The 230,686-nt window shown below is 27.9% G+C and carries 184 protein-coding genes, 11 tRNA genes, 2 other RNA genes, 3 pseudogenes and 2 riboswitches (2 of these 202 only partly in view); of the genes and pseudogenes, 127 read left to right on the top strand and 73 right to left on the bottom strand.

Translation table 4 applies throughout. The features are described from left to right. The 5 genes in view from U5U50_RS02890 to U5U50_RS02870 are tightly spaced (at most 1 nt apart) and all read right to left on the bottom strand, a layout consistent with a single transcriptional unit that may run on beyond the window. On the bottom strand, nucleotides 1-1,339 hold the 5' end (the start) of the coding sequence (locus tag U5U50_RS02890; protein ID WP_324672622.1) for an AAA family ATPase. The gene continues 1,592 nt to the left of window position 1, outside the view; 1,339 of the gene's 2,931 nt are visible here — the first part of the coding sequence; it begins with the start codon at nucleotides 1,337-1,339; its stop codon lies off the left edge, out of view. Beyond that, nucleotides 1,339-2,019, bottom strand: a complete 681-nt coding sequence (gene rnc / locus U5U50_RS02885) for a ribonuclease III (RefSeq protein WP_323177751.1) — start codon at nucleotides 2,017-2,019, stop codon at nucleotides 1,339-1,341. The genes U5U50_RS02890 and rnc overlap by 1 nt, the downstream gene beginning before the upstream one ends. A gap of 1 nt (nucleotide 2,020) precedes the next feature. Then, nucleotides 2,021-3,040: a phosphate acyltransferase PlsX gene (gene plsX, locus U5U50_RS02880; protein ID WP_324672618.1), complete on the bottom strand. Its 1,020-nt coding sequence runs from the start codon at nucleotides 3,038-3,040 to the stop codon at nucleotides 2,021-2,023. Next, nucleotides 3,040-4,704, bottom strand: a complete 1,665-nt coding sequence (locus U5U50_RS02875) for a DAK2 domain-containing protein (protein WP_324672616.1) — start codon at nucleotides 4,702-4,704, stop codon at nucleotides 3,040-3,042. Before U5U50_RS02875 ends, plsX begins: the two co-directional genes overlap by 1 nt. Next, nucleotides 4,697-5,023, bottom strand: coding sequence for a hypothetical protein (locus U5U50_RS02870; protein ID WP_324672614.1), 327 nt, complete (start codon nucleotides 5,021-5,023; stop codon nucleotides 4,697-4,699). The genes U5U50_RS02875 and U5U50_RS02870 overlap by 8 nt, the downstream gene beginning before the upstream one ends. A 94-nt stretch (nucleotides 5,024-5,117) precedes the next feature. Between U5U50_RS02870 and U5U50_RS02865 the strand changes: the two genes are divergently transcribed. From U5U50_RS02865 to U5U50_RS02845, 5 genes are all read left to right on the top strand, one after another. Then, nucleotides 5,118-5,789, top strand: coding sequence for a recombination protein O N-terminal domain-containing protein (locus U5U50_RS02865; protein WP_324672613.1), 672 nt, complete (start codon nucleotides 5,118-5,120; stop codon nucleotides 5,787-5,789). Nucleotides 5,790-5,817: 28 nt separating this feature from the next. After that, complete coding sequence (locus tag U5U50_RS02860) at nucleotides 5,818-6,960, top strand: DnaJ C-terminal domain-containing protein (protein WP_324672611.1); 1,143 nt, start codon at nucleotides 5,818-5,820, stop codon at nucleotides 6,958-6,960. Between the two features lie 87 nt (nucleotides 6,961-7,047). After that, nucleotides 7,048-7,431: a YigZ family protein gene (locus tag U5U50_RS02855; protein ID WP_324672609.1), complete on the top strand. Its 384-nt coding sequence runs from the start codon at nucleotides 7,048-7,050 to the stop codon at nucleotides 7,429-7,431. Between the two features lie 4 nt (nucleotides 7,432-7,435). Next, a complete protein-coding gene (locus U5U50_RS02850; RefSeq protein WP_324672607.1) occupies nucleotides 7,436-8,803 on the top strand; it encodes a leucyl aminopeptidase family protein in 1,368 nt (455 codons plus the stop codon). A 78-nt stretch (nucleotides 8,804-8,881) separates the two neighbouring features. Further along, nucleotides 8,882-10,261 (top strand): M17 family metallopeptidase, encoded by a 1,380-nt coding sequence (locus tag U5U50_RS02845; protein ID WP_324672606.1) that lies wholly within the window; start codon nucleotides 8,882-8,884, stop codon nucleotides 10,259-10,261. A gap of 99 nt (nucleotides 10,262-10,360) precedes the next feature. On the opposite strand, the gene U5U50_RS02840 is transcribed toward U5U50_RS02845, so the two are convergent. The 3 genes and pseudogenes from U5U50_RS02840 to U5U50_RS03245 form a co-directional block, all read right to left on the bottom strand. Continuing rightward, a complete protein-coding gene (locus U5U50_RS02840; protein ID WP_324672604.1) occupies nucleotides 10,361-10,975 on the bottom strand; it encodes a hypothetical protein in 615 nt (204 codons plus the stop codon). 82 nt (nucleotides 10,976-11,057) lie between these two features. Next, nucleotides 11,058-11,591, bottom strand: coding sequence for a hypothetical protein (locus U5U50_RS02835; protein ID WP_324672601.1), 534 nt, complete (start codon nucleotides 11,589-11,591; stop codon nucleotides 11,058-11,060). Continuing rightward, nucleotides 11,591-11,761: pseudogene (locus U5U50_RS03245) on the bottom strand (cysteine peptidase); the annotation flags it as partial. The gene U5U50_RS02835 and the pseudogene U5U50_RS03245, both read right to left, overlap by 1 nt. Nucleotides 11,762-12,062: 301 nt before the next feature. Between U5U50_RS03245 and U5U50_RS02830 the strand changes: the two are divergent. Both U5U50_RS02830 and U5U50_RS02825 read left to right on the top strand, forming a co-directional pair. Continuing rightward, complete coding sequence (locus tag U5U50_RS02830) at nucleotides 12,063-13,352, top strand: MFS transporter (RefSeq protein ID WP_324672600.1); 1,290 nt, start codon at nucleotides 12,063-12,065, stop codon at nucleotides 13,350-13,352. A gap of 129 nt (nucleotides 13,353-13,481) precedes the next feature. Beyond that, nucleotides 13,482-14,387: a hypothetical protein gene (locus tag U5U50_RS02825; protein WP_324672597.1), complete on the top strand. Its 906-nt coding sequence runs from the start codon at nucleotides 13,482-13,484 to the stop codon at nucleotides 14,385-14,387. 102 nt (nucleotides 14,388-14,489) lie between these two features. On the opposite strand, the gene U5U50_RS02820 is transcribed toward U5U50_RS02825, so the two are convergent. The 5 genes and pseudogenes from U5U50_RS02820 to U5U50_RS02795 form a co-directional block, all read right to left on the bottom strand. Continuing rightward, nucleotides 14,490-15,626 (bottom strand): site-specific DNA-methyltransferase, encoded by a 1,137-nt coding sequence (locus U5U50_RS02820; RefSeq protein ID WP_324672595.1) that lies wholly within the window; start codon nucleotides 15,624-15,626, stop codon nucleotides 14,490-14,492. Between the two features lie 465 nt (nucleotides 15,627-16,091). Next, nucleotides 16,092-16,814, bottom strand: a pseudogene (locus U5U50_RS02815) (DDE-type integrase/transposase/recombinase); the annotation flags it as partial. A gap of 901 nt (nucleotides 16,815-17,715) precedes the next feature. Then, nucleotides 17,716-18,906, bottom strand: a complete 1,191-nt coding sequence (locus U5U50_RS02810; RefSeq protein WP_416383409.1) for an AAA family ATPase — start codon at nucleotides 18,904-18,906, stop codon at nucleotides 17,716-17,718. A gap of 428 nt (nucleotides 18,907-19,334) precedes the next feature. Next, complete coding sequence (locus U5U50_RS02800; protein ID WP_324672589.1) at nucleotides 19,335-20,405, bottom strand: phosphatidate cytidylyltransferase; 1,071 nt, start codon at nucleotides 20,403-20,405, stop codon at nucleotides 19,335-19,337. A gap of 11 nt (nucleotides 20,406-20,416) precedes the next feature. After that, nucleotides 20,417-21,187, bottom strand: a complete 771-nt coding sequence (locus tag U5U50_RS02795; protein WP_324672587.1) for a hypothetical protein — start codon at nucleotides 21,185-21,187, stop codon at nucleotides 20,417-20,419. 65 nt (nucleotides 21,188-21,252) lie between these two features. Between U5U50_RS02795 and U5U50_RS02790 the strand changes: the two genes are divergently transcribed. From U5U50_RS02790 to U5U50_RS02655, 28 genes and pseudogenes are all read left to right on the top strand, one after another. Then, nucleotides 21,253-21,999, top strand: coding sequence for a phosphotransferase (locus U5U50_RS02790; protein ID WP_324672585.1), 747 nt, complete (start codon nucleotides 21,253-21,255; stop codon nucleotides 21,997-21,999). A 363-nt stretch (nucleotides 22,000-22,362) separates the two neighbouring features. Then, nucleotides 22,363-26,778 (top strand): PolC-type DNA polymerase III, encoded by a 4,416-nt coding sequence (locus U5U50_RS02785; protein WP_324672583.1) that lies wholly within the window; start codon nucleotides 22,363-22,365, stop codon nucleotides 26,776-26,778. Between the two features lie 105 nt (nucleotides 26,779-26,883). Further along, the gene (locus U5U50_RS02780; protein ID WP_324672581.1) at nucleotides 26,884-28,179 is read left to right on the top strand and encodes a BMP family ABC transporter substrate-binding protein; all 1,296 of its coding nucleotides are present in this window, start codon (nucleotides 26,884-26,886) and stop codon (nucleotides 28,177-28,179) included. 198 nt (nucleotides 28,180-28,377) lie between these two features. Beyond that, nucleotides 28,378-30,630 (top strand): ATP-binding cassette domain-containing protein, encoded by a 2,253-nt coding sequence (locus U5U50_RS02775; protein WP_324672579.1) that lies wholly within the window; start codon nucleotides 28,378-28,380, stop codon nucleotides 30,628-30,630. After that, the gene (locus U5U50_RS02770; protein WP_324672577.1) at nucleotides 30,630-32,777 is read left to right on the top strand and encodes an ABC transporter permease; all 2,148 of its coding nucleotides are present in this window, start codon (nucleotides 30,630-30,632) and stop codon (nucleotides 32,775-32,777) included. The genes U5U50_RS02775 and U5U50_RS02770 overlap by 1 nt, the downstream gene beginning before the upstream one ends. A 1-nt stretch (nucleotide 32,778) precedes the next feature. After that, nucleotides 32,779-33,726, top strand: a complete 948-nt coding sequence (locus tag U5U50_RS02765) for an ABC transporter permease (protein WP_324672575.1) — start codon at nucleotides 32,779-32,781, stop codon at nucleotides 33,724-33,726. A 666-nt stretch (nucleotides 33,727-34,392) separates the two neighbouring features. Beyond that, complete coding sequence (locus U5U50_RS02760; RefSeq protein ID WP_324672573.1) at nucleotides 34,393-34,869, top strand: hypothetical protein; 477 nt, start codon at nucleotides 34,393-34,395, stop codon at nucleotides 34,867-34,869. Next, complete coding sequence (locus U5U50_RS02755; RefSeq protein WP_324672571.1) at nucleotides 34,838-35,632, top strand: potassium channel family protein; 795 nt, start codon at nucleotides 34,838-34,840, stop codon at nucleotides 35,630-35,632. The genes U5U50_RS02760 and U5U50_RS02755 overlap by 32 nt, the downstream gene beginning before the upstream one ends. Then, entirely contained in the window at nucleotides 35,625-36,452 is an 828-nt protein-coding gene (locus U5U50_RS02750) for a deoxyribonuclease IV (protein WP_324672569.1), read from the top strand. Before U5U50_RS02755 ends, U5U50_RS02750 begins: the two co-directional genes overlap by 8 nt. Before the next feature lie 126 nt (nucleotides 36,453-36,578). Then, entirely contained in the window at nucleotides 36,579-36,731 is a 153-nt protein-coding gene (gene rpmG, locus U5U50_RS02745) for a 50S ribosomal protein L33 (RefSeq protein ID WP_257088959.1), read from the top strand. A gap of 108 nt (nucleotides 36,732-36,839) precedes the next feature. Then, nucleotides 36,840-37,886, top strand: coding sequence for a M24 family metallopeptidase (locus tag U5U50_RS02740; protein WP_324672565.1), 1,047 nt, complete (start codon nucleotides 36,840-36,842; stop codon nucleotides 37,884-37,886). After that, on the top strand, nucleotides 37,858-38,817 hold the full coding sequence (gene pip / locus U5U50_RS02735) for a prolyl aminopeptidase (protein ID WP_324672563.1): 960 nt from the start codon (nucleotides 37,858-37,860) through the stop codon (nucleotides 38,815-38,817). The genes U5U50_RS02740 and pip overlap by 29 nt, the downstream gene beginning before the upstream one ends. Before the next feature lie 159 nt (nucleotides 38,818-38,976). Continuing rightward, nucleotides 38,977-39,051 (top strand) — tRNA-Asn (locus U5U50_RS02730). Between the two features lie 5 nt (nucleotides 39,052-39,056). Next, nucleotides 39,057-39,132: transfer RNA gene (locus U5U50_RS02725), tRNA-Glu, on the top strand. 5 nt (nucleotides 39,133-39,137) lie between these two features. After that, a tRNA-Val gene (locus tag U5U50_RS02720) sits at nucleotides 39,138-39,213 on the top strand. Nucleotides 39,214-39,215: 2 nt separating this feature from the next. Next, a tRNA-Thr gene (locus U5U50_RS02715) sits at nucleotides 39,216-39,291 on the top strand. Between the two features lie 40 nt (nucleotides 39,292-39,331). After that, nucleotides 39,332-39,416, top strand: a tRNA-Leu gene (locus tag U5U50_RS02710). Between the two features lie 117 nt (nucleotides 39,417-39,533). Continuing rightward, nucleotides 39,534-40,598: a Dam family site-specific DNA-(adenine-N6)-methyltransferase gene (locus tag U5U50_RS02705; RefSeq protein WP_324672561.1), complete on the top strand. Its 1,065-nt coding sequence runs from the start codon at nucleotides 39,534-39,536 to the stop codon at nucleotides 40,596-40,598. 51 nt (nucleotides 40,599-40,649) lie between these two features. After that, entirely contained in the window at nucleotides 40,650-41,504 is an 855-nt protein-coding gene (locus U5U50_RS02700) for a type II restriction endonuclease (protein ID WP_324672558.1), read from the top strand. A 20-nt stretch (nucleotides 41,505-41,524) separates the two neighbouring features. Further along, nucleotides 41,525-42,847: an aldehyde dehydrogenase family protein gene (locus tag U5U50_RS02695; protein ID WP_324672556.1), complete on the top strand. Its 1,323-nt coding sequence runs from the start codon at nucleotides 41,525-41,527 to the stop codon at nucleotides 42,845-42,847. A gap of 81 nt (nucleotides 42,848-42,928) precedes the next feature. Then, nucleotides 42,929-43,933: an ECF transporter S component gene (locus U5U50_RS02690; protein WP_324672554.1), complete on the top strand. Its 1,005-nt coding sequence runs from the start codon at nucleotides 42,929-42,931 to the stop codon at nucleotides 43,931-43,933. Continuing rightward, nucleotides 43,933-46,407 (top strand): MAG1360 family OppF-related protein, encoded by a 2,475-nt coding sequence (locus U5U50_RS02685; RefSeq protein ID WP_324672552.1) that lies wholly within the window; start codon nucleotides 43,933-43,935, stop codon nucleotides 46,405-46,407. The genes U5U50_RS02690 and U5U50_RS02685 overlap by 1 nt, the downstream gene beginning before the upstream one ends. A 62-nt stretch (nucleotides 46,408-46,469) precedes the next feature. Then, nucleotides 46,470-46,575, top strand: a riboswitch (TPP riboswitch). 34 nt (nucleotides 46,576-46,609) lie between these two features. After that, nucleotides 46,610-47,794: an ABC transporter thiamine pyrophosphate-binding lipoprotein p37/Cypl gene (gene cypl, locus U5U50_RS02680; RefSeq protein ID WP_324672550.1), complete on the top strand. Its 1,185-nt coding sequence runs from the start codon at nucleotides 46,610-46,612 to the stop codon at nucleotides 47,792-47,794. Nucleotides 47,795-47,796: 2 nt separating this feature from the next. Further along, nucleotides 47,797-48,555 (top strand): ATP-binding cassette domain-containing protein, encoded by a 759-nt coding sequence (locus U5U50_RS02675; RefSeq protein ID WP_324672548.1) that lies wholly within the window; start codon nucleotides 47,797-47,799, stop codon nucleotides 48,553-48,555. Between the two features lie 58 nt (nucleotides 48,556-48,613). Beyond that, nucleotides 48,614-50,221: a hypothetical protein gene (locus U5U50_RS02670; RefSeq protein ID WP_324672546.1), complete on the top strand. Its 1,608-nt coding sequence runs from the start codon at nucleotides 48,614-48,616 to the stop codon at nucleotides 50,219-50,221. A gap of 224 nt (nucleotides 50,222-50,445) precedes the next feature. Next, nucleotides 50,446-54,108: a DNA-directed RNA polymerase subunit beta gene (locus tag U5U50_RS02665; RefSeq protein WP_324672544.1), complete on the top strand. Its 3,663-nt coding sequence runs from the start codon at nucleotides 50,446-50,448 to the stop codon at nucleotides 54,106-54,108. Further along, a pseudogene (locus tag U5U50_RS02660) lies at nucleotides 54,101-58,055 on the top strand (DNA-directed RNA polymerase subunit beta'); the annotation flags it as partial. The gene U5U50_RS02665 and the pseudogene U5U50_RS02660, both read left to right, overlap by 8 nt. Nucleotides 58,056-58,717: 662 nt before the next feature. Continuing rightward, on the top strand, nucleotides 58,718-59,215 hold the full coding sequence (locus U5U50_RS02655) for a dUTP diphosphatase (protein ID WP_324672539.1): 498 nt from the start codon (nucleotides 58,718-58,720) through the stop codon (nucleotides 59,213-59,215). Nucleotides 59,216-59,239: 24 nt separating this feature from the next. On the opposite strand, the gene U5U50_RS02650 is transcribed toward U5U50_RS02655, so the two are convergent. The 4 genes from U5U50_RS02650 to U5U50_RS02635 are packed head-to-tail and all read right to left on the bottom strand — an operon-like array spanning nucleotide 59,240 to nucleotide 66,444. Next, on the bottom strand, nucleotides 59,240-60,730 hold the full coding sequence (locus tag U5U50_RS02650; RefSeq protein WP_324672537.1) for an APC family permease: 1,491 nt from the start codon (nucleotides 60,728-60,730) through the stop codon (nucleotides 59,240-59,242). Between the two features lie 6 nt (nucleotides 60,731-60,736). Next, nucleotides 60,737-63,385 (bottom strand): endopeptidase La, encoded by a 2,649-nt coding sequence (gene lon, locus U5U50_RS02645; protein ID WP_324672535.1) that lies wholly within the window; start codon nucleotides 63,383-63,385, stop codon nucleotides 60,737-60,739. A 7-nt stretch (nucleotides 63,386-63,392) separates the two neighbouring features. Further along, nucleotides 63,393-65,720, bottom strand: coding sequence for a leucine--tRNA ligase (locus U5U50_RS02640; RefSeq protein ID WP_324672533.1), 2,328 nt, complete (start codon nucleotides 65,718-65,720; stop codon nucleotides 63,393-63,395). A 10-nt stretch (nucleotides 65,721-65,730) separates the two neighbouring features. Beyond that, nucleotides 65,731-66,444: an MPN527 family putative ECF transporter permease subunit gene (locus U5U50_RS02635; RefSeq protein WP_324672531.1), complete on the bottom strand. Its 714-nt coding sequence runs from the start codon at nucleotides 66,442-66,444 to the stop codon at nucleotides 65,731-65,733. 290 nt (nucleotides 66,445-66,734) lie between these two features. On the opposite strand from U5U50_RS02635, the gene nadE reads away from it, so the two are divergent. The 7 genes from nadE (at nucleotide 66,735) to U5U50_RS02600 (ending at nucleotide 74,796) form a co-directional block, all read left to right on the top strand. After that, nucleotides 66,735-67,523: an NAD(+) synthase gene (gene nadE, locus U5U50_RS02630; protein WP_324672529.1), complete on the top strand. Its 789-nt coding sequence runs from the start codon at nucleotides 66,735-66,737 to the stop codon at nucleotides 67,521-67,523. Between the two features lie 12 nt (nucleotides 67,524-67,535). Next, a complete protein-coding gene (locus U5U50_RS02625; protein ID WP_324672527.1) occupies nucleotides 67,536-68,264 on the top strand; it encodes a YebC/PmpR family DNA-binding transcriptional regulator in 729 nt (242 codons plus the stop codon). Beyond that, nucleotides 68,264-69,406, top strand: coding sequence for a ZIP family metal transporter (locus U5U50_RS02620; protein ID WP_324672524.1), 1,143 nt, complete (start codon nucleotides 68,264-68,266; stop codon nucleotides 69,404-69,406). Before U5U50_RS02625 ends, U5U50_RS02620 begins: the two co-directional genes overlap by 1 nt. 141 nt (nucleotides 69,407-69,547) lie before the next feature. Next, nucleotides 69,548-71,587 carry a DHH family phosphoesterase gene (locus tag U5U50_RS02615; RefSeq protein WP_324672522.1) on the top strand — a complete coding sequence of 680 codons (2,040 nt, stop codon included), beginning with the start codon at nucleotides 69,548-69,550 and terminating at the stop codon, nucleotides 71,585-71,587. Further along, complete coding sequence (gene rplI / locus U5U50_RS02610; RefSeq protein ID WP_324672520.1) at nucleotides 71,568-72,029, top strand: 50S ribosomal protein L9; 462 nt, start codon at nucleotides 71,568-71,570, stop codon at nucleotides 72,027-72,029. The genes U5U50_RS02615 and rplI overlap by 20 nt, the downstream gene beginning before the upstream one ends. Then, nucleotides 72,016-73,503, top strand: coding sequence for a DnaB-like helicase C-terminal domain-containing protein (locus tag U5U50_RS02605; RefSeq protein WP_324672518.1), 1,488 nt, complete (start codon nucleotides 72,016-72,018; stop codon nucleotides 73,501-73,503). Before rplI ends, U5U50_RS02605 begins: the two co-directional genes overlap by 14 nt. 51 nt (nucleotides 73,504-73,554) lie before the next feature. Continuing rightward, nucleotides 73,555-74,796 (top strand): CNNM domain-containing protein, encoded by a 1,242-nt coding sequence (locus U5U50_RS02600; RefSeq protein WP_324672516.1) that lies wholly within the window; start codon nucleotides 73,555-73,557, stop codon nucleotides 74,794-74,796. Between the two features lie 26 nt (nucleotides 74,797-74,822). Here the strand turns inward: U5U50_RS02600 and U5U50_RS02595 are convergent, their stop codons facing one another. Further along, nucleotides 74,823-76,073 (bottom strand): IS3 family transposase, encoded by a 1,251-nt coding sequence (locus U5U50_RS02595; RefSeq protein WP_324672514.1) that lies wholly within the window; start codon nucleotides 76,071-76,073, stop codon nucleotides 74,823-74,825. Between the two features lie 281 nt (nucleotides 76,074-76,354). Next, nucleotides 76,355-76,522: riboswitch (Lysine riboswitch) on the top strand. A 97-nt stretch (nucleotides 76,523-76,619) separates the two neighbouring features. Here U5U50_RS02595 and pepF point away from each other — a divergent pair. From pepF to U5U50_RS02525, 14 genes are all read left to right on the top strand, one after another. Beyond that, nucleotides 76,620-78,470 (top strand): oligoendopeptidase F, encoded by a 1,851-nt coding sequence (gene pepF, locus U5U50_RS02590; protein ID WP_324672512.1) that lies wholly within the window; start codon nucleotides 76,620-76,622, stop codon nucleotides 78,468-78,470. A gap of 10 nt (nucleotides 78,471-78,480) precedes the next feature. Then, nucleotides 78,481-80,763, top strand: coding sequence for an OppA family ABC transporter substrate-binding lipoprotein (locus U5U50_RS02585; RefSeq protein WP_324672511.1), 2,283 nt, complete (start codon nucleotides 78,481-78,483; stop codon nucleotides 80,761-80,763). 29 nt (nucleotides 80,764-80,792) lie between these two features. Beyond that, nucleotides 80,793-82,349 (top strand): OppA family ABC transporter substrate-binding lipoprotein, encoded by a 1,557-nt coding sequence (locus U5U50_RS02580; RefSeq protein WP_324672509.1) that lies wholly within the window; start codon nucleotides 80,793-80,795, stop codon nucleotides 82,347-82,349. A 14-nt stretch (nucleotides 82,350-82,363) separates the two neighbouring features. After that, complete coding sequence (locus U5U50_RS02575) at nucleotides 82,364-83,524, top strand: ABC transporter permease (RefSeq protein ID WP_324672507.1); 1,161 nt, start codon at nucleotides 82,364-82,366, stop codon at nucleotides 83,522-83,524. 12 nt (nucleotides 83,525-83,536) lie between these two features. Then, complete coding sequence (locus U5U50_RS02570; protein WP_324672505.1) at nucleotides 83,537-84,886, top strand: ABC transporter permease; 1,350 nt, start codon at nucleotides 83,537-83,539, stop codon at nucleotides 84,884-84,886. A gap of 11 nt (nucleotides 84,887-84,897) precedes the next feature. Continuing rightward, on the top strand, nucleotides 84,898-85,950 hold the full coding sequence (locus tag U5U50_RS02565; protein ID WP_324672502.1) for an ABC transporter ATP-binding protein: 1,053 nt from the start codon (nucleotides 84,898-84,900) through the stop codon (nucleotides 85,948-85,950). Beyond that, nucleotides 85,943-86,731: an ATP-binding cassette domain-containing protein gene (locus U5U50_RS02560; RefSeq protein ID WP_324672499.1), complete on the top strand. Its 789-nt coding sequence runs from the start codon at nucleotides 85,943-85,945 to the stop codon at nucleotides 86,729-86,731. Before U5U50_RS02565 ends, U5U50_RS02560 begins: the two co-directional genes overlap by 8 nt. A gap of 122 nt (nucleotides 86,732-86,853) precedes the next feature. Then, on the top strand, nucleotides 86,854-87,402 hold the full coding sequence (locus tag U5U50_RS02555; RefSeq protein ID WP_324672497.1) for a hypothetical protein: 549 nt from the start codon (nucleotides 86,854-86,856) through the stop codon (nucleotides 87,400-87,402). 14 nt (nucleotides 87,403-87,416) lie between these two features. Next, nucleotides 87,417-88,319, top strand: a complete 903-nt coding sequence (locus U5U50_RS02550; RefSeq protein WP_324672495.1) for an ATP-binding cassette domain-containing protein — start codon at nucleotides 87,417-87,419, stop codon at nucleotides 88,317-88,319. Continuing rightward, a complete protein-coding gene (locus U5U50_RS02545; RefSeq protein WP_324672491.1) occupies nucleotides 88,319-88,798 on the top strand; it encodes a DUF3899 domain-containing protein in 480 nt (159 codons plus the stop codon). The genes U5U50_RS02550 and U5U50_RS02545 overlap by 1 nt, the downstream gene beginning before the upstream one ends. A 241-nt stretch (nucleotides 88,799-89,039) precedes the next feature. Continuing rightward, nucleotides 89,040-91,148: a lectin like domain-containing protein gene (locus tag U5U50_RS02540; RefSeq protein WP_324672488.1), complete on the top strand. Its 2,109-nt coding sequence runs from the start codon at nucleotides 89,040-89,042 to the stop codon at nucleotides 91,146-91,148. A gap of 869 nt (nucleotides 91,149-92,017) precedes the next feature. Continuing rightward, nucleotides 92,018-92,101, top strand: a tRNA-Leu gene (locus U5U50_RS02535). Nucleotides 92,102-92,221: 120 nt separating this feature from the next. Further along, the gene (gene holA, locus U5U50_RS02530; protein ID WP_324672485.1) at nucleotides 92,222-93,175 is read left to right on the top strand and encodes a DNA polymerase III subunit delta; all 954 of its coding nucleotides are present in this window, start codon (nucleotides 92,222-92,224) and stop codon (nucleotides 93,173-93,175) included. Further along, the gene (locus tag U5U50_RS02525; RefSeq protein WP_324672483.1) at nucleotides 93,126-94,355 is read left to right on the top strand and encodes a hypothetical protein; all 1,230 of its coding nucleotides are present in this window, start codon (nucleotides 93,126-93,128) and stop codon (nucleotides 94,353-94,355) included. The genes holA and U5U50_RS02525 overlap by 50 nt, the downstream gene beginning before the upstream one ends. Before the next feature lies 1 nt (nucleotide 94,356). On the opposite strand, the gene U5U50_RS02520 is transcribed toward U5U50_RS02525, so the two are convergent. Continuing rightward, a complete protein-coding gene (locus U5U50_RS02520; protein ID WP_324672481.1) occupies nucleotides 94,357-95,292 on the bottom strand; it encodes a nucleotidyltransferase in 936 nt (311 codons plus the stop codon). Between the two features lie 120 nt (nucleotides 95,293-95,412). Here U5U50_RS02520 and U5U50_RS02515 point away from each other — a divergent pair, with 120 nt between their 5' ends. The 11 genes from U5U50_RS02515 (at nucleotide 95,413) to rplA (ending at nucleotide 105,191) form a co-directional block, all read left to right on the top strand. After that, nucleotides 95,413-95,616, top strand: coding sequence for a hypothetical protein (locus U5U50_RS02515; RefSeq protein WP_324672477.1), 204 nt, complete (start codon nucleotides 95,413-95,415; stop codon nucleotides 95,614-95,616). Between the two features lie 49 nt (nucleotides 95,617-95,665). Then, entirely contained in the window at nucleotides 95,666-95,890 is a 225-nt protein-coding gene (locus U5U50_RS02510; protein ID WP_324672474.1) for a hypothetical protein, read from the top strand. A 139-nt stretch (nucleotides 95,891-96,029) separates the two neighbouring features. Beyond that, nucleotides 96,030-96,230 carry a 50S ribosomal protein L32 gene (gene rpmF, locus U5U50_RS02505; protein WP_257088893.1) on the top strand — a complete coding sequence of 67 codons (201 nt, stop codon included), beginning with the start codon at nucleotides 96,030-96,032 and terminating at the stop codon, nucleotides 96,228-96,230. 90 nt (nucleotides 96,231-96,320) lie between these two features. Then, nucleotides 96,321-96,923, top strand: coding sequence for a Holliday junction branch migration protein RuvA (gene ruvA, locus U5U50_RS02500; RefSeq protein ID WP_324672471.1), 603 nt, complete (start codon nucleotides 96,321-96,323; stop codon nucleotides 96,921-96,923). After that, nucleotides 96,895-97,851, top strand: a complete 957-nt coding sequence (gene ruvB, locus U5U50_RS02495) for a Holliday junction branch migration DNA helicase RuvB (protein WP_324672469.1) — start codon at nucleotides 96,895-96,897, stop codon at nucleotides 97,849-97,851. The genes ruvA and ruvB overlap by 29 nt, the downstream gene beginning before the upstream one ends. A 65-nt stretch (nucleotides 97,852-97,916) precedes the next feature. Then, a complete protein-coding gene (gene secDF, locus U5U50_RS02490) occupies nucleotides 97,917-100,514 on the top strand; it encodes a protein translocase subunit SecDF (RefSeq protein WP_324672467.1) in 2,598 nt (865 codons plus the stop codon). A gap of 120 nt (nucleotides 100,515-100,634) precedes the next feature. Beyond that, nucleotides 100,635-101,900 (top strand): GTPase ObgE, encoded by a 1,266-nt coding sequence (gene obgE / locus U5U50_RS02485; RefSeq protein ID WP_324672465.1) that lies wholly within the window; start codon nucleotides 100,635-100,637, stop codon nucleotides 101,898-101,900. A gap of 68 nt (nucleotides 101,901-101,968) precedes the next feature. Continuing rightward, complete coding sequence (gene tpiA, locus U5U50_RS02480; protein ID WP_324672462.1) at nucleotides 101,969-102,706, top strand: triose-phosphate isomerase; 738 nt, start codon at nucleotides 101,969-101,971, stop codon at nucleotides 102,704-102,706. A gap of 2 nt (nucleotides 102,707-102,708) precedes the next feature. Continuing rightward, entirely contained in the window at nucleotides 102,709-103,734 is a 1,026-nt protein-coding gene (locus tag U5U50_RS02475) for a hypothetical protein (RefSeq protein WP_324672461.1), read from the top strand. Nucleotides 103,735-103,899: 165 nt separating this feature from the next. Next, on the top strand, nucleotides 103,900-104,493 hold the full coding sequence (rplK, locus tag U5U50_RS02470; protein ID WP_324672459.1) for a 50S ribosomal protein L11: 594 nt from the start codon (nucleotides 103,900-103,902) through the stop codon (nucleotides 104,491-104,493). Nucleotides 104,494-104,495: 2 nt separating this feature from the next. Further along, complete coding sequence (gene rplA, locus U5U50_RS02465; RefSeq protein WP_257088879.1) at nucleotides 104,496-105,191, top strand: 50S ribosomal protein L1; 696 nt, start codon at nucleotides 104,496-104,498, stop codon at nucleotides 105,189-105,191. A gap of 110 nt (nucleotides 105,192-105,301) precedes the next feature. Here rplA and U5U50_RS02460 read toward each other — a convergent pair whose 3' ends face one another. The 5 genes from U5U50_RS02460 to U5U50_RS02440 form a co-directional block, all read right to left on the bottom strand. After that, nucleotides 105,302-105,904, bottom strand: coding sequence for a DDE-type integrase/transposase/recombinase (locus tag U5U50_RS02460; RefSeq protein ID WP_324672456.1), 603 nt, complete (start codon nucleotides 105,902-105,904; stop codon nucleotides 105,302-105,304). A 200-nt stretch (nucleotides 105,905-106,104) separates the two neighbouring features. Next, the gene (locus U5U50_RS02455; protein ID WP_324672453.1) at nucleotides 106,105-106,524 is read right to left on the bottom strand and encodes a hypothetical protein; all 420 of its coding nucleotides are present in this window, start codon (nucleotides 106,522-106,524) and stop codon (nucleotides 106,105-106,107) included. Nucleotides 106,525-106,624: 100 nt separating this feature from the next. Next, nucleotides 106,625-107,038, bottom strand: a complete 414-nt coding sequence (locus U5U50_RS02450; RefSeq protein WP_324672451.1) for a hypothetical protein — start codon at nucleotides 107,036-107,038, stop codon at nucleotides 106,625-106,627. Continuing rightward, nucleotides 107,019-107,525 (bottom strand): hypothetical protein, encoded by a 507-nt coding sequence (locus tag U5U50_RS02445; protein ID WP_324672449.1) that lies wholly within the window; start codon nucleotides 107,523-107,525, stop codon nucleotides 107,019-107,021. Before U5U50_RS02445 ends, U5U50_RS02450 begins: the two co-directional genes overlap by 20 nt. An 89-nt stretch (nucleotides 107,526-107,614) precedes the next feature. Beyond that, nucleotides 107,615-108,007, bottom strand: a complete 393-nt coding sequence (locus tag U5U50_RS02440) for a hypothetical protein (RefSeq protein WP_324672447.1) — start codon at nucleotides 108,005-108,007, stop codon at nucleotides 107,615-107,617. 66 nt (nucleotides 108,008-108,073) lie between these two features. Between U5U50_RS02440 and U5U50_RS02435 the strand changes: the two genes are divergently transcribed. Then, nucleotides 108,074-108,943 carry a Cof-type HAD-IIB family hydrolase gene (locus tag U5U50_RS02435; protein WP_324672445.1) on the top strand — a complete coding sequence of 290 codons (870 nt, stop codon included), beginning with the start codon at nucleotides 108,074-108,076 and terminating at the stop codon, nucleotides 108,941-108,943. Between the two features lie 87 nt (nucleotides 108,944-109,030). Here U5U50_RS02435 and rpsT read toward each other — a convergent pair whose 3' ends face one another. Next, a complete protein-coding gene (gene rpsT / locus U5U50_RS02430; RefSeq protein ID WP_257088867.1) occupies nucleotides 109,031-109,291 on the bottom strand; it encodes a 30S ribosomal protein S20 in 261 nt (86 codons plus the stop codon). 55 nt (nucleotides 109,292-109,346) lie between these two features. Beyond that, a complete protein-coding gene (locus tag U5U50_RS02425) occupies nucleotides 109,347-111,131 on the bottom strand; it encodes a hypothetical protein (RefSeq protein WP_324672443.1) in 1,785 nt (594 codons plus the stop codon). A 136-nt stretch (nucleotides 111,132-111,267) separates the two neighbouring features. On the opposite strand from U5U50_RS02425, the gene U5U50_RS02420 reads away from it, so the two are divergent. Beyond that, nucleotides 111,268-112,785, top strand: coding sequence for a phospholipase D-like domain-containing protein (locus tag U5U50_RS02420; RefSeq protein ID WP_324672441.1), 1,518 nt, complete (start codon nucleotides 111,268-111,270; stop codon nucleotides 112,783-112,785). A 106-nt stretch (nucleotides 112,786-112,891) separates the two neighbouring features. Then, nucleotides 112,892-113,155 (top strand): HPr family phosphocarrier protein, encoded by a 264-nt coding sequence (locus U5U50_RS02415; RefSeq protein ID WP_257088861.1) that lies wholly within the window; start codon nucleotides 112,892-112,894, stop codon nucleotides 113,153-113,155. Between the two features lie 89 nt (nucleotides 113,156-113,244). Here U5U50_RS02415 and U5U50_RS02410 read toward each other — a convergent pair. After that, a tRNA-Leu gene (locus tag U5U50_RS02410) sits at nucleotides 113,245-113,329 on the bottom strand. A gap of 104 nt (nucleotides 113,330-113,433) precedes the next feature. On the opposite strand from U5U50_RS02410, the gene U5U50_RS02405 reads away from it, so the two are divergent. The 13 genes from U5U50_RS02405 (at nucleotide 113,434) to U5U50_RS02345 (ending at nucleotide 130,804) form a co-directional block, all read left to right on the top strand. After that, the gene (locus tag U5U50_RS02405) at nucleotides 113,434-114,513 is read left to right on the top strand and encodes a M42 family peptidase (RefSeq protein WP_324672438.1); all 1,080 of its coding nucleotides are present in this window, start codon (nucleotides 113,434-113,436) and stop codon (nucleotides 114,511-114,513) included. 47 nt (nucleotides 114,514-114,560) lie between these two features. Next, complete coding sequence (locus U5U50_RS02400; protein WP_324672436.1) at nucleotides 114,561-114,806, top strand: YneF family protein; 246 nt, start codon at nucleotides 114,561-114,563, stop codon at nucleotides 114,804-114,806. An 81-nt stretch (nucleotides 114,807-114,887) separates the two neighbouring features. After that, a complete protein-coding gene (locus U5U50_RS02395; protein WP_324672434.1) occupies nucleotides 114,888-116,585 on the top strand; it encodes a potassium transporter TrkG in 1,698 nt (565 codons plus the stop codon). Between the two features lie 14 nt (nucleotides 116,586-116,599). Further along, nucleotides 116,600-117,277, top strand: a complete 678-nt coding sequence (locus U5U50_RS02390) for a TrkA family potassium uptake protein (protein ID WP_324672432.1) — start codon at nucleotides 116,600-116,602, stop codon at nucleotides 117,275-117,277. A 310-nt stretch (nucleotides 117,278-117,587) separates the two neighbouring features. Then, nucleotides 117,588-119,996: a P68 family surface lipoprotein gene (locus tag U5U50_RS02385; RefSeq protein ID WP_324672429.1), complete on the top strand. Its 2,409-nt coding sequence runs from the start codon at nucleotides 117,588-117,590 to the stop codon at nucleotides 119,994-119,996. A gap of 87 nt (nucleotides 119,997-120,083) precedes the next feature. Then, complete coding sequence (locus U5U50_RS02380; RefSeq protein ID WP_324672427.1) at nucleotides 120,084-121,499, top strand: hypothetical protein; 1,416 nt, start codon at nucleotides 120,084-120,086, stop codon at nucleotides 121,497-121,499. A gap of 70 nt (nucleotides 121,500-121,569) precedes the next feature. Further along, on the top strand, nucleotides 121,570-123,648 hold the full coding sequence (locus U5U50_RS02375; RefSeq protein ID WP_324672425.1) for an ATP-binding cassette domain-containing protein: 2,079 nt from the start codon (nucleotides 121,570-121,572) through the stop codon (nucleotides 123,646-123,648). Continuing rightward, complete coding sequence (locus tag U5U50_RS02370; RefSeq protein WP_324672423.1) at nucleotides 123,632-124,699, top strand: sugar ABC transporter permease; 1,068 nt, start codon at nucleotides 123,632-123,634, stop codon at nucleotides 124,697-124,699. The genes U5U50_RS02375 and U5U50_RS02370 overlap by 17 nt, the downstream gene beginning before the upstream one ends. Continuing rightward, on the top strand, nucleotides 124,659-125,645 hold the full coding sequence (locus U5U50_RS02365) for a carbohydrate ABC transporter permease (protein WP_324672422.1): 987 nt from the start codon (nucleotides 124,659-124,661) through the stop codon (nucleotides 125,643-125,645). The genes U5U50_RS02370 and U5U50_RS02365 overlap by 41 nt, the downstream gene beginning before the upstream one ends. A 3-nt stretch (nucleotides 125,646-125,648) precedes the next feature. Then, the gene (locus U5U50_RS02360; protein ID WP_324672420.1) at nucleotides 125,649-125,921 is read left to right on the top strand and encodes a hypothetical protein; all 273 of its coding nucleotides are present in this window, start codon (nucleotides 125,649-125,651) and stop codon (nucleotides 125,919-125,921) included. Between the two features lie 6 nt (nucleotides 125,922-125,927). Then, nucleotides 125,928-127,970: a hypothetical protein gene (locus U5U50_RS02355; RefSeq protein WP_324672418.1), complete on the top strand. Its 2,043-nt coding sequence runs from the start codon at nucleotides 125,928-125,930 to the stop codon at nucleotides 127,968-127,970. Between the two features lie 175 nt (nucleotides 127,971-128,145). Further along, nucleotides 128,146-129,954 carry a hypothetical protein gene (locus tag U5U50_RS02350; protein ID WP_324672417.1) on the top strand — a complete coding sequence of 603 codons (1,809 nt, stop codon included), beginning with the start codon at nucleotides 128,146-128,148 and terminating at the stop codon, nucleotides 129,952-129,954. A gap of 106 nt (nucleotides 129,955-130,060) precedes the next feature. After that, nucleotides 130,061-130,804, top strand: a complete 744-nt coding sequence (locus U5U50_RS02345) for a hypothetical protein (protein ID WP_324672415.1) — start codon at nucleotides 130,061-130,063, stop codon at nucleotides 130,802-130,804. Nucleotides 130,805-130,846: 42 nt separating this feature from the next. Here U5U50_RS02345 and U5U50_RS02340 read toward each other — a convergent pair whose 3' ends face one another. From U5U50_RS02340 to gap, 5 genes are all read right to left on the bottom strand, one after another. Further along, a complete protein-coding gene (locus U5U50_RS02340; RefSeq protein WP_324672413.1) occupies nucleotides 130,847-131,617 on the bottom strand; it encodes a hypothetical protein in 771 nt (256 codons plus the stop codon). A 74-nt stretch (nucleotides 131,618-131,691) separates the two neighbouring features. After that, nucleotides 131,692-133,047: an asparagine--tRNA ligase gene (asnS, locus tag U5U50_RS02335; RefSeq protein WP_324672411.1), complete on the bottom strand. Its 1,356-nt coding sequence runs from the start codon at nucleotides 133,045-133,047 to the stop codon at nucleotides 131,692-131,694. 13 nt (nucleotides 133,048-133,060) lie between these two features. After that, entirely contained in the window at nucleotides 133,061-133,522 is a 462-nt protein-coding gene (locus U5U50_RS02330) for a YhcH/YjgK/YiaL family protein (RefSeq protein ID WP_323177374.1), read from the bottom strand. 154 nt (nucleotides 133,523-133,676) lie between these two features. Beyond that, nucleotides 133,677-134,447, bottom strand: a complete 771-nt coding sequence (locus tag U5U50_RS02325; RefSeq protein WP_324672409.1) for a hypothetical protein — start codon at nucleotides 134,445-134,447, stop codon at nucleotides 133,677-133,679. A gap of 95 nt (nucleotides 134,448-134,542) precedes the next feature. Beyond that, nucleotides 134,543-135,544, bottom strand: coding sequence for a type I glyceraldehyde-3-phosphate dehydrogenase (gene gap / locus U5U50_RS02320; RefSeq protein WP_324673353.1), 1,002 nt, complete (start codon nucleotides 135,542-135,544; stop codon nucleotides 134,543-134,545). Nucleotides 135,545-135,743: 199 nt separating this feature from the next. On the opposite strand from gap, the gene U5U50_RS02315 reads away from it, so the two are divergent. The 4 genes from U5U50_RS02315 (at nucleotide 135,744) to dnaK (ending at nucleotide 140,506) form a co-directional block, all read left to right on the top strand. Further along, the gene (locus tag U5U50_RS02315) at nucleotides 135,744-136,520 is read left to right on the top strand and encodes a methyltransferase domain-containing protein (RefSeq protein ID WP_324672407.1); all 777 of its coding nucleotides are present in this window, start codon (nucleotides 135,744-135,746) and stop codon (nucleotides 136,518-136,520) included. 107 nt (nucleotides 136,521-136,627) lie between these two features. Further along, nucleotides 136,628-137,671, top strand: coding sequence for a heat-inducible transcriptional repressor HrcA (locus tag U5U50_RS02310; protein WP_324672405.1), 1,044 nt, complete (start codon nucleotides 136,628-136,630; stop codon nucleotides 137,669-137,671). A gap of 35 nt (nucleotides 137,672-137,706) precedes the next feature. Then, complete coding sequence (grpE, locus tag U5U50_RS02305) at nucleotides 137,707-138,603, top strand: nucleotide exchange factor GrpE (RefSeq protein WP_324672402.1); 897 nt, start codon at nucleotides 137,707-137,709, stop codon at nucleotides 138,601-138,603. A gap of 100 nt (nucleotides 138,604-138,703) precedes the next feature. Next, nucleotides 138,704-140,506, top strand: a complete 1,803-nt coding sequence (dnaK, locus tag U5U50_RS02300; protein ID WP_324672401.1) for a molecular chaperone DnaK — start codon at nucleotides 138,704-138,706, stop codon at nucleotides 140,504-140,506. A gap of 144 nt (nucleotides 140,507-140,650) precedes the next feature. Here dnaK and U5U50_RS02295 read toward each other — a convergent pair whose 3' ends face one another. The 3 genes from U5U50_RS02295 to U5U50_RS02285 all read right to left on the bottom strand — a co-directional run bounded on the left by U5U50_RS02295 (nucleotide 140,651) and on the right by U5U50_RS02285 (nucleotide 142,891). Then, complete coding sequence (locus U5U50_RS02295) at nucleotides 140,651-140,878, bottom strand: hypothetical protein (RefSeq protein ID WP_324672399.1); 228 nt, start codon at nucleotides 140,876-140,878, stop codon at nucleotides 140,651-140,653. 147 nt (nucleotides 140,879-141,025) lie between these two features. Next, entirely contained in the window at nucleotides 141,026-142,192 is a 1,167-nt protein-coding gene (locus U5U50_RS02290) for a DDE-type integrase/transposase/recombinase (RefSeq protein ID WP_324672396.1), read from the bottom strand. A 198-nt stretch (nucleotides 142,193-142,390) separates the two neighbouring features. Continuing rightward, a complete protein-coding gene (locus tag U5U50_RS02285; RefSeq protein ID WP_324672394.1) occupies nucleotides 142,391-142,891 on the bottom strand; it encodes a hypothetical protein in 501 nt (166 codons plus the stop codon). A gap of 145 nt (nucleotides 142,892-143,036) precedes the next feature. Between U5U50_RS02285 and U5U50_RS02280 the strand changes: the two genes are divergently transcribed. The 15 genes from U5U50_RS02280 to U5U50_RS02210 all read left to right on the top strand — a co-directional run bounded on the left by U5U50_RS02280 (nucleotide 143,037) and on the right by U5U50_RS02210 (nucleotide 156,593). Further along, a tRNA-Cys gene (locus U5U50_RS02280) sits at nucleotides 143,037-143,111 on the top strand. Between the two features lie 5 nt (nucleotides 143,112-143,116). Continuing rightward, nucleotides 143,117-143,193: transfer RNA gene (locus U5U50_RS02275), tRNA-Arg, on the top strand. Between the two features lie 95 nt (nucleotides 143,194-143,288). After that, a tRNA-Gly gene (locus tag U5U50_RS02270) sits at nucleotides 143,289-143,362 on the top strand. 123 nt (nucleotides 143,363-143,485) lie between these two features. After that, the gene (locus U5U50_RS02265) at nucleotides 143,486-144,904 is read left to right on the top strand and encodes a hypothetical protein (protein WP_324672393.1); all 1,419 of its coding nucleotides are present in this window, start codon (nucleotides 143,486-143,488) and stop codon (nucleotides 144,902-144,904) included. Nucleotides 144,905-145,009: 105 nt separating this feature from the next. After that, nucleotides 145,010-145,453, top strand: a complete 444-nt coding sequence (locus U5U50_RS02260; protein ID WP_324672391.1) for a transcription antitermination protein NusB — start codon at nucleotides 145,010-145,012, stop codon at nucleotides 145,451-145,453. After that, on the top strand, nucleotides 145,453-145,971 hold the full coding sequence (locus U5U50_RS02255; RefSeq protein ID WP_324672389.1) for a hypothetical protein: 519 nt from the start codon (nucleotides 145,453-145,455) through the stop codon (nucleotides 145,969-145,971). The genes U5U50_RS02260 and U5U50_RS02255 overlap by 1 nt, the downstream gene beginning before the upstream one ends. After that, nucleotides 145,971-147,125, top strand: coding sequence for an aminotransferase class V-fold PLP-dependent enzyme (locus U5U50_RS02250; RefSeq protein ID WP_324672386.1), 1,155 nt, complete (start codon nucleotides 145,971-145,973; stop codon nucleotides 147,123-147,125). The genes U5U50_RS02255 and U5U50_RS02250 overlap by 1 nt, the downstream gene beginning before the upstream one ends. Beyond that, nucleotides 147,115-147,537: a Fe-S cluster assembly sulfur transfer protein SufU gene (sufU, locus tag U5U50_RS02245; protein WP_324672384.1), complete on the top strand. Its 423-nt coding sequence runs from the start codon at nucleotides 147,115-147,117 to the stop codon at nucleotides 147,535-147,537. Before U5U50_RS02250 ends, sufU begins: the two co-directional genes overlap by 11 nt. Continuing rightward, a complete protein-coding gene (locus U5U50_RS02240; RefSeq protein ID WP_324672382.1) occupies nucleotides 147,521-148,735 on the top strand; it encodes a DNA polymerase IV in 1,215 nt (404 codons plus the stop codon). Before sufU ends, U5U50_RS02240 begins: the two co-directional genes overlap by 17 nt. A 5-nt stretch (nucleotides 148,736-148,740) precedes the next feature. Beyond that, nucleotides 148,741-149,865, top strand: coding sequence for a nicotinate-nucleotide adenylyltransferase (locus U5U50_RS02235; RefSeq protein WP_324672380.1), 1,125 nt, complete (start codon nucleotides 148,741-148,743; stop codon nucleotides 149,863-149,865). Beyond that, on the top strand, nucleotides 149,865-150,584 hold the full coding sequence (locus U5U50_RS02230) for a pseudouridine synthase (RefSeq protein WP_323680160.1): 720 nt from the start codon (nucleotides 149,865-149,867) through the stop codon (nucleotides 150,582-150,584). Before U5U50_RS02235 ends, U5U50_RS02230 begins: the two co-directional genes overlap by 1 nt. Before the next feature lie 373 nt (nucleotides 150,585-150,957). Beyond that, the gene (gene gyrA, locus U5U50_RS02225; protein WP_416383408.1) at nucleotides 150,958-153,345 is read left to right on the top strand and encodes a DNA gyrase subunit A; all 2,388 of its coding nucleotides are present in this window, start codon (nucleotides 150,958-150,960) and stop codon (nucleotides 153,343-153,345) included. A gap of 142 nt (nucleotides 153,346-153,487) precedes the next feature. Continuing rightward, entirely contained in the window at nucleotides 153,488-153,913 is a 426-nt protein-coding gene (locus tag U5U50_RS02220) for an MscL family protein (RefSeq protein WP_324672375.1), read from the top strand. Nucleotides 153,914-154,257: 344 nt separating this feature from the next. Continuing rightward, entirely contained in the window at nucleotides 154,258-154,542 is a 285-nt protein-coding gene (locus U5U50_RS02215; RefSeq protein WP_324672372.1) for a hypothetical protein, read from the top strand. Between the two features lie 143 nt (nucleotides 154,543-154,685). After that, a complete protein-coding gene (locus U5U50_RS02210; protein WP_324672370.1) occupies nucleotides 154,686-156,593 on the top strand; it encodes a transglutaminase domain-containing protein in 1,908 nt (635 codons plus the stop codon). Between the two features lie 70 nt (nucleotides 156,594-156,663). Here the strand turns inward: U5U50_RS02210 and whiA are convergent, their stop codons facing one another. Continuing rightward, complete coding sequence (gene whiA, locus U5U50_RS02205; RefSeq protein WP_324672368.1) at nucleotides 156,664-157,536, bottom strand: DNA-binding protein WhiA; 873 nt, start codon at nucleotides 157,534-157,536, stop codon at nucleotides 156,664-156,666. A 403-nt stretch (nucleotides 157,537-157,939) separates the two neighbouring features. On the opposite strand from whiA, the gene infC reads away from it, so the two are divergent. From infC to rplT, 3 genes are all read left to right on the top strand, one after another. Then, nucleotides 157,940-158,557, top strand: coding sequence for a translation initiation factor IF-3 (gene infC, locus U5U50_RS02200; protein ID WP_324673351.1), 618 nt, complete (start codon nucleotides 157,940-157,942; stop codon nucleotides 158,555-158,557). A 1-nt stretch (nucleotide 158,558) separates the two neighbouring features. Then, nucleotides 158,559-158,747: a 50S ribosomal protein L35 gene (gene rpmI / locus U5U50_RS02195; protein ID WP_257088789.1), complete on the top strand. Its 189-nt coding sequence runs from the start codon at nucleotides 158,559-158,561 to the stop codon at nucleotides 158,745-158,747. Between the two features lie 62 nt (nucleotides 158,748-158,809). After that, the gene (gene rplT / locus U5U50_RS02190; RefSeq protein WP_324672366.1) at nucleotides 158,810-159,160 is read left to right on the top strand and encodes a 50S ribosomal protein L20; all 351 of its coding nucleotides are present in this window, start codon (nucleotides 158,810-158,812) and stop codon (nucleotides 159,158-159,160) included. Nucleotides 159,161-159,277: 117 nt separating this feature from the next. On the opposite strand, the gene U5U50_RS02185 is transcribed toward rplT, so the two are convergent. Then, nucleotides 159,278-159,931 (bottom strand): hypothetical protein, encoded by a 654-nt coding sequence (locus U5U50_RS02185; RefSeq protein WP_324672364.1) that lies wholly within the window; start codon nucleotides 159,929-159,931, stop codon nucleotides 159,278-159,280. 459 nt (nucleotides 159,932-160,390) lie between these two features. On the opposite strand from U5U50_RS02185, the gene rplJ reads away from it, so the two are divergent. Next, nucleotides 160,391-160,888, top strand: a complete 498-nt coding sequence (rplJ, locus tag U5U50_RS02180) for a 50S ribosomal protein L10 (RefSeq protein WP_323177393.1) — start codon at nucleotides 160,391-160,393, stop codon at nucleotides 160,886-160,888. 31 nt (nucleotides 160,889-160,919) lie between these two features. Then, nucleotides 160,920-161,291 carry a 50S ribosomal protein L7/L12 gene (gene rplL / locus U5U50_RS02175; RefSeq protein ID WP_324672360.1) on the top strand — a complete coding sequence of 124 codons (372 nt, stop codon included), beginning with the start codon at nucleotides 160,920-160,922 and terminating at the stop codon, nucleotides 161,289-161,291. A gap of 129 nt (nucleotides 161,292-161,420) precedes the next feature. On the opposite strand, the gene ffs is transcribed toward rplL, so the two are convergent. From ffs to U5U50_RS02160, 3 genes are all read right to left on the bottom strand, one after another. Then, nucleotides 161,421-161,515: signal recognition particle sRNA small type (gene ffs / locus U5U50_RS02170), an RNA gene on the bottom strand. 15 nt (nucleotides 161,516-161,530) lie between these two features. Further along, entirely contained in the window at nucleotides 161,531-162,241 is a 711-nt protein-coding gene (locus tag U5U50_RS02165) for a pseudouridine synthase (protein ID WP_324672358.1), read from the bottom strand. Between the two features lies 1 nt (nucleotide 162,242). Next, nucleotides 162,243-163,520: a hypothetical protein gene (locus U5U50_RS02160; RefSeq protein ID WP_324672355.1), complete on the bottom strand. Its 1,278-nt coding sequence runs from the start codon at nucleotides 163,518-163,520 to the stop codon at nucleotides 162,243-162,245. A 218-nt stretch (nucleotides 163,521-163,738) separates the two neighbouring features. Between U5U50_RS02160 and U5U50_RS02155 the strand changes: the two genes are divergently transcribed. Both U5U50_RS02155 and U5U50_RS02150 read left to right on the top strand, forming a co-directional pair. Beyond that, nucleotides 163,739-165,610 carry a ribonuclease J gene (locus U5U50_RS02155; protein ID WP_324672353.1) on the top strand — a complete coding sequence of 624 codons (1,872 nt, stop codon included), beginning with the start codon at nucleotides 163,739-163,741 and terminating at the stop codon, nucleotides 165,608-165,610. A 129-nt stretch (nucleotides 165,611-165,739) separates the two neighbouring features. Then, nucleotides 165,740-166,645, top strand: coding sequence for an SPFH domain-containing protein (locus U5U50_RS02150; RefSeq protein ID WP_324672351.1), 906 nt, complete (start codon nucleotides 165,740-165,742; stop codon nucleotides 166,643-166,645). 58 nt (nucleotides 166,646-166,703) lie between these two features. Here the strand turns inward: U5U50_RS02150 and U5U50_RS02145 are convergent, their stop codons facing one another. Next, entirely contained in the window at nucleotides 166,704-167,339 is a 636-nt protein-coding gene (locus U5U50_RS02145; protein WP_324673349.1) for a chromate transporter, read from the bottom strand. A 17-nt stretch (nucleotides 167,340-167,356) separates the two neighbouring features. Next, nucleotides 167,357-168,004 carry a chromate transporter gene (locus U5U50_RS02140; RefSeq protein ID WP_324672349.1) on the bottom strand — a complete coding sequence of 216 codons (648 nt, stop codon included), beginning with the start codon at nucleotides 168,002-168,004 and terminating at the stop codon, nucleotides 167,357-167,359. Nucleotides 168,005-168,159: 155 nt separating this feature from the next. On the opposite strand from U5U50_RS02140, the gene rnpB reads away from it, so the two are divergent. Beyond that, nucleotides 168,160-168,439, top strand: an RNA gene (gene rnpB, locus U5U50_RS02135) — RNase P RNA component class B. 61 nt (nucleotides 168,440-168,500) lie between these two features. Here the strand turns inward: rnpB and U5U50_RS02130 are convergent. From U5U50_RS02130 to dnaE, 9 genes are all read right to left on the bottom strand, one after another. After that, entirely contained in the window at nucleotides 168,501-169,091 is a 591-nt protein-coding gene (locus tag U5U50_RS02130; protein WP_324672347.1) for an FMN-dependent NADH-azoreductase, read from the bottom strand. 165 nt (nucleotides 169,092-169,256) lie between these two features. Beyond that, a complete protein-coding gene (gene era / locus U5U50_RS02125; protein WP_324672345.1) occupies nucleotides 169,257-170,138 on the bottom strand; it encodes a GTPase Era in 882 nt (293 codons plus the stop codon). Nucleotides 170,139-170,140: 2 nt separating this feature from the next. After that, nucleotides 170,141-171,013, bottom strand: coding sequence for a cytidine deaminase (gene cdd, locus U5U50_RS02120; RefSeq protein WP_324672343.1), 873 nt, complete (start codon nucleotides 171,011-171,013; stop codon nucleotides 170,141-170,143). Nucleotides 171,014-171,086: 73 nt separating this feature from the next. Beyond that, nucleotides 171,087-171,935, bottom strand: coding sequence for a methionyl-tRNA formyltransferase (gene fmt, locus U5U50_RS02115; protein ID WP_324672341.1), 849 nt, complete (start codon nucleotides 171,933-171,935; stop codon nucleotides 171,087-171,089). A 7-nt stretch (nucleotides 171,936-171,942) separates the two neighbouring features. Then, nucleotides 171,943-172,851: a hypothetical protein gene (locus U5U50_RS02110; RefSeq protein ID WP_324672339.1), complete on the bottom strand. Its 909-nt coding sequence runs from the start codon at nucleotides 172,849-172,851 to the stop codon at nucleotides 171,943-171,945. Nucleotides 172,852-172,867: 16 nt separating this feature from the next. Further along, on the bottom strand, nucleotides 172,868-173,830 hold the full coding sequence (locus tag U5U50_RS02105) for a hypothetical protein (protein ID WP_324672337.1): 963 nt from the start codon (nucleotides 173,828-173,830) through the stop codon (nucleotides 172,868-172,870). Between the two features lie 58 nt (nucleotides 173,831-173,888). Then, nucleotides 173,889-174,452, bottom strand: a complete 564-nt coding sequence (locus U5U50_RS02100) for a dephospho-CoA kinase (RefSeq protein WP_324672335.1) — start codon at nucleotides 174,450-174,452, stop codon at nucleotides 173,889-173,891. Next, nucleotides 174,433-175,344, bottom strand: a complete 912-nt coding sequence (locus U5U50_RS02095; protein WP_324672333.1) for a 5'-3' exonuclease — start codon at nucleotides 175,342-175,344, stop codon at nucleotides 174,433-174,435. The genes U5U50_RS02100 and U5U50_RS02095 overlap by 20 nt, the downstream gene beginning before the upstream one ends. Further along, nucleotides 175,337-178,252 (bottom strand): DNA polymerase III subunit alpha, encoded by a 2,916-nt coding sequence (gene dnaE / locus U5U50_RS02090; protein ID WP_324672331.1) that lies wholly within the window; start codon nucleotides 178,250-178,252, stop codon nucleotides 175,337-175,339. Before dnaE ends, U5U50_RS02095 begins: the two co-directional genes overlap by 8 nt. Nucleotides 178,253-178,754: 502 nt before the next feature. Between dnaE and U5U50_RS02085 the strand changes: the two genes are divergently transcribed. Beyond that, nucleotides 178,755-180,875, top strand: coding sequence for a hypothetical protein (locus U5U50_RS02085; protein WP_324672329.1), 2,121 nt, complete (start codon nucleotides 178,755-178,757; stop codon nucleotides 180,873-180,875). A 56-nt stretch (nucleotides 180,876-180,931) separates the two neighbouring features. On the opposite strand, the gene U5U50_RS02080 is transcribed toward U5U50_RS02085, so the two are convergent. The 7 genes from U5U50_RS02080 to U5U50_RS02050 all read right to left on the bottom strand — a co-directional run bounded on the left by U5U50_RS02080 (nucleotide 180,932) and on the right by U5U50_RS02050 (nucleotide 191,608). After that, a complete protein-coding gene (locus U5U50_RS02080) occupies nucleotides 180,932-183,505 on the bottom strand; it encodes a UU173 family protein (RefSeq protein ID WP_324672327.1) in 2,574 nt (857 codons plus the stop codon). 115 nt (nucleotides 183,506-183,620) lie between these two features. Continuing rightward, a complete protein-coding gene (locus U5U50_RS02075; RefSeq protein WP_324672325.1) occupies nucleotides 183,621-186,863 on the bottom strand; it encodes a type I restriction endonuclease subunit R in 3,243 nt (1,080 codons plus the stop codon). Between the two features lie 75 nt (nucleotides 186,864-186,938). Then, entirely contained in the window at nucleotides 186,939-187,388 is a 450-nt protein-coding gene (locus U5U50_RS02070; protein ID WP_324673347.1) for a restriction endonuclease subunit S, read from the bottom strand. Nucleotides 187,389-187,519: 131 nt separating this feature from the next. After that, on the bottom strand, nucleotides 187,520-188,074 hold the full coding sequence (locus U5U50_RS02065; RefSeq protein ID WP_324673345.1) for a restriction endonuclease subunit S: 555 nt from the start codon (nucleotides 188,072-188,074) through the stop codon (nucleotides 187,520-187,522). 65 nt (nucleotides 188,075-188,139) lie between these two features. Next, the gene (locus U5U50_RS02060) at nucleotides 188,140-188,715 is read right to left on the bottom strand and encodes a restriction endonuclease subunit S (RefSeq protein ID WP_324673343.1); all 576 of its coding nucleotides are present in this window, start codon (nucleotides 188,713-188,715) and stop codon (nucleotides 188,140-188,142) included. Nucleotides 188,716-188,770: 55 nt separating this feature from the next. After that, the gene (locus U5U50_RS02055) at nucleotides 188,771-190,012 is read right to left on the bottom strand and encodes a restriction endonuclease subunit S (RefSeq protein WP_324672323.1); all 1,242 of its coding nucleotides are present in this window, start codon (nucleotides 190,010-190,012) and stop codon (nucleotides 188,771-188,773) included. 18 nt (nucleotides 190,013-190,030) lie between these two features. Beyond that, a complete protein-coding gene (locus U5U50_RS02050) occupies nucleotides 190,031-191,608 on the bottom strand; it encodes a type I restriction-modification system subunit M (RefSeq protein ID WP_324672321.1) in 1,578 nt (525 codons plus the stop codon). A 667-nt stretch (nucleotides 191,609-192,275) separates the two neighbouring features. Between U5U50_RS02050 and U5U50_RS02045 the strand changes: the two genes are divergently transcribed. The 9 genes from U5U50_RS02045 to atpC all read left to right on the top strand — a co-directional run bounded on the left by U5U50_RS02045 (nucleotide 192,276) and on the right by atpC (nucleotide 199,349). Beyond that, on the top strand, nucleotides 192,276-192,731 hold the full coding sequence (locus U5U50_RS02045) for a hypothetical protein (protein WP_324672319.1): 456 nt from the start codon (nucleotides 192,276-192,278) through the stop codon (nucleotides 192,729-192,731). Nucleotides 192,732-192,751: 20 nt separating this feature from the next. Further along, nucleotides 192,752-193,531 carry a F0F1 ATP synthase subunit A gene (locus tag U5U50_RS02040; protein ID WP_324672317.1) on the top strand — a complete coding sequence of 260 codons (780 nt, stop codon included), beginning with the start codon at nucleotides 192,752-192,754 and terminating at the stop codon, nucleotides 193,529-193,531. 19 nt (nucleotides 193,532-193,550) lie between these two features. Continuing rightward, a complete protein-coding gene (gene atpE, locus U5U50_RS02035; RefSeq protein ID WP_324672316.1) occupies nucleotides 193,551-193,853 on the top strand; it encodes an ATP synthase F0 subunit C in 303 nt (100 codons plus the stop codon). Between the two features lie 5 nt (nucleotides 193,854-193,858). Beyond that, on the top strand, nucleotides 193,859-194,404 hold the full coding sequence (gene atpF / locus U5U50_RS02030) for a F0F1 ATP synthase subunit B (RefSeq protein ID WP_257088735.1): 546 nt from the start codon (nucleotides 193,859-193,861) through the stop codon (nucleotides 194,402-194,404). 62 nt (nucleotides 194,405-194,466) lie between these two features. After that, a complete protein-coding gene (gene atpH / locus U5U50_RS02025; protein WP_324672311.1) occupies nucleotides 194,467-195,027 on the top strand; it encodes an ATP synthase F1 subunit delta in 561 nt (186 codons plus the stop codon). Nucleotides 195,028-195,030: 3 nt separating this feature from the next. Further along, entirely contained in the window at nucleotides 195,031-196,611 is a 1,581-nt protein-coding gene (atpA, locus tag U5U50_RS02020; protein WP_324672309.1) for a F0F1 ATP synthase subunit alpha, read from the top strand. 5 nt (nucleotides 196,612-196,616) lie between these two features. Continuing rightward, a complete protein-coding gene (gene atpG / locus U5U50_RS02015) occupies nucleotides 196,617-197,474 on the top strand; it encodes an ATP synthase F1 subunit gamma (RefSeq protein ID WP_324672307.1) in 858 nt (285 codons plus the stop codon). Nucleotides 197,475-197,493: 19 nt separating this feature from the next. Beyond that, nucleotides 197,494-198,930 (top strand): F0F1 ATP synthase subunit beta, encoded by a 1,437-nt coding sequence (atpD, locus tag U5U50_RS02010; protein WP_324672305.1) that lies wholly within the window; start codon nucleotides 197,494-197,496, stop codon nucleotides 198,928-198,930. After that, nucleotides 198,930-199,349, top strand: coding sequence for an ATP synthase F1 subunit epsilon (gene atpC / locus U5U50_RS02005; RefSeq protein ID WP_324672303.1), 420 nt, complete (start codon nucleotides 198,930-198,932; stop codon nucleotides 199,347-199,349). Before atpD ends, atpC begins: the two co-directional genes overlap by 1 nt. Before the next feature lie 449 nt (nucleotides 199,350-199,798). Here atpC and U5U50_RS02000 read toward each other — a convergent pair. After that, a tRNA-His gene (locus tag U5U50_RS02000) sits at nucleotides 199,799-199,874 on the bottom strand. Between the two features lie 143 nt (nucleotides 199,875-200,017). On the opposite strand from U5U50_RS02000, the gene U5U50_RS01995 reads away from it, so the two are divergent. Beyond that, entirely contained in the window at nucleotides 200,018-200,815 is a 798-nt protein-coding gene (locus U5U50_RS01995; RefSeq protein WP_324672300.1) for a PTS glucose transporter subunit IIA, read from the top strand. A gap of 241 nt (nucleotides 200,816-201,056) precedes the next feature. Further along, nucleotides 201,057-202,361: a hypothetical protein gene (locus U5U50_RS01990; RefSeq protein WP_324672298.1), complete on the top strand. Its 1,305-nt coding sequence runs from the start codon at nucleotides 201,057-201,059 to the stop codon at nucleotides 202,359-202,361. A 150-nt stretch (nucleotides 202,362-202,511) separates the two neighbouring features. Here the strand turns inward: U5U50_RS01990 and U5U50_RS01985 are convergent, their stop codons facing one another. The 3 genes from U5U50_RS01985 to trpS are packed head-to-tail and all read right to left on the bottom strand — an operon-like array spanning nucleotide 202,512 to nucleotide 205,843. After that, the gene (locus tag U5U50_RS01985) at nucleotides 202,512-203,069 is read right to left on the bottom strand and encodes a hypothetical protein (protein ID WP_324672296.1); all 558 of its coding nucleotides are present in this window, start codon (nucleotides 203,067-203,069) and stop codon (nucleotides 202,512-202,514) included. Next, nucleotides 203,062-204,807: a threonine--tRNA ligase gene (gene thrS / locus U5U50_RS01980; protein WP_324672294.1), complete on the bottom strand. Its 1,746-nt coding sequence runs from the start codon at nucleotides 204,805-204,807 to the stop codon at nucleotides 203,062-203,064. Before thrS ends, U5U50_RS01985 begins: the two co-directional genes overlap by 8 nt. A gap of 13 nt (nucleotides 204,808-204,820) precedes the next feature. Then, on the bottom strand, nucleotides 204,821-205,843 hold the full coding sequence (gene trpS, locus U5U50_RS01975) for a tryptophan--tRNA ligase (protein WP_324672292.1): 1,023 nt from the start codon (nucleotides 205,841-205,843) through the stop codon (nucleotides 204,821-204,823). A 375-nt stretch (nucleotides 205,844-206,218) separates the two neighbouring features. Here trpS and rpsD point away from each other — a divergent pair, with 375 nt between their 5' ends. The 3 genes from rpsD to U5U50_RS01960 all read left to right on the top strand — a co-directional run bounded on the left by rpsD (nucleotide 206,219) and on the right by U5U50_RS01960 (nucleotide 208,230). Further along, complete coding sequence (rpsD, locus tag U5U50_RS01970) at nucleotides 206,219-206,818, top strand: 30S ribosomal protein S4 (protein ID WP_324672290.1); 600 nt, start codon at nucleotides 206,219-206,221, stop codon at nucleotides 206,816-206,818. Between the two features lie 27 nt (nucleotides 206,819-206,845). Then, nucleotides 206,846-207,058 carry a 50S ribosomal protein L31 gene (gene rpmE / locus U5U50_RS01965; protein WP_324672288.1) on the top strand — a complete coding sequence of 71 codons (213 nt, stop codon included), beginning with the start codon at nucleotides 206,846-206,848 and terminating at the stop codon, nucleotides 207,056-207,058. Between the two features lie 179 nt (nucleotides 207,059-207,237). After that, nucleotides 207,238-208,230, top strand: coding sequence for a YwaF family protein (locus tag U5U50_RS01960; protein ID WP_324672286.1), 993 nt, complete (start codon nucleotides 207,238-207,240; stop codon nucleotides 208,228-208,230). Between the two features lie 81 nt (nucleotides 208,231-208,311). Here U5U50_RS01960 and U5U50_RS01955 read toward each other — a convergent pair whose 3' ends face one another. The 11 genes from U5U50_RS01955 to U5U50_RS01905 all read right to left on the bottom strand — a co-directional run bounded on the left by U5U50_RS01955 (nucleotide 208,312) and on the right by U5U50_RS01905 (nucleotide 219,884). Beyond that, nucleotides 208,312-210,363 (bottom strand): hypothetical protein, encoded by a 2,052-nt coding sequence (locus tag U5U50_RS01955; protein ID WP_324672285.1) that lies wholly within the window; start codon nucleotides 210,361-210,363, stop codon nucleotides 208,312-208,314. 2 nt (nucleotides 210,364-210,365) lie between these two features. After that, complete coding sequence (locus U5U50_RS01950) at nucleotides 210,366-211,145, bottom strand: ABC transporter permease (protein ID WP_324672283.1); 780 nt, start codon at nucleotides 211,143-211,145, stop codon at nucleotides 210,366-210,368. Further along, a complete protein-coding gene (locus tag U5U50_RS01945; protein ID WP_324672280.1) occupies nucleotides 211,138-211,977 on the bottom strand; it encodes an ABC transporter permease in 840 nt (279 codons plus the stop codon). The genes U5U50_RS01950 and U5U50_RS01945 overlap by 8 nt, the downstream gene beginning before the upstream one ends. Next, on the bottom strand, nucleotides 211,961-213,346 hold the full coding sequence (locus U5U50_RS01940; RefSeq protein ID WP_324672278.1) for an ABC transporter ATP-binding protein: 1,386 nt from the start codon (nucleotides 213,344-213,346) through the stop codon (nucleotides 211,961-211,963). The genes U5U50_RS01945 and U5U50_RS01940 overlap by 17 nt, the downstream gene beginning before the upstream one ends. Before the next feature lie 30 nt (nucleotides 213,347-213,376). Next, on the bottom strand, nucleotides 213,377-213,529 hold the full coding sequence (locus U5U50_RS01935) for a hypothetical protein (protein WP_324672276.1): 153 nt from the start codon (nucleotides 213,527-213,529) through the stop codon (nucleotides 213,377-213,379). Nucleotides 213,530-213,709: 180 nt separating this feature from the next. Next, nucleotides 213,710-214,579 carry a hypothetical protein gene (locus tag U5U50_RS01930; protein ID WP_324672274.1) on the bottom strand — a complete coding sequence of 290 codons (870 nt, stop codon included), beginning with the start codon at nucleotides 214,577-214,579 and terminating at the stop codon, nucleotides 213,710-213,712. A gap of 8 nt (nucleotides 214,580-214,587) precedes the next feature. Beyond that, nucleotides 214,588-215,460, bottom strand: coding sequence for an aromatic motif membrane protein (locus U5U50_RS01925; RefSeq protein ID WP_324672272.1), 873 nt, complete (start codon nucleotides 215,458-215,460; stop codon nucleotides 214,588-214,590). After that, nucleotides 215,450-216,445: an aromatic motif membrane protein gene (locus U5U50_RS01920; protein ID WP_324672270.1), complete on the bottom strand. Its 996-nt coding sequence runs from the start codon at nucleotides 216,443-216,445 to the stop codon at nucleotides 215,450-215,452. The genes U5U50_RS01925 and U5U50_RS01920 overlap by 11 nt, the downstream gene beginning before the upstream one ends. Then, complete coding sequence (locus tag U5U50_RS01915; protein ID WP_324672268.1) at nucleotides 216,438-217,391, bottom strand: aromatic motif membrane protein; 954 nt, start codon at nucleotides 217,389-217,391, stop codon at nucleotides 216,438-216,440. Before U5U50_RS01915 ends, U5U50_RS01920 begins: the two co-directional genes overlap by 8 nt. Beyond that, nucleotides 217,369-218,082, bottom strand: coding sequence for an ABC transporter ATP-binding protein (locus U5U50_RS01910; RefSeq protein ID WP_324672266.1), 714 nt, complete (start codon nucleotides 218,080-218,082; stop codon nucleotides 217,369-217,371). The genes U5U50_RS01915 and U5U50_RS01910 overlap by 23 nt, the downstream gene beginning before the upstream one ends. After that, a complete protein-coding gene (locus tag U5U50_RS01905) occupies nucleotides 218,082-219,884 on the bottom strand; it encodes an ABC transporter permease (protein ID WP_324672264.1) in 1,803 nt (600 codons plus the stop codon). The genes U5U50_RS01910 and U5U50_RS01905 overlap by 1 nt, the downstream gene beginning before the upstream one ends. A 131-nt stretch (nucleotides 219,885-220,015) precedes the next feature. On the opposite strand from U5U50_RS01905, the gene U5U50_RS01900 reads away from it, so the two are divergent. Both U5U50_RS01900 and U5U50_RS01895 read left to right on the top strand, forming a co-directional pair. Further along, nucleotides 220,016-221,785, top strand: a complete 1,770-nt coding sequence (locus U5U50_RS01900) for a GIY-YIG nuclease family protein (RefSeq protein ID WP_324672262.1) — start codon at nucleotides 220,016-220,018, stop codon at nucleotides 221,783-221,785. A 252-nt stretch (nucleotides 221,786-222,037) separates the two neighbouring features. Continuing rightward, a protein-coding gene (locus U5U50_RS01895) for a hypothetical protein (protein ID WP_324672260.1) crosses the window boundary here: on the top strand, nucleotides 222,038-230,686 show its 5' portion. 4,281 nt of this gene lie beyond the right edge of the window; only the first 8,649 of its 12,930 coding nucleotides appear in the window; its start codon is at nucleotides 222,038-222,040; its stop codon lies beyond the right edge, outside the window.

The following is a 230,686-nucleotide window of genomic DNA, read 5'->3' as shown; positions in this document are numbered from 1 at the left end:
CAGCGTGAGTTAAAACAGTTTCAATAGCTGTGATATATTCTGGTTTAACTTTAATTAAATCTCTAACAAGTCCTTTAACACCTTTGAAAGACATTTTGTTTTCCATAATTGTTTTTGGACCTTTGAAAAGGTTTAATTTAGATTCTTTAGTTCTGTATAAAGATTGTAAAGTCGTTTTTGCAGAAATTAAGTTGTCTCTGTGGTTTTGATTAGCAATTCTTAAATTGTTTACTAAGTTTGTATCTTCTTCAATTTGTTTTCTAGTTTCTTCAAATTGAGCTTTAAGTTCACTATAAGTATGTGTGTTGTAAAGTAATTCAGCTTCAAGTCTTTTAATTGCACTTGCATATGATTTGATAGCTTCATCATTATCAACTGTTACTTGTCCACTTGTGATTAAGTTAATTTTTGCAAATTGTTGATCAATTGTTGAGTTTAATGAGTTTAATCTTGAAGCCATACCATTGTATGTTCCTTCAAGTTCATCAACTTGTTGTCTTGCTTTTTCTTTTTCGACTTTAGCGTTTTTAATTTCGATTTGTAAACTAGCAATTTCTTCTTTGTATTTTTGCATTGTTTCGTCTACACCACGAAGTTCTTCGTCTAATTCTTCGTAAATTCTTTTATTTTCTTTTATTCCTTTAGCTAAGAATGGAATTTCAACTTTTTTAAGAGCTTCTGCTTTATCTCTGTAGATTAAAGCTTTTTCAGCTTGTTTTCTCAATGGTCCAAGTTGTTTTTCAAGTTCTGAAATTCTAGGATTAAGTTGATTCATTGAATCTTCAGCACTTTTAAGCATTCTTTCTGATTCAGTTTTCTTGAATTTGAATTTAGAAACTCCAGCAGCTTCTTCAAAAATTCCACGTCTATCTTCATCAGATGCTTCAGCGATGTCTGAAACGGTTCCTTGAGAAATAATAGCTAATGAGCTTTTTCCAATACCTGTTTCCATTGCGATACTTTTAATATCTTTGTATCTGCAAGGTTGTCCATTCATATAGTAGTTATTTACACCTTTACCACGTTGTAATTCACGTGTGATTGTTACAACTTCATCAGGGATTGAGTTATTTGAATTTTTGTTATCAAAAGTTAATGTGACTCTTGCAAACTCCATTGGTTTAGCTGTTTTAGAACCAGCAAAGATAATGTCTTGCATTGAGTCTCCACGAAGTTCTTTAGAACTTTGTTCTCCTAAAACTCATTTAATAGCATCGTTGATGTTACTTTTACCAGAACCGTTTGGCCCGATAATACCAGCAACACCTCCATCAAAACGTAAGATTACAGGCTCAGCAAATGATTTAAAACCATGTGCTTCGATTTTTACTAATTTCATTATTGCACCTCAATTTTATCTTTAAGCTTTTGTAGCGCATCAATAGCAGCATTAGTTTCAGCTTCTTTTTTGCTTAAACCAACACCTTCACCATAAATAACACCATCGTGTTTAGCTTTTGCTAAAAAGCGTTTATCACTGAGTTGATCAGTTTGATATGTGATACTTTCCTTCGTCATGCTTTGAAAGTATTCTTGTAGTTGTCCTTTAGGATCTTTATTTTCGTCATTGTGTACCGAGTCAATGATAGGAGATATATGTTTGATTATGAATTGTGAAGCTTTTTCAAATCCTTGATCTAAAAATATAGCTGCTATCATTGCTTCGAATACGTCTGCTTGAACTTTTGGTGAATTAATCACTGATTCACGCATTTTTCCAGGTCCAGTTCTTAAGATTTTTAAAAGACCTAATTCGTTAGATATTTTAGCAAGTGCTTCCGTTCTAACTGCAGTTGATCTTAATCTGGTTGCGTGACCTTGTGATAATTCAGGATACTTTCTGAATATGTAGTTTGAGCTAACAAATTGTAGAAGTGAGTCTCCTAAAAATTCAAGTCTTTCATAGTTGTCATCTTTATCTCTATTAAAAGATGAATGTGTAATTGCTAATAGATAATAGTCTGTTCTAATTGGTTGAATATTATTTATTTCAAAAAAGCTTTTAAGTGAATTAACCATATTATTCTTCGCTTTCTAAATTATCAACTTGAATTGAATCTGATAATATTTGCAATTTTTCTAATAAGTTATTTTCAAGAGCTTCTTGAATTGATAATAATGCACTGTAGTAAGCCTTTGCATCAGATGAACCGTGAGCTTTAATTGCTAGTCCATTAACACCAAGTACTCAAGCAGAACCTACCGAACGGTAGTCAAGTGATTTACCAACATTTTTAAATGCACCTTTTAAAAATAAATAACCAATTTTGTATTTTAATTTGGTTAATATTTGCCCTTTAAGTGCATTTGAAAATACACCAATTGCTCCTTCATAGCTTTTAAGCATTGTGTTACCTGCATAACCATCTACAACAGCTACATCAATGTTTCCATTAAATAATTCTCTTGATTCAACAAATCCAACATAGTTAATATCATTTAATGTTTTCAAATATTCGTGAGCTTGTTTAGTTGATGTAAGACCTTTGTAATCTTCAGTTCCAATGTTAATAAGTGAAACTCTAGGTTCTGCTACTTTAAACATTGTTTTATAGAATAATGAAGCAAGCATAGCTCATTCAACTAAATATTGTGCTTTTGTTTCTAAGTTAGCACCTACATCTAAAAATAGCAATTTGCTACCTGAAATAGATGTAGCAACTGGCATAAATGCTGGCCTGGAAATGTTTTGCAATCTCTTTAATTTAAGTGTTAATGTCGAGATATAAACTCCACTATCTCCACTTGATAAAACTGCATTAGCTTCATTGTTTATAACTTTACTAATTGCAAGATTCATTGATGTATCTTCGTTCATTGATTTTCTAATGTTCTTAGGTTCACTAGGAACATTTTTGTTTTTAATAAGTAAGATATTTTCAGGAAGTTTTGTTTTATCAATATTTGAAATTTCACCAATTAATTGAATTTGTGTATCAGGGAATTGAATAGCGAATTTGCTAGCAGCTTCAACTGCTGCACTTGGACCATTATCATTTCCGTTTATGTCAAAAGTAATTTTGAATTTATAGTCTTTCATTATTCAACTCCAATGATGAATTGATATGTAGGTTGATTACCTTCAATAATTTCAACTTCAATATCATAGTTTGATTCAATGAAGTTAAGAATTTCTTCAGCTTCATCAAGTGAGCTTTCATCGCCGTAGTAAATTGTGACTAATTCTTTGTCTTCTGTAATTGCTTTTTTAACTATTTTTTTAGCAGCATCTAAAAGTTTTGATGAACTTGCAGTGATTTTTCCATTGATGATAGATAAATAATCGCCATCTTTAATTTGAACACCATTTAATTTTGTGTTTCTAATTGCTTTTGTAATTTCACCAGTAGTTACATTAGCAATTGCATCATTCATCATTTCAACGTTCTCTTCAACTGAAGATTCGTGGTTAAAATTAAGCATAGCTGTTATTCCTTGGATTTGTGTTTTTGTAGGAATAATAATAACGTTTTTGTCTTGGATAACTTGCGCTACTTGTTGTGCAACAAGTATGATGTTTGAATTGTTTGTAAGAATAAATACTGAATCTGCATTTACATTATTGACTGCATTTATCAAGTCTTGAGCAGATGGGTTTTGTGTTTGTCCACTTTCAACAACAAAGTCACAACCTAAATCTTTCATTCTTGCGACTATACCTGAACCTAAGTTGCATGAGATAATTCCACAAGGCGTTCTATTTTCTTCACTATCTTGTAATTGTGATTCTTTAAGTTTTTCGGCATTAGCTTTTGAATAGTTAGCTTGAAGCGTCATATTTTCTGATTTGATTTTGATAAATTCACCATATTGTTGAGCAAAGTTTAACATATCACCAGGTTTAACTGTGTGTCCATGAACTTTAAGGATATTGTCGTCAGAAACAACAACAAGTGAGTTAGCTAATTTTTCAAGTTTTGCAACAAAGTCTTCTTTCTTGAATTTAGCTTGTTCAGTTAAATCGACAAGAACTTCTGTACAATAACCAAATTCTCCTTCATAAACTTCACTATCACCAATAAAGTTTGTAACTTCATCTGAATTATCTTTAAGTTCAACTGGTCTATCGTGAAGAGCTTCATTCATTCCTCAGAAAATTGTGTAAAGACCTTCACCACCACTATCGGTAACTCCAACTTCTCTTAAGTTTTTAAGTTTATTAGGCGTTTCATCACAACTTTTCCGTGCAAATGCAACAACTTCTTCAAAGAATACTGAATAGTGAATGTCTTTACCCTTAAATTCTTTTTTAAGATTTTCGGTTGTTTCTCTAATAACTGTAAGAATTGTTCCCTCAACAGGTTTAAAAACTGATTTGTAAGCAATTTCAGTTGCTTTTTCAAAAGCTTGGATTAAATCTTGAGTATTTAATTCAACTTTACCATCTGTACCTAAAGCAAATCCTTTGAAAATTTGTGAAAGGATAACACCAGAGTTTCCTCTAGCTTCATAAATCATATCTGTTGAAACTTTTTTAGTAATAGCATATACTGGTTCATTTTGAGCTTTTTCTAAATTAGGTATAGCAGCTGCTATTGTTGAAGACATATTTGTGCCAGTATCTCCATCAGGAACAGGAAACACATTTAATGCATCGATTTTGTTTTTTGCATTAACCAATGCTTTAGCTCCTGATAAAAATGCTTTAGCTAACTCGGAACCATTCAGGATATTTTTTTTATCTACTTTCTTACTTTTATTCATTGGTTACTCCCTTGACAATGATAATTAGTTTATTGAATTTAAATTTTTTAGCTTTTAATTTCATTTCCATAATTTTGTAAATTTGTGAAATGATGAATTTAATTGGTGTTCCATCAAAAACAGTAATTGCTGCTTTAATTTCAACACGTGAATTTTCAGTTAATGAAACCTCAATGTTTTCAAAATATTCTTCAGGATTTAATCTGACAATTGTATCAAGTTCACAATTGATATCTAAAGTTGGTTCGTGTAAGAATTTTACGCCTGGAACTTTAGAAATTGAATCGATGAACATTTGTTTAATTTGCAATGTATCCATCCAAAACCTCCGTGTTTGATAAAGTATATATATTTTACCCTAATTTATTTTTATAAATATATAATATTTATACACTCTAATAAGCGGTGAAATTATGGCTGAAACAATCAAAAACGCAATAGTTTTAAACTTACATGAAATATCAGACAATGAGCATATTGTCAGTTTTTTTACTGCTTTTGGGAGATTAGATTTAGTTGCTAGAGGTCTAAATAATGTACATTCAAAAAATAGAAGTAACTTAATAGTTGGTTCAATTGTTGAAATTGAATATTTTGCTTCAAGAACACAAAATAAGTATGGAAAATTAAAAAAATCAAGCACAATAAAATTACTTGATGTTACTAATTTAAATAATATTAAGCTATTTAATAATTTGAACTTTTTATTCCAAAATATAAGAACTAGAAATCATTTATTTGCTGAATACAATAGGCATTTTGATAGTTTTAATAATGTGCCTTGAACTAAAGTTTCAACATACTTTTATGCACACTCATTACTATACTTTGGTATTGATTTATCATTTAATTCTTGCAAAAGATGTGGAAGAATTAGGGACTTTATTTCTTTTGATTTTAATTTAGGTTTTATTTGTCAAAATCACGATATTACCCAAAGACTTGATGTTTCAGTTTTACAAGCTATATGATATTCATTTCACAACTTTTACGCCTATGTCAATGATGTAAACAGTGAAATTAACAAGATTATTTTTATTGAATATAAAAAGCAAATAATTAATCATTTAAATATTAGCAAATAACTAAGTTTTATGCTAAAATAATAAAACTATGAGTAAAAGAGATTATTATGAAATTTTAGGTGTTTCAAAAACAGCTACTGAACAAGAAATTAAAACAGCTTACAGAAGTTTAGCTAAAAAATATCATCCAGATAAATTGAAAGATGGAACTTCTGATGAAAAAATGAAAGAATTAAATGAAGCTTATTCAATTCTTTCAGACCCTGAAAAAAGAAAAGTTTATGATCAATATGGACACGATGCCGCTAATGGAAGAGCAGGAGCAAACCCAGGAGGTGGAAACTATTATGCTGGTGGGTTCGATGGCGCACAAGGCTTTTCTGGAGATTTCCAAGATATTTTCGAGAACATTTTCGGTGGATTTGGAGGAAGAAGACAAAGAAGTTCTCGAGGTTCATACCAACAAAGAGGGGATGATTATAGAACTAATATAAACATTTCATTTATGGATGCTCTTAAAGGAAAAACAATTAAAGAGAAATTAGATAAATGAGAAATGTGTATGTTCTGTACAGGGACTGGAGCAGAAAATCCAAATGATCTACAAACATGTAGTTCATGTAATGGAGTAGGACACAAAAGAAGAGTTGTTAATAGTTTCTTTGGTCAACAAGTTCAACAGGTTGTTTGCGAAACATGTCATGGGAAAGGTAAGGTTGTTGTTTCAAAATGTAAAAAGTGTCGTGGCGAAGGTTACTCAGCTATCGAAAAAACTGTTTCTATTAAAATAGAGGAAGGAACAGTTTCAGGAACAAGATTAAAAGTTGCTGGATATGGTGGTTTAGGTAAAAATGGTGGAACACCAGGAGACTTATACATTACAGTTAATGTGCTACCTCATAAATATTATGAAAGAGATGGAATGGATATCGAAATGGACTTTCCAGTTTCATTCATTGATATTATGTTAGAAAACACAATTGACGTCCCAACTCCTTGAGGAAATGTAAAAATTAAAATGAAGAAAACCTATACAAACTCAAAAGTGATTAAGGTTCCTAAAAAAGGAGTTCACTTCAGAGGTATGGAAGGTGATTTAAGATTACATTTAGAAGTTATCATTCCTGATTTAGATAGAAAAAATAAAAAAGAAGTTTTAGCTGCATTACAAAATGTAACTGATTTATCAAATCAAGATTTTGTTCAAGCGGTTGAAAAAGCTAACAAATAATTTTTTTACCTAACTCTAGTAGTTAGGTTTTAATTTGGCAATTAATTTTAGTTAGTTTATTAAATTAAATTATAATTAATTTAATTTATGTATAAGAATGAGTTAATTATTAAAAAATCAGAATTTATTGGTTATTTATATCCAGTTTCTTCAAAAGAAGAAGTTAACCAAATTCTAAAAGATCTTAAAGAACAATATAAAGATGCAAGACATATTTGTTATGCATATTTATTAAATTCAAATGGTGCTGAAACAGGTGGATTTTCAGATGATAAAGAGCCTAGTGGAACAGCTGGTAAGCCTATGTTTGAATTAATTAGACTAACAAAAGCGCAAAATATTTTAGTTGCAGTTGTTAGATATTTTGGTGGAACAAAATTAGGAGCTGGACCACTTAAAAAAGCTTACAGGCAATCAGCTTCAACAGTAATTAACTTATATTTAAAAGATAATCAAGGTAAGGAGAAATAAAAAAATGATTAAAGTAATTAAAGAACTTAAAAAAGATGTTTTAGTTTTAAAAGCAGCTTATGAAAATAAAGATTTTCCTTCTTATGTAGCTACTAAAAATGGAAAAATTACAGATAACTTAAGTGAAAATGTTTCATACATTTACATTGATAAAAAACATCAATCATTTGATGAATTAGCAGCTTTATTTGAGAATTTAGCAACTTCAGTTAATAGGGATTATCAAGTTGATGTTGAATCATTTGTTTTAAATAATGATGTTTTAAAAACATTCAGAATTATTTACTCAAAATTATTATTTGGACAAGTGAAATTATTCAAAAAATCAATTGAAGAAGATAAAGAAAAATTCAAAAACATCTATGTGTATGTGAGAAACGAAAATGTTTCAGCAAAATTAGTTAAGAAAATTGAAGTAGTTGCAAAAGCAATTAATGATGTTAGAAATCTTCAAATTAAACCAGAAAACTTCTTAAACTCAGAAATGTTAGCTAGTGAAATTACAAATGATTTTTCAGGTATTGAAGGTCTTGAATTAACAGTTTTGACTAAAAAAGAAATTGAACAGTTAAATATGAATCTTTTATTGTCTGTTAATAAAGGAAGTGTTCACGAACCAAGAGTTGTAATTGTATCTTATAAAGGTAACAAAAAATCAAAAGAACATATTTCTATAGTTGGAAAAGGCATAACATTTGACACAGGTGGAGTTAATACAAAAGGATATCATATGGAAGGTATGAAATATGATATGTCTGGTTCAGTAATTGCAGCTTATGCAATTAAAGCTTTAGCTCAATTAAAAGCTAATGTTAATGTTTCTGCTGTTATGTGTATTACAGATAATAGAATTAACAATGATGCTTCATTACCAGAAAATGTTTACCAATCTATGTCAGGTAAATGAGTTGAAGTAGTTGACACAGATGCTGAAGGAAGATTAGTTTTAGCTGATGGAATTTTCTATGCAGCTGATAAATTAAAACCAACAACAATCATTGATGTTGCAACATTAACAGGTTCAATGTTAACTGCATTAGGAAATACTTTCACAGGAATCTGATCAACAAATGATTCAAAATGAGATGACTTTTTAGCATCTTCTAAAGAAGCAAACGAAAAAGTTTGAAGAATGCCTTTACACGAAGATTATAACAAAGGTAACAAGGGTTCAAAAGTTGCTGACTTAGCTAACTGAAGTTCAAAAGTTAGACCAGATTCATCACAAGCAGCAATGTTCTTGAAAGAATTCACTAAAGATATTGATTTCATTCACTGTGATGTTGCAGGCACTGCAGATGTTCAAGGCGAACCACAAGGTGCATTGATTGCAACATTAGTTGAATATGCGTTATTAAATGAAAATAAGTAATATAATTTACTTACTTATTTAGAAACTTTAATATTTATAAAATATTAAATAACTTACTTATTTGTATGAAAGGAAATTATGATTAAAACAGTTGATAAAGTTAGAAATAACTTAATGCTTTTAAAAGCAGTTTACAAAAACGATGAAAACTTACCATCAACATTAATTCAAAAAAATAATGTTGTAACAGAATATTTTGATAAAAATGAAGCTCTTGTATTTATGGGAGAAAAAGATAAATTATCTTTTGATTCAGTAGCTAAATTTGCAAAAGGATTCTTTACAAATCAAGGTAGAGATGTCCAAGTTGATTTAGATTCATTTGTAACAGAAAAAGTTACATTAGCACAAGTTGTTAAAGCTTTTGTTGAAACTTATAACTATGTAAATGCTGATTTATATTCAGCTAAAACAGCTAAAAAAGATGAGAAATTTGCAATTTCATTATTATCAGTTAAAGATGAAAACGAATATGCAGATGCATTAAAACAAGCAGTTGTATTATCAGAAGCTGTTAACTTCGCAAGAAACTTACAAGTGACACCACCAAACATTTGTAACTCAGAATGATTAGCAGAAGTTGTTAGAAAAGATTTAGAACAATACTCAAATTTAAAAGTTACAGTTCTTAATAAAAAACAAATTGAAGAGCAAAAAATGGGACTTTTGCTTTCAGTTAACCGTGGAAGTATGTTTGAACCAAGAGTTGTTGTCATTGAGTACAACGGGAACCCTGAATCAAACGAAAAAACAGTTTATGTAGGTAAAGGAATTACATTTGACTCAGGTGGATACAACATTAAAACAGGTAGAAACATGTTAGGTATGAAATTTGACATGTCAGGTTCTGTGTTTGTTGCTTCAGCTCTTAAAGCAATTGCACAATTGAAACCAAAAACAAATGTTGCTGCAATTATGTGTATTACAGACAACAGAGTTAATGGAGATGCTTCATTACCTGATTCAGTTTGAACATCAATGAATGGTAAAACAGTTGAAATCAACAACACAGATGCTGAAGGAAGATTAGTTATGGCAGATGGTTTAACATACGCTGTAAGAAACTTAAAAGCTACAAGATTAGTTGATGTTGCCACATTAACAGGTGCTATTTTGGTAGCATTAGGACAAACATACACAGGTGCATGAGCTACTACAGATGCTGCTTGAGAAGAATTATTAAAAGCTGCTAAAGAACAAAATGAATTAGTATGAAGAATGCCTCTTGACGAAGCTTTTGCTAAAGAAATTAGAAACTCACTAGTTGCCGACCTTAAGAACACTGACTTAAGCGGTATTGGTGGAGGTTCATCATCAGCTGCTATGTTCTTAAAAGAATTTACAGAAGATGTTGAATACATTCACTTAGACGTTGCAGGAACAGCTGATATTGCTTCAAGACCTACAGGTGTAATGGTAAAAACATTAACACAATTAGCTCTTGATTCATCTAAATAATAAAACCTCAAAAAAGTTATATAAAAATACAAATATCACTTGCTAACTAGGATATTTGTATTTTTTGTACTGATTTTTAAGATTGAAGAATATATTATTTTACTTAATTCAATAAGTAAAAGATTTATTAGCGCTCTTATTTTGTTTCGTTACTAAAAATAATTTTTTACCATCTTGAAAAACTAAGATGCAAATGAAGAATAAAGTTATTAGTGATAATATTGTGCAAGTAGCTCAAGAAATAATAGGTGTGGAAATACGACGAAGTAAAAGATATCCAAAGGAATTGAATATAAATTGAAAAACTATACCTGTTATAAAAATAGGAACAACAATTATATATGTACATATAAATGCAATAAGTTTCATTTTATATGCAAATGAATATTGAATCTTTATATTTTCACACAAGAAAGGGAAGAAACTTGTAAATCAATTATTTTTGTTAACTTTTCTTAAGTAAATAACATTATGTATTATTATAAATATACAGATAAAATATGTGATTAAATAGTCTTGGAGAAACATCAGATAAGCTCCATCTCCAATGGATTCAGGGATATAAGGAGGTACATCTATCGCGAGACCTGGTACATCTGATCATCTTATTGAATATATGTCTACAGCATAAATAGGTAAAGCAACCACAAGAGAAAATAATAAAATTAAATATACACTTAAAGTTGAAAATTTTAATCAGTTTTTTCTTAACATGATTTTATTAAACCTTCTTTCTTTAGAGTTTCATTATTTATTAACATAACTCATACTTATTTAGTAGTTGCTTCTTTGTTTGTTAAATATATTTTTTTCCATCTTGAAAGACTAAAATGCAAATGAAGAAGAAAATTATTATTGATAATATTATGTAAGCAACTAAAGCAATGAGAGGCATAGAAATATATGCGTTGAGTCTAAAGGAATTGAATATAAATTGAAAAACTATACCAGTTATAAGAATAGGAACAACAATTATATATGTGCATATAAATGGAATAAATTTCATTTTATATGCAAATGAATATTCAATCTTTATATTTTCACACAAGAAAGGGAAGAAACTTGTAAATCAATTATTTTTGTTAACTTTTCTTAAGTAAATAACATTATGTATTATTATAAATATACAGATAAAATATGTAAAGAGATAGTCGCCTGCGAAAAACAGATAAGCTCCATCAGAATAAGTTTTATGTATTCCTTCTGGTAAATGTGGCAAACTAGTTTTATATAAATCTATAGCATAAATAGGTAAAGCAACCACAAGAGAAAATAAGAAAATTAAATATGCACTTAGTGTTGAAAACTTTAATCAGGTTTTTCTTAACATTATTGTAAACCTTCTTTCTTTAAGATTAAATTATTAATTTCTTCACCAGTATATAATTTATTTTTATATTTAAACAGTCTTGGTTGTTTTCTAGCATTTTTTGGTTTTAAACTTCCTATAGTGTAATAGTAAGAACCTCAAGCACCATTATAGTATGAGTATAAAATTGATACTGAAACAGTTGGTAGTGCTATAACTCATTTAGTGAAGATACTTAAAATTAATTTTGTATTTTTGATAATATATGTCCTTACTTTTATTATATTCTTTTTAAATAAAATAAAATAAATTATGAAAAAATATTCAACTTATTTTTGATGCTTACTATAGAAATGCAACTAAAATGGTTTTAGTTTTTATTTACCTTTTTTGAACTTAAATTTCTTTGAATATCAGATATAAGATTCCTTTTTTCATCTCTGAAACATAAATGAATGTATAATTAAATACCATACATTAATGAGGGGTATTATGTCACTATTTAGAAGCTTAAAAGCTAACTTATGAAAATATATAAGTAGTATTTCATTATCGTCAATCGGGTCAGAAGCATTTAAATTAGCTTCTAGTTTATATATTTACAAAATAACTGGTGATTTCTGATTAGTTACATTGTTGTACTTGCTAGTACAATTACCATCATTGATCATTTATGCAATCTCGTCAAAACTTGTTAAGTTACTACCTGATAGAGTTGCTCTTCTTATTTGTGATATCGCTAGTTCAATATTGTTGATAATACCTTTAGGAACTTATTTTGCATTCATCAGTAGTTCATCTACACATACGTTTTCAATTATTTTAATTGTGACAAGTACACTTTTAGGAACTGTCCATTCTTACAGATTTATACACCTTAAGAATATTCTTTACTTTTTAGCAAAAGATAAAAATGAGTTAAATAAATTCAACATCGGTAACTCATTTGCTTTATCAATTGGATTAGTTTTATCGCCGATATTGTCACTTTTACTTTATAAGTATTTACCTTTTTATTCTTTAGTTATTTTTAATATGCTAACTTACATATTATCTGGTTTACTTTATTGAAGTTTAAAAACTGAATCAGAAATGACTGTTTTTGTGAATAAAACAAAAACAAATAATGAATCACATAAGATTTTAAGTTCTAAATTTAAGTTATTTTCATGAATATTCATATTATCTTCATCCTTAGTAATTGGAATATTCTTATTTCCTAAACAATCAGGAGTTATTCAATTTTTCAAATGAGTTGGTGATTATAAATATGAGGATTGAAGTTTCTATTTCACAATTGTTTTAGCTCTATTGAGTCTAGCTGGTGTAATTGTTGTTTTCTTATTAAATAAATACAAAGTAAAAACTGATCTTAGATGAATAATTTTTTGGATGTTTTCATTGAGCATCATTTGAATTTCATTATCATTCATTTCAAATAAACAATTTATTTTAATTAGTTACTTTTCAATTAATGCGCTACAACAATTAGTATTTAGTATATTCTTACCAGGATTTTATAGCAAGTCATATCAATTATTCGAAAAAGATAAGTTCCATTTACAAAATGGGTTATCAATAGTGTTTAGAATTATTATGTCTTCATTATTAATAATTGCACTTACAGCAATTGACAATTTAGCTGGATACTTATGAACTTACATTACATATTCAATAATAGTTATAGTTTGTGGAGTGATTGCTATAGTTTCATATACCAGAATTAATAAGTTGTATAAGCTCCCTACCATTAAGAAACTTGATAATTTATGAGTTTTATAATTAGACAGCTAAGCTGTCTTTTTTTATTGTAATTATTACTTGTTTAAGTTCTTGCTTCCATCATGAATAATCAATAGATTTAGTAGTATCATTATAATATAGTAAATTATTTATTGATATGAGGTTTAAATGAGCAAGAGATTTGAAATTTCTAATTTAATTAGAACATATTCTAAAATATGATCTTATCAATTATATTTAGAATGAAAATATAGGGAGAAAAATGTATCTAATGCTTTCAAAGGCGTTGGTGCATTTGGTGAATTAATTTCATCTTTTTATAAAGATGGTTATATAGGAACAGGTTCTGGTGGATCGGGTTTTGACTTAATTAATAATAAATTAAATAAAGAAGTTGAAGTTAAAACATCTGTCACATTTCAATCAAACAAATGTAGCGACTGTGAATATAAATTTTCAAAACTTTTTAATGATTGTACAAATTGTGGTTCACAGAATTTTAAAATAGTTGACGATAGTAGATTTGGAATTAATGCTAAAACATTATTAAATGCATATGAAGAAAGAATTATTGATTCACTACTTTGCTATCACATTTTTGAATTACCTGATTCAATTGATATTGAAAATGGTGATATCGAATTCATTATAAATTGCTATTCAATACCTTTTGAATATCAAGATTCGCTTAAAGAAAGGAAGAGACTTGCTTATTTTCAAAATCAACTATTCCTTTCTAGCAAAAGCAATAATTGCAATTTATTACCATTATCATATGATTTTTGATTATTAAGTCCAAATTTTTTTGACTCGTGAAAAGTTAAAATTAATTTTCAAAACCCAGGACTAGAACCTATAGTAGAAAATATATGAAATGAAGAATTGAGCAAAATTTTACTAAACATCGACATTTGTAAAAACAGAGAAGAGAGACAATTATTTGAGAAGGTTAGTTATGGAGAAGAAACTATACCTTTAGATGTTTTTGTTGAAAATTTTGATTATAGAGAAAAGAATTTCGATAGGGATAGAGGGCAAATTAAAAGTTTATTGGCAAATAAAAAAAGAAGATAAAAAATATATAAATGTGGATAGAAAATTAACTATCCACTTTTTATTTAATTCATAACCATTAGATAACAAAAAACGTCTCACATATTTCGAGACGCCTTAAAATTAAATATATATATAATTGTGCGCTTTTTCATCTTCGACAATTTTTTTAGTAGTTTTTTCCTTATATCATTGAATAGATTTTTTATAAAACTCTTCATCCAATTCAATACCAATGAATTTTCTACCTTTAGATATAGCGGCTATACCTGTGGAACCTGAACCAGAAGTGAAATCTAGCACTCAATCATTTTTATCAGTAAAAACATCTATAAGATATTTTAATAAATCTAATGGTTTTTGAGTTGGGTGTATATTATTTTTGTCTTTATTGTATTCCAATACATTTTTAATGATTTTAGAGTTTTTTTGCTTATTGAAAACTGTTCTGTTTTCATCGTCTCACATTCTCTTCATTTCGTCGTATTCAATGAAATTAGAAAACTTATCAATGTTATATGTTTCAATTAATTTATTGTAATTAGTTTCAGTAGGTAAATAGAAAGTTCTATTTTCATATCTAAAACAATGATCAAGACCCTGACCTAGTTTGTTCATTATTTCTTTTTTAGTATCAGGTATAAATTCTAATAATGATTTAAAGTATTTTCTTAAGTCGATACTATTATTTTCATCTAACGATTTTCTAATTAATAATATTTCTTCGTAATAGTTTAGAGGTGTAGTTTTTGAATTAAAACCATTAGCATGATTGTTTTTAACTCAAATCATTTTATTTGATAATGAATACTTTTCATAATCATTCATAGAACTAATTAATTTTCAAGTCAATGGTTCTTGAGTGAATAGCAATAAGTTAGAGTTTGGTTTAGAAATTTTAAAGCAGCAATCGAACATTTTATCCTTGTTTATTACAACATCTCAATTTGGGACATTTTGTTTCTTCCTTCAACCTTCAATACTTAATCCTTGCACTGTGCCATATGGAATATCAGTAATTATGTGGTCTATTAGGATATTATTTTCAATCAATGCATTCATCGTTTCAATACATTCACCATTAATTAAACAAAAATCTTCATCATAGAAATAATCCTTGATTATTTTTTTCTTTTTTAATAGTTCTAAAACATTCTTAGAAATCTTTTTCTTAATAGAAGTAAAATTAGTTTTATCAAATTTGTCTCTTTTTTTCACATTTCTAACTTTTGTTGCTTTAATTTCAAAATTGTTTTTCATAAACCACCACATTTCTTAATCATCAAATATTTAATTGTTAATTTTAATTTTATGAAAAATATAAATTTAAACTAGCAATTAATACTATTTTAATTATTAAAATTATAACAAGTTATGTAATGCTTTGATATAACTAAAATGACTATATAATAGGTTAAATGCGATAAATTGAATACAATTTTAAGATTATTTAGAATAGTCAAATCCTGAATTTTGAATATTTATGAAATCAAAAATTATTTGACACAAATATCTTTCTTATATAGTAAATTATACCTAGTCATACTTGATATTAATTTAGTTTGTATTGATTATTCTTCACTTAATTATTTTGCGAAATTCAATTTACTTTAATGAATAAAAAAATTATGTTGTTGGTTATTAGTAAACTAGGACAAGTTTTATAGACAATTTATAAAAAACTCAAAGCATCTTAAACTGGGACACTAAAAATGGACAGAAGGTTTAATTAGACATAATAACACCTCAATGTTGTTGAGGTGTTTTTCAATTTAACACAGATTGAAATCTTTCATTGTTATATCATTCAATGTAATCTTTGATAATATTTTCGAGTTTCTTAAAACAAATTGTTTTGTAATTTACAAAGTTTAAACACTCAGATTTGATATTTGAAAAGAAATATTCAACTTCCCTATTATCTAATGAATTTCCGACCCTACCCATAGATACATTTTCATTATTTTTTGCAACTACATCAAGATATTTAGATGATGAATATTGAAATCCGTGATCAGAATGAAGAATTCAAGGTTTTTTAAACTTGATATCCTTGATGTGTGAAATAACTAAATCTGTATCATTTCTTCTTGATAAGTTTCAATTCAAAATTTTCTTTGTTTTATGATGTATTGCAACTGAAAGATAAACGTGATTTTCATCTATATCATTTGGTGCTTTTATGTATGAAACATCTGTTGCAATAATATTATTTGTAGTTCCATTGTAATCTCTATTTACAAGATCTTTAATCTTAACATTTGTATTTTTGATTTCTCTGACTTTACGTTTTTGTCTAACTACACAAATTAGATTTAATTTTTTCATCATTCTTCCTAACGTTCTGTAATTTATGTCTATTTTATATACTTTTAGTATATAAATGCTCAATCTTCGACGACCAAAAGGACCTTTATTTTCGTAAAAGGCTTTTTTGATAATTGAATGTAATTCTTCATTTTCAGACTTTTTAGAGACTTCTTTATCTAATTGTAAAATTTTCTTATAAAAAGTAGATTTTGGTATTCCTAAAAAATATATAAATTGTTTATTTGTAATAGAAGATGATTTCTTGGTTTTGCTTCAATCAATTTCCATTTTATTATCTCTGAAAATTTCAATCATAATTTTTATGAATTCATTCTTTTGCTCATCAGTCATTTCTTCAATCATTGAATCATCTGTTTCAATAGGTTTCTTTTTAGGTCTTCCAGAACCCTTCCCTTTTTTAGGGGCTGTTCCTGTTTTTGAAAAAATTACAGTTTCGTCTTTTTGATATTCTCTAAATTTATTTCAAATTCCACGTCTAACATTTTCTTTAAAGTAATCTTTATTATATTTTTCTGAAATATAAGAGGCAAATTTGTATTCATATTCATTTGTGTATTCTTAATTTTCTAGTCATTTGAATAGATTTATTCATTCATAATGTTTCAATTGTTTAGCCATTTGTAAAATCCTTTCTTTTATTGTAAACAAAAAGTAGACAGTTTTTTTATTTTCTGTCTACTTTTCTTGTCCTAGTTTATTTTTAGGTCTCCCAGATCCTTTGCCTTTTTTAGGAGATTTACCTGTTTGTGATATTAGATTTGTCATTCCTAAATTATATCTTTTATATTTCTCTAAAAAATACCTCTTCGAATATGTAGATTTTTGTCAAAAAAGCTAACACCTCTTATCGCTCGATATTTAATTTCAAAATCGTTTTTTGACATTAAACTCTTCTTATAATCATCATAGTCTGAAAAGTTCTAGTCATTGCTCTTGTTTTAGTTGTTTCATAATAACTCCTTAATATAAAAAACACAAAATACGGTTTTGTCCATATTTTGTGTCCCAGTTTAACTTGTTATTCAGTCATGAATTTTATTATTTGTTCTTCAATTGCTTTAACTCGATTTTCTATATCCTTTTTTGTAGTATTTTGTTTTATTCAATCAAGAGTAAATGCAAAATTTCTATTTTTATCAATTTTCTCTTTTTTAAAGTCATCTAAATGTATTGCTCCAGAATTTGTGACTATGTATTTACCCTTATCATTTTCCTCTATATCAAATAGTGCTTTTTCTAAGTCAGGTTTGTTTATAACGGATGATACATATTCTTTTTCTTCATCTTTAATCTGAAAAATTTTACCTCCATCTAAGTCATAAAATAGACAAATTCTGTAATGTCTAATTATTGATAAATCTCTAACTATATTTAGCATTTTGCCAATTTGATTCTTCCCATTGCAATCAATTATAGTATATGGATTCTCTAAATTATTCTTGCTTATAATGTCATTGATTATGCTATTGTCGATTAAACCTTCAATAAAGAAACATCTTGATGAAAATAGGAAATCAGCTAACCAGGCTGTTATTCTGAAATTGTTTTCAACTAAAGTTTCGGCAATTTTATCTTTATCCAGAGTCGCAATTGTAGATTCTTGTTTATGATCATCATATTTCGTAAAAAGAAGATATTCGATGTCGCAAGTTGATTTACTCATTAATTTCTTTCTATGTTCAGCAAATATTTTTTCTAAAAACAATGGGGAATGTGTTGTTACTATAACATCAAGCTTTTCTGAAATTTCTATAATCATATTTGCTATTTTGTGAACTAATTCTGGGTGCAAAAATTTTTCGACTTCATCTATTATTAACGTGAATTCGTTAGTAGGTATTATGTGATCATCGAATATCATTTCATATAGCAATTTAATTAATGAATAATTCAAGCTACCTGAACTACCCGTTCTTTTGTTATTATTAAATTCTAAAACCGTAAATTTGTATTCAAATTCTTGTTTCAAATCTCCCGTGTTAAAACAATCTTTAAAAGATGGTTCAAAAAATGGTTCATCAATAGCTTTTATTTTATTTTGAAATCTATCTGCATTATTTTTGAATGAATTAATTTTTTCATATTCTTCATCATTGCTTATTCTTACTTTAAATGGTTTTGCAAATTGTGTGTTTAGAAAATCAAAAACTTTTTTATGTGGAGAAAATACTGCATTTTTTCCTGTATCACCTGTATTTCCCTTAAGAATTCCATCAAGGTCGATTTCAGCTTCAATGAATAAATTATTAGGATTTGTTTTTGGATATTCTCTTTCTAAATATTTTGTTTTACCAGTTTTGTTTTTCCAAAAATAATTTTTAAACTCATAAGACTCCTTGTTTTTTATTATATATTTGAATTATATGTCCTTCAAGAATAGTTCATAGTTTTTTTAATGATTTTTTGATTTTATAGGATAAATTTGATTCACTAGTGTTCAAGTTTGAGAAGTGACTAAATTTTCAAAACAATATGTAGATATCCGAATAAATTTTGCTAAGATTCAAGAAATTTAGAGAAGAAAAATACAAATGATATTTTTGTGTATTAAGTGATAAAGAACTTAATTATAAAAAAGAATGAGCCAGAGAAACTCATTCATTTAAAATGTTTAACCTATATCTGTAGGCTAATTTATTATATTATTGCAAACATTGATAGTGTAATAAATAAAATAAATACAAAAGAAATTGAATCTAATCTATCTAAAATACCACCATGCTCTCTTAATAAGTTTGAGAAATCTTTAATTTCATTTCTTCTTTTTATGAGTGAAAATGCTAAGTCTCCACAAATTGCAAACATAGGAGCAAGAAAGATAAATAACACTAAATACACAAACATCATATTTAAGCTGTTAGCAGCATTATTTCATGGTGTCATCATTATGTGCATTAATGTTTGATTTTTGTCTGATGCTATTCCATAAGCTATTCCCATATATGCTAATGTAATTGTGATTGCAACAATAATTCCGACAATAGCACCTTCAATTGTTTTTTTAGGACTAATAGCTGGAGCGAGTTTTTGTTTGAAAAACTTGTGTCCTAAAAATCTTCCACCGAAGTATCCTCCAATGTCGCAAGACATTGCGATGAATACAATTAATAAAATAACTTCAATTGCGTAAGTTTGTGCAAGCAGCACCATAAATGATTTTAAGAAGTATGTTAAGAATGAAAATATGAAAAAGAATGATAAAGCTTTAATTGCTAAATATTTAAGATTAATGTTTTTAACAGTTAAAAATCTAATTAATACAAAAATTAATGTAATTGTTAAAGGTCATATTGCATCAAAGAAACTAAATGCACCATAAGTAGCATCTGTAAAGACTGAACCAATTTGTAATATATTTTTATTAATCAAAATACTTTCCGAGTTTGCTATACGAGTTGTTAAGAACTTAAGGAAGTTTGGATAAGCAAGCAGTAGCCCAACTGCTAAAGCAGGTAAAACTCATTTAAATATTTTATGGTTTTGTAGATATGCTTTTGATAGTTCATAATAAATTCAAAAAGCAAATGCTACAAAAATCAAAATAGACAATGTTCTTAAAAACCAAAATACTCCTTCATTAAAGTTTTTATATAAATTAAAATCAAAAGAATATTTTGATACTGTTAAAAATATAACTAGAACAAGTCCGATAATTAGAGCAGGAATAACTCTATTTATTCAAAAAGATTTTTGTTCTTCTTTTTTCATTATTTCCTTTCTTAATCTTCAAGTTCTTGAAGAAATTGAAGATACATATGCAAGTACCCTTCAGTTACAATGAATTTTTCAATATTAAATAAACTTTTATCAAAATATCTAGATCAACCACCGGAAATTATTGAGTTTTCTGGTTTATCAAATGAAGATACATAACCTGATAATAAAGCACTGAAACCATTTAACGTAGCTGTTTTTGTAGTTGTTCCTTCTTTAATTTTAGGTACTTTTAATTCATTTTCAATTATTGAAGGAGCTACAAATGGTATATCGGAAAAGTTCACTATTCTAGCTATTGAAACACTTTTAAGAATTAAGTTTTCCATTTTCAAATTAACTCAATATGTTCCTAATAAGTTAATTGAATCTTTTTTATATTTAATTGAGTTTATAAGTAATGCTGATAAGATATCAAAACCAATAGAACCTTTGTGTTTTATATTTTTATCAATTAAGTGAGACATCTTTTTAATAATTATTTTTTTCTCATCGTTTAAGTAAACTAAATCATTAGACATAAAATTCAACTTGCTTGTCATGGCGAAGATAATGGTTTTACATAAATCCTTATCTGTATTAGTTGCAGCTACAAGGATTCTCGTGTCTTCAAGATCTTTAAGTATCTTAGCAAGCTCTTCGTTAAAAACCGAGTAGTTAATAATTTTTACCTTACTTTGTTTAATTTCATTTGTTCTTAAGTCAACTTCGTAATTAACTATTTTGATGAATGTATTACCCAAATCCATAACAATATATTTTGATAATTTTTTCATAGTTATTAATTTCCTTTTATAATTCTTAATTATATACTTTTAAAAAATAAAATATGGAGGTACATATGAAAAAACCGATAAATATTGGACATACAAACAAAACATATATGACCGAAAATTCAATCTATCAAGAAAAGGTTTTAAATAAATTCAATCATAAGTTAGATTATACATTACTTGAGAAATTTGATTTTGTACCTCGTTTAATTAATGAAACAGAAAATTCTGTTGAATGAGAGTATATTCAGACAAAACCATTGATGTTTACAGAAGATGTTTTAACTCAAATTGCTAATAATTTTAAAACATTACATGATTCAAAGTTACAGTTTCCTAAAACAAATGTAGCTTCAAGAGTAAAAGAGTATAGAAAAATTATCAATGAAAAAGGAATAAAAATTGATGTTCTTAATGATTACTATAAGAGAATTAATTTAATATTAAAAAACTCTGAATCAAATAGACCATTACACAATGATTTATACTTAAATAATATTCTCCTAGACTTAAACGACAAAGTTTACTTTATCGATTGAGAGTATGCTTCAATGGGTGACAAGCATTTTGATTTAGCTTACTTTATTTGTGGTTCATACTTAAATAAAGAGCAAGAAGAGTTTTTCTTAAATGTTTATGATACATATTGAGAAGAATATTTAATTCAACAAAAAATATTAGTTTATTACTTAACAATTCTTTGAGTGAATGCTCAAGAAACAAAACCATTTGATGACGCAGATTTAATTGTGAAATTAAAAGAGACCGTTAAAGAATATGAATATAAGAAATCAATTAATACCTTTAGGAGATAGGAGTATAAGTTTCATTGAATAGAATATATTTTTATAATATGAATTGCAAACACTCATTAAATTACTAATTTTTAAGCTAAGATAAGAAAAAGTGGACAGTGGTCAAAACTGTCTACTTTTTCTTATCTTATTTTGTAATTTGATGCTTTATTTTGTAATAATTTAATTCATCGATTGTATTAAAGCTATAATTTGAAATATAAATAACTATTATGCAATTGAAATACCATTCTTATGTTGTGTTTCATCAGTTTTATAGGTCATTTTTTTCTTTTAATATTTAATTTTTAAAAGATAGTTAATAAAAAATACTATATATTAATTATAATAATATTTTTATAACTTATACAAGGCGGTGAAGTAATGAAAGGATACAAAAATCAAAAATTTAATTTACTAGCTAACAAATTAAATTTACCTTTTATCGCATCATTTTTGGATGCGAAAATAGATAGCAATAATATTAAGGTTGTTAAAAATTCAAATACAAATGAAGAAAGATTAGAGGTTACTTTAACTCTTTTAACAATTCCGTCAATTGAAGATTTAAGAACTTTAACAATTGCAGCTATAAAAGAAAGAGTTAATTTCAAATTTAAGTACGATAATAATGAATATTTATCAAATCCATTAGTTCTTAATTATTTAGAATATGTAGTTAAGAAAACTCTTCCAGATAATAGTGGAATTGCAAGAGTATTAAGATTTCAAAATGTTAATTATGATGAACAAACAGGAAAATATTTAGCACATATCTTTGATTATCAAAATACTCCTGAATTTCAAGAAGAACTTAAGGTAGTTAATAAGTATATGAAAGAACTTTTTGGTTTTGATGAATTTGAATTAAATGTCAAAGTCAATATATTTGATTTAAAAGAACAAATTAACAATAACATCCTTCGAAATTATGACAAAATCAAAAATCAATTTAGTGATCACGAGACAACTTCGACTTCATCTAAAAAAGGTTCAATCAGCTATGATAAAGGAAGTTGAGGAAAAAGACGTTCACCATCTAGTTATACAAAATACACAATTCAGGAAGTTCATGAACTTCCTTATGAAGATGAAACTACAAATGTTTCTGTAACTGGTTATGTTTATAAGACTGACGTTAGAAACACTAACAAAGGGTTAAAAATTCATAACATTTCAATTACTGATTATAATGATGCTATTAGTACAGTTTTCTTCGAGAGAGAAAATGCTAAAGATGTTTATGTTCCAAAAATTGGAGATACAGTTGAAGCTATGGGTAGAGTTTCTAATCCATATGGTTCAACTTACAATGGTGCAGACAAGTACAATAAACAAATCGCAGTTAACTCTTTTAGTAAAGTTGATCCACTTATAGAAGAGCAAGAAGATTTAGCTTATGAAAAAAGAGTTGAGCTTAGTACAAGAACAAAAATGTCAACTATGGATGGGCTTTTAAATGCTGAAGATATTGTTTCCATAGTTAAACAATATGGACATTCAGCAGTTGCTATAGTTGATTCAAATGGTGTGCAAAGTTATCCAACTTTCGAAAAAGCTGCTAAAAAAGCTGGTATTAAACCAATTTATGGAGTTAGTTTTGATGTTATTTCAAAAAATCATAATTTCTTATTAAATTATTCGCCCGATAAAAATGCAGTTTTAGAGCAAACTGAATTTGTTGTGCTTGATATTGAAACAACACACTTATCAGCACAAATAGGAGAATTAATTGAATTTGGTGCTCAAATTGTTAAAGAGCATAATGCTTTTAATCATAAAGACTTACAGTTTTTTATTAAGGCACGAAAACCTCTTAGCGCTAAAACAATGAGCTTAACTAACATTACACAAAAAATGTTAGATGAAGAAGGAATCGAGTTAAACGAAGCTCTTGACAAAATTTATGATTTATTAAATAATAAAGTTTGTGTAGCACATAACGCTAACTTTGACTTTAACTTTATTATCCAAAAGTTCATTGAGCAAGGGAAAAAAGTTCCAAACACATTCTTTGTCGATACACTTAACGTTTCAAGATTGTTATTCCCTGATAAACGTTCACATACGTTAGGGAACTACTGTTCATACTTACAAGTTAGTTATGATTCAGCAGTGGCTCACCGTGCTGACTACGATGCTGGTGTACTTGCTAGTGCTTGAATTAAGTCAATTCAAATGTTAAAAGAGAAAGGTATTTTAACATTTGATGATTTATACAATACTTATGAACCAAATATTTACTCACATGTTAGATCAAATCAAATTTCTGTTCTTGCTAAAAACCAACAAGGAATTAAAGAAATTTCTAAATTAATCACACTTTCATTAACCGAAAGATTCTTTAAGTCTCCTAAATTATTTATGGATGACATTAAGAAGAATGAAAACATTTTAATAGGGTCAGGTGGACTTAAAAGTAGATTTATAGACAATATTTTCTATTCATCAGATATTGAAATTCAAAAGTCAGCAGAATTTGCTGATTACATTGAAATACCACATCCTAATGCACTAAAACATTACTTAGAACCACAGGAAAAATTTACTCAAGAAGAAATTTATGATAGTATAAAAAGAATGATTAATTGAGCAAATAAGCTTAACAAAATTCCTGTTGCAATCGGGGATGTTAGATATAAAACTAAATTAGATAAGGAAGTCTTCAGATGCCTTGTTTATTCAAAAGGTATTGGTAACTCTTCACACTTTTTATTTGACCATAGAAAAGTTGAATTTGAAGGAAGAAACTTCTTATTACCTGATTTAGAGTTTTATACAACTGATCAAATGTTTGAGTCGTTTAAATTCCTAAATGATGAGCAATTAATTAATGAATTAGTTATAGTAAATACAAACAAGATTGCTAATTTAATTGATTCAGAAATTAAAATTGTTCACGACAAACTTTATACACCTAAATTTGATGATTCAGCAGTTAAATTAAAAGAATTAGTTTATAAAACAGCACATGAAAGGTATGGAGAAGTACTTCCTCAAATAATTGAAGAAAGACTTCAAAAGGAAATCACACCTATTCTTAAATATGGATTTGATGTTATTTACTGAATTTCGCATATCTTGGTTAAAAAATCATTGGAAAGCGGCTATCTTGTAGGTAGTCGTGGAAGTGTTGGTTCGTCTTTAGTTGCTACATTTGCAGGTATCACAGAAGTTAATCCATTACCAGCACACTACATTTGTCCAAATTGCAAAAACTTCGTTTTAAATGAAGATTCTAATATAACTTCAGGATTCGACTTAGATGATAAAAATTGTGATAAATGTGGAACACTTATGAATAAAGATGGACACACCATTCCATTCGAAACATTCTTGGGATTTGATGCCGATAAGGTTCCGGACATAGATTTAAACTTTGCTGGTGACTTCCAACCAATTATTCATAATGAAGTTAAGAAACTTTTTGGTAACAGTCATACTCTAAGAGCTGGAACTATTTCTACAATTCAAAGTAAAACTGCTTTTGGTTATGTTAAAAAAGCTAACGAAGAATATAACTTAGGTTATTCAAATGCTTTTGTTGATTATTTATCTTCAAAACTTGAAGACATTAAGCGTACAACGGGACAACACCCTGGAGGTATCTTAATTATTCCTAAAGAATTCGACGTTGAAGATTTTACACCTGTTAACTATCCTGCTGATGATACTTCAATCGATTGAAAAACAACTCACTTCGATTATAGAGCTATCCACGATAATGTCCTTAAGTTAGACTTACTTGGGCACATTGACCCAATGGCAATTAGAATGCTTGAAAAATTAACTGGTTTAGATGTTAAGAAAGACATACCTAAAAAAGATAAAAGAGTTATGTCGCTTTTCTCAACTACTAAAGAATTAAATATCACACCTGAAGAAATTGGTGGTGAACCAACAGGTGCTTTAGGTATTCCTGAGTTTGGTACATCATTTGTTAGAAAGATGTTGATTGAAGCACAACCTGAATCATTTGCTGACTTAATTTCAATTTCAGGTCTTTCTCATGGAACTGATGTTTGAACAGGAAATGCTCAATCGCTTATTAAAGATATGGGATTATCATTAAAAGATGTTATTTCCTGTCGTGATGATATGATGGAATATTTAATGAAGAAAAATATTGAGTCTAAATTAGCTTTCAAGGTTATGGAACAAGTGCGTAAAGGTAAAGGTGTAACGGAAGAACAAGTTTCAATATTAAAGAAAAACAATGTACCATCTTGATACATTGATTCAATGCAAAAAATTAAATATATGTTCCCTAAAGCTCACGCTACTGCTTATGTTCTTATGGCTTGACGAATTGCTTGATTTAAACTTTATAAACCTTTAGAATACTATGCAACATTTTTCACGACCAGAGCAACTGAATTTGATTTACATGTGATGATGAACGACTTTAAGATTGAAAAAATTAATAAAAAAATTAAGGAAATAACCTTAATGAATGATAGAAAAGTTAAAGATGATCAGTTATTACAAACCTTAGAACTCGCAAGAGAAATGTATGCACGTGGATTAAGCATTTCAAACATCAGCTTAACTAAATCATTAGCAACTGAATGAGTAATAGATTATGAACATAATGCTCTTATACCTCCATTTACAGTTGTAGCTGGACTTGGAGAAGCTGTAGCAACTGAAATTGTTGATGCTAGAAATGAAAGTGAATTTGTTTCAAAAGAAGACTTCAGAAAACGTGGAAAAGTAAATCAAACTCTTTACAAAATATTGAATGAAGAATTCAAGGTTCTTGATGAATTAAATGAAACAAATCAGCTAACACTTTTTTAAAAATTAAAAAATAACTTTGATAAATAAAAGTTTTATAATATTTAATGAGGATATTTTATAGTATCCTCATTTTCTTTAAATAATTATTTAAACAAAAGGATAAAAATGAAAAAAATTAAATCATTATTATTAGCTGTCGCAGGGATTACAACAGCTATAGCACCAGTTGCCGCAATCTCTTGTGGACAAAAAGATTGATCATTCATTACAGAGGTTGAATTAAATAACAAAGTTACAAAACAAGTTGTAGAAGATCCTACAAAACCAGCTTTAAGAGCTATCGTTGTTACTGATGCTGGACATGTAACTGACAAATCATTTAACCAATCTTCATACGAAGGTTTATTAAAATATGAATATCAGGTTAGAGAATTTACTGGTGCACCTTCAGTTGGAAGTAAATTAGAACCAGAAACTGGAAAATATGAAAGTGCATATAGTTCATTATTAGGTAAATATGATATTTGAATTTTATCAGGTTTCACACACAAAGAAAAAATTGAAGCATTCATTAAAGCGCACAAAGCTGAAATGATTGATAAGAAAGTTAAAGTTATCGGAGTTGACTTTACAATTAATCCTGATAATTTAGATGGATTCGCTGACTTCTATGGTTTAGAATTCAAAGTCGCTGAATCAGCATACATCGTAGGTAAAGCTATTGCAGAATTTATGTCTACTGATGACTCATTTGCAAACAAAAGAAATACAACTTCATTTGGTGGTGGAGAATTTGATGGTGTTATTGACTTTATTAAAGGTTACTACAGAGGAATTGTTAAATATAATTCAACAGTTTCAGAAAAAGATAAAAAAGTTAGAGCAACACAAACAGCGATCGACCTTGCTACAGGTTTCGAACCAAATGATGCTATGAAGAACGTAATCGAAAAATCATTAAACACAAAACCAACAGTTATTTTACCAGTTGCTGGTCCAGCTACAACTTTAACGTTAGGTCAAATTAAGAACAGTTCTAAATGAGAAGGAATTGATGTAATTGGTGTTGATACAGACCAATCAAAAATTTCTAAAAACTTTGCAGAAAAATTCTATACATCAATCACAAAGAATATTTCACAAGCTGTTTATGATACAATCATTTACATTACATATGGAATTGATACAAAAGGATTATTTACAGCTAAAGAACCGACTAAATCATTTAATATTAAAGGTGATTTCAAACAAGGATGAGTTGGTTATGCAAAAAGTACATTAAAAGATGAAGTTAAAAGAACTAAATTAAATGAATTATTAGCTAAATCTGAAGCCGAATTTAAAACATTATCAAATGATGATATTAACTTTATTTCTTCAAACAAATTAAATTCAAAAGATTCTAATGATATGGCTCTTAAAGCTTTAGTTGAAGCACTTGCAGCTGAAATGAACAAATAGTTTAAGAAGCTATATTTATCATCATATACACACTATTTTAGTGTGTATTTTCTTATTTTATTCAAGAGAAAGAAACATTTTTAAAAACGGGAATATTTTAAAAAAAAGAACAATAAAAAATATATAATTAAAATGTAAATAATAGACCTTAAATTCTATTATTTAATTTTTTAATATATTAAAAACACAAGGAAAGATATGAAACAAAACTTTTATGCAATAGAGTTTGATAATATTTCTAAATCTTTTGGTTCTATTAAGGCTAACCAGAATATTAGCTTTAAAGTAGAAAAAGGTTCAGTTCACGCTTTAATTGGTGAAAATGGTGCTGGAAAAAGTACTTTAATGTCTATATTGTTCGGGTTGTATGAACCTGATGAAGGAATTATCAAAGTAAATGAAAAAGAAGTTTTAATCAAAGGTCCTAATGATGCTAATAGATTAGGTATTGGTATGGTACACCAACACTTTAAACTTGTTGATGTATATACAAACCTTGAAAACATTGTTTTAGGAGCTGAGGATAGAAATAAATTTACTAGAATCATTGATTTTAAGCCGGCTATTGAAAAAATCAAAACAATTCAAGAAATGTTCGATTTACATTTTGACCTTAATAGACTAACTGGTAAGGAAACAGTTGCAACTCAACAAAAAGTTGAGATTATGAAAATGTTATATCGTGATTCAGATATCTTAATTTTCGATGAACCAACTGCTGTTTTAACAGATCAAGAAATTCAAGGTCTATTGAATACGTTTAAATTGTTTAGAGAACAAGGGAAAACAATTTTATTTATTTCTCATAAACTTACCGAAATTAAAGAAGTTGCTGATAATGCGACAGTTTTAAGACACGGTAAGGTTGTAGGAAACTTCAAAGTAGCAGATGTTTCTATTGAGGAAATGGCTAACCGTATGGTTGGCGGTGATGTTGAAATTATTAGAAATGAATACTCAGACACATCACAAAATGAAGTCATTTTCAAATTAGATAACATTTCTACAGACGGTGAAAAACCATTAAAAAATGTTAATTTAGAAGTAAGAAGTGGTGAAATTGTTGCTATTGCCGGAGTTGAAGGTAATGGGCAAACTGACTTAGAAAAAGTTGTTAGTGGAATGATTAAACCAACGACAGGTCAAATTCTCTATAAAAAGACACAACTTGTTAAAGAAAGAATGCAATCAATCCAAAAATCAAAAACAAGAAAAAATATAATCATGTTATTAATTTCGTTATTTGTATTCTTATACTCAGGATTAGGTTTATTAGCTGCAGCTAATTATGCAGAAAACTCTAATGCTGCAATCATGAATATTGGTGGGGGGATGCTAATTGCATTTAGCATAATCCTTCTTATATTGATTTTATTTTCAATATATGGACCACAATTTAAAGAAAAAACTATTTTTGCAAGGTCTAGTTTACAAAAAGAAATGACTAAGAAACAATATGTTGTTTTGAAGTTTACATTCATCGCAGTATTCTTATTTGCTTTGATTGCCTTGCTATCTGTTTTTGGAATTTTATCAATTACAAAAACAGCTTCAATAATTGTATTAATTTCTGGACTTATTGGAATTTGCTTATTAGTATTAACAATATGCTTATTATCAGTTAACAAATTATTGAATTTCAAAAATACATATAAAAAACTTTTAAACCGTAACAAATCGTTTGTTACATTATCAAGTTTTTCTTTAACATTTGCGACTATTTCAATAATCTTATCAAGTGTTGTTGCATTTTCATCAGCAACTGTAGTTATTATGGGATTAACTATCTTATTCACTGTTTTATCATTTATCTTTACATTAAGTGCATTAGCTGCATATTTCTACTTATCAGATATAAATGAAAAAACAGAGAAAAATGATGACTTCTTAGTTATTAACGAATTATCAGTTTATGATATTTCTAAATTAGGTCTTTCATTTATTCCAAGTGATAGACATAAACATGGACTAGTTCTTGATTATAATATTAAAAACAACACTGTTTTACGTAGACTTTGAGATAAAAAATACAATAAATTTGGTATTTTTAACTCTAAGTCAGTGCAAGAAGATACAGAAGATATTATCAAGAAATTTGACGTTCGTGGAGCAAGAAATGGATATTCAATGTCCAGATCTCTTTCAGGAGGTAACCAACAAAAATTCATTGTAGGTCGTGAAATGAACTCACCACATGATTTCATTTTAATCTTACAACCGACACGTGGACTTGACGTTGGAGCCATTAAAAATATCCATGAAAGAATACTTAAAGAAAAAGCTGAAGGTAAAGCAATCTTATTAATTTCATATGAATTAGATGAAGTTTTAGCTTTAGCTGATAAAATCGCCGTAATTAATACAGGTGAAATTTTAGCTGTTAGAGAAGCTAAAGACCTTACAAGAACAGAAATAGGAGTTTATATGGCTCATAAAAAAGGAGGTGAATAATGTTTACATTAACTGCAAATAAAGTTATGAAAAACTTTATGTTTGAAGACAAAAAATCAGCAAGAAGAAAACTTTATTCATCTTTATGAGCTGTTGTAATTGGTTTACTATTTGCATCAGTTATTTATTGAATTAAGGGTATTGTATCTGGTGTTGATACAAGTATCTTTAGTTTTATTCAAAATGTTTTCAATTTTGCATTTAGAAAAACTTTGTTTAACAATACTTTATTACTTATTGTTTTCTTCTCATTAACTGGTTTTTCAGTTTCTATAGCATTTAAATCGGGACTTTTCAACATCGGAGTCGCTGGTCAAATGATGCTACCTGGAATTTTATTCTTTGCTATTCTAGCTGGGACAAGAGTTATACCAGAAGATATTTCACTAGGTTTCTTATTTGGAATGTTATTTATGAGCATTCTTATAGGGGCTATCATTGGAGCAGTGCCAGGGATTTTAAAAGCATACTTCAATGTACATGAAGTTATTTCAACAATTTTTCTTAACTGAATTATCACTTTTATTGGTATTTGATTATTTACTGATTCAAATGAAATATTCATGCCAATTACAAATACAGATGTAAGAACTTGAATCGGATTAGAACACGGTGTTTCAGGTAGCCTTATATTAACTAAATTAAACAATCATCATGGTATTAACATTGAAAAATTATTTATTTACATTGGACTTGCATTAACTGCGATATTAGCATTAGTAATTTGATTTGTATATTCAAAGACAACACTTGGATACAAAATCAAAATGGTTGGGTTAAATAAAACAAATTCAAAATATGTAGGAACTAATGAAAAATTAGTTACAACTGCTGTTATGGCAATTGCTGGAGGATTAGCAGGTCTTGCCGGTTTCTTCTATATTGTTATTTGACAAAAGCAATTAATCATTAAACCACAAGCTCCATTGGCTGTTGGTTTCGAATCAATTGCTATCGCGCTTATTGCTCTTAATAATCCATTTGGTGTTATTGGCGCTTCATTCTTATATGCAATATTACAAAATTCACAATTAACATTTGCTTTTGATACAAGTAATGGACCAACTGTATCAAAAGATTTCTTCCCAGTTATTACGGGTATTATTATCTTTATGGCAGCATTATCAGTTATGTTCTATAGACTTAGACCAATGCATTATATTTGAAAACAAATTGTATTAATGTGCCATAAAGAATATTGACAAAATTTTGCAATATATCATAAATTCACGACAAGATCACATATTAAAAAATCTTGAAGAAAAGCAAAAGCATTATATATTGAAAAATTAATTTCTGAAAACTCAGAAATTTCAAATAAAGAAATTGATGAGAAATGTAATGCATACTTCAAGGATTGAGTCATTGAATATAATAAAATGGCCACAGAAACTAGAGAAAGAATAAACTCTCTTATTTCTGAATTACATGAATATAAACAACAACAAAATAAAAAATTACAAGATTTATCAAAAAAATTACAATTTAAAGAATTTTATTCTGAACAATTAAATAAATTTGTTGAATATTGATTAATTAATGAACATGTTAAAGAATTAGATAATAATTCTCCTGCGTATTTAAGAGCCTTAATGTTGGTTAAAGAAAAAGCTCATGCTGACTGAAGGTTACATGTTAAGGAAAATTATTCATCAATATTTAATTCTGAAAAATTTAAAATTTTAGAGGAAGTTTCAAATGAAACTAAAAAAGTGGAATTTGAAATATTAGAATTAAAATCAAAAATTTCTAACACATCAATTAAAGATGAAATAAAAGTACTTCGTAAGTACTCAAAAGCAAAACGTGCAATATTTGCTAAATATCACCAAAATTATGAAAATAAAGTAGCTCAATTAATTGTTACTTTAAAAGGTCATTCAGCAGAAGAAAGAATGGCAATTTATGATGAAATTTCAAAAGAGAAATTTGCATTACAAAAAATTAGAACTGATTTAGGACTTGATGAATACTTAAGTGCTGTTCAAAAATCAAAAACACTTAGACGTTCAAGAAAAACTGTATATGGTCAAATTAAGACAAAAATTTACAATGATTTTATGCTTAAACATTTTGTTAATCCTTGAAATAACAGAGTAAAAATAATTCAAGATCAAAAAACAATAAATACTGAAGGGGATAATTAATATGGAAACAGTCATCGGTTATACAGTTTTCTTCTTCTGTTTACTTTTATTAGGTTCAATATCAGGTATTTTCTCTGAAAGAGCAGGAATTGTTAACATTGCTATTAATGGTTTCATGATTTTCGGTGCTATAATGTATGCTCTTTTCAGCGCAATTATTACAGATTTAATATTTGATCAAACAGAAACATCAATGTTTTGACAAATTCCAATAACATTATTATCTGTTGGTGCGTCAGCATTATTCTCATTATTATTTGGTCTTGCAACAATTAAGTTAAAATCAAATCAAACAATTTCAGGTTTCGCTATCGGATTGTTATCAACAGGTATAGCTGCGTTATTAGTGTTATTCTTGCTTGAAATTCAAAATAGTGGACAATCTATAACATTTTGAGATAGAAGAGAATTAGCATTATCTTCATCTGTAGGTTCATATCAAAATATTGTGTCATTTAAGACATTTATTACAATCGTAGTAGTTTTCGCTTCATGATTTGCTTTAAGAAAAACTAAATGAGGTTTAAGATTCAGAGCTATAGGTGAAAATCCACAAGCAGCTGATGTTGCTGGAATTAATGTTAATAGAGTTAAATGACAAGCAGTTATTTTAGCAGGTATGACTGCCGGTTTAGCAGGTTCATTCTATGCACAATGTAATATTGAGCCATTCTCAATATCAAAAGATGTTCAAGGTTTAGGTTTCTTAGCATTAGCAATTATGATTACATCTAGATGAAGAATTTCAATTTCTATCTTAGTTTCACTTATATTCTCATTTATGTTATCATTTTCATTCTATGGAACATCTTTATTAAAACTTGATAAATACTCTGGTTTATTTAAAGCATTACCATATGCAATCACACTTATCATAATGATTTTCATTTCAAAAACATCTTCACAACCAGCTGCTGCTGGTATCCCATATGATAAATCACAAAGATAATGTGATATAAAAAACAAATTTATAAAAATAGTGAACAATTTAATTTCTTGTTCACTATTTTTTTTTAATAATTTAATACTCGGTTAAATATCATCTATCGTCTCAATCTTTCTTGACATATTCATCGTCTAAATTTACTTCATGAAAGCATTGCTCTTTCCTGAAATTACACCTGTCTTACCTAAAACAATATTAAAGTAATTTTTTTCTCATTTAGGTTCTTCGGCCTAATAAGGTTTATAATCAAAATTGGACTGTTTCGGTTTGTTAGGGTTGCTAGGTATGTATAATTTTAAATTGTCTGAATTACTGCTATTTTTGGGGAATAATCACGGATTAACAAATCTTAATTTTACAATGCTTATTTTAACTCGTGATTAAGTTGTTTTCTCAAGAATCCTTTCATCATTTACTAAATGAAAAATACTCATCTTTCTAAAGTATTTCATATATAAATGACTTGTGTATGAGTTCACAGACTTTCTGAAGTTATCTAACTCTGAAATATTATTTCCGATTTATATAATATACCCTGCTTATATACCTTATCAAGATTGTGTATTACTTTTTAATAAAAAAATATTTTGTTTTATTCACATTCATGAAAATTAAGAAAAAGTTACTTGTATGTTTAAATTTGTAAAAAACTATATAAAATATTAAATTATGTTTAAGATAAGAAATTTAAGTAAAAATACGTGAAAAGAACTAGCTCATATTATTTGATCTAACTCAAATTATGATGAGAATTTATCTCCATATTCTAAGAGAATTAAACTTTTTTCATACATTTATGCAGCTATAATAACATTTGCTTGTTTAGTTTCTTTCTTTTCGCTGATTACAGTGAAAGAGGGTCCAAACAAAGCTCATTTTGATCGTTTTTTAGTTATTGTCCAAGTCATCACATTCTTTATATTTATAGTAGATTACTTTCTACATTTTATTACTTACAAGCATTTATATATAGATGGAAAGACTAAAGTCTGAAAAATTGTACTTAAATATATTTTTTCATTCAATGGAATTTGTATTTTATTCTGTATTTTAGCTTCATTCTATGCAATCAGTTTTATTATTCCTGCATCAGGGAAAATTGCATATAACAAAAGTGAAGAAGCAAAAAATTTTCCATTTATTTAAATCATTTAATGTATTTAAGATTATCCGTTTCTTCTTTGTTTTGACATTATTTGCACCATTCCAAATTATTATTAATGTATTTAAAAAACAAAGACGGATATTAACTTACATTTTTATATTAATTCTTATTTTAATTTTCTTATTTGCTTTATTAATTTGAAACAATGAAAAAAATGACTTAAAACAATCTCAAATACAATATATCATTGATCACAAATGAGATCAAACATTTAATTTAGAGTATTTCAAACAAATTAATAATCAACAATACATTCAAAAAATACAAGACGCAACAACATCTCATGATAAAGCTGTGGTTATCTTTGATTATTTATCATCAGTAAGTTATGCAGATTTACCAAATGACAATATTATTGCTTATATGGATAAATTTTTAGATCTTAAATCAGGTTATGTAACTACATTTGGTTCAGCTTTATATTATGTAACAATTACATTAACAACAATTGGTTATGGAGATCTGACGCCTCATGCATCTATAACAAGAGCAATTATTTCATTCTTATCATTAATGTCTGTTGCAATTATTGCTATTCCATCAGGTCTTATTGCTGGAGCATTTTTAGTAGAAATGCAAAAACATATTTCAACTGCAGGTAACAAAAAATCAAGATTTGGATTTGGAAAAAGATCTGATGATGCTTATAATCAAACAAATCAATCTGAATCTAATGAACCAGGAACAACTTCAGTAGAAAACTTACAAAATACACAAGAAACTAGAAAGGAACAAAATGATTAAATTAGGATCACACATAGGATTTAAAGCTCCAAATTATTTATATGCATCAGGTCAGGAAGCTATCAGTTATGGTGCTAATACTTTTATGATTTATTTAGGAGCGCCCCAAAACACAAACAGAGTCGATGTATCTAAATACAATTTAGAAAAATATGAAGAAGAGTTTTCTTCAATTATCCCTAAAGAAGATATTATTGTTCACGCGCCATATATTGTTAATCCGGCCAATCCAGAAAAATCAACTTTTGCTAAAGATTTCTTAATTCAAGAAGTTCAAAGAATGGAAAAAGCAGGATTCAAATATTTAGTTCTGCATCCTGGTGCAGCAGTTGGGCACCCAACTGAGGAAGCACTAGATACATTAATTGACACTTTAAATGAAATAATTAAAAATACAAATAATGTTGTTATTTGTATTGAAACAATGTCTGGAAAAGGTACTGAAATTGGTGTTGATTTTGAACAAATTGCTTATGTTCTTAAATGAGTTAACTCAGATAGGGTTCAAGTTTGTTTAGATACTTGTCATATGTGAGATGCAGGTTATGATCTTCAAGAATATGAAGAATTTAAAAAAGAATTGCTCAAATGAGATTTACTTAATAGAGTTAAGGTTATCCATTTAAATGATTCGAAACACGAAATTGCTTCGCATAAAGATAGGCATGCAAATATTGGTAAGGGAACAATCGGATATGAAACATTAAAACAATTTGTTCATGATCCTGATTTTGATAATATCCCAATTATTCTTGAAACACCAGTTCCAGAAACTGGACCAATTTATAAAGAAGAAATTGCTTGATTATTAGAAAAGTAATAATTTAAAGTTAATAAATAACACTTAATTATTAGGCTTAAATACTTTTTGTATTTTTTAGTTATAGTTTATAATATATAAAAATATTTATAAATATTAATTTTCATTCAATGTAAAGGAGAAAAAATGGCTAGAGAAGGTTTCACATTAGTGTGTGTTGAATGTAAAATGGAAAACTACATTTCAAAGAAAAACAAAAAAACACACCCTGAAAAAATTGAGTTACTTAAATTTTGCGCAAAATGTAACGCTCACAAAACACACAGAGAAAAGAAATAGTCACATTTTTCTCTATAATAATTTCCAATCTAGCAGATGCTAGATTTTTATTTAAAATGCATAAAAGTTTATAATTATTAAATTATTAACAATCAATAGGAGGAAACTATGGACAGAAGAAGACTAGATCAAATGTTTGAACAAACAGGAGCTGAGGTTTTAATTTCAGAAGCACCTCAAACAAGATTATGATATGCACACGTTCAAACATCAGATGGATATATTGCAATTGAAAAAGATAAAGCAACATTATTTGTTGATGGAAGATACATTGAATACGCAACAAAGCACGCTAAAAATGTTGATATTGTTTTAATCAAAGGAAACTCAATGAAAGAGTGATTTGATAAAAGAAACTTCAAGAAAATTGTGTTGGAAAAAAACTACTTAACAAAAGAAGTTCAAGACAGAATTGTATCAATGGTGCAACCTGAAGAAATTTCATGAGTTGATGCTCAAGATTTAAGAATTGTTAAATCAGCTGAAGAACTTAAGTTAATGCAAAAAGTAATTGACATTTCTCTATCAGCACTTGAAGAATTTAAACAATGAGTTAAGCCAGGTATTTCTGAGAAAGAAGCTGGAGCTTATTTAAATTATTTACTTAAGAAACACGGTGGAGATAAAGAAGGATTTGATGAAATAGTTGCAACAGCTTCATCATCAGCCGAACCACACCATCATGTAACTGATAAACTTCTAGAGGAAGGTGAATTACTTAAAGTTGACTTCGGTGCTAAATATAAAGGATATACAGCAGACATTACAAGAACATGAGTTTTAGGAGGAGAAGATAAAGTTAAAAATCCTAAAGCACTTGAAATCTTAAACATTGTTAAAGAAGCTGCTGCAGCAGGTAGAAAAGCTGTAAAACCTGGTATTAAAGTTTGTGAAGTTGATAAAGTATGTAGAGATTACATCGCTTCAAAAGGATATGCAGATTACTTCTTGCATTCAACAGGACACGGATTAGGAATTGATGTTCACGAATGACCATCAGTTTCACCTCACTCACAAACTGTTTTAGAACCTGGAATGATTATTACAGTTGAACCTGGAATTTACATTGAAGGTTTAGGTGGAGCTAGAATCGAAGATGATGTTCTAGTTACTGAAAATGGTCACTATGTATTTTCAAGACCAAATGAACAATAATAACAATAATTCACAAATAAATCATGATGGATATTTACAAGTAGATTCTATCCATCAAATTTATTTTAGCGTTAGCGGTAATCCAGATGGATTACCTGTTTTTATAATACATGGTGGACCAGGTGGTCAAAGTTCACTTAAATCACTTGAATTCTTTGATCTAAATTTCTATAAAGTTATTATGTTCAATCAAAGAGGTTGTGGTAAATCAAAACCCAGGTTTGAACTTCAGAAAAATAATACTAATGAATTAGTTGAAGATATAAGAAAACTCAAGGAACATTTAAATATAGATAAAATGATTCTGTTCGGTGGTAGTTGAGGAACAACTTTATCTCTAGCTTATGCAATTAAATATTCAGAAGATATATTGCATTTGGTTTTACGTGGAATTTTCTTAGCTAGACAAGAGGATGTTGATTTTCTTTATGAAAAAGGTGCTTCATTTTTCTATCCAGAAAAACATAATGAATTTGCTTCCTATGTACAAGATGTAAATGGAAATAGCATTTTAGAAAAATACTATTCATTATTAACCAGTGATGATTTAGAAAAAAAATATAAAGCAGGTAGAGCTTTTGCAAAATGAGAAGAATCAATTGTTTCTATAAATCCTAAATTATTTGAATCAACTAATGAAGATGATTATCAAATTTCATTAATGGAATCACATTATTTTGTGAATAAATCATTTTTACCATCAGATAACTATATATTAGAGAATGCGCACAAAATAAAACATATTCCAACAGATATAGTTCACGGAAGAAATGATATTGATACAAGACCTATTGGCGCCTATTTACTATCTAAAGAATTAGATAATTGTAACTTATATTTCATAGAACAAGCTGGCCACACGCAGTGAGATATAAACAATAAGAATAAATTAATTCAAATCTTTAATGAACTTAAAGAGACATATAAATAATTTAATTTCCAAGATGCATATCTTGGATTTTTAATAATTTTTATTTACTTTATTAAAATGTGCTATAATAGTCTCGAACCAAATAAATACCGAAATAAAAAATATAAAAATAATTTTGAAAAAATAATTTTTATGTATAATATATTAGCAAATCAAAATGCCGATTTAGCTCAGCGGTAGAGCAGCTGGCTGTTAACCAGTTGGTCGTTGGTTCAATCCCAATAATCGGCGCCATTTATGGTCTGTTGGTGAAGCGGTTAACACACATGGTTTTCATCCATGCATACACGGGTTCGATCCCCGTACAGACTGCCATTTTTGGAAGATTAGCTCAGCTGGGAGAGCGTCGCCCTTACAAGGCGAATGTCATGGGTTCGAGTCCCTTATCTTCCACCATTGCCGTCTTAGCTCAGTTGGTAGAGCAACTGACTTGTAATCAGTAGGTCGTAGGTTCGAGTCCTATAGACGGCACCAAGCATGGTGCTTTTTTTATACCTTTCAGCACTAAAAATATGCGCGAATGGTGAAATTGGCAGACACGCTAGATTTAGGCTCTAGTGCCTTACGGTATGAGGGTTCGAGTCCCTCTTTGCGCACCATTAAAATATTGTTTTAATGTAAAATAGTCGAATAAATTCGCACAGTTAAATGTGTGATTTTTTTATTTTTCGTAAATATGTGAATTAAAACACACAATTTGTTATAATACGACAACTATGATATTGACTAACTTTGCTAAAAGATTAAATGAATTAAGAATTCAAAAATTGCTAACTCAACAAGATTTAGCTGATCTTTCAAAAATTGAAAGGACACAAATTTCCAAGATTGAAAAAGGCAAGATGAACATAACGTTAGAGACTGTCGAAAAACTAGCTAATGCTCTAAATGTACGTGTGCAAGATTTATTCGACTTTTCAACAATTGTAATAACAGAAAATTCAATTCGTCCTTTTGTTAAATGAGCAGGAGGCAAAACCCAAATTTTAGATAAACTAAAGACTTATATACCAGAAGAATTTAATGATTATTATGAACCATTTGTGGGCGGTGGTGCATTAGTTTTTGATTTACGACCTGAAGTTGCATACATCAATGATGTAAATGAAGAATTGATAAATGTTTATCAATGTTTCTTAAATAATAAATTATTTGAGAAATTCAAGCAAGAATTGAAAAAACATGAGCAAAATCATTCAGAGGAATATTACTATCAAATTAGAGAAATGGATAGATTAGGAAATTATTCTGATTTACCAATTGAAACAAAAGCAGGCAGAATGCTTTATCTAAATAAAGCGTGTTTTAATGGTTTATATAGAGTTAACTCTAAAGGATATTTCAATGTTCCATCAGGCAAAAAAGAAAAAGTTACCACATTTGATGAAAGCAACTTTAAGCAAATTAAAAAATACATTGATAATAATAAATTTGTTGTTACAAAATTAGATTTTGAAGATGCTGTTAAAAATGCAAAAGCAGGTGACTTTGTTTACTTAGATCCACCATATGATGTTTTTCCTGATAGAAAAGGTTTTGTTAATTATGGTAAAGATGGATTTGGAAAAGATGAACAAATCAGACTTAGAGATTGCTTTGTTGATTTAACAAAAAGAGGTGTCAAGGTTATGTTATCAAATCATAACACACCATTTATAAATGAAATTTATCAAGGTTTTAATATTTATGTGATCGATGCAAAAAGATTGATAAATTCAAAATCAGATGGTCGTGGACCTGTTAAAGAAGTTATTATTGTAAATTACTCTACAAATGAATAAAAACATTGTAATATAATTTTTACAATGTGTTTTTTTATTTATAGGAGTAATATGAAAAAAGATTTTTATACTTGATTAAGTTCACTAAGAAAAAGCATCGCTAACTATGAATATTATATTGATTTTGAAACTGTATATAAAAAAGCAAATGAATACAAAGTAGAAATAAATATATTAAACTCACTTGTAGGTTCTAAGGATATAGAAATGGAATTTAAAAATATTGTTACTCAATATCCAAATGTTTTAAAATGCATTCCAATTTTATTAGCTAAGCGTGAAAGTTTAATTTATTGTTTAGATGAAAATGGTGCTTTTGAATTTGATTTTAATGAACCAAATTATAGCATTGATGATTATGTTTATTTTATGAGAAAGACAGGTTTATTCCAATTATTGAAAGAACGATTAGTTAGCAACTTATATGACTATGTTTTAGGCGTGGAAGTCGGTTTAAATTCAAATGCCAGAAAAAATCGAGGTGGACACTTAATGGAAGATTTGGTGGAAAGTTTTATTAATAAAGCAGGATTTGTAAATGGCCAAACATATTTTAAAGAGATGAGATTATCAGATTTGGAAACACATATTGGTTTAGATTTATCACCTCTTTCAAATAGTGGACAAACAGAAAAAATATTCGATTTTGTTTTAATAACCGAGAAATCAGTTTATGGATGTGAATGTAATTTTTTCTCATCTTCAGGTTCTAAATTGAATGAAACTTCAAGAAGCTATAAGACATTAGCATTAGAATCTAAGAAGATAAAAGGTTTTGAATTTGTTTGATTTACTGATGGTGTGGGCTGATTATCTACAAAAAATAATTTAAAGGAAACCTTTGACGTTCTAGATTTTATTTTCAACATTAGTGAATTAGAAAATGGTATTCTAGATTCCTTCTAAAAGGAAGTAAAATAATAATTATGTATAAACATGAAATCAAGAAAATAAAATCAAATTTAAAAAAGCTTAAACAAAAAATATTAAACAACAGAGAACTAATTTATGAAGCTCTCAAAAAAGATTTAAATAAAAATCCCTTAGAAGCTGAAGCCACTGAAGTAGGTCAAGTTTTAAATGAACTTAATTTATATATTAGAAAGCTAAAAAAATGATGAAAAAATAAAAGGGTAACAAACTCAATTCAGACTTTTTACAGCAAAACATACATAAAAAGCGAACCATACGGAAATGTTCTAATTGTATGTCCTTGAAATTATCCATTCAATTTATCTCTCATTCCTGTTATTAATGCAATAGGAGCAGGTAATAATGTAATATTGAAATTATCTGAATTATGCCCTAACACGAATCAGGTTGTTAAAAAGATTTTAACAAGCATTTTCAATAGTGCACAAGTCAAAATCTATGAAGGAGACAAGGAAATAGTTGCCCAAATTTACTCTGAAAATAAAATTGATTTTATTTTCTTTACAGGTTCAGAAAAAGTTGGACAAATTTATTACAAGAAAGCTGCTGAATTATTAATTCCATGTGTATTGGAATTGGGTGGAAAATCACCTCTTATTGTAGGATACACAGCTGATATGGAAGAAGCAGCTAACAAATTGGTTTTAGGAAAATTACTTAATGCAGGTCAAACATGCATTGCACCCGATTATGTATTAGTGCATAAAGAGAAAAAAGAAGAGTTAATTCGGGAAATTAATAATTCATATCATTCTATTTTTAAAGAAAAAAATGCGATGAATGAGCATATTGCAAGAATTGTAAATAAGGAACATTATGATAGATTAGTTAAATTGGCACCACAAGCTAAAAGGAATGAAGAAACATTACAATTTGATTTAAATATCTTAGAATTATCAGATAACACAACTCAGAAAGTTATGTCTGAAGAAATTTTTGGACCATTGTTGCCTATTATTACTTTTAATGAGTTAGACGATGCAGTTAAATTTGTAAATTCAAAATCTGAACCATTAACAGCTTACTTGTTCACGAGAAATAGTTATGAAATTGATAAAATAACTAATGAAATTAAAGCTGGATCAATAGCGATAAATGACATACTTTTACAACTACAAAATAGACGTTTAGCATTTGGAGGCAGAGGTAAAAGTGGAATTGGTAAGTATAGAGGTAAAGCGGGTTTTGATACATTCACACACAAAAAACCTGTAATTTATAAAACACAAGTCTATAAAGAAAAGAGAACTTTAAAGATATTGCAAAATAAACCAAAAATACTCAAACTACTTCAAATTTTCAATAAATGATATTAGACATTTAGACCTACTAGATAGGTCTTTTTTATTTATTAAATTGATAATTTAATAAATAGAAATTATTATAAAATTAATAATATGAAAACAAAGGTAACAGCTAAACTTATGTCATCATTATCGGAATGAGGACTATTACGTAAATGAACTATTAAGAATATGGTTTTTATAGCCATCTTGATTGCTATATCAGTTAGCTTTACCGTTGTTGCAGCTCAGTTAATGCCTATTGTTAATATTCCATCATTCAAATTCTCATTTATAGGATTACCTGTAAAAATCACAGGTTTTGTTTTTGGGCCTGTCATTGGAGTTTTTGTTGGTGTTGTGTCAGATTTATTATCGTTACTTTTTGTTCCACCTGTTGGTTATAACCCGATGTACACTCTAGCGACAGCTATTAACGGTCTTATTTCAGGTATCTTTGGATTTTATTTTGTGTCATTTTTACAATATGCTTTCAGCAAGGAATATAGACTTGAAAGAATTTCAATTAAAATTACTTTATTAGCTCAGAAATATAGAAAACTTTCTAAAAATGAAACTACTATGGAAAAAGCTATAAAAGTTGGTGATAAGTTAATTAAACTTAATTCGAAAAGAGCATTCATTAGAGATGATAATTCAAAAGATATCTTAAAGAATGTTTATACCACTGCAGCAGTTTTTTTAATATCATTGGTAATTATTATAATAACTTACTATGTAGGTTTTTGAGTTCCAGATAAATATATTGAAAAAGGTTTAATTCCAAATCGTTGAGGATTACTTGCTTTAATGATCACAGGGATGTCATTATTACTTATTTTCATAATTGTGGCAAGATTCAAAATGAGGGTTGAGCGCTTCTTAATATTTGTCCCAATTATAGTGTTCTCTGCTTTCTTGGAACTTATTAATATACCAATTTTATCTCTTGGGGATAATGTGAGTTTAGGAAATGGAGAATCAAAAGATATTTTCTTATGAATAACCCAACATATTATTTCTAGTCCTGTCAAGATTTGATTTAACGTTTTTGTTATTTACTATTCATATTCAATCATTATTAAGTTGATTAAGAAAAATTCAAAATTAGGATACTAATGAAAAATAAAGATCTTCAATTAACAATTTCAAATATCTTTATAAAAAAGAGTGAGGAGCAAAATAAATGGCCTTACTCTTCTATTTCTATTCCTGAAATTAAAATCTATTCTAATTCAAAAACAGCTTTCTATATTTCTAAAGATAACAAAAATTTAACTTATCAAAAAGTTAGAAACTTTGGACTTAAGGACAAAAATTTATTTTTAACCCTGTATAACTATAATAAATTAATTGATGAAGCAGATATATACGATAATACTAATGATTTCACAAATAGAAAGAAAGATTTAGATTATATTAGTGACTATTTTGACCTACTTGATATTAGTGATGACGATGATAACAACATTCCTTTAGTCGATATTTGACTCAGTTGTTTATCAGTTGTTAAGAACAAAGATAAACTTTTAAAAGAACAAAAAGTTTATGAGCAATTTGCTCACCCACTAAAAAACCTAACATATGGACACATAAGTGATTTCATTAGGCACTTTAGCGAACTTTCAGATAACTTGAATGGTGATTTATCATACTTTTTCAATGCTGCTAAAGAAGCGTTTCTAAAAAAGGATAAACAAAACAAAGAAGTTCAATTAGGAAACATATTTTTCATTGCAAATGAGTTTAATAAAAACTTATTTAAAATCTTTATTGACTTATTTAAATTAGTTTCAAAAGAATTTACAGATGTCTTAAACAACGTTGAAAATAATGCATTAAGTGATAAAAAAACTAAAATTCAAGAAAGTGAATACAAACTTGAATTTATTGAAAAGATTAACAACACAAGTATTGCAAAAGTAGAGAACAATCTCAAAATTAGAGACTTAAAGTTTGAGATTGCATTTTACAAAGAATATAAAGAACAACTGAAAGCCTATTCACAGAAATACATTTTTTCAACTATTAAACAAATTAAAAAACAAATTAATGTTTTTGAAATTCAATCAAGAATTGCAGTTTTTAAAAGTCCTGAATATTTTGATTGTATAAAAGATATTTTAATAAAAAAACAAGAGCTAAAACTTTGAGAACAGAATTATTGAAATCTTAGATTCTTGAAGAAAGAAGATTTAGAACACCTTAAATCACAAATTGAATCTGAAGTCAATATTTTCATCAATAAAAACTTTGGTGATATCAAAAATAAATATAAAAAGACAACCGTAAGTAGGATTAAGAGTTTTATTTCTAGGGAATTTGATATTAATATCAATAGATTTATTAATAAATCAAAAAGTAATTTTGAGTTTATTAAAAATCAAATTAGTAGAAATAAAGCAATAATTAAAACTATTCAATCTAAACGTTTTAACCACATATCAAGTTATAAAAATGAAGTTATGGTTCATGACTTTAGTCAAATGATTCAACTAGTAAATGCTGAATTAGAGTGAGAAACAAATACTCAAGAAAGATTGTTTAAAAATCTTATTAAAAATAAAGATAGGAAGCTCCAAGAATTTAATGCAAGTTACAAAAAGATTGAAAAAATGTTAGAGAAAACAGTATCTGAACTTTCTACTGTATTTAAAAATGATAATTCAGAAAACTTAACAAAAGTATTAAATAGTTTTGCTAATATTAAATTTTTAATGAAAAGCACTTGAGTTTCTAAGATGTTATCAGATTTAATTGATTTTTCTAAAACTACTAAAGCACTTAAGATTGATTTTGTTAAACAATTAAGTGCAATGTTTAAATTTGTAGAAACATTTGAAAACTCAGCGATTACACACCACAAGTATTTAGATAAATACAAGACTTTAGATACATTGGATAAAATCAAACTTAAAATTACAAAATTTGCATTGGATGAAATTAAGTTTTTATTCATCTCTGATGACATAAAAACAATTGCTCCTGAAGCTAGAAATGAATTCTATAGAGTTCTTTTCAAATTTGCTAATGCGAATAATATGAATATTATTATCATTACAGATGATCTTCAATTTATTAAAAATAACTGTGATTATGTTTACTTCTTTGACGATACTCAAGTTCTTGAGTGGGGAAAGGTTTCTAAAGTATTTAACAAGACAGTTTCTCCACTTGTTAAAATGCTTATTGAAGGTAAAATTCAATCACTTAACTCTCAAACAAACTCAAGTTATGTTGAGTCATTTGTTAAAAGAAACTCATTCTCAATTGATGATAATTTAGATCATTATGTTTACTGTACTCTTAAAGAATTTCAAACCTGAACTCATGTTATTCAAACAGTTAATATAGATAGTTCAATTGATTTAGGAGAAACTAAGACTCATACTTCATTAGTTAATCCAGATTTAGTAAGTGTATTTAATGAATCGCAAGTTTTACTTACATCACATGGAGTAAGTGTTAGAGAGAGAAAAGACAATCCAGTTTTGGAAGACTTAACTTTCTATAATGAACTTATTAATAATAAAAATTTAACTTCAATTTCAACAATTGAAGATGATCAAAATAATGAAAAATTAGTCTTTTAGTTATGTTGAAGAAACAAAATTGTAAAAACAACTTTGTATTTTAATTTTTAAAGTAAAATATTAAGCAAGGACAGAGGTACTTGCTTTTATTTTTTAATCGCAGGTTGAGAAATACTCTTATTAGCTGAACTGGGTAATGCCAGCGTAGCGAGTCTTTCTTTTTCGATGTCCTTTCATTCAAAAGAAAGGATTTTTTATTTTTATGAAAATAAAACCAAAAAGCTTACTATTTAGTGCAAGTTTACTTTCGCTAACAACATTACCAGCTGTTGCTGGTCAATGTTCTTCTGTAAGAGAAGATGAAAAAGTGACTACTTATACACTTTCTTTAATCAAACCTTATGGTATTGAAAATGCAGACACTTACAAAACTGAGCTAAATAATTTATTTAATTCAGAAATTCAAAAGATTGATAAATCAATCAAACTTAACATTAAGTTAGTTGAAGATGATTCATATAATGTTGCAAAAGATGAATTATTAAAAGGGGAAACTGATTTAGCTTTCATTAATTCAGGAACATTATTAAGCAAAAAAGATGAATTCATTTCAGAAAACTTATCAGTTGCACTTCAAACATTAACAAAACAATTTAAAGGTGACATCAAAGATGCAACTTATTCAAAAGATTCAGGTGTATCTTTAATGAAAATTGCAGATGCTGAAAGCATATACTTCAAACAAAAAGGCTGAGGGAATGATTGAAATCAACCTGAGGGAGAATGAGTTGAAAGCTACTACCCTAGATTTTATTCAGATGAATTAGTACCATACCAAAGAGGATTAATTGCAATCGTTGCAACTCGTACTATGGCTGATGAAATTACTAAAGCTTGAAAAACTAAAGATTTAGAAAAATTTGTTTCATACGGAATAGGTGTTGGTAAAAGTTCATCAGGAAGCAAATACCTATTACCAGAAGCATTATTTGCTAAAAACTTTAATACAGAAACAAACAAACCATTTGTTTCACTTGATCAATTAAGAGTTACATACTCAGATAAAATAAAACAAGCTAAATTAACTGAAGCTTCGACACAAACTAATGCTAATATTCACATTTTCTTTGATAATGAAGGTTCTTATTCATATACAAAATATAAAAATAGTAAAGAGTTTTCATACAAGGTTAATCCAGAAGTTAGACCGGGTGAAGGGGAACAACAACAAGATATTTACTTCTTGACTGTAACAGACCCATTGCCATACAATGTAGGAGTTTACAGTTCAAGAGTTACCGAAAAAGCTAAAAAAGCTATTAACTCAGTGTTTAAATCATTATCAGAACAAAATAAAGATATCTGAGGACCTAAAAATGGTTTCTATGGATACAAATCAATTGATAATGAACAAACAGAATATTGAAATAAATTAAGTGAGATTTAAGAATGATAAAGTTTAAAGATATAGTAATTAAATATAAAGATAATGAAAATTTTGATCTGAAAGATCTTAATTTTACTATTTCAAAAGGCCAATTAGTTGGTCTAATTGGAAAATCAGGAGCAGGAAAATCAACAATACTTAAATCTTTTTATGATTTTGACACTATAAAAAATGGTTCAGTCATTGTAGATGATTTAGATATTAAAAATTTAACGAAAAACCAAAAAAGAAAATATAAAAACCAAATTGAATATGTTGACCCTGATGGTTTAAATTTAGTTAATTACTCAACTTTTGATAATCTGAAATTTAATTACAAGTACTACAAAAACTTTATTTACAAGTTCTTTAAATTTATTGATAAGGAAACAAGAAATAAAATTTGAAATCTTGCTGAAAGATTACAAATTTCCAACTTGCTCCTTGCGCCAATAAATAAGTTGTCTAGTGGCCAAAAACAAAGAGCTCACTTATTAATTAGTTTAATTAATAAACCACAAATTTTACTTGGAGACGAACTTACAAGTAATTTAGATAACCAAAACTCGCACAATGTTATGAAACTTTTAAAAGAATTTTCTAAAGATAGATATACGATTATCGCAATTCATAATTTGAATTTAGCAGTCCAATACTGTGATAAGTTAATATCACTTAAAAATGGAAAAGTGGATAAAGTATTTATCAAAAATGAATTTGATAAAAAACAAATAGAAAGTTATTTTGATGAATCAAACCAAGTTAATAAAATATCAAAATAAGTCTCTTTTTAAAAAGTGACTATTAATATTAGTTGCATTTATTTTATTAATAGTTTCAATGTATTATTTAGGTTTTTTTTCTCCGGTTTCGAATCCAGGTTGAAAAAGAGCTACTAAAAATTTTACAGATATGTTTTCATTTGAGTCATATAACAAAAACTTAACTGAAAACTTATGAGAATTAAACTTTAAATACTTTATCCAGACAGTCAAAACAATAACTTGTGGTAGCATTTTAGGGTTTTTAGCAGCTTTATTTACAGGTTTTTTTGCTTCAACGAATATTCATAAACAAAAATCAATACCTTTAATTGTTAAAATAATTCTCTTATTGCTAAGAGCTTTCCCTGTAATTGTGTTTTTATTGTTATTTAAAATTTCATTTGATCCTTATTTATCTGCATTTACTATTTATTTCTGATTTACTTGATTATGATTGCACAAATACATTAATGATTTAATAGAAGCAGCTGATACTAAAAAATATTGAAATGATATTACAAAAGGATCTTCAAAATTAAAGTCATTCTATACAAATATTGTATTAGTGCTCAAAAATAAGTTTTGAGTGAACTTCTTCTTGTCTTATGAATCAAACATAAGATGAGTTTCAATTTTAGGTATTGTTGGAATAAACGGATTAGGGTTCTTTTTTGGTGATTTGACTAAATACCAAAAAAATATAGGAATAACTTTATTCTTTATATTCTTGTTTATATTAATCAATGATGGATTATTATTCTTCTTTAATAAAATTTTATTTGTTAAATCTAACATTACAATTAATTCTAAAGCAGACTTAAATAAATTCAAATATAACTGAAGAAAGTATGTTTTCTGATTCATTTTAGCTATTTACTTTGGGATATTTGTTTGAAGTTTAACAGACTTATTCCATAGTAAGGTAGACGCAAAAACATTCTCACTATTCTTTAAATCGCTATTTATTTGAGACTTCAGCGATGTTGTGAAAACTGATATTTATAAAGATTATTTATACATTTTTATGTATGCTTATGTCGCTGTTATTCTTGCATTTATTTTCGCAATAGCTTACTCATTTATATTGTCAGAAAACTTATTTAATTCATATCTTGTGTGATTTAACAAAATGATTTTGATAATTATTAAAATCATACCTGCAGTAATTTGATTTTATATGTTTAATCCGCTGATGAAAAGTCAAGTTGCAATAACTTCAGCAATCTTAATTTCGTCATTTAGACATATGTGCAAGCAGTTTGCTGAATCAATTAACTCAATTGATAGAAGAAAAATTTCAAATATGCAAGCACAGGGTAATTCGAAATGATTTATTTACAGAAACTTTATAATTCCACAAATTAAAGATCAAATAATTTCAACCAACTTATTTGAATATGAAAAATCATTTAGAAATGCAATTATTTATGGAGCATTTGCGAATATCAGTATTTATAAAACTATTAATAAATATCAAGAAACTCAAGAGTATTCAAAAATTGTTCCATTAATATTTCCTGCTTATGTGTTTTTAATTATGTTGGAAGTTGCTTATTTAATCTTCAAAAACAAAGATAAAATCAAGTTTTATATCAATAATTCGAAGTTATGAAATTCATTCAAAAAACAGAAGAATTTTATTCCAAAATCGCAAGATTTACTATTCTTTAAAAAAGATTTTTAGCAAAATTTTTTGAAGAAATTTTGCAAAATAAATTTTTAATCCTAGCACATAGCTTTAAAAATACTAAAAAATATCTTTTGATTTCACTTAAAATGCTTTAAAATACACCTTTAAAAATTACATTTTTAATGTAAAATTTATATACCTTTTTATATAAATTGTACATAGAGGTGTATTTTTTTATTTTTATTGAAGGTTTATCTGCAAGAAAGGAATGACAAAATATGGAACAACACAACTACAAATTACGTAAATTTGGTCCAAAAACTTGAAGAAGAGATTACTCAGTCACAAAGACTACTCTTCCGCTTTTTGATATTCTTGAAACAAGTAAAGAAAGTTTCGAACATTTTATGAACAAAAAGATTCAAGAATGTCTTTTAGAAATTTACCCTATTGAAGCCGCTAACAGAGAAGTTAAGCTTGAATACAAAAAGGGTTCTGTTAGATTAGAATTACCTTTCAAAAAAATCACTAGTGAAAGTGAAGGAATCAAAAAAGCTAAAGCGAAGGGAATGAACTTTAGTGCAAAAGTTTTCGTTACTTTGAAAAGTGAAGTTAAAAACTCAGGTGAAATTAAAGAAGATGAAGTTTTACTTGGGGAAATTCCATACATGACAAGTGGTGGGAGTTTTATTATCAACGGTTCTGAAAAAGTTATCGTTAGTCAATTAATTCGTTCACCAGGAGCATACTTCGGATTAGGTGTACGTAACAAACAATCTGATGACCTTTTCAACAAATTAGAAATCTTACCTAGAATTGGTTCTTGACTTGAAGTTTCTCACAAAGTTACATCATCAACATTGGATGCGGTTAAGATCAAAATTGACAAAAACAAAAATGTTAACTTAGCTACATTCTTGGGAGCATTTGGTTTTTCATCAAAAATAATTAGAGAGTTATTTGGTGAAAACAATGAATTACTTGATGAGACACTTAAGAAAGACAAACTCATCTTAAACTCAGAATTCACATCTGAAGAATTACTTGACGCGTGTCAAGAAGAACTTTTCAGAGGTTTAAGAAAAGGTGACCGTATTTCTGAAGAGGCTAAACGTTCATTATTACCAGGAATGCTTTTTGATAAGAAACGTTACAACTTATCTGTAACAGGTCGTCATATGTTAAATGAAAAACTTTCTTTAGTTGATAGAATTACAAACACATACTTAGCTAAAGATATTTACCTTAAGGGTGCTGATGAACCTGTATTTACAAGAGGAACATTCATCGACATTAGAAGAGCTAAAGAAATTCAAAACTTATTTAACGAAGGAAAAATTTCATATGAAAGAATTCCTGGAATTGATCCAGAAATTGTTTACCACAACGTTATTAAGAACAACAAGGTGTTAGCAAAGAGAACACACATTGTTAAAGTTTGAGTTTATCCAACTAGAAAATGAATGGAAGAAAAACTAGAACAACCTGTTTTAGTAATCGGTAACGATCCAAAATCAGTTGAGCCACACTTATTAATTTCAGATATAGTTGCTGCAATTAATTACTACTTCAACTTAACAGATGGAATTGGTAAAGATGATGACCCAGATTCATTAACAAACAAACGTATTGTTTCAGTTGGTGAATTATTAGAAGGTCAATTATCAGTTGCTTTAACAAAACTTGAAAAAGCAACTCGTGAGCGTATGGGAGCTAAAGAAGCTGACAAGGTTACACCTAAAAACGTTACAAACAACAAACTTGTAACAAACCAAATGAAACAATTCTTTAACTCATCAAAACTTTCACAATTTATGGATCAAATTAACCCATTATCAGAAGTTTCAAACAAACGTCGTGTTACATCACTTGGACCTGGAGGTCTTAACCGTGATACAGCTCAATTCGAAGTTCGTGACGTTCACGCAACTCACTATGGAAGAATTTGTGCTATTGAAACACCTGAAGGACCAAACATTGGTCTTATCTTAAACTATGCAACATATGCAAAAGTTAATGATTTAGGCTTCTTAAAAACTCCATACTACAAAGTTAACAATGGGGTTGTAGATTACAACGACATTAGATACTTAACAGCTGCTGAAGAAATTGGATACTCATTTGCTCAATCATCAGTTCACGTTGATGATGACAACAAAATTACAGATGATTTATTAACAATCAGACGTGATTACAGCTATATTATTAGTAAGCCACATGAAATTGATTTCATTGAGGTTTCATCAAAACAAATTGTTTCTATAGCTGCTGCTGCTATTCCGTTTTTAGAAAACGACGATGCCAACCGTGCACTTATGGGATCAAACATGCAACGTCAAGCAGTTCCATTAATCCAAGCAGAAGCTCCATATGTTGGAACAGGTATTGAGGCAGATATTGCTAAATACTCATCATACAACTTAAGAGCTAAAGGCGATGGAGTTGTTGATTTTGTTGATGGATCAAAAATCCACGTAAAACACTTTAAAGAAGTAAAAGATCCTAAAACAGGAGAAATTACAACAAAAGAAAGCTTTGATAAATATACACTTAGAAACTTCGAAAGAAGTAACCAAGGTACATTAATTCAACAAAAACCAATTGTTGAAGTTGGACAAGAAATTAAAGCTGGTGACTTATTAGTTGATGGTTCTTCATTCAAAGATGGAGAAATGGCTCTTGGTAAAAACGTTCTTGTTGGATTTACAACGTGAAATGGATACAACTTTGAAGATGCTGTTATCATCAACGAAAGATTAGTTAAAGATGATGTTTATACATCAATTCACATTGAAGAACAAACAATTCAATTCAGATCATCACGTGCTGGTGATGATATCTTAACAAACGATATTCCAAACGTTTCTAAATACTCATTAAGAAACTTAGATGAAAACGGTATTGTTAAAGTTGGATCAGAAGTTTTAGCCGGCGACGTTTTAGTTGGTAGATTATCACCTAAAGGAGAAGAAAACCCATCTCAAGAAGAAAAACTTTTAATGGCTATTCTTCAACAACGTCCACAAACATCAAAAGATACATCTCTTAAAGTTAAAAACGGTCATAACGGTACTGTAATTCACGTTGAAGTTCTTTCTAGAGAAAAAGGTGATGTTTTAGAAGAAGGAATTGACAAGATTGTTAAGGTTTCTATTGCTCAAAAACGTAAAATCAAAGTTGGGGATAAGATGGCAGGTCGTCACGGAAACAAAGGGGTTATCTCAATCGTGCTTCCTGAAGAAGACATGCCATACTTAGAAGATGGAACACCACTTGACATTATGCTTAACCCTCAAGGGGTTCCATCACGTATGAACATTGGTCAAGTTCTTGAGCTTCACTTAGGAATGGCTGCTAGAAAATTAAATGTTAAATTCGTTACTCCATCATTCGATGGTATTAAGAAGTCAGACATTGAAGCTTGTTTAAAAGAAGCTGGATTAGATAAGAGTGGAAAACAAATTTTAATTGACCCTATTACAGGTAGAAAATTTGATAAACCTATCTCTGTTGGTGTTATGTATATGCTTAAACTTAACCATATGGTTGATGACAAGATGCATGCTCGTTCAGTTGGTCCATACTCACTTATTACACAACAACCTCTTGGAGGTAAATCTCAAAACGGGGGACAAAGATTCGGGGAAATGGAAACATGAGCTATCGAATCCTATGGGGCAACAAACATTCTTCAAGAAATCCTTACATATAAATCAGATGACATTGCTGGACGTAATGCGTTATATAGTGCATTAGTATCAGGAAAACAATTACCTACACCAGGTATTCCAGAATCATTTAACGTTCTTTCATATGAACTTAAAGGTCTTGGAATGAAACTTGAAACAACTGAAGTAGAAAACTACGACAACGATTACGATGACAGTGAACAATATCACTATGTAGATTCACATGAAACAGGGGGAGATTGATATGAATAATTCAAATTTCGATGCTAAATCAGTAGAAGATAAAATCAATAAAATTACTCTCTCACTTGCAACAGATGAAGACATTTTAAAATGATCTCATGGTGAAGTTACAAAACCTGAGACAATTAACTATAAATCATATAAACCAGAAAAAGACGGTTTATTTGATGAACTTATTTTCGGACCTACAACAGACTACAAATGTCCTGTTTGTGGTACAAAATACAAAAAAAGTGATGAAAACTCAGTATGTACTAGAACACCTGCTTGTGAAAAATACAAACCAGTTATTTTACCTAAAATAACACGCAGAAGCAGAATGGGACACATCAAATTACACAACCCTGTTGTCCACTTCTGATTCTTCAAAATTGATCATTCAATTATTGCTAAGTTACTTGGACTTAGAGTTGCTGACTCTTCAAAACAAGTGACAAAAGCAGACTTAGAAAAATTAATTTACTACAAATCACACATCGTTTTAGAAGATGGTGGTTTAGAGTCATTAAAGAAAAACACAATCATAGACATTAACGAAGCTGCAAACATTTATGAAGCCGCATTAATGGAAATGTTAAAAATGTATGATAAAGATACAGATGAATACGAAGACATAGCTACAGCTTTAGATGAACTAAGAACATATGCTGAATCTAAAATTGGTAAAGACTTCGGTATTGACTTTTATCAATACAACGAAATCATTCATGAATATTCAGATGCTAAAATTGACACAGGTTCAAAAGCAATCGAATATTTATTAACTCACATTGATTTAGAAGAAGAAGCAAAAAAAGTTCAAGCTGAAATTGATTTAATTAACCAAGAAGCTGATGAGAATGGAAATCTTTCTTCAACAAAAGAACAAGAAAGAGGAAAACTTTACAAACGTTTAACAATCATTAACTCATTTATTAAATCAGGTCAACACCCAAAAAATATGTTGATTTACAACTTACCAGTTATCCCAGCTGACTTACGTCCATTAGTTCAACTTGATGGTGGAAGACACTCGACAAGTGATGTTAATGAACTTTACCGTCGTATCATTATCAGAAACAACCGTTTAGCTAAATGAAACGAAGCTGATGCTCCTATGTTAATTAAACAAAACGAGTATCGTATGATTCAAGAAGCTGTTGATGCTTTAATTGATAACAACAGAAAGAAACCTACACCGGTTACATCAAAAGATGGACACCCTCTTAAATCTATCTCTGATGCACTTGTTGGTAAAAAAGGTCGTTTCAGACAAAACCTTTTAGGAAAACGTGTTGATTATTCAGGTCGTTCAGTTATCGTTGTAGGACCAACTCTTAAAATGCACGAAGTTGGTATCCCAAGAGATATGGCTGCTAAATTATTCGAACCTTGAATTATCAAAGAATTATTAGAGAATGAAACTTCAATCACATCTGTTAAATCAGCTAAAAAAATGATTGACTCATTAAACCCAATCATTTGACCATATGTTGAAAAAGCTATTGATGGAAGACCAGTTCTTTTAAACCGTGCTCCTACATTGCACCGTTTATCAATTCAAGCATTCCAACCAGTTTTAATTAGAGGAAAAGCTATTAAATTACACCCGTTAGTAACTACAGCGTTCAACGCCGACTTCGATGGGGACCAAATGGCTGTTCACGTTCCTATTTCAGATCAAGCTGTTAGAGAGGCTCGTGAATTAATGTTAGCTTCTAAAAACATCCTTGGACCAAAAGATGGAGAACCTATCATTAACCCTTCACAGGATATGATTTTAGGTCTTTACTACTTGACTATTGAAAAAGCAGGGCAACCTAATGAAGGTAAAATCTTTGCTAACTATGAAGAAATGTTGTTAGCTTATGAAAATGGTATTGTTAACTTACATACAAGAGTTGTGTTACCAGTTTCTGAATTAGATAAAAATTCAGTTAAATTACATACATCAAATCCTTACATTTTCTCAACAGTAGGTAAATTCATCTTAAACAAAGTATTCCCATCAGACTTTGAATTTATCTTTGGTAAATCAATAGTAAGAAAAGAAACAGTTAATACAGATGGTTCAATTTCAGTTTCTGAAAAAGAAAGATTAGACACATCAGAAAATGCATTAGACAAATACACAATGCCTTATGGAACAAACTTTGCTGAATATCTTAAAGATATCCCTATTAACTTGGGATTAAATAAAAAAGACATTGCAAAAATTGTTCTTAATGTGTACAAAAAATATGTTGCTGTTGTAACAATGGAAGACATCGCAGGTGTTGTTGATTCTACAGATGTAAATAACTTTGAAAGTCGTTTCAATGACTGTGCTGCATTAATTGACTATGCAGGTGAACGCATTCCTACAATTCACGCAACAAACATTTCAAACTTCATTAAAGAAGAATTCGAAAGAATTAATTTCATCATTGGCACAGATGAAGAAACACACAAACTTAAGAGACAATGAAACATTAATGACTACACATTAGTGTTAGAAAGAGTTTGATTCAGATATACAAACTATGTTGCTTCTATTCTTGACAATATCAAAGAATTAGGGTTCAAATATTCAACAATATCAGGAACAACTATTTCAATGAATGATATTACAACATTAGATACAACAGCTCAAAAGATCAAAGAGGGAGAAGAATACACAGATCAATTAAAACACTTCTTCCTTGAAGGTTACTTAACAGATGACGAGCGTTACAGCTTAACAATTCAAAAATGATCACAAGTTAAAGAATCTATTGAAAAAGATCTTAAAGAAGTTACAAAATCAGATATTGATAACCCATTATTTATGATGTTCACTTCAGGGGCTCGTGGAAACTCATCTAACTTTACACAGTTAGCAGGTATGCGTGGACTTATGAGTAACAACACCAAAGTTCTTAAAGCTGATGCTGAAAACGACCGTGTTGTTCGTTCAACAATTGAAGTTCCTGTTAAATCATCATTCCTTAGTGGACTTAGTGCTTACGAATTCTATTCATCAACTCACGGGGCTCGTAAGGGACTTACAGATACAGCTCTTAACACAGCTAAATCAGGATACTTAACGCGTAGACTTGTTGACGTTGCTCAAAGTATTGTTGTTAAAGAAGTTGATTGTGGTTCAGACTTTGGATTTGTTGTAAAAGATATTAGAGATACAAAAACAAACACAGTTATTGAGTCATTACAAGAAAGAATCGAAGGAAGATTCACAAACAAACCAATTATTGATGCAAATGGTCACATTATTGTTGATGCAAACACATTAATTTCAGCAGAAATGGCTGATAAAATTGTTAACTTATACAACATTGACCAAGTTGAAATCCGTTCAGTATTATCTTGTCATACAAGAAATGGAGTTTGTGTTCACTGTTATGGAAAAGACCTTGCAACAAACCGTTTAGTCAACATCGGTGAAGCTGTTGGAGTTGTTGCTGCACAAAGTATCGGAGAACCTGGTACACAGCTTACAATGCGTACATTCCACACCGGAGGGGTTGCCGGGGTTGAAGATATTACAGGAGGATTCGGACGTCTTCTTGAACTTATCGATGCTTACGAAAAACCTTGAGGAAAACCTGCTGTTATCTCACCTGTAACAGGAACAGTTGTTTCAATTGCGCCAGCTAGAGATAAAAACGGAAAAGAAAATGACATTATGCTTGTTGAAATTGAAACAACAAGACCAAATGGACAAAAAGAAATCGTTACAACATCAGGTAGAGTTTCTCAAAAATTACGTGTTAAAGTTGGACAAACACTTAAACCAGGACAAAAAATCTTTGAAGGGCCAATTATTATTAATGACCTTCTTGAAGTTGCTGACACACGTGCAGTTCAAAACTACTTATTAAAAGAAATTCAAAGACTTTACCGTTTACAAGGTATTACAATTTCAGATAAGTACATTGAAATCATTATTAGACAAATGCTTTCAAAAATTATGATTACAGACCCAGGGGATTCAAAATTCTTCACAGGAAGCTTAGTGGATACATTCATCTACCAAAAAGAAAATGGAAAATTAATTGCTCAAGGACTTAAACCAGCTTATGGTCAAGTTAAAATCCGTGGAGCAAAGCAAACTCCTTTATTAAGTGACTCGTTCTTATCAGCTGCATCATACCAAGAAACAGCTAAGATTCTTGTTAACTCATCAATCGCAGAAAGAATTGATCACTTAGATGGTCTTAAAGAAAACATTATTTTAGGTTACAAAATTCCTGCTGGAACAAACTCAAATTACCAACTTAAAGGTAAATATGACATTCGTGACCCACGTTCATATTTCACAAACAAAGTTATCTTAGATGATACACTTGAAGATGAAAATGGTAATGTATATATTTCAGAAGACTTTAACAAGTACACAACAGACTTATTAAAAGAATCCGAAAAAATGGGTGACTTAGACGAAGTTTTAAGTGATCTAGCACAAGAAAACGAAGAATTACAAAACTCATTTGAAGATTCATATGCATCTGATGATTATGAAGAAGACTTCGCAAACGAATAATTTGAAAATCAGAGATTCAGTTCTCTGATTTTTTTATTTAACTTCTTAAAAACTAAAAGCGTAGTCTACAAGCTGTAAAAGTTTAAATACACAAACATTTATTTATAATATAATTAGAGCATGAATTTAATAAAGATATTTGAGATGCAAAAAGAGTTGGATAATAAAATCAGAGAAAAAAGTTTAAGTCTTAATCCAACATTTAACAAAGAAGACTTTATAGTTCAAAAAACTCTAGCACTTTTAATAGAAGCTGCTGAATATGTAAATGAAGTTCAAAGTTTTAAATATTGAAAATTACAAAAAAATGTAAATAAATTAGCTGTAACTGAAGAATTTGCTGATTTAATCCATTTCCTAGTTAATTTTGCTTATAAATTTGATGTTCTACCTGAAATAGAACCAAAAATAATTAACCAGGATATAAACATTCAATTCCAACATTTATTTATTTCATTAGCAAACATAATGAAAAAAGTTAATAAATCAAATATCGAATACGCGTTTCAAGTTGCATTGGGTTCATTTGTAATGTTAGGGTTTACTTATGAAGATTTATATGATGCATATGTTCTTAAAAATCAAAAAAACTACGACCGTATTAAAAATAATTATTAAAAAATAACCAGCTACATAAGTTGGTTATTTATTTTTGATAAAAATTAAATTATCAAATTGCTTATTGTGCTTAACAATTCATTTATTATAAATTCTGAATTTGTGTTTGTATTTATTGAGAAGTTTTAGTGCAAAACCAACCCCGATAAATACTACATAAATGATAATCGATACTGTATTTTTGAATTCTCATTGACCACCTAAAATTCAAGGGAAGAATGTGATTAATAAGACAAATAACATTATACAAATATCAATAATGTAAATAGCTTTTTCTCAAACAGGTATTTTTGAAATTCTTTTCTTTGCAGCTAATCTGAATGCTATAAAGAATGTGATTAAGTCTTCAATTAATAATGCAATTGAGCTGGTTATAATTGTTGCTTTAAAGAACTCATCACTATATTTTTTATCTAAGAATATAGTAGGAACAAGTCATAATGTAATCATTGAAATCATTATTATAACCGTAGAAAAAACAATTGCATTTTTAAATTCACCCTTTTTATTTTTATGATGCAATGAATTGAATAAGTAACCATCTTCAGAAAGAGGAACAAGTTTTCTAGCAGTTGCAACTGTTTGAAAAATTCTAAATCCTAAATCATTACATAATAATCCAATAATGAAGATAGCAACTCCAAATGAACCTAACCCATAGGTGTAGATTTTTGAAATCTCGTTTGAGCCATCTCTAGGAGTCACTTTTAATGAGTTTGGCAAAAATAAATAGAGTGAAAAGAATATTAGATAAAACCCAAATATGAAAGCTAATGATGTTAATAATATTTTTCTAAAACTCTTGAACTTAACATCTTTAGCCATAGCAGCAACATCTTCAGTTCCTGCAAAAGCATACATAAATAAAAGAACATCAGCAATAATTAATTGAGGTGTAACTTTTTTGTAGGTAGCTGAGTCAGGTAATGTAGCTTCCTTTGAAACAGCGACTAACATTACAAAGATGGCTAAAATAAGTATTATTCATTTAAATAATGAGGCAATGAAAATAATTTTCTTATTTGTTTTTAATCCAATTGTTGAAATAGCAATTATGGAAATGAATAGTAAGATCGAAATCCCTCTAACTATTCACATAACTAAGCTGCGTTGAGCAAATTCTTCTGGTTTAGGCAGTATGATTTCAACAACATCAGCTAGGAATAAAGGTGCAATTGCTGATAAAAGCGGTGTTTGAATAAATTGGTTTCATCCGATGAAGAAAACAAGATTTCTAAGACCACGTTTTTTTGATTTTGTTAATTTACCATGAACAACATCATCATCTAAATGCCTTGCGTAAGCATACGAACCACCGTAGTGATCATCGTATTGATTTGATAATCTAGAGAATACCAACATTATTCCAAAGCATATAAATGCTGAGAGTATCAATACAAGATACCCTCAGTAAGATATGTTCATAATTGTTGATATTGTAGTTATAAAACCTATACCAACGACAAAATTAATTGTAAAAAATGTAAAACTTTTCTGTGTGAATTGCTTTTGCATTTTTTATTATTTTGCTTTTATTTCGTTAGAAGGTTTTTGACCATTGAAAATTACATTGTAAATTTCATCATATGTTTTAACAGGTACATATGTCAAGTTTTCTTTAATTTCAAAAGGAATGTCTTTCAAGTTTTTGATATTGTTTTCAGGTATGAAAATCATTTTAAGTCCTTTTTGACTAGCTGCAAATGATTTTTCTTTTAATCCACCAATTTCAAGGACTTTGCCTCTTAATGTAATTTCACCAGTCATTCCAATTGTGTTAGGAACTGGTCTTTTTGAAAGAGCAGAAATAATTGCAGTTGTAAATGTTATACCAGCACTTGGTCCATCTTTAGGAACTGCTCCTTCAGGTACGTGAATATGAATTGTATTGTTTTCAAAATCAAACTCATTAACACCAAATTTTTCAGCGTTTGCTCTAACGAAAGTTAAAGCAATTTGAGCTGATTCTTGCATAACTTCTTTAAGTGAACCAGTTAACTTAATTTCTGATTTGCCTGGGTATGTAGTTACCTCAATCGGCAATGTTGAACCACCAAATGATGTGTAAGCTAATCCTGTTACTAAACCTGGAACAACATATTCTTCTTTTTCTTCTTGTTTGAATTTAATTACACCAAGTAATTCTTCGATTTTATCAAGTGTAATTACGTATTCTTTTAATGATAGATCATCAAAAGTCTTAACAACTATTTTTCTAGCAATCTTATCTAATGTACGTTTAAGACCTCTGACTCCAGCTTCAAGTGTGTAATGTTGAATGATGTATTTAAGAACATCATCTGAAATTTGGAAGTATTTTTTAACTAAAGCAGCTTGCTCAAGCACTTTTGGTATTAAGTGCTCTCTAGCAATGCTTAATTTTTCACTTAATGTGTATGAAGATAATTCAATAACTTCAACCCTATCAATTAATGCAGCTGGTATGTTTTCGTAGTAGTTAGCTGTAGCAATGAAAATACATTTTGATAAGTCGTATTCGTGTTCCAAGTAGTGATCTTGGAATTTTGTGTTTTGCTCTGGGTCTAAAACTTCAAGCATTGCGCTTGCAGGATCACCTTTCATATCAGCTGCCATTTTATCAATCTCATCAAGAAGGATAACAGGGTTTGAAACTCCTGCATGCATCATTCCTTTGATGATTTTTCCAGGCATGGCTCCTATGTAAGTTCTTCTGTGTCCTCTAATTTCGCTTTCATCGTGAACTCCTCCAAGTGAAACTTTAACGAATTTTCTATTTAAAGCACTTGCGATAGCTTTTGAAAGTGATGTTTTCCCTGTTCCAGGAGGACCGACAAGAGTTAAGATAGGAACATTGTTAAATGTATTTGTTTCTTCATTGTTTTTAAATAATGAAAGGTCAATTTCGAATTTATCATCAATCTTGATTTTGTTTTCATCAAGTTTTTTAACTTGGTTGTTTTTAATAATAACAGCTAAGTATTCAATAATTCTTTGCTTAATTTCATTTAAACCATAGTGGTGTTTATCTAAAACTTCTCTAACTCTGTTGATGTCTAATAATTCGTGTTGAACTTTTCTTCAAGGAAGTTTCTTAAGAGTATTAATGTATGTTTTGATGATTGAAGCTTCAGGAGAAACAGGAACCATTTCTTCTGATTTTTTAGTTTCAGCATCAATAAGTTTAATAACACTTTCAGGGAAGATGTCTTTGAATTTTGAATTGATGATTTGTGCATACTCATCATCAGATGCAGTTGGGTTAAGTTCTTTAATTTGTTCTTGAAGAGCTTTTAATTTTTCTCTAAGTAAGAATTCTGTTTGTTGCTTACTTAGTTTTTGTGTTATCTTACCTTTTAATTCCGTTTCTGCTTGAAGAATTTCATTAATTTTTGAAGTAGCTTGAATTAAGTAAGTTTGGTATCAAAATCTGTTGTATGGTTCTTTGAAAATTTCAAGTCTTTCTGGAACAACTACAGGTGAAATGTGGTTTAAGAAAGTAGCGATTAATGCACTTGCATAATCTTCAGAGAATCTATCAGTTCTACCTTCAAAGTATCTGTTTGTTAAATCAACAATACTTGTGAATGTAAAGTGTCTTCCTGATAAAGGTTCAGCTTTAAATAAGCCAATAAAATCGGAATCAGTAAATTGTTGTGTTTTATCTTCTTCAAGATCAATTCCCACACCTGTAAAAATTGAGAAAGTTTGCAAGTAGTCATAAACTTCCCTTAATTCTTTTTTAGATAATGTAGCAAGTAAGTCGACGAATGCTCCATCTTCTCCAGTTTCCGAACCTATAAAACCTTTATATTCAACGTGCGATTGAACTCCTTCAGGAAGAGTTTCAAGCATTTTAAATCCATTAGGTAAATAGAATTGTGAAATAACTTTATAAACTACGATAAATGAATCTGTTGTAGCTTTGTAAATTACTTCAAGTGGTTTTATATAGTTACCATAAACAATTTCATCTGTTGATTCAGGTTTTGCATATAAAACAACTGCTCTTCCTGATTCTTTAAGTAATTCTTCACGATTCTTTTTAAGATCTTCAACAAGAACTTTTTCTGTAACCTCAGTTTCCATAAAACCACCAGGAATTGAATAAAAATCCGGTGTTTCAAAGAATGTTACATAACCTGATTTATCAGCATTCGCTTTTTTAATATATTCATTAAAAGTCATCATTCTCCTTCTATTTGTCTTTTACAACAATGTTAATGATTTTTCCAGGTACAAATATTTCTTTAAGGATTTCCTTACCTTCTAATCATTTTGTTACTTGTTTTTTTCCTCTTTCTAAAACTTCTTCTTTTTGTGCTGTTTTTGAAACTGTTAATTCAGCTCTAACTTTTCCATTAACTGTAATTCCATAAGTTATTTCATCCATTTCTAATGCAGAATTATCTATAGCAAAATCATAAAGGTTTTTTGAGTCAAAGTATTTGCTTGATAATTCTCAAACAATGTGTGGAATGAATGGTTCAAGAATGTTTAATAAAACGTAGAACATTTCTGTGATTAATTCAGGTTTTGTAATTGAATCATATTCATTCATAATTTCCATAGTTCAAGAAATTAAAGTGTTAAATGAGAATGAATTATCATCACTTTCAAATGTGTTTTTTTGTTTTTGCATTCCTTGGTAAAGTTTAAACCTTGCAATTTTTTCTTCAGCACTTAAGGTTGATTTGTCAATGTTTTTAAAGTTTGATTTTACATCAATTTCAGAGCTTCTATCATAAAGTCTATTGATGAATTTAAAACATCCAATAACGCCTGAATCACTTCATTCAAGTTCTTTTTGAGGAGGAGCTGCAAATAAGATAAATAATCTAGTTGTATCAGCACCATAGGTGTTAATCATCTCTCCAGGTTCAACTGTATTACCTTTTGATTTAGACATCTTAGCACCATCTTTAAGGACCATACCTTGAGTTAATAAATTAGCAAATGGTTCTCTAAAGTTTACTAAATCTAAGTCAGATAATGCTTTGGTGAAGAATCTTGCATAAAGTAAATGTAAGATAGCGTGTTCAATTCCACCGATGTATAAGTCAACTGAATTTCAGTAATCTAAGTTTTCTTTCTTGAAAATAACTTCGTCACGTAAGTTTGATGGTGTAGTATATCTTAAAAAATATCAACTTGATTCAAAGAATGTGTCCAATGTATCAGTTTCTCTTGTTGCTTTTGAACCACAAAGATGACAAGATGTATTCATTCATTCTTCATTAGTTAAAAGTGGATTACCTTGACCAGTGAACTTAACTTCTTCAGGTAATAAAACAGGTAATTGGTCAAGTGAAACAGGAACTGTTCCACATTTTTCACAGTGCATAAGAGGAATTGGTGTTCCTCAATATCTTTGTCTAGAGATACCTCAGTCGCGTAAGTTGTATTTAACTTCTTTAGTTAATTTAGTTTCTTCAACTTGAACTGAATTATTATCTAAGAAGTCTAAATGGTTAATTTCCATAAAAGTGGTGTGTGTTTGATTATTTGATGAAACGATCGTTGCATCTTTGTTTGGATTATTTGATGCAAAATCAGTAATGATAACTTGAATTAAGCTACCATTGAAAGGATTTTTAACAGTGTAAGGTGTTTTTATAAAAATTTTCTTTGAAAAGTCTTTTTTAACAAAGTTTAAATTGATTTCTTCAAGCAAGTCTAAAGCTTCTTGATTAAAGTAATTTATTTCTTTTAAGGCATGAACTAATTGATGTTTGTTCGAGATAGCAACATAATCAATTTTTGAAATGTAATCTAAATTTGATTCATAGACATTAAGTGTGTTTTGACTGTTATTTGCAAATTCAAATGTTAATTTATAATCTTCAGTTCTACCAATTCAATTTTTTTGCATCGTAAGAACTTGTTGAGGTCAGTGTACTTCAAGAGATTTAAGGTCTTCAAGTAATTCATTAGCATACTCAGTAATCTTTAAGTAATAAGTGTCCATTTCTTTTTGAATAACTTGATTTCCACATCTTCAACATTTGTTATCTTCAACTTGTTCGTTAGCTAAAACTGTTTGATCAAATTCACATCAGTTTAATGAACTTTTCTTTTTGTAAATTAAACTTTTTTCTCAAAGTTTGATGAAAATGTATTGTTCTCATTTTGTATATGAAGGATCACAAGTGATTGTTTCATAATCTCAAGCAAATGAAATTCCTAATCTTTTAATTTCATCATCCATTGATGTAATGTTTTGATATGTTCAGTTTTTTGGATGTGTTCCGTTTTTAATTGCTGCATTTTCAGCAGGTAAACCAAAAGCATCTCAACCAAATGGATGAAGGACATTGAAACCTTTTCTTCTAAAGTATCTAGATACAGCATCACCGATTGAGTAATTACGAACGTGTCCCATATGCAATTTTCCACTTGGATAAGGGAACATACTTAAGACATATTTTTTAGGTAAACTAAAATCATCTTTTGGTTCAAAAGCATTAGTTTCTTCTCAGATTTTTCTTCACTTTGAATCAATTTCTTTAAAGTTAAATTTTGACATAAACACCTTTCTATGAATCACACTTATTCACTGTGGAATTATTTAGGATGTTATCTAAAAACTTAGTTTTAGATAAGGTAAAAATAAATATATAAATTATAAAATAATTTATTGCAATATTGCTCAAATTAAATGATAAATATAAAGTGATAGAACCTACAAAATAATTTGGAATACCAAAGAAGAAAACTTTGAATTTATTATCATAGTTAGCAAGCAGTTCATTAAACGAAATTGTATCTAGTTGCTTGAATAATTTGAAATAAATTAAGTTAAATAAAAATGTATTCAAAAATGTTATTATTGTAATTGTTACTAACGAACTTATACCTAAGATTACAAGGGCTGAAAGTTCTTTTTTAAGCTTAGATTTTCATAATAATTTTCCAAATAAATAAGAACTGAAAACGAAGACACCTTGCATTAATAAAAGAATAAAGTTTCCTAGAAATGCAATATCTAATGTAGTTGATTTAATTGTTATAAATGGACTTATCAAAAAGTTTGAAATAAGCATTATTAATGAATATTGAATATCGATAATAAAAGCAGTTAAAAAAGCTGAAATTAAAAGGAAATTGAAAGATAAAAATGAATTAAATGGAATAAAACTTCCTATAATACTAAAAACAATAGAAATAGCTAACATCAAGCCTGTGAAAGCTATTTTGAAAATAACATTCATATTTTTCTTATTTCAAACTAAAAATTGTTTTTTTTGCATTATTTTCCTCCTTTTTTACACTTTTTTCTTTTGCGCAATATAAAAATATATTCATTAAATAATATCATTATTTCATTTTATTAGTAAAAAAATCCAAAAAAGAACAAATTATGAACTAGAGACTGAATTCGTTCATTTTTCATATGACCATAAAAATCAGTGCGTTTAATTTTAAATAATTAAAAAGTAATATATTTAGTTTATTTTTTAGATTGTTATGATAAAATTAAGTATATTTTTACAATTAATATTTAGTTAAAAATATTCAATTTAGTTAATAAAGAGGTGATATGGGTAAGATTACATTTTACAAAGATAACAAACCATATTATGATAAAGAAAATGGATTAGCTTATGTTGAAGTTATTAAAGACTTTTTAATAACAAAAGCAAAAGAAACTAATTGCTATGGTTTTATTGTAGGTATCAGTGGAGGGATTGATTCTTCACTTGTGTATGCGATAGCAAAACAACTTCCTTTAAAAGTTAAGGGAGTTGTGATGTCAGTCAATGGAATGTTGCAAAGTGATTTAGAACACATTAAAAAACTTGAACAAAAGTTTGGTGATAAATTTGAGTACATTGATTTATCTGATGCTTTTAACTCTTTAAGCAAGCAAGTTAATGTTAAAAATCAATTAGCAGTCGCTAACATTAAACCACGTTTAAGAATGACAACTTTATATGCTTTAGCTCAAGAAAATAATTTACTTGTGTTAGGAACAGATAATAAAGATGAAACATTCATTGGTTACTTCACAAAGTATGGTGACGGTGGAGTTGATTTACTTCCGATTTGTCATCTTACAAAAGGTGAAGTTAGATTTTTGGCTTCACTTCTAAATGTACCAACTGAAATTATTAACAAAGCACCATCAGCGGGATTATGAGAAAATCAAACTGATGAAGATGAATTAGGTTTCTCATATGCTCAACTTGATTTTTATTTAGATCACTTAAATGACTATGAACAAATTAAATCAGTATTACCAGAAGAAGTTATTAAGAAAATTGAATATAAACATAAAATCTCACAACACAAAAGAGATTCAATTTATAAACCAAATGATATAGATTAGGAGAGATAAATTATGGCAGGACATTCACACGCAGCAAATATAGCGCATAGAAAAGGTGCACAAGATGCAGCAAGAGGAAAAATTTTTCAAAAATTATCTAAAGAAATCTTTGTTGCAGCAAGATTAGGAGCAGATCCTGATACTAACCCAGCTTTAAAATTAGCAATTGCTAAAGCTAAATCAAAAAATATGCCAAAAGACAACATTGAAAGAGCAATTGCTAAAGCAGCTGGAGATAAAAATGCAAACGCATTTATTGAAACTGTTTTTAACGCTACTGTAGGTGGAGGAGCAACATTTATCGTTGTGACATTATCAGACAACCTTAACAGAGTTAAATCAAATATTCAGTCATACTTTAACAAACAAAATGCTACATTAGGTAAAACAGGTCAAATTCCATATCCATTCAGAAAATTAGGAATTATTGAAATTACTAAAGAATTAGTTAATGAAGATGATTTAATGGAAGTTGCACTTGAAAATGGTTCAGAAGATGTTGAAACATATGATGAATCATTTGTATTAACTACATTACCTGAAAACTTCACAGACTTAAAAAATGCAATCGAAGATAAATTTGGTCAAATTGACTTTATCCAATGTGAAGTAACATATGTACCAGATATGTATGTAGAATATGATCAAGAAAAGAAAGACAAATTATTGGAATTTGCAGACAAATTAAAAGAAGATGATGACGTTCAAGATGTTTACCATAACATAGAAACTGAAGAATAATGCAAATAATTAGAGATTTTTTCGAAATCCTCAAATCAAGCACAGGCAATGAAGGGTTATCTTATTTCATTCTAATACTTGTCACATTACTTTGTTTATTAGCTATACCAACTATTCTTTCATTCATTTTCCCACTTATTAAATTAAGTAAGAATGGTTGAAAAAATCTGTCATTTTATTTATACTCATTTTCAACAGGTTTTTTCTTAGTGTTAGCTACATTTGGTTTTTTAAGAGAATCACTTGAATTAGCGAATCAAGGTGCAGTGACAAACAATCTAAACGTCTATGGATATAGCATTTTAGTCGTAGTTATCGGTCTTGCTGTAGGTATCTTATTTTCATTCACGCTTAAGTATGCAGTTACTTATCAAATTAATAAAAAACTTAAAAAATCAAATAATAGAAAGATAAATGCATTTGTTCACGACCACGATCATGGTGATGGACACGAGCATGATGATTTTGATTTCTCACACCCACATTCAGAATATTTCCACGAAGTCAAGGAATATAATAAAAATCAAAATATATTTTTAAGACAAAGTAAAAATTATAATAACTCAAGACACGTTCATTATCATCCTGATTACATCTTTTCAAATGATGAGTCAATTATTAAAGCTGAACAAGAAGCGATTAATTTAGCTTCAAATAAATTAAAAGTTATTGCTTTATTACTACTTTTAACTCACAGAATTCCAGAAGGATTATTATTAGGATATAACTTAAATTTGGCAGCAAACGGTCGCGAAAACTCACTTACTATGGCTTATTTTGCTTCTTTAGTTTTACACTTAATCCCTGAAGAAACAATCTTCTATTTTAGACTTAGAGAGGCAGGATACTCAAGAATTCAATCATTATTATTATCATTTTTAGGGCTTTCATTATTTTTACCATTTATGTTAATTGGTTGCTATGCAGGCGCAGCAATTGAGAAAAACTGAATGCTAAAAGGAATGATGATGTCAGCAATCGCTGGAATTTTCATTTTCACTACTTTAATTGAGTTTATTCCTGAGTTTTATCATTCACATATGTCAAAGAAAAAATGATATTTCATCCTTGCATTCTTATTTATTGGTGTAATCTTTGCTGCATTAATTCTTTCATTCCATACACACAATCACTCACATTAATTGTGAGTTTTTGTTTTATTTATCATATTCCTGTAGATATTTTCAGTGTAATAAAACATATTGATAACAATTTTTGCAAAACTTAATATAATTTAAATATTAAATATTTAAATTTTTACAATACAAATAAAAAGGATTTGAATGAAAACAAAATACAAAATAAGCTTACTTTCGTGTTTATGCGTAGTTTTTGTAATTCTGTTTATTTTACTAACTGCAATTTTAGTAAAAAATAACGAAACAACTGCATTAACTTGAGAAATTGGTTTAGTCATTGTCGCAATGATTTTAATTTTTACTTCACTAGCAATTACACTAGTTTGAATTACAAAGATTTTTGCAAAATCAAGAAACATTGTTAAAAACTCTTTTGATTCATTTACTGAAGATATTATGTCAAGTAATAACATCGGATTTGTTATTTACAATGCTGAACATAAAATCATTTGAGCAAGTAACTTTATCAAAAATAAGTTTCACAAAGATTTTATTGATATTCACATTAAGACATTCTTTACAACAATTTCAGATAGCAAAGAATTTTTAGAGCTTGATATGAATCAAACTAAAATTGAGTTTGAAAATAATAAAAACATTTACGAAGCTCAATTCTGACCATTATCAAACATCATAATTGTTCGTGATATTACAACTGAAACTTTATTTAAAAATGAAGTTCACAATCAAAAAACTGTTATTGGTGAAATTGAAATTGATAATTACCAAATGTATCAATCAATCTTATCTGAAGAGCAACTTTACTTGGTTAATAAAACAATTATTGATACATTCAATGAATATTCAAAAGAATACAACTTAATTTATAGACAATATACAAACGGTAAGTTCATTGTTATTACAGACCAGGTTTCGCTTTACAATATGTCTAAAGATAAGTTTTCTTTATTTACAAATATTCAAAAGAATCTTCCGGATACATCAATTGGTAAACTTTCACTTAGTGTTGGGTTTGCTAGAGGATGAAGTTCACTTAAAGAAAAATTAGAGCAAGCCAAAAAAGCTTTAGTTCAAGCTCAAAACCGTGGAGGAGACCAGGTTGCAATTTTCAGTGATACAGAAACTGCGATTTATTATGGTTCAAATATCGAAATTGTCTCTAACAACAATATGACTAAAATTAAGAAAATTTCAGATGAGTTCCTTAAAAAACTTGATAGCGACCAAATTACAAAGGTTATTGTTTATGGACATCAATCAACTGATATGGACTCATTAGGTTCATCGTATGGAATTGCATATTTAGCTCATCAAAAAGGTAAGAAAGCTTACATATGTGCTGAAACATTCGATATGACTACAACATATTTTAGAAATGAACTTAGTCACAAAAACAATGTTTATGAAGATACAGATTTAAACTTAGAAAAAATTATCATAAGTGCAAATAAAGCATCAAAATTAACAGACTTAAACACATTAGTTGTATTTGTAGATAATTCAGATCCAGGTCGTACAGATAATAAGGATGCTATTTTAAATACAGATAGAGAAAATATTTTCGTATTTGACCACCACAGAGTTGGAAAGCAAATTGATTATTGTCCTGTTACAAATATTTATGTTGAAACAACAGCTTCTTCAGCTTCAGAAATTGTTACTGAAATTTTTATGCTTACAGATAGGGAATGAAAATTCTCACCATTATGTGCTCAATTACTTTTAGGTGGTATTTTAGTTGATACAGTACAATTTACAAAATCAGTCTCAGCTAGAACGTTCCAAGCAAGTGCTTGGTTGCAATCAAAAGGTGCAAATGTAGTTGAAGGAAGCGAAATTCTTAAAATTGATGAAACAACAAAAGAACAAATTAATACTATTTTAGAAAATGCACAAGAAGTTAAAAAAGGTTACTACTTAGCATATTCTCCAATCGAAGTTGAAGCTGACGTTATTTCAATGGCTGCTAATGAACTTCTTAAAACAAAAGGTAGAGTTGCTTCCTTCGTTATTGCAAGACTTAAGGGAACAAATTTATACAAACTTAGTGCTAGAGGTATAAATACAAACGTTCAGATTATTACTGAGCAAGTTGGTGGAGGTGGACACTTTAGGACTGCTGCTGCTATTTCAAATGAGGAATTAGAAACATTTGTTAACAATGTGCACCACGCAATAACAACAACAGAAAGAGAGTTAAAAGATGAAAGTTATACTAATTAAAGATTGTAAAGATGGGAAAGCTAACACAGTTATCGAAGTATCAAACGGTTATGGTTCAAACTATTTAGTTAAAAATGGTTTTGGAGTTCCATACAATGAACAAACTGCAAGACAATTACAAAGAAGATTAGATGATTTATCAGCTGATGAACATGAAAAAAGAACAGGTGCTTTAAGACTTAAAGAGAAATTAGAAGAGTTAAGATTAGAATTTGTTTTAGAAGCTAATATTGACGGAAATTCTAATTTAAATGTACACGGTTCAGTATCTACAAAAGATGTTGATAAAAAATTAACTTCATTAGGATACAAGTTACCGAAACATTCAATTCAAAAAGTGCATTTAGTTTCAGAAGGATTGCACGATGTTGAAATTGTTTTATACAAAGATATAAAAGCAACTTTAAGAGTGGAAATTAAAATTAAAAATGTCAAAAAATAATAGAAACAATCAAAACTCTTTATACAAGTGAGTTCAAACAATAATTCGTCCTTTAGCAAATACTTTGTACAAAGATGAAAAAATCGAAAGACAAGTTTTAAGTACGATAATTAATGATACTGAAAAACAATCTCTTGGTTTAGACTACCTTGTCCCTGAAGCATTTTTCAACCTTGAATACTCTACATTATTTAGATTTTTAAAAACTAGAAAAGCAAGTGAACCTAATCAAAATTACATTTTTGATTACAACACGCTTTTAAACGAAATACCTAAATTCAAAGCTCAAAACCCAAGTCTTGAATGAGCTCCTTTATCAATTGAAACATTAAACAAAGTTGTTTCAACACTTTCTTCAGATGAAAACTTTTTACCAAATGTTGAAAAGTTAATTGAACTTCACAAAAGAAGACAAGCAGAAGCTTTCTTTAGTAATTATTTAGCTGTATTAGGGCAAAATCCTAAAATCACTTGAGAAGACATTGTTACTGATGTTGAAAACTTCATTATTAGCAGTAATAATTTATCAATCAAAAATAGTGAATTTATTTCGCTTGAAAACGCTCTTGAGAAATACTTTAGTCGCCTTAAGAATGATGAAAATGAAGAAAAAGCTCTTCTTACAGAATTTAATGCAATTGATAAATATGTTAAAGGATTTAAACCTGGTCAGCTAATTATTTTAGCTGCTCGTCCAGGGGTTGGAAAAACCGCGCTTGCATTAAACATTGCAAGAAACATCATTGAAAAAGGAATGAAAGATGGGAAACCAAAAAATATAGCTTTTATTTCTCTTGAGATGCCTACATCAGAACTTACAACTAGATATTTAGCAACTTCTACACTAATAGATATGTACAAATTGCAAAATATCAAACTCTTAAAAAACAATTATGAAGATTTAATGAAAATTCATCACGTTGTTTCAAGTATGCAAAGAACGCCTGATGAAAATCAAATTTGATTTGATGATGATCCTAAATCAAAAATTAATGAAATCATTTTTAAAATTAAACATTTAATTAAAAACACAAACAAAGTCGACTTAATTGTAATTGACTATTTACAATTAATTTCAGGAGGAAATCAAGCAACAGGAAATAGACAAAACGAAGTTGCAATGATTTCACGTTCACTAAAAACCCTTGCTCTAGAGCTTAAAATTCCAATTATTGCTCTATCACAGTTATCCAGAAGTGTTGAAAATCGTGAAGACAAGCGTCCACAATTAAGTGACCTTAGAGAATCTGGATCAATTGAGCAAGATGCTGACATTGTTATTTTCTTAAGTAGAAAAAAACTTAAAAAATCAGCAAATAGTGATGATGACGAAGTTAAAACATTCGAATCAATCCCTGTGACCTTATCAGTTGCTAAAAATCGTAATGGTGAACCTGGTCAAGCAACTATAATTTACACAGGTAAATATGTACAATTTTTAGACGATATGACAAATGAAAGAGGTGGATTTTAATGGACTCCAGTTATTATAGGAACCAAAAAAATAATTTTTTAGAGGTGTACTATGGATAGTAAAACAGTAATTACAATTGTTTTATGCATAGTTATGCTTATATTATTTATTTTAAGTAGTATCTTTAGTGGAAGTGAAACTGCTTACTCAACAGTTTCACCTGCTAAAGTTTATGAATTAGTTGAAAACGAACATAGATTTGGAAAGTTAATTGATAGGCAAGTTAAGAAATACAATCAAATTCTAAGTACCATTTTAATTGGTAACAACTTAGTTAACGTAGCTTCATCAGCTACAATGTCTTATGTTTTGTCAAAATATCTTTCTGACAATGACTCACTTGTTGTTATTATCTCAACAGTAGTAGTTACTCCAATCTTAGTATTATTTGGTGAAATAACACCTAAATTAATTGCTAAAAATAATCCAATTAAATACTTAAAGATTTTCTGTTTATTCAATGAACTAATGTTCTGAATATTCTTCCCAATCACTTTCTTTATTAGCAAACTTAGCAAAAATGTTTATGTTACAAACTCAGAAAGTGACATTAAATCAATGCTAGCACTTGCTAACGAAGAAGGGGTGCTCCAAACCGGAGAAAGTATTTTAGCTCAAAATGCTTTAGATTTAGATTCAACAAAAGTTGCACAACACTATATTAAATTAAAAGATGTAACTTACATTTCTTATAAAGCTAGTATAGCAGAAGCGATTGAAATATTCAAGGATACAAACTATTCAAGATTACCAATTGAAAAAAATGGACAACTTATTGGAATTATTTTATTAAAAGACATATTCTCACTTAAAAAAGGTAAAGTGATTAATTATATGAAACAAGTTCCAAACATTTCAGCCAACTCAATTCTTTCAAGTGCTCTTGAGAAAATGAGAGCAGCAAGAGCACAAATGGCTTTTGTTGTTGAAAACAACAACTCTACAGATGTTTTGGGTATCATTACAATTGAAGACATTATTGAAGAAATCATTGGAGAAATCTATGATGAATACGACGATGACGAGCAAATTTATGAAATTTCACTTGAAAGAGCTAAAGCTCATTCAAACGTTAAAATGTCTGATTTAATTAAGCAACTTGAAATTGATGAAGAACTTATAAGCGATGATGAAAAAACTATGGACTTGAAAACTTATTTATTAACTAAGACAAATTCAACTAAACTACTTAAATCAACGAAATTCACTATTGAAGATGAAATTAGTTTCAAGGTTATTGAATTAGTTAAAAATAAAAAACATTCAGCAATCATTGAAGTTAATAAATTATAAAAAGTAGCAATAAATAAACTGGGACACTAAAAATGGACAGAAGGTTTAATTAGACATAATAACACCTCAATGTTGTTGGGTGTTTTTCAATCTAATTTTGATTGAATTCTTTCATTATTGTATCAAAAAATAAACTCATTAATTATTTTGCTAAGATCATCAAAAGTTATCTGGGTTATATCAATTAATTTTAAACATTCAGACTTTAAAATGGAAAAGAAATATTCTGCTTCTCTGTTGTCTAGAGAGTTGCCAACTCTCCCCATTGAAACAATGCCATTATTTTTAGATATTGTTTGCAAATAATCTTTAGATGAATATTGGAAACCATGGTCTGAATGTGCTATTCATTGTTTGTTCAATTTTATTTTTGACATGTGTTTCATAACTAAATCTAAATCATTTATTTTTGACAAATTGTAATTTACAATAAATTTACTTTTGTGGTCAATGGCAATTGACAAAAAAACAAAATTGTTTTCACAATCTTTTGGTGCTGTAATATATGTAACATCTGTTGCGATTATTTGGTTGGTTTTTCCGCTGTAATCACGTTTTACAAGGTCTACAAATTTAACATTTGTGTTTTTTCTTTCTCTATCTTTTTTCTTTCTTCTAATTAAACAATATAATTGCAATCTATTCATAATTCTGCCAATAGTCCTATAATTAAGCAAAATCTGATATTTTTGTTTGATGTAATTTTCTAATCTTTTTCTTCCAAATATACATTTATTCTTTTTAAAAGCTTCTAATATTAATTCATCATTTTTATGATCAATTTTTTTGGTTTTAGATTTTTGCTCTTTGCTTTTTCAATTATGAATTGTTGATTTTGATTTGTTAAATATAATCGCTAATTTTCTAGTTGAAACAGAAGTTTTTTTGATTTTAGATATATCAACATCAAAGTTATTCCTATCGAATGAATCTTTAAAAATTTCCAAAATTTCAATCAATTGTTCTTTTGGCATTTTTTCTCATTCTTTTTTAACAATATCCATTGGTGTAATTTTTAATTTTTTAGGTCTCCCAGATCCTTTGCCTTTTTTAGGAGATTTACCTGTTTGTGATATTAGATTTGTCATTCCTAAATTATATCTTTTATATTTCTCTAAAAAATTCCTCTTCGAATATATAAATTTTTTGTCAAAAAAGCTAACACCTCTTATCGCTCGATATTTAATTTCAAAATCATTTTTTGACATTAAACTCTTCTTATAATCATCATAGTCTGAAAAAAGTTCTAGTCATTGTTCTTGTTTTAGTTGTTTCATAATAACTCCTTAATATAAAAAACACAAAATACGGTTTTGTCCATATTTTGTGTCCCAGTTTAATAATGCTATTTTTTATTTATCTCTTACTTGCATATATAAAAATATTTTAATTTTTAAAATAAATCAATATTATGGTTTATAATAAAAAAATGAAAATGCAAAATAACAGAATTATTAATATCACCATTATTCGTTGATTTCATATTAACGTTTAATTTGGTGTATTCTGTTAACAAAAACATAACAGATTACATTAAAAATGAAATCTGTTATGTAATAAATACTATAGAGGAGCTTTTAATAAAAGTAAATATTCTAGCAGGCATGCAAAGATGAATATTAAAAGGATATAAAAGCCGAAATATAGAGGTTGGCAAACTTCTATATTGGTAGAAAAGCATAAAAGATTTCTACTCTTTGGTTTAACCATTGGTGCTATAGATTTACATCCTTTTAATAACATTAATTTATTTTAAATTTTGTATTAAAGTTTTGTAGATTTATAGTTCTACAAAACTTTTTATTTAATTATTTGGAGTTATTATGAAAGCAAAACAATACAAAAAATATGAAGATGTACCTAAAAAATATCGTTGAAATTTAGAAGATATTTTACAAGGTAAAAAATTAGATGACTGAATAGATGAGTATGTAACATTATACAAAGAAAGAATTAAAAATAAAGATTCAAAATATGACTCAATTGAAGCGTATTTAGAAGATTTAAAAGTCAGTGAGCAATTAACACTTATTAGTAACAAGATTTCTAATTATTTAAGTAACAAGCAAAATGTTAATTTAATTGATCCTGAAATTATCAAAAAATCACAAGATGTTGAATTTTTAGATAATCAACTTGAAACTGAATTTGGTTCTGAAATTAATAGATTTTATGCAAACTTGGACAAAATGAAAGTTTGAAAAGATGATTCAAGATTAGCAGATTACAAAATGCAAATTGAAGAAACAATTGAACAACATAAACATAAATTAAGTGATGATGTTGAAGAATACATTTTGCAAACATCATATGGAGAACCTGATCCACACAACATTTTCTCAATTATTACTAATTCAGAATTAGATTATGGATATGTTGATTTATCAGACAAAAAGAAAATTAAATTAAATAAAACAAATAGAAATCAATTACTTAAGTCAGATAAAAAAGAAGTTAGAAAGCAAGCTTTTGAAAAGTTCTGAGATGCTTACTATAAACACAAAGATTCATTAGCAGAAACTCTATTTCAACATTTTAAGAGCTTAACCGTAGCTGCAAAAGTTAGAAAATATCCATCAGCAGTTATGATGTTAACTAATTCAGATAAAGTTACTGATGAAATCTTACAAACATTATTTGATCAAGTTGCTTCAAACATTAAAGTATTAGCTAAATATTCAGAAGCATACAAAAAATTCTATAAAGCTAAATACAAGTCAAAAATGGAAAAATGAGATACATTAAGAGAACTTGTAAATGTTAAAACCTCATACACAGTTGAAGAAGCGATTCATTTAGTTAATGAAGCTGTAAAACCATTTGGTGAAGAATACAGAAACGAAGCTAACAAAGCATTAACAGAAAATTGAGTTGATTTTATGAGCGTCCAAAACAAACGTTCAGGAGCTTACAGTATCGGTGGAACTTATGGAATTAATAAGAAGTACATTTTAATGAACTTTGATGGTCAATTAGATTCAATTGAAACTTTAGCTCACGAATTAGGTCACTCAATGCATTCATATTTTGCAACTAAATATCAACCATTACCACTTAGTTCGTATCCAATTTTCTTGGCTGAAATTGCATCAATTTTCAATGAATCAATGTTATATGATCACTTGCTTAAAACATCTAAAAACGACCTATTTAAATTTGAAATTTTATCAAAAATTATTCAAGGGTTTATTGGCACAGTAGTAAGACAAGTTGAATGAGCTTCATACGAATACAACTTGTACAAAGGTATAGAAGAAGGAAATGTTGCAGGAAGCTATGAAGCAATTTCAAAACTTTACCACGAAAATTCACTTAAATTCAAATACAAATCTGAAAAGGGTAAAAAAGCTAAATATGTAGCTAAAGAAAACTTAGGCTCAATTTATGTACCGCACTACTACTATGGTTTTTATGTATATAAATATGCAGTTGGACAATTAACAGCAAATTACTTCTTTGCTCAATATAAAGAAAAAGGTAAAGAAGCATTAGATAACTACATTAACAATTTCTTAAAAGCTGGTGGAAGTGATTATCCACTTGAAATTCTTAAAAAAGTTGGAGTTGATTTACTTGATAAAAACTTCTATAAGCAAAGTTTTGATTATTTATCAGATTTAGTAAATCAATGAATTAAATTAGGAAACAAAATTTTCAAATTAGATAAAAAATAAGGAGGTATCCGTGAAAAAATACAAAAAATTATTATTAGGTGTTATATCCGGTTTGTCCATAATATCACCATTAGTAATTGCTTCGTGTTCGAATACAGGTGATAAACCAGAAAAATCACCTTTGAGTAGTAAAGAAAGAGCGAATTATCAAAGATTATCTGTCCAAGAAACAAATCTTGCTAATAAAGCTTGAGCAAAATATCAAGAGTATTATGTGAAAAAAGAAGCTCTTTATGAACAATTACACGATATTGAAATTGAATATAGAGCTGTTAAAAATGAAAATACAAATTCATTTCGAAAATTAGTTTCATTACAATCAGAAAAATACTTTTATAGCTTGGTGTCTAGCTCAAACAATTTAGCTACGTTAATTTTAGAAGTTGATAATTTACCTAAAAACAATGATGTTAACTTAGAAGTTTTAGATAGATTAAAGAGCTACTTAAATAAATCTTATAAAGTTGTTTTAAAAGAAGGTTCAACACCTAAATCAGAACAATATAATGCAACACTTTCTAATATTGAAAAATTAAAACAAGAATTAGAAAACCAAAATATCAATTTTGATATTAATAAAAAATCTCTTTCAGAAAAAACTGTTGAATTTGAGAAGTTGGAAGATAAAGATTCAGAGGAGGCACAAAAATTCAAATCAGCAATTAGTCAACTAGAACAAAATATTCAAAATTTAAACGAGCAAATTGAAGATATTAAATCTAAACAAGAAATTGCAAAACGTACATTAGATAAATTAACACAGTTAATTATTGAAGATGTCTTAATGGGTTCAAGTTTCACAGAACAAAGACGACAAAAGCTAAATGAATTAACAGAACAAGTAAAATCTGTAGAAGCTGAATACAACAAAACCAATGAAAAATTCAACGCTGCTGATAATGCCTACAGAGCGAAATTTGTTGAAATCGAAAATCAATTCAATTCTCAATATGCAGAACAAATGAAAGTTGAATTAGAAAAATTCAATTTTCATAATAAATTAGCTAGAGATTATCAAGCTCAATTAATTAAAGATGACATAACTTTATATGACCAAGATTATGTCGATGAAAATTCTGGTCAAAATAACTTCTTAACTAGTGAACAAGTTAAAAACATTCTTTATCCTAATATTGCATTCAATAAATCTAAAGTTAGTGATAGATTCGCTCAAAAACAAATTTATCAAGAAGTATATAACTCAGTTTATTCATCAAATACATATCCGTGAGATCTAAGTGCTGCATATGGTTCTCCATCTGATCCATTACTTTGAACAACTTATTCATCTCTTATTTCTTTGGAAAGTTCAGGAAAGGCAAAATTTATTAACACTGAAAAATCAGCACTTTCTGAAGATGGAATTAAAAACAAGAAAACAGAACTTATCTTGCAACCTACATTACAAAGATTTAAATTAGATTTAGCTGATGCAATCATTCTATATGTTCAAAAAGAAGAAAACGGAACTAAATTAACTGACTCAAATGGTAAGCCAATTTTAGAAGCTATTGTTTTTGATCAAGACGACGCTGGATTAGTTCCTGCACCAACTGAACACGATGATGTACTTAATGTAGATTACTACACAACAAGTATTGTTAAAAGAACTTCATCTAATCCACGTTCTATTAACTCAGCTAACTTCTTCGAAAAAGTTGGTTTAGCTCACAGAATGGAATTTAGAATTAGAAATGGTGTATTTTGAGTTGATTCAAACGGTAATAAAACACAATATCCAGTTGTTGCAGATGACTTTTATATTTCAATTCTAAGAACAAAAATGAATGACACACTATTTAGAAGACAAAATGGTGGAAGCAAAACTGCAGATGATGATGTTAGATCAATGTTATCTGAATCAAATAAACTTTTTGATGATAAACAACAATATACAAACTCTTATTTATTCGATTTATTTAATGTAAGTTTAGACAAAATATTAGATCGTTCAAATTCAGTTGTTAACAAAGATGGACGCTCATATTTCGGTCTTGAACGCCTTAATGAAAATGCAACTGCATCATTTATGAACATTTTAGATATGATAACGAGATCATATGAATTTGCTGCAGCTCCATCTAAATTTATTAAGGATAAAAACAGAAGAAACGACCAAGACATAACTCCACAAACCAAAGAAGATCAAAGTAATGAAGTAAAAATTAACAAAATTAGACAATCAGTTCAATCAATTGATGGTCTTGCAAAAGATTCAGGTATCTATTGATATGGATTTTCACAAGATAAAACTTTATTTGCTGGAAAATACTACGGTACTAAATTTAATTAGACACTTTAACTCAATCAACATTTAAAAATATGCATTATTGAGATTCTGAATTTGTTAATAATCCAACAACAATTAATCAGTTCTCTTCAAGATTTCAGAATTATTTAGTTGATGCTGCGATTTTTGATGATTCATCATATAACCAGTACTTATTTGGTCAAAAAGCAACATATTCATTTACGAGCTTAACTCAAAAAAGAAGAGATGCAGTATTGCAAGATTCAAGCGACTATGGTCTTGATTCGGTTAAGTTATCAAACAAAGGTTCATTGACAAAAAACTTTATTTGATCGCTTTTACCAAAAGAAGGTTCATCAACGACTTACTTTAATGATGCTTATTCATATGTAATGTGAAATATTCCAACTGCTGAAGCGATTTCTCAATCATCAAAAAATGCAATTAAATCAGTATCTGTAGGTACAGGAGCTGAATTTAAAACAATTTTATCAGCAGCAATTGACTGAAACACAATTGGTATGATGCAAAGAAAACCGCAACCTGCAGTTGGGTGAGTAAGTTTCTTCGCACCTGATAATGATATTAATTCAAACGCTTCAGACAACTCAACTACGAATAGTTTAAGAAGCAATAGTGATATTGTTAACGCATTCTTTGTGGTTGATTCGCAAACAGGACAAAGAGTTGATTTTGGTTCAATAGGAAACTTAATTAATCCAAGTGATACTCAAAACATTAATACAACTGCAGATGACTCAGTCAAGAGTGTTGTTTATGAACAACTTAAAGCGAGAATGAAAGACTTGCTTGATAGAGTTTATGCCCAAAACCCTACCCTCGTAGGTAAAACAGTAGATATTAGTATCTTCTATAGATACTTCAACTACCCAACTTTAGCAATTAATGCACTTGATTTACTTATCAAGGCTTGAAATGGTTTAGATCCTAGATTAAACATTAAACTAATCAAACCAATAGATAAAGATGAGTGAATAGGATTTTGAACTACAACACCATCTCCGGTAGATTTAACTGGTTGAGGATATGATTACAATGGAATTGGTTCAGGTATTACAGGAATTGCACAAAGAGCGCATATAACAACTGCGATGTTAGCAATTTTAGCTGACCCTGAATATGCACAAAAAATGCAAGCACTATATCCACAACTTTATAAAGCAACACAAAGACTTGCTGAATTTATCAAAATTGATGGAAATAAATTATCAATTACACCAGAGCAAGTTACATTTAATTTAACAAATAGTCAAGTTCAACATCTCTCAAGCATTATGGGTATGTACAAATGAGATGGTGAAAAATTAATCAAGATGGATGAATCAGATAACTTAAGTTCATATACATCTTGAGATAACTTAAATGCAAACTTCTGATTGGATTACACACAAAATCCAGATCCAGTTACTGGCGAAATGGTTTCAAAATTAGATTTAGTTTATTTAGCACAAGAAATCGGAAACTTTGTTGGAGCAGTGCCGAGTGCATTCTCATATATGAGCACATCAATACTTGCCAAAACACTTAGAAACCCTAATTATTTAGTTCCAGAATTTGAAACAGAAATTTCATATTGAGTAGATATTAGAACGGTTAATGGAAAATAATTGAAAGGAAAAAAATGCTTAAATACTTATTTAAACGTATAGGTTTTGCTATCGTTACTTTGTTTATCATTATAATGGTAGTTTACCTTATGGTTGCTCAGTTTTCGGATAATCCATTTGCTAAAAAAGCACTTGAGCAAGCTGGAGAAAATAATTCTTCAGCAATTAATGCAGGTGAGATGAAAAGATTATTTGAAAACTCAGTTAAGTACCATTTAATACCTGATAATTTGATTTATGAGAATGTTAAAACAGAATGATTTAATATGAAACTCAATCCAGTTATTAGATTTGGTTACTGAGTTGGAGATTTATTTAGGAACCCATCAAATCCATTTGGATATCCATTCAATAATTCACTTTTAGAAAATGCAGATGTTAAAACAATTCCTGAATATTTCTTTAAGTACCTTAAATACTCAATTATCATTACATTGCCTTCTTTTCTAATTTCTTCTCTTATTGGAATTACTTTAGGAATAGTTTCAGGATATAAACGTGGAACAATTGCTGATGCATCAATTAACTTCTTTGCACTTATCTTTATAGCACTTCCATCATTTGTTATCGCACCTATTATTATTTCAATCTTGTTCTCAATGAACTTTCCACCAAACTTCATTAACTTTAATAACCCTGTTGAAGTTGAAGCCTATGGTGTAGGCAAAATGATATTAAGTTGACTTCCACCAATCTTAGTTATTGTGCTTGGTTCGCTTTCAGGATACATCACTTACACAAGAAACCAAGTGATTACAGTTCTTACATCAAACTACATTTTAATTGCTAAATCTAAAGGATTAAGTAAAAAAGAAATTTTCTTTAAATATGTTCTAAGAAATATTTCAATACCACTTGCAGCAATCTTAATTCCATCTTACATTCCTCTTTTAAGTGGTGGAATTGTTATTGAAACTTACTGAGGAGTACCTGGAACATCACAAGTTATTACACAAGCATTCCCTAATGGTGAAATTAACATTATTATGTTCTCAACAGTTTTCTTCACATCGCTTAGCTTATTTACAACAATACTTATAGATATATCATTTGCTTTCTTAGATCCTAGAATTAAATATTCTGCAGCTAACCCATATAGTGTTACAAGATTTATTAGAAACTACTTCTTAAGAAATAAACAATTTAAAGAAAACGAAAAACTAAAACAATCATAGAAAGGAGCAAATATGAACGCAAGAGAATTTGAAAAGAAATATAAATTATCTTTAGATAGCATTCGTCCAACCATTTCACAATTTGCTCCTAAAGATGATAGTACGCTTAATTCGATCGCTGGTAAGCCTAAAAAACTTTTAGTTGAAATAATTAAGCGTTTCTTTACAAACTGAGTTGCAGTTGCTTCATTATTTGTATTTATAACTATCTTAGTAATTTCAATTTTTGTAACTGAAACTGCAAAGTATTCAGCTACAAAACCACTTTATAATTCAGTTGGAATTTGAACAATTGACCCACAAACAATGCAAGTTGCTAAATACATCGATTCATCAACAAGTAACATTATAGGACTTCCACCAATGAGTAGTCCTTGATATCCTGCTCAAGGTCACATTGATAACTATGAGACATTAATTAATGCTTGAGCAAGTAGTGATTATTATGGTGGAGTTTTATGAAGTGACTTTATTTACTTCGGTGAAAATAACCCTGCTAATGCAATTAAAATTGTTGATATCTCGGATTCAACAAACAAAGTTTTAGTTAATGCTTATGTGTTTAACAAAGTTCAAAACATTGGTATTGCTTTAGAAAAATCACAAATCGACCCATCAGTTTCGGCAGAAAAAGCTAGAGAATACATTCAAACTATCTTAAATCACAATCCACAATTTTCATTATCAACTTACTTAGGAACAAACCAAGCTGGAGTTGATATATGAACACAGTCTTGAGTTGGAACTTGAGAAGCAATTAAATTAGCTTTAATAGTTGCTACAATTCAAACAATTATCGGAGTTGCGATTGGTGCTTATTTAGGTTTCCACGTTGGAACTTGAATTGATACAACAATAATGAGATTTATTAATATTTTCATGTCTCCACCAACAATGATTTGATTATTAATCTTTGCTGCTACATTTGGTACATCAAACTTAACTTTAGGAATAGCACTTGTATTTATTGGTTGAGTTAGATCAGTAGGAAGCACAAGAATGTTTATAATTACAGTTAAAGATCAAGAATACATTACAGCTTCACAATCAATTGGTGCATCAAAAGCTAGATTAATTTACAAACACGCATTACCTGCAATCGTCGGAAAAATTTCAACAAGTTTCGTTGCATCTATTCCATCAATTATCATGCAAATTTCATCACTTGCATTCTTAGGGTTCTTCAAATCAGATAGTGCTAACTTAGGAACAATTTTATCTAACGCAGCATCACAAGCAGGAGATAATGCATTTATCTTAATCTTACCTGCATCAATCTTATTATTAATTTCAGTTTCACTTCACTTTGTTGCATTAGGAGTTCACGATGCTCTTGATCCAAAAGTTATTAAAACAAGATAGGAGGTAAATTTATGGAAAACAAAGATTTATTATTAGATGTTAAAAACCTTAAAGTCTCATTTAAATTAAGAAGAAATAAATTTATCACTATCGTACGTGGTGTTGATTTAAAAATCAAAAAAGGTGAAATCATAGGTATTGTAGGTGAATCTGGTTCAGGAAAATCAGTTACATCTAAATCATTACTCAACATAAATGAAAACTCATTTATTACAGCTGATAAAATGGAAATCGATGGAATTGACTTACTCAGTAGCAAAAAAGATAAATTTTGAGAGACAATTAGAGGACATAAAATCGATTACATTCCTCAAGATCCGCTTACATCACTTAATCCAACTAGAAAAATTGGTAAACAATTATTAGATGCGCTTAACAAAAACCCTGAATGAAAAAAATCAACATACTTAGAAAAAAGAAAATACTTAATTTCACTACTTAAACGTTTTGGAATTCGTCAAGCTGAAGCTGTTTTTGATATGTATCCACACACACTTAGTGGTGGTATGAAACAACGTGTTGTTATTACAATGGTTGTTGCACTTAAACCAAGTTTGATTATTGCTGATGAACCTACAACAGCACTTGATCCCACAGTTCAAGCTTCAGTTCTATCATTATTTGAAAATATTAGACAAGAATTCAATATTACAATTATCTTAATCTCACACAATATTTCAGTTGTTGCTAAATTCTGTGACTACATTTATGTAATGTACGCAGGTAAAATAGTTGAAAAAGGAACAAAAAAGGATGTTTTTACAGAACCAAAACACCCTTATACGTGAGCTTTAATTTCAGCTATTCCTGAAAATAGAGAAGATAGATTGTATTCAATCAGTGGTACACCACCTGATATGAATAACTTACCTTTAGGAGATGCATTTGCACCAAGAAATCAATATGCATTAGAAATTGATTTTCTTAAAGAACCTCCCTTATTTGAGATTTCATCAACACATTGAGCAGCTACTTGATTGTTACACCCAGATGCTCCAAGAATTGAATTATCAAAAGAATTACAAGCTAGATTAGAAAGTTTTAAGAAGGTGTTTAATGAGTAAAAAAACAATATTAGAAATTATTAATCTTAAAAAATACTTTGTTAACAAAAACAATGTTAACAAAGCTGTCGATGATGTTTCTTTTGATTTAAAAGAAGGTGAAATAGTAGGTCTCATAGGTGAATCAGGTTCAGGTAAGACAACAATTGGGCGTTCATTATTACGTTTATATAATGACTACAATGGTTTTGTTAGATTAGATGGAAAAATCATTTCAGGAAAAAGAATTTCTAGAAAACGTAAGAAATTTATGCACAAAAACATCCAAATGATTTTTCAAGATCCAATGGCATCGCTTAATGGACAAAATACAATTTTCAGTATTTTAAAAGAACCATTAATTGTTAATGGAGTAATTAAAAATAAAATTAAAAACATTAAAAAAGATTGAAAAGATGTCACAAATAACTTCAGATACACATTTTTAGAACAAGAATTATTATTAAGACTTGAAAACCTAAAAATAATTAATAAACTTCACATTCCATTAATTAAAAAATGAGAAGAGTTATCTGAAAACATTCAATTTGATATTGAAAATAATATTGATGATCAATTTAACTCATATTTTGCGTATTTAGAAGAGAGAACAAAAATTAACTCTCAAGTTATTAATAACCTTTATAAAAATAATGAGAAGTTAATTCAATTATTTGAACAAAAACAATCTGACTTTAGACATAGAAAAATCGACTTAGATGAAATTGATCTTGAGGAAGCTAAACTTAAATACAAAAAGTTAAGCAACTTTCAAGTTTTAGTCCAGAGTACTTTGAATTAAAAGATTTATACAATGATCAAAAAGCTCACTACAAAGAGCAAAAAGTTAATTTCAAGGATACGGCATCAATTTCAAAAACATCAATTAAAAATTTCTTAGCAGAAGTTAAAAATGAATACACAATGCATAAAAATGATGCAAGAAGTACAACATTTTTAGACTTATATTTCCACGAATACAAACTGTATTTAATTAACTACAAGCTATATAGACAGTTAAAACAAAATTATCGTTTACTTAAATTTTTATCATTTGAGCATTTAATTGAACTCTCAGATGAGTTCAGAGCTTACTCACAGGACTTTTATACAAAATTAAATGTGGACACAAGATTCAAATCATCAATCAAGGAACTTCAAAACATAGTTTCAAAAGAATACAATTTTGATTTATCAAAATTCATTCAAAGATCGCAACATTTAGGTTCTAAGTTGCATCAAAACTATAAAGAAGTTAAAAAAGCTAAAAATAAAACATTCTTTAGAATGTTTGTAGAATTTTTTAAAGATCCTCAAGATGTAAGTGGACAAATAAAAGTTGCTAAAGAAGAACTTAAACAAAAACAAGAAGTATTTAATGCTGAACTTGCAAAATACTTACAAAAATACTCAAATAGAATTTCTAGCATTAGAGCAGAAATTGATGAAGCGTTAAAATTTCAACAAGAGTAAGAAATAAAGATAATGTGATTTTTGAAAACTTCAAGAAAAATCACGCTAACTTTATCAAGTTTTACAAAGAAAACTTAATTGCGCCACTACTCAAAGAATCTAAAGTATCTAGAAATAATGCTTTAATTAAACAAAGACAAATTGATTTAAATGTCTATAAAACAAATGTTTCAGATAGGTTGAATGGAATTGAATCTTTCAAAATTGAAACAAAATATTTAAATGCAAACTTAAGTGATATTAGATTACTTATGGGAATTTCAAGTTTAGATATGTGACTTCAAAATAGATGATGCGCTAATTTTGTTAAATTCTTAATTGCTCCATATCGTTTCTTAAGAGTAGGTAACTTATATGTAAGAAATATAATTTACAAATCCTTAGAAGATGTTGGGTTGCTAAAACAATTTGCTTACCGTTATCCACATGAGTTTAGTGGTGGTCAAAGACAAAGAATTGTTATAGCAAGAGCGCTTATTACAGAACCTAAAGTAATTGTTGCTGATGAACCAATTGCTTCACTTGATATTTCTATTCAAGCTCAAGTTGTAAATCTTTTAAAAGATTTATGCAAACAAAAAAATATTGCTATGATTTTTATAGCACACGATCTATCAATGATTGAATATGTCGCTGACAGAGTTCAGATTATGCATTTAGGTAAAATTGTTGAATCAGGACAAACTGAAGAAATCTATGCAAAACCAATTCACCCTTATACACTTAATTTATTCAAAGCAATACCTAAAATTTCAAATGCTAATGAAAAATTCCAAGATGTTAAGTTTGAATTATCATATTTATATGAACAACAATTCCCTAATATTCCAACAATTTATACAATTGAGAAAAATAAACATTATATTTATGCAACCGATGAACAAGCTAAAAAATGAAAAGAAGGTAAATACAATTAATGAAAAAGTTAATATATAGAAGTTTAAATAAATTAAAATTTGAATTTGCAACACTTAGATTTTATTTAATATCACTAGCTTTTCTAGTTATATACTTTGTGATAGTTGGTGCATATTTAGGAAAAAATAATGCGTTATTGGCTGAGGAAAAATATCATTACAACATACTCATAAACGGTTTTTCAATTCCGGCTTATGTTACTTGTTTAGTGGCTTTATTATGTATTATTTTAAAACTTGGTTTTTTAGAAAAAAGTATTGAAAAATTTAAGATGTCTTGAACTAATCTACAAGATGTTAAAGAACAAAGAAGACTCAAGTCTATGTCTAATGAAGAAAAGAGAGCTTATCTTCATACAAAGGAAAAAACTAAAAAAAGACAAATAGACAAACCTACACCATCTAAGTTTCCGTTTGTATTTAACTTTTGAATTTATTTTCTTTTATCAATTATCTTCACAATTATTATTTACACCTAATAATCCTTGCACATAGCTTTAAAACTATGTGCATTTTTGCTGCATTTTCCACTTACGTGTTTTTTATGCTTTTTTAACCCATATATATTTATAGGTATATAACTAAAAAATTAACATGATATTTTTTTAAATATCTTAAATTAACAATTAAAAACTTATAAAATAAAGGATGTTTGTTTCAACAATTTGAACTTCATTAAAATACTTTATAAAAATATTAATATTTATATAAAATAAGTATATGAAATTAAAAAATAAAAAAATATTAACTAGTTTATTAGTTAGCCCAAGTTTATTGGTGCCTTTTAGTGTGATAAGCGCAACCACATTAGCTAATTCTGACGCACCAAAATTAGAGCTTTTTCAAACTAAAACCGCAGAAGAAATTGCAAGAATGCCTTTTTTCGATGCAAGAGAACACAATTTAGTTACTAGTGTTAAGAATCAAGGCCATGAAGGTCTTTGTTGAGCATATACAATTGCTTCAATGTTAGAAACTAATATTTTAAAAAATAATATAGGGAATTACACTAAAAATTCTTTAGATATTGATGAACATGCAATTGATTACATAAGTAATAGTTGAAATCACAAAGCAGATAAGTTAAATTTAAATCTCGATGCTAAAGAATGAAAAGGAATTTTAGGTGATGGAAATCATTTATCTCACGCATTTAATGGTTTAATGAGAAATACATCTCCAATTGCTCAAACTAATCAAACTGAATTTCCTAATTTTGATAACCCTACAATTGCCAAAATCAAAAATGCTGTAAAAATTAATCATACTGTTAATGATATTAAATTAGCAATTGCTAAATACGGTTCTGTGGGGGTTTCTTACGCTTTTAATCGAATGAATTTTCACCCTGACACCGTTTGATACAACGAACCAAATTCAATTATTGTAACTAAATCACCTAAAGAAAGATATATCGGAAATCATGCTTCAGTTATTGTGGGCTGAAACGATGATTATTATGTATCTGATTTTGGACCTGAAACACCCAAACAAAAAGGTGGTTTTATTATTAAAAATAGTTGAGGAACTAAAAACATGCATTCTCAGGGTTACTTTATACTTTCATATGATTCATTAGATTTACTTCATGAAGTAATGGCAGTTGAAGTAGAAAATAATAATGTATATCAAAATACTTACTATTATGATACAAAAAATTCATTTTCTTTATTTGAAACCATTGGTACTAATGAAAGAACAATGGCAAATATTTTTCCAGTTAAAAAAGCAAATGATAAAATTGTAGAAAAATTAAAGTCAATTAATTTTGCGCTTAAAGGCTCAAATATTACTGCTGAAATTAAAATTTATGTTAAAAATTCTTTAATGTCGAATCCTGAAGATGGTGAACTAAAATTAACTCAAAAAGTGCAAATTCCAAATTCTGGTGATAAAGGATTTTATACAATTGATTTAAAAGAAGAAATTATTTTAAACAAAGGACAATATTTTTCAATCATAGTTGACATCACTAACAAAGGCAAAAAAAACGTTGATTTGGTGGCGAGTGATGAAACTAGAGAAGTTTTGAGTTTTTATAAACATAATAATAAATGAGAAAATAGCAAAAAAAGTTTAGTTGTATTTGGAATTAAAGCTCATACTCTTGAAGTGCCAATTAGTGAATTAAATAAAGACGCAACAGTTAATGAAAAAAATAAAGAATTAGAAGAAAGTTCTGAAACTAATGCAAATAATAAACCTAGTGAATCAGATACGGAAAATAATCCACCTAGAAGCGATGACAGTAAAAGTAAATCAGAAAGCTTTGAAGGTGAAGTAAAAACAGATACAGATACTAATATAGAAAAGACATCAGATAGTGAAATTTCAAGAGAAGAAGAAATAAGTTCTCCAAAAACTGATGAATCTGAAACAGATTCAAGTTCAAAAGAAAATAATCCGATTTCAAAAGAATCTGATGTATCTAATGTTGAAGACAATAGTTCACCAGTAGCCGAAGATACTCCTAAAAATAAAGATATAACTGATGAAAGTTCATCAGAAGATAAAACTAATTCAAACTCTGAAACAGGAACAGATTCAGAATCTCAAGATAATAACAAATCTACAACAGAAGATTCTGCAACTGAAAATAAAGATGCAATAAATAAAAATCCAACTACTAATGAAAGTTCAACTATAGAAAAGAATAATTCTGATAATAAAAAAGAATTAGAAGATGTTTCAATAGAATCTGAAAAATCTAAAACTAATAAAACACATGTTATTTTATGAAGTATTTTAGGTGTTACAACTGGAATTATAACTTTTGGTATAGCAACTTTCTTTATTGTTAAATTAATGAAAAAAAGAGTTAAAAAATAATTTAACTTTTTTTCTTCTTTTAGAAGTTTAAAAGGTTTATTAGCAATTAGATCGATATATTTATCAACCTGAAGACATATCGAAGACTATATATGTCTTTGTTTCTTAAGTTTAGTTTTACTTAAATTTTTAGTTTTCAAAATTAATGATTTAACTGGATTATATGGAAAAGATAAATTTACAGAAAATAGATTAATTGACATGATGAACAATGTCAAAGAAATCCGAAAAAATTTAACAATCAAATAACAAAAATATTTGAACTAAACGATGATAATCTAAACCAAAATTGAGATGATTATCATTTAGTTGAAAAAGTTTTTGAATTAACAAAAATTAAAAAATAAATATCTAAAACTAATATTTTACAGTTTATCCTACAAAGTGGAAAACACGGGAGAGTTTATTTTCATACAAAGGAAAAAACTAAAAAAAGACAAATAGACAAACTACACCTTTCGTGTTTCCATTTGTATTTGACTTATCAATTTATTTACTTTTATCAATTATCTTCACAATTATTATTTATGCCTAATAATCCTTGCACATAGTTTTAAAGCTATGCGCATTTTTATACCTTTTCACTAAATAAATATTTTGGAAAAAGTCGAATTTATGAGATTAAAGAAGTATACTTATTATAATTAGGTAAAATGTTAATTATCTTTTCATTGATTTTTAGAAAAGAGGAAAAAATAAGAAATTCTTATTGTTAGTTTCATTCTGAATTATAAAATACCTAAAGTAAGAAGTTTTGTTTTTGCAATTGTTATTATTTATCACTTTCTGGTTTAATAGTAAATTTAACAAGTTGATTATTCAGTTTGTTTTATTTTTAGATGATTAAAAATTGATATAATAAATAATATGCCTTAGTGGTGAAATGGTAGACACCGTGGACTCAAAATCCACTGGAGAAATCCGTGCAGGTTCGAATCCTGTCTAAGGCACCAATTAAAGCGCTTTGTGCTATTTTTTTATACCTTTTTAGTACTTATAAAGCAATAAAGGCCTAATGGAATATTCGAATATCTTTGTATAATAATTTTAATATTTGAATTTAAAGGAATGATATGAAGTTATATTATGGAACTGATTTAGAATACATTAAATCAATAATTAAATCTGAGGAAAAAGATATTCTTGAAAGAGATATTTTTATTTTTGATGACAACTCATATTTAAGCTCATTTGATACATTAAATGAGATTTTATTAAGTAATGGTTTATTTTCTTCTAGAAAACTAATCATCCTCGAGAATATTAGTTTTAACAAACCTACAAAATATAAAGATAATTCTAAAAATGAGCATTTATTAAATTTATTGAAATCAGTTGATTCAAATATTAGTGTTTATTTAATTTACAAAACAGAAACAATAAATAAAAGAGTTATAAGTGATTATGCATTAAATTTATGTAAAAAACCTAAAAAAATAGCTCAATTATTACCTGCGCAGCTTGCTGACTATGTTATAAGTGAATTTGCGAAAAATAATATTGCTATAGATAAAACAACTGCATTAGTGTTTTTGCAAAAGTTACCTAATGATTGAAAAATTATTAATAATGAAATTAATAAATTGTGTTTATTAAACAAAACCATTACTGAAGATATAATTGAGCAAACCATTGCGCCTTACCCATCAGATGATCCTTTCGAATTTTCTAATGCTATTTCAAGAGACGATTTTCAAGCTATGTATAAAATCTTTGAACAAAAGAAAAACGAAAACACACCTGTTATATTATTGTTTGCGAACTTTGTCTCAACATTTACATTAGTAAATAGAATTTACTGATATCAAAGTTTAGGACTTAATATCTCTGAAATTTCACAAGCTTTAAATATGAATGAAAAAAGAGTTTTTGTTCATGTGATGATTTTAAAAAGATTTGGTTTTGAGAGAGCCCAAAAAATAATTGAACAATTAGCTAAAACAGACAAATTATTAAAAACTTCAGGAGTTGATTCATATGATATTTTCGAAATGTTTATGATCCAAAATTTCGCCAAAAATAAATAAAACATTTATTTACTTGGATTCTCAAATTGTTAAATCAAAAAATGTTGAAGTTATCCAAAATTACTATGAGCAAGTACTTAAATTAATTACTTCAAACGTTGATGAAAAATTTGTTATTGTTTTACCCGATTTATATTCTCTATATAACTTTGATTTGTTATCATCAAAAACAAATACTGAGCAAATTTTCTTACAGAAAATAGATAAGTTGAAAAGTTTTGTTTCTAATTTAAAGAAATTAAACGTTGAAATTCAAGGAATTATTAAATTCGATAATATAACTTCATTTGCTGAATTATTAAGTAAACATAATGGTTTTGATGTTGAAAAAATTTTGAACAATGAAATCTCATCAGATGAGACTAAATATGTTGATTTACTAAACACGCAAATGATAGATTTAGAATCTCTTGCGAATTCAGATAATAAGTTACGTAAAGATTTTGAAAAAATTTACAAGTGGCTTGAAATTGAATATGAAATTTCTGGCGTTGTTATCTCAGGTTTATTTGATTTTATTAATGATAAACAAAATAATATTAATAAGCCTCATATTCAATTAATCAAAAAAACAATTGATAATTTAACTGTAACCGTAACTCAGATCACTTTATATGAAAAGTGCTACGACAAAGCTATAAAAGTATGTAAACTATTTAACAATTATGATGTATTTACTAAATTAGATACATATAAGATTAAAAATGTAAGAGATTATGACAAAGCTGTTTTTACTAGAAACAATTTAAACTTCATATTCAATCCTAATTCATTCATAAATAAGTTCAATGATGTTTTAATTTACAAAACAGAATTATTATCAAACATTTTAAATTTATTGTTAATATCACCTAAATTATTTGGATATCAAATTCCATTTAAGCTATTCAATAACAATGAAAATAATTTAAATTCAGTTATTAATTGAGAAGATAGATTTTTTGATTTATTCAATACTTCAATTTTCAAAAGATACAAGATTCTAAAATACAATCTAAAACTTAAAAAGATTTCTGTATCTACATTTAAGACTAAAAAGTTAATTTGAAAAAAAATTATGTGCAACAATGTTACACATAATGTAATTATTAATAAAACAAATGGTTATGTAAAAATTAAATTCTTATTTAAAAAATTTAATAAGAAGAAATTAGAACCTTGAGGATTTTATATTTATTAAATTAATCTTTTTTAATATTCAAGAATATACTAAGATATGCTCTTTTTATTCTACTTGCTGTGTATCTTTTCGATACACATGCATCAATAAATGAATAATAATCATCATTTAAATTAACTTGTTTTTTGAATAAATTTTCTATACCTTCATCAATCATTTTAATTGAAGCTAATTGTTGAGGTGTTTTTTTATTTACTATTTTCTTAAACTTCTTATAAGTTCTTGCAATATCATTTTTTGACTTATAAACCAGCCTCATAGGCGTGAACATAGAAACATCTTCATTATTTTTAATCATACTTCTAATTTTTGAAGCACTTGCAAAATTAAACATAGTTTCATTAGAATGAAATGGAATTGTTCTTTGGATTGAAATTGCTTTAATATCTAAATTTGAATTAACAATTTCTTTAACATACTCTATTCCTAAAATATCATTAGGTAAAGTTATGTTTACTCCTATTAAATCAGATAAAGCTTGGGAAGCTGCTCTGGGAAACCCTGTTCCATTTTGTTTTAAATAAAACTTAATTTTCTTATTGTATTCATCAATATTATTTTTTATAGTTGTTGCGATTTTATAAAATAAATCAATATCATTTGTTTCAGAACCAAAAACTAAGTATTTTATTTTATGTTTAGCAAGCTGTTTTACAGCATTTGATGCAAAAATATGAGCTGCTTGAATTGATTTTTCATCATCAAGCTTAATAACTTTATTAACTCCATATTTTTTTGCTATTTTAGCTCTTTGCCTGAATGATCCAATAGGAAATTCTCCACGTTGAGTATATTTGTTTGTCATTCCAACAACAATATAAGCATCAGGAATATTTTCTTTAATTCAATTTATTTGATAAATATGGCCGTTGTGAAATGGGTTGTATTCAGCCACAATTCCAACAATGTTCTTTTTTCTTGCAATAAAACTTTTCATGAATAAATTATTATAATATAAATATATGAGTTTTTAGAATGCAATAAATATAACTACTTATATATGATTTAAAAAATACGTGGTTACTAAATATATTTAACAATCTCAAAAGAACGTATTGTGTTAAGTATTATTAAAGAACTCAAACCAAAATTAGCTAAATTCAACATAACAATTTTAGTTATTTCTATATTTGTGCTTATTTCAGGTTTTTCATATTTTGCATTTTTAATGGCACTTACAAATTACAAAAAATCAACTACTTCATCAAATGCTGTAATTTCACTTTTAGATTTAGTAAGTTTATGTCTCAATGATGATTAGTAACATTAATACTTATATTTGAAATTTTAATGTAATTTGCATAGTATTTATGTTAGATATTAAAAAATCTATTTTTCCATTAATTGCAAATGTAAAATTAAATTCAAAATATGCATCACTATTTAGAAAACATATGATTTTACAAATTATAGATTTCTTATGTGCAGTAATCCTTCCGATCATTACATCAGTGCTATTGAAAAAAGAATTAATCACACTTGAACAAGTGATTCAAAAATTAGATTTTTCAACAGAAATTGCACTTATCAAATAATTAAAAGTAGCGTTTGTTACTTATTTTTTTACATTAGAAAATATTACTAAAAAATCCAAAAATGGACTATTATTTTTTACCTTTTATACTATAATATAAAAGCTTTTAGACTAGTCAAAATATTAAAAAGGAGGCAACAATGGCCATTGTTCCAAAACGTAAAACGTCAAAACAACGTAAACACAAAAGAAACAGTCATTCAGCATTAGAATTACCTAACCTTGTAAATTGCAAGCAATGTTCAAACAAAATTGAACAACATGTTGTATGTAAATTCTGTGGATTTTATAAAGGTAAAAAAGTACAAGGGTACAAAGCTTTATTAGATCGTAACAACTAATAATTTAATTAAATTTATAAACTAGAACAGATAACTGTTCTTTTTTTGTTCCTTTTTGAGAATTTTTACTAAATAAGTGGAGGACAAAAAATGAAATTATATTCAATCGGAGAAATAGTTTATAAAAACAAATCAAACATTATTTTAGAATCAAAAGGAGATGGATACATAGTAACTGTTGCTGACGACAAAAGATGAGAAGTTGGACAAAAGACAAAACTATATTTATTTGAATACAGAACAGATTATATGACACACACTTACGGGTTCAAAGAATTTAAAGAAAGGTTATTATTTATCGATCTTATTGGTATAGAAAAAGTAGGGGCTAAAATTGCAATGAGCATTCTCGAAAAAGGATGAGAATATGTAGCCCACTTAATCGTTGATCATAAAGCTGAAGAATTAGCATCAATTCCATTTGTTACTGAAAGAATGGCTAACTTAATTTGTTTTGAATTAAGTAACAAATGAGCAAAAATATTAACAAATGGAGATGCAAAAAAAGCTGAAAAATTACAACTGAAAGATGAGTTATATAAATCATTATTAGTTTTAGGATTTACCAAAGGTCAAATTGAAAGTGCAGTTAAAAATGTTAAATTAAATCAATCGCTCGAAGATATGGTAGAAGAAAGCATTAAATTTATAGCAACTCAAAAAGATGAAGACAATAGATTTAAGACCGCATAGTTTTGAAAAATTCATTGGTCAAGATAAATTAAAACAAACACTTTTAGCAATGATACAGAGTTCTAAAGTTCAAAATAAACCTTTAGATCACATTTTATTTTATGGAATGCCTGGTATGGGTAAAACAACTTTAGCAACTATCATAGCTAACGAAAAAGGTAGCAAAATTCACTTTGTACAAGGCACAAACATTGAAAAGAAAGCCGATTTAATTAGTGTTTTATCAGTTGTAAATGAAAATGATATTGTGTTTATTGATGAAATTCACAGCATTAATAAAAATGTTGTTGAATTTCTTTATTCTGCAATGGAAGATTTTGTTTTTGATTTAATCATAGGTGTAGATGGAAATTCTAGACCGATAAGGATGAAATTAAAACCATTCACATTAATTGGAGCAACTACAAAATTCAATGAAATTTCACAACCTCTTAAAGATAGGTTTGGTTACATTGGAAGATTAGTTAATTACACATTAAAAGATATTTGCAAAATCTTAAAAATCACTTGTTCAAAGTTAAATTTAAATTTAGATGACGAACTAATTAAGTACATTGCTTCCTATTCAAGAAATACACCTAGGTTAGCAAATCACTTAATTTATAGAGTTTTAGACTTTGCACTTTCTTCAGAAAAAGGTGAAATTACAAAGCAAATTATTAAGAAAACTTTTAAATATCTTGACCTATATGAATATGGTTTAACAAAGGATCATATTGAATATCTTCAAATTTTAAAAGATGGATTTGAAGAAAAATCAGTTTCATTAGACACTATTGTCGGTTTAACCTTACATAACAAATACGATATAGTCAATGAAATAGAACCAATCTTATTGCTCTTAAAATTAGTGCAAAAAACTTCTAGAGGAAGAAAAATAACATCTTTAGGAATAGATTATTTACTAAGACAAAACTTGTCAATTTAGTTTTAATTTCTTTTTATCTTATAGATAAAAAATAAAGCATATTTTTGGTAGAATTAATACTAATTATGAAATTAAGAAGCAGAATATCAGAATTTTTTAAGTTAAGCAATTGAAAGAGAATTGTGATAAGCACTATCACAATTATTTCAACAATCTTAGCTATTGTTTTTGGTAGTTTATTTTACATTGGTAAAAATATAAATAAATCTATTGAGTATGGTGGAGGGATTGAAGTTTTAGTCCAAGTTCAAAAAGATAAAAAGAACGCAAACAATCAACTTACAAATCTTGTTAACACATCGTTATATAACAGACTTAATAATACCGGTTTAAATGGAATTACAGTTAGTTCCGAAGGTGATGGAAAAATAAGAATCACTAAATCAGGTCAATTAACCGATTCAGAGAGAATTCTTTTCCAAAATGAAATTGTTGATAAACCATTATTAACAATTACTGATGGACAGTTAAGACCATTATTCTATGAAGGTTCATTTAAAGTTGGTGAACCTATTGGAGTGGATGGTTCTCCTACAGATATACCTGCTTCAAAATGAATTCCACCATTTTTACAAGATTCTGCAACATCACAAGCAAATACATCAAATGGTAAAAACTCAGTTAGTCTAAAACTTAGACCAGATAGTCAAGTTGAATGAACAAAAGCAACTGAATATGTTTCAAGTCAGCAAGATAAACGTGTTTTGATGTGATTAAATATTGAAAAATTATTATCAATTGCACAAAATGAGTTCCCTGAAGATTGAGATCAATCAGGACATAATTTATGAAACTTTATTCATGTTACAAACCAAGCTTACTCAATTGATAATTCAACCGGTTTCCCTAGAAGAGTTGAAAATGCTTTAAAAGAGTTTGAATTTAATGCAACTGCTTATATGATTTCAAACGCTTCAGTTAATGAGCCATTAAATGGTGAAAGCGTACAAATCACGGGTAATTTCACAGCTCAAGAAGCACAACACTTAGCTAACCAAATTAACTTTGGTTTAAGTGATTATGAGTTAGAAGTATTGTCAAATGTTTATGTGCAACCTGATTTAAATAATTCATCATTTAACTATGCAATGATTGCTGGAATTGTTATCTTCAGTTTAATTTCAATATTTATGTTAGTTAACTATGGATTACTTGGTGCATTATCAACAATCTCAATTGCTCTTTATATTTTCTTAACATTACTAATCTTCACAGTATTAAGAGGAGAATATTCACCGGCTACATTAGCTGCCTTAATTATCGGAATTGGTATTAGTGTTGATGCTAACGTTATTACTTTTGAAAGGCTAAAACAGCAAATTTACACAGGAGATTCGCTGAAGAAGTCCTTCAGGAATGCTAATAAGTTAAGTATGTCATCAATTATCGATGCAAACGTTACGACTTTAATTGCTGGATTTATCCTATTCTACTTTGGTACAAAAGATGTGAAAGGATTCAGTATTACACTTGTATTATCTGTTTTATGTACATTGTTAATTATGTTAGTCTTTTCAAGATTTTTAGCAACAATGTTAGTTGGAACAGGTATGTTCGATGGCAAACTTTATATGTTAGGCATCAGAAAAAGATACATTAATCATAAAACTAAACTTGGTACAATGATTGAAAACTTTGATTACTTGAAACAATCAAAATGATTTGTACTTGGGTCTGTGATATTTGTTCTTATTGGATTAATTGTGTTCATTTCACTTTCGGCATCTGAACACAATATTTGAGGGGGATTTAATAAATCACTTGAATTTGCTGGAGGAACAAATATAATTGTTCAACCATCAATTGGCTCTGCTATTACATTAGAAGATGCTGAATCTATTAAAAAAGTAATTGCAGATAATGCTGCAAAATACAATATTGAAAATGTTGACCAAATAGTTTCATTCTCAAAAGCAAGCGCTTCAGGAAATGAATATGTTATAATGATTAAAACAAGTCAATCATTATCAGCAGATGTTGTTGAAAAAATTAGAGCCGATATTTTAAGCAATAATGCAAACGTTGAAATTATTAGTTACACAATTTCAACAAGTGAAGCTAACAAATTAGTATTAAATGCAGTTTTAGCTACTGTAATCAGCTTTGTTGGAATTATTGTTTACTTATTATTCAGAATGTCCTGAACTTACTCAATTGCAGCAATTATTGGTTTAGTTCACGACTTCTTAATGGTTATTGCTTTCATTGTAATTACAAGATTACAAGTTTCAACAATCATAGTTGCAGCTATGTTATCAATTTTAGGTTTAAGTATCAATGATACTGTTGTTACATTTGATAAGATACGTGAAACAATTAAAACTAATTTCAATGGAAAAATTCTTAAAAAAGATGATATCAAGTCAATTGTTAACCACTCGATTGCACAAACATTCAAAAGAAGTTTATATACATCAGGAACAACAATTCTAGCTATTTTAGTTCTATTATGCTTTAACAACGCTACAAATATGTCATTTAACATTGTTATGTTATTTGGAATTTCAATCGGAGTTTACTCATCAATCTTCATTTGTTCTTGAGTATGAGCAATGTTAGAAGGGCACAAACAAAGAAAAATTCAGAAGAGAATTGATACAGGTTACTGAAATGTTAACCATCCAGATGAGCAAACATTCGTTGGAGTAAATGATTATCTTTAAAATTTCAAACTCACAAACGTGAGTTTGTTTTTTTAACAAAACAAATGCATTTGCATAACTTAATTTATTTTTAGAATATAATTACATTAATTTAAATTAATCACCATAAAGGAGGAAAATATGGCTAAATTTATAGATGAAGTTTATGTATCAATTCAAGCTGGACGTGGTGGAAATGGTATGGTTTCATTCCGTAGAGAAGCACACGTTGATAAAGGTGGTCCAGACGGTGGAGATGGAGGAAGAGGAGGGAATGTTTACTTTGTAGGTGACTTAGGTAAAAATACTCTTTTAACTTTCTACCAAAACAAACGTATTGTCGCAAAAGATGGAGTTAAAGGTGGTCCTAAAAACCTTTATGGAGCCAATGCAGAAAACACATACGTTAAGGTGCCTGTTGGGACATTGGTTTATGATGGTAAACGTTTAGTTGCTGATATTATTGAACCAGATAAGCCATATTTAATAGCTTCTGGTGGTAAAGGTGGTAGAGGTAACACTAAATTCAAAACAGCTAAAAATACAGCTCCAAGAATTTCTGAAAATGGATTACCTGGAGAAAAATTTGAAGCACACATTGTGTTAAAAATTCTTTCAGATGTTGGTGTTGTAGGTAAGCCGTCAGCAGGAAAATCAACATTCTTAAATGCTGTTTCAAATGCAAAAGCTAAAGTTGCTGAATACGAGTTCACAACTCTTGTGCCACAATTAGGAATGGTTAAATATTTTGACGATTCATTTACAGTTGCTGACTTACCTGGATTAATCAAAGGAGCTGCATTAGGTAAAGGTTTAGGAATTCAATTCTTAAAACACATTGAACGTTGTAGAGTTATAGCTCACATTATTGATTTTGGTTCAGAAGAAAAAAATCCTGTTAAAGATTATGAAGTTATTAATAATGAACTTAAGTCATACAATTTAAAATTAGAGCAAAAGCCACAATTAGTAATTGCTAACAAAGAAGATTTACCAGCTTTCAAAACACACTTAAAAGAATTCAAAGCTAAATATCCGGATGTTGAAGTTGTTTCGATTTCTGCAATCAAACGTGAAAACTTAGAAGAAGTTAAAGATAAATTATGAGACTTAATTATCAATAACAAAGCTCAACCAATTGAAGAAAAAGAAGAAGAGGAAAAAGTTATTGAGTATGAACCTGATTTTCTTGTTACAAATCCATATTACGGATACTACGAAGTTTCAGGTAAAAAAGTTGAAGAATTATACAACCGTATTCCAATCAATACATTTGACAACCTTGTTAGATTTAACAATATCTTAAAGAAAATGGGTGTTTGAGAAGAGTTAATTAGAAAAGGTATTAAGTATGGTGACACTGTTTCTATTTACGGTTTCCAATTTGAATGAACAGATGAAGAGTAATCAATAATTAAATTATTGATTTCTTTTTATTTTCTTTAAATAAAATAAAATAAATAAAAGAGGTAAATATGAAAGATTTTTTAATAATCGGAAACTGAAAAATGAATAAAACTTATACTCAAACATTGAGTTATTTAGATGATTTAATTTTATCGCTCAAAGAATTAAACATTCCTAAAAGCATTAAAATTGGAATTGCAGTACCTTATCCAAGCTTACCTGCATTCACAAGTGCTATAAGCAAATTTGTACTACCGGTTGCTCAAAATATGTCTATTCATCAATTCGGTGCATTCACAGGTGAAGTTAGTGCTCTTATGCTAAATGATTTAAACGTTAGATACGTTATTTTAGGACACAACGAAAGACGATTACATCACTTTGAAACTAATGAAAGAGTCAATGTTAAGGCTAAAATTGCTATTGAACATGGGATTACACCTTTAATTTGTGTTGGCGAAAGTTTAGAAGATTATCAAAACAATAAAACTAAAGAAATTATTAAGCAACAAGTTTTAGAAACAACTAAAGGTCTTGATTTAGATAAATTCATCATTGCTTATGAACCGATTTGAGCTACAGGAACTGGTCATTCGGCTACTCCCGAATTTGCAAATGAAATTTGTGGCTTTATTTCGCAATTGCTAGATAACAAAGTTATTGTTCAATATGGAGGAAGTGTTACAAGCCAAAATATTGAACAATTATGTGCACAACCAAATATCAATGGATTTTTAGTTGGTAAGGCATCATTGCAATTAGATAACTTTATCGAAGTAATTAAGCATGCTTTAAAAACTAGGTAAAAATGAATAAGAAAATAGAAATATACATTGACTTCGAGGCAATAGATAGAAGACACACTCTTATTTATGATGAATTAAAGACATCGAAGTTTCATTCAATTCCATTTGCATACACAATTGGGAAATATCCGAATAATGATAAAAATCAAGCAATGCAAATAAAAACAAATGTTATCAACTTTAGAAATTACGACAAAAAAGAATACTTCAAAAAATTCAGAATTAAATTGTTGGCTGATATAGCTAAATTAAATGGAATGAAGGTCAAAGATTTAAGTATCAATAATATTAATGAGAAGTTTGTGTTTTATGGATGAAATCCAGTTTTAGAAAATACAATCATAAAAACAGTTTTAGGTAACCAAACAATTTGTCATAATGCAAATGTTTTTAAGGATAAATTTACATCTAAACAAGAAATTTCATTAAAATGAATGTCTAAAGGTTACGAAGATAAAAGCTACTTTAAAAATACAATAGAAATTCTTAAGAAAAAATCAATTCGCAAGATTACTGATGAGTCAGATCCTGGCTTAATTGCCTCTTTAGTTGGTTTCGCTCTTTTTGAAGCACAATATAAGAAAAAGAATAAGAATTTTCTTAATAATGCAGAAATTACAACAATATTAAATGAATTAAGAATTTATAATTCAGATGATATTCACAGAATTGATTTTATTTACAAAAATTCAAAAACTCTTAATCATAGGATAAAAGCTAAAAATGTAATAACAACTGAATTAAAATCAGTTGATAAAAAAAGAATCCAGACACTCAATAAAATTAATTTATTTAGACAAATTGATAATATTGTAATACTTGATAAAATTTCTAAATCAATTGCAAATGAGGACTTATTGCAAATTCTCAAGAAAAACTTAAGATGATTTGAGAAAGCAATTGAATTAGTTAATGAAGCAGAATTTAATGGAGAAAACATTAAAAAATATTTAGAACATCTATCAGATAATTATGAAAATCTTTCTGAAAAAACACAGAACTTAAGAGATAAAATTAAAAACATTTAAGCCATACACACAGTCTTAAAAGTCTAAAAATTAATCAGATTAAAATCATTATCAAAAATGATTTTTTTTATTATAATAAAAAAGCAATATACACAATATTGCCAAATTAATGTGGGAGATATAAGAAATATCGTTTGACCACCATATCGAAAGGATACAGAATTTATGGCAAAAAAAGAAATTCAACGTATTGCTAAGTTGCAATTCCCTGCTGGTAAAGCTAAACCAGGTCCAGCTCTTGCTGGAGTTGGTGTTAACATGCCAGAATTTACAAAAGCTTTTAACGATGCTACAAGAGATAGAGGGGACGAACCAGTTCCAGTACAAATTACAGTTTACAAAGACAAATCATTCGAATTCAAATTATTCACAGCTCCTGCTTCATACAAAATCAAGCAAGCTGCAAAAATTCAATCAGGTGCTTCAAACGCTAAAACAACAATCGTTGCTACAATCTCAAAAGATCAATTAAGAGAAATAGCTGAATACAAATTGCCTGACTTAAACACAGATGATGTTTACGCTGCTATGGCTACAATTGCTGGTACAGCTAAACAAATGGGTGTTTTAGTTGAAGGATACGACGACATTTTTAAAGCTAAAAAAGAAGCCGCTGCTGCAGCTAAAGCAGAAGCAAAAGCTGAAGCTAGAGAAGCTGAATTAAACAAAGAAGCTGAAGAACTTGTTGCAACAAAAGGTGAAAGAATTGAAGTTAATGTTATTTCACAAGAACACAACAAAGAAGAAGGAGCAGAATAATTATGGCTAAAAGAGTTTCTAAAAATTTAAAAGCTGCTAGAGCTGCATTTGACAGAACAGTTGCTTACGATTTAGCTGAAGCTATTGAACTTGCTAAAAAAACTTCTTACGCAAAATTTGACGCTTCAATCGATTTAGCTTTCAACTTAAACTTAGACGTTCGTAAAGCAGACCAACAATTACGTGGGGCTGTATTACTTCCAAACGGAACAGGTAAATCAATCAGAGTTTTAGTAGCTACAAACAATGTTGAAAAACAAAAAGCTGCACAAGAAGCTGGTGCAGATATTGTTGTTGATGCACAAGCATTAGAACAAAGAATTAAAGAAGATCAATTTGATTTCGATGTTATGGTAGCTGACCCAGCTATGATGCCTTTATTAGGAAAATATGGTAAAAAATTAGGGCCTAAAGGTCTTATGCCAAACCCTAAAACAGGTACAGTTACTCCAACACCTGAAAAAGCTGTTGAAGAACTTAAAAAAGGTAAAGCTAACTACCGTACAGACAAAGCTGGTATTGTACACTCATTAATCGGAAAAGCAAGCATGTCAACTGAAGCATTAGTAGAAAATGCACAAACATTAATCTCATTAATTAAAAGATTAAAACCTGCAGCTGTTAAAGGAACATATATGTTAAACTTAACAGTTTCAGCATCAATGGGACCAAGTGTTAAAATTAAAATTGAAAAATAGTTAATTTATAAGTCATAGGGTAACCTATGATTTTTTTATTACTATGTGGAAGACAAATAAAAAAATGAATGAAACTTTTTAAATAAACTAGGACAAGTCTTATAGACAATTTATAAAAAACTCAAAACATCTCAACATTGTTGAGGTGTTTTTCAATTTAACACAGATTGAAATCTTTCATTGTTATATCATTCAATGTAATCTTTGATAATGTTTTTTAGTTTATCAAAGCAAATTGTTTTGTAATTTACAAAGTTTAAACACTCAGATTTGATGTTTGAAAAGAAATATTCAACTTCCCTATTATCTAATGAATTTCCGACCCTACCCATAGATACATTACCATTGTTTTTGACAACTACATCGAGATATTTAGATGATGAATATTGAAATCCGTGATCGGAATGAAGGATTCAAGGTTTTTTAAACTTGATATCCTTGATGTGTGAAATAACTAAATCTGTGTCATTTCTTCTTGATAAGTTTCAATTTAAAATTTTCTTTGTTTTATGATGTATTGCAACTGAAAGATAAACGTGGTTTTCATCTATATCGTTTGGTGCTTTTATATATGAAACATCTGTCGCAATAATATTATTTGTAATTCCATTGTAATCTCTATTTACAAGATCTTTAATCTTAACATTTGTATTCTTGATTTCTCTGACTTTACGTTTTGGCCTAACTACACAAATTAGATTTAATTTCTTCATTATTCTTCCTAATGTCCTGTAATTTATGTCCATTTTATATACTTTTAGTATATAAACACTCAATCTTCAACGACCAAAACGACCTTTATTTTCATAAAAGGCCTTTTTGACAATTGAATGTAATTCTTCATTTTCAGAATTTTGAGAGACTTCTTTGTCTAATTGCGAAATTTTCTTATAAAAAGTAGATTTTGGTATTCCTAAAAATATATAAATTGTTTATTTGTAACAGAAGATGATTTCTTGATTTTGCTTCAATCAATTTCCATTTTATTATCTCTGAAAATTTCAATCATAATTTTTATGAATTCATTCTTTTGCTCATCAGTCATTTCTTCAATCATTGAATCATCTGTTTCAATAGGTTTCTTTTTAGGCCTTCCAGAACCCTTCCCTTTTTTAGGAGCCGTTCCTGTTTTTGAAAATATTACAGTTTCATCTTTTTGATATTCCTTAAATTTATTTCAAATTCTACGTCTAACATTTTCTTTAAAGTAATCCTTATTATATTTTTCTGAAATATAAGATGCAAATTTGTATTCATATTCATTTGTGTATTCTCAATTTTCTATTCATTTGAATAGATCTAATCATTCATAATGTTTCAATTGTTTAGCCATTTGTAAAATCCTTTCTCTTATTGTAAACAAAAAGCAGACAGTTTTTTATTTTCTGTCTACTTTTCTTGTCCTAGTTTAAAATCAGTTTCATTCATCTATTTTATTCAATAATTTGCTTAATAACTTCGATATCATCATCAGTTATTTGAGTTTGTTCTTTAAACTCTTTTAAGAATTCAATATTTCTTGAAATCTTATCTTTATATTCGTTTGTCTTATTTGTTATAGCTAAAAAGCTTTGAATTGATACAAGCATTGTTGTGATAACAGAGAATAAAGCGATCGCAACAAACAAGTCCATTGTTTTATCAGGTAGAATATTAAATCTAATTGAATATAAGTTTAGAACAATAATTGAGGCAGATAAGAAAATAGAAATAACGTTTAATAATGTAAATAAAGTTTTACTTGTAATGTATTTAAAATAAACACTATTTTTGACCTTATCAATATCATTAATGCTGTTGATTTGTAATTTGTTTCTCATTTGTTCTTTAGTTTTGTTTTTGTCCATTATTAACCTCGTTTTCAAAGTCGCTTGATTTGTATCTATCTATTTCTAATATGGTTATTGTTCTTTTAAATAATGTAAAGTTTGCTTCTTTATTATTTAAATTCTTATATATGTGTAATTTAGATTTGTAAAAAAAGTGTTCAAGTTGAATTGCTTTAATTTTAGTTTGATAAAAGATTGCTTTTTTATTAATAACAAAGAATGATAATATACCTGAAGTAAAAGTGATTATCGCATTAACAATTGTTAACAAGATAATGTAGTTGCTATTTGAGTTTAAAAAACTCGTGTACGGATTAGTCATACCGTCAGGATAATAAGAAGATGTTCCTGCAAGGTATAAAATCGCTATTACACCATTTAAAAGTGTAAACAAGATTATTGATGCATTTAGTAAATAATATAGAACTGAATACACAATAAGCTTAAGCTTTATTTCTTTATAAAGTTTGAAATAAGCATTCATTGTAATGTCTTTCTTTTTCATTATTTCTTACTTCCTGATGGTGAGGTAATTTCATCCTGAATAACTTCTAAGATTACTAATTTCTTGAATGATTTTGCTTCAGTGTACATTTAGTCAATGAATTTAATTAAGTTTTCTTCTGAAATTAAACCATTAGCATATTTAATTTCAAGATATTTCAAGCTTTCATAAACTTTCTTATAAGTTGACATCTTAGTATTGCTGCGATAAATAGCAATTCCAATGTTTAAGAAGAATAGAATAATCATAAACACACAAAGCAAGATAACTGAAATGTATGATGAGTTTCTTTGTAATTCATCATTTCCATTTGTTTGTCCATGTGATACAATGATTGAAAGCGTAATTGCAGCTATGATAATAGATGAAATATTAAGGAGTGCAATTATGATAGAAAAACTGATATCAATAATCTTGTAAGTAAGCAGTTTCTTCTTATCATGCTTAAGTCTTTTGTTTAAATATTTAATAATATCTTTCATCAAATATATTTTAATTGAAAATATTATTTTTAGCTATATTTTGATAGTTTAATTTATAATATTCCCATGAATAAATCGTTTGCAGTTTTTAGTGATGTGGATGGAACAATTTACGGATTTCCACATAAAAAATTATCAGAAAAAGTAAAAGAACAAGTTTTAGATTTATCATCTAAAAATATTCCTTTTGTAATCAACACAGGTAATCCTGTTTTAGAAAAAATTAAACGTTTAGCTAGAGAACTTAATTCAAGATATTTATCTTGTTCAAGTGGTGCGATTATTTATGATATGCAAGAAGAAAAACCATTGCACATTGAAATAATTGATCCTAATGAAGCTAAAAAAGTTTGAGATTTAGCACTCAAAGCTGATGTTACATTATATTATGCAGGTGTTAATCAATTCTACTTATACAATGTTCACAACGATATCTATGAGTTTTTAACATCATTTAATGAATATGATAAGTGAATTACAGATGGAACTATTCCTGGTGATTTACACAGAATTGAAGTTTATGGAACAAAAGAACAATTAGAAAAATTTATTGATTTATATAATCAATCAGATGTTAAATTAGACTTAGTTAATGTTGATTATTTATATATAGAAATGTCTAATCCTGGTGTAAATAAGGGTTCAGGAATGAAATGATTATGTGAAAACGTTTTCAATGCTGATTTAGCTGATGTTATGGCAATTGGAGATAGTCCAAATGACATTCCAATGTTTAAATTATCAGGATATTCATATGCAATGGATAATTCTGACCAATATACAAAATCATTTGCAAAATATTACACATCAGACGTGCTTCAAGACGGATTAGCTGAAGCTATTGTCGATTATTTATATCGTGGAGATTATGAACTTAAAAGAGCTGTTTCTCAAATGGGGAATATTGCAAAAACAAATAAGAAAATTATGTACTAAAAAAATTTTTATAACTTGCACACTATTGCAAAAGTGCAAAAGAGAAATAAAAAATCGGACATTAGTCCGTTTTTTGTAACGTTTAAACTATTTGTTTTTGTTTACAAATTCATCTAAACGTGAACGTTTTCTAGCACCTTTGTTTGGGTGGAAAACACCTTTAGAAACAGCTTTAGCAATTGTTTTGTGAGCAAATGCAACTAATTCAGCAGCTTTTGCATCTTTAGCTAAAACAGCTTCTCTAGCTTTACGTATAGCTGTTTTAACTCTTGATTTCATAGCAGCGTTTTTAACACGAGCTTTTTCCATCTTAGCTATACTTTTAACTTTAGATTTAATGTTAGCCATAAATCCTCCCTTTTTCTAAATATATGTGAAAAATCTTTTCTATTATACTATATTTTTAACTTTTGAATTTTTGGTTATATTCAATTCCGATTTTTGAAGATAAGTTGTCATCTACGCCATTTATCTTGGTGTGTGTGACTTTTTCGTTAGAATCATTTTCAATTTGATAAATGTATAATGCACCATTATCTACTTCATTGTCATCTGTAATGAAGTAATTTCTTTTAACTAACTCATATTCAAATCTTGTTGAAGGAGTATAGTTAACAAAGTCGAAGTTATTAAGTTGTAAGTATTTTTTATTCATTATTTTAACAAATTTACTATTAGCAAAATCTATGTGATTTACTATAAACTCAATCTTTTTCTTAAATTCATCTTCATCATTCATATCGATTGCATTTTCAGGATCTTCATTATTTAAATCTTGAATCAACCTTACAAAAACATTTTTAGTTTCTTTAATACTAAATAATTCTTCAACTTTTGCTTTATATGAACTAAGTTTATTGATATCGATTAATGTAGCTTTATAAAGCTCGTGTAGTTGACTCTTGAAATCATTATATTTATTTAAATCTGTATAGTAATCTCTGAACACTAAATCAATATATTCATCATACATTTTAAGTGAATAATTATTTAGACCTTCCTGAATATCATTTTTAAATTGTTTTGTGAATCTATATAACTCACCCATATTTGAATAAATTGATGAATTTAATGTTTCATAAAGTTCATCAAGAGTTCCTTGTGATGTGTTTTTAGCAACTACTAATCCATCTATAAGTAAGATGTTTTGTGCAATTTTAAATGATTGTACTGTTCCGTTTTCAACTTCTTCATAGTTGTTATCTGAGAAGTAAGCATCCAGTGCATCACCATTATACATAACAGCTGAGTCAGCTTCTAGATTCTGTGGATTAATTAATTTATTTAAGATACTTTGACCATCGCCATCATATGTGATGTAATTGCTATCATTTGGATTTTTTCCAGTGCTTTTTTGAACAAGTGAATAGAAGTTATCGATAAACTTTGTGTAGTTATCTTTAGTAACATCGTTATTTGTGTTTAAGACTACACTGGTATGTTGAAAGTCATAAAATGAACCATATAACATATTAGCTCTAACAGCATCTGTAATAGTTAAATTAGAATATCCATTATTAAACAATGTATTTAATTGGTTATATAAACTAAGTGAACCGAAGTCTTTAAGGTTTGTTCCGCTAGCTTGTAATTCTGTTTTATTTTGATCTAATAATTCTTTTGTGATTGGTTGTACACCGTTAGTTTGCTTTTGTTTCTTTGTGTTAAATGCAACTACTGCATCTTGCATAAAGTATGGAACAAAGTATTCTCATAAGTGTCTTGATTCCTCATATTTTTTACCTGATTGATCTGTTTTTAAATCTTCATCATAACTTGCTAAATGTTCAAACACAATAGGTGTGTAAATAGTTTGCAAGATGTTTTTAAGCAACTCCTTATCAGGCTTGTCTGATAAATTTAGCAACTTTTTAAAATCAATTGGTGCCAATAGGTCTTTTTTGATTAAATTAACTGCTTGGAAATCGCTTCCAATTCCAGCAATTGCTTTTGAGTTTACAAGGGCAACTGTGAATTCGTTAATTTCATCAAATGTTTTATAAGAGAAGTTTTCTTGAATTTTATCCCTATTCTCTTTTGAGATATAAGACTTGTAATTAAAGAAGGATGGTTTAAATCTGTTACTCATTTTTACACCGACTAAAGTAAAGGTAAAAATTGAGATTAAAGCAATCATAATAATTGCTGATCAAGCTTTGAGTTTTCTAAGTAAATTCTGCTGTTTCATAAATCCTTTTGTCTTAATTTTAATTATTTAAAATAATGTTTATTTTATATCAAAACCAAATTTATTTTTGTGATTAAAATATTTTTTAAGTGCTATTTTTTAGGACAAAAAGAATAAAATGATATAAAATTGAATCATGATTACTAAAAATAACTTAAAGTGATTAATTTCATTTATCATTGCTTTTTTAATTGTTACATTAACTGTTGTTTTTGTATCGTTTTTAGTGCTTAATATTTACAAAGAAGTTTCATATTTTTTCATCTTCTTGTTCTATGTAATTAATGTGACTTTTGTCTTTGTTATTTACAGTCAAAAGAAGCAACATGAGTCGAAATTTTCTTGAATTTATTTAACGATGTTATTACCAATAATTGGACATGTTATTTTTATTGTTTATGGTTTTCATTGAAAAAATAAAAATGAAATTAAGGTTAATAAAAATCCGATGTACCATTTAAAACAATATGTTCCATTGTTTATAAAAAATCAAAATCAATTAAGTTATAAAAGTAATAATTTAACAGAGCTTACAAATCTTAATAATAATGTTATCCTACCTGCGAACATTGAATTCTATGAAGAAGGATATAGATTCTATGATCACTTATTTAATGGAATCAATGACGCAAAAAAAACAATCTACATCATTACATACATAATTAAAAAATCCGAAATTTCAGAGCACTTTTTAAACTTACTACTTAAAAAAGCTGATGAAGGTGTCAAAATCAAATGACTTGTTGACGATTTTGGTGCTATGCCATCACAAAAAAGAAAGCTATCCAAATTATCTAAACATCCGAACATTGAGTTTGCCTATATCGGAAAAATTTATTATCCATTTATTAATGCAAGTAGTTTCTCAAGAAACCATGAGAAATTTATTATTATAGATAACAAGATGGTTTTCTCAGGTGGAAACAACATTTCAGATGAATATTCATCAATGTCAAAAAAATATGGGCACTGAATTGATCTTAACTATAAGATTACAGGCCCATATATAAATGCATATATAATTCATTTTATTAAGTTTTGAAAAATAATAACTAATAAAAATATTGAAATTAGAAGTTCATTATTTATTGATACTAGTGATCAAGAATACGAAAATAATTCATTTTTAATTTTAGAATCACCTAATTTTGACTATTCAGAATCAGAATTTTTATGACTAAAATTAATTGCAACTGCTAAAAAATCAATTCGTATTTGCACACCATACTTTTCAGTTACTAACGCACTTAAAAAACAATTAATTTTAGCATTAAGAAATAATGTGAAAATCACAATTTACTTCCCAGGGTTGCCAGATAAGAAGTTGGTTTATAAAATCAGTTTATCTCAACTTGAAGAATTAATTCCATATGGTTTAGAGGTAAAAATTTATGATGATCATTTCTTACACACTAAAGCAGGGATAGTTGACGACAAAATTGCTTGAGTTGGAACAACCAACTGAGACAGTAGAAGTATGTTTTCACAATATGAAACAATGGATGTTTTTGAAGGAAAATCAGTCCAAAAACTAATTCAGATTTTTAACGAATATGATAAAAAATCTGAAAATATGAAAAAAAACTGTAAAAATAAGAAAAAAAATAATCTATTTAAGAAATTTGTTTTTGATATAACTAAACCATTGATATAATAAGAGTATATTTTGGTTAGATAAACTACTTTTTTAATTTTATTTTTGTTAAATTTTGAAATAGCATTTTATTAAAATCAATTACAAAGGAACAAAGGAGAAAACGATGAAAGAATTCACAGCTAAAATTATTGATCCAATTGGTTTACACGCTAGACCAGCAACTTTAATTGTTTCAACAGCAACAAAATTCAAATCAGATTCTAAATTAATTTACAATGGACGTGAAGCTAATTTAAAATCAATTATGAACATTATGGCTTTAGGAATTAAACACGGAGCTGAAATTACAGTTAAAGTGCTTGGAGAAGATGAAGAAGCAGCAGTAAAAGCTATTGAAGCTGCTTTAAAAAATCATGGTTTAATTTAATTGTTCTGAAAATCGCTGCAATAATAGCGATTTTTCTTTTTTCCTTTTGTACAAAAAGAAAATAAAAAAAGACACTTTTTAGTGTCATATGGTGCGCGAGACAGGACTTGAACCTGCATGGGTCACCCCACTAGAGCCTTAATCTAGCGTGTCTGCCAATTTCACCACTCACGCAATTAGTAAAAATATTATAAAACAAAATTAAAAAAATTTATAAAGATTTATATAATTTAAATTAACTTTAATTTAAAGCTATTTTTACAAATCAGAAGGTGTTTATGAATAACAAAGAACAATTTAAAAATCAATTAATTAAATACTTAGAAATCGAAGCTATGTCAAGATACGAAGAACCTGTAGCAGATGAATTAAGAAAAAATATTTCATCAGTTTACAGAATTTCAAGAGATAAATTAGGTTCAATCATTTTTAATAAATCATCTAAAAATCCATCTGCTCCAAAAGTTATGATTGCAGCACATATGGATGAAGTAGGTTATATTGTAAGAAGAATTGAAAAATCAGGACAATTATTATTAAGTCCAATTGGTGGAATTTGAGCTTCAACAGTTATTGGAACAAAAGCTAAATTAATCACAGCAAACAAAGAATATTTAGGTGTATTTGGACACACAAGTATTCACATTATGGAAAATTCTAAAATTTCAAAAGCTATGACTAATAATGAACTTTATGCTGATTTTGGATTTAAAAATGAACAAGAAGCAATAGCAGCAGGAGTAACAATTGGTGACAGAGTTCAAATGAGTGGAGAAACTATTTTATTTGATAATCCTGATTTAATTGGTGGAAAAGCAATGGACAATAGAGCTGGTGTAACTGTTTTAGAATTTATTGCAAATGAAGTTGCTGATTTAGATCTAGATGTTGATTTATATTTAGTCGGAACAGTTCAAGAAGAAGTCGGGACAAGAGGAGCAAGAAGTTCAGTTGCGCTTGTTAATCCAGATGTTGCAATAGCACTTGATACAACTTCTTCACACGATACACCAGATGTAATTCCCGGAACAACAAGATTATTTAAAGGCGCTGCTCTTAGAATTAAAGATGGTGGAACATTAATGGATACAAAATTAGTTCAATTCTTCGAAGAAGTTGCTGCCAAATATGAAATTCCAACTTACAAATTTGTTGCAATGGGTGGAGGTACAGACGCTCATGAGCTTCAATTTGCGAAAGGGGGAGCTGCAACTTTAACAATTTCACTTCCACAAAGATATTTACATAGCCCTATTGGTGTTTGCTCAATTTCTGATTTAATAGCTGCCAAAGATTTATTGGTTAACTTTTTAAAAAATTTTAATAAGACAAACTATGATAAAATAAAATATATTTAATTTAATTATTAAAACTCATTACAAAATTTATTTTAAGGAGAATAATTATGGTTGAAATGCAAACTGGAGCATTTGTTGGGATGATTGTTGCTGTTGTAATATTTGTAGTTATTGCAGCTGCTTTAGTAACATTCTTTATTGCTAAAAGAATGTTTGAAAAACAACTTAAAGAAAACCCACCTATCAATGAAAAAATGATTAGAGTAATGTTCAAACAAATGGGTAGAACAGCATCAGAAACACAAATTCGTCAAATTATGAAATCAATGAATGCTGAAAAAAATAAAAAATAATTTAATAAATTCATTTTAATAATGAATTTTTTTAATTTAATATAATTAAATTACATTTAATAATGTAAGTTTGGAGGAATTTTGAGTAAGAGTTCTTATAGTATCAAGTTAAGGATTCAGAACTCGAGATTAGCAAAATCAATTAGAAAGTTTTGACATTGAAAAAACAACATATCAAAACTTAAGTATTTATTATTTATTTACTTATTGATTATTCTAGTTTCCAGTTTGATTTTGTTTTCACCAATAGCACAAAATCCTGAAGCTTCACGTGTTAAATACATTGATGCATTTTTCACAACAGCTAGTGCATTTAGTGATACCGGTCTAGTAACTGTTGATACATTTGGCCAGTGAAATGATTTAGGTCAAGCAATTATTGCTGTTTTGATTTTAACTGGTGGAATTGGTATTTTTGCGCTTAAGTTTTTTGCCATTAACTACTTATTTGGTAAAAAAACATCCACCCTTGCTGAAATTAAAATTATGCAAACTGAACGGGGTGTATCTGATGTAACAAAGACTACAAAAGTAATTATTTCATCAGTTAAATTTATTTTTATTTGTATTTGTTTATTCAGTATTATTCTTACATTTTATTTCTATTTCGCAACACCAAAACATACAGAGGGAATGAAACAAATTTTAACTGATGGTTCATTCAAAAATCCTCAAGGTAATTTTGTTCTTTCTTTAAAATATGGAATTTTCCATACTATATCAGCAATCAATAATGCTGGTTTTGACATTATGTCAAGCTCTTCACTTATGCCGTATTATCAAAATTACTTCTTACAAATTTGCTTTATTATCTTACTTATTATTGGTGGATTAGGTTATCCAGCTCTTCACGACATTGTGTCTTATATCAAGCACAAACTCAAAAGAAAGGATACACAGTTTAAATTTTCAATATTCACCAAAGTTTCACTTACAACTTATGTAATTGTATTTCTAATTGGATTTGGTATTTCCTTAGGATTTGAAATTTCATCTTCAAATCCATATTCATTGTGAAATCAATATCACTTACCTGTAGGTGTTGGTAATGAAACTCACAAAGCTTACATTGAATGATTCTCGAAAGGTGCAAATGTTAAAGATTTAGAATTAGAAAAATTCGCAAATCTTAACCAATACATTGAAAAAGGTCAATTATACGGAAGTACATTTGATAAATTCTTTGCAGTATTCTTCACATCTTTTTCAACAAGAAGTGCTGGATTTGCTACTGTAAATATGAAACATTTTACACAAGGTTCAACTTTTGTGTTTATCTTTATGATGATAATTGGTTCAGCTCCTGCATCAACCGGTGGAGGTATAAGAACCACAACTTTAGCTCTTGTAATTTTAGGTCTATATAGAATTTTATTCGGTAGACCAAGAGTTAGAGTGTTCAAAAGAGCTATCAATCAAGACACTGTTAATATGTCTGCAAAAATATTAACAATTGCAACAATTATTATTTTTATTGCTTCAATGATTCTATTTAGCTCATTCCAAGATTATGGTGGAGAAATCAAAAATGCATTCTTGCAAGATCCTAATGAAGGGTTCTCAATGGAAAATTTAATTTTCGAAGTAGTAAGTGCCTTTGGAACAACTGGTTTATCATCAGGAATTACAAAAAACTTGAATATAGTTTCAAAATTAACATTAATTATCGTTATGTTCATTGGACAATTTGGAATTAGTTCAACACTTAATGTTTGAAAACGTAAAAAAGATTTTAGTCGTACCTATGAATATGTTGAAGCTGACATTATCATTGGTTAATGATTGGGGAAAATATGAAACTCAAATATGAAAATGAAATAGTAGTTATCGGAACAGGAAGATTTGGCCAAGCTGTTATCGATCAATTAATTAAACTTAAAAAAGACGTTGTTATTTTAGATAAAGACGACGAAAATACGAAACTTTATGCAGATGAAGTTGACAAAATTATCATTGGTGATGCAGCTGATACAAGAACACTTCAAGCTATTGGTATTGACCAAATGGAAACCGTTGTTGTTGCTGTATCAGACAACATCGAAATTGTTGCTGCACTTTTAGAACTTAAAGTAAAAAACATTATTGCAAGAGCATCAACAAAACGTCATGCAAGAGTTTTAAAACAAATTGGTGTTAATGTGATTATTCGTCCTGAGTTTGAATCAGGTACAAGAACAGCATTAATTGCAGCTAACAAAAACTTTATTCAATATAGTGAAACACTTCAAGAAATTGGAGGAAACTTTGTTGTTGGTTCAACAAAAATTAAGAACCAAAACTTATTTAACAAACAAGTTAAAGAAATTGGTTTAAATGAAAAGAGTATCACTATTGTTTTAATTCAATCAGCTGATAAAGTTTTTAAACGTGCAACAGGAGACGTTACATTACATAAAGATGACAATATTACAATCATCGGCGAGATAGGTGATGTAACAACTGCGCTTGAATGATTTAATAAAGTAAACTAAAATTTCAATTTCACGTGTAAGTTATCCACATGTGGAATTATTTTTTTCTTAATTTTTCACAAAAATGTGAAAAAAATAAGTGATTTTTGAAAATATTTATAAATAAATTTATTTATTTATTTATAATAAATACGAAATCTAATATACAGAAATTAAATTGACTTTTTTCAATTTTATAAATTAGAAATTTTCACATTCATATTGGTAAAAAATATTTGTGTATATTGATTTCTAATAAAATCTCATAACAAAATATCTAAACAAAACAATTTAAATTTATTCAAATTTTTATTTCAATATAGGAGATAAAATGACAAAATTCAAAAAATTATTAATTAACGGAGCAGCTTTATTAGCTCTTACAGCTCCAGTTATTTCGATCTCTTGTGGTAACGAAGGTGGTGTAACTGCATCATCTGGTGAAACATTTACTCAAGAAGAAAAAGATGGATCAGAAATTAATGGTTCAACACTAGGTGACAGAATTTTAAACAATGAAACACCTAACACGTCATCAACTCAACCTTACACAATTACAGTTGGCGACAAAATTCTCATTGGTCACACATTCTCAGATGGTGGTGTTCAACAAAAAGCTTTAGCAGCTTTAGTTGAAAAATACAATACAGAAGTTGCGCCAAAACTTAAAGGTTCATTACCAGTAGGACTAAAACGTTTAGGTTCAGGATACTCAGCAGGTAAAGATATTGTTACAAAAGGTCTTTCATCAAAACAAACCTCAGACTTTATGAACCTTATCTTAAACTATAGTACAGTTGCTTCAGAGTTAGCAAGAGCAAAAATGCTTTTAAGCTTTAATGATAACTTAAGAGTAGCAAATACAGATTTATCACAATTCTCAGAAAAATTCATTACCTCTAACTTCCAAACAGAATATATTGATTTACCATCAACATGAATTTTACCTGCGTTTAAATCAACAACAATTTTCTCAATTAACGCACCGGTTCTTTCATACATTCTTGATACTTTAGTAGAAAAAGGTATGGAAGTTGCAGAAGATTTTAAAGAAGAATACAACAACATTAAAGCAAAAGGTAAAGGAGACCGTGAAGGCGTTAAGAAAATCTGAGGAGATCCTGTTTCAAACGTTGAATCAATTATTAACAAATATAAAGGAACAGGTAATAATGTTAAGAAATTAAGTAAAGCAATTTTTAACTCATATGCTGAATTACTTGATTTTGTGGCTATGGCACAAAAATTATTTGTAAACTCAGCTGAAAAAAATTCAACATTACACGTATTCGGAGTAGACGACTATACAGCTTTATACAACCAAGCTTTATATAGTGCTTTACTTAAAGAACAAGTTGATGCAGCTAAATCAACTGGAACACCATTAACTCAAAAAGATGCCCTTAAAGGAGCTTCAGCAGCAATGATTGAATCAGTATCAACTAATGCTGGAAAATTATCTATTAACTATGAAGTTCTTAAAAAACAAAATACATCAGCTTATGTAAAAACACAAGAAATCTTTAACAAAACATTTGCTGCTATTGAAGCAGGAGGATTAAAAATCTATCCTGGTGGTCAATATTCATCAAATGACCAAACAAAACACTACATGGCGTTTTCAATCGGTTCAACAGCCGGATATTCACACAACTATGTTTCAGGTGAATCATCAGATTTGATTAACAGCCTTAACAAAGGTGCATCAGTTAAAATCGATGAAAATGGAAGCTCATTAAATCTTTCTGAAAACAGAAGAACTCCAGGATTAGTTTTATTATCAAAATTAAAATCAGGAAAATTAGCATTCGGAAAACATAATAATGCAATTCACAGTGCATCAGAAAAAACATTCCCTGAAGGTAAATATGCTAATTATGAACTTCAATATGTCGATGCAGCTGAAGAAAAAGCATTTACTAATGCATTAACAAATGAAGCGTTATCAAAAGCATCATTAATTCTAATTAACAAAGATGGTAGTGACCAAATTATCCAAAAAGCTAAAGCACAAAATATTCCAGTTGCTGAATTGAAAAAGAAAAATGACACAAGATACTATGGTATTTTACTTTTAGATTCAGTTGATAACAAATCGCTTAAAAGCGCTGACAAAGCTCTTGTTGCTAAATTAACTGCAATGGGATACACAATTAAAGTAACTACAGCTCATGAATTATTAGGTGAAGAGGAATTAATTTCTCAACCAGTTCCACTTAAATGAACTTCTGAAGATCCATATAATGTTGTTTATTTACAAGGACCATCAATGATCGGTGTTCATACAACTGAAGTAGGTGATCTTGCAACAAAATTATTTGTAAACTGATTAATGACATCAGAAACTTTATATGAAAAATTCACAATTCAAGGTAACAATGGAAAAGACGAAGTTATTGCTGAAAACTTAACACCACGTGACATGTTCCAAAGTGCTATGGGATACATTCTTCCTTACAAAGGATTTGAAAAGAATACAGATTTCCCTACAAAAGGAAAACTTAACCCATACTTAAAAACAGCATTCGAATTATTCTCAAACGTTGCTAAGTCAACAGATAAAGATAAAGTTCCATATGTAACATTTGAAGAACCAGGGTCAATTTTTGCTGATTCATTCAGAAGTGGTGTTCAAGGAGCATGAGACTCATTACAAGCGGGAATCGATTCAAACAAAGCAGATTTTTCACTTGCAAAACCAACATTTGAGGACTTTATTAGAAAAGCTACAATTAAATAACAAAAATTCTCATACATTAAAAAACAAATGAAAATATAGTTTTAATTATGTTAAAACTATATTTTTGCTTTCAAATTAAGGAGAAACATGAAGCTAAAAAATAAATTAATACCTTTGGTATTAGGTTCAGTATTATCATTAACACCAATTGCAATGAGTGTTTCATGTGGTTACAATGATAAATCTACTGTTGTTAAAGTTCGAGAGGGTACTAACATAGTGGATGTAAAAGTGGGTGGTCCTGCTTTAACTGCTTTAAAATTTGAAAAAAATAAATTTACTAAAACAGCACAAGTTGTTCCGGCATTTGAATCTATAGATTCAAGAGTTGAATTCGCTAAAGCTGTTGATGCTATTAAATATGCTATTGGTGCCGATCTTGATAATGAGATGACTTCTGGTTTTAGCATTAACCCTGAAATTGTTGTACAATCACAACATTTAGTTCCATCTAATTCAGCTGTATCATATGAAGAGTCATTCATTAATAAAGAATATACATACTTTATTAATGATATAAATGCAGGTAAAAAATATGAAGTTATTGTAAAAATAGATAAAAAAAATCCATATTCAATGGGATTAGATACAAAAAGTGATTATTTCAAACAAGATTTACCAAATAGAGAAACATTATTACAAAATATGACATCTATTCCTGTATCAATTAACTTTAATTTCGAAGTTTCAATTAAATTAGATGGTGAATTATGAAAAGTGTCTAAATTTAGCACTGTAGCACAAGCTAGCGGTTTAAATGTTTCTTCTACAATTACACCTAAATTGACTGATTTCCCAGTACAACCATCTTATTCAAAAATGAAAAAATTATCTATCGATTGAAACAACAAACTCATTGATATGAACTCATTTAGAGCTAGAGTTATTAGTGTATCAGATGGTGATACAGCAACTGTTGTAGCATTAGAAGACAAGAAAATGATTAACGCTTCTATAACAAAAGGATCAAAATACACAATTAGATATTCTGGAATTGACACACCAGAAAAAGCTGTATCAAGTACTTTATCTTCTCCATTCGAATATGGATTTGCATTATTATCATCAAAATTTGGAAAACAAATATTATTAAATGATGATCCAAATTCAGAATTCTATAATGTTAAAAATGAAGTTAAAATCGGATTCTCATCTGGTTTTGACTCATATGGTAGATTAACTGCAGATATATTCTTTGGTGAGGATTTTGGATATTCATATAACGCAGAGATTACAAGAGAAGGATTAACATTACCATATGATTCATTTGCTAACTGAAAAGCAAATTACTATGAACCAAAAACTTCTCCAAACTACGCAAACAGCATTTATCCAGAAATTGCATTAGCGTTTAACCATGCTCGTGAAAACAAATTAGGATTTTTCCACTACTTGGAACAAGCAGAACAAATCGAAAAATATGTTTATATAGCAAAAAGAAATAGTAAATGACAAGCATTTGAGGAACTTTACAAAATCTTACAAAAAAATAATGAGGCTTAGAATTAATAAAATTAACAATATTGATTTAAGCAATTTTAGTTTTTAAATTTTCTTATTAAGAAAGGATAAAATGAAACAAAACGAAAATACAACATTTTCATCAGCTCACGAAGCAGACATTCGTAAAATTAATCAATATGTTTCAGAATTAGAAGCAACTGATGTTGATTCTATTCCTGCTATTGAATTAAAAAACTTAAACATTGACTTCGGTGAAACATTAGCTGTTGATAATGTTAGTTTTAGAATTCCAGAAGGAAAATTAGTTACATTACTTGGTCCATCTGGTTCAGGTAAAACAACAACTCTTAATGCTATTGCAGGTTTATTAACAGTTACATCAGGAAAAATTCTTTTCAGAGGTAAAGATGTTACTGATTTCACACCTCAAAACAGAAAAATCGGGTTTGTTTTCCAAAACTACGCTTTATATCCACACATGAGTGTTTACCACAATATTGCATTTCCATTAAGAAATGACTCAGAATGACAAAGAAAATTCTATTTAGAAAAAGAAGAAGCTAAAAATGGAATTCGTTCTATTTACTTAAGAAAATTAGGAGCTTCTGAAGTAGAAATTGAACACTTAAATAAAGCATTCAAAAACTATAAATTAGTTAAAACTGAAATTTCACGCCAAGTTAGTGAAGCATACTCAAGAATTAGTAACAAACTTGAAAAAGCACATACTGATTATTCAGTTTCAGTAGTTCACGAAAATGCAGAAATTTCAGCATTAACAAAAAATGTTATTAAAACTAACAAAAAAACAAAACAAGATTCAGCGACAAAAATCCAAGATATTAAATACAAGTTCGCTCATGATAAAGCTAATGGGTTAATTAATGAAAATGAATTAAAACAATCAGAATTCTTAGCTTCATATGACAAGAACATTCTTAAATTCTCAAAACCAAAATCAGCAGAAGAGTATCAAGAAAGAATTAATAGTTTACAAGATTTCACAGCTGAGTTAGTTCAACTTGATTTAAGTGAATTAGTCTTAAAAGACAGAATAGCAATTATTAAATTAGAACAAAAAGCTATTAAATTATTAACTCGTTACAAATTCTTATTAAAACAAAAAGAAATCATTGCTAGATACCAAGTAGAAAAAGCTGAAACAAAAGCTACATACTTAGATGCTAAAGCAGAATACAATAAAACAATGAAAGAAGATGAAGAATACTTAGAATTAGTTTCTGATGAAAAGAGATTACCACAAGTAGCTGAAAAACACTTCTATAGCATTGTTAAAGAACTTGAAGACAAATATTCTGTTAAAGAAGCAATGAAAAGAGAAAGAAAAACTATTGGTTTTGATTTATTATCAGATGAAGACAGAGAACAAATTAGAGAATTATCTAAGAAAGTTATCAGTCTTAAAAAAGCTATTCACAACGAAGTTATGGAAGTTGCTAAACGTGTAGAAATTGTTCACATTTTACAAAAGAAACCTACTCGTTTATCAGGAGGACAACAACAACGTGTTTCTATTGCACGTGCTATTGTTAAAAAACCTCAAATTCTTTTAATGGACGAGCCACTTTCAAACTTAGATGCTAAATTACGTATTTCAACTCGTCAATGAATTAGAGAAATCCAACAATCATTAGGTATTACAACAGTTTTTGTTACACACGACCAAGAAGAAGCTATGTCTATTTCAGACATTATCGTATGTATGTCAACTGCTAGAGTTCAACAAATGGGTACACCAATGGAACTTTATTCAAAACCAAAAAACCAATTCGTTGCAAGATTCCTTGGTATGCCAGAAATGGGATTATTCAAATCAGAAGTTAAAGATGGTGTAGTTACAATGGCTGATGTAAAGCTTCCAGAAATCAAACTTCACAACAATAAAGACAATATCACATTAAACATTGGTGTCCGTTCAGAAGATTTCATTATTAAATCAAAAGAACAAGGTTCTATGTTCAAGGGTAAAGTAGTAGTGGAGGAAAACTTCGGAAAAGAAAGTAAATTAGTTATTTTAGTTGAAGGAGTAGGAAGAATTAACTTCTTATTAGACAACAACTACTCATTTGCTAAAAATGATGAAATTTACTTCGATGTACCATTGAAGAAATTACACATTTTCGATGCTTTATCTGAAGAGAGAATAGAATATGATATCAAGAAATAAGTTTCATAGTTTTATGCAAGAAAATTTTCCTTTCTTGTTTAATTGATCTATAAAAAAACAAGCAAAAAGAAAATCTACTTTATCACACACAATTTTAGATAAGAAAACACCGTTCTGAATTCCGATGTTATTCTTATTACCAGGTGTTATATTGTTATCATTATTTACAATTACACCTTTATTTATTAATATTTATGAATCATTAACAACAGAAACAGGATCATTAACAGGACAAAACTATGCAAGTGTTTTCACAAACCAATACTTTGCTGTTGGGGTTAGAAACTCATTTATCTATGGTTTATTTGTTCTTCCATTTGTTATGATGATTGCCTTAGTAGTATCATCAGTTATTGCTAAGCTTTACAGAAAATGAGCTAGGGGATTTTGACAAACAATATTCTTCATGCCTTATGTTACAAATGCTGTTGCTGTTTCTTTAGCATTCATTCAATTATTCAGTACATATGGACTTGTTAACCAATTAATTGGAAAAAATGTTCCATGATTAACAACAGGTGATCCTTACACATTCAACGCTCTTGTAGCTATGATTATTAATGGTATTTGAAGTGGTCTTGCTTTCAATATCTTAATTTTCACAACAGCTATGTTGGGTGTTGATAAAAACTTATACCGTTCAGCATCAATCGATGGAACAGGTGAAGTTAAACAATTTTTCGCAATTACATTACCATCAATTAAAAGCACAATTAACTTCTTAATTACATTAGGAATTATTGGTGGTCTTAAAGTATTCCCATTAGCATTATTTGAAAACAAACCAAATAACGCTTTAAATAACGGGGGTTCATCTCTTATGATGTTCGTGTATTACGCTACATCTACAGGGGACAGACGTTTAGCCGGAGCAGCAAGTATCTCGCTATTCGTGATCGGGGTAATATTCTCATCAATGATCCGTGGAGGATTCTTCTTGATGCAGTTAACATTAAATAACTTAGGAGAAAGAAATGTTTGAGTTAAAGTTATGAATACACAAGCGCATGATGCAAAAGAAATTGCGCAAAAATCAAGAGAAGTCAGCTAGTCAAGTTAAAGAGACTTCATTTTCAAAAGTTCTTACCTCATCAGTATTAAAATTATTCTTACTTGCATTATTTGGAGTTATTATCCTATTCCCATTCTTCTACATGATCTCAATTTCATTAATGAACGATGGCGAATCTCAATCATTAAAACAACAATTTAAATTCTTACCTTCATTCGCAGAAGGAAAAACATACATAGAAGGGCATCTTGTTATTGCTTCATGATCCGAAGTTGTAGCTAACACTTATAAGAGAGCATTCTCGACAGGTTATGCTAAGGCATTTGTATTCACAATGTTCAACGTTATTATTTCAGTTGTACTTAAGATCTTTGTTACATTCTTAATGGGATATGCATTCTCACTAAGAAACTGACGTGGAAAAGGACTTGTGTGATTTATTGCCCTTGCTTTACTTGTGTTACCAGAAGTTGCTTTATTATCAGGACAATACTTAATTGTTCTTAAAACAAAACTTTACAAAACTTACTTTACATTCTTATTAGCAGTTGCATTCCCATTCACAGCAAGTATTTTTAATACAGTTATGTATAAAAATGCTTTCGAAGCAATACCTGGAAGAATTAAAGAAGTTTCACTTGTTGATGGTGCTGGAGGAATGAAATACTTATTCAAAGTTGCATTCCCAATGGTTATGCCAACAACATTAACAATCGTTATTCTTACATCTCTTGCTTCATGAAACTCATACTTATGACCAGCTCTTATTTCTACAATTGGTGGTCAAGACTTACAAGTTATGTCAGTGTGATTATTCAAAGCCGGATTCGATCCAAATGATCCAGAATCAGGAGCAAACACAATGCAAAATGTTAAATTAGCTGCATCAATTCTTTCAATTATTCCTGTGTTCTTATTCTTCTTAATCTTTAGAAAACGTATTATGGCATCAATCAGTAGACAAGGTTCAACAATTAAAGGATAGTATATGAAAAACGTTAGAACAAAAGTTGTTATTTGAGCAATATTAACAGTGGTTGCACTAGGTGCGATTATTGGTTTATCAATTTTAATTAATAATGTTCAATCATTACTTGATATTAACAAAACTACCTTAGATGCTAAAATTTTACAAACATATCAATACACAAAAGCTTATTCAATAGGAGGTTTAGCATTTTCATGCTTATTATTCTTGATGGGTTCAGTCATAACATATGCTGGAATTAAATCTTGAAGATATTCAGAAATGCTAGGATAGTTATTTATGAAAAAATTATTTTCTAAAAAAGCTTTCCCATTTTTACTAGGAACAGCTGCAGTTGTAACAATGCCGCTTACAGCAGTTTCATGTTTATATGAAGATGATGTTACTGTAAAATTTGCTAAAAACTATGATGTCAATAACTCATTTGCAAAAAGAACACAAGAGAGAAGTAAAGATGCTGATGTTATAGCTAAATTTAAAGAATGAGAACAAAAACCTAGTTTAATTCAATTCTTTAAAGAACTTGATAACAGTAATGTTATGACTTACACATTCACATACTGAGATTTCTTATTTAAAAATTCATTCGATATTAAAAACGATGATTTAAAAATTGTTGCTGATAAGTTATATACAATTAGTGAAAACCACAAATCAATTTCAGTAGATGAAAAAGTATTTTCAGAAACATTAAAAGATGCAAATAACGATGCAAAAGATAAGGCACGTACATTAGTTGGTAGCGTTGCAACATTACTTAACGACTATTACGCTTCAAAAGATACAAATACAAAACACCCTACTGAAAAAGTTGAAGATTTTGAAAATGTTGCAATTCAAAAATTAACTGCTAAAGAGTTAGAAGCTGCAGGTTACTCAGAAAAACAAATTGCAATCGTTTCAAAAATTGATTCATTAATGAAAGTTGTTTTCTTCAACGAAGATCCTGCTAAATTCATTTCATTAGAAGATGTTAAAGAAGCTCTTAAAATTTACTTTAAAAATTCTCCATTTATGAATGCTATTATTGAAGATGAAACAAGAGATTCAAATAGCAGAATTCTTAAACAAAATACAGCTGATAGAAGTTACAAAATCGATTTCTCAGTAGTTAACAAAATTAATTCAGGTATTTCTTCATCACTTTTCCAATCATTCTTTAAAACAATTCAAGGTTCATTATTAAACTTTGATTATAATTCAACAATTTCTAAAGAACGGGATATGGTTTCTAATATTGTTAACTTATTAATACAAGAATCACAATCGTTTACAATTAAAAGAGATGAAGATGGAAACATTATGACTCAATCATTAGTGGGAGTTGGAGGAGGATTTTCACCTTCATACTTCATTGATGGATTAAACCCAGATACAAATGAACCATCAGATGATTTCAAAATCTTTAAACAAATTTCAATTGATAACATTAATAAGATAACATCTCACAATATTACAGAGTTCAATCAAACAGCTCTTACACCTGAAGAGGCATCTGAATTTAGTGCTGATCCACTTAAGTTCTTCCAAACACACAAATATTTAGCTTGATTTGGTACAGAACCTCTTACAGCATATGGGTACTTCACATCATTACAAGGACAATACCAAAATGCTAGAATCAAATTAGAAGCACCAACAACTAAAGACAAAGATAAAGAAGTATTCCAAGCGTATCTTGATCACTGTCAACCAATTTATGACAAAATGATGATAGATATTTCAAGATTAAAAGAAATTGAACTTCAAAAAATTGCTTTATTAAAAGCAAATAATAGTGTTGAAAATGCTGAAACTAAAGCTATTGATAAAGAAATTGATGCAATTATGACTCATCAATACAAGTTACCTAGAAGAGCAACAAACTTAAAATCAACAATAGATGTAACTTTACAAGAAGGTTACAAACAATCATTGAAAAAGTTATTACAAGGAAAAGCCAAAGTTGGTACAAACGTTCAATCATTTGCAGAATTATTTGCAAAAATTGGATTTACATTAGGTATCACAAACATTCAAGTAATTCGTGGAAATTCACCAGAACTTAAAAACAGTTACTGATTAGAATTCCAAAATAGAAAAACAGGTGAATGATACTTCTTAGATGTATTTAAACTTTACAAAGAATTCTATTACACAAGTAATGAATATGTAACTGAAGGTGAAGGTGAAAATGCACCTAAGAAATTAGTTAACAGTATCGGTTCAAGAAAAGATATTTCAAACTTATCAGTTGAATACATTAATAGTCAAATTCAAACTTCACTACCAAAAGGATACACAGTATCAGATGAGTATCTTCCATATGCAAATATTAAATAAGAATTCAAAAAAGTTGAAAAATAAAGGCAAAATCTTAAAAAGGTTTTGCTTTTTAATTTTTCACAAAATGTGAAAAAAATTAATTAAATTTGAATTTAACCTTAATAAATTACGTAAATTTATTACAATTAAAAATATGTAAAGTTCATATTAAATTAAGTTAAGGAGGCACAATATGCAAACTAAATTTAAATTACTTTTAACTTCACTTATTTCAATACCAACAGTCGCCACTATTGCTGTTTCATGTAATTCAATAAAACCAGATAAACCAACGATTTCAAGTAATGGACAAAATCCTTCTAATCCAGAGCAACCAAACACATCTTTATCTGTGCAACCTCTCAGTGTCTCAGTTTCATTAGATAATACAAAAGAAACATTAACAAGCTATGTCGAAACATTAGATCAAGATAATACAAAAGAAGTTGAGTTTGATTTAACTTTGGATAATGATGGTAATGTTTTTGTTAAAAAAGGAACTGTTAAAGAATTTGTTTTTAGATTCGATAGAAAAAAACACGACTTATATAGAAATAAAACCGATGCTAACAATAAGAGATTAAGAACAAAGAAAATTAGATGTATATTTAATAAAAAAGATAAAAAAATTACTCTTCATTTCTGAGATAAACTACATAACAAAGGTGGAGAACAAGTTTTCTCATTTGAAGAAAAAACTACTCCACCAAATAACCCAGGCCCTCAAAATCCTCCTGTGAAACCAACAAACTCACAACAAAACAATCCTAATCCTCAACCTGATCCTGTGTCTCTACCTTCAACAGAAAATGGAGAAACGCCATCAAATCCAAATCCTGAATCACAACCAGATCCTGCTAATTCAGAAGAACCTGAAGGATACATAATTAATAGTGAAAAAAGAACAGTATATGTTAGACCTCCTTTTGGAGCTCAATTCAAGTTAAAGAATAATGACACATATTTCACAACAATTTTTGCTCACTTAGACTCACCTGGTGTTGCTAAAAATGCTAAAGGCGAAAAAACAATAAATACAGACTACTTTAATATTAAAACAAAAAATGGTAAACCTAAATCAGCAGGTGCTCAAGAAGTTTCTGAATTCTTAGGGTTACCAAATGTAGCAAAACATTTTGAAGCAATTTCGCAAGATAATAGTTATGTTATCTTTGGAGGAGATACAAACATTAGTGCTGATTTCTTTAGCATTCAAAATCTTTATCCAAAAAGCTATAAATTTGCAATTACTGATTTAGGTGGATCTGACAATAAAACTCACTACACATCATTAGGTAGAACAGATGGTGTATATTCGCAACCATATGACAAAATGTTCTTTAAAAACAAAAATAAACAATATTTAGAAACATTAACACAAGTTAATACACCTGAATTAACATTTAAATTTGATATTTGAAGTTCATTTAGAAACAATGTGCTTACACCTGAAGATATGAACTTAAATTACTACACAAGTAATAAACCTAAAGAACCAATTAGAACTAGATTATCAGATCATGCTCCTGTGTGAACTGATGTTAAGGTTAAAAATAATGTTACCTTACCACATTCGAATCATTCTATAGATTTACATAGAAAAGATGCTAATGTACTTCGTATAGCTCACTGAAATGTATTGAATTATGGAACATCTGATGATTATGAAACATTCTTAAGTGCCAGAGATTTCAAATATATAGCAATCTCAAAAATTATTAAAGCTTTAGGTTTTGACATAGTTGGTTTAACTGAAATTAACTATGACAGAGCTGATAAAGTTCAAGCGATCTTAGACGAATTGAACAAAGACGGTTCAAATTGAAAAATGATTGTCCAAGATAGAAATGAAGCTGTATACCCTCGAGATAGTAAATGAGTTAAATACGACTCTCAAAAAGAACAAGTTGTAATTATTTATGATGCAAATATCTTTGATGCCACAACTTTCAAAAATAACAAAATCGGAGATTCATTCAAAGCTGAAATTCCATTAATATAATGATTATATAAATTTGAAAATAGCTAGATTAGTCTAGTTATTTTTGTTTTGATTTTAATAATGTAAAATTATTAAAATAAATATTTAATAAACTAAAAGGAGCCATATGTCAAGTGTATTTTTTTGATTAGCAGTTGCATTTAGTAGTACAGGACTATTGCTATTTGCATCTATTGCTATTACTTATGGAAACTTCATTAATCATGCAAAAATGAATGCAGTACATTTTCAAAATAATGAAAAATTCTTTAATTCTTACAAAATTGATGAAAGAATGAATAAATATTGAAACTTTCATTATATTATGTTAATTATTTTAATTTCGTTGCAATTTATTTTTAATGTATTTGCAATTTGTCTTGCATCAGTATATTTTTTAAAAGATTTTTTAGGAACAAATACTGACAAAGGTATTACTAGAATAACAAACTTACTTATTATCATTGCTTTAATCTTAATGAACGGATACTTCTCATATTTATTATTTAAAAACTTCATTGTAGTAGCTCGTGTATGACATAAAACAATGAGAGGTTGAGAAATTATTGATATAACAAAAGAACATAAAAATCTTGCAGATTATTTCTATTCAAAAATTTCAACTAAAGAATTTCCTAAAAAAATGAAATTAGACAAATTAATAATCAAAAACAGAGCAACAACACTCTCATATAGGCTTCCAAATTTCACAAAATTATATAAAAATGCAATATTACCTAAATGATTTAAAGAGGGTAAGGTTCTATACTATGCATTATTTGACACTCAATATGTAAATGTTGATTCAATGCATGTTGATGATACAAATGTTGTGGAATCACTTTACCAATTAATTAAAAAATTTTATTAATTAAAAAAATCAACTAGAATTTTCTATCTAGTTGATTTTCATTTACTTTTGATTTAATTCTTTTCAAGCTCTAACATATGAAACATTTTCATTAACTAAAAATTCTTCGATATCTTCAAAATTGAATACAAAGTATGTAATATGGCTGTAGGTTTTTTTGTTTCATTTTCATAATTTAGGAGCAAACAACTCTCTTACACCTTTAACAGCTAATCCTATAACACCATTATTCATAAATTTATTGTGATCACTATTTGCACCAATATTTTTAAGTTCAAAATCAGTTGAGCTTCCATTATTGTCATATGCTTTAGTGAATAGTTTTATATTTTCTTTTCATTGTATTTTGCTATTTTTAATTTGTTTAAGTAATTTAACAAATTTTGCATATTGTATAGAATACATAACAATATGAAAAATGAACATTAATGTGATTATTATGCAGCTGCATGCTATTATTAATGTATATAAAACGGATGTATCAAGTGAATCACTAATACTTAATTCTCTAGCTGCATATACTATATTCATAATAGAAAAGACAAGTGAAATAAAAATTCAAGCAGAAAGCATAATAAATGGTATAGTCATATATTTAAAAATCTTTTTAGCTCCATCTAAATACTTTTTATTCACAACTTTATTTTCTTGATTTCATTTTTGAATTTGTACTTGTTTATATGAATTTGTTAATCTTACAGTTTTTTGAATGAAAGAATGTGCAAAAGTTAGTATTACAATTAAAATCGCAAAAAATACGGCTAAGATGAGTAAATGAGCTCAAATTGGCAAATTGTTAAATATTAATTTCATTAAACTCCTTTATTTAATTATTATATTACTTACACGTCTTTTTAAAATAAAAACACTCATAAAGAGTGTTTAAATTACATTTTGATGCTTCCGTTTGATCTTGGGTATGGAATTGTTTCTCTAATGTTTTCTGTACCAGTGACATACATAACTAATCTCTCAAATCCAATTCCAAATCCTGAAGTTAACATATGTCCAAATCTACGTAAGTCTAAGTATCATTGTAAGTCTTCTTGGTCAATGCCTAATTCTTTTACACGTGTAACTAATTTATCATAATCAGATTCACGTTCAGAACCACCGATCATTTCTCCTACACCAGGTACTAATAAATCAAATGCAGCAACTGTTTTACTATCTTCGTTTTGTTTCATATAGAATGCTTTGAAATCTTTAGGGAAGTTAATTACTGCAACAGGTGCTTTATAAAGTTTATCTGTTAAGTATTTTTCGTGTTCTGAAGCTAAATCTAAGCCAAAGTAAATATCTTTGTTTTCAAATGTATCTGCAACTTTTTTAAGTTCTTCGATTGCTTCTTTATAATCAATGATTTTTAAAGGTGTTTCAACAAAGTGTTCTAATCTTTTGATTAAACCATTGTTTGTTACTTTATCTAAATATTCAATTTCAGTTTTGTTTTTAGCTAATGTGTTTCTTACAACAACTTTAAGCATATCATCTGCTAAATGAATAACATCTAATAAGTTGTAGAATGCAACTTCAGGCTCAATCATTCAGAATTCTGCTAAGTGTCTTTTTGTGTTTGAGTGTTCTGCTCTAAATGTAGGTGCAAAAGTATAAATTTTGTTCATTCCAACTGCGTAACTTTCACCGTGTAATTGTCCAGTAACACCTAATGTAGCTTTCTTAGATTTTCCAAAGAATGGATCTTTTGATTCGTTATCTGAAACTGTAAAAGTTTCTCCAGCCCCCTCTCCATCGTTGCTTGTAATAATTGGAGAAGCCATCAAGAAGAATTCTTTTGAAATGAAGTACTTGTGAATTTCATGAGCTAATGTTGATCTAACAAGCATAATTGCTTTAATTAAGTTTGTTCTGTGTCTTAAGTGTGGAATTTCCCTTAATGTTTCAAGATTGATTTCTTGGTTTTGAATTGGATAATCTTCATCAACTTTTTTTACTGTAACTTCTGTAGCTACTAATTCAATTGGTTGAGGCGCATTTGGCGTTGCATGTAATGAACCTTTAATAATGATTGCTGAACCAGGTTTAGTTTGGTCTAATAAATCAAAATCAAAAACTTCGCCTTTGAAGACAACTTGCAAGTTTGAAATAGTTGAACCATCGTTTACTTCAATGAAACGAATTTTTTTGTTTCCTCTGTTTGATGAAACTCACCCTTTAATAGTTACATCAGTTCAACCGTCAAAAAACTCAGGTCTTAATAATATTTTTTTAATTGAGTACATAAATTTCTCCTAATTAATTATTTGTCTTAATTTTAATTATTATCTTGTCTTTTGGACTATTTTTGTCTAATAAATCAAACATATGTGTCTCATTCTCAAAGAAAAGAACAAACTCATTTTTGTTTAACATTAATTTATTATCGTATGAATTCATTTGAACGAATTTAACATCATTATCTTTATTTTCATTCAAAATTTCGTTGTTTACATTATTTGGATTTAAATCATAATAAACAACTTCTTTTGTATCAAGTAAATTAATATGAATATCAATAGTGTTATTATGAATTTCGCCAAATAAATGGTTATAAAACGGTGTGTAATTAAGTTTCACTATTCTAATATTTTCATCAATATTAGTTACACCATATGGTAAATTATCAAAATCATATGAATTAATTAAATTCATTGCTTTACTTAAACTACTATTGCCATAATCATATTTACCTACGTTGACAAACTTGTCATATATCATTTAACCCTCCTAATAATATAATATTTTAATATTATATTATTTTTTACAACTTATGAACTTAAAGAAAATAAAAAGTATTTTCAGTTAATTTGATAATAAGAAAAACCACTTTTAAGCTAGTGAGTAAGCTTTAAAAGTAGTTTTATAGTTTAATTTATAAGAAATTTTGAGTTTCAAATAATGCTCTATATACTTTAACATAAACTTGCTTATCTTCTGATTTGAGCCAATCTCCAATTGAATCGAAGTTTAATAAAAAGTATGATAATTTTTCAATGTCAGCTCTGTTTTTCATTTTTCTTGAAACTATATTAATAGGGAAAATTGAACTAAATGATTCGGCTTTACCATAGAACACAATAGGTTTTCAAATAATTAATCTAGGGTTTTTATCATTAAATTTGAATAAGTTTATGTCAGACATTTGTGGTTCAGTTAATTCAACCCCTTCAAACATTTCTACATTAGGACTAAATCTAACTTTCTTAGCTTTTTTGATTTCATCATTTAACCTTTTCTTGAACACAAAAAAGTAAGGAATAATAAACAATGAAAAGAATTGTAAATAACTAATTGGTATAACAACTATCGGGTATAATGTTTTATATATTTCATTGAAACGATCATTGCCAGGTAGCAAAAATAGTTCTAAAAATAAAACAACATATAAAGCTACATGAACGAAAAATAGTACTATTGCAGGAATAATAACCTTGTTTTGGATAGTTTTCAATAGATAATCTTTACCTTCAAGATATTTTATGTTTACCACTTTGTTTTGTTTATTTCAAATTTTAAGTTGTTCAATTTTTGCATTAGTTAATTTTAGAAGTGATTTGTAGAATAAAAGACCAGATTTTTCGAAAATAACAAATCAACCTAAGATAACTTGAATTATAGAAATTGCGATTAATGTAAAAGGCATATTTTTTCCTTAATATGATTAATATATTAATAATTATATTAAGTTTTTGAGATGAGTAACAAAAAACACAGCTATTTTAGCTGTGTCATTGATTATTATAATTTAGCAAAGTGTTCTACTGTTCTAACTAATTGTGAAACGTATGACATTTCGTTGTCATATCATGAAATAACTTTGTAAAGTCTCCCATTTTCTGTTTCTAAAACGTCTGTTAATTTAGCATCAAAGATTGAACCATATGTAGCACCAACGATATCTGAAGACACTAATGGAGCTTCTGTATATAATAATGTTTCACTTGCTGCTGCTTTAATAGCTGCGTTTAATTCTTCAACTGTTGGTTGTTTGTCTAAAACAACTGTTAAGTCTACTACTGAACCTGTAATTGTAGGAACTCTAAGAGCTGAACCACTTAAAACACCTGTGGCTTCTGGAACTACTAATCCAATAGCTTTTGCTGCTCCTGTAGATGTAGGAACAATGTTTTGTGCTGCTGCACGTGCTCTTCTTAAGTCTTTGTGAGGAGCATCTTGCAATCTTTGGTCAGCTGTGTAAGCGTGAACTGTTGTCATGAAACCACTTTTAATTCCGAAGTTGTCAACTAAAACTTTAACAACTGGAGCTAAACAGTTAGTTGTACATGAAGCAGCTGAAATTAATTTGTCTTCGCTTGTTAAGATGTTGTGGTTTACGTTGTAAACGATTGTTTTAACATCTTTATCTGATGGAGCTGAAACAACAACTTTTTTAGCACCTGCTTTTAAGTGTTTTTCTGCACCTTCACGTTTTGTGAAGAATCCTGTTGATTCAACAACAAGGTCAATTCCTAATTCTGCTCAAGGTAAGTTTTCAGGGTCTCTTTCTGATAAAACTTTAATTTCTTTTCCATTAACAACAATAGCGCCTTCTTTAACTTCAACATCAACTGGTAATGCGTGGTATGCTGTATCGTATTTTAATAAGTGAGCTAATGTAGCTGGATCTGTTAAGTCATTAACAGCAACAACTTCCATATCTTTTGAGTTTGTTTGTAATAATCTACGTAAGAATAATCTTCCGATTCTTCCAAATCCGTTAATAGCAACTTTTTTCATAATTTTGCTTCCTTTCTATATCTAAACTAAACTTTTGATAATTTATAAAGCTATTTATAAATTGCTTATATATTATACTTTTTTTAAAAAAGTCTATTTATTTAAATTTTATAAATTAAATAGTTAGTTTTTTGTCTTTATGTAGTTTATGAATTAGTCTAAAAATTGTGTGTGATAATTTAACTTTTAATATAATTGTTTTATGAAAAATTCACAAACTATTACTATGTCTGTTAATGAGTTAACTTCAGTTTACGATACCGATAGTTCACTGAAACATTATTTTGAAGCCATTGAAAATGTCGGTATTTTAAATGCTGAAAAATATTGACTAAAAAACCTAAATATTTCCAAAACTGCAAACATTGCAGATTTAGGAACAGGTACTGGACGTTTTATATTTGGAGCGCTTGATTTAGGATTTTTAAATCTTGACGGCTATGATATTAGTAAAAAATCAATTAAAAAAGCTAAAGAATATTTAACTCAAAATCATTCAAACAAAACTAATATAAATGTGAATTTTTATGAAATTGATTTATCAAATTATAAATATCAAAAGCAATACGATTTTATGATCTTCACATTCAATTCATTGATGTGCATTCCTTATAGAATTAATAAAATTAATGCATTAAAAAATGCTTATACTGCACTAAAACCTAATGGATACATAGTTTTTAGTGCTCACGAAGCTAAAGGTGATATTAATAGAGAAAAATTAATTAAGCAACAAGAAAAAGAAATTAAGTTTAAAAATATTTCCAACTGAGATAAAGGTGACTTTATTTACTATCAAGAAGGACAAAAAGGTGTTTTATCTTATTATGATTTTGATGAAATTATGTCGCTTTTAAATGAAGCTGGAATTAAACAAATTTATAAATATGCATATAGAGATAGTCTAGGAAAAGAAACTAAAAATGCATTAGATTTTACTGATAATGCTATCTATTATGTAATTAAAAAACAAAGTTAATTGTTAATTTACCAAATGACTTCTTTATTAAATTAAAGAAGAATTCATCTTGTGAATAATTTTAGCAATTAGCTTTGTTTTTTGCTAACTTATGCTAAAATATTTTTATGGAAACAAAAAAAGAAACATCGCATTACACAAGATTAAAACCAAAACACGAGCCAATTTTAAGATGTACAGTTCAAGCTTACATTGAAACAGGAAATGCTGTAAGTAGCGCATATTTAGTTGAAAAATATAGTAAGGTACATCCTGAATTAGATTTTTCAAGTGCTAAAATGAGATACATTTTAGGTGAGCTTGAGGAGTTAGGTTACCTTATAAAAGAGTCAGGAACAAGTGGAAGAATTCCTACTTTATTAGGTCTTAATTATTATGCTAAATATCTTGCTAAACCACAGACATCTGAATTTGAAAACAAAATTGAAGCTATATTAGCAAACAAAAAAGTTGATATTGATAATACAGTTGAAAAAGCAGCTCAAATTATTGCTGATATGTCGGGTTATACAATGATTACAACTAATAATATCGATGATCAAACACTTCTTAAGAGTATTGATTTAGTTGTATTGTCACCTACAAAAGCAACAATTGTATTAGTTACATCAAATGGTGATGTATTTTCAAGAATTTTAAATATTGAAAATAACGAATTTAAAATGACTGATGTTAAAACAGCAGTAAGAATTTTCAAAGAAAGATTAGTTGACAAACCACTTTGTGAAATTCCTGAAACTGTTGCAATTTTAGAACCTATTTTAAAAGAAGCAGTTCAAAAATATCAAGAAGTTATCAACTCATTTGTTAGAAATGTTTTTAGCAACTTCAAAACTAGAACAAGAAATAAAAATAATGTTTATGGAAAAAATAACATTATCTTGAGTCAAAATATTCAAAGAGAAGACCTTTCAAAAATGATTGAGTTGATTGAAAATCATTCAATTTGAGAAAGTATTGAATCTCAAATTGAAGATGAGGAAAACATAAGAATTCAAATTGATAATTCAGGAACATATATGTCTAAGAAAATTAGCAATCATAATCAAATCACTGAAATTGCTATAGTAGGTGCTACTACTTCAAAATATGATGATATGAAGACAGCGCTTGCAATGTTAGAAAGAATTTTAAGCAATAAGAAAAAATAATCTTGCTGTAAAATTAGGAGCAAAAGAGGAGAAAAATGAATAATTATTTAACAAAGGGAAAGATTTTTGAGGGTAATAAAATTACTGCTGAATTTGAGCTTTTTTTAGATTCAAAAGAAATTATTGAATTTAAAGGTAAAAAAACGATCACAGTTGGTGAAAATGAATACTTACCTGATTTTGACAAATATTTAATTGGTCAAAAATTTAATAAAAAATTAACTATTAAATTAGTGTTTCCAAGTGATTACGTTTTAAAAGACTTTTGTGGTAAAAAAGCTTATGTTAATTTAAAAGACATAAAACTTCAGATTTCACACAATAAAAAAGAAGAATTAAAAGTTGATGATAAAGAGAAAGAATTATTAGCTGAAGAAATTGAAAAACTTAATGAAGAAAAAATTCAATTATCTTCACAAATTGATTCTTTAAATGCAAAAGTTAAAGAATTAGAAAACAAAATTCAATTAGACCAATATACATATAAATTAAAACTTCAAGAATTAGAAGGAAACTTAAAGCAAAAATATGAAGAATTAGTTACAAAAACTAATGAAGCAAAAAAACAAGAAGTTTTAGAAAACAAAAAATATGCATTATCTAAATTTTTAGAAGAATTTATGGAACCATATAACAATTATATGGGGGCTATGAATGCTGGTTTAAATTCAGATAATGAAGTTGTTAAAAACTATTGCTTTGGATTTTCAATTGTTGCAAAACAATTTGAAAATTTATTTAACGAAAATGGTGCTCAATTAATTGATCCAATTGTAGGTTCTGAATTTGATGCTCACACTCAAGAAGTTGTTCAAATTGAACACGATAATAATAAAGTTGACAATTCTATTATAAGAGTAGTTAGATATGGTTTAAAAATTGATGATAGAGTAGTTAAACCTGCATCAGTTGTTATCTCAAAAATAAAATAAAAAAATTTAGCAAATAAATTATTGTTTTGCTAAATTTCTGTTATAATATACTCAATTAAAAAAGGATGAAAAAACATTTTATTGCAAAAGGAGATTAAATATGGCTAAAGAAATAGTATTAGGAATTGACTTAGGTACAACAAACTCTGTTGTTACTGTTATTGAAAATAAACAACCTGTTGTTTTAGAAAACCCTAATGGGAAAAGAACAACTCCATCAGTAGTTGCATTTAAAGGAGATGAAATTATTGTTGGGGATGCTGCTAAAAGACAAGTTGAAACAAACCCAAACACAGTTGTTTCTATTAAAAGATTAATGGGAACAGATAAAACATTTAAATCAAATGGAAAAGATTACAAACCTGAAGAAATTTCAGCAATGATCTTACAATATATGAAAGATTATGCAGAAGCTAAATTAGGTAAAAAAGTAACTAAAGCTGTTATTACAGTTCCAGCTTACTTTGACAATGCTCAACGTGAAGCTACAAAAATCGCAGGTAAAATTGCCGGATTAGATGTTCTTAGAATTATCAATGAACCTACTGCAGCTGCACTTGCATTCGGTTTAGAAAAAACTGATAAATCAATGAAAGTTCTTGTTTATGACTTAGGAGGAGGAACGTTTGATGTTTCTGTTCTTGAATTAGAAAACGGAACATTTGAAGTTTTATCAACTTCAGGAGACAACCACTTAGGTGGAGATGACTGAGATCACGCTATTGTTGAATGAATGATTTCACAAATTAAATCAAAATACGATTTTGATGTAAGAAGCGACAAAATGGCTATGTCAAGATTAAAAGAAACAGCTGAAAAAGCAAAGATTGACTTATCAAACCAATCAACAGCTGCTATTAACTTACCATTCTTAGCAATCACACCAAACGGACCATTAAACGTTGAATTAGAATTAAAACGTAGCGAATTCGAAGCTATGACAGCTAATTTATTAGATAGAACAAGAAAACCTATTGAAGATGCTTTAAAAGAAGCCGGAATTACAGCTAACGACTTACATGAAGTATTATTAGTTGGTGGATCAACAAGAATGCCTGCTGTTCAAGAAATGGTAAAAAGAACATTGGGTAAAGAACCTAACCGTTCAATTAACCCAGATGAAGTTGTTTCAATCGGTGCTGCTATTCAAGGTGCTGTTTTAGCTGGAGATATTGATGACATTTTATTACTTGATGTTACACCATTAACATTAGGTATTGAAACACTTGGAGGCATTGCTACACCACTTATCCCAAGAAATACAACAATTCCAGTTACAAAATCTCAAATCTTCTCAACAGCTGCAGATAACCAAACAGAAGTTACGATTACAGTTGTTCAAGGTGAAAGAGAAATGGCTTCAGACAACAAATTATTAGGACAATTCAATCTTTCAGGTATTGAACCAGCTCCTAGAGGAATTCCTCAAATCGAAGTTAGCTTCTCAATTGACGTTAACGGTATTACAACAGTTAAAGCTAAAGATGTTAAAACAAATAAAGAACAATCAATCACAATTCAAAATTCTTCAAAATTGTCAGAAGCAGAAATTGAAAGAATGATTAAAGAAGCTGAATTAAACAAAGAAGCTGACAAAAAACGTAAAGAAGAGGCTGAAACAATCGTTAGAGCTGAATCATTAATAGAACAAATTAAAAAAGCTAACGCAGAACAAGGTGACAAATTAGATGAAAAAGCTAAAGCAGAATCTGAAAAATTAATTAGTGAATTACAAGAATTAATTAACAAAAAAGACATTCCTGTTCTTAAAACAAAATTAGACCAAGTTGAAGAAGTTATCAGAAACTTTGCTAATGCATCAGCTCAACAAAATGCTCAAAATACACAACAAGCATCACAAAATAACTCAGATGAAGATGTTGCTGAAGTAGTAGAAGAATAATTTATATAGATATTAGAACACTATAGTATAAACTATGGTGTTTTTATTTGCTTTTGTAAGTAAAAAAAACTTAATAAAACCAATAACTTGATATAAACTAAAGGGCTTTTGATTAAAATCATTTAAAATGCTATTTATTTGCTGCTAAATAACTAAATGGTTATCACAATAAATTGTTTGGTTGTTATATTTAAATCAGTTAGGCGCGTTTTTAAAATCAAATCTAAAATTATCATCTTCTTTACAAATAATATAGTGAATAAGCTTTAATCTATCTGTATCTAAATTTTTCATATCTACATTAAGCAACTCTTCAATTTTATTTTCTACTTGGTTTTTTGTTAAACGCTTACCATATTTATCATCAATCATACATAAGGCTAAATACTGTTTTAATTTATTAAGATCTTGACCTTTTTGAATTTTGATTTTATCTAAACTAGGACAAGTCTTATAGACAATTTATAAAAAACTCAAAACATCTCAACATTGTTGAGGTGTTTTTCAATTTAACACAAATTAAAATCTTTCATTGTTATATCATTCAATGTAATCTTTGATAATGTTTTTTAGTTTATCAAAGCAAATTGTTTTGTAATTTACAAAGTTTAAACACTCAGATTTGATGTTTGAAAAGAAATATTCAACTTCCCTATTATCTAATGAATTTCCGACCCTACCCATAGATACATTACCATTGTTTTTGACAACTACATCGAGATATTTAGATGATGAATATTGAAATCCGTGATCGGAATGAAGGATTCAAGGTTTTTTAAACTTGATATCCTTGATGTGTGAAATAACTAAATCTGTGTCATTTCTTCTTGATAAGTTTCAATTTAAAATTTTCTTTGTTTTATGATGTATTGCAACTGAAAGATAAACGTGGTTTTCATCTATATCGTTTGGTGCTTTTATATATGAAACATCTGTCGCAATAATATTATTTGTAATTCCATTGTAATCTCTATTTACAAGATCTTTAATCTTAACATTTGTATTCTTGATTTCTCTGACTTTACGTTTTGGCCTAACTACACAAATTAGATTTAATTTCTTCATTATTCTTCCTAATGTCCTGTAATTTATGTCCATTTTATATACTTTTAGTATATAAACACTCAATCTTCAACGACCAAAACGACCTTTATTTTCATAAAAGGCCTTTTTGACAATTGAATGTAATTCTTCATTTTCAGAATTTTGAGAGACTTCTTTGTCTAATTGCGAAATTTTCTTATAAAAAGTAGATTTTGGTATTCCTAAAAAATATATAAATTGTTTATTTGTAACAGAAGATGATTTCTTGATTTTGCTTCAATCAATTTCCATTTTATTATCTCTGAAAATTTCAATCATAATTTTTATGAATTCATTCTTTTGCTCATCAGTCATTTCTTCAATCATTGAATCATCTGTTTCAATAGGTTTCTTTTTAGGCCTTCCAGAACCCTTCCCTTTTTTAGGAGCCGTTCCTGTTTTTGAAAATATTACAGTTTCATCTTTTTGATATTCCTTAAATTTATTTCAAATTCTACGTCTAACATTTTCTTTAAAGTAATCCTTATTATATTTTTCTGAAATATAAGATGCAAATTTGTATTCATATTCATTTGTGTATTCTCAATTTTCTATTCATTTGAATAGATCTAATCATTCATAATGTTTCAATTGTTTAGCCATTTGTAAAATCCTTTCTCTTATTGTAAACAAAAAGCAGACAGTTTTTTATTTTCTGTCTACTTTTCTTGTCCTAGTTTATAACCAAAACAAGACACTATTATAAATACACCTATTATTATTTTAATACGCCTGGATAAGGTCGCTTGTTATGAGAGCTTTCGTATAAAATTAAAATAAGAGATTGAACTCTTATTTTTTTTATAATAAGAAACGCTCTAATGTTTTTTCAATTTCATCTTTTTGATCTTGGTATTGTCTTTTAATAATAATTGATTTATTATTGTAAAGATCTCTTAAAAGTTCTCCGTTATTACCATTTTCTTTTTGTTCTTCTTCAAATTCATATCATTCTTGATCTAATTTTTCATATTCTTCTTGTGTAATTTTATCTTTACTTAATTCTTTAATGGTGTTTTGTGTTAATTCTTTAAGTAAAGCATAATAATTACCTCTTTGAATTAAAACGCTTAGATTGTGATATTCTTCTGATACTTCTAATTTTTCTAAAAGTGGTAAATAAACAGTTTCAATTCTATTAAGTTCTATTTGTGATAATTCTTTTCTTCTATTGACCCTTTGTTTAGAAACATATTTATCTTCATCTTCTTTGCTTTCTATTTTATTACAACTTACTGCTGCTATGGTAGGTAAAGCCACAATTGGACTTAGTGATAATAATGCTCATTTTTTAAATTTCATATTAATTTTCTTATAAATATAATTATAAGATAAATTTATTTATTATTGTAAATAATCAGATTTATAAATAGTTGATTAAATTGTTTAAAAATTTAATAAAAAAATTTTCATAGTATAAAAAATATACTATAATAAATTAGCACAAGGCACCATAGCCAAACGGCCAAGGCATGAGTCTGCAAAACTTTGATTACGGGTTCGAATCCCGTTGGTGCCTCCATAAATGCGCCCGTAGCTCAATTGGACAGAGCGTTAGGTTACGGCCCTAAAGGTTACGAGTTCGAGTCTTGTCGGGCGCGCCAGATTTTGCTTTGCTTTGTGCGAGAAAATAAAAAATTTAAAAAATTTCGTTATAAAAAATTAATTATGTGTTATAATATTTACACTAATAACGAATGCGAGTGTAGTTTAATGGTAGAACTTCAGCCTTCCAAGCTGACTGTGAGGGTTCGATTCCCTTCACTCGCTCCATATCAGCGAGAAATCGCTGACCTCATTTGTTTTTTTGTTATGAAATACAACTCCCTTTTAGGAGTTGTTTTTTTATCTTTTTTATTTACTAAAATTTGCTTATTACTTATAATATAAAAATATATGAAGACAAAAATATATGAAGACAAAGAACTATTAAACCAAAAATTCATGAAAACATTAGAATATAAAGGTAATCATTGATATATCAATGATTTATTTAGAAGTCTTTTAAATAAAAAGATATTAATTAAATCAATTTCTCAAATAATAACCTTTTTAATAATTGTTACATTTGTTGTTTTAGCAATTTTTGGAAAATCAAATGTAGTTGAGAATAATCAATGATATACATACTTAATTTTTGCTCCAGTAATTTGAGTTATTTATTCTCTTAAATCACTCTATGATGCTAGTGAGCTGGCTAAAAAAGTTAAAAATGGTTATTACACCTTTAACTCGAGAATGCATTTTGTATTAAGTAATAAAAAGCACCTTATCAATTTACTTTATCTAACAGCAGTAATACCACTTGTTGATGTTATTTACAAAATTTTCTTTATAAACACCTTATACCTTTCAGATAAGGAAAGAAATTCGATTGAAAAAGTCGATGAATTAATTTATTTAATCAATTTAGAATCTGAAAACAAGTTTTCAAGATTCAAAAATATTGAATTTAAATTCGATCTTTATGAAATGTCAATTGCCGGAATAACAATGGGATTATTTTTAATAGTTCAGACACTTGTCAAATTTACAGGACTTTCAAAAGCTGGATTAAATTTTGAATATGTGTTTTATATTATTTATGCAATCTTTTTCACAACTTATAAAGCAGCACTTTTAGGAGTTGCATCAGACTTTTTTGCACTATTATTTAATGGTGGAATTTGATCTTGATACTGAATGTATGCAATAGTACCGATTGTAGTTGTATTGATTACAAAACTATTCGTTTTTATGTATAAAACAAAGTCAATAAAAGCGGTTATTGCGACTTTTGTAACCATACTTATCTCACTCTTTTCTACCTTCCTCACAGTTGTTTTAGTATCAAATTCAGATAATCCAAAATTTTTTGTTAAAAATAAAGGAACTAATTTAATTGAGGGTCTTAAGATCAGTAAAATTTTTGGAATTAGTGCTCTTACAGACGCTACTTTATACATAATAATTGCAATTTCATTTATTCTAACTTTTGTTCTGTTGTTCATAATGCTCTATGTGTACACAAAACAAGATCAAAATAAGAAAATTGCAAGTTACTTCATAAATTTATTTATGATTATCGGAATCGTTCTAATTGTTATGATTGTATGTAGATGAATTTATGGGCCTTATGTTTTCGTTAATTATGCAAACTTATTCTTAAAACGTAATTACACAGTAGGGAATAATTATCTAATAATTATGATACCAATCATATTCAGAACCTTAATTTCAATTCCAATTTATGTATTTATTTTATCTACTTTATTCTCACTTCTTGAATTAATCAAAAACAAGATCGAAGCAAGAAAAACTGTTAAATATATCTAACTAAAAGTTAGATATTTTTTTAAACTTTCTATACCATAGAACTAAAAGCAAAATACACAAAAACATTTTTTTAATATAATTAAAAAAATATTTAAGGAGTATTTTATGAGTAATAAAAAATCAAGAAGAGAAATCAGATTAAATGTTATTCAAGTTCTTTATAAATACGAACTTTTAAATGAAGCAATTGATGTTCCTGCTGCAGTTACTGAATTTGATTTTATTGATATTGAAGAAACAAAAAGATTAAGTTTAATTGCATCTAACTACAAGTTTTTAAGAAAAACTTTATCATCGCTTTTAAACAGTGACTGAAGTTGAGAAAGACTTTCCCCAGTTGTTAGAGCAATCATTTTAAACGGTGCTTTTGAATTGTTCAATAATCAACCTAAAATTGTTTTCAATGAATCAGTTGAAATTACAAAAATGTTCTTCCTACCAGCATCAGATCGATTAAACGTGACACAAGAAGAAAGCTACTACAAGTTTGTTAATGGTATTTTAGAAAACTATTACAAATTAATTCAGTTAATGGATAAAGCAAAATAATGCCATCAATCAAAATTAACAATCTTAAATTTGTAATTGCATACAACTCACATCTAAAAAAGATTATCAAACAATTTCATTTTACAATTGAGCAGTTCGCTAACTACAAGTTGATCAAAAAGCAATCAGATAATTCAGTTTACAGTAAAAAAGAAATGAGTATTTCTTCAAATACACTTAATGAACTTATTGATAAATTTTTAAGTTACATTGAATTTGAAGAAAACACAACTGATTCTCAAAAACGAATGATTAGCGACTTTTATCATTTTATGTTCTATCAACTAATTGGCAAATATTACAACATTGATAATTTTACTTTTGATATTGAATATTTAGAAAATAACCAAATTAAGTTAGTTAACAATAAGTCATTATCAAAAAAAGAAACTAAACAAGAGTTTGATCTTTTAGTTAATAAAGTTAAAAGAACATACTACTATGACTTTTTAGATGAGTTTCAAAAATTACCAAATTACAACACTGTTTTACGTTCTATTCTAAAGAAGGTGCTTTAATGAAAAATAAAGAAATTAGAGAACAATTTCCAATCTTAAAGTCTATTGTTTATTTTGATTCAGCTGCCTTAGTTTTAAAACCTCAAACTGCAGTTGATGCTTTAGTTGATTTTTATTGTAATAAATCAATTTCATCACGTACAGCAGATACACCAATCGGTAGTGAAGTTAATCAAACAATTTCAAGAGTTCGTTCAAAAGTCGCTGATTTAATTAATGCAAAAGAAACAGAAGTTATATTCACATCAGGAACAACTGAATCAATTAATATGTTTGCTCAAATGATGGGGCAAATTCTAAAAGATGATGATGAAATTTTATTAAGCTCATACAATCACTCTTCAAACATTATTCCTTGATTAGAAATTGCTAAAAAAACAAATTCAAAAGTTGTTATGTCAAATGACATTTTGAGTGACATTAATGAGAAAACTAAACTCATTTCATTTTCTAGTGAAACTAACAACTTTAATATTTCGTTAGATATTAATTCAATTTGTAAGATAGCAAAAGAAAAAAATATTGTAATTTTAGCTGATGCAGCACAAGCTATTAGTCATAAAAAAACTTCCTTAAATGATTTTGATGCAATAGCATTCAGCACAAATAAATTTTATGGACCAACAGGAATGGGTGTCTTAGCAATTAAAGATACATTACTTTCACAATTTAAACCAGTTAAATTTGGTGGTGGTTCAGTTGATGCGATCGGTGAAGATAATAATTGAACTATCAAAAAAACAATTTCAAGATTTGAACCAGGAACACCTGATTTAGGTGGTTTCTTTATGTTTGATAAATCACTTGATTTTTTCAACTCAATTGGATATGAAAAAACTCAAGAAATTCTTAAGGATTTATCAACTTACTTACACAATCAATTAGCTACATTAGATAATATTGAAGTTTTCTCAAAATCAGGTGACAACATTGCCCTTATTAATGTAAAGGGAATTAATCCTCAAGATGTTGCTACTTATTTAGGTTCAAAAGGAATTTACACAATAGCAGGAATTTTCTGTGCTCCTTATTTAAGAAACATTCAAGATAATTATTCATTTTTAAGAATTTCACTTGGAATTTACAATTCATATGAAGATATTGACAAACTTGTTGAAGAGTTAAAAAATGGAGGTGACTTTTATGCGTTTTAATCAAAATGAAGCTCGTGAAATGATTATGGAGCATTATAAAAACCCAATTAACAAAAAAGATTTAGATGATAAATTTCAAACCCATTACAGCAATACTTGTTCTGACAAAGTTCAATTAGATATTCAATGAGAAAATCACAAAATCAAAGAAGCAAACTTTAACGGAATTGGATGTGCAATTTTTGTTGCTTCAACTGATATGTTCTTAAGTTTAATTAAAAACAAAACTAAAGAAGAAATCTCAAATCTTATTTTGATTTTTGAAAAGTTTGTTAATCAAGAACAATTAAGTGATGAGCAAATTACAAAATTAGAAAATCTTTGAGTTTTCTATAATGTTAAATCACACTTAAATAGAGTTAATTGTGTTCTTTTGATCACAAAAGCTTACCAAGATGAGAACAACAATTAAAAAACCAATTATTTTCCATATTGACTTTGATAGTTACTTTGCATCAGTGGCAAGATTAAAATACCCCCTACTCAAAGAAAAACCAATTGCAATATGCAAAAGTAAATCACATGCAATAGCTGTATCTATTAGTTACGAATTAAAAAACACAAAATTAGTTCGTGTTGGAATGAAAAAAGAAGAAATCAAAAGGCTAGTTCCTGAAACAGTGTTCGTAGATGTTGATATGGATTTATGCATTAGTACATCTAACTCTATTTTTGGTTTTTTAGGTAGAAAATACACTGAAAATATTCATATATCCTCAATTGATGAATGTTTTTTAGATGTGACTAATTTAGTTTATAAAACAAAAGTTTCACCAAAGTTTTTAGCTAGACAAATCCAACAAGAAATCTTAAGAGTTTTTGATATCCCAATCACAATCGGTATATCTCACAACAAATTTTTAGCTAAGATGACTACTAACATTTCAAAACCATTTGGAATTGGATTTACTAATGAAGCTAATTTCAAAGATCAATTTTTTCACTTACCAATTGGTGAATTTCACGGAATTGGTTGAAGGTCTGCTCTAAAACTTGAATCAATGGGACTAAAAACAATTGGTGACCTTTACAAAACATCTACAAATATGTTGCTAATGCAAACATTATTTGGTAAGTATGCTGAAACAATACTTAAAAATTTACAACCTTATTATTATGAAAATATTCAACATCATGAAGAACAACTTCAAGGGTTAGGGAACGAAATTACTTTTGAAGATTACTATATGGATGAAGAAATTAAAATCAAATACTTTGATGATCTAATTAAAAAAGTTTCAGGAAGAGCTATTAAACATAATTTAGTTGGAAATGTAGTTTCTGTTTTAATCAGAACCAAAGAGAAAAAATGATTTACAAAGCAACATAAAATTTCCAAATATATCAACACATATGAAGATTTGCATAGAGTTGCTTTTGATTTATTTGATAAACACTTCAGGGATAAAGAATATATTGGTATAGGTGTAAGAATATCAGGTCTTAGAAATGTTTTTGATATTTACATACCAGTTCCGTTATTCCAAGAAGCTACTGAAATTAAAAAGTATGAAAACTTAAATATTAACTTTGCAAAGATTGGTGTAACCAAAAATGTAAACAAAGAAAAAAGTAAATTCACCTTACAAGGTAGCTTATACAGAAAGTAGGTATTATGAAAATAGGAATTTTTGGTGGTTCATTTGATCCGGTTCATAAGGGTCATTTAGAAATTGCTAAATATGCAATTAACGAACTTAATTTAGATAAATTAATTTTTGTTCCTGCATATTCATCACCATTTAAGACAACTAAAAAAATTGCTTCAGGTGAGCACAGGATTAAAATGATTCAATTATCAGCAGATGGAGAAGATAAAATCGAAGTATCTGATTTTGAAATTAAACGTGGTGGAATTAGTTATACAATTGACACACTTAAATACTTTAAAAATAAATACAAAAATGACCAATTATTCTTGCTCATTGGTTCAGACAACTTAATGTCACTTAATAAATGAAAAAATATTGATGAAATTTGTAACCTTGCAAAAATTGTTGTTTTCAAAAGAAGTAACAATTTCAATAAAATTTATGCAAAAAAATATAATGCTTTAATTTTAAATAACTCAATTAGACCTGAATCATCTACTTTATATAAAAAAGGTGAATTAAACTTTGTTCCAGAAGTTGTTGCAGATTACATTGCAGAACACAGATTATATATAGAGCAAATTATTTTCAATACACTTACAGCACTTAGAGCAAAGCACTCTATGTCTTGTGCTGGATTTGCAGTTGCACTTGCAAAAGCACACGGACTATCTGCTAGAGACGCTTATTTTGCAGGGTTAGTTCACGACATTGCAAAAGAAATTGATCCCGAAGTTTCAATGCAGATAATTAAAGAAAATGAACCTGAATTGTTAGATAGTTTCGAAAACCATATGCTGCACCAATATACAGGTTATTTAATTCTTAAACACGCTTTGAGAATTAAAAATGAAGATATTTTAAATGCAGTTAAATATCACACATCTATGAGAGAAAATATGGCGCTGCTTGATATTGTGGTTTATATAGCTGACAAAATTTGTCAAGGTAGAAAGTATCCTGGCATCCAAAAAGTAAGAGCTCTAGCTTTAAAAGATTTAAAAGCAGGATTTTCACAAGCAGTTCAAGATGCTTATGATTACAACATTAACAAAGGAGTTGTCTTTTCAGATAAGCAACTTGCTTTATATAACAAATACAGAAGTGGTAAATCACCTTTAGATATAGATTTGAAAGAAGGTAACTAATGGAAATGCAAGAAAGATTACAAAAGATTCTATCTAAAGCGGGAGTTGCTTCAAGAAGAGAAGCTGAACAAATGATTTTAGATGGAAGAATTTCTGTTAATGGTTATATAGCTAAATTGGGTGATAAAGCTTCATTTAATGATGAAATTTTAGTTGATGGATTACCAATTAATGGTGAAGAACAAAAAGTTTATTTTGTTCTAAATAAACCACCAAAAACTGTATGTACACTTAAAGATAATTTCAATAGAGCAAAAGTTACTGATTTAATTGATACACCTTACAAAATTTTTCCTGTAGGTAGATTAGATTACGATACAACCGGAGTTCTTATCCTTACAAACGATGGAGATTTAGCTAATAAATTAATGCACCCATCATATGAAGTTGTAAGAGTTTATAGAGCAAGATTAAATGAACCGCTTGATAAAAAAGAATTAGCTAAATTAAACAAACCTGTAATTATTAATAAAAAATTTTCAAACCAACAAGTTATCCACATTGAATCAAAAAGTTACTTTGTTGTTTTGACGCAAGGAACTTACCATCACGTTAAGGAATTATTCAAATTAGTTGATAAAGAAGTTATCAATCTTAAAAGAGTTGAATATGGTGGAATTACAGTTGAAAACATTCCTGTAGGAAAATATAGACCACTTACAATCAAAGAAGTTAAAACCTTAAAAGCGTGAGTAAACAAACCAAAGGCTAAAAAATAGTCTTTGTTTTTTACTTTTAAAGCTTGCACACAGTCGTAAAAGGGAAAAATAATGTATGTTATATAAATTTGTAAAAAATATATAATATATTTAAATTACATTTAAATATATCCTGTTAGGAGTTTGTATGATAGATAATAAAGACAAAGACAAGAAATTAATTGAAGAAATTGATGTTACATTAAAAGCTTCAGACGATACAGAATTTGAATATGAAGAAAATAACAAAATGATCTTCAAGAAAAAACAATCAGTAATTGAACAAGTTGAAGAAGAGGAAGAATTACCTCAAAACAATGATGAATATCAAGTTCAATCTCAAATCATTGAGTCACCAACAGAAGGATTAATTCCAATTGTTATTGATAACGAAATGAAGCAATCATTCCTTGAGTACTCTATGAGTGTTATTGTTTCACGTGCTCTTCCAGATGCACGTGATGGACTTAAACCAGTTCACCGTAGAATTCTTTACGATATGTCAGAATTAGGAATTACACCTGGTTCACAACATCGTAAATCAGCTCGTATTGTAGGGGATGTTTTAGGGAAATATCACCCACATGGTGATTCATCAGTTTATGAAGCTATGGTTCGTATGGCTCAAGATTTCTCAATGCGTTATCCACTTGTAGATGGACATGGGAACTTCGGATCAATCGATGGTGACTCTGCTGCTGCTATGCGTTATACAGAAGCAAGAATGTCTAAAATTGCTTCTGAAATGTTAGAAGGAATTAAAAAAGATACAGTTGATTTTGTAGACAACTATGATGGGAGTGAAAAGGAACCTACAGTATTACCTTCAAGATTTCCTAACTTACTTGTTTCAGGTTCATCAGGAATTGCTGTTGGTATGGCGACTGAAATTCCACCACACAACTTAGGTGAATCAATTGATGCAGCTATTGCTCTTGCTAAAAATCCTGAAATTACAGTTAGAGAATTAATGCAACACATTAAAGGACCTGACTTCCCGACTGGTGCAATTATCCTTGGGACAAAAGGAATTTTAGAAGCATATGAAACTGGAAGAGGAAGCATTCCTGTTCGTTCAAAATGTGAAGTTATTGAGCAACCTAATGGAAAATCAAAAATTATTATTAGAGAAATTCCTTATGCAATTAAAAAAACTACAATCATTGAAAAGATTGCTGAATTGCACAAAGCAAAAGTTGTTGAAGGAATTACAGACTTAAGAGATGAATCAAACAGAGAAGGTATTCGTTTAGTTATCGATGTTAAAAAAGGTGTGAATCCACACATTCTTTTAAACAAGTTATTCCAAAAATCAAATATCCAAACATCATTTAACTTTAACTTAGTTGCTATTGTTAATGGAGAACCTAAAACGTTAAACTTAAAACAAGCTCTTGAAGTGTTTATTGAGCACCAAAAAGATGTTGTTTCAAGAAGACTTAAATTTGATTTGAATAAAGCAGAAGAACGTGCTCATATTTTAGCTGGATTAAAAATTGCTGTATCAAACATTGATGAAGTAGTTAAAATAATTAAACAATCTAAAACAGATGCTGAAGCTCAAGAAAAATTATCAAGCAGATTTAATTTAACTGAAAGACAAACAAAAGCTATCCTTGAAATGCGTTTAAGCAGATTAACAGGATTAAACATTGAAAAAATGGATCTCGAAATTAGTGAATTAAATGTTGAAATCACTCATTACAAAGACATTTTATCTTCAGAAGAAAAATTAATTAACCAAATTGTTTTAGAACTTGAAGAAATCAAAGAAAAATTCAATGACAAACGTAGAACTGTTATTGATGAATCAGCTGTTGGTGTTATTTCAGATGAAGATTTAATCCATGAAAGAGAAATTGTTATTACATCAAGCTCAAAAGGTTATGTTAAGAGAATTGACTTAGATGAATACAACACACAACGTAGAGGTGGAGTTGGTTCAGTAAGTATGAAAACTTACGAAGATGATGATATTGCAATGATTATTCACGCATCAACACATACAAACTTATTATTATTCTCAAACATTGGTAAAGTTTATGCATTAAGAGGACACCAAATCCCAGAAGGTTCAAAACAATCAAAAGGAGTTCCTTTTGTAAACATCCTTTCAGGGCTAGATGTTGAAAATGGAGAAAAAATTATCTCAATTCTTAATGTTGATAAATTCTCAGATGAACAATATTTAGTAACTGTAACTAAACAAGGTATGTTTAAAAAATCTGATCTTAAATTATTTGCAAACATTAGAAAAAATGGGCTTATTGCATTTAAATTAAAAGAAGGTGATCAGTTAGTTAGAGCATTTGTGATCGGAAATGAAGAATCTGTATTAATTGCAAATAACTACAGAAATGTATGTATGTTCAAATCTGATGACATTAGACCACTTTCAAGAAATTCATTAGGAGTTAAGGGAATTAAACTTGATGATAATCAAGAAGTTGTATCAGCTTCATCAGATAGCGAAGGTTCATTAATCCTTACACTTGGTGAAAAAGGATTTGGAAAACTTACAGACAAAGAACAATTTAGATTAACAAGAAGAGGTTCTAAAGGAGTTGCCGGGATTGATAGTAACAAAGCTGGAAACTTAGTATTTGCTAGATTTGTTAATACAAACGATGAGCTTTTAGTAATTACATCATCAGGTTCAACAATAAGAACTCAAATTAACCAAATTTCTGAAACAGGAAGAAATACTAAAGGTGTAAAAATTATTAACTTAAAAGACAACGATTCAATTGTTGCTGTTGAAGTTATTTCGCAAGATAATTAAGAAGTAAAATGATGCTAAAAATAAATTAGCATTATTTTTTTATTCCTTGCATTAAGTTTAAAAAGTATATAATAACGTCATTAATTTATTAAAATGCAAAACGATGAAAATATATAAAAACTTAATTTGGAAAGGAATTGAAATGTCTAAAAAATCTTCAATTTTCAAAAAGTCATTAGTTGATGCTAAAAACAATTTAAAACGTGGAAACATTTTATTATTAGCTATTGCTTTCATTTTAGGAGCAGTATTCAGTGCTTTAGTTGCTTCATTAGCAAACGATATTATTATGAACCCGATTTCTAAAGCATTAGGATTTGAAGAATTATCAAAAATGGAATTAAATGGTATTCTTTACGGAAAATTCTTAGCTGCATTATTAACATTTATTATTGTTTCATTTGTTGTATTTGTAATTTTATTAGGATATTTCTTAATTGCTAACGCTATTGCAGCTTACAAAGCTGCTAAAAAACCAACAGTTGCTGAAGCTCCAACTAAATCCACAACAGAAGAATTAATCTTAAAAGAATTAGTTAAACTTAATGACAAAATGGATAAAAAATAATTTATCCAAAAATCAAAAACTACCTTTTAATTAACAAGGTAGTTTTTTCTGATTTTTTCAAATAAAGTTCAAATTGATAAACAAATAATGGTCAATGCGTATTTTTGATATTAGGAATTACAGTTTATATCATTCACATTTTTCATTTTTTATTACTTTTAAGTTTATTACAGTGACCAATAGTTGCTTAAACCAATGTGACGTGGGAGTAAGAAATAAATCCTTGCAATAACTAACGTTTTATAATTAAATTAAGAATGAATTAAGAAGAAAATAATAAGAAAAATTAATAACAAAAAAATAGTTGAAATGTAAAATTTAATGAATCTAACGTAAATGTTTGTATGAGTGCTTGTGATAACACAAAAGATGGAATTCACATCAAATTCCATAATTCTAATTGAAAATCAGTCGATGAACTGAAGAAAAAAGACAGAAATAAGGTTAAATTATTGATTGAAAACATTGATGTTAATGAAAATTTAATTAATGAATTTAATAAGAAAATTGAAGAATTAAGAATTAATAAATGTAATTATTTATGATATGCATTTAAAGATGTTTTCAATACTGGTCATTTTATGAAACGTTTGAATTTTAGACTACAAAAAATAATTAATTGAATATAAATTCATGGGTTTAAATTTCTTTATTTTTATTAAGTTTTTTAGAATAAATTAATTTAATTGCTTAAAAATATAATAAAAGGTATATCATTTAATTATATAAAGAGTAATTAAATAATTATTTATCTACTTACAGATGGAGATTTATGAAAAAATCAAGTTTATTTAAATTATTGTTTTTAGCTCCTGCAACAAGTTTACTAATTTCAGCAATTTCTTGTGGTACTAAAAACATTAAAGAACCGATACCTGCTGAACCAGGAAAACCAACACTAATAAAACCAAAACCTGTAGTTTCTACTCTTGAACCTGATCCAGAACCAACTAATCCTGTTACTAAACCGGAACAACCTGTGAAACCTTTTAATCCAGAGTTAAATCCGGTAACACCAGAACTGAATGCTCCAGAAAAATTAAATAGTGTTGAATCATACAAATCACAAATTGAACAAACAAGAGTTGACTTTAGCAATTACTTAAACAATTATGCAAATGTTTATAAAGGACGTGCTGAATCGTTTGCATTTTATATAGCTAGACCTGAGGGTACTGATGAACAATATGAATCTTACAAAAGTTTTGCCGATGTAATTTTTGACAAAATTAACATAGTAATTGATGGATGAGATACTATAGTAGAAAATAACGCAGAATCTGCTAAAGAAGAATATGCAAAAATTAACAAAATGTTTTCAACATTTGTTAAAGGTTTTAATAAGCAGTTAGCTTTAATAAATCCTCCTACTTATTCTTTAAAATCTCAAATGACAATTGATGAAGTTAAAGAACATTTCAAAGAAATTATTCAAAGAGTTGTTGCAGATAAAAATGAAGATCATTCAAATGACGAAAACTACAAGCCATTAAATGGAAGAGTCAATTATGATAAAAATGGATATTTAATTCCTGCTGATACATATTATGAAGTTGTTAAAGATTTCTTAAAATCAGGTTTTAGAAATTTCAAACAAATTTCATTAGTTTCAACATCAACAATTTCATTTGAAGTTACACCAGAGAATAAAGTTTATGGAATTTTAATAAATGCAAATGACTTTAGAAGAAACAATATGAATCAAGTAGTTGATAAATACGTTGAAAATGCGCTTAGTTTAGTTGATAATTCAATGAATACTTATGAAAAAGTCTATGTGCTAGGTAAATATGTTTTAGAAAACTTAATTTATAAAACTGAATCAGGTGGCGAAACAATGAACTCACACGACTTTGCTTACATCGAACATAAAGGTGTATGTAGACATTATGTTGATCAAATGGCACTACTTTTATCTAATGTAAATATTCCATACAAAGTGATGCAAGGTGACTACCACACTTGATTAAACATTCAAAATGAAGATGGTAAATGATTCTCAACTGATCCAACACATGCAGATACAGGAAAAGCTGAAAAATACTTTCCTCTAGGAAAATCAGGTGAAATCGATTTAGATTTTGAAATGAAAAACTTTTTTAATTATCAAAATGCAGTTACAACAGATTTCAAATTATTTGATTTAGAACCAAATGATGGTTCAAATAAAACAATTAACTTTATTTCTCAAGAAATGCATAATTCATTATTTAATAAGTGAGTTTACAAACTTAAAGATATGTATGCAGATGGAGAAGAAATTTCATCATTAAACTATAGCGATCATAAGTTGTATTTTATTTCGACAAAAGATAATCAACCTAAATTACAATACGTTGAAACAAACAAAACTATCCCAATTGAAAATATTGAAAACTCAATTCATACAGTTGATGAATTTGGTTCATCAGTCAATGGACTAAGATTAAAAGTTTTACCAAAAGCTGCTATGCATGGGGATAAAATGTTCTTTATGGCTCAAAATGATAATAAAAATTATATTTATTCATACAATATTAAAACGTCTGGACTTAAAAAAGAATTTGCATATAGTGGATATTACAAAAACTTCTTTATCTTCGTAAATCAAAATGAAAACAAACTTGAGTTTTCATTTGGAGATCAAAATTCAGAAAACAAATTAGTTAAGTTGTTTAACTTAAATTTACAAAATCAATAGAAATTAAAGCAGACTAAAATGTCTGCTTTTTGATTAAAAAAAACATCTCAAGTTACTGAGATGCAAAACTCTATTTTTTAGCATTCTTGTGTTCTGAAACAATTTCATTAAGTTTTCTAAATCAGTGATTTATTCCACTTTTTGAAACATACATATTATGTCCGGTGTTAAGTAAATTTGACAATTCAGGAAGTGACAATCATTTGTTTTCAACTTTTAATCTAAATAAAACAAGTTGATTGTCTGTGAAATGAATATCTAATCCATTTTCAAACATATAGTTAATGTTTTCAATATGCTTAATTGTGCTCTTTGCAATCTTATTAATATTACTCATATCGATATTATTAATACGGTTAACAACATTTTCAAAGTCACGAGCAATAATTATGTTTTGAAGCTTGTATCAAGACTTTTTAGCATCGATAGCTGCTAAAAACTCAATAACTTTTTCCTTATTTTTAAGGTAAATTATATATTTATTATTCCTATTCAAGAAGTTGAAATTAAAGTCATATTGATTTAGTTTTTCTTGAATTTTTACTAAGTGTCCAGGATTATGCGAAGAAATTTCTAAATGGTATGAAGTTGATGATTTTCCTGAGATGTTACCACTTCCAAAGAATACACCTGCAAAAAAGCTTGTAAGTGAATCTTTAAAACCAATTTCATCAATCATTTCAAGGTCAGAAATCTTAATTAAAATTTTAGTTTTTCATTTTAGATTAATGATTGGTTTAATATTAATTTTTTCAAGTTTTCTAAGCAATTTTGAATAAAGATATTCATTTTTAATTTTGAGAACATAAAACTCTTTTTCAACTTCTGCAGCACAAAAAAGTAAACCACTTAAAAACCTTTTAATTTCGTGTGGTTTAGATAAGTTGTTTATGACTTCTTTTTTTAGCTCTCAACTAAACGATGTTTTATGCTCTTTTTTCATAGTTTAATTATAAAAAATATAATATTTTATGTATATTATTTTTTAACAAATAAGTAATATTTTTAATTCATAAAAATGTATATAAAAGTTAGATTTAGATAGTCAAATAAAATAAATTTATTTGTAATTACTTGAATAAATAAAATTGCTAAAATTTTTTTACCTTACACATAGGCATATTAGTTAAAAACCAACATATAACATAGTTATATGCAAGGTTAATCAAAAAATATTTTTTTGATAAAATTAAAAAGCAATATAAAAGTTTAAATTGCAGAAAAGTAGAAGACACTTCTCACCTGATGACCATAGTCTTGGGTTTAGCTACAATTAAACGTATCAAAAATTCTGATACCTTTTTTAGTAGAACAAGGAAGTGGGTAACCACTTTTTTACTTAACATTTATTTAAGGAGTATATTATTCAAGCAAAAGGAAAGAAAACACCTTCAGAACATTACGTAAATTCTGATATTCCATTCAAACAAGTTTTTGTAATCGGAGCAGATCAAGAAAAAATTGGTGTAATGTACACATCTGAAGCAATTGAATTGGCAAAAAGCCAGAGAATGGACTTAGTTTTAATAAGCGTTGAACCTAAACCAATCTGTCGTATTCTTGATTACGGTAAATTTAAATATGATCGTAAAAAGAAAAATAAAGAACTAAAAGAAAAACAAACAATTATCCAAAATCGTGAAGTTAGATTAACTGCGATGATTGGAGAAAATGATTTACTTACAAAAAGTAGAAAAGCTAGAGAATTTCTTTTAAAAGGTGACCGTATCAAAGTTTCATTAAAATTAAGAGGACGTGAATTATTGATGAAAGATTTAGGGATCAAGACTTTAGAAAAATTCTTCACAACATTAGAAGATATTGCTGAAATCACATCAGAACCTAAATTAATCAATAATCGTTTCCTTGACATGAATCTCCAACCAAATAAACAAAAAGTACTTAGATACCAAAAAGAAAAGAATCTTGAATCAAAAAATCAAGATGCTAAAGAAGGAGAATAAAATGCCAAAAATGAAAACTAAAAGTGCGTTAAAAAAACGTATTAAAGTTACAGGAACAGGTAAAATCTTAAGAGAACAAGCTTACCGTTCACACTTAGCACAAAACAAAACTACAAAACAAAAACGTCACTCACGTAAAGCTGCTCTTATGTCTAAATCAGACCTTAAAAGATTTAAAGCTTTAATCTAATCTTGTTAAGTTAATTCATAAACAAGATAATAATTAACATTATTTAAGAAAGGAATTAAATTATGGCAAGAGTTAAAGGTGGAACAGTTACAAGAGCAAGACGTAAAAAATGAATAAAATTAGCTAAGGGATATTTTGGACACAAATCAATCGGTTACAAAGTTGCTAAACAAGCAGTTGTAAAATCTTGAACATATGCTTTCAGAGACCGTAAACAAGTTAAAAGAAACTTCCGTAAATTATGAATCGCTCGTATCAATGCTGCAGTTAGAGCAGAAGGAATGAGCTACTCAAGATTTATTAACAGTTTAAAAAGAGCAGGTGTTACAATTAACCGTAAAATGCTTTCAGAATTAGCTATCAATGAACCAAAAACATTTGCAGTTTTAGTTGATATTGCAAAACAAGCTTAATTTTAAATTACTATTCACACATCCGAATGGATGTGTTTTCTTTTGCTTTTTAATGTCTTAAAATCGCAAAATAAAATCTCGGAATAAACTTCCGAGATAGTATATAAGCTATATGAATTAATTTTGAGGTTTGTCAACAAAATTTCTAATGATACTTTTAGCGGTAACATCAACATTAGCAAAGATTGGTTTTCATTCTCAATCTATTAATGTATTTTGAGGAACAATATGATCGAAACTAATGTTTACTAATTTATCAAAACTTGTTTCAGTTGAGTTGTCATCAACACCTTTAACAAATTTTTCAGGGTCAAAGTATTTTTCAATTCTGATTGAAACAATTTTAACTTCATCATCAGGTGAAACCATTTCTTTAACTGAATTAATGTTTCCTTTGAAGTATTCTAACTCATTAGGGAAACGTAAGTCGTCAATGATGAATAAACTGCTTTTACCTGCTTTAGAAGATTCGCTAGCAATTGATTTAATTTTTTCAAAAACTCTTGAACATCAAATGTTTGTATCGATGTTTCTTCCAACTTCCCCCATAGCGATTCAAAGTGGTCTAACGATTTCTTTGTCTTGACCATTTCAATTAATTTCATCTAAGATCGGTTGAGTAATTTGTTTAATTGGTTGTGCAAAAGATAAAATATGTGTGTTATCTTCAAATTGAGGTTTTAATTGTTTTGAAAGTTCATTACTTAATAAACCTTTTCCACTACGTCTTTTACCGTTGATTAAAATAATAACGTGTTTATTTTTGCCCATATTGTCTCCTTGTAAATCTATATAAATTTATTGTTAATAGTGCATTAAATTATGCGTTTTATGAATCTAAATTTAAAATAAAAACAACGAATAGAAATTGATTAATTTCTGATTGCTGTAAATGAATTATAAAGACAAAATTTGAAAACAAAAAGAAATAGATAAAATTTTCACAAAATGTGAAAAATAGGAAAATTACAATTTTTTAGATTAACAAAATTTACTAATAACATTAGAAAATTAAAAATTTAATTTTATTTTAGAAAACTACTTTTATTACTATTCTATAGGTATAAAAGTATCAAAAGTATTATTCTAATTTTTAAGTTATGCTATATAATATAAATGCAATACATATAGACAGTAACTGTATAAATGCTTATACTTAATTTGTTACCGAGTGTATCTCATTCCTGTTCAAATTGTATTGCGTAATAGATTTTGAAGGGAGGCACAAGTATGTCAGAATCAAAATTAAAAGCAGCTAAAAAAGAAGTTGTTTTAGAAATTGTTGATAAAATTCAAAACTCTAAAGCTGTTGCTTTTGCTGAATACCGTGGTTTAACAGTTTCTGAATTAGAAGAGTTCAGAAAAGAAGCTAAAAAACTTGGTGTTGACATCAAAGTTTACAAAAACCGTTTATTCAACTTAGCAGCACAACAAACAGGATTTGCTGACTTAGCAGAATACTTAGTTGGTCCAAACATTTTCGCATTCTCAAACAATGACGATATGTCAGCAGCTAAATTACTTACAAAATATGCTAAAACTCACAAATTATTAGTTGTAAAAGCTGGAACATTTGAAGGTAAAGTTATCAACGCTGCAGGTGTTAAAGAAGTTGCTACTCTTCCAACATATGAAGAAGCACTTGGAATTCTTGCACGTTCAATGATGGCACCATTACAACAAATTTCATTATCACTTAAATTAGTAAGTGAAGGTAAAACAGAATAGTAAAAATATTTAGTTTGAAAGGAAATATATTATGGCTAAATTAACAAAAGAAACATTCATCGAATCATTAAAAGAAATGTCAATTAAAGAAGTTATGGAACTTGTAGACGCTATGAAAGAAGAATTCGGAATCGACCCTACAGCTGCTGTTGCTGTTGCTGCAGCTCCTGCTGAAGGTGGTTCAGAAGAAAAATCAAGCGTTAAAGTTGTTTTAAAAGCTGACAACGGTAAAAAAGTTGCAATCATTAAAGTTGTTAAAGACTTATTAGGTGTTGCTTTAATGGATGCTAAGAAAATCGTTGACACATTACCAGCTGTTGTTAAAGAAAACATTAAACCAGAAGAAGCTGAACAAATTAGAGCAGCTTTAGTTGAAGCTGGTGCAGACGTTTCAGTTGAATAATATAACTTCAATTAATTCAAATTTATAATTAAAAAACCTTACAAAATCTGTAAGGTTTTTCTTTTTTATCTCATTAACTATAAAAAAAGTGAGAACTCATGGTTGTACGCCAGACTCTCTTTAAAAATATCTAAACAAAACCACCAGACACAGCACTTCCTCATGTGGCTGCTACATTTCTGTCCTGACCAGGTTAGTGGGTTACTGTTCTGATGGCTTAAATATTATAACACCATTTTTTAATATTCTATATTTTTTAATTTTAATATTTCATCTTCAGTTAAATATCTAAACTGACCCTCTTGTAGTGTTTCGTTTTTAATATCTAAGAAAGCAAATGAAATTCTTTGTAATTTAGTCACTGTTAAATCAAAATGTTTAAACATTCTTTTAACTTGATGGTATTTGCCTTCATTTATTGTAAGATTTGCAGAATTAACTGAAAGAATTTGAAGTTTTGAAGGTAAGACAATTTCATTGTCTCCTATATCAAAACCTTTTTTAAATTCAGTTATTAAGTTTTGGTCAATTTTATTATCAACTTCAACATAGTAAATTTTCTCAACATGTTTTTTAGGTGAAAGTAAATCATGAGTTAATTGCCCATCATTTGTTATTAATAGTAGTCCTGTAGTGCCTTTGTCTAATCTTCCCACTGTGTGAATATTTTTATATGAGTTAATGTATTCATCTAATAATTCAAAAACAGTTTTATTTAAGTTATCATAATTTGCACAAACATAGTCAGCAGGCTTATTTAGTAAAACATAAATAAATTCTTGTTTAGGAACAATTAATTTGTCATCTAAATAAACTTCTTCATTGATTATATTAATAATTGATTTAACCACTTTGTTATCAACTTTAATTCTTTTAGAGGAAATTAACTTTTTAGCATTAATTCTACTGATGTTTAAATTAAATGAAAGTCATTTATCTAATCTGGTCATATTATTTTAATAAAGCATTATAAATGTTGTGTTTATAAACTTCTACTCCCGGTTGAGATAATGGGTCAATTCCGAATAATAATGAAGATAAGATTGCGACAAATTGGAAGAAAGCAAATAAATGAGCTAAATTATTGGTTGAAATTTCATCAAATTCGATAATTAAATCATTATTATCAAATGCATTATTTTTAATATTAAAATTAGGTTGATTTTCACCTTTTGTACCTAAGAGACCTAACTGGTCGAATTTTTTATTATCTTGATTTAAGTTGTATTTTTTATTGTTAAATACAATGTTTGTTGTGATTGAAAAATCACTATCCAAACTATTTGTATTATTAACAGAATCCTTAATTGTTAAATAACCTTTTTTCTCTTTATTTTCACTTGAGTTATATAATGAACAAACGTATTCAACAAAGGAATCTAATATAAAATCATTATCATTAATAACTTCAACAGTCTTGTTATTGTATCTTGCAAAAATGTATCTAAAAATAGCTGTAAGGAATACAATATTTTCTTTTATTGGTGTGTTTAAAGTCTTTTCAATAATTGAGACAAATGTCTCAATTAATTCTTTTGAATTAAAATTCAAGAATTCAAGCACAAATAATGATGATGGATCAAATATTGAAACATATCTTTCAGGTATGTTTGTAGGCAATTTTAAGAATAAATAATTATGAATTTTTGCCATCTTATTAAGTATATTATCTGATTCAATGCTTGCAACTGTAATAAGTGCATTTAGCAGTTCAATACTATCGCTTTTCTTCAAGTTAGTTTCAAGTAGTTTTCTATATTCTCTAAATGAAACAGAACTTTCAATAGAAATTGCACTCTTTGAAATGTAATAGATAGCAAATTTTTTACCTATTAATGAAGAAAGTTGATTTGTTAAAACTTCAGGAGAAATGTTGTTTTGTGTAAAGATAATATTAAAAGCAGGTTTATTATTTAAATAATTATTAAAAATAAAATCATAAATTGCTTTAGTAGTTAAATATGATTCTCCATCAGCAATCACAACTAATGTATCTATTTTGCTAGATTTTAAAAATTCAACTTTAGCTTTAATTAACTCTAAGTTAAATTCAAGATTATCATCAATATACTTAAGCACATTAGTTTCTTCATTGTCGATGTTTTGAAAATTTAAAACTAAGTTACTATGAATACTATTGACTTTTTTAATAATTTCATTAATTTTGCTGTGTTTTAATATTGAATTCACATCCTTAAGTTTGATATTTAGGTTACCGAATTTATACATTTTTCTCCTTATTAATAGTATTAATTAAATTTTATATTTATTTTTAGAGTTTGCTATCTTAAAACACTTATTTTTGTAATAAAATTCGATATTGTCATGATATAAACTAATAATAGTTTATAATATAGAAAGCAAATACATATTTATATGTATTTAACATTATTTTATTTAATAATTTGATTAAAAATTACATTATTTATTCATATTTTGGAGGTAATATGAGAGAAAAACAACCGACTTACATATTTGGTTTAGGTGGCGTTGAAGAAATCGGTAAATCCACATTAGTTGTAGAACATATGAACCATATTTTTTTAATTGACTCAGGGATTAAATTCGCAGACACTTACAACACTGGTGTTAAAGGTATTATTCCTGACTATTCATACTTAAATCAACCTGGAAAAATAATTGAAGGTTTATTCATTACGCACGGACACGAAGATCACATTGGTGGTGTTGTTTATTTAGTTAAACAAACAAAAATCCAAAAGATTTTTGCTCCAAGAATTGCAATTCAATATTTAAAACTTAAATTTGAAGAGCACAAAATTACAAGAAAAATTGATTTTATTGAAATCAATAAATCAGACGTTTATAAGTTTGCAAATGGATGTAGGGCTGACTTTTGAACTGCTCAACACTCAATTCCGGATGCATTTGGTGTTAGATTAACTACCCCAAACGGTTCACTTATGTGTACAGGAGACTTTAGATTTGACTATACACCAATCGGAAACTATACAGACTTTGCAAGATTAGATGAAATCGGTAAAGAGGGACTTACGGTTCTTTTATCAGATTCAACTAATGCCATGAGACCTGAGCATTCACCTAGTGAATCAGACATTTTGACTGACTTGGAACGTCATATGCGTGCTGCAAAAAGAAAAATTATTATTACTTCATTTGCTTCTAACTTAACAAGAGTTAAAGTTATTATTGAACTTGCTGCTAAATTAGGTAAAAAAGTTATTCCATTCGGTCGTTCAATGATCCAAGGAATTAAAATCGGTAGAAAATTAGGTTACATAAATGTTCCGAATGGTGTGATCGTTGATAAAAAAGACTTGCCTAACATTAAAGATTCAGACCTTGTTGTTTTAACAACAGGTTCTCAAGGTGAAGAACTTGCTGCGTTATCCAGAATGAGTTATGGTAAGCATGCGACAATTAAAATTGTAAAAGGTGATACGGTTATTTTCTCATCAAGTCCAATCCCTGGAAACAGAATGGTTGTTGAGTTACTTATAAACAGACTTTATAAATTAGGTGCAATTATTAAAGAAAATGGTGTTGATGGTTACTTACATACATCAGGTCACGCTTATGAGTGAGAGCATGATAAAATCTTTAAATTAACTAGACCTAAATATTTCCTTCCATACCACGGTGACTACAGAATGTGTTTAGTTCACGGACAAACAGCTATTAAAAATGGAGTTAATCCTAAACATGTTTTAATACCTAAAAAAGGTCAAGTGTTTGAAATGTACAATAACGTTATTAAACCAACTAATAAAACAATTAACTTTGGTCCTATTTATATTGATGGAAACACAATTTTAAACATTTCAGAAAAAATGCTTCAAGAAAGAGCAAAACTTAAAGATAGTGGATTTGTTAATATTGTTTTCTTAATTGATAGAAACAAAAATGCAATTGTTAATAGACCTCAAATCGTAACAAGAGGAAGCTTCTTTGTGAAAACTTCTAAACAATTAATTGAAGAAACAAGAAGAGTTGCTCATGGTGCAGTTTTATACTACATTAAAAATAATCCAGAATGATCTGTTAAAGATTTGGAAAAATTAATTCAAGATAGATTAAGTACATTATTCTACAAGGAAAAACGTAGAAATCCTATTATTATTCCTACAATTATGTTCCTTGACGAACCAACTGATGAAACATTAGCTAAAGTTAAACTTAACTTCGGTAAACAGTTAGATATTGATGAACAATTAAATGATCCTACAACAAAGAATTTAAGCAAATCACAGAAGAAACAATTACTTAAGGTTAAAGAATCAATTTTTGGTGAAGTCGAAAATGATGAGTTGGAAATTGATGAAGAAGATGAAATTTAATAATTAAGAATAACTTTAAATTTTTATGTAATTTTTCATATTTTAAATATGAATTTTGAATAAATTCAATGCAGTAAAAATAAATTAGTTACAATTAAAATAATCAAAATATTTAAGGAGATTAATTATATGTCAGGGATTATTATTGTAGTAATTGTTTTCGCTGCGCTTATTTCTTTAACACTATTAACGCTTACAACGTTTCTTTCAGTTAAAATTGTTAGTGAGACTAACTTTTGCATTGTTGAAAGACTTGGGAAATACAAGAAAACAATGACTAAAGGTGTAAACTTTAGAGTTCCTTATATTGATAGAATTAGAGTTAAAAATAACTTTAAAGAAAAAGTTTTCGACTATCCTGCTCAGCATGTTATTACAAAAGATAACGCAACAATTCAAGTTGATACAACTGTATATTTAAAAATATTCGATCCAAAGCTATTTGCTTATGGAGCAGAGGATCCATTTTTGGCTATTGAGTTTTTAACATCAACAACACTTAGAAACTTAATTGGAGAGCTAGAACTTGATGAAGCATTAACATCAAGAGAAATCATTAATGCTAAGTTAACGAAAATCTTAGATGAAGCTTCAGATGCTTGAGGAATTAAGGTTAAAAGAATTGAAATTCAAAATATTATTCCACCAAAAGAAGTTCAAGAAGCTATGACAAAACAAATGCAAGCTGAACGTATTAAGAGAGCTCAAATACTTGAAGCAAGTGCCGAAAAAGAAAGTAAAATACTTAGAGCACAAGGTGAATACGAAAGCACAATTTTACGTGCAAAGGCCGAAAAAGAAAGTATGATAGAAAAAGCTACAGGTAAAAAGCAAGCTATCGAACTTATTACAACAACAAATATTTCAACTGAATACTTGCAATTACAAAGCATTGAACAATTAGAAAAACTAGCAAATGGTCGTGCTACAAAAATCATTATTCCACCTAATTTAGCAGATGTTGCTAAATCTATGGCAGTTGCAAAAGAAGTTTTAGACTTATCTTCTAAAGAAGAACCTAAAACAAAAGATTAAAAATTTAAAAAATGAACAGAGGATTATTTTAAAACTCTGTTCATTTTTTTGATTTTAACTATCCAGCATAAGGGGCAAATAAAATAAGCGAAATTGCTATATTTATAAGAATAATTCAGAATAGAGAAATTCTTCTTTTAGCTAAGTAATATGAACCTAAAATACCTATTGGTACGTAGATTTTTAATAGAATATTTTTGTATCCAACAAAGTAATTATCACTTGTTCATCCTAGATAACCTCTTGATGATGAGTTAAAAAATATTTCAGGAAGATAAATAGAGATAAATAATTGGATAGCAAGTGCGATTGTTATCCCTGAAACAATTGGCTTCATGATATTTAACATATTAGCAATGAATGTATTATTTTTAAATTTTTTAATATATTTCATTGTAATAACTATAACTATAATAGCTGGTAAACAAAAAATTATATAAGTTAAGAAAACTGCTATATAACCTCATCATTGACCAGATGCTACTAAGTATCCTGTAAAAAATGCAAATTTAGTCGACACAACACCAGGTGTGCTGTTTGAAATTGCAAATACATTATTTATTGCGTTTTCATCAATATTTGCGCCAAATATTTGAGCTAAGAAGTTTCATAGTCACTGAAAAATTGGCATAAAAACTTGACCGCCACCAAAGACTGAAAGTGAAATTAAAATGAGAATAGGTAAACAAACCAATAAAGCTGTAAGCAATGTTATTTACCTCCTTTTTTAATGAAGGTAATTCCGTTTTCTTCAAGTGATCTGTTTAACAATTGATTATTAATAAAGTGTTTTTTATTTATTAAATACATCATACCGAAGATAAATAATACAATTACAATTGAAAAGATTGGTAAATTATAAGGTGACGGGATAAATAAAGAAACACAAATTGAAAAGAGCATAACAATCAATCAAATAGGCAATCTAAGTGATTGTTTAGATTGTTTAACATATCTTTGTGCAAATGCAATTAAGAATGGAGTAATTGCAACAAGCACACCAACTGAAATTATTTTTAAGTATTTATCAGGTATATATTTTGTTAGAATTACTAAAAAAATAAAAGCAAATATTACGTGTGGCAATATCCCTAGCAAAGTGACTAATGTTCCTTTGAATTTGCCTAAAAGACTTATAGATATATATGAAATTGTTTGAATAACTGATGCACCAGGAAGCATATTTGTAACAATTACAATATCATCCATTTCTTCATTAGTTATTCATTTTTTATTATCAATCGCTTCCCTTTTAATAACTGGTAAAAGTGCATTTCCTCCACCAAAACCAATAAAAGTGACCTTGACAATAAATCAAAATATTTGTCAAAAACTTACTTTTTTCTTATTTTTCCTCACAATCCTCCTTTTTATTCAATATTGTTTTATAAGTTTTTTAAAATAAGCAAATACATAATAAAATCTTAATTATTTTAGTTTATTTGATTAGATACTTTAAAGAATTTTTTATGATTTTTTGTGACTATAAAATAAATAAAATGCTATTATATATTTGCATCAGTCGACAGCTGCATTTTTAATGTAGAGGAAAGTCCGTGCTAACACCATCTGAGACGATGGTAATGATCGTGCTAAGCCCAATAAGCTTAGGTTATGCATTATGTGTATAAACGACTAGTGCCACAGAGACGAGAAATATGAAACGGGTAAACTCCACGAGTTAGAAACTCAAATTTTGGTAGAGGAATCATTATTTCAGAATTCAATAAAATAATGGAGTGACATTAAGTCATTAGATAAATTGTCGACCTAGACAGAACACGGCTTATAGATGCAGACATTCAGGCAACTGGATGTTTTTTTATTTAATATAAAGAATTCATCAAATGATAGATTAGTTAAATATTTGATTTACTTGTTCTTTGATGTGTTCATCAACGTGATTTGGTTCAGTTTGATTAATTGGAGAAACTTTTGTTCCAAAGCATTTAATTTCTTTTGAATCATTACCTGTTAAGAATTTAAATGTTCCTTTTAATCAATTAGAGTGATTGCCTCAAGTATATCAACCCTGTGGTGCACCTTGGGTTGAAACTATAACTGTATTTAAGTTAGTTAATAAAGGAATTGCATCACCTTGCTTTGAGTATTTGTAACTAAATGTTTTATTAGCGACTGAAATAGCATCAATGAAATTTTTAACTATGACACTAGGTCCAAAATTAATCATTGGGTTTGAAATGATTAATAAATCAGTTTCTTTAAGTTTTTGAATTCATCTATCTGATTCAACATCTGTGTAATAAGTTGTAAATGTTTGTTTAGTTAAAAAATGTTCATTTAGCTTTGTAGTTGATAAGTCCACTCTTTCGATTAATACATTTTCTTTTGATTTAAGTGCTTCTTCAATGTAATTTAAAATGTTAGTTGAGTATGATTTTTCATTTTGTAAAAGATTTCCATCTAAAATTAATATTTTTTTCATATTTTCTCCTTAAATTTTATAAAAAGTTAATATTTAGTTATTTTTTAGCTTAAAAAATAACTTTTATATTAATTATATTTTAGCAAACTTTTAATAATAGGTATAAGAAAACGCAAAAAATAATATAAAAAGTTGGTATTAATTAACAAATACCAACTATAAAAATTATTTAGTAGAGTAACCAAATTTTTCAAGTGCATCTACATCATCGATTCATTTTTTAGCTATCTTAACTTTTAAAGTTAACGATGTAGGAATATTGAATTGATGTGCGATTTTCTTTCTAGCAACTGTACCTATTTTTTTTATTTTTTCACCGTTTTTACCTATAACCATACCTTTTTGAGAAGCTTTTTTAACATAAATAATTGCATCAATGTTTAATCTATCTTCAGATTCTTCAAATTCTAGAACTTCAACAGCAATTGAGTGAGGTAGCTCTTCGTAAAGTTCATTAATTGCAGATTCACGGATGATTTCTTTTGTTATGAAACGCATAGATTTGTCTGTGATGTATTCAGGTTCGTATTGAGCTTCACCATCGTAAGCGTATTTTTCAATTTCGCTAATTAAAGCACTAATTGATTTAGGATCGTTTATATCAGTAGACATAATTGTTTCAAAACCGTGTTCTTTAAGCTCTTTGATTTTATCAAGTAGCTTTTGAGGATCTTTTTTAATTTTGTCAATCTTAGAAACAATAGCAATCTTGTTTTTTACGTGCTTGATTTTTTCTAAAATCATTTCATCACCTTTACCAATTGCTTCATCAGAAGGAGATAAGAATAAAAGAACATCTATGTCTTTAGTTGCATCATAAGCATTTTTGTTTAAAGCTTCTCCAAGTTTATTTTGTGGTTTATGGATACCAGGTGTATCAATGAAAATGATTTGTAAATCATCTTCTGTATAGATACCTGTAATTTGGTCTCTGGTTGTTTGAGCTACATTAGTAACAATTGCAACATTGTAGCCAATAATAGCATTAAGAAGACTACTTTTACCTACGTTTGGTCTCCCTAAAATACTTGCAAAACATATTTTCATAATTATTTAATTGTAATTTCATCAACTCTGATGCTGTATGGAACTAATTCTTCAACTGTATTAACTCTTAATTGTTTTCCATCATTACTGTATTGGTAAACTTTTGCATCAAGAGGCATAAACTCAGTCATAACTTGTCTACATCCAGCACAAGGACTAATGATTTCATTTTTTCCACTAATAATGTGAATTTCTTTGAATGTTCCAACTTTTCCACCATATGCTACTGAACCAAACATAGCACTTCTTTCTGCACATAAACCTGATGGATAAGCAGCGTTTTCAACATTAACTCCATAATATTCTTTTCCGTCTTCTCCAATCAAAATTGCTGCTACTGGGAATTTTGAATAAGGTGTATAAGTATATTTAAGTAAATCTTTTAATTTTTCAAATGTCATATTTGTACCTTCTTTCCTTGTTATTTTTAAAGGGTTAAAAATATCATCAACAATTTTATTCATTTGTATTCTTTCATCTTCCATTTCATGATCATATCCAGCTAAGTGAACCAAACCATGAGTGAATAAGTAGCAAAATTCTCTTTTGATTGAATGTCCGAAGTATTTTGCTTGTCTTATAACTTTATTTCAACAAATAACCAACTCACCAAGATGAATGAATGGAAGTTCATTATACATTGAAATATCATCAAATCCAAATGAAAGGATGTCAGTTACATAATCTTTGTTTCTGTATTCTTTGTTTAATCTCTTAATTTTTTGAGGAGAAACTAACGAAACGTCAACAATGATTTGTTTTTTGATACTAAAGTATTCTGCAAAATTTTTGATAATCTGCTTCATTTCTTTTTCGAAAATAATTGCATCCTTGATTCTTGAATTAATAGTTAAAGATATTTTTGCCTTTTTCATACTTTATAATTATACTTTAAATATGTAGACATATTAAGTTGAAGCAAATAAAAAAACTTGAAATTAATCAAGTTTAGTAATTTAATTTAACACGTTTTTTAGTTTCGAATTGATAATCAATTGCTCATAGTTTTCCGTCAGCGAATTGAAGAGATAATCCATTTGGAACTTTGTGTTTTGTAGCATAATAAATTTTGACTCTTTTATTATCTAAAATAACATAAGCACCCGGGTTCGATGAGAATGCTCTAATTTTATTAAATGCTTGTTCAACTGTTAAATCATTTGTTAATAGTGCATCTTCTTTTAATAATTTTGGACTTAAAATTACTTTATCTTCATCTTGAACAATTTCCTCAAAATCACCTTTAACATAGTCTACAAGTCATTTTGTGATATTTTCAGTAGCTAATTTTGATAATTTTACAAACAATGTATCTGATGTATCTATGTCTTCGATCGGAATTGATGCTGTTTTAATAACATTACCAGCATCCATTTCTTTTGTCATGTACATCAATGAAAGTCCGGTTTGTTTATCTCCATAAAGAAGTGAATATTGAATAGGGGCAGCGCCTCTATATTTAGGTAACAGTGAACCGTGAATATTAATTGAAGCTAATTTTGGAAGTGCTAAAACTTTTTCGGGAACATATTGACCAAAAGCACAAGTTAGTAAGATATCAAAATCTAATTCTTTAAGTTCATCGTAAATTTGTCCGATTTTTTCAGGTTGAAAAAGTCTAATGTTATATTTTTGAGCTAATAATTTTGTAGGAGTAGGTAAAAGTGCATAACCTCTATTTGCTGGTTTATCAGGTTGTGACACAATACCAACAACATCGAAGTTTTTGATAACTTCTTCAAAAATAGGTACAGAAAACTCGGGTGTTCCTGCTAATAAAATTTTTGTTTTATTCATTTTACTCCTATCCGATTAAGATTTCTTTGAAAATCAATTCTCTCATAACTTCAATAATTTTAATAAGCATTTGTTCTGTTAATCTAGTCGATGATTTACTCTTTTCATTAATTTCCTTTAAATGAGAAAATATTTTTTCAGATGTAAAATAGGTTCCAAAAAAAGTAATTTTCTTGTTTATTGATCTTTCTTCTAAAATATCCATAATTATTGAATCTCAAAATCAAATACTTAAGTTTTTTAACCCAATTTCATCTAAAATTAATAAATCAACTTCACTAAGTTGTTTTTTAATAAAATCTATATCACTTGAGTTTTTCTTATCAAAAGTTTTTTTAATTTCTTGATCTAAATCATTTATATTAATATAAGCAACAGTATTATTATCTAATGCAAATGAGTTTGCAATTCTTGAAAGTAAGTTACTTCTTTGAGATTTTCTAGTTCCACAAATTAAAAGACCTTGCATAGATAGTTCATTATGTTCTTTTAATTTTATTTTTAAATCTTCTATATAAGCGTGTAAGTCAATATACACTTCGTCATTTATAGTTACATTTTCAATAACTTCATTATTAATAGGTTCGCTAATATCTGTAAAAATTAAGTGATTTTCTAATCTTAATTTTTTACCTTTATCATTATTAACTATTTTTCTAACTAATTGTAATTTACCTTCTTCATCTCTATAAAAATAATTTTTTATAGGATCATTTATATCAACAGTTCTTTGTTTATAGTAATCAATTAAATGAATAAAATAATCTCAAATTTCTTTATCTGAGATATTTAAATCATTTATTAATTGAGACAATATTTCTTTTTTCTTTATATCAGCAATAATGTCTGATGGATCTATTTTTAGTTTTTTTTCTTGAAAGATTCTTCAATCTTGATTTTGATTATTATTTGTCATTAATTAAATCTCCTAATTAATGTTTAAGAGCATTTTTAAAAGCTTCCTTTTCGTGGAAAATTTTTTGTTCTTTTGGGTCTTTAAATTTTCCATCAAAATAAGTTTCTATTGTATCGAATTTAACAAGTCCTGCGTTTTTGATTTCGACCATCATTGAGTTTGCATGTTTAAATCATTCATTTGAATTTGATGACTTTTCTTTAGAAATATATAAAACATAGTTAATAATTTTTTGATCGGTAAATTTACTAATTCATTCATCTAATATATTTTCAATTTTTTCATTTCTAAATCCATAAGAAATTAATTTATAAAATTCTTTTGTACTTAATTTAATTAAAGCTTCATACTTATTTGAATATTTATATTCGTTTAATAAATTAATAGGTTCTAAGATAGAAAAGTCAACAGGTGCAAAATCCGAATTTTGTTGTCTTAATTTACCTAAATTAATTAAATTATCAACGAACTCATTTTTTGGATATTGAATTTTTTCGTTTTCATTACTAAACACATCAAAAAAATTTGCAGAAACATCTAGAATGTGTGGAGTTTCAATAATGTTTGATTTTTTTAATTTATTATTAACTTTAATTTTGAAGTACGTTTCACCAATTTTAGATTTTAGCATTTCGGAAATTAAATGATTGTTCTTAATGCCGGCTGCATTAAGAGGTTTTTGAATACTAAATATAGTAATTTTTTGTTCATCATCTCTTAATGTATCAATTAAACCAACAGCTTCAAGTTGCAATCTAGCTTGATTTAATCTATTTTCATGCATATTTAAGAATGTAGTTAGAGTTAAAAAATCATAGCTACTTCTTTTGTAGTTGCTATCTTTAACAATATCTAATAAATATTGATAAAGAAAAACAGGGTCAGCACCCAAAAATGGACCATAAAATTCACGTAAATTACTAAGGTCCTCCATTGTTATTTCATTAACTTTTTCAACTGCGAAATATTGATAAATCATTGGTGCTGCCTCCTGTTTTTTCTTATGTTTAAAATTTTGGTACTCTAATTTTACTTACTTATTTTTGTAGCTCTAAAAATTCTTTTATTTTTTGTTTATCATTTCTTATATTAATAGGGATATGCACAACTTTTTTTGACCTAAAAAAATCTTTTACATCTCAATTGTAGTCATTTTTGTTATCCAAAACTTCTTTTGTGAAGTTATCCACACCTCTATTTTTTAAGAAATTTGACCTATTTTCTTCATCTATTTGCATATTGTATACTGTTGAGAAAAAGATTGAAAAATCGACTATTTTTGTATATAAAATCGGTATTTCTACAAAATCGTACCGATTTGTTTTAAGGTGTTCGAAAATTACTTTAAAAACATATTTTTCGAGTATTTTTAGATTATTTGGATTTAAATATATTCATTGTTTAACAAAAGGTTTTCAAACCCGGTTATTTTTAATTAAAAAACTTCCAATTTTATTGTTAATTTTGTTGATAAAATCAGTATTTTTTTCATATAAATCATTTACAAATTCATCAAGATTTAAGGTTTTATAACCTAATTCTTTTGCAGTATTTAAAAAGTAAGTTTTACCAGAGCAAATTTTACCTACTATTGCTATCATAATTTAGCATACTTTCTTTTAATCTAACTAATTCAAGTTCATCAAGAACAGACATTGCATTTTGTAGATTAAGTTTTAATAAGTAGTTATCTTTTGATTTATTAAAATCTGGAACATTTGTATATAACTGAGCCATTTTATAACAGAATAGCCCTTGGTCATATCCGGATTCTAATTTTGTAATAATTGATTTTGTAAAATTATCAGCTCAAGTATCTTTTTGTTCATACAAATTAATGAAACTTTTGTATTTATCAAGAATACTGATAGCGGTTTTTTCTCCAATACCTTTAATACCTGGTAAGTTATCGCTACTATCTCCTGCTAAACCTTTATAATCAGGAATTTGATTTGGATAAATTCCATATTCTTCAGGATAAATATCTAATGTTAATAAATCAAATTTATTTTTTTTAGGTCTCTTAATAATAACTGATGTGTGTTCATTAATTAATTGATGTAAGTCTCTGTCTTTTGAAAAGATAATTTTCTCTTCTCCTTGAGCGACATTTTTAACATAAGTTCCGATTAAATCGTCAGCTTCATAACCAGTTTGCTCTTTTCAAGGAATTTCTAAAAGAGTTAACATTTCTTTGATTTTGTCCATTTGAACAAATAATTCAGATGGAGCTGAAACTCTACCGCTTTTGTATTCATCAAAAGCTTCGTGTCTGAAAGTTTTTCCCTGACTATCAAAAGTTATAAAAATGTGTGTTGGATTAAATTGATTGAATATTTTAATAAGTTGATGGAAGAATAAGTTGATTGCATTAGTAGGGAAACCTGTTGAAGTTCTTAAAATATCGTTAGGATTTCCATAGTATGTTGCATAAAATGATTGAAAACTTAAGTAGTTTCCATCAACTAATAAATGTAAGTTTTTCTTATCCATTATCCACCTCTCTTCAATCACTAAAGTTATAAAATCCTTTACTAATTTTGATTAAAATCAACATTTTTCTAGGTCTTGTATCATTAAGAATTTCAATAGCTCTATTATTAAAACCAAAAACTGTTACAGATTTTGTTGAATCTGTTACTGATAATCTAGGTCTACCTTTAGCATCCTTTGTTACTTTAGTTAACATAACTTCAATTCATTCATATTGATCTGTAAGCTGATCTAATGTTAATGTATTGTGTTTGTTTGAAATGTTCGAATTTAAGTTATAAATGCTTCCTAATAATTGAGATTCATATTGAATTTGTTCATTTAAATCACTTGGAATAAGTTCAAATTCAATTTGCTCAATATTTTGCATTTTAATAAATTCTTGAAGTTGTTGTTTTCTGTCACCTTGAATTTTCTTGTATGAAGCAACAAATAAATCATTTAGTTGTTTACAAATGATTAGCCCATTTAATAAAGTTTGCATTCCATAAAATTCTCTAAATGCATTAGCTTTAATAAGTGTTTCAATATTTGACTCAGTTACATTTCCTAAATTTCTTAATCTAAGATATGCAATTATAAAGTTTTCATATTTACCGTTTAGATTTCTTTCTTGAAGTATTTTTTCAACAGCACTTTCACCAATTCCTTTGATCATATTGAATGGTAAATAAAGTTCATTATCAATAATTTCAACCATATTTGATGAATTGTTAATTTCAGGTGATTGTACTTTTATGTCTTGCTCGCTAGCTTCAACGGTATATTTTTTGATATTTTGCTGATCTGATGATGAATTTGAAATTAACACTTTATAGAAAATAAGTGGATAGTTTGCCTTATAGAAAGCTAACTTATATGAAATTAATGAATAAGCAACAGCATGTGATTTGTTAAATCCATAAGCGGCAAATTTTTCAATATTTGAATAGATTTTTTCAAGTAAGTCTATAGAAATATTATTTTGTAATCCACCTTTAAAAAACTCTGCTTTATAGCTATGTAATAGCTTTTCATCTTTTTTAGAAATTGCTCTTCTTAGTAGGTCTGCTTGAGCAAAAGACATATTTGCAACTTGCTGCGCAATTTGCATAATTTGTTCCTGGTAAACAATAATCCCAAATGTAGGTTTAACAATTTGATCATATAGTGGATGAATTGTTTCTATTCTATTTTGATTTTGCTTATTTCTACCATATGTTCCAATAAATTCCATTGGTCCAGGTCTAAACAGTGAAACAATTGCGTAGATATCATCAAATGAATCGATTTTAACTTCCTTAATTGTTCTTTGCATTCCGATTGATTCAAGTTGAAAAATTCCGTTTGTATGTGTGTTATTAAGTAATTTTTTAGATTTATCATCTAATTGAACTGAATAACTGTCTCCTATTACTTTTTCAAAAGTCTGTTCAGGTTCTAAAAAATCTTCAATTTCTTTAAGAATAGTTAAGTTTTTAAGTGCTAAAAAGTCAATTTTAATAAGACCATACTTTTCTAAATGATTCAATGTAAATTGAACTTGTTGAATTAATCCATTATTGTAAATTGTTGGAATAAGTTTATTAATTTGTTGATCACAAACAATAATACCAGCAGGGTGTGTTCCGATTTGTCTTGGTAATCCTTCAATTTTTGAAGCATACTCATGCAAGTTAGGATATTTATCAACGTATGATCTGTATTTTGGGTTAGTTTCATAAGCATCAACAAGACTTAAGTCAGTTGATTTAAGTGTATTACAAATTTTTTCAACTTCAGAAAGCGGCACATTTAAATATCTAGCAACATCTCTAATGCTGTTTTTTAGTGCTAAAGTTTGAAATGTTGTAATTAAAGCAACATTTTCTTCTCCATATTTATTTTTAATGTATTCTAAAACTTCATTTCTTCTGTTATCTTGAATATCAATATCAATATCAGGAAGAGAAACTCTATCAATATTTAAAAAACGTTCAAATAGCAAACCAAATTCAAGTGGATTAATATCTGTAATTCCTAATATGTAAGAAATAATTGATCCAGAAGCACTACCTCTACCAGGTCCAACTTCAATTTTGTTTTTCTTAGACCAAGCAATTGCATCTTGAATGATTAAAAAGTAGTTAATAAAACCTAATTTAGAAATAACAGAAATCTCATAATTAACTCTATTTACAACTACATCTTCACCGAATTTATAAATAAGTTCTTTAGTTCTATCGTTAATTAATAATTTTTTAAATTCAGCTGCTGCATTGTCTGAAAATTTAGCCAACTTAATTGAATTATCAGGTTTAGAAACATTACAATTTTGTGCAATGTATAACATGTTTTTATATACATCTTCGTGAAGATCTTGTCAATCTTCTTCATCTAAATATTCATTATATGTTTGAGTTTCTTCGTTAATTGAACCGATTTGTTGAATAACTCTAAGGATCTCGTTATCTTCAAAATTTAAAACTTTTTTAGCTGGTGCATAGACAGTTTGATATTCAAGTGGAGTTTTACTATTTAAATAAAAATTGCTTAAATATTGATCAACTGCAATACCTTTGGCTCTATGTCCTAGGTATTGATGATCAATAACAAAAATATCTGAATTCTCAAGATGATTGTATGAAACTACTTTACCTTCAGATTTAGTATAAATAAGTTGATTAATAAAAGTATATCCATCATTGTTTTTAGCTAATACAACAACAGTGAATCCTTCTGATAAATCAAGTTCAATACCAATAAGCGGTTTGATATTAAACTTATCTTGCATATCTCAATAATATTGCAATGCATATAAGTTTTCTTTATCTGTTAAAGGTAAGAATTCTAAATTATTTTCAATTGCTAATTTAATGAGTTTTTCAACTCTGATAGCAGAGTTTAAAAATGAATATTCAGTATTTGTGTGAAGATATATTTTTTTCATATTTAAATTATATTTTTCTTTTATCAAACTAACAAAAAATACCTGATTTTTTTAATTAAATATATCTACTAAATTCATAAAAATTTCATGAATCACATATTTTTTTGAGTTCATAAAATCAATTTCTTGAATTTTAAAAGGAAAATGTGTAAGAAAATATGAAAAATATAGTTCTTTATAAAAAAATTAGATAAAAATAAGATATTGAGATTAATAAGGAGTACAATCAAGATATATTAGATGTTTTTTAAATGTCAGTCAGGAGTGAAAAATGTTGAATTTTAAGACAATAAAGAATAAATCTAACAAAATGTAAAGTTTGTTGAATAGATTTTTACATAATATATTAGTGAGTGATTATGTATTGGGAGATGTTTATTATGCATAGAAAGTTTTTATTATTAGGTGCTATTTCAGATATACTGATTTCTTCATTGACAATGATAAGTTGTTCAGAAGAAGATGAAAGCAAGTTTTTCACAAAAGAAGAAAAAAAGATAATATGAGGGGTCAATATAAACCTGAAGAATTTTTTAATGAGTCTTATTCGCTGATAAGTGAAATTAATCAAACAAATGAACTTCAAACAGAAATTAAAAAGATTATTGAAAATATATCTATGTATTTAAAGAATTTGTTGTTATCAAATTCCAATGATAATAAAAATGAATCGTTGATCAATTTTGTCAATGAAAGAAATAAAATTCAATTTTTGATTTCATCAACATTAAATTCAATTGAAGAAAAATATGAGTTATCGAAACAATTAATAGATACAAATACCGAAAAAGAGCAACCAAAATCTGAATACGAATCGTTTAAAATCGAAAAGTTAAATGAACTAAAATCTAAATTATCTCAGTATGTGGTTGAAACTAATTTTAATGAAACAATTTTAAACAATGGATTGAATATAATTAAAAAAATAAGCAATGAAAAAACTCAAAAATATAACTTGAGTAGAAAGTTTAAAATTAACTTAAAGTCTTTTAAGAATTTTTATAAAAATTTTGAATGAATATTTGGTAACTCTATATCTAAGTTTGAAAAAGATATTTTCCAAAACAGAAGTGATCAATTTTGATTTTCTGATATCTTATTAACAACATTAAACCATAAAATTGTGAATAGAATATTTTCAGAAACCACAAATAGTAAAACAAAAGAAGAATTTGTAAAATTAGCAGGTAAATTTATAGATTTCTGAAAATTCAACTATGAAGAAGATAAATTTATTAGTGATCCTAATTTATTAAGATTAATTAAAAATGCAAATATTTGATCAATTAATTATTCAGACTCACTAAGAATAAGCAATGAATGAAGTAAGAAGGTTGAAGTAGATTTAATAAATAATAAAAAATACTTTTTTGATCAATTGATTTTTAACAACTACGAATACAATAACAATGAAGCTATTCAAATAATTAAAAAAGTATTGGAACTTATGCCGTCTGAGAAAGAATTTGAAGTAGATTCCTCAGGAAAAGATGATTGAAATATTTTCGCTGATCAGGTAGTAGATAGAAGTCATATTTGAGTTAAAGAGTGAGCTACTACTGAATTTTGAAATTATTACAATAACATATATTCAAATGATATCTCTAGAAAATGAGAAGAATCAAATTTTTGATCTTTAAATACACTAAATACAAATGGTTTCAAAAATCCACAAAATAGAAAATCTAAATTCTATAATAATGTAATGAACAAGCGTTTAGATAATCTTAACCAAAATATCACAACCTTATCAATCACACTTGATTGATTTAATCCTGATGAAGATATTTTAATTTGGTATGACCCAGAGGATGGTATTGATAATTGGGTTGCCAATTCTGATGTAAATCCATTTAATAATTTATATGTAAAAAATAATAAAGGCAATAAGGTTTTTATTAAAACTCCTAAAAATATTTATTCAACTTTTATGAATAAATTTTTGAGAATATGTCAGTTTATATTAAGGTTTTACCGAATGTCCCCTTGATCTGTTTTGGATCTTGAAGATTTGAGTCATTATGAAGCATTAATTGATTTAGCTAAAATACCAAAAGAATTACTTGAAAAGTCATCTGAAGATATGAAGGAAATGTGGGCTGAAATGCAGAGTGAGCCAGACTTTACTAAGGAAGATATGGAATGATTTAAAATATCTTATTACTTATCTACTTATGGAGAAAATGTTGAATATTTAAAAGAACCAGGATTGGAAGGTTTCAAAAGAAAAATAAGACAAGGTGACTATTCGCATTTGGGTAATTTATATAATATTTCATATTCATTTACAGAAGATGAAATAAATAATATCAAGCAAAGATATTTCTTTACTGACGAAATGATGAATTCAAACAATAATAACAACGAATTCTATGAATTAATCGAACAATTGCAACATATTAAAAATGTAATTAAGACAAGTAAAAACAAAAATCCAAATCATAAGTTTTTCAAACATTTGAAAAATTATGTAGCTAAAAATATTAATTTTAATGAATGATTAAAATTAAATGAAAATCAAAACAATTATTTTAGTAATGATGTTGAAGCTAAAACTAATTACCAAATCGATAGAACAATTGAATTTCTCAACGAATTAATTGCCATTCTTAAATCTAATTAAAAAAATACAAGCAAATAATTACAGTTTCAGTTCTAATAATTGCTTGTATTTTTATTTTAATCTCTTGCAGCTAGTGTTATTTGCTCATTTTCTATCTTGTATTCATACTTTTCTGAATCAATTTTGTACTCATATTCATCAAGTTCTGGGAACTTAAGTCTAAGAATGTACATAATAAGTTCATAAACCATTATCATAGCTCTAACATCATTCTCACAGTATTTTTTAAGTTCAGGAACAATGTCGTTTTCTCAATGTGAATCCCCAATTAATTTTGCGTGTCTAATTTGCGCTTTTTCCATTGCCATAGTTCCTTTTTGAATAACTAATTCTGAATAAGGCGTAATCAATGTTTTGAGTTTTAAATTGTTATGTGTAATGTATTTTTCAACTTTCTTAATACTACTAAATCTTAGTAGTTCATTAATATAACAAATTCTATCTAATGTAAATGTTTCAATATCACTATTAATTAATTTGACTAATTCTAATTTTTCATTGCTTGTATTCTCTTTAAATACAATGAAATATTTGTCTGAAATTAACCTAGATTTAAGTTCTGTTGATGTTGATTTAAAAATATCATTTAAATCAATTGCTAAATTGTTGATTTCATTAATTGCTTGTTTGAAGTTTCCTAATGTTTCAAAATGTAAGTGAATTTGCTCTTGAATTTTTTCATTATTATTTTTGTATTCAATTTCAATTAAATTAAGAAGTTCTTTGTTTCTTGTATTTTCATATGTTTTGTTATATACAACGTAACCTTTAGCATCTTTATCGTGAATTATCTTAAACATATATATTGTTTTCGATAAATCAAAGTTTTTTGTGTCTATGACAAAGTTCTCTTTGTAAATTTCTTTACCATTTTGAGTTTTGATAACAGATACCTGGTTAACAATTTGCTGATATGATGACGTACCGGGGATAACTGGATAGATTGACGAAAAACCTTCATAGTCATATCAAACAATTACTGAATCTTTTAAGTGAATTTTAAATATTTTATCAAGAGCTGCTTTAACATTTATTGCATTTATTTTTTCATATTTGTTAATTAGCTCAAGGACTTTATCTTCAGATTCTTTAGTTATTCTACCAAATGAATAAGGTATAAAATCTTTTCCATAAAGATATGCTCTAATAACTAATTTATCAGGTGATTTGAATAGATCTGTAGGTATATTAATAAGAGAACTTTTTGAAATCTGTGAGTTTTTGTATACATTTATATAATCATTTAAACTATTCATTAATTCAAAGTTTTCTTCAGCATCTTTGCTAAAACAATATCTAAATAAGTTGTAATCAATATTAGATAATTCGGGTGATAAATAATAAGAATTGATGATTTTGTCAATGTAACTATCAAATGGTTCATAGTAAACATATGATTCAGGCGAACTTCCTCTTTTGTCTTTTGTAAGAAAAACACCACTTGATTTTTCAATTAATCAATTAACTGATTTATAGATATCGTGAGTTTCTTTTATTTTGTTTATAAATTCACTAAACGTCTTAATTACATTAGGTATTGCTACAAATTCCTCTAAATTAAGCCCTAAACTTCTATCACAATAATATGCTCTTTTAGCACTCAAAATAAAGGAATTTGAATTTTTTGTAAAATTATTTAAATTGTCTTGTTCATTTCACGAATCATACAATGCAAGTGTTCCTGATTTTAACAATCCGTGTTCGATTGGAGTGAATAAATTATAAAAATCATCTTCTCTCATTCAATCTAATTTATCAGATTTATTACTTGGTTTTGAAGGGGATTTTATCTTTGTCATTGCTGAAAAGACTTCATAAAAATCAATCTTGTTTTTTTGTGTTAATCTAAGTTTATTAACAAATGGATTAATAATAATTTCACTAATAGATTCAAGAGGAATATTTGCTTTCTTTAGTACATTGTAGTTATAAAAGTTTTTTTGATATAAATCTTTCTTAACCTTATCGACATATGATAAACCTACATATTTTTTAAGTTGTTTATCATATATAAGAGCTGATGAAGTTAAATAAAATACATCATTTTGATTTTCGATTTTATAAGCAAATACAGGTTCAATAATTACTTTGATTTTGTCATCATTTAAGTAATTAAGTGTTTGTTGCAATTTAATCTCTAAATTATCAATTTGCTTAATATAACCAACTTCATTTGGTTTATAGTTGTGTTTATTTAAATATCAGTTGTATGCATCTAATTTGAATTGCAAGAATTCAGAAATGTTAACTTTAATAAATTCAACTTGTTCACTGTTTTCATGTTTTGCAAAAATTGAATCTAATTCGTGCAAGAAATTATTGCTTCAAACAAGTTTATCTGAATTTGTATCTACTTCCATTTGCAAGTTTTGTTCAGTCATAAATTCAGATACTTTGTTTGCATCAATTGCATTTTCACTAGATTCATCCTCATCATCATCTAATTCATCAATATTGTCGAATTTAATATTGCTCAAATAATCATCCATTGATACATTATATTTATCAAAATAAGCTGATTGTTTAATTCAATCAACTAAATTATTTGAATGAAAAATAAGTAAAGGATTTTTGAAAAAAACCTTTAGAAAGTTGTTTGCATTTATCTTAATAACATTCTTTTGATTCATAATTTACACCCCTTATTTTGATTATATCAAGTTGTCAATATTTGATTGTAACTTCTGTGTTTAAACCATAGGGATAAATAAAAATATCACCAGAGGAATCTCTGGTAACATTGAATTATTTATCATTTTTTAAAGTATTCTTGAACTTTTTGATATTAATAATATCCTTGAATTTGTTAAAGAAGTTTTGGATGATTGAGAACACTTTTTTCTTAGTTTCATATCTATTTGATGAATTTGCTCCACGTGCAAATAATGGTGCTTTTATAGCTGAATCGAAGTCTTGTCCATCAAATTTTAAGCTTCCACTTTCAAGTGAGTTAAGAATGTATTCTCTAGCTTTTTCAGCTTGAATGTTTTGGCTATTAATAATTGTATTAATTTCTTGTCCAGCTCTTTGATGAACGAATTTTTCTCATTCTTCTCAAGTGTTAATTTCAATTTCATTTTCAGTAGCAGTATTTGAAATATCTTGAATATTGTATTGGTCAATGAATTCTAAAATTAGATCCTTTTTGTTTCTGAGAGAAGTACTTGATTGTGCAAGTTTAGTAACTTCTTTTTTAACTTTTTCAGTATCTGTTTTTTGAGCAAATCTAGTCGCAATTAATCTAATGATGTATTCAACATTAATTTCATCTTGTTGAACTAATTCGATTTCAAAGACAATATCATTGATGATATTTTCTTTGTAACCATCATTCTTTTCTTTGTCCTTAAATTCATTTCAAATATTTAAGTAGTGAGATTGATAATCTTGCAAGTCTCTGTCAGGAATAATTTTATTAGCATCTTGTTGGAATTCATCAAAGACCATTAATGTATTCTTACATTTTAAGATTTTTCCAAATAACTTAGCAAATTCTTTCTTTTTACTTTCAGGGAAGTATTCAATTCTTTGATCTAAATTATCAAGTGGGAATTTTTCTTTTATTTCATTAACATAGTCAATGTAACCCTTAACGTGCACACCTGTTTTCTCATTAGTTTCACCATTTAAGTAGAAGTTATAATCTCTAAATAAAGCTGTATTAGAAGCTTCTTTATCGTTAAGAGCAAATAATGCAATGGCATCTTGAACTTCTTTTCTTAAATCTCTAAAGCAAACTATATTTCCACATACTTTAACAGAGTTTAAAATTCTGTTTGTTCTTGAAAATGCTTGAATTAAACGGTGATATTCAAGTTTTCTATCAACTCATAAAGTATTTAATGTAGGTGAATCAAATCCAGTTAAGAACATATCAACAACTATTAAGATATCAATATCTTTGTTTTTCATTCTTAATGAAACATCTTTGTAGTAGTTAGCAAACCCTTCGGCACCATCTAGTGAGAAGTTAGTTTTGAACATTTGATTATAATCATCCATAGCTTGTGCTAAGAATTCTTTATCAGTCGAATCATAAGTTACATTTGTAGGGATATCAATATCCTCTTCCTCAAAAACTCCTGATTCAGGATCTGGATTAGGTGCATATGTGAATATTGTTGCAATTCTTAAATTTCTATGTTGCTTTGCTAATTGTTTTTTGAATTCAAGGTAGTATTTTTTAGCCATCAAGATATTTTCAACTGTAAAAATAGAGTTGAAACCTTGAAGGTTTGTATCAACTTTTATTTCTTTAGCAGTGTTATCCTTGCTTTTAACCATTTCATCATAGTTAACTAATTTAGAAAATGAGTAACCATCTTTTGCTCTGGTTTTTCTATCAAAATTTTCAAGAATGTACTGAACATTCATTGTGACTCTTTTGTCAGATTCCTTGATACTTTTTTTATCGATTCCATATATTTTCTTATCTTCAACACCAGAAGCAGATTTAAATGTATTCAAGAAATCAACTTTAAATTTAAGAACATTATGGTCTCTAATACCATCTAAAATTGTGTAAGTATGAAGTTGATCTTTGAATATATCAGTTGTTAGCATTTGACCATTTGTTGTATTTGCGTTTTCAACAAATATAGGTGTTCCAGTAAATCCAAATAAGAAGTATTTTTTAAATTTGTTAACAATTCTTTTATGCATCTTACCGAATTGTGAACGGTGGCATTCATCAAATATGAAGACAACTTTTTTATCATATATACTTGATTTAGGTGTTTTTTCAATAAATTTTGAAAGTTTTTGAATTGTTGTGACTAAGATTTTAGATCTTTCATCTTCAACAGTTTCATTTTCAAGCACTTGACTTAAAATGTTTGTTGATTGTACACCTTTAACACTTCCTTTTTCAAAACGGTTATATTCATTAATTGTTTGGAAGTCTAAGTCTCTTCTGTCTACAACGAAGATAACTTTTTCAATATCATCTAATTCTTTTGCTAATTCAGCGGTCTTAAATGATGTAAGTGTCTTACCTGAACCGGTAGTATGTCATACATATCCAGTTGCATCTTTTTTACCTCAGTTACCTAATGAAGACATCATTTTAATTTTTGAAATGATTGCTTCTGTAGCTGCAATTTGATATGGTCGCATTACTAATAGTTGTTTATTTGAATCAAAGACACAATATTTAGTAAGAATATTTAATAATGTGTGTCTTGAAAAAAATGTTCTAGTAAAGTCAATAAGATCAGTTATTTTTCTATTCTTACCATCTGCTCAATATGATGTATATTGGAATGATTGTTTACTTTTCTTAACAGCTGAACCAGATTTGTTTGATGAAGTTTTTAAATCCCTAGTTGTATTTGAGTAGTATTTTGTTTCAGTTCCATTACTAATGACAAAGATTTGAATAAATTCAAAGAAACCTTCATCAGATCAGAAGCTTTCACTCTGGTATCTTTCAATTTGATTGAAAGCTTCTCTAATGTCTACACCTCTTCTCTTAAGTTCAACATGAACTAAAGGAAGACCATTTACTAAAATAGTTACATCATATCTATTTTTATATTTACCGTGGTCAGCTTCATACTGATTAATTACTTGAAGTATGTTGCTTTGTGGATTTTTAAAGTCAATTAATCTAATGTTTTTAGTTTGAAATTCACCATTAGATAATTCTCTTCTAAGAGGGATAATGTTGTTTTTTTGGATAATTTCAGTTTTTTCTTTAATACCTTTACCTTCTCCTGAAACTTCAGAGAGAATGTGTTTTCATTCACTATCTGTAAAAGTAACTTGATTTAATCTTTCAAGTTGCTTTCTAAAGTTATTTTTAAGTTCTGTTGAATTTTTGATTTGAATATACTCATAACCTTGACTAGTTAGAAGATTAATAAACTCTTTTTCTAAATCAGCTTCTGATTGATAGTTTATAGGTCTTTGTCTTTGTTTTTCAAAATCAAACTCAGCAATAACTGTGTTTTCAGGAGTATGTAATATTGCGTGATTTTCTTTTGCCATAGTAAATCCACCTTTATTTGTTGTTATATATTGCTCATATTAGTCTTATAGAGCTTGTATATAGGTATTAAAGTATTAATTATTTTTATCTGATAATTTATTGAATATTAGATTTCTATAATATTCATATTGTTGTTGTCTTCTTGCTTCTTCAGCTGGAAGACCTATTTTTAAATTGTTGCACATAGTGTCAAAGGTATCTAGAATTTCGACTATTTTGTTTTGAGTTTCTAGTGATGGTAGCTTGATTTGTAGTTTTCTTAAATCACTTAAGTTTATGGATGATAATGTACCACTGTTAGCTAAATTCTTTAATTTTTGTTCATTGTTTTTTAAGTAATAAAAGACATATTTGTTATTTACAATTAATTCTTTTGGTTGTATTAAAGCAATACAACTATTGCTTAATCAGAATTTTTCTTCTATTAAATCAACATAACCTGTTGAACCGACTTTTGCAATAGTTATTGCATTTTCGCAATTGAAGTCATCTGTGTATCCGAGAACGTTTTTACCACCATTAATAATTTTAAATTCTCCAAAACCAGGATTTTTTACAATGAATTCTCCTGTATAAATTTTTCCAAATAGCTTATTGAGAGATATAAACAGTGAATTATCAAAGATATATTGAATTAACTGAATTAAACCTGTGGTTAAGTTATCTTCTCTCTCTCTCTCTCTCTCATTAATTTTTCAAATGAGTTAGTTTCAAGATATTCAAAGATTGAATTTCTATAAAATTCGTATTGTTGCTGCCTTTTAATTTCTTCAGCTGGAAGTCCAATCTTAAGGTCTTTACAGATAGTTTCAAAGTTTTCTAATATATTAACTATTTTATTTTGAGTTTCTAGTGGTGGTAATTTAATTTTTAAATTTCTTAAATCACTAATATTTAAAGCTTTCAAAACGCCACCATTGCTTAATTTCTTTAATTCATTTTCTGAATTTTTAAGATAATAGAAAGCAAATTTATCGTTAACTAGATTATTGTTACAATTTTTTAAAGCAAAACAACTATCGCTTAATCAAAATTTTTCATTTATATAATCTACATATCCTGCAGTTCCTACTCTCGCAATAGTTATGCAATTTTCAAATTTGTAGTTATCTGTATAACCTAATGGAGTTTTACCGCCATTTATGATCTTAAAACCATTTGTTAATGATTTATCAGGTTTTATATATTTTCCTGTGCTTATGTCGAATAAATTAGAAAGTTGAATATAAATATTTGAGTGGAAGATATATTGAATTAACTTAATTAAACCTGTGGTTAAGTTATCTTCTCTCTCTCTCTCATTAATTTTTCAAATGAGTTAGTTTCAAGATATTCAAAGATAGAGTTTCTATAAAATTCGTATTGTTGTTGTCTTTTTATTTCTTCAGCCGGGAGACCGATTTTAAGGTCTTTACAAATTGATTCAAAGTTGTCTAATAGGTGAACTATTCTAAATTGAGTTTCCAAAGTAGGAAAAGTGACATTAACTTCAGAAATTTGACTTACTGTTAGTAATGGGTTTGGAGATGATTTATTTACATATTTGTCTAAATTGACTGAAAGATAAAAGTAAAGATATTTAGGTAATAGAAGTGATTCATCAGTTTCTATTAATCCACAGTGAGAGGTTATGTTGAATTTACCTGTTCTATAAAAGGTAGTCCCTGCATAAACTCCATCAGTTGTTCAAGAAACATATTCACCATCATATTTGTAAGTGTTTATTTTTCCAAACTCTCCATTGTTTGTTGTTTGAGATGAATAAACTGGATATTCACCAGAATTGTTTTCAATAAAGTTTTTAGTTATCGATTCACCTCTAAAAAATTTAGCTATTTTAGAAAGCTGAATAGTAATGTTTGTGTTGAAGATATATTGAATTAACTTAATTAAACCTGTGGTTAAGTTATCTTCTCTCTCTCTCTCTCTCTCTCATTAATTTTTCAAATGAGTTAGTTTCAAGATATTCAAAGATAGAGTTTCTATAAAACTCATATTGTTGCTGTCTTTTTATTTCTTCAGCTGGGAGACCAATTTTCAGGTCTTTACAGATTGCCTCGAAATTATCTAGTGTATTAACTATTTTATTTTGAATTTTAATAGATGGAAGAGAAAGCTGGATATTTTCATATTCGCTTATTCAGTGTCTTTTGTGTTCATTAGTCTTATAAGTAAAAGAGTTCAATCAATAGTAGAAATATTTTAAATTTAAAATTTCAGAATTTTTACTTGTTAATATTTTTAATGCAGATGATTTTACTTTAAAATCAAAATCAACCCATTTTGATGATGTTGTGAAATCATCAAAAATTATTACAGGATTGTTTGAAGCAGGATAAATATTATTTGTTTCGTTGGTATAACCTAAAATAAATGTATTATTCGCAGTTAAAACGGGTATTAAGTCACTATCCTTAAAATATCTATCACTTTCTACTAAATATTTTGAAGGTTGTTCATAATTTATTAAATCATCTATTTTAATTTTTCTTACATCCTCTTCTTTTGATTGTGGATTCGAAAGCAATGAATTTCTGTAGTATTCATACTGTGTGGATCTAGCTTTCAGCTTTTCTGCATAACTAGAAAAGATATCTAATATATTAACCACTTGGGTTTGAACTTCGATTGATGGAATAGGGATTTCAATTTCTAAAATCTCAGGCATATATGGGTGTTTAATTCCACTGCCTCTAAATGCTTTGGCAATTAAATCGTTTTTAGATTTTAGGAAGTAATATACATATTTTGTTAATACAACATTTTTATCATATGATGTTCCGATTATGTTACCTGCATTAATAAATTTACCATTATAGTATTGAACGTAAGGGTTACCACCTGATGGGATATAAACAATTTCTTCTTCATAAACATCTCCATCTCACATATTTGTAGATGTAAACATATCAGATGGATATGTTGTAAGTAGTTTTATATCTCCATTTTCTACAACCAGTTCTTTGGTTTCTTTTGAAAGTATTGACTTATAGTTTATTTCACTTTTTAAGAGTTTAGTTTTGTCAAAATTAGCAAATGATTTACTCCAAATTGTTACTTCATAAAGTTTCTTAATTTGTACATTTTTTATGTTGTTTGCTTTAAGGAAGTTTTCAATAGAAAAATTAGTTTGATTTTCATTTTTCATAATATTTAAAATCCTTTTCTATAATTCTTCAAGATTTTTGTCTAATCTTTCAACAATTTCATCAATTTTTGCTCTAAGCACTGCTTGCTCTGCAACAATTTCTTTGATTTCTTGATTTAACTTATTAATATCAATAACTTCTCTTGTGTCTTCTTTTTCAACATAAGTATTTACAGAAAGGCTGTAATTATTATTTGCTATATCTTCTGTTCTAACGATTTTAAGGACATTTATTTTATCTTCGTCTGAATTGTATAAGTTGATAATGTTTTGAATGTTTTCATCTGTTAACTTGTTGTTATTTGCAATTTTAATGAACTCCTTACTTGCGTCAATGAATTTAACTTCATTGCTTGTTTTATTTTTCTTAATTACAAGAATGCAAGTTGAAATACTTGTTCCATAGAATAAGTTGTCTGGTAATTGAATAATTGCATCAACAAAGTTGTTATCTACAAAGTATTTTCTGATTTTAGCTTCAGCTCCAGCACGATACATAATTCCAGGGAAACAAACAATTGCAGCTGTACCATCTGCTGAAAGTTTGTGAAGTGCATGTTGGACAAATGCTCAATCAGCTTTAGATTTGGGAGCTAGCACACCAGCTGGTGCAAATCTAGGATCAGCAATTAATGTTGCATTAGCATCGCCTTCTCATTTAATTGAGTAAGGTGGATTAGAAACGATTACATCAAATGGTTCTTCCTCATCTAAACCAGGATGAGTTAATGTGTCATCGCAAATGATTTTAAACTTACTGTAGTTAATATCGTGTAAAAACATATTGATTCTACATAAATTATAAGTAGAAACATTGATTTCTTGTCCATAAAGACCTTCTTTAATGTTGTCTTTCCCGAGCACTTTAACTGATTGAAGTAAAAGCGAACCACTACCAGCACACATATCATAAACTTTTCTAATTTCTTTTCTATTTCCAACAGCAAGTTTGAAAAGCAATTTACTTACTTCTTGTGGAGTGAAAAATTCACCACCTGATTTACCTGCGTTTTGGGCATACATAGAAATTAAAAACTCATATGCATCACCAAATAAGTCAATAGTGTTGTCTTCAAAGTTTCCAAGTTCCATTTTTTTAACACCTGTAAGAAGTGCTCTTAATGTAGAATTACGTTTTGCAACTGTGTTTCCTAATTTATTGCTGTTAACATCAAAATCTTGGAAAAGCCCTTTAAGGTCGCCTTCGCTTGAACGACCCTTTGCAGAATTTTCAATATTTTTAAAGATATTTTCAAGTGTTTCATTTAAGTTTTCATCATTAGCAGCATTAACTTCAACATTTGTAAAAAGTTCTGAAGGGTAAATGAAAAACCCTTTTGCAGAAATAATAGCTTCTTTTATATCGTCAGTAATTTCATCATCACTTAAAGTTTCATAATTAAAATCTAAATCACCACTTTCGTGTTGAATGCTATTTACATATCTTGTGATACTTTCTGAAATAAAACGATAAAAAAGTGTTCCAAGTACATAATTTTTAAATTCTCATCCATCAACTTGACTTCTTAATTGATCGGCAATGTTTCAAATTGTTTTATGCAATTCAGCTCTTTGTATTTCTTTTGTATTGTCCATAAAATTCCTTTCATTTACACCTAAATTGTCGTTATTTTAAATTATATTAAAATATTTTATATTTTAATGCTAGATATATGTTATTCTGGTGTTGATTTTTTATTTAAAAGACTATTTAACATTTAGTTAGTTCATATAACTATTTTTCATAATAAATCGATAACTTTTGCTATCTAAACTTATTCTAAAAAAAGAACAAAGTAAATAGCCAAAATTACAAAAATATATAAGAGAAACTATTTGTTGCTAAATAATAAAAAATATATTTTCTGATTAAAATTCGTTTCTTAATTTAATATTCTATATACTACTAATTTAGCATTATTATTGTAAGTGTTGGAATAAATTGTTTTATTTAAAATTATCGAATTTTCATTAAAATGAATTTTAGTATGTAGTATAAAAAATTACCAATTAAAATTGATAATCAAACTCCTTTATAAAAATAAAACCACTCCTGTTTGAGGTTAAGGATTAACACACTTGTTTTGTATGGTTCAAATGAAGAACCAATAAAATTTAAGTATGTGGATTTACCACCCCACTAAATATTCGATTTTTATGGGTTCTTTTTTGTTATTTTAATAGCTTATTTTGGAATTTTAGCAACCTAAAAAAATATTGTAAAAAAGGTGATACAACTTTCTAAAAGTATTAAAATAAAAATATGCTACCAATTAAAAAGGCTATAAAAAAAATGACATATATGCAAATGCATACTTTTATATTTGCAATCTTTTTTTTATTAATTTCTGTAGTATTTTTATCTCTTATAGGAATTAATTGTGGTCTATTTTTTGGGTATGCATTAGGCGGTCTACTAATTTATTTTTTATTTAAATTAAACTGACTTTTTGCGTATTTATTTCTGAGAAATAAAAAAACAAAATTGTATGCTTTATCGATTTTGAAATCAGTTTTATTTTTCTTAATTTTAGGGGCAATCGTGTACTTAATGTTTTTTATTAATACAGAGCACCTAAAACAAATGCAGATTGCCGAATATTCAGTATTGCAAGCATTAGATCAACCATTTAATTTCTTTGCATTTGCTGGAGGAATATTAACTAATGTTTTTGTGATTATCATCACAGAAATAGTTAATAAAAAAATAAGAAACTAAAAAGAAAGGAGATGAGCAGGATGGATACATTTTCAAAAGGTCTTTGAGTTTGGAATCAACCACAAATGTTATCGCTTGTAGTTACTGTTTTTATAGTGCTAATTATTTGTTTAGTTGTCTATTTCAAAGTATCAAAAATTAAACCAAATGAAGCTCCAAAAGGTGTAGCACTCATTGCTGAAGGTTATGTTAAGTTCATTGGCAAAACTTTTGATGATGCAACCGGTGGAACACAAGTGCAAAATGCAAGATACTATATTTTGACTTTAGCTACTTTTATTCTAATCGGTAACCTTACAGCTGTCTTTGGTTTAGAACCGATCGTAACATCTTATTCAGTTCCGTTAACATTAGCTTTAATGAGCTGACTTGGTATCTTTGTTTGTGGCGCAGTGTACCGTAAGTGAAGATATCTAAAATCATTTATCAACCCACTTGATTTACCTGGTAAAGTATCTCCTCTTATTTCTCTTAGTTTCCGTATTTATGGAAATGTTATAGGAGGATCTACAGTTATTTTCTTATTTTATTCATTCTGTGGGTGAATATGGACAAAAGTAACAGGGTCAAGTAATCAACAATTCTTCTTTGGATTGATTTTATCACCTGCATTGCACTTTTATTTTGACTTATTCGGTTCTACCTTACAAGCTTACATATTTTCACTTTTAACGCTTGTATACTGAACTATTGAGTCAACTGCAGGAGAGGTTAAACCTAAAAAACTTAGAAAAGGTAAATCAAAAATTGTAAGAATTAACAAAGGCCTTAATTCACAATTATCACAAGCAATTTATTAAATAGAAAAGAGGATTAATTATGATTGAAACAGTAACAAAATTTTTAGAAGAAACTGCAAATAACACTACTCAAGCAGTTGCACAAAATGGTGGAGACATCAAATCAGGTCTTGTTGCTATTGGTGCAGGATTAGCTGCAATCGGTGTTTTAGGAACAGGTATCGGACAAGGTTATGCTGCTGGTAAAGCTGCAGAAGCTGTTGGAAGAAATCCTGAAGCAGAATCAAAAATCCGTTTAATGTTAATTATCGGTGTTGGTATAGCTGAAACAGCTTCTATTTATGCATTTATTATTGCTTTATTATTAATGTTTATTAAATAATAACTATGGTTCAAAATTTAATTTATCTTAAGCAAGAATCATTGAATCAACAAGTTCAAGAAAAATTCAATGGACTATTTCCAAGTGTTCCAATGATGATTGCTACTATCATCGCTTTTTTAATTGTGTTTTTATTACTTACATACCTTTTATATAAACCAGTTAAAAAGATGATGAAAAATAGAACAAATTTCATTCAAGAAAATATCAACAGTGCTATTAAACAAAAAGAAGATAGTTTACAAGTTTTAAATGATGCAAACGAAAAACTTAAAGAAGCTCACAAGCAAGCAGATAGCATTGTTAACAAAGCAAAAATAAAAGCTGGTGAAGTTTCTAAAACTTATATTGACAAAGCAAAAGCTGAATCATATAGATTACTTGAAGAAACTAATCAAGATATAGCGTTGCAAAAGAAAGAATTTGATGCTAATGCTAAAAAATATGTAATCCAAGTAGCTACAGAATTAGCAGAGAAAATCTTACGTAAAGAAATTTCTCCACAAACTCAAGATGAAATTATTAAAAACTATCTTGAATCAAGTGAGTAATTAACTTTTGCAGCTATATAATTACTATAAAAGTAAAATAGCAAAACTTTTAAGATTTTATTATGTACAAAAAAAGAAATACATCTGCATATGCAGTAGCAATTTATGACTTGGTCAAAGAACAAGATAAATTTAAATTAATTCAACCTCAATTTGAGGCTGTTAAAGATTTAATTGACACAATTCCGGGTTTTATCGAATATTTAGGAAATGACTTAATTCCTGAAGCTGAAAGATTCAAAACAATCGATATGGCTTTTGATAAAAATCAATTTGACTATATTGTAATTAACTCAATTAAAGTTATAGTTCAAAGAAAAATGGTGTCTCAATTAAAAAACATCATCATTGAATATTTAAAGTTATCAAATGATGAATTAAGAATTCGTTATGTAGTAGTTGAATCAGCTTTCCCATTAAGTGATGAGCAACTTCAACAAATCAACGACAAACTTCAAAAAGTTACAAAACGTACAATTGAAATTCACAATGTAATTAACCCAAATATTATTAGTGGATTTAGAATTGTGTCTAAAACCGAAGTTATTGAAATGAACATACTACATGACTTAAACAAAATCAAAAATGAAATTATTTTTAAACAAAAAGAAAAGGAGGTGTAATTTATGGCTATCAAATTAGATGATATTTCTGCAATCATTAAAGAAAGAATTCAAAACATTGGTAAAGTAGCTGACAGATCAGAAATTGGTCAAGTTATCTCAATTGGTGATGGTATTGCTGTTGTATCAGGTCTTCAAAAGGTTAAAAACGCCGAAATCGTAGTTTTTGATAACGGTGTTTATGGACTTACTTTAAACCTTGAAGAAGAAACAGTTGGAGTTGCTTTATTTGGTGATGCTAACTCTGTTTCTGAAGGGGACATTGTTAAAAGAACAGGTCAAGTTATTGATGTAAATGTTGGTGATGCTCTTTTAGGTAGAGTTGTTAACGCCCTTGGAGAACCAATTGATGGTAAAGGTAAAATTCAAGGAACAATTAAAAGTGAAATCTTTAAAATTGCTCCTGGTGTTATGACTAGAGAAGAAGTTAACCAACCACTTGAAACAGGTATTATTGCGATTGACTCAATGATTCCAATTGGTAAAGGTCAAAGAGAGCTTATCATCGGTGACCGTCAAACTGGTAAAACAGCTATGGCTATTGATGCTATTATCAACCAAAAAGGTAAAAACGTTAAGTGTGTTTACGTAGCAATTGGACAAAAGAACTCAACAGTTGCGCAAATTGTTAACAAACTTAATGAATTTGGTGCGCTTGATTACACAGCAATAGTTGTTGCAGGAGCTTCAGAATTAGCTCCACAACAATACATTGCTCCATATACAGGAGTTACTATTGCAGAATACTGAATGTCTCAAGGACAAGATGTATTAATTGTTTATGATGATTTATCAAAACACGCAGTTGCATATAGAACGCTTTCACTTCTTTTAAGAAGACCCCCTGGTCGTGAAGCTTACCCTGGAGATGTTTTCTACTTACACTCTCAACTTTTAGAGCGTGCAGCTAGACTTAACAAAGAAAATGGTGGAGGTTCAATTACTGCTCTTCCAATCATTGAAACTCAACAAGGGGATATTTCAGCTTACATTCCAACTAACGTAATTTCAATTACAGATGGTCAAATTTTCACAAAAGAATCACTATTTAACTCAGGACAAAGACCTGCTGTTGATATTGGTTTTTCAGTATCTCGTGTTGGTTCAGCTGTGCAAATTAAAGCTATGAAACAAGTTGTTGGTTCACTTAAGCTTGAACTTGCTCAATACAACGAAATGTTAGCTTTTGCTCAATTTGGTTCAGACCTTGATGAGTCAACTAAATCAATTTTAGAACATGGTGCTAAAGTATATGAACTTTTAAAACAAGAACAATATTTTGCGATTCCACAAGTTACACAAGCTATTATTCTTTTAGGAGTTAAAGAAAGAATTATTAACCCACTTCCAAAAGAATACATTAAAGAATACAGAGATAACGTTATTGCGTTTGTAAACAAAACAGCCGAAGGTATGGAACTTTTTTCAAACATTGCTTCAAAAGGTTTATTCACACCTGAAGACTATCAAACAACAGAAAAAGTATTAGTTAAGATAGTACAAAACATCATTGCTACAATTCCTAACTATGATCCTAAGTTGCATAAAGCATTTCCTAAAAAATACAATGACTTACTTAAATAATTAAAATGGCAAACTTAAATTCAATCAAAAATAGAATTAATGTAATTGACAATACCAAAAAGATTACTAATGCTATGCAATTAGTATCAACTGCTAAATTACGTAGAATTAGAACTGAATTTGAAAGTATTCAAACATATTTAAATTCACTAAACGAAATGTTTAGAGAATTAGCATCACACGTTGAACCAAGAGAGTTTTATTCAATTTTTCCTAAAAACACTAATGTTGATTCTGATTTACACATCATCATCACATCTGATTTAGGATTATGTGGTTCATACAATACTAATATTGTTAAATTACTTAAAGAAACTCTTAAACCAAGCGACAAAATCATTGTGCTTGGAGGAAAAGGACTTGCTTTATTACATTCATTTAAATATGATGAACAAGTCATTTCTAAATACACAGAACTAGGAGATAAAATCTCTTATGAAATTGGTTCTGTTGTATCTAAAAAGGCTTTTGAAGAATATTCAAACAAAAGAGTTGTTAACATTTACATCTATTACACAGAATTTATTAACAACATTACACAGGAAGCTAAAAAAATTAAACTCTTTCCACTAGACATTGAATCTGAAAATGCTAGTGTGCAAGCTAGAAACACAATTGAATTTGAGCCTAACTCAGAAGTGGTGCTTAAAAACTCAATTCCACTTTACTTAGCAAGTATGATTTACGGACTTGCTACAGGTTCAAAAGTTTCAGAAATTGCTTCAAGACGTAATGCTATGGAAAATGCTACAAATAATGCAACAGACTTAGTTGATGAGTTAAGATTACAATTTAACAGAAAACGTCAAGGTAATATAACTCAAGAAATCAATGAAATTGTAGCTGGTGCAGATGCTGCTTAATTAAAATAAGGAGGAATGAATGGTAAAAAACAAAGGAATTATCGTTCAAATTTTAGGTCCAGTTGTGGACGTTAGATTTGAAGAAGGAAAATTACCTCACTTACTTAATGCTGTTGAATTAGAACATGATGGAAAAGTTTACACATTCGAAGTTGCTCAACACATTGGGGATGATACAGCTCGTACAATCTCAATGGTTTCTACAAATGGACTTCAAAGAGGAATGGTTGTAACTGACACAGGTGCACCAATTTCTGTACCTGTAGGAAATGTTGTTTTAGGTAGAATGTTTGACGTTTTAGGGAACCCAATTGACAACTTACCTTTACCAAAAGACATTGAAAGAGATCCTATCCACGCATCAGCACCTTCTTATGAAGAACAAAAAACTTCATCAGAAGTGCTCGAAACAGGAATTAAAGTTATTGACTTACTTATTCCTTATGCAAAGGGTGGAAAAATCGGTCTTTTTGGTGGAGCTGGAGTTGGTAAAACAGTTCTTGTTCAAGAGCTTATTAACAACATAGCTACAGAACACAATGGACTTTCAGTATTTGCTGGAGTTGGAGAAAGAACACGTGAAGGAAATGACCTTTACTATGAAATGAAAGCTGCAGGAGTTTTAGATAAAACTGCACTTGTATTTGGACAAATGAACGAACCACCTGGGGCACGTATGAGAGTTGCTCTTACAGGTCTTACAATGGCTGAGTACTTTAGAGATAAACAAAATCAAGATGTGCTTTTATTCATCGACAACATCTTTAGATTTACACAAGCTGGTTCAGAGGTTTCTGCTCTTTTAGGACGTATGCCATCAGCTGTTGGTTACCAACCGACACTTGCTACAGAAATGGGTGCGCTTCAAGAAAGAATTACTTCAACACGTAGAGGTTCAATTACATCAGTTCAAGCTGTTTATGTGCCTGCTGATGACTTAACTGATCCAGCGCCTGCTACAACTTTCACTCACTTAGATGCTAAAACAGTTCTTGACCGTGGAACAGCAGCGCTTGGAATTTATCCAGCTATTGACCCACTTAACTCTTCATCAAGATTACTTGATCCATTAATTGTTGGATATGATCACTACAAAACAGCTCAAGAAGTTGTTGCAATCTTACAAAGATTTAAAGAACTTCAAGATATTATCGCAATTTTAGGGATGGGTGAATTATCTGAAGAAGATAAGAAAATTGTTAACAGAGCAAGAAGAATTAGACAATTCTTATCTCAACCTTTCACAGTTGCTGAAAAATTCAGTGGTATTAAAGGTAAATATGTTCCATTATCTGAAACAATTAGAAGTTTCAAAGTTATTCTTTCAGGTGAATTAGATAACCTTCCAGAAGAAATGTTCAGATATGCTGGAAGCATTGATGATGTTATTGAACGTTACAAAAAATATCAAGAAGAAAATAACATTTCAACTGAATCATCAACAGATAAAAAATAATGAATAATACAACTCATTTATTAATCGCAGTACCATCAGGTGTATTTTATGAAGGTGATGTAAACATTGTTACATTAAAAACAGCGTCAGGTTACATCGGACTTCAAGCTAATAGAACACCACTTTTCTCAAACATTGAAATTTGCAACTTATCAATCAAACCTGAAAATGGTGAAGAAATTCGTTGCTACATCGGTGGTGGTCTTGTATATGCTGATGAGAAAAAAGTATCAATCATAACAGATGATATTATCAATGTTAAAAACATTGATGTCCAAAGAGCGCTTCGTGACCGTGATAAACTTATTAAACAAATCGAAGAGGCTTCACACAATGATTCAGTAAACAAAACAAAATTAGAGTCTAAACTTAAGAAAACTCTTTTTAAAATTGATGCATACAATTTATTCAATAAATAATATTTGCAACCTTTTTAGGTTGCTTTTATTATGAACTTGATGTAAAAAAAAGGAAAACAAAAAAGTTGCTATTAACAACCCCAGTTTCCAAGTTCTTTCAATTAATTTTAAAAATAACCCTTATTTATAGAGCTAAACCGGGACACAAAATTGGATAAATTAAACTTTTGTCCATTTTTCGAGTCCCAGTTTACTTTAGAATCTGTTTGATTTCCAGGATAAATTTTATACTGAAAAGGTATTCCATTACCATCAATTGTCATTGTTATGAATATTTGATTTACGTTATGTTTACTATCTTTTGAAAATCCTTTTGATTTCAAACCATTGTTTGTAAAACTTTCATAATATATCTTTAGATATATTAAAAAAAGAAGAGCACAACTTGAAAACTCAGAATGTAAAAAAAGGAAAACAAAAAAAGTTGCTATTAACAACTTTCTTTCATATGGGGCGAACGACGGGATTCGAACCCGCGCATGATGGGACCACAACCCACTGTGTTAACCACTTCACCACGTTCGCCATAAGCAAAACTATTATACCACTATTTTAAGCATATAGTAAACAATTTAATTAATTTTCAGACCTTATTTTAAGGTTTTAAAATCTATTTTCAACATTATAAAAATGATATAAAATTTATTTTATTTAAGGAGTATATTATTATGACTGAAAGAGATAAATACATAGACCTATTAGTAAAAATTGTTGATGCATTCGGTGGAATTGACAATATTACTTCATTCAATAATTCAGCATCACAATTAAGATATGATGTTAAAAATGTTTCATTAGTTTCAAAAACAGAATTTGAACAATTAGATGCTACATCAGTTAAAATTTTCGAAGCACAAAAACACGTTCAAGTTGAATTACCAAATGCAGAAGCCTTAAATGCACTTATCAAAATTAACAAAGACTTAATTTCAACAATGTGTAAATCAGTTGAAGTTTCAACTGTTTCAACATCAAATAATGCTACAGCATCTGCTCAAGCAGTTTCAGAATTAGAAATCTTAGCACCTGCTTCAGGACACATCGTTTCGCTTGAATCATTAAATGATGGTGTATTTTCAAATGATTTAGTCGGAAAAGGATTTGCAATCAAATTAGATGGAACATCAGGTAAAATTGTTGCTCCATTTGATGGAAAAATAACAATGCAACCAGCAAGTAAATCACAAGTTATCTTATCTAACACATCGTTAGGTGTTGAAGCTGTTATCGTTTTTGGTTTAAACTCATACAAATTAGATGGAATTGGTATGGATGCTAAAGTTTTATTAAACCAAGAAGTTAAATCTGGAGATGAATTAATCGTTTTAGATTTAAACAGATTTAAAGCAGAAAACATTGATCAAGAAATTATTTTTGCATTAACAACTGATTCAAAATTACAAAACTTTAAAAACTTAGAACACAAAATCATCAAACATTCAGAAGTTATTGCTAAATTAGTTTAATCTTTAGATTAAACTGAGTTGTATATCAGAGCAGAAAAAATCTGTTCTTTTTTATTTATTAAAAAAATATTTTTCGGGTGATATATATTTCAAAAAAGTTTTATAATAAAAGTACCTCATTATTTTGATACTTAATGAGGTAACCTGGAATTAGAGAATATAAACTCTTTGATAGCCTCTTTTTCAGGGCACGAGCACCATTTAAATGGTGCTTTTCTTTTTTGTATTAAAATTTTATATTATGAGTAAAAGTAAGAATATCAAAAGACATAGATGATTTAGTCACACAGAATTATTGACAGGTTTTATAGATCTAAAAACACGAGAAGTTCATAAAGTCTTAATTACAAATTCACTTTTAAATAAGTTTGCTAATCCAAATCCAAATATTAAGGATGATTTTTCATCATTTTCTGATAGTGATTTTACTGATAAGGAAATTTTTGAGAATGTTCAAGAATTATTCAATAACAAGCAAACTGAAGTAGATTTTTCGACTTTGTATCAAAACTCAAACAATAAAGAAAAAACTAAATATGAAATATATACTGATGCCATTGAAAAATTAGCTATTGGAAAAATAACCGATGTTTCAAAAGTAGCAAATTTTAAAGGTAAAATGCCAGAATACTTATTTAAAGCAATATGTTTCACAGATTCAAAAGTAAAGAATCGAGAAAAGTTTAATATTGATGACATATTGAAAAAAGATGAGGAATTTATAAAAAATAAAAAGGTTGCTGAGTATTTGAAAAAATTCTTTGAAAAGGGAAAAGATAATTTCGCAAATTATCCTGCTAAAAATCACAATTATTTCAATTGTAAAAAATTTGAAGCAGATAATCCTGTATTATGATTTGTATATTACTTCTTGAAACTAATATTTCACGATGAATCACTTGTGAAAATATTTGATGAAAGTGAGACATGAAGATTATGATGATATATTATTTGTAGCAATAAAACAGAAAATTATCCTAATTCACTTACATTTATTCTTGCAAATTACTATCATTTTTATGCTGAAACATTTTTATATCTTAAGACATTAGAAATTTCTGATTTTAATCACATAGACTCAACTGAAGGAACATTTTCAGACAAAAAGTTTATGATTGATTTGGATAACGTAAATGTATTAAAGCCATTTATTTATGATTTCAAGACTTATTCTGATTCTAACTATCTAAAAAGTGACCGAAATATTCATAAATTATGTTGGTATATTTACATTCATGTTAATAATGGAACCAACAAAAATCATGAATATAACTCATTAATTAAAAGTATTGAATTTAAACCTGAGAAACCTACTGAAACAAATGTTATTGTTTGTGATCAACAGTTACCTGCTAAAAACAATGATACTCAAGTTAAAAAGCAAATCTCTGTTGAAACTGATCTTGTGAATGATGTTGCAACTAAAATTAGTACTAAAAGAAAAAATGTGAAGGACAGAGTTGCGTGAGCTTTCTTAGGAGTTATATTAACATTAATTTTGATAGGAATTCTTCTTGGTATTCTAAAAGTGGTTGGATTAATGTAACTAGATTGATAAAAGTAAGATAGAAAATCTAAAAAAACTGTTTTTCTGTCTTATTTAAGATCAATATGACTGGTAGATTTGTTTTATAAAAAGTATATTAAAAATTCCTATCGCTTCAGCAGTGATAGGAATTTTTAATAATTATTAATTTTAGTTTTTTGGTTCTTCTTCTAAAATTGATTTTTGTTTCTTGAAACAACCTAATAATTTCTGGGTTTTTAATCTTATGTCACTTACAAATTTTGGTGTAACAAAGTATAAACATAAAGCATATAAGATTACACAAACACCAAATACTACAGTTACATCATAAGGGAATAATAGTCATTGTGGTTGTCAACTAGCTTCAGCTTTCGCTCTTCCTTCGTTAACATTGATCATTCTAGGAACTCAAAATAGTGTAATTATAATTCCAATAATAAATACATAGTTAATAAGTCTTCAAACACTCATTTTTTCTTTTAAAACAACAAAGAAAGCATATGATAAAACTAAAATTGGAAAGAAAATTGATGCTAATATACGTGCATAAAGAGGTACATTATAAACAGAATTTGGAACAATTCTATCCCAAGGAATGATGTTTCCACTTGTTAAAATCATCGCAGCTGCTAAAACCCAAAATATTGCTAAAAATGATATGTATCAACCATTAACTGGTTTTTTAATTTTCTTTTCTTTTTTATTTTCTTGTTTTTTATTATTCACGAGAATCTCTCAATCTCATCATTTTTAGGACAAATTCTGCAACAGGCATTGTTGTTGTTTCTTGTTTACCATATTCACGGTATGAAACAGTTTCATTTAATCTTTCAGATTCTCCGACAATGATTTGGAATTTAGATTTTGACATTTGTGCTTCACGCACTTTTTTACCTAAACGTTCTTCACGATCATCTAATTTAGATCTAAAGTCTGCATTGAATAATAATTGGTTGATGTCTGATGCGTATTTTATATCTTCTGGATTATTTGTAGCAGGAATAACTGTGAATTGTTTAGGTGCTAATCAGAATGGAAGTACACCTTTTGTTTGTTCTAAAAGAATTGAAACAAAACGTTCATATGTTCCAATAAGACCTCTGTGGATCATAACTGGACGTTCTTCTTGATTGTCTTTGTTTGTGTATGTAATATCAAATCTTTCAGGTAATAAGAAGTCAAGTTGTAATGTAGAAACTGTGATTTCGTGTCCTAAAGCTGTAAAGATTTGAATATCCATTTTAGGTCCATAGAAAGCAGCTTCTCCGATTTTTTCTTCGTATTTGACACCTAATTCATTAAGCACTTTTCTAAGTTCGTTTTCAGCTTCATTTCACATCTTGTCATCTGAATAGTACTTATCTGTGTTTTGTGGATCTCTTAAACTTAAAGAAACGTAACTAATTTGAATTTTAAAGATTTCTAATGTTTCTTTAATTAATTGATACATTGATTTGAATTCTTGAGCAATTTGATCTTTTCTAACAAATAAGTGCCCTTCTGTTAAAAGCATTCCTCTAACACGTTCAAGACCTGTAAGAGCGCCTGATTTTTCATATCTGTAAAGTTGTGATTGTTCTGAATATCTAATTGGTAAGTCACGGTATGAACGTTTTTCTGTGTTGTAGCAAATAATGTGGTGAGGACAAGTCATTGGACGTGCAATTAAATTTTCATTTTCAAGCACAACTGGTTTAAACATATCATCTTTGTAGTGAGCTAAGTGTCCTGAAATTTTGTAAAGTTCTTCTTCACCAAAGTGTGGTGTTAAAACTTCTGTGAAACCGTATTTTCTATCCGTTTTAAGAATAAGGTTTCTAATTTCATTGTGAATGTACATTCCATCTTCTAATCAGAATGGTAATCCTTGACCACCTAATTTGTTGAATGTGAATAATTTCATTTCCTTGCCAATTTTACGGTGGTCTCTTTCTTTTCTATCTTTAAGGATTTGTAAGTATTCTTCAAGTTCTGTTGCTGAATCTCAAGATGTTCCATAAATTCTTGTTAATTGGATGTTATCTGAATTTCCTCTTCAGTATGCACCAGCTAAGTTAAGTAATTTAAAGTGTTTAATCTGTTTTGTGTCTTCAACGTGTCCACCAGCACATAAATCAACAAAGATTGTTTCATTACTTAAAGGATCTACAAGAGCATAGAATGTAACTTCTTTACCTTCTGATACTAATTCATCATAAAGTTCTTTTTTGTAAGGTTTGTCTTCAAATGAATATTCATCAATTGAAACTTGCTTCATGACCAAATTTCTTGAAGCAAGTTTTTTCATAAACTTTTCAATTTTAGGCAATTCTGTTTCTGAAAGTGGTTCAGAAAATTCAAAGTCATAGTAAAAACCTTCTTCAGTAGCCGGACCAAATCCTAATTTAACATTTGGATAAAGTTTTTTAACAGCTGCACCAAGTAAGTGACTTGTTGTATGGTTAAGTTTTTTATTAGCTTTCATATTAATTTACCTCTTATTTATCATTTTTAGGTTTTGTCAATGAGGAATAGAGTCCCATTTTTTTCATTAACTTGTTTAAATTATAATCTGCAATTTTAGAAGCTCTAATTGCACCTTCGTCAGTTATTTTGTCAACTTCTTTTAAAGCTGCATTGTATTTTGATTGAATATCAATTAAAAGATTTTTAACTGATGTAGCAACTGCTTCTTTGAATTCTTTATAGTTTTTATCTTTAAATAATTCTTCTACTTGTTCAAGTGTTATGTTATTTAATGAAGCATAAATATTAAGTAAGTTTAAAATACCAGGTTTGTCGTTTGAAATATATACTTTACCTTCCGAGTCAGTAACTGCTTTCATAATCTTGTTGTAAGCTTGTTGTGAGTCTTCAAGTAAGTAAATGGTTGATTTGGTACCGTGTTCACTTTTTGACATTTTAGCAGTAGGATCAGTAAGTGATTTAATTCTTGCTCCAACTTTAGGAACAACTCCGTTAGGAATTGTGAAGTTAGCATTGTATTTTGAATTAAATCTTTCAGCAATGTTTCTAGTCAATTCAAGGTGCTGAGTTTGATCTTCTCCAATAGGGACCACATCAGGATTATATAAAAGAATATCAGCAGCCATTAACACTGGATACATTAAAAGACCAGTAGGTATTTTAGAAGTTCCGTTAGCTTGTTTGATTTGTTGTGACTTATCTTTGAATTGAGTCATTCTTTGTAATTCGCCAATTGTTGTTTCTGATGTACAAAGTCAATTCATCATTCCGTGTGCACTAACCTGTGATTGATAAAAAATTGTTACATTTTCTGGATTAAGTCCACAAGCTAAATAAAGTGCAACAATGGTTTTTCTTGCTTTTTTAAGTTCAGCTGGATCGACACTTCCAGTTGTAAGTGCGTGTAAGTCAGCTACAAAAATGTATGATTCATAATCATTCTGCATTTGCACAAAGTTTCTAATTGCACCAATGTAATTACCTAATGTTAAATCACCAGTTGGTTTTATTCCACTTAATAATTTTTGTTTCATAACACTCCTTAACTAATTAATAAAGTTATTTATTAATTATATTGTTTTTTAAATAATGTATATTCATTTTGTTGATTGATTTTACAAATGCAAATACCTGAATTTAATCAAACAAAATCAATTAATAAATTAAGTAAAAATAAGCAAACTAAAAATTCTTTTAAATAGGTTATATAGAGCTAAATAATAATTCATTATTTATAAAATAATGATAGAATAAATAAGCATAAAACAGCAGTTTATTATGACTTTTAAATAAATTTAACATGACTATAACATTGCAAGTAGATTAGCTGATTTAATCCAAAGCATTAAGTTAAATTTAACTAGTTAGAAATAAACCCTCTAAGTTATGCAGAAAGAGGTAAAAATACTATGTCAAGATACACAGGACCTGTATTTAAAAAGTCACGTCGTTTAGGATTCTCTATCTTAGAATCAGGTAAAGAATTCGCTAAAGGTAAAAAGAGAACTTATGCTCCAGGACAACACGGAAACAAACGTGTTAAATTATCTGAATATGGATTACACTTATACGAAAAACAAAAAGTTAAACACTTATTTGGTTTAAATGAAAAACAATTAAGAAGAGTTTTTGAAAAAGCTGTTAAAGCTAAAGGAATTACAGGGACAAACTTACTTCAATTATTAGAAGTTCGTTTAGACAACTTAGTTTATAGAGCAGGATTTGCTACAACAAGAAGACAAGCTCGTCAACTTGTTAACCACGGACACTTTGTTGTTGATGGCAAAAAAGCTAACATCCCTTCTATGTCAATTTCATTAGGTTCAGAAATTACTCTTAAAGAAAAATCAAGAAACAACAAACAAATTCTTGAAGCTATGGAACAAAAAGCTGCTTCAGCTTGAATGACAAGAAAAGACTTTTCAGTTAAATTAGATCGTTTACCAGAACGTAACGAAATTCACTCAGAAATCAAAGATCCTTTAATCGTTGAGTTCTACTCAAAATAGTAATTAGGAATATTAGGAGTTTTATTTATGAAAAAAGATATTCACTTACCATACCACGAAGTAAACGTTACTTGTTCAACTTGCCACAAAGCGTTCCAATTCAAATCAGTTAAACCAAACTTTACAGTAGACGTATGTTCAGGATGCCACCCAGTTTACACAGGGTCAAGAGCACAAGTTAAAGCGACAGGTAGAATCGACAGATTCAACAAAAGACTTGAAAAAATGAACGGTAAATAATTATTGTTTCATTTATACATCTAACTCAAATTACTTTATGTAGTTTGAGTTTTTCTTTTTTACCTAAAAACAAGGTAATTTAGTTTATTTACTAAATTAAATAACTTAATAATAAAATTTTACTTTTATATATAAAGAATTATAATTATTAGCAATATATAAACCTTTAAAGGAGCATTATGAACTTTGAAGAAAAATATTTTTTCTTAAAACCTGGATTCTGATCTTGAACCGGTAGTGGTGAAATATCAGAGACAATGCTAGCTCAAACTAATTTAAGTCTTAGATTATCTTGAGTTATTGCTATGTTGATTATTTTTGTTATTTGAATCTTCAAAAGACAAATACATGAAGCAATTAAGCGTAAAAATGTGTCAGTAAAAACTCAAGAAATATTAATTAGAACTGCAGGAGCGCTAACACTTACATTTATTGTCGCTAGAGCTATTATGTTTGGAGTTACACAATATCCAGGTAAATGAGAAACTATACCACTTCATATGTGTAGAATTTTAGGGATTTCAATCGGTATTGTGCTTTTGTTAAATAAACCACAATGAATGAAATATTTAATTTCACTTAGTTTCCTTGGTGCAACTATTGCACTTATATTACCTGATGTTAAGATAAATTACACGCCTGATGAAACGTTTACAGCATTTGGCAAATCCTATGAAAAAGGTAAAGAATATGAGTTCCATATTTACTACGATAACTACATATTCTATGATTTAATGGCGCTTCACGTATTTATATTGCTTTCTACATTTATTGTTTCTATTGTGTTTCCATATTCAATAAGAAACAAAGATATCTTAAGAACACTTGCATTATTCGGATCACTTGTTGTAGCTTGCTTCTTTTTAAACTGAGCACTTGATGACTTAGCGCCAAGTGCTTGAAAGAGCAATTACATTTACGTAGGAAAAGACAAATATAATCCATTCTCAAGTTTAATTGGTCCATTAATGAAATGACCATTTAATGTGTTTACATTAATTGGATTAGGAACACTTTACTTATATGCATGTGCTGGTATCTTTATTCTTCAAGATAAAATTATTTTTAACTTTGGAAAAGGTAAGAAATTCTTATCATTTGGTAAGTCTTCAAAACAATTCTTAAAACCTAAATTCAATGTTAAAAAGTATGATAATTTATATGTATTTTAATTAGAAAAAAGCAATCAAATTTGATTGCTTTTTTCTTTTATCATAGTATACAAACTGTAAAAAAAGAGCAGTCATTACTGACTACCCTTTAGTTTTTTCATTGTAATATGTGCTTGTACTTGATGAAAGTTCATCATCAATTGGTTGAAGTGTTTTGTGAATTGTTGAACTATTATTGATTTCATAAATATCAATTGCGTTAGCATCCATTCCATCTTCAGCTGAAGCAAAGTAGTTTCTAAGCACTAATTCATAATCAACTGCTTGTGCAGGAACATAGTTAATGTAATTGAAGTTTGTTAAGTTTTTGTATCCACCAATAACATCTTCATTACTTAAATCAAGGTATGAAATTACTTTTGCAATGTAAGATTTAATAAAGTCTGCTAATTTTTGGATTGCAATTTCTGCATTTTCATCTTTTTGTTCTTTAAATATTTTTTCATTTTCAAAAACTAATGCAAATAAGACTTTAATTTCATCATCTGCATTTTCAGGTAATGAAAGTGCTGAAACATATTTATCTGCTTCTGGATATGTAAAATTCTTAATATCAGTTGCAACTTGTATAAAGAAGTTGTTTAAGTTTTTTGTTTTGCTAAAGTAATCTTTAAATCTGTAAGGATAGATGTTAATTCTATCGTCTAGATCAACATCTTCTTCAAGTTCGTGATGTAAGAATTTGTTGTGTTTTGCATTTAATTCAAGATACTTATCTAAGTACTCTTTGTTATCAGGAAGTGATAAATCAAGTAAGTCAGCATATTTGATAATTACGTTATTTAATTTGTCTTGATTTTCATTTTCGTCTATGAGACCTAGCTCAACAAATTTATCAGTAGCTAATTCTTTAAATGCACTTGGTGAATTTTCTGTACCTGTTTGAAGAACTTTTCATCTTTGTGCAACAGCGTGTTCAATGAATAATTGTTTTTTAAGATCAAATTCTTGTTTTTCATATTTTTTATCGATATGTTCGAATTGTTCTGCTAATTCTGGTAAGTTATCTAAGAATCCATCTCTAATTGTTTCTAAGTAGAGTTTGTTTGATTCTTCTGTGTTAACTTTAGATAAAATAAGTCCATCGACTAATAAAATGTTTTCTTTAGGTTTAATAACTCTAATGTTACCATCTTCAACTTTACCTGGGAAGTTATCTTCTCCATAGTATGCATCAATAGCATCACCATTGTACATAATAGCTGCATTAATATCAGGTCTTTCAGGATTAATTAAGTTATTTAATAATTCAAGCCCATCTCCTTGGAATGAGATGTTTTTGTGTCCAATTGGGAAACCTGTTCCATCTTTAATAAGTGAAACAAATGAATCAACTAAACCTTTGTATGTTTCTTTTGTAACTGCACCAGTGAACTGATCAGCACTGTGAGTTCCATCTGCATTTGTTCAATAAGATGAACCATATAACAAGTTATCTCTAACTGCGTCAGTTATGATTCAAGAATCAAATCCATTATCAGCAACTATTTTAAGTGAGTTGATAATAGAATTTGTTTTATATCCATTATTAAATTTATTAGCGTATAAATCAATATTAATTGCATCATCTTCAGTTTTCTTTTCAGGCGCAATTGGTTTTTTCTTGATGTTGTAAGCAATTACCATATCTTGAGAAAAGTAAGGAAAAAAGTATTCTCAAAGTTCAGGATAATTACCTTTTTCATCTTTAAGTTCTTCACCATTAAATTTAGTCTTCAATTGTTCGTTGTAATCTTCAAGATGCTCTCAAACTTCTGATTTGATAATATTTTTAAGATATTGTTTTGTTTTTTCTCTGTCGTTTTTAAGTTCAGGTTTGTTAAGTAAAATTGAATAATCAATTTTTTGTAAGTATTCTTTTTTAATAAGTGATGCAGCTAGGAAATCTCCACTGATTCCTGCAGCTGCTTTATGGTTGATTAATGCATTATTAAACTCATTAACTTCGTTAAATTCAGCATAACTGAATACATCTCTTAACTTCTCTTTATTATCATCTGACATATATGATCTAAAGTTGTAAAAAGGTGGTTTATAACCATTAATTGCTTTTGAAACAATTAAGCCAGTTCCTACTGCTGCGATTGTTAAAATCCCAGCACTAATTAATGATGTTTTAATAATTTTCTTCATTATTATTTCTTACCTTTCTTAACTGCAACGTAAATAATGTTTCCGATAATAGTTAATACAAGGATAATAGCACCAAAAATAAGTCCTCAAGGCTCAAATGAACCTGCGTATAAATCAGTTCCAACTGTTTGCATATTAGACACTGTTCTAGTGATAATAAAATCATCAAATGAAAGAACAGAAGCTACTATTACAGACATAATAATTGAAGGGATCATATAAACAAAGTAAGTTTTGAATCAAGATCTTAATTTTGAGTATCCTAAATCTTGACTTGCTTCGTAAAGGTTGTTGTTGAATTTTTCACTTCTTGGCAACATAAGTGAAATTGCATATGGAAGTGTCATAATTGTGTGAGCTACTACAACACGTCCAAATCCTTCGCTATCTGTTTGAATAACTCCAAAGAAGATACCAAAAACAAGAACAAGTCCAATAGCTGTAATATTGTCTGGGTTAATAAGAGGAATGTTGATTGTAGAGCTTACGTATGATCTAACAATTTTGTTCTTCTGTCTGTATAGTGCATATACAGTTACAAGTGAAATTGTACATACTAAAAAGCTTACAATAAGCGCTAAAAGTAAGCTGTTTACAAGAGACATTGCTCTGTTGTTATCAAATAAATGAAGTCAGTTTTCAAATGTCCCTTTAGTTCAAGTTGGGTTGAATTGACCTTTTGGTGTTGATTGGTTGAATGAGTAAATAACTCCAAATAAAAGTGGTATATAAACAATTGCTAAAATGATGTAAATATAAGATCTTTTTAAGAATTTACTCATAGTGCGCTCCTTTTTTAAGTCTGAAAATTATTTTAGGAGTTATTAAAATAATTCCATAAATACTTAAGAAAATAGCAGATACCACGATAACTAAAACAGAAACTGCTGCTAAGTCAAATTTATTTCCTGGGTTTGCTCTTGAGTTGATAATATCTCCAACTGTTTGATATTGTGAACCATCTGGTAGAAGTTTTGCTGAGATAACAAAGGTTGTAGCAGATGCAAGGAACACCATACCAAAACCACTTAAGATAGCTCTAATACCATATGGAATAATAACTTTGAAAATTGTTTGAGTTTGATTGTAACCTAAGTCATGACTTGCTTCAATGATGTTTTTTGGCATATCTTTAAACACTGTGTATAAAGGCATAATCATTAAAGGTAAGTTAAGGTACATAAGTCCAAATACCATAAATGCTTCATTGTTTAAACTTTTTGTGTTGTGTGCCATAATCCCTAAGAATAAGGCCTTAATTGAATAAATTCTAGCAATTGTGAAAATTGCAAGTGGCGAAATTATTAAACTAAGTGCACAAATTTTAAAAATCTTAGATTTAGATGTTGAAACAAAGTAAGCGTATGGGAATCCGATGATTAAGCATAACATTGATGCTGCTAATCCGATTCATAATGAACGTCCCATAATTTTTCAAGTACTTGATGACTTGATTAAAACTCAGTTATCAAAACTTTCGTTTGGAATAAGTGCATAAAGCACAATTAAAATAATTGGAAGAATAATAAGTAAGAGCGCAATTAGGAAATAAGGTCAAACTAGGTGTGTTTTTTTATCAAAAGTGAAGTTGAATTTATTAGTTTTGGAATTCATTATTTGAATAATCTCACTTAGCGTCTTTATGCATTAAATGGATTGAGTCAATTGTTCAACTTAAGTAAACTTTTTCACCTAGTTCAAATTTCTTAGATGTTTCTACATAAATAACTGTTTGTTCATCAATTTCAACTTTAATGTAGTAGTAGCTTCCTCTGTAAGAAATGTCAGAAATGTGTCCTGATAATCTGTTTGAAGTTTTAGATGGTTCTGAGTAAATGTCAATATCTTCTGGTCTAATAAGTGCATCAAGTACTTCGCCTGGTTCAAATTCATCTGCTTCATGAATTGTTTTGAACTCTTTGTTTAATATCTTAATTTTGCCTTGTTTTGTAAATTTAGCATCAAAGATGTTTGAATCACCGATAAATTTAGCAACTCAGATGTTAACTGGATAGTCATAGATGTTTTTAGGTGTGTCATATTGTTCAATAACACCATCACGCATAACAGCAACTCTATCTGAAAGTTCAAGAGCTTCATCTTGGTCGTGAGTAACAAAAATAAATGTAAGACCTAATTCTTGTTGAATACTTCTTAATAAAACTTGCATTTTTTGTCTAATTTTTGCATCAAGTGCACTAAGTGGTTCATCTAAAAGTAAGATTTCTGGTTCAATAACAAGTGAACGAGCTAATGCAACACGTTGTTTCATACCACCTGAAAGTTCAGAAATAGCTTTATCAGCATTTCCTGTAAGACCTACAAGATCGATGATTTTGTTAATTTTTTCATCCATTTCTTGTTTTGTCATTCTACGTTTAAAGTGTAGGTTTTGGAATGCTTCGACTTTTAATGCTGTGTAACTTTCTCAATATGAATAAACAAAGTCTGAGTTATCAAGTCATTTTTGAATTTTCTTATATTGGTATGTTCCTTCTTTTAAGTTTTCAAGTTGTTCTTCATATTTTTCTTGTAGCTTGTCAAGTTGTTCCATTTTTTTATGACTTAAAGCATCTCATTTTTTAGTTAATTCTTCAAGAAGTTTTACTTTCTTTTGGTCAATAACTTCTTTAGGAATTCTTTTAAGTTTAAGACCATATGCAATGTTTCCATAAACGTTTAAATGTGGAAAAAGTGCATAATCTTGGAAGATTGTTGAAACATTTCTTTTGTGTGGTTCAAGATCTTTAATGTCTAAACCATTAAATTTGATTTCACCACGTGTAGTTCACTCAAAACCACCAATTAATCTTAAAATAGTAGTTTTCCCTGAACCTGATGGACCTAATAAAGTAACAAACTCACCTGGTTGAATTTTTAAATTAATACTATGTAAAACTGTTTTATTTTGAAATTCTTTAACAACGTCAATTAATTCAATAATTGGTTGTTTATCTTTTTTTCTTTTAACTTTAATAGCCATTATTTTTAATCTCCTTTCTTTAATATAGTTTTAATAGCTATATTTTAAAAGGGAGACTGTATCAAATAAGTTTTCAATGTATTCTTCACGTAAGTATTTTTTAGTTGAATAGTCAATATCATTGAATACTTTTAATACATTTGATATAGGTAAAATTTGAATTAAAAGCGCCTTACTTTTCATAAATGCTATTTTACTAAATTGATTAATTTTGGCCTTAATTTTTTTAACTTTTTTGAGGTAAATTTTGAGCAAAATTTTTTCTGTAAGACCATAAAAATAAGTGTGTTAAAATGGTGTAATTTTAATTGAATTTTGTGCCTTAAATTTAAAACAAAAACCACCTTGTGGTGGTCATATTTGTTAGAAGATAATATTTCTTTGAGGATACTTAAGTACTCCTTGTGTTGTGTTTTCAAAAGTTCTAAGAATTTGGTTTGCTTTATTTAATTCTAATGCTTCTAAATTTATATTGTATAGTTCTTCAATTTGCTGTGCATCAATTTGACCTAAAGATGATTTGAATGCAAAACAAATTGGATCCATAATAATTTGAGAAACACCACTTTCTTCTTTTACGTAAAACTTATAGACAATGTTTGAAAATGCAACATAAAATTCACGGTATCCGGGTTTAATTCTTGATTCAGTTACATTTGAAAAACTTGTTGGTGACATATTTCCAACTGGTTTGATTTCATTTTTTATATATGTATAGTGTGTATGTCCTGAAGTTGCATTATCTTCTGAGAAACTATTGATTTGGTTAATTGCATAGTGTAAATACTCATCTGAATGTCTTGGTTTTGAATCATCTTCAAAATTAAATGATAATAAACCGTAATCATAAAACACAGTGTTAAAGTAGTAAATGTATATTAAGAAGATGTAAATGTTTTCAGATAGCAATTGTGACATTTGTTCTAATGAAGCAGCAAATTCAGGTTTTTGTACACCTTCGTTTTCTTTTTTAAGTTTTAAAACTGTGTCTTTAAGTGTTGCTAATTTACTTCTTAACTTAGTTAAATCTTCATTTGTAAAGTTATCTAATTTTTCTTTGTATTTAGGATCTAATGTAATGTTTTGTTCTTTTAAAAATTCATCAAATTTAGTTACTATGTAAGGTTTAGCTATTTTGTATGAACTACCACTTGCTAAATCAATGCAAGCTACAGAAGCAATTGGTAATGCCGAGAAACTAAGTAAAGAAAGTGAAAATAATAATTTTTTCATAATGAATGTTAATTGACATCTACAAATGTATATGTTAATTTTACCCCTCCATAATTGTCTATAAATAAAATTTCATTGGTGTTACCTTTGTTAGAGTTATCTACACCGAATGGAGCAAATAACTGCACATATTTATTTAAATCAAAAACGTCTAATATATAATCGTTATTGATAATATTTGGAAATGTTTTTACATATCCGTGTAATTCAGGTTTGAGTAATTCAGGATTTTTTGAATCCTTTTCAATTCCAATTTCTAAGATAAATCCATTTTTAGATAACAAGTAATATAAATCGTCAAGTGTTTCGTCACTATTTTTTGCATAAACATAATCAATGAATTTATTTGAACTTATTTTTGCATAGTTTGAATGAATTTTTTCAGGATCATTAGATGTGGGATTAAAGTTTTCATTATCTAATGTTGATTTAATTAAATCAAATTGAGTAATTGTAAATAACGCATATAGTCAATTTGTTGATAATAATTGATCTATTTGAGCTGTTGATTGTTCTACTATAAATGGTCTTATTCTTGAGAATGTCCCTCAATCAAATTCTCCTTGAATAAATGATTGAGTCATGTTGTTCCCGAATACAAATGCATTTTTAATTTGCTGTTTGTAATCAGGATTGCTTAGTAATTCAAATTGTGAGTTAATGTAAGCTTGTTTTTGAGTTTCATCTTTATATACAATATTAAGTAAGTTTCAAATTGAATCTTGTTTAATAAAGTTATTTCATTCAAGTTTTAAAGCGTTTTCTTGTTTGCTAGTTTCATCTGTTTTTGATACTGTGACAGGTGTAAAAGATAAAGTTGCTAAAGGTAAACTTAATGGTGATATCATTAAAATCTTTTTAAGTAATTTACTAATTTTCATTAGTCTCCTTTCATAAGAAGAAAACATTAGCAGGTTCTCCATAACTTAGATCTTTAACCATACTTTTTTCAAATTGAACTAATCCTGATTCGTATCCGTGAATAAATCTTGAGTGAACAATATTAGAAATTAAGTTAAGTGATATTTTGTTATTTTTTAAATCACCAAAGTATCAGTTTAACGGTTCCAATTTTAAATTAGAAACAGGTTGCAAAATGTTGTTGATAGTAATTCTGAAAACTAGTTTATTTTTCTTTAAATAATAAACTCTAGCATCAGACATTTCACCTGATTCATCACCTAATTTAATGTCATCAATGTATGTGTTTGGTACGTTGTAGTTTTTGTATTCGCTTTTTGCTTCTAATGATTTTTTATATTCGTTTGATAGTGTATAACCATTTCCAATTGGATCTAATAATCAAGATACAAATGTGAAGTCAAATTTATCTAAATTATTTAAGATAAAATATCAGTTTTCTGAAATAAAATCTGAGAAACTATTAGCGAATTTTTCTTTTTTAGCTGTTGTATTATGTTCTTTAATTTCATTAATTTTTGCTGTTAATTCAGTTATTTTGTTTTCTGCTTCTCTTCTTTCATCAGCTGAAAAGAAGGTTAAGAGATCTTCTAGTCTGTTTTTTTCAACAAGAAAATTATTTAATTCATCAGATCTAAATTCTTGTTTGTAACTTGTTGTTATCTCTTTGAATTTTTGAATAATTGATGATGTGTCTTGTTCTTGATTGTATATATATAAACTGCGTTCTCTTTCACTTTCTGGTTTGTAAACGTTGTTTAAAAGAGTTTCAATAATCTTTTTATGATTAACTTGCTGCAAGTTTTCAACTTTAGGGTTAATTTGTGTTGATTTATCTATGTATGCTTCTAATTTATTTGAAGATGTGTAATTAGCACAAGAAATTGCAACTCCACTAATAAGAGGTAAACTAATTAAACTTAATATTTTTTTAATTTTAATCATTTTGTACTCCTACTAATGTGTATCTAATAATTTGTCAGTTATCTTGATTAATTTCTTCTAACGCTAAGTGCAAGCTTTTAAAGTAATTGTATGAATTAAATAACATAATAAATTTAGCATAATCAAAGTTCTTATATACAAATGATAAATCTTCAACATTTATACTTTTACTGTATTCAATGTCATTATTTAATAGTTTATCGTGTGCAGCAACTAATTTGCTATGCAAATTATCAATTGTTGCATCAATGTTATCTGTAGAGATAATTTTTAAGATTTCAGCAGATGCTTTTAAATGTGTTTTGTCTTTTTGTGAATATTTAAATACAGGTAGTATTAAATTTTCGTTTAGGACAACGTAAATCACATCTAAACTTTTAAGTGTTGAGTAGTTATCTAACTGAATATTTTTAACAATATATTTATTCAATTTGTAATTATGTAAATCAATATTTAACTTAAGATCATCTTGCGTTGCTTTTGTATATTTTGCTAATGTTAAATTCACATTAGCATCATTTTTTTCATCTTTGAAACTTGATGAATAAAAGTTTAAATAGTAATTGAATTTATTTAGATTACTTAAGTATCAAAATCAATTATCTCTAAATAGGGTTTCTAGTGTTTTTGATGCTTTTAATGTATCTTGAATTTGAGTGTTGTTTTCTAAAATTGGATTGTTTAATATTTGCGCATATACTAATGATGATTGAATTTCTTTAATAAATTCATCTGGAATATTGTTTTGTGCATTTATATATAAATTCAAATCTCTTGAATTATTTATAAATTCAGAAAATGCTAATTTTTTTAGAAATGTTTGATGTGGTCTTTTTTCTTTTGAAACTTGTGGAGTAGTGTTTTCTGTTGTATTAGCACAAGATAGTGCTATTGTCGGTAAGAACAATAAAGGTGCAAGAAGTTTAATTTTGAATAATCTTTTCATAATAAATATCTTCAAGACTTTTATGTTTTTGTCCTGATGAAACTAATTTACCTTTATGAATAAGTGTGTATGAAGTTGCATACTTATCAATCTCACTTAAAATGTGAGAACTGATAATTATTGTCTTACCTTGTTTATTTAATTCAGATAATATTTCAAATAATTTAAATCTAGCTGTTGGGTCTAAGTTAGCAGCAGGTTCATCAAGAATGATTAAATCAGGGTCGTTTAATAATGCTTGAATTAATAAAACTTTTTTCTTTTGACCTGATGATAAGTTGTTAGGTTTGCTTTTCTTTAAATCAGAGATTTCAAACTTTTCTAAAAAGTTATTGATTTTGTCTTTTAATTGTTGTTTGTCTTTGTTTCCAAATAAAGAAACAATGTATAAATATTCAAATACATTTAATTCTTTAGGAAAAATTGCATTTTCAGGAACATAACCAAGTTTTGCTTTTGATTTAGGATCTGAGTTAATGATTCCATTAATGTAAATTTGTCCACTAAAGTTTGTGTATGAACCAATGATTGATTTGATTGTTGTTGTTTTCCCTGAACCATTTTCTCCAATAAACGTGTGGAAAGAACCTTTAGGTACTTCAAAACTTAAATCAAATACTCCTTTTTTATCATTAGAGTTATTATTATAAATTTTCGTTAAATTTTGGACTTTAATACTTGTGTTATTCATTATTTATAATCCTTTCTAATGTATAAAAGTGTATTTGCAGCTAATAGAGAAGCTCCTAAGATTATTCAAACCACAACAAAGATTGATTTGTTAACAACTTTTTTGTTTCTTTGAATTGAGTAAATTTGATCTGTTGTAGCAAATAAGTAGTTATTTGATTTTGTTAAATCGTATCTGATGATAATTTGGTCATTGATTATTTGTTGTTTTGGCACATATGTTTCAAATCCACCGATTTGATAATTGTAATCATCTAATTTAACTTTAAATTGCGATGGTGCATATGTATCTGTGTAGTCATCATTTACTAAAAGAGAATTTAAGTAAATTGAATCATTGTATGTAAAGTAAATGTAGTAAATAAGTGCTGAATATAAATAAATTTGTTTTTCAACTTTTGATTTAACTAATTTATTTTTAATAGCATTTTCATCAAGAACATTTGTGCTGTTATCAATTAAATTGTTTAATTCAGAGTTTTCATCATTTAAGTTTTTTTGAATATCGTTTAAGAAGAAGTTTTTAATTGAAACTAAATCATTGTTTTTTACATATTCTTGTAATTCTTCTGAATTAAATAATTCAGCAAAGTATTTGTTTGTAAAACTATTAAATACATTTGATTTTAATAGTTGCTGTATGTTTTTTCATTTTAGTTTTCCTACTAAGTTTTCGGATGTAACAAAGTTGTATTTGTCTTCTGGGTAAATAATGTTAAAGTCTGAAGCGCCATCTCTTGCATAGATGATGTCTGTGTTAATGATATTTGTAATAGATGATTGATTTTTAAGTGCACCTGGAACTATATATTGTTTTTTGTCTTTGCTTATTTGATACTTACGTAGGTTTGGTTTTTTCTCGAGAATATATGAATATACTTGAGAATCAGTGTTCTTGTAATATAAGTAATCACTTAAATTATTAGTGTTGTGATTATTTAGTTTATTAAATATATCTTCATTATTAATGTTGAATATCTCTAACATTTGATAAGGAATTGCTAAATAAGAATAAACACTTCACGAAGTAGATGAGTTTTTTGAAATCTCGTATGCCTCTGATAAGTATGCATCTTGTTTTTTACTAAAACTTGTTGCATCATATCCATTAGGGATGATGTAGTAATTATCTTTATTGTTATCTAAATAAAAGTAATTAGTATTTGAATCATTACCTGACGGTTGATTAGGATTTTTAGAATTTAAATAGTAAGCAAAGTTATTAGCTGTTGATGTTGAGTTTGATGAGATAAATCCTCCAGCTAAAAACATCGGAATACTAAATAACAGTGGAACTGTTATGGCAATTTTTGAATTAAGTTTATAGCTTATTAATGAAGCAATTGAACCAAAGAAGATAAATGCTAAAAATATTGTGATTAACGTGATAAATACGAATGCTACAAAGTAACTAGCATTTAATCTTAAAGTTAATCCTAATATTAAATTAAATAAAGAACAAAATAATGCTCAATATAACCCCATTAATAAAAACATTAACAGTTTACTTATAAAAATAGTTTTTCTGGATATAGGTTTAGAAAATGTAATTATTTCTAAACCTTCTTCCTCTAAATCTTTATATAAGTTAATTGACTTTAACGAAGAAAAGAAGATAGTTATAAATAACAATCCAAAACTAGCACAATAAATAACTAGCGATTTGTTTTGTATATTCATAATTGAAATAATAATTGAAAGAACAATCATTATTGTTCCAACTAAAGCAGGTATGATTCAACTGCTTTTTTTCTTCAAAATTACCTTATGAAGAAAGTAGATATAGTTTTTTATTTGTGTCATTAGAAACTCCTTTTTACATTTTCATATTACTTTAATGTTATTAATAATTTGATAATATTATACATCAATAAATAACCTGATGGTTATATTCTTTATATTTTTTTTAAAAATAAATAGGTAAAATATATCTTATGAACAATGATTTAAGAATAACCAGAATAAAAGAGAAAATTAAAAAAACTCCACATAAGAGTGGAATTTACTTATGAAAAAACGAATTAGATCAAGTCATTTACATCGGTAAAGCTATTGATTTAAACAATAGATTAAATCAATATTTAAATAATTCGATTAACTCTTATAAGACATACAAGATGATTGATGAAATCTATGATTTTGATTTTGTTACATATAATACAGAACAAGAAGCTTTTTTAGCTGAAAAAAACTATATTGAAAAATATCAACCTAAATATAACATCAAGTTACTTGATGATAAGAGATATCCATATTTAAGATTAAATATTAATAGTAAGAACCAATTAGAAATATATAAAAACTATGTGTATTCTAAAACAACAGAAAGAACTTTTTCTTATGGACCATTTTCAAATCAACACGAGTTTAAACATTTGTTAAAGGTTTTAACTAGATTCTTTATGTATGAAAATGGATTACCAATTGAAAAACAAGCTTATTCTGTATCAAAATACAAATTTGACAAAATCATAGAAATTCTTAAATTCCAAAATAATAATTTTTTAGATAAACTAATCTTTCTTAGAGATAAAGCAAGTGAAAATTTAGATTTTGAACTTGCAAAAGAATATAACGATTCATACAATTTACTTAAAAAGATAAAAGATACTCAATTAGTCGAATTACAAAATTTTAAAAACATTGATGTTCATACATTTATTGTTAAAAGTGAACATATATTTATACAAAGTTTATTTTATAGATATGGTGTACAAACAGCTCACAATAATGAAATAAATAAATTAAATGATTATTATATTAATAATATATGTGACTATATATCTGATTATTTAGAAAAATATTATTCAGATAAAGATTATCCAGAGCATATTATTTTACAATCTGAATACGAACAAATTCAAGTGAATACAAAATTAATTAATAAAATCATTTTTCCTAAAAAGGGATTATTTTTAGAAATTTTAAACTTATCACTATTAAATAATCAAGAGTATTTGAAAATAAATATTAATGATGCAATTTTAAAAGAAGAAATCAATATTAAAACTCAAAAAGAATTAGAAAATATTTTAAATGCTGAAAATAAAATTAAAAATATTTATTTGTTTGATAATTCACATTGATATTTAGAAAATCCAGTAGGAGTTTCAGTTTGTTTTTCAAACGGTAAAAAAATTCCTGAGAATTATAGATTTTTTAATCATGAAAAAGAATTTAAACAAATGAGCAAGCATTCTGATTTAGAACTTATGTATTTAACTGTTTTTAAATTTGTTAAAACATTTGCAAAACCTTTAAATATTGGCAAAAATGATATTTTTATTGTTGATGGATCATTTGAACAATTAAAAGAGGCAAAATATGCATTAAAAGAATTAGAATTTGAAAATATAAAAGTTTTTGGTCTTGTTAAAAATTCAAAACACAAAACTGAAAAATTAATTAATGATAAAAATCAAATAATTAATATTTCACAAGATGCTTTATTTTTGTTTACAAGAATGCAAAATGAAGTTGACAGGTATGCTAAAAGTAAAATGAAACATAAATATTTAAATAAATTCAGAGAATCAGATTTAAACTCAATACCAGGGATTGGTGATGCAACTGTTAAAAAACTTCTAGATTATTTTAAGACATTTGAAAATGTTAAAAATGCATCAATAGAAGAATTAAACAACGTTATTGATAAAAAGAAATCTAAAATTATTTTCGAAACATATTCAAAAAGAAATATTTAATTATTTAAATTTAAAATACTAAATTTTGAGTTAAATTTTTTATTTTAATCGTATTTATTTTGCTAAATAAAATTTTTTATAAAAAATTAGATTTAATGTAAAATATCAATTGAAAAGTAATATTAAATTTTACTTAATAAAATCTAAATTCAAGATTTTAATTATTAAAATTTTGAATTTAAATAATTTTTTTCTTGAATAAGAAAGAAGTTATTTTAAAAATATTATTCAAAACAAAGGAGACTTTAATTTATGAAGAATAAAAAAGTTTTAAATATGTTGAAAATCGGAGGATCGCTGGGTGTTTTATCTAGTGTTTTTGTTGGTTTTTCAGCATCTTTTAGTAATGAAACTGAAAATAAAAATAAAGAAAATCAAGTAAATGAGGCCATCTATTGAGTTGATGATAATAAATATGAAGGTCTAACAAATAAAGGTTATTCTGTAAGAATCGATTCTAGCGACACAAGAAATATTAGATATTTTACTGATGTTCGTACAAACGGTTCAAATATTACTAAAAAGGTTAAGTTTGTTGATCCTAATTCACATATTAAACAAAGATCGCTTTTGAGTAATTCTTTAGAGACTGATATGTTTAAAGATATATTTAAAAATCCTTTTAATGTTAAGAAAATGAAGGTAATTTTTAATGATGATGATCTTAAAACTGGAGTTTGATACGGTGGCGATTCATACGGTGGCTCATCTGCTATGAGGGGTGGTATTTTATTATCTAAAGATCTTAGATTTTATGACAAAATTATTGTTAATATTTGAACAAGAGAAAAAGAACCCAAATTACTTGATAGCCAAGTTGTTAATATAGGTAATTATGATAATGGTAATTTGAAACAAGGTGGGTCTATAGGAGCATATAATTTTCAAAATATTAATACAGCAAATAGATGAACTTATTGACACGATTATCAATCTGCGGTAACGAAAAAAGATGAGTGAGTTGGTTTTAGAAATGTTGATTATTTTAATTCGTATTCAAATGCTAATCCCAGAAATAAATCTTCTCTAGCTGAATTATTTACGGTAAGAAAGTATAATTTAAATAATAGAGATGGAAACGATGATCAACAATATAAAGGGTTATACAATCAATATTTTGTATCAAATAATAAATTTTCTTCAGGATTTGTTTTAAATAATGAAAATGGAAGAACCCCATTTGAAGTTATTAATAGTAATGCTGGTGCATTATTTATGTTTAATGCTAATACGAAAGATACACGGACTTCTTATTTAGTTGAAGTTAGTTTTTCTTTAACAGGTAATACTGAACTATTTAATGCAAATAGCAATGATTACAATAGTAGAGGACAATCATTTGTTGCTGTATCAGCAAGCATCCCAAAAAATGGAGATACTATAGATAATGAATTATCAGTAACTAAGGTTTATACAGCTAATAGAAATAAAAGTAATGCACTTAAATTAATCACCAGAGAAGCACTTAATTCAGGAACATCAAAAACTGAAATAGTGCCTAATGTAGATATAGAAGTTTACAATAAAGACAACGGTGAAACTATTTATACAATTTCTAAAAATGCAAATAAATATAATGCTTGAAAACCAAATAAAAATAATGAAAATACTTACCTCATTGAGAATGCGGCATTTTTAACTTCTACTCATTGAAATGGAGATTATCAAAAATTAGGTTTTAGAGTAAAAGGCGATGAAAACAAGAAAAAATGATCCATCTCTAGTGGTGATATTAATCTTAATGTTGATCCTAACTTAACCAACTTTTCTAGAAATGATAATTGGTATTTCTCACGATTAGAATGAGACTATACGGATTTATATAAATTTGAACAACTTCTAAAAAATGCAACTTTCTTAACAAAAGGACAAAAGGATGAATTAACAAAACAATTCAAAGAAGATTTAGATTCAAATACTAATAATGTTAAATCAAAACCAAAATATCATCCATTTGAACATTGAAAACTTTTAATAAAATCGTTAAATACAAACCAATCTGATTTAGAAAAAGAATATGTTAACTTGTTATCTAAAATTTTTGATTCAAGTGTTTATTGAACAATTGACTTACCAGATAAAACTAAGCAAAGACTTACCAGAATTGATGATTTTCTTTACTCAGACTCAAATAATGAATATAAAAAGAAACTTTTTGATGTAATTACTAAAAATTACTATTTAGCATGACATGAAGGCAAATGAATTGATGAAACTAAAAAAATAGATCAATCTTCATGAGCTAACATTAGAGCAATTCTTAGAGGTCAAAATAAAAATAATAATATTATTCATCCACCAACCTTAAGAGAAAGAATTAATGAGATTAAATCATTAATCTCTGATTTAGCTGCTACTGATGATCAAAATAATAAATTAAATGGGGTCAAAAATGTTAAAAATGTCTTAAACAATATTGAAACCCATAATATTACCAAAGCTAGTGTTAACTCATATAACAACAAACAAGCATGAAAATTTACATTGCAAAATCTTGATGATTATAGAAATGAGTTTAAAAGTAATTTTCATGATTTAATAAGAAAAATCGGTAAAACATCAGAAAAAGTATTTGAATATGATTTAGATAAATTCTTAAAAAGTACTGATGAAAAACTTAACTTAGTAGATAAACAAATTCTTTTAAAAAATACTATGGCTACACAATTAGCTGCATTCACATCTAAATTAAAACCTCTTCTAAGTTCGATTTATTATACAGGTATAAATGGTGTGTCTGATGCCGAATTTATAGGAGCTTCAAGAAAAATACAATTTGATAAATATTATGGAATAATAGATATATTATCAAAATCATTAAATGGTAAATATACTGGAAGTGAAGAAAATAAAAACTTTTTCTCATCATTAGAAGCTCTTAAAAAAGATTTACCACCACTTGAAGAAGTTTTAAAAGGCTTAACTAGTGGAGTTACAGAATTTTGACAATATTTCCCTCCTATTGTTGATGAATTTAATAGAATGTATGCTAATGCTGGTGCATTATCGAAGGTTATTAAAGGTTATAGTGAAGAACTTTTAGGTTCATTGAAAAATGATGAGAGTGAAAAAGCTAAAATTATTAAAGGGTATTGAGAAAATTCACCAGAAAAACAAGCTAAAAACTCAATTATATCTAAACAAGCAGGTCAAAATAAAATGGCAAGATATAATGGAGTAAAACTAACTGATCAAGAATACAATATTATTAACTTTGTTCATAATGAGCGTAATAATAATATAGACATTGAATATAATTTTGCAAATAGCAACGCTTCACTTTGAAAAATAGAAAAGAACATTTATCAATTCATGATAAATAAAGCAAAAGAAATAGTTGCCGGCCTTACATATTTACCAACAAATCATAAAAACACTTATGAATCTAAACTTGATGCTGAAATGGATAGAGTAAATGGGTTGCAATTAAGTTTTAGTAATGAAATTAACGATGAAGAAGTAAAACAAATATTCCTTGAAGATGCACCAATTACTAAGTTATTAACTCAAGCTAGAGAATTAGATGTAAGACAAAAAGAATTAAATGAATTAGCTGAAGAATATGCTAAATCAAGCGAAAATTTTGACTATACGAATAAACAACAAACACAAACTCGTAGTGCAGAAACTACTTCTGTTTTATTTAAAAATACAGATAGATTAAACGCGACTCCTAAAGCAAAACAATTCACTGAAGTAGATGAAGGGTCAGCAACTAACGGTGGGAAACTAAAGGTTGTTTTCAATTTAGTTGATAATACTGCGCTTCATGATATTACATTAACTTCAAAAGACGTAACAACTTCTAAATTTATTAAAGGTTTTGCAAGAAATACAGATGCTGAAATTGCTAGATTAAAAGAAGTTGCTAAAAAGATTTGAATTTCTACTTATACTGGAGATAAAAATGTTTCTCCTGATCAAGCTGTAGTTCATCAAATTGTTTTTAAAGATTATTCTACTAGAAACAACCCATTGGATGTATCTACTAAACGTGTAAAAATAATTAATACAACGATCGCGAACTTAAGTTTTAGTGATTTTGAAGTTGGAGATTTACCGGTTTCTTATGAAATTGAATCTTTAGATATTCCTGGTACTAAAATTACTATTAATGCCAATGAATTAAGAAAGACATTAAAAGGTGATGATTTACATAGAATTTTCTTAAAGAACTTTTGAACTGAACAAACAAGAGTTGACAATCAATTAAGCAGAATTGATGCAGACGTAAATGACAAAGATAATATCAAGGCTTCAACTATTGATAATTTAAATAAATTTACATTTACTGGTTTAGATAAAGTAGCAATCGATAAATCATCATTTAGAATTAGTAATAAAAATGATGAAACTGGAACACTTGATATAACTTTCAAAATAGCTTCTGATCGTCCAAAAATGGCTGATTTAAACAATATTAAATCAGATTCTGAAAAAACTATTACAATCAGAGGATTTTTAACTAATAATCAAGCAGAAAGACAAAGATTAGAAAAACTTGCATCAAAAATTTGAGTTTGAAGTTATTCAGATGATACTAAAATAACTACTCCTTTAGATGCTCTTGATGTAAACAAAGTTACTTTTATGTATGCTCCAACAGGAACAACTGATCCTAAAGAAGTTAGCGCAGCTGATGTGGAAATTATTAATAAAAAAATTGCTACATTAACTAGAGATGATCATATTGATGGTAATCTTCCTGTTTCTTATAGAATTCAATCTACTACAAATCCTGATATTTACGTTGATGTTGACGCTGACGCCTTAAGAACAACATTATCAGGTGATGATTTATATAGAATTTTCCTTAAAAACTGCTTAACAGAACAAAATAGAGTAAATGATGTGATTAGTGATGTTACAATGGATGTAGATGACAAAACTGATATTAAAGCTTCAACTATTAATAGTTTAACTCAAATTAATGTTACTAATTTAAATGATGTTGAGATTGATACAGATTCAGTAGTTATTAATTCAAATGATCAAAACGGAACTTTAAGTGTTAAATTTAAAGTAAAATCAAGCAAACCTGATCTTGAAAATATTATTTCTAATGATTTTAGAACAATTAGCATTTCTGGATTCTTAACAACAACTGCTGAAACAAAACAAACCTTAATTAGCAAAATTGATACACAATATCCAAACTTAAATCCAAAACAAAAATCAGATTTAATCAATAAAATTAATTTTGTTGATAATGAAAATAACGCTACTACAGCGTTTGATAGTGCTTCAACAATTAATAATAATATGGCAACACTTAAAGGTTTAATTGCTGATGCAGAAGCGGTTAAATCAGATGTTAAATATACTGAAGCAACAGAAACTGTTAAAAAGAATTTTGATACTGTTTTAGCACAAGCAAATAATTTATTAACTTCAGATTCTAAAAATGGTGAAGCAGATCCTAATCTTGATACTTTAATAAATAACAAAGCTACTCCAAACAGTTTAAATAATGTAATTGCTAATTTAGATGGTCAAAAAGTAGTTAACAATAAATCAATTAATACTTTAAAATTCTTAACAGCAGCTGAAAAGAGATCATTTACTAATCAAATTGATGCAATTAATTTAAGTAATGAAAATGCAACTAATCAAATGCAACAAATCAAAGCTCGCGCAGTAGAACAAAATAATGCTAAACAAGAAATCCATGATAATCTTGCAACAAATTATGAACATTTAAATCCTGCTCAATTATCTGCATACAAACAAAAAGTAAAGACTACTGATAAAGATGATCTTAATGATAATGTTATTACTCCAGCAGAAAATGATAATAATTTAATGAATCAAGTTAAGGAAGAATTAATTACCGAACTTAAATTCCTTACAGAAAATACAAAAGATACAAAAGATAATGATGTTTCTGATCCATCTTTATCATTAACAGATCTAAACACCACTTTCCGTTACAAGTGAGCAAACAACAAGAGAGCTTATGGTGAAGCTTTAAAAGAAGCTCAAAATTTAGTTTCTTCTAGTGGAACAAATGATAGCAATACTGTTATTCAAAGAAAATTAAATTCACTTAAAGAAGCATATAAATTAGTTAAGGAAAAAGCAAATCGAAGTCTTTCTACTTTTGAAACGGTCAATAAAGGAGCTGTAACTAATTTAACGGCTACTCAAAAAAATAAAGTTAGAGAAGCTTACTTCAAAAAAGCAACAGAATCTGAAGCAGTTTTATGATTGAGATCTGTTTCAAATCTCAATCAACAATTAGGATTAGCTAAAGCTGCAAAATGAGATGATGTAAAAACACAAACAGTATATCAAGATGCTGAAGAAAATAAACAGAGAGCATATGATGCAGAGCTTGTTAAATTAAAAAATAAAATCAAAAAACTTGAAAATAAAGATTACTTTAATAATTTAAATAAAACCCAATTAGAAGATAAATTAACAGAATTTAAAAATGCAATCAATAAAGTTCAAACTGCTTACGATGCTTTAAATGGTATTAAAAATAAAGCTAACCAAATCATTGATAAGTTCGAATATTTAGAACCATCTCAAAAAACTGAATATAAAGGTCAAATAAGTTCTGCTGACAATGATCAAACATCAGTTGATAAAATATTAAAAACCGCTTTTGAAGCAGCAAAAATTAAAGTTAATAAACAAATTGATTCATTAGATAATCTTTCTAATAACGAAAAAGCTAAATTAAAAGAAAAAGTTAATGACGCAACTTATAATTCATCATTTACAAAAACACCTGATGAAAATCTTAAGAGTATTTTAGATTCAGCAGGAAGTGAACAAGCTAAAAAACAAGATGCTATTAATTATGTTAATACAACATTAACAAATTTAAATAACGCTCAAAAAGCTGCGTTACTTGAAGAAATCAAATCATCAGATACAACAAATATTGATAGTATTAAAACTAAAGCTGCAACTTTAAATGAATCAATGAAGAATCTTAAAGAAACAGTATTATCTGAACTAGGTGAATTAACAAATCAAGTTATTTCTGATCCACAAGACAAAGTAACATCAAAAACAAATAACAGTTATAAATTAGCTACTGAACAGAAAAAAACAGCATATGATAGCGCTTTATCTGAAGCTCAAAGTCTCCTTGATGAAAATTCAGGTTCTAACTTAGATAATAATACTGTTACAACATTATTAGGTAAATTAAGAACTGCATATGGTGAATTAGATGGTAAAGCTGAACTAAACAAGGTTAATACTGAGATTGATAAATTAAGCAATTTATCACAAGCAAGTAAAGAGCAATTAAAAAATAATATTAAAAATAAAACTTCAGAAGAAATTAAGAAGATTGTTGAATCAGCTAAAAAATTAAATGAGAAATTAGCTACTGCTAAAACTAAAACAGGTACAATTAGTGCTACAAAACAACATCCAAATTATGCAGATGACAAACAAGCTAACAAGACTAAATTTGATAGTGCTGGAGATAGTTTAAAAGGCGCTATAACTAGTCTTGAATCTAACGACCTAACTAATAAAACCGCTGATCAATTAAACCAATTAGCACAAGAATTAGAATCTAAATCTTCTGCTTTTGACAAAGCAAAAGAACAATTAGATGGTATAAGAGAAAAAGCTAATAACACAATCGATGCGTTTAATTTAGTTGGAACCCCAGATAAAGAAGCGCTTAAACAAAAAATTACTAATTTAGGTAAACAAACAGACTCGACTAATGTTAATTCTATAGTTGCAGAAGCTTTAGAAAAAGCTAAAACTGCCGCAAAAGCTGAAGTTGATAAATTACAAAACTTAAATGAAGATGAAAAGAAAGCTCTTAAATCTGAAATTACTTCAGCACCATTAAACAGTTCAACTGGAGCACCTGATAAAGCTCTTAGCGATATTATTGCTAAAGGACAAACTAATAATGAGTTAAAACAAACTGAAATTAATACAATCAATGGTTTAGCAAACTTATCAGATAAACAAAAAGAAGCGCTTGTAAGTGAAGTTAAATCACAACCAGCTGAACAAGCAAACGCTACTCAATCAAAAGCAACTACATTAAACGATACAATGGGTGAGTTAAAAACAGCAATTACAGATCAGTTAAGTCAATTAACTAAAAAAACTGTTAGTGATGTAAATGATTCACAACAAAAAATAGCGGATAAATATCAATCATCTTCTTCAACTAAAAAGTCAAATTATGATACAAAATTACAATCTGCTATTGATACTTTAAACAAAAAAGCATCTGAAAATAAAGATATAGCCGCAGTAAATAAAGCATTAAATGAACTAAAAACAGCATTTAATAATCTTGATGGTGATCAAGAATTAGTAAAAAGTAAATCTGAAATTGATAACTTAAGTAATTTAGATCAAAAAACTAAAGACGAACTTAAAAACAATATTCAAGGTAAATCTAAAGAAGAAATTGACAAAATTATTGAAGCAGCTAAAAAATTAGACAAAGCAATGGCTGCTGCTAAAGCTAAAAGAGATACAATTAATACTACAAAACAAAATCCAAATTATGTAGATGACAAACAAACTAACAAAACTGCATTTGATAATGCTGGAAATAATTTAAATAGTGCTATAACCGGTCTTAAATCTAATGATCTAACTAAGAAAACCGTTGATGAATTAAACAAATTAACACAAGAATTAGAAACTAAATCTTCTGCTTTTGACACAGCAAAAGAACAATTAGACGGTATAAGAGAAAAAGCTAAAAATACAATTAATAATTTTGATTTAGTTTCACCAGAGGATAAATCTAAACTTATTGCTGAAATAAATAACTTATCTAAAAAACAAGAAAACTCAACAAAAGTAGATGCTGTTGTAACTAAAGCTTTAGATAAGGCTAAAGTGTCAGCGGATAATAAAATTGATGCTTTAGAAAACTTAACTAAAGACGAAAAAACT

Origin of the sequence: Mycoplasma sp. 888, from assembly GCF_035609225.1 — a bacterium.
GTDB lineage: Bacteria > Bacillota_I > Bacilli_A > Mycoplasmatales > Metamycoplasmataceae > Mycoplasmopsis.
This window is presented reverse-complemented; position numbering and strand designations above follow the sequence as displayed.